At 65.6% G+C, this 226,241-nt stretch carries 203 protein-coding genes, 2 tRNA genes and 1 riboswitch (2 of these 206 cut by a window edge); of the genes, 82 read left to right on the forward strand and 123 right to left on the reverse strand.

What is annotated here, in order from left to right:
- The 4 genes in view from ASF61_RS15775 to ASF61_RS15790 are tightly spaced (at most 53 nt apart) and all read left to right on the forward strand, a layout consistent with a single transcriptional unit that may run on beyond the window.
- Positions 1-905: the 3' portion of a CpaF family protein gene (locus ASF61_RS15775; protein WP_200919878.1), read on the forward strand. 439 nt of this gene lie to the left of the window's left edge; only the last 905 of its 1,344 coding nucleotides appear in the window; the start codon falls outside the window, past its left edge; its stop codon occupies positions 903-905.
- Between the two features lie 8 nt (positions 906-913).
- Positions 914-1,888 (forward strand): type II secretion system F family protein, encoded by a 975-nt coding sequence (locus ASF61_RS15780; protein ID WP_056157545.1) that lies wholly within the window; start codon positions 914-916, stop codon positions 1,886-1,888.
- 4 nt (positions 1,889-1,892) lie between these two features.
- Positions 1,893-2,822 (forward strand): type II secretion system F family protein, encoded by a 930-nt coding sequence (locus ASF61_RS15785; protein ID WP_056157548.1) that lies wholly within the window; start codon positions 1,893-1,895, stop codon positions 2,820-2,822.
- 53 nt (positions 2,823-2,875) lie between these two features.
- Positions 2,876-5,128: a hypothetical protein gene (locus ASF61_RS15790; protein ID WP_056157551.1), complete on the forward strand. Its 2,253-nt coding sequence runs from the start codon at positions 2,876-2,878 to the stop codon at positions 5,126-5,128.
- Here ASF61_RS15790 and ASF61_RS15795 read toward each other — a convergent pair.
- On the reverse strand, positions 5,110-6,363 hold the full coding sequence (locus ASF61_RS15795) for an O-antigen ligase (protein WP_056157555.1): 1,254 nt from the start codon (positions 6,361-6,363) through the stop codon (positions 5,110-5,112). The genes ASF61_RS15790 and ASF61_RS15795 overlap by 19 nt on opposite strands.
- A 47-nt stretch (positions 6,364-6,410) precedes the next feature.
- Between ASF61_RS15795 and ASF61_RS15800 the strand changes: the two genes are divergently transcribed.
- The 5 genes from ASF61_RS15800 (at position 6,411) to ASF61_RS15820 (ending at position 10,857) form a co-directional block, all read left to right on the forward strand.
- Entirely contained in the window at positions 6,411-7,226 is an 816-nt protein-coding gene (locus ASF61_RS15800; RefSeq protein WP_056157558.1) for a glycosyltransferase family 2 protein, read from the forward strand.
- Positions 7,223-8,323 carry a glycosyltransferase family A protein gene (locus tag ASF61_RS15805; protein ID WP_056157561.1) on the forward strand — a complete coding sequence of 367 codons (1,101 nt, stop codon included), beginning with the start codon at positions 7,223-7,225 and terminating at the stop codon, positions 8,321-8,323. The genes ASF61_RS15800 and ASF61_RS15805 overlap by 4 nt, the downstream gene beginning before the upstream one ends.
- A 2-nt stretch (positions 8,324-8,325) precedes the next feature.
- Positions 8,326-9,420 carry a glycosyltransferase gene (locus ASF61_RS15810; protein ID WP_056157564.1) on the forward strand — a complete coding sequence of 365 codons (1,095 nt, stop codon included), beginning with the start codon at positions 8,326-8,328 and terminating at the stop codon, positions 9,418-9,420.
- Position 9,421: 1 nt separating this feature from the next.
- The gene (locus tag ASF61_RS15815; protein ID WP_056157568.1) at positions 9,422-10,516 is read left to right on the forward strand and encodes a glycosyltransferase family 2 protein; all 1,095 of its coding nucleotides are present in this window, start codon (positions 9,422-9,424) and stop codon (positions 10,514-10,516) included.
- A gap of 107 nt (positions 10,517-10,623) precedes the next feature.
- A complete protein-coding gene (locus ASF61_RS15820; protein ID WP_056157572.1) occupies positions 10,624-10,857 on the forward strand; it encodes a DUF6139 family protein in 234 nt (77 codons plus the stop codon).
- 63 nt (positions 10,858-10,920) lie between these two features.
- Here the strand turns inward: ASF61_RS15820 and dnaE are convergent, their stop codons facing one another.
- Positions 10,921-14,475 (reverse strand): DNA polymerase III subunit alpha, encoded by a 3,555-nt coding sequence (gene dnaE, locus ASF61_RS15825; protein ID WP_229205872.1) that lies wholly within the window; start codon positions 14,473-14,475, stop codon positions 10,921-10,923.
- 146 nt (positions 14,476-14,621) lie between these two features.
- Between dnaE and ASF61_RS15830 the strand changes: the two genes are divergently transcribed.
- On the forward strand, positions 14,622-15,521 hold the full coding sequence (locus ASF61_RS15830) for a sulfurtransferase (protein WP_056157577.1): 900 nt from the start codon (positions 14,622-14,624) through the stop codon (positions 15,519-15,521).
- Between the two features lie 6 nt (positions 15,522-15,527).
- On the opposite strand, the gene ASF61_RS15835 is transcribed toward ASF61_RS15830, so the two are convergent.
- Together ASF61_RS15835 and ASF61_RS15840 are read right to left on the reverse strand one after the other, a co-directional pair.
- Positions 15,528-16,172, reverse strand: coding sequence for a response regulator transcription factor (locus ASF61_RS15835; protein WP_056157580.1), 645 nt, complete (start codon positions 16,170-16,172; stop codon positions 15,528-15,530).
- Entirely contained in the window at positions 16,159-17,814 is a 1,656-nt protein-coding gene (locus ASF61_RS15840; protein WP_229205873.1) for an ATP-binding protein, read from the reverse strand. Before ASF61_RS15840 ends, ASF61_RS15835 begins: the two co-directional genes overlap by 14 nt.
- Positions 17,815-18,050: 236 nt before the next feature.
- On the opposite strand from ASF61_RS15840, the gene ASF61_RS15845 reads away from it, so the two are divergent.
- The gene (locus tag ASF61_RS15845; RefSeq protein WP_229205874.1) at positions 18,051-19,028 is read left to right on the forward strand and encodes a VirK/YbjX family protein; all 978 of its coding nucleotides are present in this window, start codon (positions 18,051-18,053) and stop codon (positions 19,026-19,028) included.
- Positions 19,029-19,119: 91 nt separating this feature from the next.
- Here ASF61_RS15845 and ASF61_RS15850 read toward each other — a convergent pair whose 3' ends face one another.
- From ASF61_RS15850 to ASF61_RS15860, 3 genes are read right to left on the reverse strand one after another with little or no spacing between them, the layout of a single operon-like run.
- Positions 19,120-20,448, reverse strand: a complete 1,329-nt coding sequence (locus tag ASF61_RS15850; protein ID WP_229205875.1) for a TolC family outer membrane protein — start codon at positions 20,446-20,448, stop codon at positions 19,120-19,122.
- A complete protein-coding gene (locus ASF61_RS15855; RefSeq protein WP_056157587.1) occupies positions 20,448-21,809 on the reverse strand; it encodes an HlyD family type I secretion periplasmic adaptor subunit in 1,362 nt (453 codons plus the stop codon). Before ASF61_RS15855 ends, ASF61_RS15850 begins: the two co-directional genes overlap by 1 nt.
- Positions 21,806-23,587: a type I secretion system permease/ATPase gene (locus tag ASF61_RS15860; protein ID WP_056157589.1), complete on the reverse strand. Its 1,782-nt coding sequence runs from the start codon at positions 23,585-23,587 to the stop codon at positions 21,806-21,808. The genes ASF61_RS15855 and ASF61_RS15860 overlap by 4 nt, the downstream gene beginning before the upstream one ends.
- A 293-nt stretch (positions 23,588-23,880) precedes the next feature.
- Here ASF61_RS15860 and ASF61_RS15865 point away from each other — a divergent pair, with 293 nt between their 5' ends.
- From ASF61_RS15865 to ASF61_RS15905, 9 genes are read left to right on the forward strand one after another with little or no spacing between them, the layout of a single operon-like run.
- The gene (locus ASF61_RS15865; protein ID WP_056158228.1) at positions 23,881-24,702 is read left to right on the forward strand and encodes an ABC transporter permease; all 822 of its coding nucleotides are present in this window, start codon (positions 23,881-23,883) and stop codon (positions 24,700-24,702) included.
- Positions 24,699-26,171, forward strand: coding sequence for an ABC transporter ATP-binding protein (locus tag ASF61_RS15870; RefSeq protein ID WP_056157592.1), 1,473 nt, complete (start codon positions 24,699-24,701; stop codon positions 26,169-26,171). The genes ASF61_RS15865 and ASF61_RS15870 overlap by 4 nt, the downstream gene beginning before the upstream one ends.
- Positions 26,162-27,325 (forward strand): FkbM family methyltransferase, encoded by a 1,164-nt coding sequence (locus ASF61_RS15875; RefSeq protein ID WP_056157597.1) that lies wholly within the window; start codon positions 26,162-26,164, stop codon positions 27,323-27,325. The genes ASF61_RS15870 and ASF61_RS15875 overlap by 10 nt, the downstream gene beginning before the upstream one ends.
- 11 nt (positions 27,326-27,336) lie before the next feature.
- Entirely contained in the window at positions 27,337-30,948 is a 3,612-nt protein-coding gene (locus ASF61_RS15880) for a glycosyltransferase (protein WP_056157599.1), read from the forward strand.
- Positions 30,945-31,946 (forward strand): glycosyltransferase family 2 protein, encoded by a 1,002-nt coding sequence (locus ASF61_RS15885; protein ID WP_056157602.1) that lies wholly within the window; start codon positions 30,945-30,947, stop codon positions 31,944-31,946. Before ASF61_RS15880 ends, ASF61_RS15885 begins: the two co-directional genes overlap by 4 nt.
- Positions 31,939-32,397, forward strand: coding sequence for a GtrA family protein (locus ASF61_RS15890; protein ID WP_056157605.1), 459 nt, complete (start codon positions 31,939-31,941; stop codon positions 32,395-32,397). The genes ASF61_RS15885 and ASF61_RS15890 overlap by 8 nt, the downstream gene beginning before the upstream one ends.
- Entirely contained in the window at positions 32,394-33,281 is an 888-nt protein-coding gene (locus ASF61_RS15895) for a GNAT family N-acetyltransferase (RefSeq protein WP_056157608.1), read from the forward strand. Before ASF61_RS15890 ends, ASF61_RS15895 begins: the two co-directional genes overlap by 4 nt.
- Positions 33,271-34,101 (forward strand): PIG-L deacetylase family protein, encoded by an 831-nt coding sequence (locus ASF61_RS15900; protein WP_056157611.1) that lies wholly within the window; start codon positions 33,271-33,273, stop codon positions 34,099-34,101. The genes ASF61_RS15895 and ASF61_RS15900 overlap by 11 nt, the downstream gene beginning before the upstream one ends.
- A gap of 11 nt (positions 34,102-34,112) precedes the next feature.
- Positions 34,113-36,185, forward strand: a complete 2,073-nt coding sequence (locus tag ASF61_RS15905) for a hypothetical protein (RefSeq protein ID WP_056157614.1) — start codon at positions 34,113-34,115, stop codon at positions 36,183-36,185.
- 287 nt (positions 36,186-36,472) lie between these two features.
- Here the strand turns inward: ASF61_RS15905 and ASF61_RS15910 are convergent, their stop codons facing one another.
- Positions 36,473-38,107, reverse strand: coding sequence for a DEAD/DEAH box helicase (locus ASF61_RS15910; RefSeq protein WP_229205876.1), 1,635 nt, complete (start codon positions 38,105-38,107; stop codon positions 36,473-36,475).
- A 280-nt stretch (positions 38,108-38,387) separates the two neighbouring features.
- Here ASF61_RS15910 and ASF61_RS15915 point away from each other — a divergent pair, with 280 nt between their 5' ends.
- On the forward strand, positions 38,388-41,582 hold the full coding sequence (locus tag ASF61_RS15915) for a ligand-binding sensor domain-containing diguanylate cyclase (protein WP_229205877.1): 3,195 nt from the start codon (positions 38,388-38,390) through the stop codon (positions 41,580-41,582).
- On the opposite strand, the gene ASF61_RS15920 is transcribed toward ASF61_RS15915, so the two are convergent.
- The 5 genes from ASF61_RS15920 to ASF61_RS15940 form a co-directional block, all read right to left on the reverse strand.
- Entirely contained in the window at positions 41,566-43,641 is a 2,076-nt protein-coding gene (locus tag ASF61_RS15920) for a TonB-dependent siderophore receptor (protein WP_082491741.1), read from the reverse strand. The genes ASF61_RS15915 and ASF61_RS15920 overlap by 17 nt on opposite strands.
- Positions 43,642-43,747: 106 nt before the next feature.
- Positions 43,748-45,463, reverse strand: a complete 1,716-nt coding sequence (locus ASF61_RS15925; RefSeq protein WP_056157619.1) for a methyl-accepting chemotaxis protein — start codon at positions 45,461-45,463, stop codon at positions 43,748-43,750.
- A gap of 143 nt (positions 45,464-45,606) precedes the next feature.
- Complete coding sequence (locus ASF61_RS15930) at positions 45,607-47,871, reverse strand: TonB-dependent receptor (RefSeq protein ID WP_056157620.1); 2,265 nt, start codon at positions 47,869-47,871, stop codon at positions 45,607-45,609.
- A gap of 110 nt (positions 47,872-47,981) precedes the next feature.
- Positions 47,982-50,279 (reverse strand): bifunctional diguanylate cyclase/phosphodiesterase, encoded by a 2,298-nt coding sequence (locus ASF61_RS15935; protein ID WP_229205879.1) that lies wholly within the window; start codon positions 50,277-50,279, stop codon positions 47,982-47,984.
- A gap of 269 nt (positions 50,280-50,548) precedes the next feature.
- Positions 50,549-51,154: a LysE/ArgO family amino acid transporter gene (locus tag ASF61_RS15940; protein WP_056157623.1), complete on the reverse strand. Its 606-nt coding sequence runs from the start codon at positions 51,152-51,154 to the stop codon at positions 50,549-50,551.
- An 86-nt stretch (positions 51,155-51,240) separates the two neighbouring features.
- Between ASF61_RS15940 and ASF61_RS15945 the strand changes: the two genes are divergently transcribed.
- Positions 51,241-52,143 carry a LysR family transcriptional regulator ArgP gene (locus tag ASF61_RS15945; RefSeq protein WP_056157625.1) on the forward strand — a complete coding sequence of 301 codons (903 nt, stop codon included), beginning with the start codon at positions 51,241-51,243 and terminating at the stop codon, positions 52,141-52,143.
- Positions 52,144-52,364: 221 nt separating this feature from the next.
- On the opposite strand, the gene ASF61_RS15950 is transcribed toward ASF61_RS15945, so the two are convergent.
- Both ASF61_RS15950 and ASF61_RS15955 read right to left on the reverse strand, forming a co-directional pair.
- A complete protein-coding gene (locus ASF61_RS15950; RefSeq protein ID WP_056157628.1) occupies positions 52,365-53,054 on the reverse strand; it encodes an SOS response-associated peptidase in 690 nt (229 codons plus the stop codon).
- A gap of 12 nt (positions 53,055-53,066) precedes the next feature.
- Complete coding sequence (locus ASF61_RS15955; RefSeq protein WP_056157633.1) at positions 53,067-53,429, reverse strand: DUF5710 domain-containing protein; 363 nt, start codon at positions 53,427-53,429, stop codon at positions 53,067-53,069.
- Positions 53,430-53,513: 84 nt separating this feature from the next.
- Here ASF61_RS15955 and ASF61_RS15960 point away from each other — a divergent pair, with 84 nt between their 5' ends.
- The gene (locus ASF61_RS15960; protein ID WP_056157637.1) at positions 53,514-54,188 is read left to right on the forward strand and encodes a hypothetical protein; all 675 of its coding nucleotides are present in this window, start codon (positions 53,514-53,516) and stop codon (positions 54,186-54,188) included.
- 68 nt (positions 54,189-54,256) lie between these two features.
- On the opposite strand, the gene ASF61_RS15965 is transcribed toward ASF61_RS15960, so the two are convergent.
- Complete coding sequence (locus ASF61_RS15965) at positions 54,257-55,357, reverse strand: Gfo/Idh/MocA family protein (protein ID WP_056157640.1); 1,101 nt, start codon at positions 55,355-55,357, stop codon at positions 54,257-54,259.
- Between the two features lie 163 nt (positions 55,358-55,520).
- Between ASF61_RS15965 and ASF61_RS15970 the strand changes: the two genes are divergently transcribed.
- From ASF61_RS15970 to yidD, 3 genes are all read left to right on the forward strand, one after another.
- On the forward strand, positions 55,521-56,153 hold the full coding sequence (locus tag ASF61_RS15970) for a M17 family peptidase N-terminal domain-containing protein (protein ID WP_056157643.1): 633 nt from the start codon (positions 55,521-55,523) through the stop codon (positions 56,151-56,153).
- A gap of 57 nt (positions 56,154-56,210) precedes the next feature.
- Complete coding sequence (locus ASF61_RS15975) at positions 56,211-56,687, forward strand: DUF3016 domain-containing protein (protein ID WP_056157647.1); 477 nt, start codon at positions 56,211-56,213, stop codon at positions 56,685-56,687.
- Between the two features lie 250 nt (positions 56,688-56,937).
- Positions 56,938-57,423, forward strand: a complete 486-nt coding sequence (gene yidD / locus ASF61_RS24650; protein ID WP_082491743.1) for a membrane protein insertion efficiency factor YidD — start codon at positions 56,938-56,940, stop codon at positions 57,421-57,423.
- Positions 57,424-57,520: 97 nt separating this feature from the next.
- Here yidD and ASF61_RS15980 read toward each other — a convergent pair whose 3' ends face one another.
- The 8 genes from ASF61_RS15980 to ybiB all read right to left on the reverse strand — a co-directional run bounded on the left by ASF61_RS15980 (position 57,521) and on the right by ybiB (position 66,506).
- The gene (locus ASF61_RS15980) at positions 57,521-57,961 is read right to left on the reverse strand and encodes a RidA family protein (protein ID WP_200919880.1); all 441 of its coding nucleotides are present in this window, start codon (positions 57,959-57,961) and stop codon (positions 57,521-57,523) included.
- Between the two features lie 389 nt (positions 57,962-58,350).
- Positions 58,351-58,429: transfer RNA gene (locus ASF61_RS15985), tRNA-Ile, on the reverse strand.
- 103 nt (positions 58,430-58,532) lie between these two features.
- Positions 58,533-60,791 carry an RNA polymerase sigma factor RpoD gene (gene rpoD / locus ASF61_RS15990; protein ID WP_056157649.1) on the reverse strand — a complete coding sequence of 753 codons (2,259 nt, stop codon included), beginning with the start codon at positions 60,789-60,791 and terminating at the stop codon, positions 58,533-58,535.
- A gap of 474 nt (positions 60,792-61,265) precedes the next feature.
- Complete coding sequence (gene dnaG / locus ASF61_RS15995) at positions 61,266-63,059, reverse strand: DNA primase (RefSeq protein WP_056157652.1); 1,794 nt, start codon at positions 63,057-63,059, stop codon at positions 61,266-61,268.
- Between the two features lie 85 nt (positions 63,060-63,144).
- Positions 63,145-63,594: a GatB/YqeY domain-containing protein gene (locus ASF61_RS16000; protein ID WP_056157655.1), complete on the reverse strand. Its 450-nt coding sequence runs from the start codon at positions 63,592-63,594 to the stop codon at positions 63,145-63,147.
- Positions 63,595-63,744: 150 nt separating this feature from the next.
- A complete protein-coding gene (rpsU, locus tag ASF61_RS16005; RefSeq protein ID WP_008451879.1) occupies positions 63,745-63,957 on the reverse strand; it encodes a 30S ribosomal protein S21 in 213 nt (70 codons plus the stop codon).
- Between the two features lie 291 nt (positions 63,958-64,248).
- The gene (locus ASF61_RS16010; RefSeq protein ID WP_056157658.1) at positions 64,249-65,454 is read right to left on the reverse strand and encodes an NAD(P)/FAD-dependent oxidoreductase; all 1,206 of its coding nucleotides are present in this window, start codon (positions 65,452-65,454) and stop codon (positions 64,249-64,251) included.
- A 68-nt stretch (positions 65,455-65,522) separates the two neighbouring features.
- Complete coding sequence (ybiB, locus tag ASF61_RS16015; RefSeq protein WP_373994553.1) at positions 65,523-66,506, reverse strand: DNA-binding protein YbiB; 984 nt, start codon at positions 66,504-66,506, stop codon at positions 65,523-65,525.
- Positions 66,507-66,606: 100 nt separating this feature from the next.
- Here ybiB and ASF61_RS16020 point away from each other — a divergent pair, with 100 nt between their 5' ends.
- The gene (locus ASF61_RS16020) at positions 66,607-67,665 is read left to right on the forward strand and encodes a 3-deoxy-7-phosphoheptulonate synthase (protein WP_056157663.1); all 1,059 of its coding nucleotides are present in this window, start codon (positions 66,607-66,609) and stop codon (positions 67,663-67,665) included.
- Positions 67,666-67,789: 124 nt separating this feature from the next.
- Entirely contained in the window at positions 67,790-68,830 is a 1,041-nt protein-coding gene (gene tsaD, locus ASF61_RS16025; protein ID WP_056157666.1) for a tRNA (adenosine(37)-N6)-threonylcarbamoyltransferase complex transferase subunit TsaD, read from the forward strand.
- A gap of 21 nt (positions 68,831-68,851) precedes the next feature.
- Here the strand turns inward: tsaD and ASF61_RS16030 are convergent, their stop codons facing one another.
- The 7 genes from ASF61_RS16030 to ybaK form a co-directional block, all read right to left on the reverse strand.
- Positions 68,852-69,040 carry a hypothetical protein gene (locus ASF61_RS16030; protein ID WP_056157669.1) on the reverse strand — a complete coding sequence of 63 codons (189 nt, stop codon included), beginning with the start codon at positions 69,038-69,040 and terminating at the stop codon, positions 68,852-68,854.
- Between the two features lie 163 nt (positions 69,041-69,203).
- The gene (locus ASF61_RS16035; protein ID WP_056157672.1) at positions 69,204-70,448 is read right to left on the reverse strand and encodes a metal-dependent hydrolase; all 1,245 of its coding nucleotides are present in this window, start codon (positions 70,446-70,448) and stop codon (positions 69,204-69,206) included.
- A 28-nt stretch (positions 70,449-70,476) separates the two neighbouring features.
- A complete protein-coding gene (locus ASF61_RS16040; protein ID WP_056157675.1) occupies positions 70,477-70,767 on the reverse strand; it encodes a DUF427 domain-containing protein in 291 nt (96 codons plus the stop codon).
- Between the two features lie 11 nt (positions 70,768-70,778).
- A complete protein-coding gene (locus tag ASF61_RS16045; RefSeq protein WP_056157680.1) occupies positions 70,779-71,843 on the reverse strand; it encodes a sensor domain-containing diguanylate cyclase in 1,065 nt (354 codons plus the stop codon).
- Between the two features lie 88 nt (positions 71,844-71,931).
- Positions 71,932-72,579 (reverse strand): DsbA family oxidoreductase, encoded by a 648-nt coding sequence (locus tag ASF61_RS16050; RefSeq protein ID WP_056157683.1) that lies wholly within the window; start codon positions 72,577-72,579, stop codon positions 71,932-71,934.
- 91 nt (positions 72,580-72,670) lie between these two features.
- Positions 72,671-73,297 carry a glycerol-3-phosphate 1-O-acyltransferase PlsY gene (gene plsY / locus ASF61_RS16055; protein ID WP_056157686.1) on the reverse strand — a complete coding sequence of 209 codons (627 nt, stop codon included), beginning with the start codon at positions 73,295-73,297 and terminating at the stop codon, positions 72,671-72,673.
- Between the two features lie 56 nt (positions 73,298-73,353).
- Positions 73,354-73,845: a Cys-tRNA(Pro) deacylase gene (gene ybaK, locus ASF61_RS16060; protein ID WP_056157689.1), complete on the reverse strand. Its 492-nt coding sequence runs from the start codon at positions 73,843-73,845 to the stop codon at positions 73,354-73,356.
- A 56-nt stretch (positions 73,846-73,901) separates the two neighbouring features.
- On the opposite strand from ybaK, the gene ASF61_RS16065 reads away from it, so the two are divergent.
- Positions 73,902-74,960, forward strand: a complete 1,059-nt coding sequence (locus ASF61_RS16065) for an endonuclease/exonuclease/phosphatase family protein (RefSeq protein ID WP_056157692.1) — start codon at positions 73,902-73,904, stop codon at positions 74,958-74,960.
- Here the strand turns inward: ASF61_RS16065 and ASF61_RS16070 are convergent.
- From ASF61_RS16070 to ASF61_RS16090, 5 genes are all read right to left on the reverse strand, one after another.
- The gene (locus ASF61_RS16070; RefSeq protein ID WP_056157693.1) at positions 74,957-75,385 is read right to left on the reverse strand and encodes a PAS domain-containing protein; all 429 of its coding nucleotides are present in this window, start codon (positions 75,383-75,385) and stop codon (positions 74,957-74,959) included. The genes ASF61_RS16065 and ASF61_RS16070 overlap by 4 nt on opposite strands.
- 469 nt (positions 75,386-75,854) lie before the next feature.
- The gene (locus ASF61_RS16075; protein ID WP_056157698.1) at positions 75,855-76,037 is read right to left on the reverse strand and encodes a hypothetical protein; all 183 of its coding nucleotides are present in this window, start codon (positions 76,035-76,037) and stop codon (positions 75,855-75,857) included.
- A 64-nt stretch (positions 76,038-76,101) separates the two neighbouring features.
- Positions 76,102-77,007 (reverse strand): site-specific tyrosine recombinase XerD, encoded by a 906-nt coding sequence (gene xerD / locus ASF61_RS16080; RefSeq protein WP_056157701.1) that lies wholly within the window; start codon positions 77,005-77,007, stop codon positions 76,102-76,104.
- Positions 76,983-77,489 carry a methylated-DNA--[protein]-cysteine S-methyltransferase gene (locus tag ASF61_RS16085; protein WP_056157704.1) on the reverse strand — a complete coding sequence of 169 codons (507 nt, stop codon included), beginning with the start codon at positions 77,487-77,489 and terminating at the stop codon, positions 76,983-76,985. The genes xerD and ASF61_RS16085 overlap by 25 nt, the downstream gene beginning before the upstream one ends.
- 544 nt (positions 77,490-78,033) lie before the next feature.
- Positions 78,034-79,074: a TRAP transporter substrate-binding protein gene (locus ASF61_RS16090; RefSeq protein ID WP_056157705.1), complete on the reverse strand. Its 1,041-nt coding sequence runs from the start codon at positions 79,072-79,074 to the stop codon at positions 78,034-78,036.
- A gap of 108 nt (positions 79,075-79,182) precedes the next feature.
- On the opposite strand from ASF61_RS16090, the gene ASF61_RS16095 reads away from it, so the two are divergent.
- Entirely contained in the window at positions 79,183-81,219 is a 2,037-nt protein-coding gene (locus tag ASF61_RS16095) for a PAS domain-containing sensor histidine kinase (protein WP_229205881.1), read from the forward strand.
- A 4-nt stretch (positions 81,220-81,223) separates the two neighbouring features.
- The gene (locus tag ASF61_RS16100; protein ID WP_056157710.1) at positions 81,224-81,811 is read left to right on the forward strand and encodes a response regulator transcription factor; all 588 of its coding nucleotides are present in this window, start codon (positions 81,224-81,226) and stop codon (positions 81,809-81,811) included.
- Here ASF61_RS16100 and queG read toward each other — a convergent pair.
- Positions 81,804-82,907, reverse strand: coding sequence for a tRNA epoxyqueuosine(34) reductase QueG (gene queG / locus ASF61_RS16105; RefSeq protein WP_056157713.1), 1,104 nt, complete (start codon positions 82,905-82,907; stop codon positions 81,804-81,806). The two genes, ASF61_RS16100 and queG, sit on opposite strands and share 8 nt — an antisense overlap.
- Positions 82,908-83,026: 119 nt before the next feature.
- On the opposite strand from queG, the gene tsaE reads away from it, so the two are divergent.
- From tsaE to ASF61_RS16120, 3 genes are read left to right on the forward strand one after another with little or no spacing between them, the layout of a single operon-like run.
- Entirely contained in the window at positions 83,027-83,527 is a 501-nt protein-coding gene (gene tsaE, locus ASF61_RS16110; protein ID WP_056158246.1) for a tRNA (adenosine(37)-N6)-threonylcarbamoyltransferase complex ATPase subunit type 1 TsaE, read from the forward strand.
- The gene (locus ASF61_RS16115) at positions 83,491-84,936 is read left to right on the forward strand and encodes an N-acetylmuramoyl-L-alanine amidase (protein ID WP_056157715.1); all 1,446 of its coding nucleotides are present in this window, start codon (positions 83,491-83,493) and stop codon (positions 84,934-84,936) included. Before tsaE ends, ASF61_RS16115 begins: the two co-directional genes overlap by 37 nt.
- 57 nt (positions 84,937-84,993) lie before the next feature.
- A complete protein-coding gene (locus ASF61_RS16120; RefSeq protein WP_056157718.1) occupies positions 84,994-85,833 on the forward strand; it encodes a D-hexose-6-phosphate mutarotase in 840 nt (279 codons plus the stop codon).
- Positions 85,834-85,882: 49 nt separating this feature from the next.
- On the opposite strand, the gene ASF61_RS16125 is transcribed toward ASF61_RS16120, so the two are convergent.
- Together ASF61_RS16125 and ASF61_RS16130 are read right to left on the reverse strand one after the other, a co-directional pair.
- Entirely contained in the window at positions 85,883-87,016 is a 1,134-nt protein-coding gene (locus ASF61_RS16125) for a carbonic anhydrase (RefSeq protein ID WP_056157721.1), read from the reverse strand.
- 94 nt (positions 87,017-87,110) lie between these two features.
- Positions 87,111-87,755, reverse strand: a complete 645-nt coding sequence (locus tag ASF61_RS16130; protein ID WP_056157724.1) for a VTT domain-containing protein — start codon at positions 87,753-87,755, stop codon at positions 87,111-87,113.
- Positions 87,756-87,883: 128 nt separating this feature from the next.
- Between ASF61_RS16130 and ASF61_RS16135 the strand changes: the two genes are divergently transcribed.
- From ASF61_RS16135 to miaA, 3 genes are read left to right on the forward strand one after another with little or no spacing between them, the layout of a single operon-like run.
- Positions 87,884-88,846: a peptidylprolyl isomerase gene (locus tag ASF61_RS16135; RefSeq protein WP_082491744.1), complete on the forward strand. Its 963-nt coding sequence runs from the start codon at positions 87,884-87,886 to the stop codon at positions 88,844-88,846.
- Positions 88,847-88,888: 42 nt separating this feature from the next.
- Positions 88,889-90,886: a DNA mismatch repair endonuclease MutL gene (gene mutL / locus ASF61_RS16140; protein WP_056157726.1), complete on the forward strand. Its 1,998-nt coding sequence runs from the start codon at positions 88,889-88,891 to the stop codon at positions 90,884-90,886.
- Positions 90,886-91,842 carry a tRNA (adenosine(37)-N6)-dimethylallyltransferase MiaA gene (gene miaA / locus ASF61_RS16145; protein WP_056158254.1) on the forward strand — a complete coding sequence of 319 codons (957 nt, stop codon included), beginning with the start codon at positions 90,886-90,888 and terminating at the stop codon, positions 91,840-91,842. The genes mutL and miaA overlap by 1 nt, the downstream gene beginning before the upstream one ends.
- 16 nt (positions 91,843-91,858) lie before the next feature.
- Here miaA and ASF61_RS16150 read toward each other — a convergent pair whose 3' ends face one another.
- Positions 91,859-92,263, reverse strand: a complete 405-nt coding sequence (locus ASF61_RS16150) for a VOC family protein (RefSeq protein WP_056157729.1) — start codon at positions 92,261-92,263, stop codon at positions 91,859-91,861.
- A 186-nt stretch (positions 92,264-92,449) separates the two neighbouring features.
- On the opposite strand from ASF61_RS16150, the gene ASF61_RS16155 reads away from it, so the two are divergent.
- Positions 92,450-92,526: transfer RNA gene (locus tag ASF61_RS16155), tRNA-Met, on the forward strand.
- A 79-nt stretch (positions 92,527-92,605) separates the two neighbouring features.
- Here ASF61_RS16155 and ASF61_RS16160 read toward each other — a convergent pair.
- Positions 92,606-93,370: an AraC family transcriptional regulator gene (locus ASF61_RS16160; RefSeq protein ID WP_056158257.1), complete on the reverse strand. Its 765-nt coding sequence runs from the start codon at positions 93,368-93,370 to the stop codon at positions 92,606-92,608.
- A gap of 120 nt (positions 93,371-93,490) precedes the next feature.
- On the opposite strand from ASF61_RS16160, the gene ASF61_RS16165 reads away from it, so the two are divergent.
- The 4 genes from ASF61_RS16165 to ASF61_RS16180 are packed head-to-tail and all read left to right on the forward strand — an operon-like array spanning position 93,491 to position 97,228.
- The gene (locus ASF61_RS16165) at positions 93,491-94,423 is read left to right on the forward strand and encodes a 4-hydroxyproline epimerase (protein ID WP_056157732.1); all 933 of its coding nucleotides are present in this window, start codon (positions 93,491-93,493) and stop codon (positions 94,421-94,423) included.
- Complete coding sequence (locus tag ASF61_RS16170) at positions 94,420-95,529, forward strand: FAD-binding oxidoreductase (protein WP_056157735.1); 1,110 nt, start codon at positions 94,420-94,422, stop codon at positions 95,527-95,529. The genes ASF61_RS16165 and ASF61_RS16170 overlap by 4 nt, the downstream gene beginning before the upstream one ends.
- Complete coding sequence (locus ASF61_RS16175) at positions 95,526-95,795, forward strand: (2Fe-2S)-binding protein (protein ID WP_056157737.1); 270 nt, start codon at positions 95,526-95,528, stop codon at positions 95,793-95,795. The genes ASF61_RS16170 and ASF61_RS16175 overlap by 4 nt, the downstream gene beginning before the upstream one ends.
- Positions 95,792-97,228 carry an FAD/NAD(P)-binding oxidoreductase gene (locus ASF61_RS16180; protein ID WP_056157739.1) on the forward strand — a complete coding sequence of 479 codons (1,437 nt, stop codon included), beginning with the start codon at positions 95,792-95,794 and terminating at the stop codon, positions 97,226-97,228. Before ASF61_RS16175 ends, ASF61_RS16180 begins: the two co-directional genes overlap by 4 nt.
- Here ASF61_RS16180 and ASF61_RS16185 read toward each other — a convergent pair.
- Entirely contained in the window at positions 97,212-97,499 is a 288-nt protein-coding gene (locus tag ASF61_RS16185) for a hypothetical protein (protein ID WP_056157742.1), read from the reverse strand. The two genes, ASF61_RS16180 and ASF61_RS16185, sit on opposite strands and share 17 nt — an antisense overlap.
- Entirely contained in the window at positions 97,496-97,981 is a 486-nt protein-coding gene (gene rfaE2, locus ASF61_RS16190; RefSeq protein ID WP_056157747.1) for a D-glycero-beta-D-manno-heptose 1-phosphate adenylyltransferase, read from the reverse strand. Before rfaE2 ends, ASF61_RS16185 begins: the two co-directional genes overlap by 4 nt.
- 78 nt (positions 97,982-98,059) lie before the next feature.
- On the opposite strand from rfaE2, the gene ASF61_RS16195 reads away from it, so the two are divergent.
- From ASF61_RS16195 to ASF61_RS16205, 3 genes are all read left to right on the forward strand, one after another.
- Positions 98,060-98,995 (forward strand): hydrogen peroxide-inducible genes activator, encoded by a 936-nt coding sequence (locus tag ASF61_RS16195; protein WP_056157750.1) that lies wholly within the window; start codon positions 98,060-98,062, stop codon positions 98,993-98,995.
- A 68-nt stretch (positions 98,996-99,063) separates the two neighbouring features.
- Positions 99,064-99,918, forward strand: coding sequence for a 4-hydroxybenzoate octaprenyltransferase (gene ubiA, locus ASF61_RS16200; RefSeq protein ID WP_056157754.1), 855 nt, complete (start codon positions 99,064-99,066; stop codon positions 99,916-99,918).
- A gap of 73 nt (positions 99,919-99,991) precedes the next feature.
- Positions 99,992-100,342, forward strand: a complete 351-nt coding sequence (locus tag ASF61_RS16205; protein WP_056158260.1) for a YqjD family protein — start codon at positions 99,992-99,994, stop codon at positions 100,340-100,342.
- Between the two features lie 147 nt (positions 100,343-100,489).
- Here ASF61_RS16205 and proC read toward each other — a convergent pair whose 3' ends face one another.
- Complete coding sequence (gene proC / locus ASF61_RS16210) at positions 100,490-101,323, reverse strand: pyrroline-5-carboxylate reductase (protein ID WP_056157757.1); 834 nt, start codon at positions 101,321-101,323, stop codon at positions 100,490-100,492.
- A 60-nt stretch (positions 101,324-101,383) separates the two neighbouring features.
- Positions 101,384-102,085 (reverse strand): YggS family pyridoxal phosphate-dependent enzyme, encoded by a 702-nt coding sequence (locus ASF61_RS16215; protein ID WP_056158263.1) that lies wholly within the window; start codon positions 102,083-102,085, stop codon positions 101,384-101,386.
- A gap of 41 nt (positions 102,086-102,126) precedes the next feature.
- On the opposite strand from ASF61_RS16215, the gene ASF61_RS16220 reads away from it, so the two are divergent.
- The 7 genes from ASF61_RS16220 (at position 102,127) to ASF61_RS16250 (ending at position 109,677) form a co-directional block, all read left to right on the forward strand.
- Positions 102,127-103,170 (forward strand): type IV pilus twitching motility protein PilT, encoded by a 1,044-nt coding sequence (locus ASF61_RS16220; RefSeq protein WP_056157760.1) that lies wholly within the window; start codon positions 102,127-102,129, stop codon positions 103,168-103,170.
- Between the two features lie 9 nt (positions 103,171-103,179).
- Positions 103,180-104,316: a PilT/PilU family type 4a pilus ATPase gene (locus ASF61_RS16225; RefSeq protein ID WP_056157762.1), complete on the forward strand. Its 1,137-nt coding sequence runs from the start codon at positions 103,180-103,182 to the stop codon at positions 104,314-104,316.
- A gap of 65 nt (positions 104,317-104,381) precedes the next feature.
- Positions 104,382-104,867: a glutathione peroxidase gene (locus tag ASF61_RS16230; RefSeq protein ID WP_056157767.1), complete on the forward strand. Its 486-nt coding sequence runs from the start codon at positions 104,382-104,384 to the stop codon at positions 104,865-104,867.
- A gap of 133 nt (positions 104,868-105,000) precedes the next feature.
- The gene (locus ASF61_RS16235) at positions 105,001-107,586 is read left to right on the forward strand and encodes a bifunctional diguanylate cyclase/phosphodiesterase (RefSeq protein WP_229205882.1); all 2,586 of its coding nucleotides are present in this window, start codon (positions 105,001-105,003) and stop codon (positions 107,584-107,586) included.
- An 81-nt stretch (positions 107,587-107,667) separates the two neighbouring features.
- Positions 107,668-108,222, forward strand: coding sequence for a cob(I)yrinic acid a,c-diamide adenosyltransferase (locus ASF61_RS16240; protein WP_056157769.1), 555 nt, complete (start codon positions 107,668-107,670; stop codon positions 108,220-108,222).
- A 197-nt stretch (positions 108,223-108,419) separates the two neighbouring features.
- Positions 108,420-109,067: a zinc ribbon domain-containing protein gene (locus tag ASF61_RS16245; RefSeq protein WP_056157772.1), complete on the forward strand. Its 648-nt coding sequence runs from the start codon at positions 108,420-108,422 to the stop codon at positions 109,065-109,067.
- Between the two features lie 244 nt (positions 109,068-109,311).
- Positions 109,312-109,677 carry a DUF4844 domain-containing protein gene (locus ASF61_RS16250; RefSeq protein WP_056157775.1) on the forward strand — a complete coding sequence of 122 codons (366 nt, stop codon included), beginning with the start codon at positions 109,312-109,314 and terminating at the stop codon, positions 109,675-109,677.
- A gap of 351 nt (positions 109,678-110,028) precedes the next feature.
- On the opposite strand, the gene dxs is transcribed toward ASF61_RS16250, so the two are convergent.
- Genes dxs through ASF61_RS16265 form a run of 3 tightly spaced genes read right to left on the reverse strand, consistent with a single transcriptional unit; the run spans position 110,029 to position 113,066 of the window.
- Complete coding sequence (dxs, locus tag ASF61_RS16255) at positions 110,029-111,906, reverse strand: 1-deoxy-D-xylulose-5-phosphate synthase (protein WP_056157780.1); 1,878 nt, start codon at positions 111,904-111,906, stop codon at positions 110,029-110,031.
- The gene (locus ASF61_RS16260) at positions 111,907-112,803 is read right to left on the reverse strand and encodes a polyprenyl synthetase family protein (RefSeq protein ID WP_056157783.1); all 897 of its coding nucleotides are present in this window, start codon (positions 112,801-112,803) and stop codon (positions 111,907-111,909) included.
- On the reverse strand, positions 112,800-113,066 hold the full coding sequence (locus ASF61_RS16265; protein ID WP_056157786.1) for an exodeoxyribonuclease VII small subunit: 267 nt from the start codon (positions 113,064-113,066) through the stop codon (positions 112,800-112,802). The genes ASF61_RS16260 and ASF61_RS16265 overlap by 4 nt, the downstream gene beginning before the upstream one ends.
- 322 nt (positions 113,067-113,388) lie before the next feature.
- On the opposite strand from ASF61_RS16265, the gene ASF61_RS16270 reads away from it, so the two are divergent.
- The 3 genes from ASF61_RS16270 (at position 113,389) to ASF61_RS16280 (ending at position 116,397) form a co-directional block, all read left to right on the forward strand.
- Positions 113,389-114,489, forward strand: coding sequence for an aromatic ring-hydroxylating dioxygenase subunit alpha (locus ASF61_RS16270; protein ID WP_056157788.1), 1,101 nt, complete (start codon positions 113,389-113,391; stop codon positions 114,487-114,489).
- A 23-nt stretch (positions 114,490-114,512) separates the two neighbouring features.
- The gene (locus tag ASF61_RS16275) at positions 114,513-115,436 is read left to right on the forward strand and encodes a DMT family transporter (protein WP_056157791.1); all 924 of its coding nucleotides are present in this window, start codon (positions 114,513-114,515) and stop codon (positions 115,434-115,436) included.
- Positions 115,437-115,521: 85 nt separating this feature from the next.
- Positions 115,522-116,397, forward strand: a complete 876-nt coding sequence (locus tag ASF61_RS16280; RefSeq protein WP_056157794.1) for a sulfurtransferase — start codon at positions 115,522-115,524, stop codon at positions 116,395-116,397.
- Here ASF61_RS16280 and ASF61_RS24655 read toward each other — a convergent pair.
- The 5 genes from ASF61_RS24655 to polA all read right to left on the reverse strand — a co-directional run bounded on the left by ASF61_RS24655 (position 116,394) and on the right by polA (position 121,699).
- A complete protein-coding gene (locus ASF61_RS24655; protein ID WP_082491746.1) occupies positions 116,394-116,696 on the reverse strand; it encodes a type II toxin-antitoxin system RelE/ParE family toxin in 303 nt (100 codons plus the stop codon). The genes ASF61_RS16280 and ASF61_RS24655 overlap by 4 nt on opposite strands.
- Positions 116,668-116,949: a hypothetical protein gene (locus ASF61_RS22935; RefSeq protein WP_082491747.1), complete on the reverse strand. Its 282-nt coding sequence runs from the start codon at positions 116,947-116,949 to the stop codon at positions 116,668-116,670. The genes ASF61_RS24655 and ASF61_RS22935 overlap by 29 nt, the downstream gene beginning before the upstream one ends.
- A 46-nt stretch (positions 116,950-116,995) precedes the next feature.
- A complete protein-coding gene (locus ASF61_RS16290) occupies positions 116,996-117,805 on the reverse strand; it encodes a ZIP family metal transporter (RefSeq protein ID WP_056157801.1) in 810 nt (269 codons plus the stop codon).
- A 99-nt stretch (positions 117,806-117,904) separates the two neighbouring features.
- Positions 117,905-118,789 carry a dienelactone hydrolase family protein gene (locus ASF61_RS16295; protein WP_056157804.1) on the reverse strand — a complete coding sequence of 295 codons (885 nt, stop codon included), beginning with the start codon at positions 118,787-118,789 and terminating at the stop codon, positions 117,905-117,907.
- A 144-nt stretch (positions 118,790-118,933) separates the two neighbouring features.
- Entirely contained in the window at positions 118,934-121,699 is a 2,766-nt protein-coding gene (gene polA / locus ASF61_RS16300) for a DNA polymerase I (protein WP_056157807.1), read from the reverse strand.
- 267 nt (positions 121,700-121,966) lie between these two features.
- Between polA and ASF61_RS16305 the strand changes: the two genes are divergently transcribed.
- The 3 genes from ASF61_RS16305 (at position 121,967) to ASF61_RS16315 (ending at position 124,311) form a co-directional block, all read left to right on the forward strand.
- Positions 121,967-122,383: a hypothetical protein gene (locus ASF61_RS16305; RefSeq protein WP_056157812.1), complete on the forward strand. Its 417-nt coding sequence runs from the start codon at positions 121,967-121,969 to the stop codon at positions 122,381-122,383.
- A gap of 174 nt (positions 122,384-122,557) precedes the next feature.
- Positions 122,558-123,514, forward strand: coding sequence for a homoserine kinase (locus tag ASF61_RS16310; protein WP_056157813.1), 957 nt, complete (start codon positions 122,558-122,560; stop codon positions 123,512-123,514).
- A complete protein-coding gene (locus tag ASF61_RS16315) occupies positions 123,514-124,311 on the forward strand; it encodes a BPSS1780 family membrane protein (protein WP_056157816.1) in 798 nt (265 codons plus the stop codon). The genes ASF61_RS16310 and ASF61_RS16315 overlap by 1 nt, the downstream gene beginning before the upstream one ends.
- Before the next feature lie 30 nt (positions 124,312-124,341).
- Here the strand turns inward: ASF61_RS16315 and ASF61_RS16320 are convergent, their stop codons facing one another.
- The 9 genes from ASF61_RS16320 to thiC all read right to left on the reverse strand — a co-directional run bounded on the left by ASF61_RS16320 (position 124,342) and on the right by thiC (position 133,861).
- Positions 124,342-126,636, reverse strand: coding sequence for a UvrD-helicase domain-containing protein (locus ASF61_RS16320; protein WP_056157819.1), 2,295 nt, complete (start codon positions 126,634-126,636; stop codon positions 124,342-124,344).
- 72 nt (positions 126,637-126,708) lie between these two features.
- On the reverse strand, positions 126,709-127,815 hold the full coding sequence (locus ASF61_RS16325) for an S-(hydroxymethyl)glutathione dehydrogenase/class III alcohol dehydrogenase (protein WP_056157823.1): 1,107 nt from the start codon (positions 127,813-127,815) through the stop codon (positions 126,709-126,711).
- Between the two features lie 262 nt (positions 127,816-128,077).
- On the reverse strand, positions 128,078-128,533 hold the full coding sequence (locus ASF61_RS16330) for a response regulator (RefSeq protein ID WP_056157826.1): 456 nt from the start codon (positions 128,531-128,533) through the stop codon (positions 128,078-128,080).
- 223 nt (positions 128,534-128,756) lie between these two features.
- Positions 128,757-129,386, reverse strand: a complete 630-nt coding sequence (locus ASF61_RS16335) for an ANTAR domain-containing response regulator (protein WP_200919882.1) — start codon at positions 129,384-129,386, stop codon at positions 128,757-128,759.
- 81 nt (positions 129,387-129,467) lie between these two features.
- Positions 129,468-130,115 carry a thiamine phosphate synthase gene (gene thiE, locus ASF61_RS16340; RefSeq protein WP_056157832.1) on the reverse strand — a complete coding sequence of 216 codons (648 nt, stop codon included), beginning with the start codon at positions 130,113-130,115 and terminating at the stop codon, positions 129,468-129,470.
- 15 nt (positions 130,116-130,130) lie between these two features.
- Positions 130,131-130,931, reverse strand: coding sequence for a hydroxymethylpyrimidine/phosphomethylpyrimidine kinase (locus tag ASF61_RS16345; RefSeq protein WP_056157834.1), 801 nt, complete (start codon positions 130,929-130,931; stop codon positions 130,131-130,133).
- The gene (locus tag ASF61_RS16350) at positions 130,931-131,713 is read right to left on the reverse strand and encodes a thiazole synthase (protein ID WP_056157837.1); all 783 of its coding nucleotides are present in this window, start codon (positions 131,711-131,713) and stop codon (positions 130,931-130,933) included. The genes ASF61_RS16345 and ASF61_RS16350 overlap by 1 nt, the downstream gene beginning before the upstream one ends.
- A 16-nt stretch (positions 131,714-131,729) precedes the next feature.
- Entirely contained in the window at positions 131,730-131,933 is a 204-nt protein-coding gene (thiS, locus tag ASF61_RS16355) for a sulfur carrier protein ThiS (protein WP_056158267.1), read from the reverse strand.
- Between the two features lie 11 nt (positions 131,934-131,944).
- On the reverse strand, positions 131,945-133,861 hold the full coding sequence (gene thiC, locus ASF61_RS16360) for a phosphomethylpyrimidine synthase ThiC (RefSeq protein WP_056157839.1): 1,917 nt from the start codon (positions 133,859-133,861) through the stop codon (positions 131,945-131,947).
- A 73-nt stretch (positions 133,862-133,934) separates the two neighbouring features.
- Positions 133,935-134,043: riboswitch (TPP riboswitch) on the reverse strand.
- A 144-nt stretch (positions 134,044-134,187) separates the two neighbouring features.
- On the opposite strand from thiC, the gene ASF61_RS16365 reads away from it, so the two are divergent.
- The 3 genes from ASF61_RS16365 to ASF61_RS16375 all read left to right on the forward strand — a co-directional run bounded on the left by ASF61_RS16365 (position 134,188) and on the right by ASF61_RS16375 (position 140,241).
- A complete protein-coding gene (locus tag ASF61_RS16365) occupies positions 134,188-136,989 on the forward strand; it encodes a valine--tRNA ligase (RefSeq protein WP_056157842.1) in 2,802 nt (933 codons plus the stop codon).
- Between the two features lie 113 nt (positions 136,990-137,102).
- A complete protein-coding gene (locus ASF61_RS16370; RefSeq protein ID WP_056157846.1) occupies positions 137,103-138,680 on the forward strand; it encodes a methyltransferase regulatory domain-containing protein in 1,578 nt (525 codons plus the stop codon).
- A 4-nt stretch (positions 138,681-138,684) separates the two neighbouring features.
- Positions 138,685-140,241: a methyltransferase regulatory domain-containing protein gene (locus ASF61_RS16375; RefSeq protein ID WP_056157850.1), complete on the forward strand. Its 1,557-nt coding sequence runs from the start codon at positions 138,685-138,687 to the stop codon at positions 140,239-140,241.
- Here the strand turns inward: ASF61_RS16375 and ASF61_RS16380 are convergent.
- Both ASF61_RS16380 and ASF61_RS16385 read right to left on the reverse strand, forming a co-directional pair.
- Positions 140,217-141,185, reverse strand: coding sequence for a threo-3-hydroxy-L-aspartate ammonia-lyase (locus ASF61_RS16380; protein WP_056157852.1), 969 nt, complete (start codon positions 141,183-141,185; stop codon positions 140,217-140,219). The two genes, ASF61_RS16375 and ASF61_RS16380, sit on opposite strands and share 25 nt — an antisense overlap.
- Before the next feature lie 49 nt (positions 141,186-141,234).
- A complete protein-coding gene (locus ASF61_RS16385; RefSeq protein WP_056157855.1) occupies positions 141,235-141,876 on the reverse strand; it encodes a transcriptional regulator in 642 nt (213 codons plus the stop codon).
- Positions 141,877-141,985: 109 nt separating this feature from the next.
- On the opposite strand from ASF61_RS16385, the gene ASF61_RS16390 reads away from it, so the two are divergent.
- A complete protein-coding gene (locus tag ASF61_RS16390; RefSeq protein ID WP_056157858.1) occupies positions 141,986-142,450 on the forward strand; it encodes a DUF2147 domain-containing protein in 465 nt (154 codons plus the stop codon).
- Between the two features lie 81 nt (positions 142,451-142,531).
- Here ASF61_RS16390 and ASF61_RS16395 read toward each other — a convergent pair whose 3' ends face one another.
- Positions 142,532-143,299, reverse strand: a complete 768-nt coding sequence (locus tag ASF61_RS16395; protein WP_056157861.1) for a ThuA domain-containing protein — start codon at positions 143,297-143,299, stop codon at positions 142,532-142,534.
- Positions 143,300-143,399: 100 nt separating this feature from the next.
- On the opposite strand from ASF61_RS16395, the gene ASF61_RS16400 reads away from it, so the two are divergent.
- Positions 143,400-143,783 carry a YbaN family protein gene (locus tag ASF61_RS16400; RefSeq protein WP_056157863.1) on the forward strand — a complete coding sequence of 128 codons (384 nt, stop codon included), beginning with the start codon at positions 143,400-143,402 and terminating at the stop codon, positions 143,781-143,783.
- 90 nt (positions 143,784-143,873) lie between these two features.
- Here ASF61_RS16400 and ASF61_RS16405 read toward each other — a convergent pair whose 3' ends face one another.
- From ASF61_RS16405 to tyrS, 13 genes are all read right to left on the reverse strand, one after another.
- Positions 143,874-144,341: a YaiI/YqxD family protein gene (locus ASF61_RS16405; RefSeq protein ID WP_056157866.1), complete on the reverse strand. Its 468-nt coding sequence runs from the start codon at positions 144,339-144,341 to the stop codon at positions 143,874-143,876.
- Positions 144,341-145,399 (reverse strand): Holliday junction branch migration DNA helicase RuvB, encoded by a 1,059-nt coding sequence (gene ruvB / locus ASF61_RS16410; protein ID WP_056157869.1) that lies wholly within the window; start codon positions 145,397-145,399, stop codon positions 144,341-144,343. Before ruvB ends, ASF61_RS16405 begins: the two co-directional genes overlap by 1 nt.
- Positions 145,396-145,569 (reverse strand): hypothetical protein, encoded by a 174-nt coding sequence (locus ASF61_RS23435; protein ID WP_156369609.1) that lies wholly within the window; start codon positions 145,567-145,569, stop codon positions 145,396-145,398. The genes ruvB and ASF61_RS23435 overlap by 4 nt, the downstream gene beginning before the upstream one ends.
- The gene (locus ASF61_RS16415; RefSeq protein ID WP_056158270.1) at positions 145,562-146,269 is read right to left on the reverse strand and encodes a phosphoribosyltransferase; all 708 of its coding nucleotides are present in this window, start codon (positions 146,267-146,269) and stop codon (positions 145,562-145,564) included. The genes ASF61_RS23435 and ASF61_RS16415 overlap by 8 nt, the downstream gene beginning before the upstream one ends.
- An 83-nt stretch (positions 146,270-146,352) precedes the next feature.
- Positions 146,353-146,931 (reverse strand): Holliday junction branch migration protein RuvA, encoded by a 579-nt coding sequence (ruvA, locus tag ASF61_RS16420; protein WP_056157872.1) that lies wholly within the window; start codon positions 146,929-146,931, stop codon positions 146,353-146,355.
- A gap of 28 nt (positions 146,932-146,959) precedes the next feature.
- On the reverse strand, positions 146,960-147,532 hold the full coding sequence (gene ruvC / locus ASF61_RS16425) for a crossover junction endodeoxyribonuclease RuvC (protein ID WP_056157875.1): 573 nt from the start codon (positions 147,530-147,532) through the stop codon (positions 146,960-146,962).
- Positions 147,533-147,802: 270 nt separating this feature from the next.
- The gene (purH, locus tag ASF61_RS16430) at positions 147,803-149,386 is read right to left on the reverse strand and encodes a bifunctional phosphoribosylaminoimidazolecarboxamide formyltransferase/IMP cyclohydrolase (protein ID WP_056157878.1); all 1,584 of its coding nucleotides are present in this window, start codon (positions 149,384-149,386) and stop codon (positions 147,803-147,805) included.
- A gap of 87 nt (positions 149,387-149,473) precedes the next feature.
- The gene (locus ASF61_RS16435; RefSeq protein WP_008445162.1) at positions 149,474-149,707 is read right to left on the reverse strand and encodes a helix-turn-helix domain-containing protein; all 234 of its coding nucleotides are present in this window, start codon (positions 149,705-149,707) and stop codon (positions 149,474-149,476) included.
- Between the two features lie 103 nt (positions 149,708-149,810).
- Positions 149,811-150,827 (reverse strand): tRNA dihydrouridine synthase DusB, encoded by a 1,017-nt coding sequence (dusB, locus tag ASF61_RS16440; protein WP_082491766.1) that lies wholly within the window; start codon positions 150,825-150,827, stop codon positions 149,811-149,813.
- Between the two features lie 85 nt (positions 150,828-150,912).
- Entirely contained in the window at positions 150,913-151,560 is a 648-nt protein-coding gene (locus ASF61_RS16445; protein ID WP_056157884.1) for a histidine phosphatase family protein, read from the reverse strand.
- Entirely contained in the window at positions 151,557-152,261 is a 705-nt protein-coding gene (locus ASF61_RS16450; protein ID WP_056157887.1) for a YbhB/YbcL family Raf kinase inhibitor-like protein, read from the reverse strand. Before ASF61_RS16450 ends, ASF61_RS16445 begins: the two co-directional genes overlap by 4 nt.
- A gap of 10 nt (positions 152,262-152,271) precedes the next feature.
- Positions 152,272-152,718: a D-aminoacyl-tRNA deacylase gene (gene dtd / locus ASF61_RS16455; RefSeq protein ID WP_056157890.1), complete on the reverse strand. Its 447-nt coding sequence runs from the start codon at positions 152,716-152,718 to the stop codon at positions 152,272-152,274.
- Positions 152,715-153,935 (reverse strand): tyrosine--tRNA ligase, encoded by a 1,221-nt coding sequence (gene tyrS, locus ASF61_RS16460; RefSeq protein WP_373994554.1) that lies wholly within the window; start codon positions 153,933-153,935, stop codon positions 152,715-152,717. Before tyrS ends, dtd begins: the two co-directional genes overlap by 4 nt.
- Positions 153,936-154,127: 192 nt before the next feature.
- Between tyrS and ASF61_RS16465 the strand changes: the two genes are divergently transcribed.
- Complete coding sequence (locus ASF61_RS16465) at positions 154,128-155,522, forward strand: peptidoglycan DD-metalloendopeptidase family protein (RefSeq protein WP_056157896.1); 1,395 nt, start codon at positions 154,128-154,130, stop codon at positions 155,520-155,522.
- A 154-nt stretch (positions 155,523-155,676) separates the two neighbouring features.
- Positions 155,677-156,774, forward strand: coding sequence for an anhydro-N-acetylmuramic acid kinase (locus tag ASF61_RS16470; RefSeq protein ID WP_056157899.1), 1,098 nt, complete (start codon positions 155,677-155,679; stop codon positions 156,772-156,774).
- A 202-nt stretch (positions 156,775-156,976) separates the two neighbouring features.
- Here the strand turns inward: ASF61_RS16470 and erpA are convergent, their stop codons facing one another.
- The 4 genes from erpA to rplM all read right to left on the reverse strand — a co-directional run bounded on the left by erpA (position 156,977) and on the right by rplM (position 159,499).
- A complete protein-coding gene (gene erpA, locus ASF61_RS16475) occupies positions 156,977-157,339 on the reverse strand; it encodes an iron-sulfur cluster insertion protein ErpA (RefSeq protein ID WP_056157902.1) in 363 nt (120 codons plus the stop codon).
- Between the two features lie 108 nt (positions 157,340-157,447).
- A complete protein-coding gene (gene argC, locus ASF61_RS16480) occupies positions 157,448-158,485 on the reverse strand; it encodes an N-acetyl-gamma-glutamyl-phosphate reductase (protein WP_056157906.1) in 1,038 nt (345 codons plus the stop codon).
- 183 nt (positions 158,486-158,668) lie between these two features.
- Complete coding sequence (gene rpsI, locus ASF61_RS16485; protein ID WP_050409450.1) at positions 158,669-159,061, reverse strand: 30S ribosomal protein S9; 393 nt, start codon at positions 159,059-159,061, stop codon at positions 158,669-158,671.
- Positions 159,062-159,070: 9 nt separating this feature from the next.
- A complete protein-coding gene (rplM, locus tag ASF61_RS16490; protein ID WP_056157909.1) occupies positions 159,071-159,499 on the reverse strand; it encodes a 50S ribosomal protein L13 in 429 nt (142 codons plus the stop codon).
- Positions 159,500-159,713: 214 nt separating this feature from the next.
- On the opposite strand from rplM, the gene ASF61_RS16495 reads away from it, so the two are divergent.
- Complete coding sequence (locus ASF61_RS16495; RefSeq protein ID WP_056157914.1) at positions 159,714-160,136, forward strand: OsmC family protein; 423 nt, start codon at positions 159,714-159,716, stop codon at positions 160,134-160,136.
- 171 nt (positions 160,137-160,307) lie between these two features.
- Here ASF61_RS16495 and coq7 read toward each other — a convergent pair whose 3' ends face one another.
- Positions 160,308-160,949, reverse strand: a complete 642-nt coding sequence (gene coq7 / locus ASF61_RS16500; protein ID WP_056157916.1) for a 2-polyprenyl-3-methyl-6-methoxy-1,4-benzoquinone monooxygenase — start codon at positions 160,947-160,949, stop codon at positions 160,308-160,310.
- A 40-nt stretch (positions 160,950-160,989) separates the two neighbouring features.
- Positions 160,990-161,424: a hypothetical protein gene (locus ASF61_RS16505; RefSeq protein ID WP_229205883.1), complete on the reverse strand. Its 435-nt coding sequence runs from the start codon at positions 161,422-161,424 to the stop codon at positions 160,990-160,992.
- Between the two features lie 270 nt (positions 161,425-161,694).
- Here ASF61_RS16505 and ASF61_RS16510 point away from each other — a divergent pair, with 270 nt between their 5' ends.
- Both ASF61_RS16510 and ASF61_RS16515 read left to right on the forward strand, forming a co-directional pair.
- Positions 161,695-162,591 carry an ABC transporter ATP-binding protein gene (locus ASF61_RS16510; protein ID WP_056157922.1) on the forward strand — a complete coding sequence of 299 codons (897 nt, stop codon included), beginning with the start codon at positions 161,695-161,697 and terminating at the stop codon, positions 162,589-162,591.
- 8 nt (positions 162,592-162,599) lie between these two features.
- Complete coding sequence (locus tag ASF61_RS16515; RefSeq protein WP_229205884.1) at positions 162,600-166,181, forward strand: M1 family aminopeptidase; 3,582 nt, start codon at positions 162,600-162,602, stop codon at positions 166,179-166,181.
- Positions 166,182-166,366: 185 nt separating this feature from the next.
- Here ASF61_RS16515 and ASF61_RS16520 read toward each other — a convergent pair whose 3' ends face one another.
- The 5 genes from ASF61_RS16520 to ASF61_RS16540 all read right to left on the reverse strand — a co-directional run bounded on the left by ASF61_RS16520 (position 166,367) and on the right by ASF61_RS16540 (position 172,681).
- Complete coding sequence (locus ASF61_RS16520; RefSeq protein ID WP_056157925.1) at positions 166,367-166,852, reverse strand: hypothetical protein; 486 nt, start codon at positions 166,850-166,852, stop codon at positions 166,367-166,369.
- Between the two features lie 83 nt (positions 166,853-166,935).
- On the reverse strand, positions 166,936-169,614 hold the full coding sequence (locus tag ASF61_RS16525) for a DNA topoisomerase III (RefSeq protein ID WP_056157928.1): 2,679 nt from the start codon (positions 169,612-169,614) through the stop codon (positions 166,936-166,938).
- A 298-nt stretch (positions 169,615-169,912) separates the two neighbouring features.
- On the reverse strand, positions 169,913-170,377 hold the full coding sequence (locus ASF61_RS16530; protein ID WP_056157932.1) for a DUF494 family protein: 465 nt from the start codon (positions 170,375-170,377) through the stop codon (positions 169,913-169,915).
- A gap of 76 nt (positions 170,378-170,453) precedes the next feature.
- Positions 170,454-171,569, reverse strand: coding sequence for a DNA-processing protein DprA (gene dprA / locus ASF61_RS16535; RefSeq protein WP_056157935.1), 1,116 nt, complete (start codon positions 171,567-171,569; stop codon positions 170,454-170,456).
- An 8-nt stretch (positions 171,570-171,577) separates the two neighbouring features.
- Positions 171,578-172,681 (reverse strand): LysM peptidoglycan-binding domain-containing protein, encoded by a 1,104-nt coding sequence (locus ASF61_RS16540; protein ID WP_056157937.1) that lies wholly within the window; start codon positions 172,679-172,681, stop codon positions 171,578-171,580.
- 145 nt (positions 172,682-172,826) lie between these two features.
- Here ASF61_RS16540 and def point away from each other — a divergent pair, with 145 nt between their 5' ends.
- The 3 genes from def (at position 172,827) to ASF61_RS16555 (ending at position 175,071) form a co-directional block, all read left to right on the forward strand.
- Positions 172,827-173,369 (forward strand): peptide deformylase, encoded by a 543-nt coding sequence (gene def / locus ASF61_RS16545; RefSeq protein WP_056157941.1) that lies wholly within the window; start codon positions 172,827-172,829, stop codon positions 173,367-173,369.
- A gap of 13 nt (positions 173,370-173,382) precedes the next feature.
- Positions 173,383-174,330 (forward strand): methionyl-tRNA formyltransferase, encoded by a 948-nt coding sequence (gene fmt / locus ASF61_RS16550; protein WP_056157946.1) that lies wholly within the window; start codon positions 173,383-173,385, stop codon positions 174,328-174,330.
- A gap of 105 nt (positions 174,331-174,435) precedes the next feature.
- Positions 174,436-175,071, forward strand: a complete 636-nt coding sequence (locus tag ASF61_RS16555; RefSeq protein ID WP_056157949.1) for an NAD(P)H-dependent oxidoreductase — start codon at positions 174,436-174,438, stop codon at positions 175,069-175,071.
- 189 nt (positions 175,072-175,260) lie between these two features.
- On the opposite strand, the gene ASF61_RS16560 is transcribed toward ASF61_RS16555, so the two are convergent.
- Positions 175,261-176,280, reverse strand: a complete 1,020-nt coding sequence (locus ASF61_RS16560) for a DUF2145 domain-containing protein (protein WP_082491767.1) — start codon at positions 176,278-176,280, stop codon at positions 175,261-175,263.
- Positions 176,281-176,356: 76 nt separating this feature from the next.
- A complete protein-coding gene (locus ASF61_RS16565) occupies positions 176,357-176,821 on the reverse strand; it encodes a hypothetical protein (protein ID WP_056157952.1) in 465 nt (154 codons plus the stop codon).
- 190 nt (positions 176,822-177,011) lie between these two features.
- Between ASF61_RS16565 and metH the strand changes: the two genes are divergently transcribed.
- Positions 177,012-180,785, forward strand: a complete 3,774-nt coding sequence (gene metH / locus ASF61_RS16570; protein ID WP_056158280.1) for a methionine synthase — start codon at positions 177,012-177,014, stop codon at positions 180,783-180,785.
- A 9-nt stretch (positions 180,786-180,794) separates the two neighbouring features.
- On the opposite strand, the gene ASF61_RS16575 is transcribed toward metH, so the two are convergent.
- The 10 genes from ASF61_RS16575 to rsmB form a co-directional block, all read right to left on the reverse strand.
- Positions 180,795-182,126: an ABC transporter permease gene (locus tag ASF61_RS16575; RefSeq protein ID WP_056157956.1), complete on the reverse strand. Its 1,332-nt coding sequence runs from the start codon at positions 182,124-182,126 to the stop codon at positions 180,795-180,797.
- A gap of 11 nt (positions 182,127-182,137) precedes the next feature.
- Entirely contained in the window at positions 182,138-183,079 is a 942-nt protein-coding gene (locus ASF61_RS16580) for an ABC transporter ATP-binding protein (protein ID WP_056157959.1), read from the reverse strand.
- Positions 183,080-183,197: 118 nt separating this feature from the next.
- Positions 183,198-184,475 carry an EAL and HDOD domain-containing protein gene (locus tag ASF61_RS16585; RefSeq protein ID WP_056157961.1) on the reverse strand — a complete coding sequence of 426 codons (1,278 nt, stop codon included), beginning with the start codon at positions 184,473-184,475 and terminating at the stop codon, positions 183,198-183,200.
- A gap of 90 nt (positions 184,476-184,565) precedes the next feature.
- Positions 184,566-185,339: a class II glutamine amidotransferase gene (locus tag ASF61_RS16590; protein WP_056157965.1), complete on the reverse strand. Its 774-nt coding sequence runs from the start codon at positions 185,337-185,339 to the stop codon at positions 184,566-184,568.
- Positions 185,340-185,439: 100 nt separating this feature from the next.
- Entirely contained in the window at positions 185,440-185,697 is a 258-nt protein-coding gene (locus ASF61_RS16595; protein WP_056157968.1) for a DUF3567 domain-containing protein, read from the reverse strand.
- A 109-nt stretch (positions 185,698-185,806) separates the two neighbouring features.
- Positions 185,807-186,235 carry a hypothetical protein gene (locus ASF61_RS16600; protein WP_056157971.1) on the reverse strand — a complete coding sequence of 143 codons (429 nt, stop codon included), beginning with the start codon at positions 186,233-186,235 and terminating at the stop codon, positions 185,807-185,809.
- Positions 186,228-186,953 carry a response regulator gene (locus tag ASF61_RS16605; protein WP_056157973.1) on the reverse strand — a complete coding sequence of 242 codons (726 nt, stop codon included), beginning with the start codon at positions 186,951-186,953 and terminating at the stop codon, positions 186,228-186,230. Before ASF61_RS16605 ends, ASF61_RS16600 begins: the two co-directional genes overlap by 8 nt.
- A gap of 81 nt (positions 186,954-187,034) precedes the next feature.
- Positions 187,035-189,338, reverse strand: a complete 2,304-nt coding sequence (locus ASF61_RS16610; RefSeq protein ID WP_056157976.1) for an ATP-binding protein — start codon at positions 189,336-189,338, stop codon at positions 187,035-187,037.
- Complete coding sequence (locus ASF61_RS16615) at positions 189,339-189,974, reverse strand: DUF4390 domain-containing protein (protein WP_056157979.1); 636 nt, start codon at positions 189,972-189,974, stop codon at positions 189,339-189,341.
- Entirely contained in the window at positions 189,967-191,379 is a 1,413-nt protein-coding gene (rsmB, locus tag ASF61_RS16620) for a 16S rRNA (cytosine(967)-C(5))-methyltransferase RsmB (protein ID WP_056157983.1), read from the reverse strand. Before rsmB ends, ASF61_RS16615 begins: the two co-directional genes overlap by 8 nt.
- Positions 191,380-191,618: 239 nt before the next feature.
- Between rsmB and argS the strand changes: the two genes are divergently transcribed.
- The 6 genes from argS (at position 191,619) to ASF61_RS24155 (ending at position 197,392) form a co-directional block, all read left to right on the forward strand.
- Positions 191,619-193,328: an arginine--tRNA ligase gene (gene argS, locus ASF61_RS16625; protein ID WP_056157986.1), complete on the forward strand. Its 1,710-nt coding sequence runs from the start codon at positions 191,619-191,621 to the stop codon at positions 193,326-193,328.
- Positions 193,329-193,345: 17 nt separating this feature from the next.
- The gene (locus tag ASF61_RS16630) at positions 193,346-194,050 is read left to right on the forward strand and encodes an SPOR domain-containing protein (RefSeq protein ID WP_056157989.1); all 705 of its coding nucleotides are present in this window, start codon (positions 193,346-193,348) and stop codon (positions 194,048-194,050) included.
- A 29-nt stretch (positions 194,051-194,079) separates the two neighbouring features.
- Positions 194,080-194,751 (forward strand): thiol:disulfide interchange protein DsbA/DsbL, encoded by a 672-nt coding sequence (locus tag ASF61_RS16635; protein WP_056157992.1) that lies wholly within the window; start codon positions 194,080-194,082, stop codon positions 194,749-194,751.
- Between the two features lie 99 nt (positions 194,752-194,850).
- Positions 194,851-195,699, forward strand: a complete 849-nt coding sequence (locus ASF61_RS16640) for a biotin--[acetyl-CoA-carboxylase] ligase (RefSeq protein ID WP_056157996.1) — start codon at positions 194,851-194,853, stop codon at positions 195,697-195,699.
- Positions 195,690-196,475: a type III pantothenate kinase gene (locus ASF61_RS16645; protein WP_056157999.1), complete on the forward strand. Its 786-nt coding sequence runs from the start codon at positions 195,690-195,692 to the stop codon at positions 196,473-196,475. The genes ASF61_RS16640 and ASF61_RS16645 overlap by 10 nt, the downstream gene beginning before the upstream one ends.
- Complete coding sequence (locus tag ASF61_RS24155; protein ID WP_229205886.1) at positions 196,469-197,392, forward strand: SPOR domain-containing protein; 924 nt, start codon at positions 196,469-196,471, stop codon at positions 197,390-197,392. The genes ASF61_RS16645 and ASF61_RS24155 overlap by 7 nt, the downstream gene beginning before the upstream one ends.
- A 559-nt stretch (positions 197,393-197,951) precedes the next feature.
- Here ASF61_RS24155 and ASF61_RS16655 read toward each other — a convergent pair.
- From ASF61_RS16655 to ASF61_RS16685, 7 genes are all read right to left on the reverse strand, one after another.
- Entirely contained in the window at positions 197,952-199,349 is a 1,398-nt protein-coding gene (locus tag ASF61_RS16655; RefSeq protein WP_229205887.1) for a septal ring lytic transglycosylase RlpA family protein, read from the reverse strand.
- Positions 199,350-199,488: 139 nt separating this feature from the next.
- On the reverse strand, positions 199,489-201,627 hold the full coding sequence (gene mrdA, locus ASF61_RS16660; RefSeq protein ID WP_056158002.1) for a penicillin-binding protein 2: 2,139 nt from the start codon (positions 201,625-201,627) through the stop codon (positions 199,489-199,491).
- A 63-nt stretch (positions 201,628-201,690) separates the two neighbouring features.
- Positions 201,691-202,803: a rod shape-determining protein RodA gene (gene rodA, locus ASF61_RS16665; protein WP_056158005.1), complete on the reverse strand. Its 1,113-nt coding sequence runs from the start codon at positions 202,801-202,803 to the stop codon at positions 201,691-201,693.
- Positions 202,804-202,812: 9 nt separating this feature from the next.
- Positions 202,813-204,792, reverse strand: coding sequence for a penicillin-binding protein 2 (gene mrdA / locus ASF61_RS16670; RefSeq protein WP_056158007.1), 1,980 nt, complete (start codon positions 204,790-204,792; stop codon positions 202,813-202,815).
- A 15-nt stretch (positions 204,793-204,807) separates the two neighbouring features.
- Complete coding sequence (mreD, locus tag ASF61_RS16675; protein WP_056158012.1) at positions 204,808-205,320, reverse strand: rod shape-determining protein MreD; 513 nt, start codon at positions 205,318-205,320, stop codon at positions 204,808-204,810.
- Positions 205,317-206,705, reverse strand: coding sequence for a rod shape-determining protein MreC (mreC, locus tag ASF61_RS16680; RefSeq protein ID WP_056158014.1), 1,389 nt, complete (start codon positions 206,703-206,705; stop codon positions 205,317-205,319). Before mreC ends, mreD begins: the two co-directional genes overlap by 4 nt.
- Before the next feature lie 90 nt (positions 206,706-206,795).
- Positions 206,796-207,839, reverse strand: a complete 1,044-nt coding sequence (locus tag ASF61_RS16685) for a rod shape-determining protein (RefSeq protein WP_008445008.1) — start codon at positions 207,837-207,839, stop codon at positions 206,796-206,798.
- A gap of 273 nt (positions 207,840-208,112) precedes the next feature.
- On the opposite strand from ASF61_RS16685, the gene gatC reads away from it, so the two are divergent.
- The 3 genes from gatC (at position 208,113) to gatB (ending at position 211,486) form a co-directional block, all read left to right on the forward strand.
- Positions 208,113-208,415: an Asp-tRNA(Asn)/Glu-tRNA(Gln) amidotransferase subunit GatC gene (gene gatC / locus ASF61_RS16690; RefSeq protein ID WP_056158019.1), complete on the forward strand. Its 303-nt coding sequence runs from the start codon at positions 208,113-208,115 to the stop codon at positions 208,413-208,415.
- A 102-nt stretch (positions 208,416-208,517) separates the two neighbouring features.
- The gene (gatA, locus tag ASF61_RS16695) at positions 208,518-210,002 is read left to right on the forward strand and encodes an Asp-tRNA(Asn)/Glu-tRNA(Gln) amidotransferase subunit GatA (protein WP_056158020.1); all 1,485 of its coding nucleotides are present in this window, start codon (positions 208,518-208,520) and stop codon (positions 210,000-210,002) included.
- Positions 210,003-210,010: 8 nt separating this feature from the next.
- The gene (gatB, locus tag ASF61_RS16700; protein WP_255354577.1) at positions 210,011-211,486 is read left to right on the forward strand and encodes an Asp-tRNA(Asn)/Glu-tRNA(Gln) amidotransferase subunit GatB; all 1,476 of its coding nucleotides are present in this window, start codon (positions 210,011-210,013) and stop codon (positions 211,484-211,486) included.
- Between the two features lie 99 nt (positions 211,487-211,585).
- On the opposite strand, the gene ASF61_RS16705 is transcribed toward gatB, so the two are convergent.
- Both ASF61_RS16705 and pyrE read right to left on the reverse strand, forming a co-directional pair.
- Complete coding sequence (locus ASF61_RS16705; RefSeq protein ID WP_056158027.1) at positions 211,586-211,957, reverse strand: hypothetical protein; 372 nt, start codon at positions 211,955-211,957, stop codon at positions 211,586-211,588.
- Positions 211,958-212,039: 82 nt separating this feature from the next.
- Positions 212,040-212,705, reverse strand: a complete 666-nt coding sequence (gene pyrE / locus ASF61_RS16710; protein ID WP_056158031.1) for an orotate phosphoribosyltransferase — start codon at positions 212,703-212,705, stop codon at positions 212,040-212,042.
- An 87-nt stretch (positions 212,706-212,792) separates the two neighbouring features.
- Between pyrE and ASF61_RS16715 the strand changes: the two genes are divergently transcribed.
- Positions 212,793-213,566, forward strand: a complete 774-nt coding sequence (locus ASF61_RS16715; protein WP_056158034.1) for an exodeoxyribonuclease III — start codon at positions 212,793-212,795, stop codon at positions 213,564-213,566.
- Positions 213,567-213,569: 3 nt separating this feature from the next.
- Here ASF61_RS16715 and ASF61_RS16720 read toward each other — a convergent pair whose 3' ends face one another.
- From ASF61_RS16720 to ASF61_RS16780, 13 genes are all read right to left on the reverse strand, one after another.
- Positions 213,570-214,478 carry a pseudouridine synthase gene (locus tag ASF61_RS16720; RefSeq protein WP_056158039.1) on the reverse strand — a complete coding sequence of 303 codons (909 nt, stop codon included), beginning with the start codon at positions 214,476-214,478 and terminating at the stop codon, positions 213,570-213,572.
- Positions 214,478-215,368, reverse strand: coding sequence for a M48 family metallopeptidase (locus ASF61_RS16725; protein WP_056158041.1), 891 nt, complete (start codon positions 215,366-215,368; stop codon positions 214,478-214,480). Before ASF61_RS16725 ends, ASF61_RS16720 begins: the two co-directional genes overlap by 1 nt.
- Complete coding sequence (locus ASF61_RS16730) at positions 215,355-216,611, reverse strand: AmpG family muropeptide MFS transporter (protein WP_056158045.1); 1,257 nt, start codon at positions 216,609-216,611, stop codon at positions 215,355-215,357. The genes ASF61_RS16725 and ASF61_RS16730 overlap by 14 nt, the downstream gene beginning before the upstream one ends.
- Positions 216,612-216,613: 2 nt before the next feature.
- Positions 216,614-217,219 (reverse strand): methionine biosynthesis protein MetW, encoded by a 606-nt coding sequence (metW, locus tag ASF61_RS16735; RefSeq protein WP_056158048.1) that lies wholly within the window; start codon positions 217,217-217,219, stop codon positions 216,614-216,616.
- Positions 217,216-218,448, reverse strand: a complete 1,233-nt coding sequence (locus ASF61_RS16740) for a homoserine O-acetyltransferase (RefSeq protein ID WP_082491751.1) — start codon at positions 218,446-218,448, stop codon at positions 217,216-217,218. The genes metW and ASF61_RS16740 overlap by 4 nt, the downstream gene beginning before the upstream one ends.
- A gap of 43 nt (positions 218,449-218,491) precedes the next feature.
- Entirely contained in the window at positions 218,492-220,240 is a 1,749-nt protein-coding gene (gene ptsP / locus ASF61_RS16745; protein WP_056158054.1) for a phosphoenolpyruvate--protein phosphotransferase, read from the reverse strand.
- 44 nt (positions 220,241-220,284) lie between these two features.
- On the reverse strand, positions 220,285-220,554 hold the full coding sequence (locus ASF61_RS16750; protein WP_056158057.1) for an HPr family phosphocarrier protein: 270 nt from the start codon (positions 220,552-220,554) through the stop codon (positions 220,285-220,287).
- Between the two features lie 74 nt (positions 220,555-220,628).
- Positions 220,629-221,030, reverse strand: coding sequence for a PTS sugar transporter subunit IIA (locus tag ASF61_RS16755; RefSeq protein WP_056158060.1), 402 nt, complete (start codon positions 221,028-221,030; stop codon positions 220,629-220,631).
- Between the two features lie 71 nt (positions 221,031-221,101).
- Positions 221,102-222,049, reverse strand: a complete 948-nt coding sequence (gene gshB / locus ASF61_RS16760) for a glutathione synthase (RefSeq protein ID WP_056158063.1) — start codon at positions 222,047-222,049, stop codon at positions 221,102-221,104.
- Positions 222,050-222,218: 169 nt separating this feature from the next.
- On the reverse strand, positions 222,219-223,520 hold the full coding sequence (gene gshA, locus ASF61_RS16765; RefSeq protein WP_056158066.1) for a glutamate--cysteine ligase: 1,302 nt from the start codon (positions 223,518-223,520) through the stop codon (positions 222,219-222,221).
- Between the two features lie 173 nt (positions 223,521-223,693).
- Entirely contained in the window at positions 223,694-225,214 is a 1,521-nt protein-coding gene (locus tag ASF61_RS16770) for an ammonium transporter (RefSeq protein ID WP_056158075.1), read from the reverse strand.
- A gap of 10 nt (positions 225,215-225,224) precedes the next feature.
- Positions 225,225-225,563 (reverse strand): P-II family nitrogen regulator, encoded by a 339-nt coding sequence (locus ASF61_RS16775; protein ID WP_008444920.1) that lies wholly within the window; start codon positions 225,561-225,563, stop codon positions 225,225-225,227.
- Positions 225,564-225,574: 11 nt separating this feature from the next.
- Positions 225,575-226,241, reverse strand: partial view of a TorF family putative porin gene (locus ASF61_RS16780; RefSeq protein WP_056158077.1) — the 3' portion only. It continues 101 nt past the right edge of the window; the window shows 667 of its 768 coding nt (coding positions 102-768); its start codon lies beyond the right edge, outside the window — the gene reads right to left on this strand; the stop codon is at positions 225,575-225,577.

The following is a 226,241-nucleotide window of genomic DNA, read 5'->3' on the forward strand; positions in this document are numbered from 1 at the left end:
AGATCGTCTCGCGCGTGGGCCGCCGCATCGACGAATCGAGCCCGATGGTCGATGCGCGCCTGCCTGACGGCTCGCGCGTGAACGCCATCATCCCGCCGCTGGCCATCGACGGCCCGATCGTCTCGATCCGGCGCTTCTCGGCCGACCCGCTGCGCCTGGCCGACCTGGTGGCCTACGGCTCGATGACGGCCGACATGGCCGAGGTGCTGCAAGGCCTGGGCCGCGCCAAGGTCAACATCCTGATCTCGGGCGGTACCGGCTCCGGCAAGACCACCATGCTCAACGTGATTTCCGGCTTCATCGGCCAGACCGAGCGCATCGTCACGGTGGAAGACGCGGCCGAACTGCAGCTGCAGCAGCCGCACGTGGTGCGGCTGGAAACCCGGCCGCCGAACATCGAGGGCAAGGGCGAAGTGAGCCAGCGCGCGCTGGTGCGCAATGCGCTGCGCATGCGGCCCGACCGCATCATCCTGGGCGAGGTGCGCGGCGCCGAGGCGCTCGACATGCTGGGCGCCATGAACACCGGCCACGAAGGCTCGATGGCGACCATCCACGCCAACACCCCGCGCGACGCACTGACGCGCCTGGAGAACATGATCAGCATGGCTGCCGCCAGCCTGCCCACCAAGGCCATGCGCCAGCAGATCAGTTCTGCCGTGGGCGTGGTGGTGCAGGTCTCGCGCCTGCCCGACGGCAAGCGCAAGGTGATGTCGATCCAGGAAGTGACGGGCATGGAGGGCGAGATGATCACCATGCAGGAGATCTTCAGCTACAAGCAGACCGGCCTGGGCGACGACGGCACCGTGCACGGCCACCACAGCCCGAGCGGCATCCGCCCGCGCTTCATCGAGCGCCTGCGCAATTTCGGCGTGACGGTGCCGAACACCATGTTCGAGCCGAACTAAGGACCAGCATGGACTACCGACTGATCGTCTTCGGCCTGTGCGTGTTCGGCGCGGTGGCGCTGCTGGTATGGGGCATCTACAGCAGCGTGCACAATGTGCAGGGCGAACAGGCCAGGCGCGTGGCGCGGCGCCTGCGCAACGCCATCGGCGACGAAGGCGCCGAGCTGGCCGTCTCGATCACCAAGGACCGGGTGCTGAGCCGCGATCCCGATACCCACCGCCTGCTCTTGCGCGTGCCCGGCATCCTGCTGCTCGACCAGTTGCTGCTGCAGTCGGGCCGCAGCTGGACCGCTGCGCGCCTGCTGGCCATCATCGCCATGGGGGCGGCGGCCGGCGTGGTGCTGGCCATGGTGCTGGGCCTGCCCGCCAGCGGGTGGCTGGTGCTGGGCCTGTGCAGCGCCTGCCTGCCGTGGTGGGAACTGAACCGCGCCAAGCGGCGCCGCATCACCCGCATCGAACTGCTGCTGCCCGAAGCGCTGGACATGATGAGCCGCGCCATGAAGGCCGGTCACGCGTTTCCGACCGCGCTCAAGATGGTGGCCGACGAGATGCCGATGCCGCTGTCGGGCGAATTCCGCGCCGTGTTCGACGAAGTCAATTTCGGCGTCGGCATGGGCGATGCGCTGATGGGCATGGCGCAGCGCGTGCCCAGCGCCGACCTGCGCTACTTCGTGGTCGCGGTGCTGATCCAGCGCGAGACGGGCGGCAACCTGACCGAGCTGCTGGCCTCGATCAGCGCCATCATCCGCGACCGCCTGCGCCTGCTGGCGCAGGTACGCGTGATGTCGGCCGAAGGCAAGATGTCGGCCTGGGTGCTGGGCCTGCTGCCGTTCGGCGTGGGCGGCATCATGTTCGCATTGAACCGCGAATTCCTCACCGTGCTGTTCGTCGATCCGCAGGGCCAGCGCATGCTGATGGGCGCAGCCGGCATGATGGCGGTCGGCTTCCTGGTGATCCGCAAGATCACCAAGATCAGGATCTGACACCATGACAGCGATCCAACTGATTTTTCTGGCCGTGGTCTTTGTCGGCGTCTTCGGCGCCGCGCTGGTCGCGGCCCGCCTGCTGACCAACACCGCCGTGCGCGACCGGCTCGAAGCACTGTCCGAGCCGACCGATTCGCGCTTCGACAAGGGCCGCTGGCTGCAGCAGCTGGTCAACCTGGCCTCGCCGCTGGCCAAGCTGTCGGTGCCGGCGGAAGGCTGGGAAACCTCGGCCGTGCGGCGCCGCTTCATCAACGCCGGCTGGCGCACGCCGGCCGCGCCGGGCCTGTTCTACGCCGCCAAGACCGGGCTGTCCCTGCTGCTGCCGCTGCTGGTGTTCCTGTACCTGAGCAGCACCGGCAGCCAGGCCGAAGGCATGACCAAGCTCAGTTATCTGCTGGTGGCGGCCGCCATCGGTTACTACGTCCCGGGACTGGTGCTCAACGAGGTGATCAAGCGGCGCCAGCGCGACATCTTCGAGAGTTTTCCCGATGCGCTGGACCTGATGACGGTCTGCGTGGAAGCAGGCCTGGCGATGGATGCGGCGCTGGCGCGCGTGGCCCAGGAGATCGGCCTGAAAAGCGTGATCCTGGCCGAGGAACTGCAACTGGTGACGCTGGAACTGCGCGCCGGCAGTCCCAAGGAAAAGGCGCTGCGCAACCTGTCGCTGCGCACCGGCGTGGAAGATGTCGATGCGCTGGTGACGATGCTGATCCAGGCCGACCGCTTCGGCACCAGCGTGGCCGATTCGCTGCGCGTGCAGTCGGAACTGCTGCGCACCAAGCGCCGCCAGCGCGCCGAGGAGCAGGCCGCCAAGATCGCGCTCAAGCTGCTGTTCCCGCTGATTTTCTTCATCTTCCCCAGCCTGCTCGTGGTGCTGCTGGGACCGGCGCTCTTGCAGCTCTACCAGAGCCTCGGCGCCGCCACCCAATAATGCACACCATGTTGCCCATGCCAGTACCGCCCCGTTTTCAACCAGGAGTCTTCATGAAACCAACCACGTCCGGCCAGCGTCATCCCGGCTATCTGCTGCAGGTCTTCCTGGCGGCCATCCTGGCCGTCATGCTGTCCGCCTGCGGCGGTGGCGGCAGCAGCGGCGACAAGGGCTGCAGCACGCTCGATCCCAACCGCGATCCCAGCCTGCCCGGGTGCACCACCGCCACGACCGCGCCCCGCATGACGGTGGCGCTGACCGACAGCAGCAACGCGCCGATCACCAGCATCAGCAACGACCGCCCCGGCACCCTGGTGGCGGTACTGCGCAACGGCGCCAATGCCGCCGTGGCCAACACCGTGGTCACCTTCACCACCACCGACAGCACGGGCGTGTTCGTGCCGGCGGCCGGCACGGCGGTCACCGACACCAGCGGCACCGCGCGCGTGACCCTGCCGGTGGGCACCACCGCCGGCGCCTTCACGGCCACGGCCAGCGCCAGCGTCGACGGCAAGACCGCCAGCGCCAGCGTCAATTACACGGTCGACTACTCGGCAGTGACGCTGGGCGCGCTGTCGGTCGCCCCTACTACCCTCGCTGCCGGCGGCACTGCCGGGGTCCAGGTCACGGTCATGAGCGGCAGCACCCCGTACGCGCCGCCGCTGTCGGTCGCGTTCAGTTCGCCCTGCGTGGCGGCCGGCAAGGCGCGCCTGATCACACCGGTCAATACCGTCAACGGCATCGCCAGCAGTTCGTACACCGACCTCGGTTGCGGCACCACCGACGTCATCACCGCCACGGCCGTCGTCAGCGGCGCCACCGTGACCCGCAGCACCAACCTGACGGTCAACGCCGCCAGTGCGGGCCAGCTGACCTTCGTTTCGGCGCTGCCGCAAAACATCGCCCTCAAGGGTACCGGCGGCGCCGGCCGCCAGGAAACCGCCACCGTCACCTTCAAGGTGCTCAACAGCGTCGGCCAGCCGCTGGCCGGCCAGGTCGTCAACTTTGCACTCAACACCAGCGTCGGCGGGCTGACCGTCAACCCGGCCAGCGCCACCACCGGCAGCGACGGCACGGTGGCCACCGTCGTCACCTCGGGCACCATCAATACCCCGGTGCGGGTCTCGGCCACCTTGCCGTCGGGCGCCGCCGGCGCCGGCATCAGCACCGTCTCCGACCAGCTGGTGGTCTCCACCGGCGTGCCGGAGCAGGCCAGCTTCTCGCTTGCCGCAGTCGTGCGCAACGTCGAAGGCGGGTCGTTCAACGGCTGCCCGGCGCCCAACGGCACCACGCTGACCGCGCGCCTGGCCGACCGCTTCCACAATCCGGCGCCGGACGGCACCGCCGTCAGCTTCACGGCCGAAGGCGGCACCGTCGATGCCTCGTGCCTGACCGGCGAAACGGCCACCACGCTCACCGACGGCACAGTGATCAAGCAAAAGGGCACGCCCGGCGAATGCACGGTGCGCTTCTGCGCCGCCAGTCCGCGTCCGGCCGACGGCCGCGTGACGGTGCTGGCCTATGCGCTGGGCGAAGAGAGTTTTGTCGATGCCAACGGCAACAACCGCTATGACGCCGGCGAAGTATTTACGGACCTGGGCGACCCGTTCCGCAACGACCGCGCCGTCACCGACGCCAACGCCGCCGGTATCGACGACGCCTACACCAGCGGCAACGCGGTGCGGGCCTCGGGCGAGCCGTTCTTCAGCGCCAGCGGCAACAGCACCTGGAGCGCCAGCGGCAACGGCCTGTATAACGGCGTGCTGCGCGCACCCGGCGTCGGCAGCGGCGATACCGTGTACCTGCGGCAGTCGATGGTGATGGTGCTGTCGAACAGCACGGCCAACGTCTCGCTGCTCGACCAGTCGGTCGGCGGCGCGCCCACCGTCGGCACGCTGGCGCTGAGCCAGTGCGTCACGGGCACGCCGTTCGTCAACCAGACCCGCACGTTCCGGTTCGCCATCCGCGACAACAACCCGACCGTGTTTGCCACCAACCGCCTGGCGGCCCACCCGAACGACAGCAGCTGGCTGTTCGACCTGCCCGGCAATCCCCTGCCGGCCGGCACCCGGATCGACTTCAGCACGTCCAACGGACGTCTGCTGTCGGCCGCCAGCACCGTGGTGCCGAACACGATACAGCCGGACTCGAGCGGCTGGATCTACAACGTGCAGATGGTCAGCGATGCGTCCGTCCCGGCCGGCACCACGGTCTGCTCGAACGACGTCACCAGCGGCGCCCTGACCATCACCGTCACCACGCCGGGCGGCGTAGTGAGCACCTTCTCCTACCCGGTCACGGACTGAGGCGGCGCCGTCAGGCACAAGCCGGCCAGCATGAACAGCGTGAGCGCATAGAACACGCTGCTGTGGATGGTCCAGAAGATCACTTCGGTCAGGCCGAAGCCGGCATAACAGACCACCAGCAGCATGCCGGCCAGCGCCGGCGCCGCCAGGTCGCGCTGCGCGCTGCGTCCCCGGTGCAGCTGGCGGCGGAAAAACAGGAACGGCAGCAGCAGCGTGCCGGCCCAGGCCAGCAGACCGGCCACGCCGCCAAACACGGTGGCGTGCAGTGCGTCGTTGTGGAAGTGGTCGAACTGCAGGATGTAGGCCGGCGCCGCGCCGCTGTCGACCAGCGCCCGTTTGGCGCGCGCCACGGCCGCCATGCTGCCGTGGCCGAGCCACGGACGGTCGGCAATCAGCACGGTGGCGGTATGCCACAGTTCGAGTCGAACGCCGACATTGGTGTAGGTCTCGCCACCGGCTAGATATTGCTGCACATCGGCCACGCCCTGCAGCGCGCGTTCGCGCACCCCCGTCTGCGGCAGCAGACAACACAGCGACAGCAGCGCCGGCACCAGCAGCGCCACGGCGATGCGGCTGCGGCGTCCCGCTACTGCTTGGTAACGCAGCAGCAGCACGGCGGCCGGCACGGCCGCCACCCAGCCGCCACGGGTGCCGGTAGCGATCAGGCCCAGCAGGCCGGCCAGCGCCCCCAGCAACGGCCACAGCACGGCGCGGCCGGGGAAATCGCCCATCACCGCCAGACACATCAGGCCCATGCACAGCGACAGGTCGCCGAAGGTGATGGCGTTGATCAGACCGCCCGGACGTTCGATGCCCAGTACCCAGCGCTCGGTGCCGACCAGCACCGCGCCGGCGACGGCGCCGGCGATCAGCCCCCACCACAGGCAGCGGCGCGACGGTCGCCAGGCCAGCACCACCAGCAGCGCGGCGGCAGCACCGAGCGCGCGCACCGGGCGCTCCAGTTCGCGCAGCTTCATGCCGGAGTCGAACACGTAGTCGGCCAGCGCCAGCAGCAGGGGAACCATGAAGGCCAGCAGCAGCGGCGCACACGTGCGCCAGTGCGGCGCCATGGCGGTGCGGACCGCGCGCCAGCCGACGATGGCGGCCAGTACATAGACCAGGCTGCACAAGCCAGTGCCGCCGCGCGCGGTCAAAAACAGGAATGGGGGCGCAAACAACAGGCTGTTGAAAAAGACAGTGCCGGCGGACTTTTGCGATAGGTTATGATTCATCATTCTTCTAGTAGTTCCATACGCGAGAAGTCACACTGCCGTCTCCATTCATGCAACAAACAGTCAACATTTCAGTCGTCATCGCGACCTACAACCGCCCCGACGCGCTGCGTGCGGTGATCGAAGCATTCTTCCTCCAGGACGAGCAACAGTTCGAAGTTATTGTCGCCGATGATGGTTCGACCGACAACACGCGCGCCTGCGTGGCCGAGCTGCAAGCCCGCGCGCCCTTCCCGCTGCGCCACATCTGGCAGGAAGACTGCGGTTTCCGCCTGGCGCGGGCGCGCAATCTCGGCATCGCGGCCGCGCAAGGCGACTACCTGATCTTTCTCGACGGCGACTGCATTCCGCAACCCAGCTTCATCCGCCAGCACCGCAAGCTGGCCGAGCCGGGCTACATGGTAACCGGCAGTCGCGTGCTGCTCAGCGAAGCGCTGACCGCGCAGGTGCTGGCCGGCGCCATCGATCCGCTGCGCACGTCGGCCTGGGGACAGCTGAAACTGCGCCTGAGCGGTGGATTGAACAAATTGTTACAACTTTGGTGCCATCTTCCCGACCTCCGGCGCAAGTCGGACCGCTTCAGCTGGCGCCGCATCAAGGGCTGCAACATGGCCGCGTGGCGCAGCGACATCGAACGCATCAACGGTTTCGACGAAAGTTTTACCGGCTGGGGCCACGAGGATGCCGACTTCGTGCTGCGCCTGTTCAATGCCGGCGTGCTGCGCAAGGATGGCGCGTTCGCCACCGAGGTGCTGCACCTGTGGCACCGCGAAGCCGTGCGCGACCAGGCCAGCAGCAACCAGGCGCGGGTGGCGGCGCGGATGCAGGACAAGACCGTGCGCGCCACGCTGGGACTGGCAAAATGAGCACGGCGCCGCGCCTCAGCATCGTGGTGCCAGCCTACAATGTTCAGGACTTCATTGCCGACACGCTGGACTGCATCCTGCCGCAAATGCGCGACGGCCACGAGCTGGTGCTGATCGACGACGGCTCCACCGACGCCACCGTGGAACGCGCGCGGGCTGCGTTCAGCGCGTGGCCGCGCTGTGCGGTGCGCGTGGTGCAGCAGGCCAACGCCGGCGTGGCGGACGCCCGCAACAACGGCGTGGCGCAGGCGCGCGGCGACTACATCCTGTTCGTCGACAGCGACGACCTGCTGCAGCCCGGCGCGCTGGACGGCATCGACGCCGCCATTGCCGCCCATGCGCCGGACGTGATCGCCACCGACTTCCGCATCTGGTATCCGGGGCGCACTGCCCGGCCGCTGGAGGACCACCACCTCAGCTATCGGCCCCACGTCGTGGTGCAGGGCCAGGAAGCGATCCTGGCGACCTATTTCGCCGACCGCCACATGTATGTGTGGTGCAAGATCATCCGGCGCGACATCTACCTGCAACTGGGCTTGCCGCTGTTTCCGTCCGGCCGGCTGTTCGAGGACATGGCCGTCGTGCCGCGCCTGCTGGCCGCGTGCCGCACGCTGGTCTATGTGCCGCTGGTGCTGCTGCACTACCGCCAGCACCCGGTCAGCATCACGCGCGTGATCACGCCGCGCTGGTGCACCGATTTCGTGCTGGCGCTGGCCTCGGCCAGGCCGTACCTGGAAAGCGCGGGCGCCGGCGACAGTGCGGCCGTGCGCGCCGAGTTCGACGGTGCAGCCACGCTGTTCTACCTGTGTGCGATCAAGACCTCGTTCGGCTTGCCGGCATCGGCCAACCCGGCGCAGGTGCGCGCGGCCGTGCGCGAGATTTACCTGGGCAGCCTGTTCGGCTCGGTGGAGCAGACGCTCGACAGGCTCGAACGGGGCGCGCTGGCGTCGGTCACGCTGCGCAACGGCCGCCGCTGCGCGCGCCAGGTGCGCCAGGCGCTGGCCGGCAGCAAATGGTTCGAGCTGCGCCAGACCGTCAACCGCGCCTATAAAACCTGGCAGATGTCGCGGCAACAACGCCTCAGCAACGCCGGGTGACCATGACTGCTTCGTTTTCCATCAGCATCATCGTGCCTGCCTACAACGCTGCCGGCTTCATCGACGATTGCCTGGCCCATATCGTCCAACAGATGGGACCGGCGCACGAACTGATCGTGATCGACGACGGCTCGCGCGACGACACCGCCGCCCGCGTGCAGGCGCAGGCCGCCGCTGCGCCGCACTGCGCGCTGCGCCTGATACGGCAAGCCAACCAGGGCGTGGCCGAGGTGCGCAACGTCGGCCTGCAGCAGGCGCGCGGCAACTACATCCTGTTCATCGACAGCGACGACCTGCTGCAGCCCGGTGTGCTGGACCGCATCGACGCGGCCATCGACACCCACGCGCCCGACGTGATCACCACCGATTTCTGTTTCTGGCATCCGTACCGTGCCGACCAGCCGCTCGAAGCCACGCAACTGAGCTATCCCGCCAACGTCGTCCTGCACGGCCAGGATGCCATCCTGGCGCCCTATTTCGCCGACCGCCGCATGTATGCCTGGAGCAAAATCGTGCGGCGCCAGATCTACCTCGACCTGGGCCTGCCGCTGTTTCCGTCCGGCCGGCTGTTCGAGGACATGGCCGCGCTGCCGCGCGTGCTGGCCGCCTGCAGCACGCTGGTGTACCTGCCGCTGGTGCTGCTGCATTACCGCCAGCACGCCCTGAGCATCACGCATATGACCTCGCCGCGCTGGTGCACCGACTACGTGCTGGCGCTGGCCTCGGCCAAGCCACACCTCGCGCGGGCCGGTGTCAGCGCGCGCGTGCGCACCGAGTTCGACGGCGCCGCCTGCCTGTTCTACCTGTGCGCGATCAAGACCTCGTTCGGCATGCCGGCCTCGGATGAAACGCGCCAGCTGCGCGCCGCCTTGCATGCGATTTTTCTCGACGGCCTGTTCGGCACGCTCGACCAGGCGCTGCACAACCTGGAAGCGGGAAAGATCACGTCTCTCCGGCTGCGCGACAGCCGGCGCATTGCTCACCAGGTACGCCAGGCACTGGCCGGCAGCAAATGGTTCGAGCTGCGCCAGACCGTCAACCGCGCCTATAAAACCTGGCAACTGACCAGGCAACAACGTCTCCACCAAGCAAATTAACATGTCCGCCCCGCTCACGATCAGCATCATCGTTCCCGCCTATAACGCCGCCGGCTTCATCGACGACTGCCTGGCCCGCATCGTGCCGCAGATGACGGCCGCGCACGAACTGATCGTCATCGACGACGGCTCGCGCGACGACACCGCCGCCCGCGTGCAGGCGCACGCAGCGGCCGCCCCGCAGTGCGCGCTGCGCCTGATCCGGCAGGCCAACCAGGGCCTGGCCCAGGTGCGCAACGTCGGCCTGCAGCAGGCGCGCGGCGACTACATCCTGTTCATCGACAGCGACGACCTGCTGCAGCCGGGCATCCTGGCCCGGCTCGACACCGTGATCGCCGCCCACCAGCCGGACGCCATCGCGCTCGATTTTTCGATGTGGCACCCGGACCGGCCCGACAAGAACCGCGTGGTGCGCATGGGCTATGCGCCCGCGACGCTGATCACCGATGCCGACACCATCCTCGACGTGTTCTTTGCCGACCGCCACCTGTACGCGTGGGCGCGCGTGATCCGGCGCGCGATCTATGCCGGCTTCGCGCAGCCGCTGTATCCGACCCACCGCCTGTTCGAGGACGTGGCGGTGACGCCGCGCCTGCTGGCGCGTTGCCGCTCGCTGTACTACCTGCCAGAGCAGCTGCTGGCCTACCGCCAGCACCCGGTCAGCATCACCAAGTCGGTCAGCGCCGATTACTGCCGCGATTTCACGGCCGCGCTGGGCCTGAGCCGGCCGGCGCTGGAGCAGGCCGGCGTCAGCGCCAGCGTGCGCGACCACTACGATGCGGTGGTCAGTTATTTTTATATCGGCGCCGTGAAGAATTCCTACCAGTTGCCCGCTGCGACCGGGCGCGCGCTGCGGCGCGAACTCAAGGAGATCTACCGCGCCACGCTGTTCGGCACGCCGGACCATGTGCTGACCAGGATGGAGCAAGGCAGCCTGCGCTCGACCAGCCGCCGCGACGACCTGCGCGCGGCGCGCCAGGTGCGGCAGGCGCTGGCCGACAGCCTGGTGTTCCGCCTCAAGCAGACGGTGAGCCGCAAGGTCAAGCTGTGGCAGCGCCAGGCCAGGGTGCGGGCGCTGCACAAGTCTGCCCGCTGAAGCAAGCGTCATTTCCCCACTGCATTGCGCAGCAGCGTCGGTCTTTAGGCGGACGCGCCCGCCGCTGAAAATCCGCTACCATGGGCTTTTGCCAAAGGAGAAACCCCATGCGTGTAGACATCTATTATCGTGACGAAGCGGCAGGCAAGCACACCTACCTGGCCGTCCCCGAAGGTCAGGCCATCCCGGAAGAAGCGACCAGCACCGACTGGCACGTAGAAGCGGAAAAGGTCGAAATCGACGACAGCAAGGGCGACCTGTCGCGCTACCACATCGCCGACCCGGTGGCGCAGATCGGCGCCAAGGGTTACGCCATCACCAGCGTGGCCGAACAGCTGTAACGGTCCCCGCCAGCACCGCGGACGGCGCACCGCCGTCCCGCGCCGCAGCGGCGCACGTCGCGCTCAGTATTCGATCGCCACGTCCTGCGCGCCGAGCTGCTGGCGCAAGGCCTGCTGCAAGGCGTCCGACGGCGCCACGCGCCACCCTTCCCCCAGTTGCACCGTGCAGGCCACGCCCTGCGGCATGATGCGCGCCGACACCGGCAGTCCGTCCGCATGGCGGTGCGGCGCCAGCACGTCGGCCATCTTGCGCACATCGACCGTGGTCGGCAGCGCCATCGCCAGCTGCTTGCCGTGCTTGACGCGGGCGCTGACGATGTCGAACACCTTCTCGGCCGAGATGCGCAAGCCGCCCGAGAAGCGGTCTTCCGAGACCTTGCCGATCACGGCCAGGAACTCGTCTTCCTTGATCATGTGCTTGCATTCCTCGAACACCTCGGCGTACACGGTCACTTCCACCACCGCGCTCTTGTCGTCGAGACTGACGATCAGCAGCTTGCCGCGCTGGGTCATCTGCGGCCGGATGCCGGTGATCACGCCGCAAAGGATACGCGGATCGCGCGACGGCTCGAGGTCGGCCAGCTTGGTGCGCGCGAAGCGGCGCGCTTCGGGCGCGAACGAATCGAACATGTGGCCGGACAGGTAAAAGCCGAGCGCGATCTTTTCCTCGGCCAGGCGCTGGCGGTCGGTAAACGGTTCGGCCTTGACGTAGTCGGGCGGCGGTTCGAGGTCGCTGTCGTCGCCGCCGAACAGGCTGACTTGGTTGGCGGACTTCAGTTGCTGGTCGGCGTATTCCATCGCGAAGCTGACCGACGCCAGCAAGATCGCCCGGTCCACGCCCAGGCAATCGAACGCGCCGGCGCGGATCAGCGACTCGATCGTGCGGCGGTTGATCTGCTTCTTGTCGACGCGCTTGCAGAAGTCGAACAGGCTGGTAAACGGGCCGTCGGCATTGCGCGCGGCAATGATGGCCTCGATCGCGTTCTGGCCGGCGCCCTTGCAGGCGCCCAGGCCATAGCGGATCTGCGTGACCTTCTTGCCGCTGACCGACGGCGGCGGGCCGTCCGGCACGAAGCGGTACTCGGACTTGTTGATATCGGGCGGCAGGATGGTCAGGCCGCAGATATCGATCGCGTCTTCGACCAGGATTTTCACCTTTTCCGTGTCTTCCATGGCCAGCGACATATTCGCTGCCATGAAGGCGGCCGGATGGTGCGCCTTCAGGTACGCCGTGTGGTACGACAGCAGCGCATAGGCGGCGGCGTGCGACTTGTTGAAACCGTAGCCGGCGAACTTTTCCATCAGGTCGAAGATCTCGTCGGCCTTTTGCGCCGACAGGCCGTCCTTGGCGGCGCCGGCACGGAAGATCTCGCGGTGCTCGGCCATCTCTTCGGCCTTCTTCTTGCCCATCGCGCGGCGCAGCATGTCGGCGCCGCCCAGCGAGTAGCCGCCGACGATCTGCGCCATCTGCATCACCTGCTCCTGGTACACCATGATGCCGTAGGTTTCGGACAGGATCGATTCGGTGCGCGGATCGGGGTAGTCGAACTTCTCGCCGTGCTTGCGCTTGCAGAAGTCGGGGATCAGGTCCATCGGGCCTGGACGGTACAGCGCGACCAGCGCAATGATGTCCTCGAAGCGGTCGGGCCGCGCATCCTTGAGCATGCCCTGCATGCCGCGCGACTCGAGCTGGAATACCGCGACCGTCTTGGCCTTGGTCAGCAGCTCGTACGACGGCCGGTCGTTGAGCGGCAGCTTGGCCAGGTCGAAATCCTGCTCGGCCGGGTCGAGCGCCTTGATGTAGCGCACCGCGCGGTCGAGGATGGTCAGCGTGGTCAGGCCCAGGAAGTCGAACTTGACCAGGCCGACCGCCTCCACGTCGTCCTTGTCGTACTGCGACACCACGCCGCCGTCGCCGCCCTGCGTGTACAGCGGGCAGAAGTCGGTCAGCTTGCCGGGCGCGATCAGCACGCCGCCGGCGTGCATGCCGATGTTACGGGTGATGCCCTCGACCTGCTGCGCCAGGTCCAGCAGCTGCGCCACTTCTTCCTCGTTCTGCTGGCGCTCTTTGAGCATCGGTTCTTCCTCGATGGCCTCGGCGATCGACACCGGCTTGCCGGGCTTGAACGGGATCAGTTTCGACACGCCGTCGCAGAAGTTGTAGCCGAAGTCCATCACGCGGCCGACGTCGCGGATCGCGCCCTTGGCCGCCATGGTGCCGAAGGTGGCGATCTGCGACACCGCATCGCGCCCGTACAGGTCTTTCACGTGCTGGATCACCAGCTCGCGCTTTTCCTGGCAAAAGTCGATATCGAAGTCGGGCATCGACACCCGTTCCGGGTTCAGGAAACGTTCGAACAGCAGGTTGTACTTGAGCGGATCGAGGTCGGTGATCTTCAGTGCATAGGCCACCAGCGAACCGGCGCCCGAACCGCGGCCCGGGCCGATCGGCACGTCGTTGTTCTTGCCCCACTGGATGAACTCGGCCACGATCAGGAAGTAGCCGGGGAACTTCATGTTGATGATGGTCTTGTTCTCGAAGTCGAGCCGCTCCTCGTAGCGCGGCCGCTCCTTGTCGCGCCGCACCGGGTCCGGGTACAGCTGCACCAGCCGCTCTTCCAGCCCTTTTTTCGTTTCGGCGACCAGGAACTCGTCGATGGTCATGCCCGGCGTGGGGAAATTCGGCAGCTGCGGCTTGCCCAGCGTGAGCGTGAGGTTGCAGCGCTTGGCGATTTCCACCGAGTTGTGCAGCGCAGCCGGCAGGTCGTGGAACAGCTCGCGCATTTCGGCCTGCGTGAGAAAACGCATCTGCTCGTTGAACCTGCGCACGCGCTTGCCGTTGGCCAGCATCTCGCCCTCGGCGATGCAGACGCGCGCTTCGTGGGCGATGAATTCATCCTTGGAAATGAACTGCACCGGATGGGTGGCCACCACGGGCAGGCCCAGCCTGGCAGCCAGCGATACCGCGTGGCGCACCTGCACTTCCTGGTTGGGCTGGCCGGCGCGCTGGATTTCGATGTAAAAATGGCCGGGGAAAATCCTGGCCCATTTCTGCGCATGCTGCTCGGCCAGTTCCGGGTTGCCGTTCTCAATCGCCATGCCGACATCGCCGAAATGGGCGCCGGACAGCGCGATCAGGCCGTTGGCCGGCGAATCGTCGGGCAGCAGTGCGTAGTGCTGGTTGACCAGGTTGGCCAGCCACTCGGTGCGGATCTCGGCCCGGCCCTTGTACTGGTTGGTCAGCCACGCCTGCGACAGCAGTTCGCACAGCTGCAGGTAGCCCATGCGGTTTTTGGCCAGCAGCATCAGCCGCGACGGCTTGTCGCGGTTCTCGTCGTTGGTGATCCAGACATCGACGCCGACCACCGGCTTGACGCCCTTGCCGCGCGCCGCCTTGTAGAACTTGACCATGCCGAACATATTGGACAGGTCGGTGACGGCCAGCGCCACCTGCTTGTCCTTGGCGGCCGTCTTGACCAGGTCGTCAATGCGCACCAGGCCATCGACGATCGAGTACTCGGAGTGGACCCGCAGGTGGACAAAAGCGGGGCCGACCGGCTCCAGCGCGCCCTCGTCGGGCGCAATGACGGTGCCTGCTGCTTGTTCGTTTGCTGCCATGTTCGCTACCATGTTCATATGCTGCTCGGTGCTGGTTCAATAACCTGCTATTTTACCGCGCAACGCCGCGCCCCGGGCGGCGCCATCCTTGTTGCGCGGCATTTTGCGTATAATGTCGGCTTCCCCTTTTTCGATCCCCAACCACCATGTCCGCTAATACCGCTTTACAAGCTGAAGCGCATGCTGGCGCTGCTGTCGCCGCTGCTGCTGTTGCTCCTGCCCACGTCAATATCGCTGCCTACAAATTCGTCACCTTCGACGATACCGAGGCCATGCGGCCGCTATACCAGGAGATCTGCACGCGCCTGGGCCTCAAGGGCACCATCCTCCTGACCCCGGAAGGCATCAATATGTTCCTCTCCGGTCCGCGCGCGCAGATCGACGAGTTCCTGGCCTGGGTGCGCAGCGACGCCCGTTTTGCCGACCTGGAAGTCAAGGAAAGCCTGTCGTCCGAGCAGTCGCACAAGCGCATGCTGGTCAAGATCAAAAAAGAGATCATCACCATGCGCATGCCGCTGATCAAGCCGGAAGAAGGCCGCGCGCCGTTCGTCGAGGCGCACACGCTCAAGCGCTGGCTCGACAACGGTGTCGATGACAACGGCAAGCCGGTGGTGATGGTCGATACGCGCAACGATTTCGAGGTGGACGTGGGCACGTTCGACAACACGGTCGATTACCGCATCAAGAAATTCACCGAGTTCCCGGAAGTGATCGCCGCCCACAAGGACGATTTCGAAGGCAAGACCGTGGTCACCTTCTGCACCGGCGGCATCCGCTGCGAAAAAGCCGCGATCCACATGCAGAACATCGGCTACGACAACGTCTACCAGCTCGAAGGCGGCATCCTCAAATACTTCGAGGAAGTGGGCGGCGCCCATTACACGGGCGACTGCTTCGTCTTCGACTACCGCACCGCGCTCAACCCCAGGCTGGAACCGACCGAAACCGTGCAGTGCTTCGTCTGCCGCGCCGTGGTCACCCCGCGCCAGCAACTGTCGCCCGAATACGTCTACGAAAAGTCCTGCCCGGCCTGCTACCAGGCCTGAGCATCGTCAGGGTTCGTTTTCAAGCATGCTGATGCGGACCAGGTCGGCGACGTTGTCGACGCCGAGCTTGGCCATCAGGCGGGCCTTGTGGACTTCGACCGTGCGCACACTGATGCCGAGCGCCGGGCCGATCTCGCGGTTGTGGCGGCCCAGCACCACCAGGTCCATCACTTCGCGTTCGCGCGGGGTCAGTTCGCCCAGCAGGCTGGCGTGGCGGCTGCGGCGTTGCTGCTCGCTTTGCTCCGAGCGGGCGCGCAGCAGCGCTTCGTCGATGGCGGCGATCAGCTTGGTGTCGTCGAACGGTTTTTCCAGGAAGTCGATCGCATCGGCCTTGAAGGCGGCGCGGGCCGTGCCGACGTCGCCGTGGCCGCTCATGATGATGAACGGGATGCGGCAGCCCTGCCGCGCCAGTTCCTGCTGCAGGGCCAGGCCGTCGATGCCCGACATGCGGATGTCGAGCAGCAGGCAGCCGCGCCAGGATGGCCGCCATGCCTGCAGAAAGGCTTCGCCGCTGGCAAACACGGCGGTGCGGTAGCCGCGCACGCCCAGCAACAGGCCCAGTGCGTCGCGCACGGACGGGTCGTCGTCGACGATGTAGACGGTCAGGTTGTGGGCGCCCTGGTCGGGCGCGTCCGGATTATGCAGCAACATGATGCTCTGGCTCCTCGGCGCGTGCCAGCGGCAGCGCCATTTTAAAAATTCCCTTGTCGCCGACCTCGGCCCACAAGGCGCCGCCATGGGCTTCCATGATGGCGCGGCTCAGCACCAGGCCCAGGCCCAGGCCGCTGGCCTTGGACGAGACGAACGGTTCGAACAGGCGCGCAGCCAGTGCCTGCGACACGCCCTTGCCGCTGTCCTCGATCGCCAGGTGCAGGCAGTCGCGCCGCTCCGCCGCCTGCCGCCCCCTGGCGCCGCGCCCGACCTTGCCGGCCACCGCGTCCACCCTGGTCCCCGACACCGTGATGCGGCGCGCGCCGGGCGGCTGCTCCTGGACCGCCTCGACGGCGTTGGCCAGCAGGTTGCGCAGCACCAGTTCGACCTGCAGGCGGTCCACCAGCACCGACATGGCCGGCACCGCCTCGATATTCAGCTGCACCTCGCGCTCGCGCAGCTGCGCCATGAACTGCTGGCTGACCCCGGCCACCAGGTGGCGCGCATCGATCGCCTCGAGCTTCATGGCGCCGGTGCGGAAGAAGTCGCGCAGGCGGCGCACCACTTCGGCCGCGCGGCCCGATTCGGCAATCATGCGCTGCACCACGTTCTTGAGCATGGCGCCGCTCTCGCCGCGCTCGAGCAGGAATTCGCAGGCCTTGCCATAGGTGCCCAGCGCCGTCAGCGGCTGGTTCAGCTCGTGCGCCAGGGCAGCGGCCATCTCGCCGGCTGCCGCCAGCCGTAGCGACTGCTTCAGGTCGCTCGATACCTGGCGCAGCTCGTCGACCACGATGCCGATCGAAAAACCGACCAGCGCCAGCATCGCGTCGAGCATCTGCAGCTCGTGCACGGCAATGTCGCCCGCGTGGTTGAGCTTGACCAGGGCACCGATACCGCCCTGCAGCACGAACACCATCAGCGCCGTTCCATACAAACCCTGGCGCGAGGCGGCCCAGACCACCGGCAGGAACAGGAAATAGAAATCCTTGAATTCCGACGTCGCAATGCTGCCGAACACCAGGTACAGCACGCCGATGGCCAGCGCCAGGTAGCCCAGGGTTTCGGCCCGCCACACGGTGTCGCGCAGGCGCTGCCGGGTCTGCGCATTGGCCAGCATCCAGATCAGCGGCATCGACACCACCACGCCCACCATGTCGCCGATGCCGAACCGCAGCACCGCCGTGCTCCAGCTACCGGCCGGAACCAGGCCGACCGACGACAGCAGGCTGATATACACCAGATCGTTGAACAGCACGCCCACGGTCACGATGGCGACCCACTGGAACAGGCGCAGGCGGCTGTCGAACAGGCCGTCGCTGCCGAAGGTGCGGCGCAGCGCCTCGCCCACCAAGCCGTAGCCGACCGTCAGCCACAGCGAGAACAGCAGCGTCAGCGGCAGGCCGGCCGGCATGCCGCGCACCAGGATTTCACCGAGCGCCAGCGCGATCCACCACGGCAGCGCCGCGCGCCAGCCATGGCGCAACCAGAACACCAGGCCCAGCGACGGATCGGGATTCCAGGGAGTGATGTTGAGGCCGTACAGCGGGTCGATATAGGTGACCCAGTCGAACAGCAGGTACAGCGCAATGAACGCGGCGAACTGCACATCAGTGACGGAAAAACGGAGCCGCGGCAAGGACATGGGTGGAAAGATTTGTATCGTATTGTAGCATTATGCCTTGCCGCCCATCAAAACGCACCCTTTTTACAACTAAGGGTTTTACGTAGCAACACCGCGATCCGCCCGGCAAAGCGTCGTTTACCGGCGACAACAATATGCGGGACTTCCCTTACGCACCGGCCCCAATTGCCAGTGCCGGGGGGCAGGCCTACCATCGCGTCCTTGCGGTATGTCCACCGCTGATACCACAAGGAAACATGATGTCGATTACACTGCATTCGGGTACCGTCGGTCTGACCGGACTGCGCCGCTTGCGCGAAACCATCAAATTGTCGGCCCGCGCCATGCTGCACCGCCAGGCCGCCGATGGCTGGTTTGCATTGCTCAATTCGTCGCCATTGTTTATCGACCTGGTGGCGGACCATCCACGCATGATCTACAAGATTTTCCGTCCCTATTTCAGCAACACCATGGGCTACGACGCCCGCGTGGCCCTGCTGACCGAACACTACCGCTTCATCCTGCGCCAGGGCCTGGGTCCGCTGACGGCGCTGGCCTCGAAGGACCGCGTGGTGCTGGCCCGCGTGACCGGCAAGACCGGTCTGCCCTACCATATCCAGTTGGCGGCGGTCGAACCGATGGAGCGCGAAGGCGAACTGGTACTGCAACTGGTGCAGGGCGACGAGGTCGTCTACAACTGCGCATTCTCGTTCCACCAGGGCGAGCGCGGCATGGTGATGGGCGTGGGCTGCATGCAGGGTCCGCGCGGCGAGCAGGGGCTGCAGGTGATCAAGGACGCGACCCGCGAGCTGCACGGCCTGCGCCCGAAAAACATGATGGTCAAGCTGCTGACCCAGATCGGCTACACGCTCGGCTGCAGCGAGCTGCGCCTGGTCGGCAACGACAACCGCACGGTCTGCCGCTCGGTGCGCCAGGGCAAGGTGCACGCCGACTACGACGCGCTGTGGCAGGAGCTCGATGCCACGCCGCGCGCCGACGGCGATTACCGCCTGCCGTGCGAGGCGCTGGCCGAACCGGACCTGGCGGCGATCGCCTCCAAGAAGCGGTCGGAGGCGCGCAAGCGCCACGAGACGCTGACCGCGCTGGCCGACGGCATCAGCGCCAGCCTGCGCGCAGCGCGCCAGCCCATGGCGGGCAGCAAGAACGGAACGCCGTCGCCGGTGGTGCAGGAACCGCTGCACGACTCCGCACACGACGGCTACGCGCTGGCCTGATCCTGTCCAGCCGTGACACAAAGAGGGGCGGTCTGCGCAAGGCGACCGCCCCTCTTGTCTTCTCCCGCCGCGGTGAAATGACCGGTCGCGGTCAGCGGAAATACGCGGCCACGTCGCGCAGCGCATCGACATCGAGCGTGCCGGCAGCCGCGCGCAGTTTCAGCATCGCCAGCAGGTAGCCGTAGCGCGCCTGCGCCTGGTCGCGCCGGCTCGTGTAGAGCTGCTGGCGTGCGTTGAGCAGGTCGAGGTTGATGCGCACGCCCCCCTTGATGCTTTGCTCGGTGGCTGTCACCAGCAGCGTGCCCGAGGCCACGGCCTTGTCCAGCGCGCGCAGCCGCGCCATGCTCGACACCACCACCGCGTGCTGCTTGCGCAATTCCACCAGCACCTTGTCGGTCGTGGCCTGCTGGTCGGCGCGCGCCTTTTCGCTGCCCGCCACCGCCTGCCGCGTGGCCGCGCTGACCGCGCCGCCCGCGTACAGCGGCACGTTGATCTGGAACCCGATCGACTTCTGGGTCGAATCCTGGTTCAGCGTATTGAGCGTGTCCGAATTGTTTTTCGCATAGCTGGCCACCAGGTCCACCCGCGGCGTGTGGCCCGCGCGCGCCTTGCTGATTTCCTCGCGCGAGGACGCCACCGCGTACTGCATGGCGATGATGTCGGGATTCTGGCGCAGCGCGATGTCGCGCCATTCGTCGAACCGCAGCGCAGCGTCGGGCGCCAGCCGGAAGTCGGCCGCCACGTCGTCGACCGCCGTCACTTCCTGGCCGACGATGACCGACAGCGCCGCCAGCGTGGTCTGCACATTGTCCCGTGCTTCGAGCACCTGGGCTTCGGCCAGGTCGAGCCGGGCCTCGGTTTCCAGCATGTCGGTTTTGGTGCCCTCGCCTTTTTCGAACAGGCGGTTGTTGACCGCGCGCTGCTCGATGAAGACGTCGCGCTGCACCTCGGCCAGGCGCAGCTGGGTGTTGGCGAACAGCGCCTCGGTATAGGCGCCGGCCAGGCGCAGGATCAGCTCCTGCTTGCGCGAGGCAAATACGGCCGCCGCATAACTGCTCTGCGACAGGCCCTGGTGGTAGCGCGCGATCGCCTCCAGGCTGAACACGGGCTGGCGTACCTGCACCACGGCCGACTTGCTGCGGTATTCGAGCGCGCGCGACGGCGACTCGACGCCGCCGGTGATGTACACCACGTCGGCATCGACCCGGCTGCTCGAATAGCTGGCCGATACATTGGGCAGCAGCGCCGAGCGGCCCAGCACCTCGTTCTCGATGCCGGATGCGTATTCCTGGCCGGCCGCGCGGTAGGCGGGATCGTTTTGCAGCGCCGACTGGTAGGCCTGCATCAGGCTGATGGCGCGGGCGCCGCCGGCGTGGCAAGCCAGGGCCAGCGCCAGCATGACGGGAACGACTGGCTTCACTATTCCTCCGACAGCGACGTTTTGGCGCGGTCCATCACCGGCTTGAGCAGGTAGTTCATCATGGTGCGCTCGCCGGTTTTGACGAACACCTCGACCGGCATGCCGGGGCGCACATCCATGTGCTGCTGGGCGATCTTGCGGGTGCCGGCCGGCGTCACGCGCACGCGCACCTTGTAGGTCGCCGCGCCGGTACGCTCATCGACCGTGCGGTCGGCCGCCACCTGCTCGACCACGCCCTCGATATGGGGCGTGCGGTTGGCATTGAACGCCGAGAAGATCAGTTCCACCGGCAGCCCGGTGTGGACGCGGTCGATCAGGTTCACCGGCAGCAGGCCTTCCACCACCAGGCCGTCGTCGGCCGGCACGATGTCGAGCAGGCGCGCGCCCGGGGCTACCACGCCGCCGCGGGTAAACACGTTCAGGCCCACCACGATGCCGCCCACCGGCGCCCGGATCTCGGCATTGGCCAGGTCGTAGTCGAGCGCCAGCATGCGGCCGGACAGCGATTCGGCTTCCTTCTGGGCGTCGTACAGCGCCGAGCGCACGTCCTTCTGGTATTCCTGGTTGCGCTGCACGCGGCGCAGCGACAGTTCCAGCACCTGGCGCTGGCCGCGAATGATGTTGCCGGTGTCTTCGGCAATGGCGCCGCTGACCTGGGCGTAGGTACGCTCCGTTTCCAGCAGGCGCGAGCGGGCGATATAGCCTTCCCTGGCCAGGTCGCGCATGTTCTCGACCTGCTCCTTGAGGAAGGCCAGCTGCTGCACCTTGGCTTCGCGCGACGCCTCCAGACCGCGGGTCTGGGCGCGCAGGCCGGCGATGTTTTCATCGACTGCCGCCAGCTCGTTGTTGAGCGCCGACTCGCGTGCGCTTTTGAGCTGCTGCTGAACCTCGAACACCTCGGCCGTGCGCGGGTCGTTCCTGTAGGCCTGCAGCGCGGCGGGAAACACGATGGCCTTGCCGTCGCGTTCTGCCACCAGGCGCGCCTCGGCCGCGCGCGCGGCCAGGTACTGGGCGCGCGCCACTTCCACCTGCGACTTCGGCGCCACGTCGCTCATGCGCACCAGCAGCTGGCCGGCCTTGACCGTATCGCCATCCTGCACCAGGATCTCGTTGATGATGCCGCCGTTCTGGTGCTGGATGGTCTTGCGGTTGCCCTCCTTGGCCACCGTGCCCTGCATCGGCACGCCCTTGTCGAGCGGCGCCAGCATGGCCCACAGCAGGAAGCCGCCCACGCCCAGCAGCACCACCAGCCAGCCCAGGCGGCCGTAGCCGCTGGCATCGGTATGGACGGACAGCGGCGCGACATCGTGGCTGACCACGTCGGACGCCAGCGTTTTCGATTCGGCTTTCATCAGTTTCATGCTGGCTCCCTGGCCGGCGCCGGCGCGGACGAGGCCGGCGGCTGCGGTGATGCCGGTGACGTTGGCTGGGCCTGCGCCGGCATCTGCTTCTGGCTTTTCTCCTGCAACGCCTGCAGCACCTGCTTGGTCGGACCGAACAGTTCCACGGCGCCGTCGCGCAGCAACAGCAGCTTGTTGGTGATGCCGATGGCGCTGGTGCGGTGGGTAATCAGCACGATGGTCTTGCCGCGTGCGCGCAGGTCGTTGACGGCCGCCAGCAAGGCGTGCTCGCCGGCGTCGTCGAGGTTGGAATTCGGTTCGTCCAGCACCAGCACGGCCGGGTCGCCGTACATCGCGCGCGCCAGGCCCAGGCGCTGTTTCTGGCCGCCGGACAGGCCGGCGCCGCCGTCGCCGAGCGGCGTGTCGTAGCCCTGCGGCAGGCGCAGGATGATGTCGTGCACGCCGGCGCGCTGGGCGGCCAGCACCACCTTGTCGGCCGCCACTTCGCCGAAGCGGGCGATGTTCTCGCCCACCGTGCCGGCAAACAGTTCGATATCCTGCGGCAGGTAGCCGAGGTGCGGCCCCAGCTCGGCCTTGTTCCACTGGTAGATGTCGGCGCCGTCCAGGCGCACCTTGCCGATCGCGGCCGGCCACACGCCCACCAGCAGCCGCGCCAGCGTGGTCTTGCCCGAACCGCTGGGGCCGATCACGCCGACCACGTCGCCCGGCTGCAGACCGAACGACACATTGCGCAGCAAGGTCGTCTGGCCGCCCGGCGCCACCGCGCTCACGCCCTCCACCGTCAACACGCCGGCGGGCTTGGGCAGCGGCATGCCGGCCTGGCGCGCCGGGTTATTTCCGAGCAGCTCGATCAGGCGGCCGTAGGCGCTGCGCGCGCCGGCAAACGATTTCCAGACGCCGATCACCTGCTGCACCGGCGCCAGCGCGCGGCCCAGCAGGATCGAGGCGGCAATCATCATGCCCGGCGTGATCTTGTTTTCCAGCACCAGCAGGGCGCCGAAACCGAGCACCAGCGACTGCAGTGCAATCTGCACGAACTTGGTGACGGCCGCCACCAGCCCGGACTTTTCGCTGGCCTCGCCCTGCAGGTGCAGGAACTTGCCGTGCAGCTTGAACCAGCGGCCCATCAGGTTGGGCAGCATGCCCATCGCTTCGATCACCTCGGCATTGCGCAGGTTGTTGGTGGCCAGCGAGGCCGAGGCGATCGACAGCGTATTGGCTTCGGCCAGCGGCTTTTTCGACACGCGCTCGTTGAGAAACGCCAGCGCCACCAGGATCACCGTGCCGCACAGCGCAAACACGCCGAGGCCCGGCTCGAAGATGAAGATCACCACCAGGTAGATCGGAAACCACGGCGCGTCGAAGAAGGCGAACAGCGCGCTGCCGGTCAGGAACTGGCGGATATTGGTCAGGTCGCTCAGGGCCTGGCCGGCATTGCCGCCGGCGCGCCGCAGGTTCTGCTCGAAGGCGGCCGTGTACACGCGCTTGTTGAGCTCCATGTCGAAGCGCGCGCCGACCCGCACCAGGATGAAGCTGCGCACCAGCTCGAGCACGCTGATCATCAGGTAGGCACCCAGGATCATCACGGTCAGCATCAGCAAGGTGGTTTCGTTGCGGCTGGTGAGCACCCGGTCATACACCTGCAGCATGTACAGCGACGGCGCCAGCATCAGCAGGTTGGTGATGGCGCTGAACGCGCCCACCGTGAAAAAAGCGCGCTTGAGCGTGGAAAGAACGTCGGTGATCTCGTTGCGCGGCGGGGAAACGGTGTTTTTCATAGGTCCATGTTGTGGCGAATCAACTTTACCGTGATGGCGGGGCCATTATCGCCTACAAAAATCCACAGAAATTCACCATTTCCCACGATCGCGCCCGCAGCGGTGCGCAGCCGCTATTTACGTGTGGCATCTGTTGGAATTTGGCACAAATTGGCCGCAGCAGCTTGCCGGACAGCCAAGATAAAACTGCAATTGTCTGGGATATAATTATTCGATCGTTATTGCAGGATACCCATGCTTGCCATTCCTTTATCGCTGCCGTTGTGGTCGATCCGCGCCGGCGCCGCGCGGCCATGAGCGCCATGCTGCGCGCGCTATGGCACAGCCGTGGTTTCGTCCGCAGCAGCGTACGGCGCGAGTTCGAGGCCCGCTATCGCAACACCATGCTCGGCGCCGCCTGGTCCGTGCTCCATCCGCTGGCGATGATACTGGTCTACACGGTGATCTTTTCGCAGGTCATGCACGGCAAGCTGGCCGGCGACAGCCGGGATCCCGGCACGCTCGGCGAGCTCGGCCGCTACAGCTACAGCATCTACCTGTGCGCCGGCATCCTGTGCTGGGGCCTGTTCGCCGAGATCGTCACGCGCGCCCAGAACATGTTCATCGAGAACGCCAACCTGCTCAAGAAGGCCAGCTTTCCGCGCATCTGCCTGCCGGTCATCGTGGCCGGCAATGCGCTGCTGAACTTTGCCATCATCTTCGGCCTGTTTACCGTGTTCCTGCTGGGGTGCGGCCGGTTCCCGGGACCCGTATTCGCGCTGCTGCTGCCGCTGCTGCTGCTGGAGGTGGCGCTGGCGCTGGGCCTGGGCCTGGTGCTGGGCGTGCTCAATGTGTTTTTCCGCGACGTCGGCCAGTTCTGCCAGATCTTCATCCAGTTCTGGTTCTGGCTCACGCCCATCGTGTACCCGGCCGCGATCCTGCCGCCGGCGCTGCGCGCGCTGCTGGTATTCAATCCGATGGCGGCAGTGACGGGCGGCTTCCAGGACGTGCTGTTGCATGGCCGCGCGCCGGACTGGGCCAGCCTGCTGCCGGCTGCGCTGTGCGCGCTGGCGCTCGGTGCGCTGGGCCTGCGCCTGCTGCGCCGGCGCGGCGGCGACATGGGGGACGAGTTATGACCGATCCCGTGCAGGACGCCATCACCGTCAGCGGCGTGGGCAAGGCGTTCAAGCGCTACCCCACGCGCTGGGCGCGCCTGGCCGAGTGGCTGCTGCCGTGGCGCGGGGCGCGCCACCAGCAGCACTGGGTGTTGCAGGACATCGATTTCCGCATCGCCGCCGGCGAGGCGGTGGCGCTGATCGGCGTCAACGGCGCCGGCAAGAGCACGCTCCTGAAACTGATCACCGGCACCACGCTGCCCACGGTCGGCAGCGTGACCGCGCACGGGCGGGTGGCGGCCCTGCTGGAACTGGGCCTGGGCTTTCACCCGGACTTCACCGGCCGCCAGAACGTGCTGATGGCCGGTCAGCTGATGGGGCTGGAGGCCGGCCGCCTTGCCGCGCTGCTGCCCGCGATCGTGGCCTTTGCCGGCATCGGCGACTACCTCGACCAGCCGGTGCGCCTGTATTCGAGCGGCATGCAGATGCGCCTGGCCTTCAGCGTGGCCACCTGCGAGCGGCCCGACATCCTGATCGTCGATGAAGCGCTGGCGGTCGGCGACGTCTTCTTCCAGCAACAATGCTTCGACCGCATCCGCCGCTACACGGCCGCCGGCACCACCCTGCTGTTCGTCTCGCACAGCATGGGCACGGTGATGGACATCTGCGACCGCGCGCTGTATATCCGCCAGGGCCGGCTGGCCTTCGACGGCGCCCCCCGCACGGCGGTCGACCGCTACCAGGCCGAGCTGCTGGGCCATGCCCCGGCCGATACCCGCCTTGCGCCCGCTACGCACACCACGCCCGACCGGTCCGCTGCAGATTTCCCTGCCGATGCCGCAGTCGGCGCCGCGCCGGCCGGTACTGCGCTGGCCGGCGATGCGGTGGCAGGTGACATGTCGGCCAGCGCCGCAGTGACCGGTAACGCACCGGCTGCGGCGGCGGATCCGCTGCACCAGCTGGCCGACGCAGCGGGGCTGACCGGCAGCGCCGGCAGCATCGCCAGCGCCGATGTCGCCTGCCTGCGCGCGGCGTTCGTGGACGCTGCCGGCACGCCGCTGGCCACCATCGTGGCCGATCAGCAGGTCACGCTGCGCATCGATTACCGCGTACAGCGCGCGTTCGACGATCCGCACATCGGCTTCAAGATCCGCAACCGCCATGGCGTGGTGCTGTTCGAAACCAACTCGTACTGCATGCACCAGTGTCCGGGCCCGGTGGCTGCCGGCCAGGTGCTGTCGGCCAGGTTCAGCTTCGCCCTGACGCTGGCACCGGACGATTACACGCTCACGGTGGGATTTAGCAATGGCGGGTATGATCAGGGCAGTTTTCGCGAAGTGCTCAATTACCTGCACGAGGTCAGCGCCTTCACGATACTGCCCGACACCGCAGGCATCCGCTGGGCCGGCATGACCAATCTGGCGCCACGGTTTGCCTGCGTTACGCTGTCCCCTTTCCCGCCATGCGCACCGGAGGCTGCATGCCGCTGATCTCGTACGCACAGAATGCCGAAGACGTGCTGCTGTGGCGCGCGCTGCGCACCGTGCAGGACGGCTTTTACATCGATGTCGGCGCCAACGATCCGCAGCACGATTCGATGACCAGGCTGTTTTACGACGCCGGCTGGCATGGCATCAATATCGAGCCGATGCCGTCGTACCGCGCAATCTTGCAGCGCGCCCGTCCACGCGACATCAACCTGGCGCTGGCCTGCGGCGCCGCCGACGGCCGCATCACGCTGTTCGATACGCCCGACGTCAACGGCTGGGCCTCCACCGACGCCGCCACCGCGCAGGCCCACCGCGCGGCCGGCATTGCGGTGGTCGAGATCGAGGTGCCGGTGCGGACCCTGGCCGGCATCTGCGCCGAGCACGCGCCGGCCACGATCCACTTCCTCAAGATCGATGTCGAAGGTTTCGAGGGCGAGGTATTGCGCGGCATGGACCTGCGCCGCTGGCGCCCGTGGATACTGGTGATCGAAGCGACCGTCCCCAACAGCACCGTCGCCAGCCACGCAGACTGGGAACCGCTGGTGCTGGCCGGCGATTACCGCTTTGCCTACTTCGATGGCCTGAACCGCTACTACGTGGCTGCCGAACAGGCACAGCTGCTGCCGCTGCTGGCAGTGCCGCCCAATGTGTTCGACGGCTACATCAGCTACCACCTGGACCACGCCTGGCGCACCATCGACGACCTGACCGGCCGGCTGGCACAGCTGCAGAAGCTGCAACAGGCGGCCCTGCAACAGCAAGCCGAGGCTGCCGCGCAGGCGGCACAGCTGCAGGCCCATCTCGACGCCATCCACGCCAGCACCTCGTGGCGCGTGACGCGGCCGCTGCGCGCGGCGGGACGCCTGATCCAGTCCGGCGCCGTGCGCACCGTTCCCGCCACCGTGCTGCGCGCGGCGCTGCGACGCACCCTGGTCACGCTGGCGCAATGGACGCCGCTGCGGCGCGTGACCTTCGCGCTGCTGCGCCGCGCGCCGGCACTGCAGCGGCGCTGCCTGGCCTGGTATGCCGCGGTCCGGGGCGCCAGCAGCGAGATCGTGCCGCCCGGTGTGCCGCCGGCGCTGGCGCACCTGCCGCAATCGGCGCGCCGCGTGCTGGCCGACCTCGAACGCCCCCCTCAACCTGACGACCGTTAGACCTTTCACGCATGCGACTCGCGATCGACCTCCAGGCGTGCCAGCACGGCGCCGCCGCCGACCCCGAAGCCACCGTGGCGCTGGTGCGCGCGCTGGTCACCGCAGCGCAGGCGGCCGGCCACACCGTGCTGCTGATGCTGTACCACGCCTGGCCCGCGCAGGCCGACGACCTGCGCCGCGCACCCGGCTGGCCGTCAGCGACAGCACCGGCCATACCGTCGGCCGCTGCCGCGCCGGGCCAGGTGCAGCTGCACGTGCTCGCTACCACGCGCGGCGGCGACGACTGGCGCCGTGGCGCCGCCGACCTGCTGCGCGCCACCGTGCTGCAGGACTGGCGCGCCGACCTGGTCTGGACCCCGGGATTGTTCGAGCGCGACAGCCCTCACGCGGTCACCGGAACAGGAACGGTGCCGGCCATCTACAGCTTGGGCAGCATGAGCAGCTTGCGCGGCATGGGCAGCATGGGCAGCATGGGCCGCCCGGACAGCGTGTCCGGCCCGGCCGCCAGGAACATGGCGCTGGCAGCATCCGAACGGCAGCACCAGGCGCTGGCCCGGGCCCGCCTGCTGACCGGGGCCGACGCCGCCACCGTCGCCGCCCTGCGGCTGGCGGCGCCGGGCGTCGAGGTGGTACAGGCGGCAAGCGGCGAGGCGATGCTGGCGGCGCTGACGGGGCTGATGGCTGCCGGCGGCAAGTCGGCTGTTGCCGCTCATATGGCGACTGTCGCTACCGTGCCTGCTGACAGCACAAACGCTTCCAGCGATATAGCGACTGCAACCGGCGCGGGAGCCGTGGGCGCCGGCGCTGCAGCAGTTGCCGCTGATACCGTGAGTGCTGGCGGTACGGCGTCTGCAACCAGTGCGGGAGCTGGCGGCGCTGGCGCTGCCGTCGATCGCGCAGCTGCGCGCGATGCAGCAACTGCCGCCGATACCGTGGCTACAGGCGGTGCGGCGTCTGCCACCGGTGCGGGCGCTGGCGGCGCCGGAGCTGCCGTCGATCCCGCGGCTGCTGGCGGTGCGGCGTCTGCCGCTGCAGGGCGTGCAGTCACCACAGCGGCCACGCACGTGCCGATCGCAGCGCGGCCCGCCCGGCCGTCGATGGCCTTCCTGTCGCCGCTGCCGCCGCAGCACTCGGGCATTGCCGACTACAGCGTCGAATTGCTGGCCCAGCTCGAACGGTACTATGACATCGAACTGATTGCCGATGATCCGGTCGATCCCGGCCTCGCCCGGCGCTACCCGGTGCGCGACTGCGCCTGGTTCGACCGCCATGCGGGCCGCTACGCGCGCGTGCTCTACCACTTCGGCAACCACAGCGTGCACCAGCACATGTTCGCGCTGCTGCGCCGCCATCCCGGCATCGTGGTGCTGCACGATTTTTTCCTCAGCGGTGCGCTCGACCAGATGGAGCGCAGCGGCCAGCCCCAGGTCTTTCTCGACGCGCTGTATGCATCGCACGGCCATACCGGCCTGCTGGCCCACCAGCGCCACGGGCGCCACGCGGCGATCTGGACCTACCCGTGCAACAGGCAGGTGCTCGAGCATGCCAGCGGCGTGATCGTCCACGCCGACTTTTCGCGGCGCCTGGCGCAGCAGTGGTATGGCGGCGACAGCGCACAGCTGTGGCAAACCGTGCCTCTGATCCGTGGTCTGCCGGCAGGACATGACGCCGACAGCGCCCGTGCCACGGCGCGCGCCGCGCTGGGCGTGGCCGACGATGTCTTCCTGGTATGCAGCTTCGGCATGATGGGTGTCACCAAGCGCAACGAGCTGCTGCTTGCAGCGTTTCTCGCCAGTCCGCTGGCGGCCGATCCGCGCTGCCAGCTGGTGTTTGTCGGTGCGCCCGATCCCGGCGACTACGGCCGCAGCATCGCGCAGGCGATCGCCGCAGCCGGGTCAGACACCGGTGCGCGCATCCGCATCACCGGCTTCGTCGCAGGCGACCAATACGCCCGATGGCTGGCAGCCGCCGACGCTGCCGTACAGCTGCGCAGCCGCACGCGCGGCGAGACCTCGGCCTCGGTGCTCGACTGCCTGCTGCATGGCGTGCCCACCGTGGTCAACGCCCACGGCGCCAATGCCGACCTGCCGGCCGACGTGCTGCTGCGATTGCCTGACGACTGCGATGCGGCGGCGCTGGCCGGTGCGCTGGCACAGCTGCACGGCCCGTCCGGCGCGGCCCTGCGCGCCGGCCTGGCAACGCGCGCGCGCGCCTACATGGCCGCCCACCATGCGCCGTCCCGGGTCGGGCCGCGCTTTCGCGACGCCATCGAGACCGCGACCGCATACAGCCCGGCCGTCCATTACGCGGCGCTGCTGGCCGCGCTGCAGGCACTGGGCCCGGCGCCGGCCGGCGCGCTGATGGAAACGGCCGAAGCGATCGCCGCCAACCGCCTGCCGCTGGCGCCGCGCCAGTTGTTCGTCGATATCTCGGCGCTGGTCGAGGCCGATCTGAAGACCGGCATCCAGCGCGTGGTGCGCGCCATCGTGCTGCGCCTGGTCGAGGCGCCGCCGCCCGGCTACCGGGTGGAGCCTGTGTACTGCAACGGCGGCAACCGTCCGTATCGCTACGCCCGGTCCTTCACCTTGCGCATGCTGGGCTGCCCGACCATGGCGCTCGAAGATGCGCCGCTCGAGGTGCGCGCCGGCGACCGCTTTCTCGGTCTCGACCTGTACACCAACGGCACCGCGCAAAACCGCGAGCGCCTGCAGGACATGCGCCGGCGCGGCGTGGACATCTATTTCGTCGTGTACGATCTGCTGCCGCTGCTCAAGCCGCAAGTGTTCCCGGTGGGGACCGACACTTATTTCTCCGCCTATCTCGACACCATCGCAGCCGTGGCCGATGGCGTGCTGTGCATCTCGCGCGCCGTGGCCGACGAGCTGCACGACTGGCTGGCAACGCGTCCCGGCCGCAGCCGCCGCGAGCCTTTGCCGCTCGGCTATTTCCACCTGGGCGCCGACCTCGACGCCAGCGCACCGACCACCGGCCTGCCCGCCAACGCCGGCGACCTGCTGGATGCCGTCGCAGCGCGGCCCAGCATGCTGCTGGTCGGCACACTGGAGCCGCGCAAGTGCCAGGACCAGGCGCTGGCCGCGGCCGAGTTGCTGTGGCGCCAGGGCGTGGACCTGAACCTGGTCATCGTGGGCAAGCAGGGCTGGATGGTGGACAAGCTGGTGCAGCAGCTGCAGAACCACGTTGAACGGGACCGCCGGCTGTTCTGGCTGACCGGGGCGTCCGACGACATGCTGAACCGGCTGTACCAGTCCTGCTCGGCGCTGCTGGCGCCATCGATCGGCGAGGGCTTCGGCCTGCCGCTGATCGAGGCCGCCCGGCACGGGTTGCCGATCATCGCGCGCGACCTGCCGGTGTTCCGCGAGGTCGGCGGCGCGCATGCGTATTACTTCAGCGGTACCGCTGCATCCGACCTGGCGGCAGCGCTGCAGCACTGGCTGACCCTGCACGCGGCCGGCGCCGCGCCACCGTCGTCGGCGCTGCCCTGGCTGAGCTGGCAAGCCAGCACCGAACAGCTGCTGCGCGTGCTCGACGGCGGGCACTGGTACCGCACCCTGGTCCCCGCCGCTGCGCGGGAACCGTCCACCTTGACGACAGGCGCCGCATGAATCCGCTTCCCGTTCCCTGCGCCGACGCCGACCGGATCGCGGTCGTGATTCCCTGCTACCGCGTGCGTCGCCACATCCTCGGCGTGCTGGCCGCGATCGGTCCCGAAGTGGCGCGCATCTACGTGGTCGACGATGCCTGCCCCGAACAGTCGGGCGCGCTGGTGCAGACCGCGTGCCACGACCGCCGCGTGGTGGTGCTGCACCACGCCGAGAACCGCGGTGTCGGTGGTGCCGTGCTCAGCGGCTACCGCGCGGCGCTGGCCGACGGCATGCGCATCCTGGTCAAGATCGACGGCGACGGCCAGATGGACCCGGCCCTGCTGCCGCATTTCGTGGCGCCCATCCTGAGCGGCGAAGCCGACTACACCAAGGGCAACCGCTTCTTCGACCTCGAGAAGATCCGCCGCATGCCGACCGTGCGCCTGTTCGGCAACGCGGTGCTGTCGCTGCTGACCAAGCTGTCGTCCGGCTACTGGGACGTGTTCGATCCCACCAACGGTTACACCGCGCTGCACGCGGACGCCGCCCGCCACCTGCCGTTCGACCGCATCAGCACCCGGTATTTTTTCGAATCGGACATGCTGTTTCGCCTCAACACGATCCAGGCAGTGGTGGTGGACGTGCCGATGGACGCGAGCTATGGCGACGAGGTGAGCAACCTGAAGGTCTCCACCATCGCCACCGAGTTCCTGCGCAAGCACGTGCGCAACCTCGGCAAGCGCCTGTTCTACAACTACTACCTGCGCAATATGTCGCTGGCGTCGCTGCAGCTGCCGCTGGGCGCCGTGCTGCTGCTGTTCGGCAGCGCCTACGGCGCCTGGCACTGGGTCCGCGCGGCGGAACAGGGTGTGGCGACGCCGGCCGGCACGGTGATGGTGTCGGCGCTGCCGGTCCTGATGGGCATGCAGCTGATCCTGGCGTTCCTGGCGTACGATATCGCCTCGGTGCCGCGCCGGGTACTCCACAAGCGGTCGCTGGCGCCGCTGCGCCATGACTAGCCGGACCGACCCGGCGCGCGCGTCCCCTCGGCGCCAGTTCCTGCTGTTCGTGGGCGGCGGCCTGCTGTGCGCCGCGCTCGACATCGGCGTGATGCAGGGCCTGCTGTCGGCCGGCCCCGGCGTGAGCGTAACGGCCGCCACCAGCGCCGGATTTGCGGCAGGATTGCTGCTCAATTATGCTTTTCATGCGCGCATTACCTTTGGCAGCGTGCCCAGCATGGGCCGCTTCCTGCGTTTTTTGTGCGTGGTCGTGCTCAACTACCTGCTCACCCTCGCGTGCGTGGGCGGCGCGCTGGCGCTCTACCACGCCGGCCTCGGTGCCGGTCTCCATGCCGGTCTCGGATCGGGCGCCGCCAGCGTTGCCACGGCAGCGCTGGCAGGCAAGCTGGTGGCGCTGCCGCTGGTGGCGTGCAACGGTTTTTTGCTCAGCAAATACTGGATCTTCCGATGACCACTTTCCTGCCGATCCGTACCGACGACGACGCCCTGGCCGGGTATGCGCGCCTGCTCGCGGCGTGTTTTCCGGGCACCCGAAAATTTACCGGCCCCTACCTGCAATGGCTGTACCGCGACAACCCGGACGGCGCCGCACTCGGGTTCGACGCCTGGGATGGCGACCAGCTGGCGGCGCACTACGTGTGCATCGCCGCGCGCGCCGTGATCGACGGCGCCGCAGTGCCGGTGCCGGTCCTGCTGTCGCTCAATACCGCCACCCACCCGGCGTACCAGGGCCGCGGCCTGTTTACCAGGCTTGCGGCGCTGACCTACGCGGCCGGGGCCGGCCGCGGCTGTCACGGCGTGTACGGCGTGGCCAATGCCCACAGCACGCCCGGCTTTGTGCGCAAGCTCGGCTTCCAGCTGGTGCGCCCGCTCGAAGCGCGCATCGGCTGCGGCCGCCTGCCGCCGCGCGCGCCTGGCGCGCTGTCGTTCGTCCGGCACTGGGACCAGGCCAGCCTGGCCTGGCGCGCCGCCTGTCCCGGCAAGCCGCTGGACGTGCGCCGTTGTGGCCCCGTGTGGCAATTCCGGGCGCCGGCCCTGCCGCTGGTGCATGCATATGCCGAACTGGCCGCCAGCCCGGAACCGGACTGGTCGTTGCCCGGGGTCGGCGGCGCGCGGTGGGGAGCAGCGCCGCTGCGGCTGTTCCTGGGCTTGCGCCCCGCCGCCGGCAGCGGCGGTGCGGTCGGCGTCCATGGCGTCTACGGCGCCTACCTGCGTATTCCGCAGCGGCTGCGGCCTTCGCCGCTGAACCTGATCTATCTGCCGCTGGCCGAGGGCTCAGTCCGGCTGGCGCCCGAAGCGATCGATTTTTCCTTTCTCGACTTCGATGCCTACTGAAACCACCGAGGCGGCGGACGCCGCCCTGTTCCTGTTCGCCCATCCCGACGACGAATTCGGCGTCTGGCAAACCATGCTCGACTGCATGGCGCGCGGGCTGCGCGTGCGCTGCGCCTATTTCACCACCAGCGCCACGGCCAGCCTGTCGGCGCGCCGCGCGGCCGAATCGCGCCGCGTGCTGGGCGCGCTGGGCGTGGCGCCCGACGACATCGTATTCCCCGGCGCCGAGCTGGCCATCCTCGACGCCAGCCTGCCGCACCGGCTGGCGCCGGCCGCAGCCTGGCTGGCGCAGTGGTGCCGCCAGGCCGGCACGCCACGGCTGTTGTGCGTGCCGGCGTGGGAAGGCGGCCACCAGGACCACGACGCGCTGCATGCGCTGGCTGTCGAGACGGCGCACGCCGCCGGCCTGCTGGCCTGCGTGCGCCAGTATGCGCTGTACCACAGCGCAGGCTTGCCGCCGCCGCTGTTCCGGGTGCTGCGGCCGCTGGCTGCCAACGGCGCGGTCGAACGCACGCGCATCCCGTGGCGCAACCGCCTGCGCTTTTGCCGTTACTGCGTGGCATACCCGTCGCAGCTGATGACCTGGATCGGCCTGTTTCCGTGCGTGCTGTGGCACTACCTGCGGCGCGGCGAGCAGACACTGCAAGCGGTCAGCATCGCGCGCACGCTGGAGCGTCCGCATGCCGGCGCGCTGTATTACGAACAGCGCAAATTCTTTACCTGGCCGCAGATGCAGCAGCTGCTGGCCAGCTGGCGCGCAAGCCGGCCTGGTGACGTTGAACGGCGCGACCATCCACCCGCCCCCCGGCCACCTCGATAACGGCGACAGCCATGACCGCAAACATTTGTCCCACACGGCCCCTGCTGCGCTACGCCTTTCCCGCTGCGGTGGCGCTGATCCTGCTGTTGCTGCTGGTACGCAACCATGGCCTCTACCCGGTGGTATTCCTCGACGAGTGGAGCTACAGCCGTTATGCGCGGCTGGCGCCGCTGTCCGAGGCGATCGTGCCGTCGTATCTGTACCTGGCCCTGTTTGGCGCCACCAATGCCTGCGGCACGGCCTTCCTCGAGTGCGCCCGGGTCGGCAACGCCGTGCTGTACGTGCTGGCCGCACCGTTCCTGTACCGCGTGGCCCTGCCGGTGACCGGCCGCCCGGCCGCCATCGTCGTGACGCTGACCGCGCTGCTCGGCGGCAGCAATACCTACACGGCCTACTTCATGCCCGAGGCCACGTATTTTCTCGGCTTCTGGGTGCTGAGCTGGATCATGCTGTCGGAGGTGGGCGGCACCGGCGTGCGCAGTGCCGTACTGGCCGGCGTCGTGCTGGGACTTATGAGTCTGGTAAAAGTGCATGCACTGTTCCTGCTGCCGGCCATCATGCTGTACGCGCTGTGGCGCAGCTGGCGCACCGGCCGGCCGGCGACCGGCGTGCTGGCGGCAGCAGCGATGGCCGCGACGACGCTGGTGCTGAAACTGGCGCTGGGCTGGCTGCTGGCCGGTGCGGCCGGGCTCGACCTGCTGGGCAGCATGTACGGCGGCCAGGCCCGGCAAAGCGCCGGCGGCGTGCTGGCGCGCCTGCTGCAGCCGGCGCTGTGGAACGCCTACGGTCATCTGATGGCGCTGGTGCTGCTGTGCGCCGTGCCGCTGCTGGCGCTGCTGACTGCGGCCGCCAGCGCGCAGGCGCGCGCCGCCGCCGGCCAGCCGGGCCGCAATGCGCTCGTGTACACGGTGCTCACGCTGGGCGCCACGCTGGGGTTGACCGTGCTGTACACGGCGTCGATCGCGCATGCCGGGCCGAACGAAGGCGCGCGCCTGCACCTGCGCTACTACGATTTCGTGTTTCCGCTGCTGGCCATGCTGGCCGCCTCGCCGCTGCTGGGCCATCGCGGCGACTGGCGCGTGCGCGCGGCGCTGGTGCTGCTGCTGGCGGCGCTGATCGTGGTGTCTGCGCTGACGCTGCGCCCCGCGTTCGTGTTGTCGTTCGTCGACGGCCCCGAGCTGGTCAACCTGGCCGAGCACAAGTCCCGTTTCCACCAGCTGGTGCTGCTGCAATTGCTGGTCATCGCTGCCTGGTGCTGGCGCCCGGCGCTGGGCCGGCTCGGCTTCGTCTGGCTGCTGCTGCCGGTCATGGCGCTGAACGCCAGCGTCATGTCCTACCGCACCTTGCAACTGGCTGCCGGCCCGGCCCAGCTGGCCGACCGCGTGGGCCGCGCCCTGCATGCACAGCTGAGCGACGCCGAGCGCGATCGCCTGCTGCTGATCGGCGACGATGCAGTGGCGCTGTTCCGGGCCCAGTTCCACGTCGACCGCCACGCCAGCCAGACCTTGTTGCTGGCGCCGGGCGAGGCAATCGATGCGGCCATGGTGCCGCCGGGGGTCGGGACGGTGGTGGTACTGGGCGACCACGCCTTGCCGCCGGAACTGGCGGCCCAGGTGGTCACCAGCGACTACCAGCTGACGCGGATCGGGCAAGCGCCCGCGCCGGCCCGGATCGTGGCCCGCACCCGCTTCGATGTGGCAGGGCGGACCGCTGCGCTAACGCGGGTGCAGGGACTGGCCGCTGCCGAGCCGTGGGGCGCCTGGTCCGATGGCGGCCAGGTCGTGCTGGAGTTTGCCCGCCCCTTCCCGCGCAAGATGATCTTGCATCTGACCGCGCAGGCGTACGGGCCCAATATCGGCGCGCCGTTCGTGCTGGCGGTGGGCGAGGTGCGGCGCACCATCACGCTGGCGGGCAGCGCGCGCGAACGCCTGGTGCAGTTCGATACCGACGGTCGCCAGCGCACCCTGACCATCGCCGTGCCGCACCCGGCCAGGCCGGCTGAAATCGACAACCGCAGCACGGACCTGCGCGCCCTGGGCATCGGCCTGATCGCCATCGGCATCGGCGAACCGACCGCGCCATAAGGCCGGCGGCGACGCCGGTGCGCGCCGGTTGCCCGGCTTGACTGCCAGAGCTGACCGCGCGGCAGTACAGCCGCAGGCTGCCGGTGCGGGCCACCGGAGTGGACTACGAGTGCGGGCTGTGAGTCAGGACTATGAGCGAGGACTACGAGTGAGGACTATGAGCGAGGACTATAGGTGCGGGCTATGAGTGCGGGCGGTGAGTGCCAGCGACGACTGCGCGCTATGACCTGCCGACAGGACATTGCGGGACAGCTGCCGTGACAACTGCCCGGTAGAGCCCCCGCATCTTACTTGGGCGTACCGCCGAGCAGGAACGCCAGTTTCTGCTTGGGCTTGCTGTTGCCGGGGGCGCCGGCAGTGGCGGTGGACGCTGGCGGCAGCGTGCTCTTGGCCGGTTCGTAGGGCTTGAGGAACCATGGATCGACCTTGTCGCGACGCGGCGCCATGCCCATGCTGCGCGGTGCGCGTTCGCCGGGGCGGCTGGCCGGGCCGCGGCTGCTGTCGTCGGGGCGGCGCGGACGGCGCTCGCCGCGCTCGCTGCGATCGTCGCTGCCCGCCGCAGCGTAGCCGGGGTTGAAGCCCTGAAGCTCGCCGCGCTTGATGGTTTGCTTGATCAGCTTTTCGATGTCGGCCAGCAGGCGCTCGTCCTTGTCGGAATAGATCGAGATGGCGTCGCCGGAAGCGCCGGCGCGGCCCGTGCGGCCGATGCGGTGGACATAGTCTTCGGCGTTGTACGGCAGGTCGTAGTTGATCACGCACGGCAGGTCGGAAATGTCGAGACCGCGGGCGGCCACGTCGGTGGCGACCAGGATGTCGGTCTCGCCCTTCTTGAACGCTTCGAGCGCGGCCATGCGTTCCTGCTGGGTCTTGTCGCCGTGGATGGCGACCGCCTTCATGCCTTCGCGCTCGAGTTCGCGCGCCAGGCGCGACGCGCCGATCTTGGTGTTGGAGAAAATGATGACCTGCTTGAGCTCGCGCTGGCGCAGGAGGTGGGCCGTCAACGCGTGCTTCTGGTTCTCCGCCACCTTGTACACGACCTGGGTCACCTTGTCGGCGGTCTGGTTGCTGCGCGCCACTTCGATGGTGATCGGGTTGCTCAGGAAGGTGTTGGCCAGCTTCTTGATTTCTGCCGAGAACGTGGCCGAGAACATCAGGTTCTGGCGCTGCTTGGGCAGCAGGTTGATGATGCGCTGCAAGTCAGGCAGGAAACCCATGTCCAGCATGCGGTCGGCCTCGTCCATGACCAGCATCTGCACCTGCGACAGGCTGATGTTTTTCTGTTCGATATGGTCGAGCAGGCGGCCCGGGGTGGCGATGACGATTTCCACGCCCGCCTTGAGCAGCGCCGTCTGCGGCTTCATGTCCATGCCGCCAAAGACCACGGTGGAACGCAGCGGCGTGTGTTTGGCGTACGCCTTGATGTTGTCGGCCACCTGCACCGCCAGCTCGCGCGTGGGGGTGAGGATCAGCGCGCGCACCGGGTGACGCGCCGGCGAGGTGCTGTGGCTGGCGTGGGCCAGCAGCATCTGGATGATGGGCAGCGAGAAGCTGGCGGTCTTGCCGGTGCCGGTCTGGGCCGCGCCCATGACATCGCGTCCCTGCAGCAGCACGGGAATGGCCTCGGCCTGGATCGGCGTCGGATGCGCATACCCCTGCTCGTCGAGCGCGCGCTGGATCAGCGGCGACAGGCCGAAGTCGGCAAAACGCACGCGCGCAGCCGGCGCGGCGCCAGGTGCGGGCGCTGCAGCAACCGCGCTTGCCGCGGCCGGCGCAGCGGGCACCGGCGACGGCGCCTCGGCAGCAGCGGCAGGCACGGCAAGTGCGGCCGGTGCAGCAGCGACGGCAGGAACGGCAACGGGAGCAGGTGCGGCAGGTGCGGACTGGGCGTCAACGGACGGGGTAGTAATCTCGGATTCGGACATAGTGTGTGGGCCGGCCCCGGAGGGACAAGCAGCTTTCTTCAATAAACAACAGAATCCGCACCGGGGAAAAGGGACGGGTGCGGGGGCGGCGCTCTCAACCACGGCAGGCAGCACCGTAAACTATACCCTAAAAAGCGACAATCGCGCCAAAGCAGCGGCTATTATCCCGAAACCATTGCCTCAATGACTAGTATAATGGCGGCCAAGCTATAAAAATGATAACCCAGCCTCGCGCTGGACCCTGCCGGACGGCGTTGACCGGCACACTGGAAAATCCACCATGTCCGCGCATTTATCGTCCGCGCTGCGCCCGTTCGCGGCGCTGCTGAACAGTCTCGTTGTGTCCCCGCTTTTGTCCTTCCTGCTGCGTCCGCTGATGTGCGCGCTGCTGTGCACGGCACCGGGTGTCGTCACGGTGGTGGCCGCTGCCTGGCCCGGCGCTGCCGAGGCGGCCACGCCGTCGCTGCGTTTCAAGAAGCTGGGCCCGCTGGGCGGCGACGAACCGTCGATGCTGGCGCTGATGCAGGACCGCAAAGGCTATGTCTGGGTCGGCACCCACACCAACGGCCTGTACCGCTACAACGGCTACCAGGCCGTGCGCTACGCCCACAACCCGGCCGACCCGCGCAGCCTGCCGCACGACCGCGTGGCCGCCATCTACGAAGATACCAAGGGCCGTATCTGGGCCGGCACCCAGAACGGCCTGGCGCGCTTCAACCCCGACACCAACGACTTCACCGTGATGGCGCCGGCCAGCGGCCCCAACAATCGCCGCATCATCAAGCGCATCGTTGCCGACGGCCGCAGCGGCATGTGGATCGCCAGCTGGGGCGGCTTGCAGCACTACGACCCGGACAGCGGCAAGTTCACCGTGTACGCCCACGACGACAAGGATCGCACCAGCCTGGCCAGCAACGACCTCAACGCGCTGGCGCTGGACGCGCGCGGCGGCGTCTGGGCCGCCACCTGGCCGGGCGGCCTCGATTACCTGGCGCCCGGCGCCACCGGCTTCGTCCACCACCAGGTCGATCCGTCGCCGCGCGCCGATGCGCGCGTCAACATCGTGCGGGCGCTGCAGTTCGACCGCGACGGCGCGCTGTGGATCGGCACCGAAACCGGCGTGGTGCGCTGGGACGGCCACAGCGACTGGAACACCCGCGTGGCCGTGCCCTCGCCCGCCAGCCGGATCACCGACTTCAACCTCGACAACAAGGGCGCGTTGTGGGCCACGACCCTGTCGGCCGGCCTGCTGCGCTGGGACCCGGCGCGCAATGCCTTCGACCAGTTCGTCCACGCGGCCGACGATCCGTACAGCCTGCCCGGCAACAACCTGCGCGCCGTGATGCAGGACCGGGGCGGCATGTTGTGGATCGCGTCGTTTACCGACGGCATCGCGCTCGCCAATCTCAGCAGCGAAGGGTTTACGCGTCATGTGCCGTTCCGCATCGACCAGCGCACGGCGCCGGCCAGCAATGCGCTGCTGAGCCTGGCGCCAGCGCCGAACGGCCAGCTCTGGATCGGCGGCAATTCCGGCATGAGCTTGTACGACCCCGGCGCCAGCGCCGTGGTCAGGACCTACCGCGCCGACGACCGCACGCCGGGCAAGCTGAGTCACTCGATCGTCTACACCATGTACCAGCAGGACGATGGCAAGGGCCCGTTGTGGCTGGGCACGTCGAACGGCCTCAATCGCCTCGACCGCGCGGACGGCAGCTTCCGGGCCATCCACTTCGGCAATACCGCCAGCGATTACATCAATTACATCGCGCCCGGCGCCGGCGGCGTGCTGTGGCTGGCCACCGGCAACAGTCTGATCCGGTACGATCCGCGCACCGACGCCCGCAAGATTTACTACAACGACCCGCACGACAGCCGCAGCCGCAGCGTCAACGGCGCCTCCACCGTGCTCGAGGACAGCAGCGGGCGGGTGTGGGTCGGCTCGGAATGGAATGGCGGCGGCCTGGACTGGCTCGATCCCGCCAGCGGCACCTTCCGTCATTTCCGCCACGACCAGGCCGACCGCGCCAGCATCAGCGACGACAACATCGTCAGCCTGCACCAGGACCCCAAGGGCCGGGTATGGATCGGCACCAGCAAAGGCCTGGACCTGGCCGTGTTCGAGGCCGACGGCAAGGTCCGCTTCGTGTCGTACGCGGCCGCCATGCGGGCCCAGAAAATCCTCGCCATCGAACACGACCGTGACGGCAGGATCTGGTGCAGCACGCTGGCCGGCCTGTTCCGCCTCGATCCCGACACCGGCAAGGTGGCGCTGTTTACCGCAGCCGACGGCCTGACCGAAGGTTTTACCGTCAATTCATCCGCGCGCGGCGCCGATGGCGTGCTGTATTTCGGCGGCGTGCATGGCATGACGGCGGTCGATCCGTCGCGCGTGCGCAGCCAGTCGGTGCCGCCGCAGGTGGCAATTACCGACATCACCGTGTTCAACCACTCGCTGCAAAACGGCAAGCCGCGCGCCGACGTGCGGGCCGAGGGACCGGTCACCGCGCCCACCGCGCTCACGCTGTCGTCGCAGGCCTCGGTCTTCTCGATCGAGTTCGCCGCGCTCCACTACACCGATCCGGCCCGCAACCGCTACGCCTACCAGCTGCAGGGGTTCGACCGCGACTGGGTGCAGACCGACGCCGCCCACCGCAGCGCCAGCTATACCAACCTCAATCCCGGCAACTACGTGTTCCGGGTCAAGGCGGCCAACCACCTGGGCGTGTGGAACGAGGAGCCGGCCACGCTGCGCATCACCATCACGCCGCCGTTCTGGAAGCGCTGGTGGTTCCGCATGGCGGTGGTCGGACTGGTGGTGTTTACGCTGGCGCTGCTGTACCGGATCCGCATCGACCGCCTGACGCGCCACCAGTCACAGCTGGAAAAACTGGTGGCGGCGCGCACGGCCGAGCTGGAGGCGTCGAACCGCAAGCTGGCAGCGCTGAGCACGACCGACGGCCTGACCGGCGTGGTCAACCGGCGCGGCTTCGACCTGGCGCTGGCGGCCGAATGGCGCCGCGCAGCACGCACCGGGCAGCCGGTCGCGCTGTCGATGCTGGACGTGGACTTCTTCAAGAAATACAACGACCATTACGGCCACCAGGCCGGCGACGCCGCCCTGCGCGCCGTGGCCGACCTGATCACCAGCCACGGCCGCCGCGCCACCGACATCGTGGCGCGCTACGGCGGCGAGGAATTCGCGCTGCTGGCGGCGGACACCGATGCCGGCAACGCCATCGACGCCGCGCAATCGATGTGCACGGCGCTGGCGCGGCGCCGGCTGCCGCACGAGCAGTCGCCGTTCGGCATGCTGACCATCAGCATCGGGGTGGCGGTGCTGGTGCCGGGCGACGACAACTCGCCCGAACTGCTGCTGGAAATGGCGGACCGGGCCTTGTACAAGGCCAAGGAACAGGGCCGCAACATGGCCGTGCTGGCCAGCGTGCCGCAGCCCGCGCTTACAGAGCGATCTTGAGCCTGGCGGCGATGCTGCGCTCGGCGCCGGGGATCACGTACAGGTTGGCCCACGACGCCGTGTAGTACGTGCGGTTGAACACGTTGTGCACGTCGAGCGAGAGCCTGAGGTGCTGGTTCAGCTGCCAGTAGCCGAGCAGGCGCGCCACCGTGTACGACGGCAGCGCATAGGTGTCGGCCGTATTGCCCGAGCGTTCGCCGACATGGTTGACGCCGGCGCCGACGCCGTAGCGGCTGCCGTCCGGCAGGCTGTCTTCGCGGATCGCCAGCAGGCCGGCGCTCACTTTCGGCACGTTCATCAGGCGCGTGCCGGCCGCCAGCGTGCGGTCGCGGGTCACGCGCGCATCGTCGTACGAGGCATTGCCGCTCAGGCGCCAGTGGCGGCCGATCTGCCCGGTCACGTCCGCCTCGACACCGCTGCTTTTCACTTCGCCAGCCGCCACCGAGAAGCCCGGCACGTCGCTGGCGGTCAGCACATTGGTCTTGGTGATGTCGTACACGGCCAGCGTGGCGCCCAGGCGCTGGTCGGCGCTCTGCAGTTTCCAGCCCGCTTCGTACGCGCGCGACTGCTGCGGATCGAAGGCATTGCCGTTGACATCGGTGCCGGTATTGCCGCGGAATGATTTTCCGGCCGACACGTACAGCGCACTCCAGCTGTTGGGCAGATAGGTGGCGCCAACGCGCGGCGACACGGCGCTCTGCTGGCGCGCCAGCGCGTTGCCGGCCACGCGGTTGACCAGGTCCTGGCTGTACTGGTCCCAGCGCACGCCGGCCAGCAGCTTCCACTGCTCCGACAGGCTGATCTGGTCCTGCGCGAACACGGCTTTGACGCGCTGGCGTTCGTCCGAGCTCGAGGTGCGCGCGATCAGCGGTCCCGGCGCGCTGCCATACACGGGCGCATAGATGTCGATCGGGGTGTTGGCCGAGCGCAGGATTTCCGTGTTCATCCACAGGCGCGACGCTTCGGCGCCGACCAGCAGCGTGTGTGCCACGGCGCTGGTGGCGAACTTGCCCTCGATCTCGCCGTTGGCCGAAACATCGCGCGACGGCAGCGTGCGCCAGGTGGCCTGGCGGTTCAGCGTGCGGTTGTCGGCCGCCAGCGACGTCGCTTCCGTGTACTCGCCCTCGAACGTGCTTTCCTTGTAGCTCGCGCCCAGGCGCGCGCGCCAGCCGGCGGCCAGCTCGCGGTCCAGCGTCAGCTGCTGGGTCTTGCTCGACAGGTGCATATTCCTGTCGGTCGGTTCGTTGAGGATGCGGTCGCGCGGCAGCAGGCCGAGCCGGCCGCGCACATTGATCACGCCGCGATCGAGCGGGGTGTCCGCCTTCAGGATTTCCGCTTCGTAGTTGAGCGTGGTGTGCGGGTCGATCAGCCAGGTCAGCGCCGGCGCCACCAGCATGCGCTTGTTGTGCAGCAGCGACGAGCGCGGATCGCCCTCTTCCGTCATCAGGTTCAGGCGGTAGGCCACCGTTGCACCGAGCGGACCGGTGGTATCGACCGTGGCGCGGCGCAGGCCGCGGTCGTTGACGCCCACCTCGGCCACGTGGCGCGCCGTGAATTTCGGCTTCTTGGTGACGATGTTGATGGTGCCGCCCGGCTCGCTGCTGCCATAGACCGCGCCGGCCGGTCCCTTGAGGAACTCGAAGCGCTCGACCGTGGCCGTGTCGCGCGGCGGGTTGTAGCCGCGCGCACCGGGAAAGCCGTTGACCAGGAAACCCATGTCGGTGCTGGAAAAACCGCGGATGCCGAAGTTGTCCCAGGTGCCGCCGAAATCGTTGAGGCGGGAAATGCCGCTGACGAAATCGACGGTGTCGGCCAGCCGCGTGGCGCCCAGGTCCTCGAGCTGCTCCTGGTTCATCACGCGCACCGACTGCGGCACTTCGCGGATCGGCGTATCGGTGCGGGTGGCGCCGCTGCTATGGCCGGGGTTGTATGCGGGACTGCGCTCGGCCACCACGTTGACCTGCTGCAGCGCGACTGCAGCATCGGTTTCCTGGGCGGTGGCAAAGGAGGAAGCGGACAGGAGGCCGAGGGCCAACCAGGGACTGACGGGACGTGACATGGTAATCCATAGTATTTTGATAGTTGCAGGATTATAATCGAGAATGATTATCATTTGCAATCAATCGCCATGGATGACCGCTGGTCACGGCCGCTTGCTTACTGCGTCAGAACGCCTCCCATTCGTCGCCTGCCACCGTTTGCTTTAATGGCGCGGGCCGGGCGGCCGGCCGCGCTGCAGGCGCCCGCGCTGCCGCCGCCAGGCGTGGCGCCGCAGCCTTTATTGCAGCTTTTATTGCAGCCGGGGCCGCCCTTGGCGCCGGGGTTGGCACGGACGCGTGGATCTTGAACAGGCTGATCACCTCGCTCAGCTGGGCCGCCTGCTCCTGCATCGACTCGGCCGCAGCAGCCGATTGCTCGACCAGCGCGGCGTTTTGCTGGGTGACCTCGTCCATCTGGGTAATGGCCTGGTTGACCTGTTCGATGCCGTCGCTCTGCTCGCTGCTGGCGGACGAGATCTCGGCCATGATGTCGGTCACGCGGGTGATGCTGGCGACGATGTCGTTCATCGTGGCGCCAGCCTGGTTGACCAGCTGCGACCCGGTTTCCACGTTCTGCACCGAGTCGGCAATCAGCTGCTTGATGTCCTTGGCGGCAGCCGCCGAACGATGCGCGAGGTTGCGCACCTCGCCTGCCACCACGGCAAAACCGCGCCCCTGCTCGCCGGCCCGCGCCGCTTCCACGGCAGCGTTCAGGGCCAGGATATTGGTCTGGAAAGCGATGCCGTCGATCACCGAAATGATGTCTTCGATCTTGCGCGACGATTCGTTGATCGAGGCCATGGTGCCCACCACCTGCCCCACCACGTCGCCGCCGCGGCTGGCGATGCCGGAGGCCGACTGCGCCAGCTGGTTGGCCTGGCGCGCATTGTCGGCATTCTGCCGGACCGTGCTGGTCAGCTCTTCCATCGACGACGCGGTTTCTTCGAGCGAGCTGGCCTGCTGCTCGGTGCGCGACGACAGGTCCTGGTTGCCGGTGGCAATTTCCGCCGACGCGGTGGCGATCAGGTCGGTGCCGCTGCGCACCTGCGCCACCAGGCTTTGCAGGTTGGCCGTCATGGTCTTGAGCGCCTGCATCAGCTGGCCCGTCTCGCAGGCCGAGTTGACGGCGATCTCGCGCGTGAGGTCGCCTTCGGCCACGGCGTTGGCCGCCACCAGCGCGTCCTGAAGCGGCGCCGAGACGATGCGCGCCACCCAGCTCGCCAGCGCCAGCCCGATGCCGATCGCCAGCACCAGCAGCGTGATCGACGTGGTGCGCGCGGTCTCGTAGGTGGCGCTGGCCACCGTGCTGGCGAGGTCGCCGCCATCGATATTGAGCTTGACCAGTTTTTCCAGCGTGGCCAGCAGTGCAGTCAGGTTTTGCGTCGATGAACCGCGCGACAGGGCCAGCGCCTCGTCCTTGCGCCCGCCCGAGGACAGCGCCACCATCTTGTCGTGGTCGGCCAGGAACGCGCGCCAGCTCTGGTCGTAGGCGTTGACCAGCGCCTGCTCCTCGGGACTGCTGATCAGTTTTTCGTAGGCCTGGCGGTGTCCCCTGGACTTGTCCAGGGTCTTGGCCATGCGCTGTTCGTAATCGGCGTGACCGGCAGCATCGCTGGCCAGCATGTGGGCCAGTTCCCAGCGCCGCATTTCATTGACGTCGCCGCGCAGCTCCATGGCCATACGCACGCTGGGCATCCAGTTGTCGGCCAGCTCGTTGGAAGCCTGGTTCACCTGCGCGGTCGAATGGATCGCGCTCACGCCCATGATCAGGGTCAGCAGCAGGACCGCACCGAACGACACCCGCAGCTTGGTGGCGATTTTCAAATCATAAAACCATTTCACAGCACACTCCCCGGAACACGCAATGGGAACACAGTATGCAGTGCGCCCAGCTTGCTATCCACCTTCTTCCAGCGAGTGTAGCCGGCCGGCAACAGCAATCATGCCATCGGATAAATGTTGCGCGCGGCTGGCCGGCTGATTCCTTACAGTTTGCCGCTCAAGGTCACGAACACCTGGCGCGGCGCGCCCGTGAGCAGGGTCTGCGCGGTGCCGTTCGGATCGCGGGCCTGGAAGCCGTTGGTGCCGACAGTGCTGATGTACTGCTTGTCGAACAGGTTGCTGACATTCACTTGCAGCGACAGGTCCTGCAGGCCGCCCAGCGACTTGAGCCGGTAGCCGGCCGCCAGGCTGCCGATCCAGAACGCATCGACGCTGGCGTCGTTGGTGTAGGTGTAGTAGCGCTTGCCCGTGTACTTGCCGCCCAGGCGCGCGAACCAGGCGCCGCTGTCATACGACACCTCGGTGCTGAACAGGGTCTTCGGCGCGCCGGCTACCTGCTTGCCGTTGACCTGCACCAGCGTGGTGCCGTCGGTGTAGTCGGACTTGTACCGGGAATCGTTGTAGGTGGCCGAGTTGAACCAGCTGATCTCGCGGCTGAGCTTCCACACGGCGATCGCTTCCGCGCCCCGGGTATCGACCTTGCCGACGTTGACGAAAGTGGACGGGCAGCCGACGATGCCGGCGCAGGTGGCCACACTGAGCTGGCGGTCGTCGAAGCGGGCGCCGTACACGGCCAGCGAGCCCTGCACCGCGTCGCGCTTGAAGCGGTAGCCGAGATCGATATTGGTCGAGGTTTCCGGCTTCAGGTTAGCGACGCCGGCGTCGTACGCGGCCTGGGTTTGCGAGAACGGTCCGCCGACGCCGGGCTGGTGCGCGCGCATGTTCTTCGCCGCCGAGGCGAACAGCTCGTCGTCGGCCGACAGCGCATAGTTGGCGCCGACCTGCGGCAGGAAATGCTTCTCGGCATTCAGCTGGCCGGCAGCGCGGTTGCCGATGATGTTGCGGGCCGCGATATCGACGCTCATGCTCTTGAAGCCGGCATTGAGTTTCAGCTTGCCGTCCATCAGCGCCAGGCTGTCCTGCAGGTAGAACTGCGACGTGGTGGTGATGAAATTCTGCTGCCAGTCGATGCGGAACGGGTTCGACAGGAAGTACATGGTGTCAGCCGGGCCGGTGGCCGCGTAGTAGGCGCGGGTGCCGGTGTGGTCCGAGCGCTCGCCCCAGGCGCCGAAGGTCAGCGTGTGCTGGCCCAGGTCCAGCGTGGCGTCGGCCATGATGCCGTTGCGGCTGATCTGGTACTCGGTGGTGCGGATCGACAGCGGGTTGGCCGCGTCGGTGGGCACGTACGGCGTGTACCAGTGGCCCTGCCCGTCGTTGTCGTGGTGGTAGCCGGTGGTCTTGAGGTTGAATGCCGGGGTCAGGTTCAGGTCCAGGATCAGGCCGCTCAGATTATCCTTGCGCAGGCCGCCGGCCGAGTAGTACGCGTCGTCGAGGCTGGTGACATTGCCGCTGAACTGGCCACGGGCGGCGTTCAGTGCGCGCTGCCAGTCGGGCTGGTAATTGTCCCAGTCATAGCCGAGGCGGCCCAGCATTTCCTTGGACATGTCCTGGTAATCGACTTCCTTGCGGTTCGAATGGTTGAAGAAGCCGGTCAGGCTGTTGCTCTGGCCGAAGTTGAACACGAAGCGCGCATTGACCTGGTCCTGGTCCTGGCCGCCCTCGCCCTTGGTCTTGTCGGTGCGCTGGCGGGTGCCGCTGAGGAAGGCTTTCATGGCGCCGCCGATCAGGCCGCTATCGACGCGCACGAAGGTGCGCGACGTCGAATCGCTGCCCACGGTCTGCGCCACGGTCGCGCCGCGCTCGTCGGTCGGCGCCAGCGTGAAGAACTGTACCGTGCCGCCCAGGTTGCTGGTGGAAGCCGTGCCGAGCGCGCCGGCGCCCTGCGACACCTGCACCCGGCCGATGTTTTCCGCCGAGACGGCGCGGCTGATGTGCAGGCCGTTGTTGTTGGCGTAGCTCATGTCGCCAAGCGGGATGCCGTCCAGCGTGAAGCCGAGCTGGTTCTGGCTGAAGCCGCGCAGGCTGAACGAGGTGGACCATTCGTACGCGCCGAACGGATCGGCCGACTGGAAGTTCACGCCAGGCAGCTTGTCGAGCACCTTGAGCGGGCTGGTGCCGGGCAGCGCTTCGGCCAGGTCGGTCTTGTTGATGTTCTGCACCTGGCGCGACTGGCCGCGCCCCGTGATTTCCACGGACTGCACCGGACCGGCCATGGCGGCCACGGTGGCGCTGTCGGCAGCCTCCGCCACGTCGGCTGCATCGGCCGGATCGGCTGCGGCATGGGCGTGGATGGCCAGCGCCTGCAGCACGATTAGGCACACGGGTTTCAGGGGAAAGCGCTGGGACATGGCGGTTCTCTTTCTTGCTGGTGAGGGTATCAATCAGCAAGATTGTAAGAACGGCATGTGACCTTGCGATGACGTGACGATGACAGTTGCATGACATCGCCACGCCTCGGCTACACGGGCGCGTCGCTCGTGATCAGCGCGAATGCGTCCAGCGCTTCCGGCGCCAGCGGCCGCGCGATGTGGTAACCCTGCAGGTAATGGCAGCCCATGCGCTCGAGAATGGCAGCCTGGCCCGCCGTCTCCACGCCCTCGGCCACCAGCTTCAGGCCCAGCGAGTGGCCCATGGCGATGATGGCGTGCACCAGGCTGTTGCTGCGGTCGCTGTGCTCGATGTCCATCACGAATGCGCGGTCGATCTTGAGCGTGTTCAGCTGGAACCGGGTCAGGTAGCTGAGCGACGAGTAGCCGGTGCCGAAGTCGTCGAGCGACACGCTCACCCCCAGCGCGCGCAGGCGGTCGAGCACACCGAGCACGTGGCCGCCGTCGTCGATCAGCACGCGCTCGGTCAGTTCCAGTTCCAGCTGCCGCGCCGGTAGGCCGTGGTGCGCCAGCGTCTGCGCCACCAGCGTCACAAACGACGGATCGGCCAGCTGCCAGGCCGAGACGTTGATGCTGGTGGTCACCGCCTCCAGCGGACCGCCGCGCCACGCCGCCATCTGCCGACACGCCTGCTCCAGCACCCAGGCACCGATCGCCACCACCATGCCGCTGTCTTCGGCCACGGGAATGAAGCGGTCGGGCGGCACATTGCCCAGGTGCGCGTTGTGCCAGCGGAGCAGCGCCTCGACCTTGGTCAGCGCCCCGGTGCGGGCATCGACGATGGGCTGGTACACCAGGCGGAACTCGTCGTGCTCGATGGCGCCGCGCAGCGCACCGTCGATTGCCAGCGCATTCTTGGCGGCCGCGTTCATCGACTCGTGGAAGAAGCGCAGCGCGCCGCGCCCGGACTTCTTGGCTTCGTACATGGCGATGTCGGCATTGCGTATCAACATGTCGCCATTGCTGCCGTGGGCCGGGAAACAGGCGGCGCCGATGCTGGCCGATACCCCGATCGCATGGTGCAGCAGCAGGAACCGCGAGGACAGCGCCGCCAGGATGTGCTCGGCGCAGCGGCGCGCGACCTGCTCGGCGCTGTCGGGCGCCAGGTCGGGCAGCACGATGATGAATTCGTCGCCGCCGAAGCGCGCCAGCAGGTCATGCGGTCCCAGCACGCCGAACAGGCGCTGGGCGGTCTGGCACAGCAGGTCGTCGCCGGTGTCGTGGCCGAAGGAGTCGTTGACGCGCTTGAACTTGTCGAGATCGAGGAACAGCACCACGCACGCGCGGTCCGCCTCCAGGCAACGCGCCACTTCTGCCGCCAGCGCCTCGGACAGCGCGTGGCGGTTGTAGAAGCCGGTAACGGGATCGATGCGCGCCGCCTTCTTGAGCAGGTCATCCTTTTTCTGGCGCTCGCTGATGTCGAGCAGCTGCACCAGGCAGTACAGGCGACCGCGCTCGATATATGGCGAACCGGCCATTTCCAGCGGCAGCCGGCTGCCCGTGTGCAGCGTCACCACGGCCGTTTCGGTCATCGGATATTGCACGCCCGGCGCTTCGAACCGCCGGAAATACTCGTCCACCATGGCTGGCGTGAGCCGGGGCAGGATCTCGCTCAGGTGCCGGCCCACCAGGTCGGACGCCTTCTCGAACCCCAGCAGGCGCGCGCCGCGCTCGTTGGCCACGTGGATATGGCCGCGCCGGTCGCGGATCAAAAAGCCGTGGCTGAGGCTATCGATGGTGCGCGCATAGCGCTGCTGGATTTCATCCTGCACCGCGTAGATCAGGCCCATCATCGACAACGCTTTCAGCAGCGAGGTGCCGGCAAACCACAGCAGGTACCATTCCGGCGTCAGGGTGGCCGCGCTGACCAGGTTGAATACGCCTCGCCCGATCAGGGTGCAGCCGAGCAAGCGGTAGCGGCGCTCGGCGCGGTACAGGCGCATCCCCATCCAGACCATGACCAGCCCCAACGCGGCAGCGCTGCCGGGCGGCACCCAGGGCGCATGCCATTCCCACAAGGCATAGAAAGCGGCAGTGGCGACCGCGACGGCCGCCCCGATGGCGCGCCAGTGACGGCGGCGCAAATCGCCGAGAAAGTATCGGGTGCCCGCATAATAGCCGGCCATCCCGCATACCAGCATCAGCGCACACAAAAACAGCCGTACCGACGGCGACAAAACGCCGGCCCCGGCAAACCAGGTCAAGCCGCCCGTCATCACGGCCGCCTGGCCTGCGCCCCATAACACCGCATGTTTTTCCTGGCGGTGCATCAGCCATAAAAACACCAGCAATAAGGTCAGAATGGCGTCCACGGCAAAAGATGAGGTCATCAATGCCAGGCTCACATATTGTTCCGGATGGGTATTCATCGAATCGCGCAGTCAGCGTGCATTTAATTTCCTCTTTGCACCTATTGTATGCCAACCGATCCCCGCAACCAGTACGCGCGCTTAAATTCTCCGCTTTCCGATTTTTAATTACGTTAATATCAATGTTTATTTTATCGTCAATTTTTCCAGCAAGAGTGCGGAACCCGCCGACGCTGCAACATGCCAGAACACGGCACGATACCGCCAAATTTTAGCTTTATTACCTCGGTAGAATACGCGCTGCCGGACTGTCTGCGTCAGCGACCGCTTCACCGGAACAGCGACACCGCCAGCAGCCACATCAACATCGCGATCAAGCCGTCGAGAATACGCCAGGCCACCGGGCGTTTAAATACCGGTATTAAATACTGCGCACCGAGACCGAGGCCGATAAACCAGATTACCGACGCCAGCATTGCGCCGGCGGCGAAATACCATGGCCCGTGACCGGGCTGCTGCCCGCCCACGGAGCCCAGCAATACCACGGTGTCGAGATAAACATGGGGATTTAACAGGCTGAATGCGAGCATCGCGGCAATCACCTGGCTTTTATTGGCGGCAGTATCTTTTTTATCGAGCGTAAAACTGGTGGATTGCCATGCAGCCTTTGCAGCGCGCACGCCATACCAGAATAAAAACGCTGCGCCAGTGACTTTTATCCAGAATAACAGCACCGGCAGGCGATTGATGATTTCTCCCATGCCGGCCACGCCGGCGCCAATCAGCATCACGTCGCAGGCAATGCAGATGGCGATACAGGTATAGACATATTCGCGCTTCAGCGCCTGACGCAACAGGTACGCGTTCTGCGAGCCGATGGCGACGATCAGGCCGCCGCCGAGCCCCATTCCCTTCAACAAGGCACCCAGTTCCATACAGATCTCCTGCAAAAAAACCACAGCGTAGCGGCGCGCCGGATATAAGTATAATTAATAATAATCACCAAATATCAGGAAAGCTAATGAGTCGCATCGATTACCGCGGGCTGGCCGCGCTCGACGCCGTGGTCGACCATGGCAGTTTCGACAAGGCCGCCGTCGCCCTTTCGATCACCCAGTCGGCCGTGTCGCAACGCTTGCGCATGCTGGAAACCCAGGCCGGCGAACTGCTGCTGATGCGCAGTCAGCCGCCGCAAGCCACCGAGGCCGGCCAGCGCCTGATCGCCCACTACCGCCAGGTGAGGCTGCTGGAGTCCGCCCTCGATGGCGCCGAGCGTTACGGCGCCGGCCGCCCGGAGCTGGCGATCGCGGTCAACGCCGACAGCGCGGCCACCTGGCTGCAGGAAGCGGTCACCCCGCTGATGGCCGGCGGCGACTGCATGCTGCACATCGCCATGGACGACCAGGACCACACGCTGGCCCTGCTGCGCGAGGGACGCGTGTTCGGCTGCGTCACCAGCGACACGGCCCACGTGGCCGGCACCACCGCCACGCCGCTCGGCCGGATGCGCTACCACTGCCTGGCCAGCCAGGACTTTGCCGCGCGCTGGTTTGCCGGCGGCTTGACGGCGGACGCCATCGCGACCGCGCCTGCCCTCGATTTCAACCGCAAGGATGCGCTGCTGTCGCGCTTTATCGCCCGCACCACCGGCTACCAGGGCCGCTACCGCCACCATTCGTATGCCTCGTCCGAAGGATTCGTGCGCTTTCTGGAAGCAGGATTTGCCTACGGCATGGCGCCGCACCTGCAATGCGCGGCCCAGCTGGCAGCCGGCACGCTGGTGGACCTGGCGCCGGGACAGGTGCTCGACGTGCCGCTGACCTGGTACCGCTGGGATATCCAGACGCCGCTGACACAAGCGCTGTCGGACCAGGTGATCGCCACGGCGCGGCGCTGGCTGTTGCAGGCCGACAGCGCCAGCTAGCCGGCCCCTTGCGCAGCAACGCAGGCGACAGGCTGACACCTGGGCGCATGCTGCCCGGTAGCACTGGCGCGGCCTGGTTCGCGTGGACTGCCGGACGTAAGGTCAAAACTGGCCGATCTGCCGTGCATGCTCCGGCAGCGCAGCGGACGCCAGGCACACCTGGCGCGTGCTGCCCGGTAGCGCTGGCGCCGCCTGGTTCGCGCGGACTGGCGGGCGTCAGGTCAAAACAGGTCGATCTGCCGCGCGTCGGCGGGCGGTGCCGGCTTTTTCTTGCGCGGCGGTGGCGGATCGAACCAGGCGCGCATCAGTTCGGGGGGGAAGGACTGGAAATAGCTGCGGGCGCGTTCGGGATCGCGGCAGCGCAGCCAGTCGTCGTATTCGTCGGCGGCAATCACGATCAGCGAACGCTTTTCGTCGCCGGGCTTGTGGAAGCGCCGCATCAGCGGATGGTCGTCGGCGTTGATGGTCAGCTGCGTGAACGAGTATTCGGGACCGTGTTCGCCGGGCCACTCGCGCCAGATGCCGGCCACCGCGAACGGCGCGCCGTCGGCGCGGCCGATCTGCCAGCGCTGGGCTGCGCCCGACTCGTAGTTGGGTTCGAAGAAGCCGGTCATCGGCACCAGGCACAGCTGCCCGTCGCACCAGCATTTTGCGTACGAGCGCAACTGCCCGACCGTTTCGCTGCGCGCATTCATGGTGTCCCAGGGCTTGACGCCGGGCGGAATCTGCCGCCGTGGCACCAGGCCGTAGGTGGCGGTGGTGCACACCAGCTGGCCCTGCGCGTTGTAGCGGATGATCGGCGCCGGATAATCCTTCCAGCTTTCCTGCGGCCAGTCATCGCCCTCGAACAGGGTCAGCTGGAACAGCTCGGCCAGCAATTCGCGCGACGTGGGCCGGTAGTTGGTGCACATGGAAGGGAAACCCTAGCCGCGCAGCCCGACCAGCAACTGGGCCACGCTGTCGTGGGTGGCGGTCCAGCCCGACGTGGCCAGCCTGGGCGCGCACACCGGGCAGGCCACGAACGGGTCGCAGTCGTGGCCGAGGTCAATGAACAGCTTGCCCATCACCGGCTTGCCGGCATAGGAATCGACGGTGACCGGGCGGTTTTTCAGCGAAGGGGCAGCAACGGCCGGCACGAAATCGGCGCCACCGGGCGGTAGCCAGCGCGCGAACGCCTCGGTCGGCTTACCGTCGGGCACGTACCACGACTTGCGCTCGCCGTTCCAGCGCGCACCGAGCGCCTTGGCCTCGTCTTTTTCCGCGAACGGAACTTTAAGAAACATCATGCGGCATACTCCGTGGCGAATGGTGACAAAGCCGGTATTTTACGCGCCTGTGCGAAAATGCGTGTCTGTTACCCGGAGACACCGATGCCCCTGATCGAACCACTGACACTGACACTGCCCGAACTGGCCGAGCGCTGGCACATGACGCCGCAAGACATGCTGGCCGGTGCGGTACCGCAAGTGCTGCCGATGTATTTCTATTTCGACGGCCTGGTGTTCAGCTTTGGCGACAAGTGGCTGCGCGCCCACGGCGACGCCGCCATCACGCAAGACCTGGACACGCACCAGGCGCGCGCGGCGTCGATCGAGATCGACCTGCAGCGCCAGGCGCTGCACAAGCGCGGCCTGCTGAAACTGACGCAGTGGGAAGACGCGCTGAGCGACGCGGCGCTGGCCGAGCTGCAGGCCGAATCGGACCGCCTGAATGGCGAGATCGTGCGCCTGACGGCGCTACTCAAGCAGCGCCACGAAGACCGTCAACAGCACGTGCGCAACGGCCTGCTGCGCGCAGCGCCGCGCACCCTGTCCGAGATCGCGCTGCACGGTAAAACCCGCTTTCCGCAATTCGCCTTCATGCCCAACACGGCGCCCGGCGCCGACAGCCCGGAACGCGTGCCCCCCGGCGCCGTGGTGGCAATGGAAGACGGCTTTCCGCTCAAGCAAGTGCTGACCGCCGCCGACCTGGTGATCGCCATGCTCGACATCAAGCTGGCAGAGCAGGCGGGGCTGCATCAGCAGTCGGGCCAGTCCGGCCCATGATGCAGGCACCGCAGCAGGAGCGGCGCCCCTGCTGCCCTGTCGCCGGCTGACCCGACGTCAGGCGCCGCTCATTTCAAGGCGATGCGTTTCTGCTCGCGCGCCGAGCGGTACACGGCCTCGATGATGCGGATATCGCGCAAGCCTTCTTCGCCGGGCACGATCGGCGTGCGGTCCTGCAGCACGCACTGGGCCATGTGGTCGAGCTGGCCGGCGAACTGGTTGGCCGACGCATTCGGCGGCGCCGTGATCTCGTTCTTGCGGCCGTCGCCGACCCATAATTTGTGCCCCTGGTAGGCGGTGGCCGGCTCCATCTCGATGCGGCCCTTGTCGCCCATCAGCAGGAACTGGTTGCGGTTGGCCGAGTACATCGACATGCACGAGCCGATCACGCCGGACGGGAATTCGAGCTCGAACTCGATCAGGTCTTCCACCTCGCGGAAGCGCGGGTCGGAGCGATCGGTGGTTTCCTTGGCATACACCGACACCGGTTCCTCGCCGGTCATGTAGCGCGCCGCCTGCAGTGCATAGATGCCGATGTCCATCAGCGAGCCGCCGCCCGACATCGCTTTTTTGACGCGCCAGTTATTGCCGCCCGTGGTGTAACCATGCTCGGAACGGAAATAGCGCAGCTTGCCGATCGTGCCGGCACGCGCCAGCCGCCGCGCCTCGAGGTTGAACGGCTCGAAGTGGCAGCGGTAGCCGATCATCAGTTTCTTGCCCGCCTGCTTGCAGGCGGCGATCATCGACTCGCACTCGGCCGACGACAGCGCCATCGGCTTTTCGCACAGCACGTGCTTGCCCGCCTTGGCGCCGCGGATCGTGTACTCGGCGTGCATCGATACCGGCAGGCAGATGTAGACGATGTCGATCTCGGGATTGTCCTTGATGCGATCGAAGTTCTTGTAATCGTAGATATTCGATTCCGGCACGCCGTATTCGCCGGCCACCTTTTTCGCCTTGACCGGGTCGCCGCTGACCAGCGCCACGAGCTTGCTGTGCTGGCAGTATTTGAATTGCGGGATGATGATGCCCAGGCCATACCCGCCCAGTCCCACGATCGCGTAACCGAGCTTGCGGTCGGGATTGGCCCAGACGGGACCGGCCACCGCGGACGCCACCAGCACGCCGCCGGCGGTCATGACCAGATTACGCCGAGTAAAATTCATCATCCTCTATCTCCTTGTGGTCGTTTATATTTCTACTCCGGCAATTTTAGTACACATGCAAGCGCAGCGGCGCGTGGGCCGCATGCCGCGCGGCATAAATTTTGGCAGGGCCGCATCGCCGCGATCCGCGCTACCATGGGCAATTGCTTACACATGGAGCGCTGCCATGAACGATCCGCACGCAACACCCGAACGTCTGCCGATCGGTACCATCGACGGTGTCGCATTCGACGTCGCCGCCTGGAAACCGGCGCAAGCCGATGTCGATGTCAGCGTCGCCTGCATGTTCGAACACGAACTGGACGGCGCTGCCGTGGCCGGCGGCCTGCTCGGGCTCGACACGGCGCTGGGCGGCCAGCTGACCGCGCTGCGCGCCAGCGGCGCCTTCCAGGCGCAGGCGATGGAAACCATCCTGATCAGCCTGCCCCCAACCACGGTGCCCGCGCGCGCCGTGCTGGTGATCGGCCTGGGCGCCCCGGAAACCCTGGACGGCGACCGCCTGCGCCGCGCCGCCCGCGTGGCCATGCGCGAAGCGATCCGCCACGGCGCCCGCTCGCTGGCTTTCGCGCCCAGCGTGCTCGATGGCGGCGTGGGCGTCCACACCGACAATGCCAGCCTCGACATGCCAAGCAGGATGATGGACGGCATGCTCAGCGCCCTGCAGGCCGAACACGCACTGGCCCGGGCCGGCCTGGCGCCGCCGCCGTCGCTCCAACGCTGCACGTTCGACGTCGGCGCGCCGCGCCTGCACAGCGCGCACGCAGGCTTCCTCGCCGCTTTCAACGCGTTTTCACAGTGACGCCAGCAATAACGGTATATTGAACGCTTCTCCACACCCGTCAGCGAGGGAGCTGTCATGCACCGATCGATCCGTCCCGCCATCGCAGTCCTGTTCGGCCTGGCAGCCGGCAGCGCCATGGCCACCGTTACCGTCACCTACGTCGACCCGCAGAAGATGACCGACGTGCCGCGCTTCGAAGCCGACCGCACCGCGATGGAAGCCGACTTCCGCAGCTACCTCGAAGAACTGGGCAAGCAGCTGCCCGCAGGACAGGACCTGAAGGTGGACATCCTCGACATCGACCTGGCCGGCGACGTCTTCCCACGCGTGCCGGTCCGCGACATCCGCGTCACCAAAGGCACTTACGACTTCCCCCGCATCCACCTGCGCTACCGCATCGAACAGGACGGCAAGGTGCTGCGCAGCGGCGAGCGCGAACTGGCCGACCGCAATTACCAGCTGAACGGCGACATCAATCGCACCGAGCTCTATGGTTACGAGAAGCGGATGTTGGGCGAGTGGTTCAAAAAAGAACTGTTGGCGAGCAGGTAGGCGCCCGCACCAAGCACGCCCCCGTCGGCTTCGGCAGCATCACGTCCGCACGCGTGCTGTGTCATCCAAGGCCATGGCTGCGCGGGGCCTGCGTACGATTGAGTAACCCGGCCGCATGAGGGTCTGCGGGCGCGCGAGACGACTCCCCCGCCCCGCCCAAAACGGCTTTTACCCGGAGAAGTCTTACTTGTCACAAATCGGAACGCGCACTCGGCAACTGCACCCGCACTTTCATCCCTATCATTGCTTCATGCGTCAATGGAGGGAGCTAGTGAAAGGGCTAGCCCTTGCCACCATCAAGTTCTACCAGCGGAACATCTCGCCACACAAAGGCTTTCGTTGTGCATATGCGGCGTACACGAGCGATGCCAGCTGCTCGACCTTCGGCTACCGCGCCATCCGACGCTTCGGGTTGTGGGATGGACTTTTCATTCTGAACCGCCGACTGTCGCGCTGCGGCACGGCACATCGCATCGCGAACGGGGCGCAGCCGCGACCGATCCCCATGCCGAAGCGCCGGCAATCCGGCCATATCGACTGTGGTGGGTGCGCCATCAGTAGTTGCGATGCCGATACCTTACTCTGCGCTTCGAATGTGTGCAGTTGCGATTGGCCAGTTTTTAGCAGCAGAACTTCCCCCTATCGCGAGGCTCCCGCAGACAACGCGGAGGCGGTCAAGCGACGTAGCCGATTGCTGCGCGATGCAAACAAACCGACCGATCCGCCGAACGCGTAGTCTGGTCGAGTGAAGTTCCGCACTACACTTGCTCCCCGCTTTCCTGGTCAGCTGAATTACATGCAAACAGCAAGGACGCAAAATTCCGTTAGCTGTTTCAAACAATGGCTCTGAACGTAATCTCAATCAGTTGCTCCGGGAATGCCAGTCTCGAAACGCCAATCAGATTGCTGGCGACTGCGGGTTGCGCCGAGCCATAAAGTTCCTTCCTGACGTCCCCGGCGACCTTGAATGCCGCATCGACATCCAGGACAAACAGCGTCTCCTCGACAACGTTGTCCAGCGTGGCGCCAAACTCAGCCAGCAATGTAATCGCGTTCTGGTAGGTGTGCCGCATTTGATCGGCCATGGTGTCGAAACTGGCTGGCTTGCCGCTCGCATCCAATGGCGCAGGAGCGACCAGCCTGCCCTCGCCATCGTGACTCAACTGCCCGGAAATATAGATGGTGTCCTTGACCTTGACCGCCTGGCTATAGCCATAAATCCCCTCCCAGGCAACGCCCAGGTTCGCTGTTTTCTTGTCCAGAGTAGTCATCATTTATTCCCTCGGTGTGACGATGCATTTAAAGGTCATCTACTTGGCTTGGCAAGCCATCAGCGGCAGGATAAACAATCAAGGCGGGACGCGCTTCTTGCATAATGCATCGGGTGGCATATCTCTTTTTCCAGATGCTGAGCCGCCTGAACGTGATGGGCAAGTGGTCTGGCGCGAAGCAGCCACCGCAGGCGTTTGGGCGGCGGCTTACGGCGGCGACCGGGCGTCGAGTCCGGCCGAGTGAGCGCACGGAAGTCGTTCGAGTGATACGGGCGTATGCATCCCTGAAGCAGGTGCAAATGTCGCCCAACGCGGAGACGGCAGGATCAGGCAGCCGTAAACGACAAAGGGCTGGCACGCAGCCAACCCTTTGATAAATAAGGCTAAAAAATTGGTAGGCCTCCCCAGAGTCGAACTGGGCACCAACGGATTATGAGTCCGCTGCTCTAACCAAGCATGAGCTAGAGGCCCGAGGTGATACCTTGCGCTGGAGGTGTTGCCAGCCCCGCTGACGCGCGTTCGCTTTTTATGCGAACTCGCGAGGATAAGGGCTGGCGGCAGCGCGCGTCAAGTCTTAGTTGGCTTCCAGGAAGCTTTTCAGCTTGTCGGAACGGCTCGGGTGGCGCAGCTTGCGCAGGGCCTTGGCTTCGATCTGGCGGATCCGCTCGCGGGTGACGTCGAATTGCTTGCCGACTTCTTCCAGCGTGTGGTCGGTCGACATCTCGATACCGAAGCGCATGCGCAGCACTTTGGCTTCGCGTGGCGTCAGGGAATCGAGCACGTCTTTGACGACGCCGCGCATCGAGGCGTGCAGCGCGGCGTCCGAGGGCGCCAGCGTGTTGTTGTCCTCGATGAAGTCGCCCAGGTGCGAATCGTCGTCGTCGCCGATCGGCGTCTCCATCGAGATCGGTTCCTTGGCGATCTTCATGATCTTGCGGATCTTATCTTCCGGCATTTCCATCTTGATGGCCAGGGTTGCCGGGTCGGGCTCGGCGCCGGTTTCCTGCAGGATCTGGCGCGAAATCCGGTTCATCTTGTTGATGGTCTCGATCATGTGCACCGGGATGCGGATGGTGCGCGCCTGGTCGGCGATCGAGCGGGTGATCGCCTGGCGGATCCACCAGGTGGCGTAGGTCGAGAACTTGTAGCCGCGGCGGTATTCGAACTTGTCCACCGCCTTCATCAGGCCGATATTGCCTTCCTGGATCAGGTCGAGGAACTGCAGGCCGCGATTGGTGTACTTCTTGGCGATCGAAATCACCAGGCGCAAGTTAGCTTCCGTCATTTCGCGCTTGGCCTTGCGCGCCTTCATTTCGCCAGCTGCCATCTGGCGGTTGATGTTGCGCAGGTCCGGCAGTGGCAGCACCACGCGCGCCTGCAGGTCGATCAGGCGTTGCTGCAATTCCTTGATGGTCGGGATGTTGCGGCCCAGGATGGCGCTGTACGCGTGGCCGGCGGCCACTTCGCCATCGACCCAGTCCAGATTGGTTTCGTTGCCCGGGAAGACCTTGATGAAGTGGGCGCGCGGCATGCCGCACTTGTTGACTGCCACGTCGAGGATCTGCTTCTCGATATGGCGGACTTCATCGACCTGGCCGCGCAGCGTGTCGCACAGTTTTTCGACGACCTTGGCGGTGAAGCGGATGCCCAGCAGCTCGAACGAGATCGCTTCCTGGGCCTTGACGTAGGCCTTGGAGTTGTAACCCTCTTTTTCGAAGGCGCGGCGCATCTTGTCGAACTGCATGGAGATGACATCGAACTTCTCGAGCGCGGTGTTTTTCAGCGCTTCGAGCTGCTCGGCCGAGTAGCCGGCGGCGGCGCCTGCCGTGTTGCCGGTTTCCTCTTCTTCCTCTTCTTCCTCTTCCTCGGCGTCTTCGTCGTCCTCGTCGTCGTCGCTGGCGGCGGCCGGGGCCGGCGCAGCGGTGCTCGCGCCGTCCTCGCTTTCATCGACCATGCCGTCGACGATTTCATCGATCTTGATTTCGTCGGCGCGGATGCGGTCTGAGGCAGCGATGATTTCGGCGATGGTGACCGGACAGGCGGAAATGGCCTGGATCATGTCTTTCAGGCCGTCCTCGATGCGCTTGGCGATTTCGATTTCGCCTTCGCGCGTGAGCAGCTCGACCGACCCCATTTCGCGCATGTACATGCGCACGGGATCGGTGGTGCGGCCGAAGTCGGAGTCGACCGTGGACAGCGCGGCTTCTGCTGCAGCTTCGGCTTCGTCGTCGCTGGTGACGGTGACCACGTTGTCCGACAGCAGCAGGGTTTCAGCGTCCGGCGCATGCTCGTAGACAGCAATGCCCATGTCGTTGAAAGTGCCGATGATGCCTTCGATCGCTTCGGGATCGATGATGTTTTCGGGCAGGTGATCGTTGATCTCGGCATACGTGAGGAAGCCACGTTCCTTGCCGAACTTGATCAGGGTCTTGAGTTTCTGGCGGCGGCGTTCGAGCTCTTCCTCGGTCGCTTCGGTGTCCGACGAGAAGGCGTCCTTGAGCAGCGCTTTTTCCTTGGCCTTGCGATCCTTGGCCTTGGCCTTGTCCACGGCCTTGAGCTCGGCGCGTTCGACCGCGTTCAGCGCGGCGACTTCGTCGTTTTCAGGCTGGAACTCCTTCGGCTTGCGCCCGCGCCGCCCCGGCACTTTGACCGACGGCAGTACGTAGCCCGAAGTATCGATGGCAGCCAGCGTGGCCGCGTCCGTGGTCTGGCTGACCGCAGGCGGGTTGTTGCTGGCGACACGCGTTTCCGCCTTGTCCGCCGTCTTGGCGGATTTGGCAGTCACTTTGCTCGGCTTTACAGCCACATTGGATTCAGGTTTCTTGGTTGGCACAGGCGCTTTCGATTACACAACGACTTGCTTATTTAGGATAAAGTTTCTTGCAGTTCACTTGGAACCCACGTCTTCGAACTTGCCGACTTGACAAGTTCGACAACACTACGACTACTTATACCTGGTCAGACCTGGACCGCAAAATTCTACTGCACCAATCAGATGCGTAGTGGCAAGAAACCTTGTCAGCGTTAGACAGCAAACATAGACGGGCGTTCCCGACGCGCCGTTTATTTCCTTGCTGCCCCTGTGCTCGGTGCCTACGCCGCCGGCAACCGCTGGTTGCAGGACGATCCAAAGCCTAACTCATTGAAAACAAACACACTCTGAACGGAAAAACGATGCCAAAAGATACAACACTTAGCGTTTTATTATAGCACGCCACTTTTCAAACTCCAGAGCGAAGCAACCCTTGCCGCCCCTGCACAGCGGGGAAAAACATGACCGCGATCAAGATACCTGCATACAGCAAACTCAGCGGTTGACCAGCTCCGCCTGTTTTTCCCTTTCCAGCTGCGCCTGCTGCGCGGTGATCTCGCGAAAGCGCACGATGCTCTCCGGCGTCAGCCCCGCTGCCGACAGCTGCATCAGCTCCTGCTTCAGCGCATCTTCCTTGATCTGGCGGATGGCGCTGCGCAGGAACAGGCGGTCGGCCTCGACGTCGGACTCCGCGCCCTGGGCGATCTCGCTGATGATCTCGTTGTACTCGTCGCCCAGCGACTTCAGGTGCTGGGCAAACGCAGCGAAGCCGCCATGCGGTCCCAGCGCCTGGGCATCGGTCACCAGCTGCACCATGCGCTCGGCCACCTCGGCGCCGAAGAACTGGAACGCCGACAGCGCCGCGTCGTCGATCTCGAGCGCCAGCGGCGGATGCCCCACCAGCAGGCGCACGATCTGCAATTCCAGCCCCACCGGCGCCGGCCGGCCGCTGCGGCTGGGCGCCTTGCGCGACAGCGCGACCGGTTTGGCCAGTTCGAACAGCGACTCGATCTCGTACGGCGTGCTCTGCGTCAGCTGCGCCAGGCCGCGCACGATCTGCAGGCGCAGCGCGGTCGGCGTCATCGCCTGCAGCAGCGGCTTGGCGTCGAACTGCACGCGCGCCCTGCCCTCGGGGCTTTGTAAATCATGCTCGCCGACCACTTCCTTGATCAGGAACTGCGACAGCGGCATCGCTTCGTGGATTTCCTGTTCAAATGCCTCGTTGCCGTACGTGCGGACATAGCTGTCCGGGTCGTGCTCGGTGGGCAGGAACAGGAACTTGATGGTCTTGTTGTCGGCCACGTGCGGCAGGCACGCTTCCAGCGCGCGGCGGGCGGCGCGGCGGCCGGCCTTGTCGCCGTCGAAGCTGAAGATCACGGTGTCGGTCTGGCGCATCAGCTTTTGCACATGGTGCGGCGTACAAGCCGTGCCCAGCGTGGCCACCGCCTGCGGGAACCCCATCTGCGCCAGCGCCACCACGTCCATATAGCCTTCGGTCACCAGCACGTAGCCGGCGTCGCGGATCGCCTGGCGCGCCTCGAACAGACCATACAGCTCGAAGCCCTTTGAAAATAAGGGTGTTTCGGGAGAATTCAAGTACTTCGGTTCGCCGCCGTCGAGCACCCGGCCGCCGAAGGCGATCACCTGGCCCTTGGTGTTCTTGATGGGGAACATCACGCGCTCGCGGAAGCGGTCATAGCGCTTGCGGTTGCCGCCATCTTCGTCCACGCGGTCGATCACCAGGCCGGCTTCGGCCAGGGCCACCGCCTCGTAATCGGGAAAAATCGCCTTCAGGTTGTCCCAGCCCGGCGGCGCGTAGCCGAGACCGAAGCGGGCGGCGATTTCCCCGGTCAGGCCGCGCCCTTTCAGGTAGGCGATGGCGTCGGGTGCGGTGCGCAGCTGGGCGCGGTAAAAGTCGCAGGCCTGGGTCATGGCGTCTGACAGGGCCAGGCTCTGGGCCTGCATTTGCGCGCGCTGGGCCGGCGGTATCTTGTCGTCCTGCTCGGGCACCACCATGCCGACGTTTTGCGCCAGCTCCTTGACCGCATCGACGAAACCCATGCCCGAATATTCGATCAGGAAGCCGATCGACGTGCCGTGCGCGCCGCAGCCGAAGCAGTGGTAGAACTGCTTGGTGGGACTGACCGTGAAACTCGGGGATTTTTCGTTATGGAACGGGCACAGGCCCATGTAGTTGGCGCCGCCCTTCTTGAGCTGCACATAACGTCCGACCACGTCGACGATATCGACGCGGTTGAGCAAATCGGCGATGAATGATTGAGGAATCACGGGGCTGCGTGCCAGGGTAATTTTTCAAACTAAGCTGCCGCGCCCGGGCGGAGTTAACACCGCTCGAGCACGGCAGACCAACAGATCAGGCCGGTGCCAGCGCCTTCTTGACCAAGGCGGAGACCACGGTCATGTCGGCGCGGCCCGCCAGCTTCGGCTTGACGATGGCCATCACCTTGCCCATGTCCTGCGGACCGGCGGCGCCCGAGGCAGCCACGGCAGCGCTGACTTCGGCAGCGATTTCTTCATCAGACAGGCCGGCTGGCATGTAGGCGGCCAGCACGGCCAGTTCGGCTTTTTCGATATCGGCCAGATCGGCGCGGCCACCGGCCTCGAACTGGGTGATCGAGTCCTTGCGCTGCTTGATCATTTTTTCCACGATGGCGACCGTCTGCTGGTCGTCGACTTCGATGCGCTCATCGACTTCCTTGCGCTTGATTTCGGCGAGGACCAGGCGGATCGTGGACAGACGGCCCGCTTCCTTGGCGCGCATGGCAGCTTTCATGTCTTCGGTGATTTGTTCTCTCAGGCCCATGAGGATTTCCTTCAGCTAGTGTGGCGGTATAAAGACGAAAACCCGCTGCGGCGAACCGGAGCGGGCATTCTCTCGATGCAACAAGAACCGGTCCGTGGCAATGGCGCTTACTACTGCATACGCCGCACTACCGGACTGGCTTGAGCAGTCTTAGAAGAGTTTTTTCGGCAGCTGTTGGCTGCGGATGCGTTTGTAGTGACGCTTGACGGCAGCAGCCAGCTTGCGCTTGCGCTCAGCCGTTGGCTTTTCGTAGAACTCGCGTGCGCGCAGTTCGGTCAGCAGACCGGTTTTTTCGATGGTGCGTTTGAAGCGACGCATTGCGACTTCGAACGGCTCGTTTTCTTTAAGGCGAATAGTGGTCATGTAAAAATTCAAACCGTTGAGGTTATAGGGAGACAGAGACTATAGCAGCTTTTGCAGGGAAATGGAAGTCCATGGACCATCGAAACGGCCCGCCGGGACGGCGTTGACTGCAAAAACAACAAGACGACGCCGAGTCAGCTCCCACATAAACTCCGGCAATCTTTCTGCTCCCGATACCTTCCCGGGCGACTGGATTGCACCTGCGCCGTTACAACCGGACCATCAGTATAACAGGGAACAACGGAAAACCGTAGCAAGCGCTGCATTATGGCCGGCAAAAAAGGGGCGGCGTCAGACCGCCTGCCCCGCCGCCACGCCCGACGCCCACGCCCACTGGAAGTTGTAGCCGCCGAGCCAGCCCGTGACATCGACGGTTTCGCCGATGAAATACAAGCCCGGCACCCTGGTCGCCATCATGGTCTGCTGCGACAGGTCGCGCGTGTCGATGCCGCCGCGCGTCACCTCGGCCTTGCGGTAGCCTTCGGAACCGTTCGGGGTCAGCGTCCACTGGTTGATGGCCGCGCCCAGCGCGCGCAGCTTGGCGTCCTGCATGTCGGCCAGGCGGGCCTCCGGCGCGAAACCGTGGGCCAGCAGCAGGCCCTCGGCCAGGCGCGCCGGCAGCCACTGGGCCAGCACATTGCCCAGCTGCTTCTTGATCGTGCCCTTGCCTTCGATCAGCGTTGCCGCCAGATCCAGGCCCGGCAGTAGATCGATCACGATCGGCGTGCCGGGCGTCCAGTAGCTCGAAATCTGCAGGATGGCCGGGCCGGACAGGCCGCGATGGGTGAACAGCAAGTCTTCGCGGAACCGTGCGCCGGTCGGATTGCGGCCCTTGAAGGAACCGGTCGCCACGTCCACTTCCAGCGCAATGCCGGACAGTTCGGCAAACGGCGCCCACGCCTGCGGGTCGAACGTCAGCGGCACCAGCGCCGGACGCGGGGTCACCATGCGCAGGCCGAACTGCTCGGCGATGCGGTAGCCGAAGTCGGTGGCGCCGATTTTCGGAATCGACAGGCCGCCGGTGGCAACCACCAGCGACTGCGCCTCGATGACGCCGCTATCGGTTGCCAGGACAAAGCCGGCGTCGGTCTGGTCCACGCTGGCGATCTGGCACGGCATGCGCCAGTGGACGTCACCGGCAGCGCACTCGTCCTTGAGCATCTCGATGATCTGCTCGGCCGACTCGGTACAGAACAGCTGGCCGCGGTGTTTTTCGTGGTAGCCGATGCGGTGCTTTTTCACCAGCGCGACAAAGTCGGCCGGGGTGTAGCGCGACAGCGCGCTCTTGCAGAAATGTGGATTGTCGGACAGGAAGTTGGCCGGGCCGGTGTGGATGTTGGTGAAGTTGCAGCGGCCGCCACCGGAGATGCGGATTTTCTCGGCCAGCTTGGCGGCATGATCGATCAGCACCACGCGCTTGCCGCGCTGGGCGGCCACCGCTGCGCACATCATGCCGGCCGCGCCGGCGCCGATTACCGCTACATCAAACTTTGCCATGCCAGTTCCATTTCACTAGGTTACGCTGCCGGCATCCCCGGCCAGGGGGCGGGATTGTACAGCAAGCCTTACTCGATCGGCTCGCTCACCCGCTGGCGCGACTGCAGCGTGCGCGACACCAGCAGGCATTGCGCCACCTGCTCGGCGATCGGCGGCGGCACCGGGACGGCGCCGTCCAGCACCGAACGGATCCAGGCGGCGGTGGTGGCGGCATCCTTTTCCTCTGGCAGCAGCGGCAGTTCGATCACCTGCGTCTGCCGCGGCACCAGCGTGGTGCGCAGGCCGCCGTGAAACCAGTCGATCTGCTGCGCCTTGTTGGCGTTGGCCACGGTCTCGCCTTCCGTACCGCGCATCAGGAACGCATCGCCGCGCTCGTGCAGGGCCGAGGTGGTGAAATATTCGCCCAGCATTTCCAGGTATTCGGGGTGCGTGTACGACACCAGCCGCAAGGCCGGCCCCGCAAACGGCTGCATGATCTTGACCAGCGTGTGGGTCGAGTTGCGCACCCCGAGCCGGCGCCGCAGCGACAGCTGGTAGGCCAGCTTGGGCGCCAGCGCATCGATGGTGATGAAGCCGACATGCCCCTGGGCCATCGCTTCCTCGGCTTCGGCGCGGTGGCGCGCCGGCGCGAGGTCGAGTGCGGCAAAGATCTCGGCCGAGGTCACCCGGCCCGGATCGGTCGCCACGCCGTGTACCAGCACCGGCACGCCTTCGCGCGCCAGCAGCATGGCCAGCAGCGGCGTCAGGTTGGCCATCTTGCGTGCGCCGTTATAGCTCGGAATGCAGACCGGGGCATACTGGCCCGGTGGCGCCGTCAACGGTTCGAACGAGGCTTCGGCAGCGTCGAGGAAACCGGCGATTTCATCGATCGATTCGCCCTTGATGCGCATCGCCAGCAGGATGCCGCCCAGCTCGAGGTCCGACACGCGGCCGTCGAGCATGGCCTGGTACAGATCGTGGGCATCGTCGCGCGACATGCTGCGCGCACCGTTTTTGCCGCGGCCGATCTCCTTGATCAGTCGCGCGGCCAGGAATGGTTCGGAAGTCGTCATAAGCATCTGCGTACGGCGGCGAAAAACCCTGCCGGCGAGGTCGGTATTGTTTAATTAGGCTACACTATACCTCCCCCGAATTAAGTTCACGCAAAAAGCCATGATTTCCCCAGATATCGAAAATATCAACGTTACCTCGTTTGCACCGATGCCGTCGCCGGAAGTCCTGCACAGCAAGCTGCCGCTGACCGACGCCGCGTCCGACACCGTCATGAAGGGTCGCGAAGCGCTGCGCAACATCATCGACCGCAAAGACAAACGCCTGTTCGTGGTGGTCGGCCCGTGCTCGATCCACGACCCGGTCGCCGGTCTCGACTATGCACGGCGCCTGAAGGCGCTGCAGGCGGAAGTGGCCGACACCATGCTGCTGGTAATGCGTGTGTATTTCGAAAAGCCGCGCACCACCACCGGCTGGAAGGGGTATATCAACGACCCCGACATGGACGATTCGTTCCGCGTGAACGTGGGGATGGAAAAGGCGCGCCAGTTCCTGCTCGACGTGTGCGAACTGGGCCTGCCCACCGCCACCGAAGCGCTGGACCCGATTTCGCCCCAATACCTGGGCGACCTGATCGCCTGGACCGCCATCGGCGCGCGCACGACCGAGTCGCAGACCCACCGCGAAATGTCGTCGGGCCTGTCCACGCCGGTCGGCTTCAAGAACGGCACCGACGGCGACATCAGCATCGCCATCAACGCCATCCTCTCTTCGGCGCACCCGCACTCGTTCCTCGGCATCAATGCCCAGGGCAATGTGGCGATCGTGCGCACGCGCGGCAATGCCTACGGCCACGTGGTGCTGCGCGGCGGCGACGGCCGTCCGAACTACGATTCGGTATCGATCGCGATTGCCGAGCAGTCGCTGGCCAAGGCCAAGCTGCCGGCCAACCTGGTGGTCGACTGCTCGCACGCCAACAGCTACAAGAAACCGGAACTGCAGCCGCTGGTGATGGCCGATGTCATCCACCAGATCGTGCAGGGCAACCAATCGCTGGTGGGCGTGATGATCGAATCGAATATCGTCGGCGGCAACCAGAAGATTCCGGCCGACCTCAGCCAGCTGACCTATGGCTGCTCGGTCACCGATGGCTGCATCGACTGGGACACTACGGCCGCCATGCTGCGCGACGCGCACCGGCATTTGCTGCAGCGTCCCTGATCGCTGCCCCGCCCTGGCCGGCGTCCGCTAACCGGGCGTTCCTCTCCGGGCGCTCCTGGCCGCCAGGGCCGACCGCGCTTTCCATTACAATGACGGCCTTTCCCTTTTACTGTGCAGCCCTTCCATGATTGTTCTCGGCGTTGAATCCTCCTGTGACGAAACCGGCCTGGCGCTTTACGACACCGAGCGCGGCCTGCTGTCGCACGCCCTGTATTCGCAGGTGGCCATGCACGAGGAATACGGCGGCGTGGTACCCGAGCTGGCCTCGCGCGACCATATCCGGCGCGCCATCCCGCTGCTGACCCAAACCCTGGAAGGCGCCGGCAAGTCGCTGGCCGACATCGACGCCATCGCCTACACCCAGGGCCCGGGCCTGGCCGGCGCGCTGCTGGTCGGCTCGTCCGTGGCCTGCAGCCTGGGGCTGGCGCTGGACCGCCCGGTGCTGGGCGTGCACCACCTGGAAGGCCATTTGCTGTCGCCGCTGCTGGCGTCGCAACCGCCGGCGTTTCCGTTCATCGCGCTGCTGGTGTCGGGCGGCCACACGCAGCTGATGCGGGTCGATGGCGTGGGCCAGTACACCCTGCTGGGCGAGACGCTGGACGACGCCGCCGGCGAAGCGTTCGACAAGTCGGCCAAGCTGCTGGGCCTGGGCTACCCGGGCGGGCCGGCGATCTCGCGCCTGGCCGAGTTCGGCGATCCGGCAGCGTACAAGCTGCCGCGCCCGATGCTGCATACCAAGGATTTCAATTTCAGCTTTTCCGGCCTGAAGACGGCGGTGCTGACGGTGGTGAAGAACCACGAACAGCAGGTGGTGGCCAATATCTGCGAGCAGGACAAGGCCGATATCGCGCGCGGCTTCGTCGATGCCATCGTCGAGGTGCTGACGGCCAAGTGCGTGTCGGCACTGAAACACACGGGCTTGAAGCGGCTGGTGATTGCCGGCGGCGTGGGCGCCAACGCACAGTTGCGCACCTCGCTCAACGCGGCGGCCGCCAGGAAAAAGTTCAAGGTGTTTTACCCGGAACTGGAATTTTGCACCGACAACGGCGCCATGATCGCGTTTGCCGGCGCCATGCGCCTGATGATCAACCCCGACGCGGCACGGCGCGACTACAGTTTCGACGTGCGTCCGCGCTGGCCGCTCGACGATATCAAGACCGTCTGACGCCTGACGCCTGCGCCGGCATCAGTTGGAGACGAAGGCCATCGAGGCCAGCACCGCCAGCCCTACCAGCGGTATCAGGTAGCGCGCCTTGCTCTTGCCCTTGTCCAGCTCCACGCCACGGGCCGCAATGCGCTCGCTGCGCGGGCGGTGTTCGTCGGCGGTGGACTCGTGGAATTCGGGCGATTTGGCTTTGTCTTCGACGGCGTTCATAAGATTCTCCTGTTAAAGTCGATAATCTTCCTTTCTGAACGGCACTGCAATTGTCGTGCCAAGGAGAATCAGGAATAACTACTTCTGACGCACCATTCTAGGCACAAACGTGGCGGTGATACCACACGTTACGACAGGCGAGCGACCGCGCCGGCAGCGGCTACTAACGGGCGCTGCCGTGCAACAGGTCGGCGCGCGGGTAGCCCCAGCCGGGCACGCCGGTCGGACAAGGCGGCGCAGGCTCGGGCGCCAGCGGCATGGTGGTGAAGTTGCCACGCGGTGTCATGGCAAAGCGGTAGTCGGACAGGATATCGCCCTGCTGGCCCAGCGACGGCGCGCGACCGAAGCGCAGCCAGGCGTTGGCGCGGCAGTTATCGACGCTCAGCGCGCGCAAGCGGTGCAGGTCATCCTGCTCCATGCCGAACTGGACGATGCCAGGTGCCAGCGCCACCGACTGACCATGCTCGACCAGGCTGGCCGGACATGACAGCGGTGCCAGCCATTGCGGCGCCAGGCTGGCAACGCCGCGCCGCAGGCGGTAGCTGCCGGCGGCCTCGTCGTTTTCGACACTCACATAGGCCCAGCACAGCGGTTGCGACGGAAATGCCGTCATCGCCACGTCCAGCACGGTGGCAGCCGGATCGATCCGGTGCAGCGCGGTGGTGATCTGCGCCCTGCCCAGCTGCGACGCCACCCCCTGCACCGCGATGAAACCGGCCCCCACCAGCAGTCCGAGCGCCACGCCGGCGCGGCCGTCGCGCCCGGAACGCGTCTGCACGGCGCCGCACAGCACCGCCACCTTGAGCAGGATCGCCAGCGCAATCCAGCCCAGGTAACCCTTGACTGCAAACCCCACCAGCACCGCCAGCAAGGCGCCCAGCGCCAGCAAGCGGGCCGTGCGCCCGCGCAGGATCAGCGCCAGCGGCACCCCGATCGCCACCCAGAACAGCGGCTCGACGATGAACACCATGTCGCCGTACACCCAGCGCCCGTCGAACGGATACCACGGATGGACGCCGTAGGAATTGGTGAAATCCATGGCCAGGTGCAGGGCAAAGCCGACCGCGATGCTGACCGCCAGCCCCAGGCGCGCGCTCCGGCTGACCTTGAGCAGCGCCCGCGCCGACGGCCACAGCAGCCAGATCAGCGCCGCCAGCAGCAGCGCCTGCGGGATCGCCAGCAGCGCCGTATGGGTATGGCCCCGGTGGTGCAGCAGGTAACCCAGCGGCGCCGGCAACAGATTGTTCAGCACCAGGTCGAGGTCGGGGAAATTGCTGGCCAGTGCACACGCCACCAGCAGCAGCCGGTGGCGCACGCGCTGCGCGCCCTCCTGCGCTTCGCGCGGCAGGCTGCGGTGCAATAACTCGCCGGCGCCGAGGCCGATGATGCTGTGGGTGAGGTTATCCATGGACTCCGGTCAGCGCTCCAGCCGGCGCCTAGCGCTGCACCTGCACGCCGCGCCAGAAGGCGATGCGGTCGGTGATGTCCTTGGCTGCCTCGAACGGCGCCGGGTAGTACCAGGCGGCGTTTTCGCTGGTCGCGCCGCCGGCCGTCACCGTGTAGTAGCTGGCCTCGCCCTTCCAGGGGCAGTGCGAGTGATGGCTGCTCGGTTGCAAATAGGCGGGGTTGACCGCCTGGCGCGGAAAATAGACGTTGTTCTCGACGATGACGACATCATCGTCGCTCGCCTGGGCGATGACGACGCCGTTCAGGGTGGCGGTAGGCATGGCGATTCCTTTCATGGGTGACGCTCGGTGGCAGGTCCTTCGACCCGGTTGCGACCGCCGCGCTTGGCGCGGTACAGCGCGGCGTCGGCCTGGCGCAGCAGGCTTTCGGCATCGGCTGCGTCGAAATGATCGACGGTCCCCACGCCCAGGCTGGCCGTGATGGTCAGCGTGCCCGAGCCGATCTCGTGGGTCTGTGCGGCAATGCGCAATCGCAGCGACTCGGCAAAGTGCAGCGCCCCCTCGAGCGAGGTATTGGGCAGGATCAGGCACAATTCCTCGCCGCCGTAACGACCGGCGATATCGACCGCCCGCACGTGCTCGCGCACCAGCCGGCCGACGGCAGCCAGCACCCGGTCGCCGTCGGCGTGGCCGAAGTCGTCGTTGATGCGCTTGAAGTAGTCGAGATCGACCATCACCGCCGATACCGGCACGCGGAACCGGCGCGCACGCGCGATCTCGAAGCGCAGGCGGTGCAGCAGCGAGCGGCGGTTGTGCAGGCCGGTCAGCTCGTCGGTGGTGGCCAGTTGCTCGAGTTCGCGCGCGGTGGCGCTCAGCGTCTTTTCGCTGGCGCGCAGTTCGATCAGCGCCATCACCTGCCGCGCCAGCCCGACCAGCGTGGCGCGCTGTGCATCGTCGAGGCAGCCGGGCTTGGTATCGAGCACGCACAGCGTGCCGATCGCGAACCCGTCGGACGACACCAGCGCCACCCCGCTGTAGTAGCGCATGAACGGCGCCGTGACGGTCAGCGCCATGTGGGCGGTCCGCGGATCGCACGCGAGGTCGGGAATTTCCAGGTTGGCTGCGCCCAGCACGACCAGCGAACTGTAGCTGTCGTGGCGCGGCAGCTGGTCGAGCTGCATGCCGGTGGCGGCTTTCACCCACACGCGGTCGGCATCGACCAGGGACACGCAGGCATACGGCATATTGCACAGGCGCGCCGCCAGCTCGGTGAGAAAGCTGAAGTCGTCGCAGGCGGGAGAGTCGAGGATGTGGTAGCGATGCAGCGCCGCGAGACGGAAGTTGTCAGTCATCGGGCGGGCGGCGACGGGCGGCGTGACGTGTTCGGCGGCCTGCATGGATATCCTCGGGATCGGCGTAGGCGACAGTGTAAAGCAAAAACCGTACCCCGGGGATGAGACTTGCGCCGATATTAGCCGTTTGCCATCAGGTCTTGGCCATGATTTCGCGCAGCGCGCGCTCGAACACGGCAGCGGGCTGGCCGCCGGAAATCAGGTACTGCTCGTTGACGATCACGGCCGGCACCGAGTTGATGCCGTGGCGCTGGAAGAATTGCTCTCGCTCGCGCACTTCCTCCGCATACTGGTCGGACTCGAGCACCGCCAGCGCGGCGGCGCGGTCCAGGCCCACGCCGGCAGCCACGCGGGCCAGCACCTCGTGCGAGCTCGGGTCTTCGCCATCGGTAAAGTAGGCACCCAGCAGCGCCAGCTTCAGTTCGGTCTGCTTGCCTTCCAGGCCCGCCCAGTGCAGCAGACGGTGGGCGTCGAAGGTGTTATAAATGCGGCCGCGCTTGTCCATGGCGAACTCGAAGCCGACCTCGGCGCCGCGCGAGCGGATCATGGCGCGCGCCTGCTCCTGCTGCTCGGGCGACGAGCCGTATTTTTCGCTCAGGTGCTCGCCGATATCCTGGCCCTCCGGGCCCATCTTGGGATTGAGTTCGAACGGCTGAAAGTGCAGGTCGATCTGCGCGGCGTCGCCGATATTCTCGACAGCCTGCTGCAGCGACTTCAGGCCGATGGCGCACCAGGGGCAGGAGACGTCGGAAACGAAATCGATCTTGATCGGAGTGGACATGGCGTGACCTTTGCAAAACATGATTGGCTGCAGATGGGGCTGTCGTCGAAGGAATCAAGCGCCGATCTGCAATTTCTGCCATGGGCGACGATTATTTCGCCGCCTTGGCCGCAGCCTGGCTCTTGCTGCCGATCCGGCTTTCCTTGCCGCTCATCAGGTTGCCGATGTTTTTGCTGTGACGGAAGATCAGCAAGCCGCTCATGACGAACACGGCCAGCAGCTGCGGCTCCAGGCCGAACAGGAAACCATAATAAAACGGCGCGAACACGGCAGCCACCAGCGCCGCCAGCGACGAATAACGGAACGCGAACGCCACCAGCAGCCAGGTCGCCAGCGTGGCCAGGCCCAGCCACGGATCGAGGCCGAGCAGCACACCGAGCGCCGTGGCCACGCCCTTGCCGCCCACGAAGCGGAAGAACACCGGCCACAGGTGCCCCAGGAAGACCGCGATCGCCACCAGGGCGATGGTGGCGTCGCCCACTTGCAACGGCTGCTGGAAGCGGATCGCCAGCCACACGGCCAGCCAGCCCTTGGCGCCGTCGCCGAGCAGGGTCACGATGGCTGCTGCTTTGTTACCGCTACGCAATACATTGGTGGCGCCCGGATTTTTCGAGCCATAGGTGCGCGGGTCGGCGATGCCGAACAAGCGGCTGGTAATGACGGCAAACGAGATCGAGCCGATCAGGTATGCGGCCACGGTCATCCAAACTGTATTCATTGTTTCCTCTGTTGATAGCGTCCCGCCGGGGGACGCGGACTATACACCGCGCTGTGTCATTCGGCCAGTGCGCAGTGGACCGGGGTCGCCTGCAGCAGCTCGGTCAGCACCTGCGGCGCAATGCCTACCAGGTAGCCGCGCCGCCCGCCATTGATATAAATCGTTTCCAGCGCCAGGATGCTATCCTCGACATACACGGGCATGGCCTTGCGGGTGCCGAACGGCGACGTGCCGCCGATCTGGTAACCGCTGTGGCGCGTGGCCACCTCGGGCTTGCACGGTTCGACCGACTTGCAGCCGATGCCGCGCGCCAGGTTCTTGGTCGAGACCTTGCGGTCGCCGTGCATCAGCACGATCATCGGCCTGGCCGCTTCGTCCTGCATGACCAGCGTCTTGACCACGTGGTGCTCGTCCACGCCCAGTTCGCGCGACGACACGCTGGTGCCGCCATGGTCTTCGTAGTCGTACGGGTGTTCGGAGAACGGCACCTTGTGCCTGCGCAGCAGCTGGGTGGCCGGGGTCTCTGAGATGTGCTCTTTTTTAGCCATGCGTGATACGCTGTTTTTGCGTCGTTGTGTACAAGTTCGACTGGGAGTTTCTTATTATGCCGCAGGAAATCCGCTTTGCCACTTTCAACGTTTGCAATCTTTCCCGGCCCGGGGCGAAATTGTACGACAATCTGGCGCCGCTCACGGCGGACGAGTACGCGGCCAAGGTCCTGTGGACCGCGCAGCAGCTCGACCAGCTCGATGCCGATGTGATCGGCCTGCAGGAGATTTTTTCGATGGCCGCGCTGGGCGACGTGCTGGCCCACAGCCGCCGCTACCGCGACGCCACGCTGTGCGGCTTCGATCCCGCGCCCGATCCGGTCACCGGCGCGCCGCGCCTGACGCCGCAGGTGGCGCTGATCTCGCGCCTGCCGCTGGCCGGCCCCGCCACCGCCTACATGGTGTTTCCCGACGGCGCCAGCCTGCCCGACGGACACGCCGATCTCGACCGGTTTGCGCGGGCGCCGCTGCACGCCCAGGTGCTGCTGCCGGACCAGCGCATCATCGACGTGCTGGTGATCCACCTGAAATCGAAGCGGCCCGACTTTCGCCATGAAGTCCGCCACGATGGCCACGATGGTCGCGATAGTCGCGATAGTCGCGACCGCGAGGGTAGCCGCGCCAGCACGGACAACTCGCTGCTGTACGCCCAGGCCAGCCTGCGCTCGCTGATCCGGCGCGGCGCCGAGGCGGTCGCGCTGCGCGCGCTGCTGTCGGCCATGGACCGCAACGGCCGCCGGCCGCGCATCATCCTCGGCGACTTCAACGACACCATCGACGCCGTCACCACCACCATCGTGATGGGGTCCGGCTGCACCGGCGTGGCCGGCGAGGAACTGGGCGGAAGGCTGTTCGACAGCAACCAGATCCAGCTCGGGCGCGACCGCCTGCGCCATGTCGGCTACACCCATATCCACGAAGGCCATTACACCACCATCGACCACGTGCTGGTGTCGGAAGAATTCAACCCAGCGTCACCGAACGCGGTGGGCGAGGTGCTCGATGTGACCTACCTGAACGACCACCTGCTGCAGGACAAGCCGGAAGCCTCGGACCACGGGCAGGTGCTGGCGCGCTTGCGGCTGTATCCGGTCGGGGAGACGGCTGCCGCCTAACCGGGCATGGCGCTGCGCGCCGCGATGGTGGCCATCAGCGCCAGGTAGATCGCCACCTGCTCGTCGTGGCGCGCGGTGATCTCGCGCATGGCTGCGCACAGCAGGTGCCGGCCCTCGTGCGGCACGCGCGTCAACAGCACATCGATCCAGAACTGGCGGCCGGTGCGGCCCACGCAGCGCCAGTCGAAGCGCTGGTTGCCGAGCTGGCGCGCGCGCCACGCCAGGGCGGCCAGCGTGGGCGCCGACAGCACGCCGCGCACCTGCTGCAGCGGTGAAAAATCGGCGAGGCGGTAACCGAGCATGTGGTCCGGCGCGCCGCAGCCGAACATGCGCAGCGCGCCCGGATTGACGTCGACGAAGCGGTCGCCGTCGATCACGGCCAGCGCGTCGCTGGTGTGCTGGAACAGCGCCAGATCCGGCCACATGGGTCACCTTTCGAAAGCCACCCTGCCGGGCGTACGCCATTCTTGCGTTACCTCAAACTGCCGGGTTTGACCTGCCTCAATCGTGCCAGGGCGCCCGGCGGCGGCCCGTCAGTTGGTCGATGGAAAGCATGGCGCGGTGCAAGGCCTTGCGGGCGCCGCGCCGTTCAGGTGCGGCAATGGTCGTTGCGACGCGGTGGCGATGCTTTGCGGTGCGGACCCGGACGCGGAAAAGTTGCTACCAGTTTAGGAATCCCCGCCGGTTCAAGGGGTCGCTGCCGGCTCACAGGTCGCCGCCGGTGTTGGGATCGCCCCGGTTCTGGGGTCCCCGCCGGTGTTGGGACCGGGACCGGTGTGGGCCCCGCTCACGGTGTCAACGACGGCGCAGCCGCCGGTTTCAGGTCCATGCTGGTACCGATGCTGCCGGTGTGAGCATCGGTACCGCCCTCGGTTTGTGCGCCGGCTGCCGGTATCAGGCGCCGGTGCCGCTGTCGGCGTCGTGCGCCGCCTCGCCGCCGTCCTCGCCCCCTGCTTCGCTTGCGCCATCCTGGCCGGCGTTCTTCAGCTCGGCCTTGCGGCGCGCCTTTTCATCGGCCTTCTTTTTCTTTTCCAGTTCCCGCTGGCGCTTTTCGTATGCGAAGTTTGTCTTTGCCATTTGCTACCTCTGCTGGTGATTGGACTGAGCACATTATGACGCACTGGCGCCGAACGCAAGTAATTCAACCGCGAGGATGATGCGCCGCATGCAGCACCTTGAGCCGCTCACGGGCAACGTGGGTATAGATCTGTGTGGTGGAAATGTCTGAATGGCCGAGCAACAGCTGCACCACGCGCAGGTCGGCGCCGTGGTTGAGCAGGTGGGTGGCAAATGCGTGACGCAAGGTGTGCGGCGACAGCGGCACGGTGATGCCCGCCCTGAGCGCATGCTTCTTGATCAATACCCAGAACATCTGCCGCGTCATGGCGCCACCGCGCCCGGTGACGAACAGCGCGTCGTCGACCTGGCCGTTGAGGATCACGCCGCGCGCCTCCTGCACGTAGCGTTCGATCCAGACGCGCGCCTGCTGGCCGAACGGCACCAGCCGCGTCTTGGCGCCTTTGCCGGTGATGCGCAGCACGCCGTCGTTCATGCCCAGCTCGAGCATTTTCAGGTCGACCAGCTCGGACACGCGCAGGCCGCTTGCATACATCAGTTCCAGCATGGTGCGGTCGCGCAGGCCCAGCGGCGTGGTCAGGTCGGGCGCCTCGAGCAGCGCCTCCACTTGAATTTCGCTCAAGGTGTGGACGAAGCGTTGCGGCTGCTTGGCGGACGCCAGCTGGAGGCTGGGGTCGTCGGTCAGGCGGCGCCGCTGCACCAGCATCTGGTAAAACCGCTTGATTACCGACAGCCGGCGGTTCGACGATGTCGCCTTGCCGCTGTCGGCATGGCGCGCCGCCAGATACGCCGCGATATCGTAGCTGGCCACCGCCAGCAGGCCGGCCACGCCGGGACGCTGCGTCTGCAGCCAGGTGGCAAACAGGCGCAGGTCGCGGCGGTAGGCGTCGAGCGTGTTCTTCGACAACCCGTCCTCGAGCCACAGCGTGTCGCAGAACTCGTCGATCAGATCAGCGTTGTCTGTTGCCATGCGTATTCACTCGATCCTTCATGGGCCAGCAGCCAGCGCTTGATGCCGAGCAGGTAGCCATTCGGGTCGTCGCTGTTGGAAAAGCCGCCCAGGCCGCTGGCGGCAGTCACGCGGTGGCACGGTGTCACCACCGGAAACCAGTTGGCGCCGCAGGCTTGGCCCACCGCACGCGGCGCCGAGCCGACGTGTTTGGCCAGCTCGCCATAGGTGCGCATGCTGCCGGCGGGAATGGACCGGATCGCCTCCCACACCTTGCGCTGGAAGTCGGTACCTGCCGGGCGCAGCGGCAGGTCGAAGACAAACGACGGATCCTCGCAGTAACGCTGCAACTGCTCGGCCGCCAGGCGGCCGGGGGCATCGGTCGGCGCCTTTGCCTCAACATGGGGCGGCAGGTAGCACAGCTCGGTGATCTGCTCCGCGACGGTGCGCAGGCCCAGTTTGCCGAATGGCAGCGCCAGCACGGCAGAAAAATTTTCATGCAATTGTGGTATTTTCGTCACAGTTTTCTTTTCCGTATGCACCAAAAAGGGTCGCTCAACATGGTGTTCATGCACCATGATGTTGCGCATTTGCTACAGCAACGACGAGCCCACCCGGCATTGTAAAGGGCGCAGGCGAAAAAAAACGCACCCGAAGGTGCGTTTTCAAATCCTGCTTCACGTTTCCGGTCATTTACCCGCCTGATGGTCTGCGCAGTGCCACGCTGGTGGCGGCTTGCAGAGGCTAAGCAACGACATTCTGTAAAACGTGTGTCTCCTCAATCTATCGCCGGTTTTCGATCACCGATTCTATCTACACTCCCCACTGACTATTCGGGGCTCTGGTGCAAGGTTTGCATAAACTTATGCGCAATCCCTGAGAGCGGAGCCATCATAACGTATCTTTATCTCCGCAATACAGTTTTTTTATGGCAACCTCGCGCCGATAGTTCAAGAGTAAAGTGAATTCCCTGAAGAGTGACTAATTTTATGGTATGCATTTGATATAGCTCAAATGTGCCAATTTTTTTGACTGAACCGCAACAATCTAGCGTCTGGCGGCAGTGGGCGCCTGGGCGGCCGCTTCGCGCGCAGCTTCCCGGTTGATCGACAAAATCAGGTCCTTGCCGATGCGCGTCTGCATGGCCCGCTGCACCGGCACCATGGCGGCGCGCCACTCGGCCTGTTCCTGCGGCGTCAGCGTGATCACTTCGGTCTTGCCGGTCTTGCGGATTGCTGCCAGGGCAGCGTCGTTGTCGCGCTGGGCGATGGTCTTTTCGTACACGGTCGCTTCCTGCATGGCGCCGTCGAGCGCGCGGCGTATATCGGTGGGCAAGCCGTCCCAGAATTTCTTGTTGACGATGACCGCATAGCCCAAGTAGCCGTGATTCGAAACGGTCACGTACTTCTGCACCTCGTTCATCTTCTGGGTGTACAGGTTCGACGGCGTATTTTCCGTGCCCTCCACCACGCCGGTCTGCAGCGCCTGGTACACATCGGAAAACGCCAGCACCTGCGGGCTGGCGCCGAGCGCGCGCATCTGGGCGTCGAGCACGTTGGACGACTGTATGCGCATGCGCAGATCCTTGAAATCGGCCGGCCGGCGCAGCGGCTTGTTGGCCGACATGACCTTGAAGCCGTTGTCCCAGAACGCCAACCCGGTGATCCCTTTCGATTCGAGCTTTTTCAGCAGGCTGCGGCCGATCGGGCCTTCGGTCACGCTGTTGAGCATGGCCTTGGACGGGAAGATGTACGGCAGGTCGAACGCCTCGAATTCCTTCACGCCCAGCGGACCGAACTTGGCCAGCGACGGCGCCAGCATCTGCACCGCACCGAGCTGCAGCGCTTCGAGCTCTTCTTTATCCTTGTACAGCTGGCTGTTCGGATACACTTCGACCTTGACCCGGCCGCCAGTAGCGCGTTCGGCCAGCAGCTTGAAGCGCAGCGCTGCCTGCCCCTTCGGCGTTTCGGGCGCCACCACGTGGCTGAACTTGATGACGATGGGAGCCTGGGCAGCTGCATTCGGACCCAGCGCTGCGCTGAATGCAACAGCGGCGGACACGACCACCAGGACGCGGCGCAAATTCATGGTTTCTCCAGAGAATAACGATACACTTGCGCGTTAGTGTGACCGATTCCCGGGGACAAAGCTAATTTTTGCCATTTTATTCAGACCCCGCCACCCTCACCGAATTTCATGAACGCAGTCCCCCCCACCACGGCCTCCCCGTTCGCAGTGCCCCGCTCGCAACGGAGCACCACGCTGCGCTGGCTGCTGCCGATCCTGCTGGTGCTGTTCTTCCTGGCGATCCTGCTGTGGCTGCCATGGCAGGCGCGCCAGATGGAGAGCAACGAACGGCAGGAACAGCTGATTGCCGACACCCTGTGGGTGGAACAGACGATCCGCTTCCAGATGGCGCGCGACGAGGAAAGCCTGCGCCAGTTGGCGCAGGAAATCACCGGCGCGCGCGTGCAGCACGACCAGCTGCACGACCGGCTGACGCGCATCCTGAAAAACGGCAACGAGCTGCTGCGCGTATTCTGGCTGCGCCCGGACGGCCACCTGCTGGCCACCAGCGACGCCCAGCCGGCCGCCGTGCCGCTGTCGCCGGCCTCGCAGGCGACCATGGAACTGACGCGCAAGACCCGCAGCGCCATGTACACCCAGCCCGAAGCGCGTCCCGGCGACCCCACCGCCGATCCCACCGAGGTGCTGATGGACTACCACGTGCCGCTGTACCGCGGCAGCGAGTACCTGGGCGACCTGGTGGCCACCTACCGCACCAGCGCCCTGCTCGACGAAATGGTGCCGTGGTGGTTCGCGCAGGACAACCAGGTGACGCTGGTGGACCGCGACGACAAGATGCTGGCGCGGCGCGCGGCGGCCGGGCCCGGCCACGGCGTGTACACCCACAAGCGCGCGCTCGACCTGCCCGGCGCCTCGGTGCGGCTGGTGACCGACAGCGTCAAAAGCGCACCGAAGCTGCTGCCCAACCTGCTGGTCGGCTCGGTGGTGGTGCTGTCGCTCGGCCTGCTCTGGAGTCTGGTGGCGTTGTGGGGCCATATCTCGAAACGGCTGGCGGCCGAAGGCGCGCTGCGCCAGCAGGTGTCGTTCCGCACGGCGATGGAAAACTCGCTGGTGACAGGCCTGCGCGCGCGCGACCTCGAAGGACGGATCACCTATGTCAATCCGGCGTTCTGCGAGATGGTCGGCTATCCGGCCGAACAGATCGTGGGCCGGCTGCCGCCCATGCCGTACTGGGCGCCGGAGGCGCTGGAGGAATACCAGAGCCGCTTTGCCTCGGTCCTGGCCGGCAAGGCCACGCCGCAGTTCGAGACCATCTTCCAGCGCCCCAGCGGCGAGCAGGTGCCGGTGCTGGTGTTCGAGGCGCCGCTGGTGGACAACCTGGGCCGGCAAACCGGCTGGATGGGCTCCATCCTCGACATCTCGGACCGCAAGCGGGTCGAAGAACTGAATCGCCAGCAGGAAGAAAAACTGCAGTCGAGCGCGCGGCTGGCGACCATGGGCGAACTGGCGTCGATGCTGGCGCACGAACTCAATCAGCCGCTGGCCGCCATTTCCAGCTACACCACGGGCGCCCTGAATGTGCTGGCGCGGGCCGCCGGCGAGGGCAAGCCGGTCGACGGCGCCTTGCTGAAACCGGCGCTGGAGCAGGCCAGCGCCCAGGCCCAGCGCGCCGGCCAGATCATCCGCAGCGTGCACGGTTTCGTCAAAAAACGCGCGCCGCAGCGCCAGGCCGTGGCGCTGCCCGCACTGCTCGACGGCATCCGCACCCTGATCGAGTTGCAGGCGCGCCAGCGCCATGTCACGTTCCAGACCGAGCTGCCGCCCGGCCTGCCGCCGGTGCTGGCCGACCACGTGATGATCGAGCAGGTGCTGCTCAACCTCACCCGCAACGCCATCGACGCCATGCAGGACGCCGCGCCGCACCAGCGCGTGCTGATCCTGAAAGCCTCGTACGATGCGCCGGCCAACCAGGTCAGCGTGGCCGTGATCGACCACGGGCACGGTATTGCGGACGACGTGGCGCAGCGTCTGTTCTCGCCGTTTTTCTCGACCAAGTCCGAAGGCATGGGCATGGGGCTCAACATCTGCCGCACTGCGATAGAATTCCATGGCGGCGCGCTCACTTACAGCCCCAATCCGCAGGGCGGCACCATATTCACATTCGTATTGCCGGCAGCGCCGGCGGCGGCGACACAGGAGACTTGAACACATGCTGCATATCGTCGATGACGAAGCGGTCGTACGCGACGCGCTGACCTGGCTGGCCACCTCACGCGGCATCGCCGCGCGCGCCTACGAGGGCGCCCTGCAATTCCTGCAGCAGGTCGACAGCGGCGATTTCGATCCCGACGGCGACTGCGTGCTGCTCGACGTGCGCATGCCCGACATGAACGGCGTGGCCGCCTTCGACCACCTGGCCGCGCGCCAGCTGACCCAGCGCATGCCGGTGATCTTCCTCACCGGCCACGGCGACGTGCCGATGGCGGTCGATACGCTCAAACGCGGCGCCTTCGACTTTTTCGAAAAACCGTTCAACGACAACGAGCTGATGGACCGGGTGCAGGAAGGCCTGGCCAACTCGCGCCAGGCCGGCGCCATGGCGGCCGTGCATGCGCGCCTGGCCACGCTGTCCACGCGCGAGCGCGAGGTGCTGGACCTGATTTTGGCCGGCAAGATGAACAAGGTGGTGGCCGACGAACTGGGCATCAGCATGCGCACGGTGGAAGTGCACCGCGCGCACATCTTCGACAAGATGCAGGTCAAGACCGCCGTCGAGCTGGCAGGTCTGCTCAAATAGCGGCGTCGCCGGCGTGGCAGGCCAGCGCCCAGGCCACGTGTTCGCGCACCAGCGGCGACGGATCGTCCAGCCGCGCCTGCAGCGCCGCCACGATGGCCGCGTCGCCGCGGGCGCCGGCCGCCGCCGCGTTACCGAGGCCCACGGCCAGGTTGCGCAGCCAGCGCTCGTGGCCGATGCGGCGGATCGGACTGCCTTCCATCTTGCGGTTGAACTCCTCGGCGCTCCAGCCGAACAGCGCGATCATCGACGCGTCGCCCAGGCCGTGGCGCTGGTCGAAGTCGGGCAGCACCGCGCGCTCGGCGAACTTGTTCCACGGGCAGGCCGTCTGGCAGTCGTCGCAGCCGTACACGCGGTTGCCGATCAGTGGGCGCAGCGCCGGCGGGATGGCGTTTTTCAGTTCGATGGTCAGATACGAGATGCAGCGCCGCGCATCGAGCCGGCCCGGTCCCAGGATCGCTTGCGTGGGACAGGTCGTGATGCAGGCGCTGCACTGGCCGCAGTGGCCGCTGGTGGGCGCATCGACCGGCAACGCCAGGTCGACCAGGAACTCGCCCATGAAAAACATCGAGCCGGCCGTGCGGCTCAGAAGCAGCGTGTGCTTGCCGCGCCAGCCCAGGCCCGCCTTTTCGGCCAGCGGCAATTCCATCAGCGGCGCCGAATCGGTAAATACCCGGTAGCCGAAGTCGCCGATCTCGGCTTTCACCCTGTCGGCCAGCTGCTGCAGGCGCGCGCGCAGCACCTTGTGATAATCGCGTCCGCGCGCATACACCGAGATCACGGCCGCGCCGGGGTCGCGCAGGCGCTGCGCTTCGCGTGCGCGCCAGTCGGGCGGCGTGTCCCGGGGCAGGTAGTTCATGCGCGCGCTGATCACCCGCACCGTGCCCGGCACCAGCTCGGCCGGGCGCGCGCGCAGCATGCCGTGGCTGGCCATGTAGTCCATTTCGCCGTGCATGCCGGCGTCCAGCCACGCCTGCAGGCCCGGCTCCGCGTGGGACAGGTCGATGTCGGTGATGCGGATCTCGGCAAAGCCCAGCTCCACGCCCCAGCGCTTGATGCGCTGCGCCAGTTGCGCTAAATCGGATTCGGACAGGGACATCGGCTCGGGCTATAGTGGATACAATCGGTGACGCTGGCGGTTACAATGGCTGGTGCCAGACCCGCCGCCGGGTTACATTTTATTCGATGCAGGAGATGGAAGCCCAGATGGAAGCCCAGATGTCGTCCGCCCAACACGCCCACTTCAAGACCCACCTCGCCGAGGAAGCCGCCACGCTGGCCCTGGGCGCGGCGTTGTCGCGGGCGCTGGCGCCAGGCCTCACGCTCTATCTGCACGGCGACCTGGGCGCCGGAAAGACTGCGCTCACCCGCGCCCTGCTACACGCGGCCGGCCATGTCGGCACCGTCAAGAGCCCGACCTACACGCTGTCGGAACCGTACCGGGTGCAGCTGGACGGGCGCGCCGTGGGCGTGATCCACTTCGACCTGTACCGCCTGGGCAGCGCCGAAGAATTTCTCGACGCCGGCTTTCGCGAAGATTTTAATGGTGACAACATCTGCATCGTCGAGTGGCCGGAAAAGGCCGCAGGCGTGCTGCCGCCTGCCGATATCGACGTGTACCTGACCGTGGCCGGCGCCGGTCGTGATGTAGAATTGCAGGCGTCTACCGCCTTGGGTACCTCATGCCTTCAACGCCTCAAATTCGCCCCCAAGCTGTGAGCGATCCGCTCGCTCCCACTCCGGAGATGCGCCAGCGCCGCACCGTCCTCAAGGCCGGCGCCACGCTGCTGCTGTCGGTGTGCGCGCCGCTGCCCGCGTACGCCGCGCAAATCCTGGCCGTGCGCGTGTGGCCGGCCGACGACTACACGCGCGTCACGCTGGAAAACGACACCGAACTCAAGACCACCCATTTCATGGTCAGCAACCCGGACCGCATGGTGGTCGATATCGAGGGGCTGGAACTGAACCCCACGCTCAAGGGCCTGGTTGCCAAGATCCAGTCCAACGACCCGTACATCAAGCAGGTGCGCGTGGGCCAGAACCGGCCCAACGTGGTGCGCCTGGTGTTCGACCTCAAGGAAGAAATCAAGCCGCAGGTGTTTACGCTGGCGCCGGCCGGTTCGTACAAGCACCGCCTGATCTTCGACCTGTATCCGGTCAAGGAAGTCGATCCGATTGCCGCCATGATCGAACAGGGCAACTGGACCACCAGCGACAAGCAGGCCGCTGCCGGCGGTGCGCCCGCGCCGACCCAGCCGCCGATCGCCGTGCAGCCGACCCCGCAGGCCCAGCTCGAGGCGCTCAAGCCCGACATCCGCGCCGAGCCGCGCGCCGAGCTGCGCGAGCAGGCCAGGACCGCCGAAGCGCAGACCCGCCCGGCGGCCAAGGGCGGCAAAGGGGACAAGGGAGACAAGCTCGATCGCATCATCACCATCGCGCTCGATCCCGGCCACGGCGGCGAAGACCCGGGCGCCTCGGGCAGCAACGGCAGCCGCGAGAAGGACATCGTGCTGGCGATCGCCAAGCGTCTCAAGGGCAAGCTCGAAGCGATTCCCAACCTGCGCGTGATGCTCACGCGCGACGGCGACTACTTCGTCCCGCTCGGCAAGCGCGTGGACAAGGCGCGCAAGGTGCAGGCCGACCTGTTCGTGTCGATTCATGCGGACGCCTTCGTCCAGCCCACCGCGCGCGGCTCGTCGGTGTTCGCGCTGTCGGAAAAAGGCGCCAGCTCGTCGGCCGCGCGCTGGCTGGCCGATAAGGAAAACGAGGCCGACACCATCGGCGGCGTCAACGTCCGCTCGCACGACCGGCAACTGGCCAGCGTGCTGCTCGACCTGTCCACCACCGCGCAGATCAACGACAGCCTCAAGCTGGGCAAGTCGGTGCTGGCCGAAATCGGCGGCATCAACCGCCTGCACAAGGGTTCGGTCGAGCAGGCCGGCTTCGCGGTACTGAAGGCGCCCGACATTCCGTCGATCCTGATCGAAACCGCGTTCATCTCGAACCCGGAAGAAGAAGCCCGCCTGCGCGACGAGAATTACCAGAACCAGCTGGCCGACGCCATCGTCAAGGGCATCCGCAGCTACTTCGCGCGCAATCCGCCGCTGGCGCGCAATCGGCTTACCTGAACCTCGCCCGGGACTCACACCACCTGCGCGCAGCCCCACCTCTTACATGGAATCCCTATGGCCGTAGCAACGATGACGCAATTTGGCGCCCTGCCCGCAGTACAGATCACCGCGCCCGACGGTGCCCGGGCCACGGTATCGCTGTTCGGCGCCCACCTGCTGTCGTGGACCACCGGCGACGGCGTGGAGCGCCTGTTCGTCAGCCGCCAGACCCCGCTCGACGGCAGCAAGGCCATCCGCGGCGGCGTGCCGGTGATCTTCCCGCAGTTTAATGTCCGCGGCCCCGGCCTGCGCCATGGCTTTGCGCGCGTGTCGCACTGGCGCCTGGCCGACAGCGGCGGCGACAACGGCAGCGCATTCGTGGAGCTGGTGCTGAACCAGGACGATCTGGCGCCGGAGCACGCGCAGGCGTGGCCGCACCCGTTTGCGCTGACCTTGCGCTATACCTTGCACGGCAACGCCCTCGAAGCCGCGTTCGGCGTGCGCAACACGGGCGCGGCGCCGTTCCCGTTCGGCGTCGCGCTGCACACCTATTACGACGTGGGCCAGCTCAACGCCACCTCCATCAGCGGCCTGCAGCACCAGACCTACACCGACCACGCGCTCAATACCCGCACCCAGGATTACCCGGCGCTGCACTTCAACGAAAAGCACGACCGCCTGTACCAGGCCACGCCGTCGCTGATGCTCAACACGGCCAGCACCACGTTCAACCTGTCGCAGCAGGGCTTTACGGAATGGGTGGTATGGAATCCGGGCCAGGCCGACGCCGCCGCCCTGCCGGACCTGGCCGACGACGAGTACCAGCGCTTCGTCTGCATCGAGCCGGCCCGGGTGGACCAGCAGCCGCTGGCCGCCGGCGCCAGCTGGACCGGCAGGCACCGCATCGGCGTGTAGCACGCGGCGGCCGGCAGCGAGCTGGGGCGCCCGGCGCAGCGCCGCCGCGCTAGTTCGATTCCTTGATGATGCGGCCCGAACCGGGCTGCACCGGCCGCGCATTGTACGGATACAGGCGGCTGAAAAAAGCCATTTGCGCCGGCGACGCCTGCACCGGTTCCTTCATCACCAGCCACAGCACGTTCTCTTCGCACGGCGGCGTGGTCATCGATCCCATGAAGGTGTAATACTCGCGCCGCGCCGGCAGCAGGTCCATCGGGTCGAGCGTTTCGGCCGGCGCCATGGTTTCCATCTTTTCCAGCGGCAGGTTGTTCCACACCTGCTGGATCGCCGGCTGCGCCCGGCCCCGCTCGAGCAGCAGCGCCAGCATGGCGATGCGGCCTTCGCCGTCCTTGTGCACCAGGTGCACCACCATCTCGTAGCCCTTGCCGTTGATGCGCTCCTCGGACGGCCGGTGGAAGTGGAACTGCACCAGCTCATACATCCGGTTGCCGACGCTGAGGAAATTGCCGCGCCCGACCATCACCTGCACGGTCTTGCCGCTGTCGGTGACGTTGAACGAGGACGGGTGGTAGTCGAAATTGATCTGTTCGAGATCGACCCGCATGCCGTCGCGGATATCGATCGGCGACTGGCGGTTGCCGCTGCCGCACTTGGCCCAGGCCGGGTTGATCCTGGCCCAGTTGGCGGGGCCGGTCTCGCCTTCGTAAGACCAGACGTTGCTGTAGACCTTGGGCGGCGGTGGCACCGCTGCGGCAGCCGCCTTGGTGGCGGCAGCCTTTTTGGCATGGGCCGTTGCTGCGGCAGCGCGCGCCTGCTGGGTGGCGCGCATGGCGGCCAGGCGCGCGGCAATCTTGGCCGACAGTTCCGCTTCCGGGTCGCCGGCCGCCTCGGCGCTTTTGCGCGGGCCGGCCGCCGGTGCTTCCTTGGCGTCCTTGGTCTCCTTTGTCTCCTTGGCCTCCTTGCTGTCTTTGCTGTCCTTGGCCGGCGCCTCCTTGCCGGCCGGCGTCTTGGACGGCGGCGCAGTCGTGGACAGACCTACCGCGCCACCGTACATGCGTGCGCCCGCCTGCGTCGGCAAGAGCGTCCTGGACGAGGGGGAAATCAGCGGATCGATCTGCTTGTCGTTGGCCGACACGGCGGCGCAGCAGCAACAGGCGATCAGGGAGAAAAGCAGGCGCATACGGTTCCAGAAGTAACAATTACCTCCTGGTTTACGGATGCATTGAGGAAAAACTTGAGGTCTGGCGCGGCGAAAAATTTCTATCAGGACACATTCACAGCCGCAGCATGCGGCGCCCGAGCCGCCAGGCGCCACCGAGCAGGATCGGAATCATCACCACGCCGATGGCCACCATGACGATTTCCGACAGGTGGTCGCGGACCACCGGGATGTTGCCGAAGAAGTAACCGGCCGTGGTCAGCGAGACCACCCACAGCAGCGCACCGCTGATGTTGTACAGCTGAAACCGCGCATGGGGCATCTCGGAGACGCCGGCCACCAGCGGCGCAAACGTGCGCACCACCGGCACGAAGCGCGCCAGCACGATGGTCTTGCCGCCGTGCTTGTCGAAAAAGTCGTGGGTGCGGCGCATGGCGTCCTTGTTGAGCCAGCCGTAATCGTGGGTGTACACGCGGTGCCCGATGGCGCCGCCGATCTTGTAATTGAGGGTATTGCCGGCCACGGCGGCGGTCACCAGCAGCACGTTGAGCAACAGCAGATTCATGTCGCCCGTGGCGCAGAAGGCGCCAGCGATGAACAGCAGGCTGTCGCCGGGGAAGAAGAACAGCACCACCAGGCCCGTTTCGCAGAAAATAATTGCGAACAACACCACATAGACCAGCGTGCCGTACTGTTGGATTACCACTGCCAATGACTTATCGACATGCAGCAGCATGTCGAAGAATTGCATAAAATCCATATTCTTCCTGTAAAGTGTGCGCCGGAATCATACACCACCGCTGCCGGTCCAAGTTTCCTCGGCCACCAATGGCAGTCTACAATCGTCGGCAGCCCCGCCGCAAGCGGGTTTGCCTTAAGGAGATCAGGATGCTGCTGTCCCCGTTCGTGCGTCATCGTTTCACCTCCCGCGCAACCGTCCCGGCCGTATGCGGGTCGGCAACCCTGGCGCTGGCCCTCACCGTGCAGGCGGGCGCCGCGCTGGCTGCCGACCTGCCGGTCAAGCCCACGGTGGCGGACCTGGTCAAACAATCGACTGCGCAGGACTGGCGCCCGCTCGACCCCGACAACACCCTGTACATGGACTTGCCGGTGGGCCGCGTGGTGATCGAACTGGCCGCCGACTTCGCGCCGCAAAACGTCGCCAACATCAAGACCCTGGTGCGCGAACGGTACTTCGACGGCCTGTCCATGATGCGCTCGCAGGACAACTACGTGGCGCAGTGGGGCGACCCCGATGAAAAAAATCCGCGCCCGCTGGGGTCGGCCAAGGCCAAGGTGCCGGGCGAATTCACCGTGCCTGCCCGCTTCGACAAGCATTTCGTCCGTCAGCCCGACGCCGACGGCTATGCGCCCGAGATCGGCCACTCCAACGGCTTCCCGGTCGGGCGCGATCCCAAGGCCGGCACCACCTGGGTGGCGCACTGCTACGCCACCGTGGGCGTGGCGCGCGATGCCGACACCGACAGCGGCAACGGCTCGCAGCTGTACGCGATCACCGGTCACGCGCCGCGCCACCTGGACCGCAACATCACGGCCGTCGGCCGCGTGGTGTCGGGCATGGAGCTGCTCTCGTCGCTGCCCCGCGGCGCCGAAGCGATGGGCTTCTACGGCGCCAGCGAAGCGAAGATGCCGATCACCCGCGTGCGCCTGGCGGCCGATGTGCCGGCAGCCGAACGGGTGCCGCTCGAAGTGATGCGCAGCGAAGCGCCGATCTACCGCGACATCATCGAAGCGCAGCGCAACCGCGGCGGGCCGTGGAACAAGTACGCGGCCAACTACGTGGAGCTGTGCAATGCGCCGATCCCGGTGCGCCTGCATCCGGCGCCGTAAGCGCTGCTGACCCGGGCCCTGCCAGCACGTTATAATCGGGGCATGAATGCCCCCGATACCGCCCCCCGCCACGCTGCTGCAGTGCGCCCGATCCAGGCTCTTCCCGACCAGCTGATTTCCCAGATCGCCGCCGGCGAGGTGGTCGAGCGGCCGTCCGCCGTGGTCAAGGAATTGCTGGAAAACGCGCTCGACGCCGGCGCCACCCAGATCAGCGTGCGGCTCGAGGAAGGCGGCGTCAAACGCATCGCCATCACCGATAACGGCCGCGGCATTCCGCCCGAGCAGATGCCGCTGGCGCTGGCGCGTCATGCCACGTCCAAGATCGCGTCGCTGCACGACCTGGAAAACGTGGGCACGCTCGGCTTTCGCGGCGAGGCGCTGGCTTCGATCGCGTCGGTGGCGGCCGTCACCGTCACCTCGCGCACGGCCGACGCGCCGCATGCCTGGGAACTGGTCGGCTCGCACCAGGGCACGGTGACACCGTCGTCCGGCGCCCCGGGCACGACCATCGACGTGCGCGACCTGTACTTCAACACGCCCGCGCGCCGCAAATTCTTGAAATCGGAGCAGACCGAATTCGGCCACTGCGCCGAGGTCGTGCGCCGCATCGCGCTGGCCCGGCCCGACGTCTCGATCAGCCTCACCCACAACGGCCGCACCATCGACCACTGGAATGTGTGCGACATGGCACGCCGCAGCGCGCAAATCCTCGGCGACAGCTTTGCCGAGGCGCGCCTGCCGATCGACGAGACGGCCGGCGGGCTGCGCATCCACGGCTACACCGGCCTGCCCACCGCGTCCAAGGCGCGCGCCGATGGCCAGTTCTTCTATGTCAACGGGCGCTTCGTGCGCGACAAGGTGCTGGTCCATGCCGTCAAAGCCGCTTACCAGGACGTGCTGCACGGCGACCGCTTTCCGTCATACGCGCTGGCGCTCGAACTCGATCCGGCGCTGGTGGACGTCAACGTCCACCCGTCCAAGATCGAGGTGCGCTTCCGCGACAGCCGCGCGGTGCACCAGTTCGTGTTCCACGCGGTGCAGCGCGCGCTGGCGCAAACCTCGGCCACTGCCCACGGCAGCGTGCCGTCGCCGCTGCCGGCTGCCGACACCCTGACCAGCGCCGCCTGGCGCGGCGAGCAGACTTCGTTCGGCCCGCTGCTGGCGCCCGATTACACGCCGACGTTTTCGCCGTCGCCGTTCGGTCCCGCGTCTGGTCACGCATCCGGCGCCCGCAATGACGCCGGCGCCAATGCCGGCTACGGCTACGGCGCCCAGCGCTACGGCCAGCCCGAAGGCGGCGTGGCGCAAAGCACGGAAAAATATGGTGCGCTGTTCGGCGGCAGCGGCCGGGCGGACGGCGACCGCGCGCCACCGGCGCAGTCGGATGCGGCCCTGCCGCAGGGCAGCCCGTTCACCGTTTCCGCTGCGGCCATGGCGCAGGAAGAATTCCCGCTCGGCTTCGCGCTGGCGCAGCTGCACGGCATCTATATCCTGGCGCAGAACGCCAAGGGCCTGGTGCTGGTGGACATGCACGCCGCCCACGAGCGCATCCTGTACGAACAGCTGAAAAATGCGCTCGAGAGCCGCGTGGCCGGCGAAGCGATGCAGGTGCAGCCGCTGCTCATTCCGGTCACCTTTTATGCCGATGCGGTGGAAGTGGGCACCGCCCACGAACACCAGGAGACCTTGCAGGCACTGGGCTTCGACATTGCCGCGCTCTCGCCCACCACGCTGGCCGTGCGCTCGGTGCCGGTGCTGCTGAAAAATGCCGACGCCCAGACGCTGGCGCGCGACGTGCTGCGCGACGTGCGCGAGTTCGGCGGCTCGCGGGTGCTGATCGAGCGCCAGAACGAGCTGCTGGGCACCCTCGCCTGCCACACGGCCGTGCGCGCCAACCGCATCCTGTCGGTCCAGGAAATGAATGCGCTGCTGCGCCAGATGGAAAAGACCGAACGCGCCGACCAGTGCAACCACGGCCGCCCCACCTGGGTGCAGGTGGAAATCGGCGCACTCGACAAGCTGTTCCTGCGGGGCCAATGATGGACGGGATCACCGGCAAGCCGCTGGCGGTGGCCATCATGGGGCCGACCGCGTCGGGCAAGACCGCGTCCGCCCTGGCGATTGCCGCGCGCATTCCGTCCGAGATCATCTCGGTCGATTCGGCACTCGTCTACCGCGGCATGGACATCGGCACCGCCAAGCCCACCCGCGCCGAACTGGCGGCCGTCCCGCACCACCTGATCGACATCATCGACCCGCTCGACGCTTACTCGGTGGCGCAGTTCCGCACCGCGACCCTGCAGCTGGTGGACGACATTGTCGCGCGCGGCAAGCTGCCGCTGCTGGTCGGCGGCACCATGTTGTACTTCAAGGGACTGGCGGACGGCCTCGACGACCTGCCTGGCGCCGATCCGGCGCTGCGCGCCGCGCTCGAAGACGACGCCGCCCGCATCGGCTGGCCCGCCATGCATGCGCGGCTGGCCGCGCTCGACCCGGAAACGGCAGCGCGCCTGGCGCCGGCGGACGCCCAGCGCATCCAGCGTGCGCTGGAAATCTGCACGCTGGCCGGCAAGCCGATGTCGGAACTGCTGGCCCTGCGCGAAAAGACCGCGCTGCCGTTCGATCTGCTGCCGCTGGCGCTGGAGCCGTCGGACCGCGCCGTGCTCCACCGGCGCATCGAGCGCCGCTTCGACATCATGCTCGACGACCAGGCGGACGACAACCTGATCACGGAAACGCAGCGCCTGCGCCGGCGCGGCGACCTGCACCCGGGGCTGCCGTCGATGCGCTGCGTCGGCTACCGCCAGGCCTGGGAATACCTCGATGGCACGATCGACTACCGGACCATGCGCGAGACCGGCATCATCGCCACCCGCCAGCTGGCCAAGCGCCAGCTGACGTGGCTGCGGTCGATGCCGGAGCGCTTGGTCGTCGATTGCCTGGGCGCCGATCCGGCGGCCGAGATCCTGGCGCACGTGGCGAACCGCCTGGGCTGAGCCCTGCGCTGCCCGCTCACGACGTGGGCGGCGCCTTATCCATATAAATGATTTCCCATAAATGGCCGTCGAGGTCCTGGAAGCCGTGGCCGTACATGAAGCCGTGGTCCTGCGGTTCCTTGAACGTGCTGCCGCCGGCCTCGATCGCCTTGTTCACCAGCGTGGTGACGGCGTCGCGCGAGGCCACCTGCAAACACACGAGCACCTCGGTGGACGTGCGCGCATCGGCGATGGTCTTGGGCGTGAAGGTGCGAAAGCGCTGCTCGGTGAGCAGCATGACGAAGATGTTCTCGGCCACGATCATGCAGGTGGCGCCGTCGTCGGTGTAGTGCTGGTTAAATGAATAGCCGAGATGGGTGAAGAACCGGACCGAGGCCGGCAGATCGCGCACCGGCAGGTTGATAAAGATGTTGGTTGCCATACAGCCCCCGCTTGATTGATCAGTGTGAAACGCCATATCGAGTCCCCAGCATACCAATATGCCAATCTTTTGACGACTGGCGCGCGGCAGAAGTTCCGCCCGCACTGCGAAAGCCACTTTTTTCAGAAAAATCGCCAGCCGGCGTTGACAGAAAAAGCCCCAACCCTCATAATGCTTCGCGTTGCAGGTGATATAGCTCAGTTGGTTAGAGCACAGCATTCATAATGCTGGGGTCGATGGTTCAAGTCCATCTATCACCACCAAGAATTTCAAAAGCCGCCCGTTCGCAAGAACCAGCGGCTTTTTCGTTGGCGCGCTTTAATTGGCGCCGTTGCTTGCCCCTCACAGCTGGCGGAACTGGCTCGGCGTAAAACCCGTGATCGCCTTGAACTGGCGGGTAAACGCGGAATGGTCGCCATACCCGCATGCCTGCGCGATCTGCGCCACGCTGGCGTCCCCGGCCAGCAAGCGCGACGCCGCTTCCACCCGCGTCTTGATGATCAGCTGGCGCGGCGTGAGCTGGAAGATGCGCAGAAAATACCGCTCGATCTGCGCCACCGACATGTGCGCCGTGCGCGCCAGCGCCGCCAGCGGCAACGGCTCGCCATACCCTTCCTGGATCAGGTTCACTGCTGCCGCCACCTTGCGGTAGGCAGGGTTCTTCTTGTCCGCCATGGCCAGGTCGCGCGAAATGCCGGTCAGGCCGACGATGCGGCCGGCCGCATCGCGCAGCGCGGTCTTGCGGGTCAGGCACCAGCCGGGATCGCGGCTCGGATACAGGTGCAGTTCCAGCTGGTCTTCGATAGCGTTGCCGCCGGCCAGGACCGCCAGGTCCTGCGCCAGAAAACTCTGGCCGAACGGCGCCCTGAACAACTGGTCGGCCGAGCGCCCGAGCAGCGCCGACTTGTGCCGCTGGCCGCACCGCTGGACCAGCGTCTGGTTGACCACGACATAGCGCCCTTGCGCATCCTTGACGAAAAACACCACGTCCGGCAGCGCATCGAACAGCGCTTCGGCAAAGAACGGATCGGCGATTGCGCCCGCTACCGCGCGGCGGGCCAGGGCATGATCGCGGTCGGCGTCGGGATCGGGGGTCAGGGTGTGCATGGGGACGATTGTGCCAGCATCGCCGCCGCCCCGGGCAGTTTTTTCGGTTATGCAGATTTCGTCATTCATCGTGCTCAGCCGGTGCAAGACAGCCGGGCCGGGCGCGCCTACCATCCCGGTATGAAACTGATCTCGATTATCGATTCCCACACCGGCGGCGAGCCGACCCGACTGATTACGGCCGGCGGTCCGCCGCTGGGCGCCGGCCCGCTGGCCGAACGCCTGGCCCGCTTCCGCCAGGACCACGACCGGTACCGCACGGCCGTCGTGTGCGAACCGCGCGGCTCGGACGTGCTGGTGGGCGCCCTGCTGTGCGAGCCGCACGCGCCCGACTGCGCGGCCGGCGTCATCTTCTTCAACAACGTCGGCTACCTGGGCATGTGCGGCCACGGCGCCATCGGCCTGGTGGCGTCGCTGGCCTTCATGGGCCGCATCGGCGCCGGCCGCCACCGCATCGACACGCCGGCCGGCGTGGTCGAGGCGCTGCTGCACGACGACGGCAGCGTCACCATCGAGAACGTGCCGGCACGCCGCACGCGCCAGGCCGTGACGGTGCAGGTACCGGGTTACGGCGCCGTGACCGGCGACGTCGCCTACGGCGGCAACTGGTTCTTCCTGGTCGACGGCCATGGCCTCGATATCGGCCTGGCCAATGTCGAGGCATTGACCAGCTACAGCGTGGCGGTGGGCGCGGCGCTGGCGCAGGCCGGCATCACCGGCGACGACGGCGCGCTGATCGACCATATCGAACTGTTCGGCCCTTCGCGCACCGGCGCCGACAGCCAGAGTTTCGTACTGTGCCCGGGCAAGGCCTACGACCGCTCGCCGTGCGGCACCGGCACCAGCGCCAAGCTGGCCTGCCTGGCCGCCGACGGCAAGCTGGCCGAAGGCGCTCGGTGGCAGCAGGAGAGCGTGGTCGGCAGCGTGTTCGAAGCCTCGTACCGCTATCGCGACGGCGCGCTGGTGCCGTCGATCCGGGGCCGCGCCTGGGTGACCTCGCAGGCCCACCTGGTGATCGATCCCGACGATCCTTACGCCTGGGGCATCCGGTGACGATCGCCGACGTCGATGCGATCGTCATCGGCGCCGGCGTGGTCGGCGCTGCCTGCGCCGACGCCCTGAGTGCACGCGGGCTGCGGGTGGCGATCATCGAACACGACATCGCCGGCGGCGGCGCCACTGCCGCCGGCATGGGCCACCTGGTGGTGATGGACGACAACCTGGCCGAGCTGACCCTGACCGCCTACTCGCTGGCCCTGTGGCGCGAGTTCGTGGGCCAGCGCCCGCAACGCCATGAGTACAGCAACTGCGGCACCATCTGGGTCGCTGCCGACGAGGAAGAGCTGGCGGCCGCCCGCAGCAAGGCGCACACGCTGTCCACCTTCAACCTGGACTGCCGCATGCTGACGCCAGCCGAACTGTATGCGCACGAACCGCAGCTGCGGCCCGGCCTGGCCGGCGGTCTGCTGGTGGCCGGCGACGGCCTGGTGTACGCGCCGAAAAGCGCGCGCCTCCTGCTCGAACGCGCCACGCACCAGGGCGCCGTTACCCGCCGCGCGCGCGTGACTGGCATCGACGACCACGCGGTGGTGCTGGCCGATGGCAGCCGCCTGCAGGCCCGGCACGTCGTGCTGGCGGCCGGCACCGGTTCGCGCGCACTGCTGCCCGCACTGCCGGTGCAGCCGAAAAAAGGCCACCTGGCCATCACCGACCGTTATCCCGGCTTCGTGCGGCACCAGCTGGTGGAACTGGGCTACATCAAGAGCGCCCACGCCGCCAGCGGCGACTCGGTGGCCTTCAACCTGCAGCCGCGCCCCACCGGCCAGATCCTGATCGGCTCGTCGCGCCAGTTCGATACCACCGATCCGGCCGTGGAGCCGGCCATGCTGGCGCGCATGCTGCGCCACGCCGCGACGCTGACGCCGGCGCTGGCCGGGCTGAACGTCCTGCGCTGCTGGACCGGCATGCGCGCGGCCACGCCGGACGGCCTGCCGCTGATCGGGCCCTGTGCCGCCCGGCGTGGCCTGTGGCTGGCTACCGGCCACGAAGGCCTGGGCATTACCACCGCGCTGGCGACGGCGCAGCTGCTGGCCGCGCAAATGCTGGGCGAAAGCGCGGCCATTCCCTATCACCCCTATCTGCCGCACCGCTTCTCATGACCGACGCCGCCTCTGTTACCTTGACGATCGACGCGCGCGCCATCGCCGTACCGGCCGGCGTCACCGTGGCCGCCGCCATCGCGCTGGCATGCAACGGCGTCGCCCTCACCCGGCGCGCGGTCGGTGGCGCCGCCCGCGCGCCGCTGTGCGGCATGGGCGTGTGCCACGAATGCCGCGTGACCATCGACGGGCGCGCCCACCAGTTGTCGTGCCAGACCTTGTGCGCGCCCGGCATGCAGGTGGTCACCGCAGGAGGTGCGGCATGAGACATGTGGACGTGCTGGTCGTGGGCGCCGGACCGGCCGGCCTGGCGGCCGCCCATGCAGCCGCAGCCGGGGGCGGCACGGTGGCCATCGTCGACGACAATCCCCTGGCCGGCGGCCAGATCTGGCGCGGCGGCCCGCAGCAGCAGGCCGATACGCGCGCCGGCGCCCTCTGGACCGCCTTGCAGGCAGCGCCCAACGTCAGCTTCCTGCCGCAGACGCGCGTTTTGTATGCACCGGCGCCGGGCCAGCTGCGGGTGCAGACGGCTGCCGGTTGCGCTGGTGCTGCTGGTTCCGTTGCTGCCGGTTGCGCTGGTGCTGCTGGTTCCGTTGCTGCCGGTTGCGCTGGTGCTGCCGGTTGCGCTGGTGGTGCTGGTGCTGCTGGTGGTGCTGGTGCCGCTGGTGCTGCTGGCGCCAGCGGGGCCGCAGGCGGCGCCGACACGCTGCATTACAACCACCTGATCCTCGCCACCGGCGCCCGCGAGCGGCTGTTGCCGTTTCCGGGCTGGACCCTGCCCGGCGTGACCGGCGCCGGCGGCTTGCAGGCGCTGGTCAAGGGCGGCTATCCGGTGGCCGGCAAGCGGGTCGTGGTGGCCGGCAGCGGCCCGCTGCTGCTGGCGGTGGCAGCCACGCTCACCGACCGCGGCGCACGGGTGGTGGCCATCGTCGAGCAGGCGCCGTCGGCAGCGCTGGCGCGCTTTGCGGCCGGCCTGGCGGCCACGCCGTCCAAGGCGGTGCAGGCGCTGCGGCTGTGGGCGCAGCTGCGCGGCATCCCGTATCTGCGCCACAGCCACGTGGCGGCGACGCACGCGACCGACGCCGGCGTGCTGGGTTCGGTGCAGGTGGTCGGCAAACACGGCGCGCAACAGCTGCTCGACTGCGACTACCTCGCCTGCGGCTATGGCCTGGTGCCCAACCTGGAGCTGGCGCAGGCACTGGGCTGCGCCACCACCGTCGAACAGGGCCAGACCGTGGTGCAGACCGGCAGCTGGCAGCAGACCGACGTGCCGGGCGTGTACTGCGCCGGCGAAGGTACCGGCATCGGCGGCGTCGACCTGGCGCTGGTCGAAGGCCGCATCGCCGGGCTGGCCGCCAGCGGCCAGACCCAGCACATGGAGGCCGAGCTCGGTGCGCGCGCACGCTGGAAAACATTCGCCGCCCGCCTGGCGCGCGCCTTTGCGCTGCGCCCGGAACTGGCGACGCTGGCGGCCGACGACACCATCGTCTGCCGCTGCGAAGATGTGACGCACGGCCAGCTGCGCGCCCACACCAGCTGGCGCAGCGCCAAGCTGCAGACGCGCTGCGGCATGGGGCCGTGCCAGGGCCGCGTGTGCGGCGGCGCCACCGAGCTGCTGTACGGCTGGCGTCCCGATGCGGTGCGGATGCCGATCGCCCCGGCGTGCGTGGCGACCCTGATGGCTACGGCCGACGTCTGAACCGGTAGTACAGCGCCAGCGCCCCGGCGCCGGCCGCGCTGACCACGGCGGTGGCGCCGGCAAACAGCGCGGCCGGGTTGCGCAGGCCGAGCAGGTCGGCGGCAACCGCCAGCGACACGGTCGCCAGCAACTGCGCCGGCATCAGGAAGCGCAGCTGGCGGAACGAATACGGATCGCCGCGCAGCCACTGCTGGCGCGCCACGTACAGCACCGGCCCCCACTGGACGACGATGAACACCAGCGTCGCCAGCACGATCAGCAGCAGCCTCATTGCGGAGGGAAGGCGCGCACCTTGGTCAGCAGGCGCGTGGTCGAGCGGTCGTGCTCGAAGTCGATCGCCACCGCCTGGCCGCCGTAGGCCAGCACGGCCTGCCCTTCGGGAATCGCATCCATCCGGTAGTCGCCGCCCTTGGCATAGATGTCGGGGCGCGCCTGCTGCACCACGGCCAGCGCCGTGTCTTCGTCGAAATCCACCACCAGGCTCACCGACTCGAGCGCGGCCAGCAGCGCCATGCGGTCGGCGCAGGTGTTGACGGGCCGGTCGTCGCCCTTGCCCAGGCGCTTGACCGAAGCGTCGGTATTGGCCGCCACGACCAGCGACGCACCCAGTGCGCGCGCCTGCGCCAGATAGGTGACGTGGCCGCGATGGAGGATGTCGAAAACGCCGTTGGTCAGCACCACCGGCTTGGGCAGCGCCGCCACGCGGGCAGCGAGTTGATCGCGGGTGCAGATTTTCTGTTCGAAGTCGGGCATGGAATGATCTCAGCTAGAATGGGGGCTCTCGGGCCGCCATTATTGCATCCCCCCATCGCCTGTGTTCAAATACCTCACATGACACTGACCGAACTGAAATATATCGTCGCCGTTGCGAGAGCGAAACACTTCGGCCACGCAGCCGAAGCCTGCTACGTTGCACAGCCCACGCTGTCGGTCGCCATCAAAAAACTCGAGGATGAACTGGGCGTGGTGCTGTTCGAACGGGGCGGCGCCGAAATCTCGGTCACGCCGCTGGGGGCGCAAATCATCGCCCAGGCCGAGCTGGTGCTCGAACAGACGGCCGCCATCAAGGAGCTGGCCAAGCAGAACAAGGACCCGCTGGCCGGACCGCTGCGCCTGGGCGTGATCTACACGATCGCACCGTACCTGCTGCCGCCGCTGGTCAAGGGCATGATCGACAAGGTGCCGCAAATGCCGCTGATCCTGCAGGAGAACTTCACCGTGCGCCTGCTCGAGATGCTGCGCCAGGGCGAGCTCGATGCAGCCATCATGGCGCTGCCGCTGCCCGACCACGGCATGACCATGCAGACGCTGTACGACGAACCGTTCGTGGTCGCCATGCCGGCCCAGCATCCGTGGACACGGCGCAAAAGCATCCCCGCCAACGACCTCAAGTCCGAGAACATGCTCTTGCTCGGCAACGGCCACTGCTTCCGCGACCAGGTGCTGGAAGTGTGCCCGGAAATGGCGCGCTTCTCCACGCCCGGCAACGGCATGCAGCGCACCTTCGAGGGTTCGTCGCTGGAAACCATCCGCCACATGGTCTCGAGCGGCATCGGCCTGACCGTGCTGCCGCGCGCCTCGGTGCCGGACATGCACGCCAACGACGGCATGCTGCAATTCCGTCCGTTCGACGCGCCGGTGCCATCGCGCCGCGTGGTGATCGTCTGGCGCAAGAGCTTTACCCGCAAGGCGGCGATCGACGCCGTGTGCGAGGTGGTTGCCTCGTGCGACCTGCCGGGCATTACCACCATTTGCGAAGAAGGTTAGATCGGGGAACCTGGGGCGCAAGCGATATTTGCGATAATGGCGTCTTCTCCGTACAGAAACGCCACCCGATGAACAAGCTTGCGCTGTATTTCCGCCTGGTCCGCCTGGACAAACCGATCGGCACCCTGCTGCTGCTGTGGCCCACGCTGTGCGCGCTGTGGCTTGCCGCCGATGGCCGGCCCGATCCGGTACTGGTGCTGATCTTCGCGCTCGGCACGCTGCTGATGCGCTCGGCCGGCTGCGCCATGAACGACTATGCCGACCAGGACTTCGACCGCCACGTCAAGCGCACCGTGGACCGCCCGATCACCAGCGGCCGCGTGAGCGGCAAGGAAGCGCTGGCGATTGCCGGGCTGCTGGCGCTGATCTCGTTCTGCCTGATCCTGCCGTTGAACGCTTTGACCAAGCAGCTGTCGGTGGCGGCGCTGATCATTGCCGGCACCTACCCCTACTTCAAGCGCTTTTTCGCCATCCCGCAAGCCTACCTCGGCATCGCCTTCGGCTTCGGCATCCCGATGGCTTTTGCGGCGGTGCTGGGCACGGTGCCGGCGGTGGCCTGGGTACTGCTGATCGGTAACGTGTTCTGGGCGGTTGCCTACGATACCGAGTACGCAATGGTCGACCGCGACGACGACCTGAAAATCGGCATCAAGACCTCGGCCATCACCTTCGGCCGCTACGACGTGGCTGCCATCATGGTGTGCTACGCGGTGCATCTGCTGCTGCTGGGCTGGGCCGGTCTGCAGCTGGGGCTGGGCGTGTGCTTCCTGGGCGGGCTGGTCGTGGCGGCTGGCATTGCCGTCTATCACTATCGCTTGATCCGCGACCGCCAGCGCGACGCCTGCTTTTATGCCTTCCGACACAACAATTGGTTGGGTGCGGCGGTATTTGGCGGGATCGCGTTAGACTACGTCGTGCGCTAAGCGTTTGCCGCAAGCGGGCAAGCGCAAGGCACGTCCACTTTTTTTCGACCGCAGCGATAACGACGAGGTGTATATGAATCAACCACAAAACGGCAACGGTACGCTCAACGACATCAAGGATGCCACCAGCGCAGCACGCGACAAGGTTGTCAGCGGCGTCAAGACCGCCGCCCACGACGCCCAGGATTACCTGAGCGAAGCCAGCGACAAGGCAGGCGAAGCGATCTCCGAGGCGCGCACGCGCTTCGAAGACTCGCTGCGCAACGCCCGCATCGACCTGCGCAAGCTTGAAGACACGGTCCTGGCCCACAGCCGCGACGCGGCCCGCCAGGCCGACGTCTACGTCCACGACAATCCATGGAAAGCGGTCGGCATCGGCGCCGCCATCGGCCTGCTGGCAGGCCTGCTGGTGTCGCGCCGCTAAGCGACCGCTGCAGATCCGGGGTCAGTTCCGGCAGTCGGGCACGAACTCAGCCATATAGCTGCAGGGAGCGTGTCTGCATGCAGGAACTGGCCCCGACGCCCATCGGGCGCAATTCATTGCGCCCAATTCACCGCGCAACGTCCCCCCTCACCCGGCGGCGCCCAGTTCGTCGCCCAGTTCCCTGCCGCGATCGGCTGCCGCCCTGGCTGCCTTGACGATCGCCGCCTTCACGCCGCTGCCCTCCATGCTGCTGAGCGCGGCGAACGTGGTGCCGCCCTTGGACGTCACGCGCTCGCGCAGCAGCGTGACCGGTTCGTGCGATTGCGTGGCCAGCTGGGCTGCGCCGGCAAACGTGGCCAGCGCCAGTTGCGTGCCCTGCGCCGGACTCAGGCCCAGTTCGGTCGCGGCCTGCTGCAGCGCTTCGATGAAGTAAAACACATAGGCCGGGCCGCTGCCCGAGATCGCCGTCACGGCATCGATCTGCGCTTCGTCATCGAGCCACACAGTGGGGCCGACCGCGCGCAGGATGTCGTCGGCCGCCTGCCGCTGTGCGGCCGAGACGCCGCCGGTGGCAGCCATGCCGGTGATGCCCATGCCGATCAGGGCCGGCGTGTTGGGCATGCAGCGCACGATGGCGCCATAGCCGCCCAGCCAGCGCGACAGATCGGCGCTGCGGATGCCGGCGGCAATCGAGACGACCAGCGGCTGGCGCGCGCGATCGTTCAGTGGCAGCAGCGGCAGCAGCTGCGCCGCCACGTCGCGCATGCTTTGCGGCTTGACCGCCAGCACGATGACGTCGGCCCTGCCGACCGCCTGGTCGGCCCCGGTCGCCGTGCTCACGCCATACTGGGTGCGCAGGCGTTCGAGCGCCTCGGCGTTCGGATCCACCACGTGGATGTCGGCGCCGGCCGTCAATTTGCCGGCCAGGCCGGCGATCAGCGCGGAAGCCATATTGCCGCCGCCGATAAAGGTGATTTTCATCTCAAGCTTTCTCTAACATGAAGAGCCTGACAGACCGCAGCGCGATGCGCAGCAGGTCGGTCAGCGCTCATAGGTTCTGGCGCCGAAAATGGCCGAGCCGACGCGCACGATGGTGGCGCCTTCGACGATGGCCGCGCGCAGGTCGGACGACATGCCCATCGACAGCGTATCGAGCGCCAGGCCGTCGGCGCGCAGCTGGTCGTACAGTGCGCGCAGCCGGGCGAACGCGGCGCGTTGCTGGTCGAACTGGTCGGCCGGTTCGGGAATCGCCATCAGGCCGCGCAAGGCAAGGTTGGGCAGCGCTGCGACGTCGTGCGCCAGCGCTGCCAGTTCGTGCGGGGCCACGCCGCTTTTGCTGGCCTCCCCGCTGATGTTTACCTGCAGGCAGATCTGCAGCGGCGCCAGCCCGGCGGGGCGCTGCTCGGACAGGCGCTGGGCGATTTTTATGCGCTCCACCGTGTGCACCCAGTCGAAATGCTCGGCGATGGGCCGCGTCTTGTTGCTCTGGATCGGGCCGATGAAGTGCCACTCGAGCGCGGGCGCGCCCAGTGCTTTGAGCGCGCCGATCTTGTCCACGCCTTCCTGCAGATAGTTTTCGCCGAAGGCGCGCTGGCCGGCAGCCACCGCCTGCTGCACGGCTTGCGGCCCGAAAGTCTTGGACACGGCCAGCAGCCGCACGGTGTCCGCCGCACGTCCTGCTTCGGCGGCGGCGGCAACGATGGACGCGGTGACAGCTTGCAAGTTCTTGGGGATAGAGGACATAATCATCGAGGGTAGTTACACTTCAGGCACAGGGATTATAAATGGACATTTCCGAACTTCTCGCTTTCTCCGTCAAGAACAAGGCCTCGGACCTGCACCTGTCCGCCGGGCTGCCGCCGATGCTGCGCGTGCACGGCGACGTGCGGCGCCTGAACGTCGATGCGCTCGAGCACAAGGAAGTGCACCGCATGATCTATGACATCATGAACGACGGCCAGCGCAAGGTGTACGAAGAGCGGATGGAGATCGACTTTTCGTTCGAGATTCCCGGCCTGTCGCGCTTTCGCGTCAACGCATTCAACCAGGAGCGCGGCGCCTCGGCGGTGTTTCGCACCATCCCGTCGAAAATCCTCACGCTCGAGGAACTCAACGCGCCCAAGATCTTTGCCGATTTCGCGCTCAAGCCGCGCGGCCTGGTGCTGGTGACCGGCCCTACCGGCTCGGGCAAGTCGACCACGCTGGCAGCCATGGTCAATCACCTCAACGAGAATGAGCATGGCCACATCCTCACCATCGAGGACCCGATCGAGTTCGTGCACGAATCGAAGAAGTGCCTGATCAACCAGCGCGAGGTGGGACCGCACACGCATTCGTTTTCCAACGCGCTGCGCTCGGCGCTGCGCGAAGACCCCGACTGCATCCTGGTCGGCGAGCTGCGCGACCTCGAAACCATCCGCCTGGCCCTGTCGGCGGCCGAGACGGGCCACCTGGTGTTCGGTACGCTGCACACGTCGTCGGCCGCCAAGACCATCGACCGCATCGTCGACGTGTTCCCCGCCGAGGAAAAGGAAATGGTGCGTGCCATGTTGTCCGAATCGCTGCAGGCAGTGATTTCGCAGACGCTGCTCAAGGCCAAGGACGGCAGCGGCCGGGTGGCGGCGCACGAGATCATGGTGGGCACGCCGGCCATCCGCAACCTGATCCGCGAAGCGAAGATCGCGCAGATGTACTCGGCGATCCAGACCGGCAGCAACTTCGGCATGCAGACGCTGGACCAGAACCTGAGCGACCTGGTACGGCGCAATGTGATCGGGTCGGCCACGGCGCGCAGCGCGGCCAAGACGCCCGAGAATTTCCCGGGCTAGGGGTTGACCATGGAACGCGACGACGCCTCCAAATTCATGTTCGACCTGCTGCGCCACATGCTGGCGAAAAAAGGCTCGGACCTGTTCATCACCGCGGGCTTCCCGCCGGCGATGAAAATCGACGGCAAGATGACGCCGGTATCGCAGCAGGCGCTCACGCCCGCGCACACGCTGGACCTGGCGCGCTCGATCATGAACGACAAGCAGGCCGCCGGCTTCGAGCAGACCAAGGAAGCCAACTTCGCCATCAGTCCCGCCGACCTGGGGCGCTTCCGGGTGTCGGCGTTCGTCCAGATGGGGTGTGTCGGCATGGTGCTGCGCACGATCACCAGCGCGATTCCCGTGCTCGACAACCTGGGCCTGCCGCCCGTGCTCAAGGACATCGTGATGGCCAAGCGCGGCCTGGTGATCATGGTCGGCGCCACCGGCTCGGGCAAATCGACCACGCTGGCCGCCATGGTCGGCTACCGCAACGAGAACAGCTACGGCCATATCATCACCATCGAAGATCCGGTGGAATTCGTCCATCCGCACAAGCACTGCATCGTCACCCAGCGCGAAGTCGGTGTCGATACCGACGACTGGGAGACGGCGCTCAAGAACACGCTGCGCCAGGCCCCGGACGTGATCCAGATCGGCGAGATCCGCGACCGCGACACCATGGACCACGCGATCGCGTTTGCCGAAACCGGCCACCTGTGCCTGGCCACGCTGCACGCCAACAGCGCCAACCAGGCGCTCGACCGCATCATCAACTTCTTCCCCGAGGAGCGCCGCCAGCAGCTGCTGATGGACCTCTCGCTCAACCTGAAGGGACTGGTGTCGCAGCGGCTGGTGCCGCGCAAGGATGGGCCAGGGCGCGCGGTGGCGATCGAAATCCTGCTCAACACGCCGCTGATCTCAGACCTGATCTTCAAGGGCCAGGTGCACGACATCAAGGAGCTGATGAAGAAGTCGCGCGAACTGGGCATGCAGACCTTCGACCAGTCGCTGTTCGACCTGTACGAAGCGGGCCAGATCACCTACGAAGACGCGCTGCGCAACGCCGATTCGGTCAACGACCTGCGCCTGGCCATCAAGCTGGAAAGCAAAACCGCGCCCGACCAGGCGCCGCCTGCCGGCGCCAGGGAACTGGGCATACTGTGAACGTGACGCCATCCGCACCTGCGATCACTTGACGAGCAACCACCGAGCACTTTGACGAGCAAGCCATGCCCACCATCTACGATTTCACCGCCAACGACCTGACCGGCGCACCGGTCGATCTGCGCCAGTACCAGGGCCAGGTCCTGTTGATCGTCAATACCGCCAGCCAGTGCGGCTTCACGCCGCAATACCAGGGCCTGGAAGCCGTGTACCAGCAGTTCCGCGACCGTGGCGTGGTGGTGCTGGGCTTCCCGTGCAACCAGTTCGGCGCCCAGGAGCCGGGCAGCGCCAGCGAGATCGGCGCCTTCTGCGAAAAAAACTATGGCGTCACGTTCCCGCTGTTCGCCAAGATCGATGTCAACGGCGCCCAGGCCCACCCGCTGTTTGCCAAATTGAAGCACGACGCGCCGGGCGTGCTCGGCACCGAGCGCATCAAGTGGAATTTCACCAAGTTTTTGGTGCGCAAGGACGGCACCGTGTTTGCCCGCTACGCCCCGACCACCAAGCCGGAAAGCATCGTAGCCGACATTGAAAAATTGTTACTGGAATAATTTTTAGCGCCAGGAAGCCACGATTTGTGTAGTGTGGAAAGTAAAATCGTGAAAACGGTTTGTTAAAATCGTGCTTTAGGTTAACTTTTCAGTAATAATGATCTTCGGTCACTGCCAACACGAATCGTTAACTATGTCTTTGTTCGGAAAGTTCCTGGCGCCCTGGTTGCGAATGGGCGTGTATGCGCGCCTGTTCATGCCCATCTTCGTCCTGATTACGGTGGTGCTGGTGGCGCGGTATACGACGATGTTCGAGTCGGAAACCGTCACTGCCAACACGCATTACCAGCACAGCGCCAGCCAGCTGACGACGTACCTGCAGCACACCCTCCTGCCCACGGTGCAGACGGCAGACCGCGCCACCCTCGACCGCACCCTGCGCGACGCGCTGCTGCTCGACGCCGACCTGGTGGCCCTCCAGCTCGATTACCGGGGCGGCCACCTGGGCGTAACCCGCACGCCCGCGCCCGCACCGCCCTACCCGCTGTGGTTCGAGGAGCTGCGCGCGCTGCAGCCGATCCAGCGCACCGTGCGGCGCGATGGCGCCACCCTGCAGCTGGCGTTCGAGCCGGTGCTGCCGCTGGCCCGCGTGTGGCACACGCTGCGCCAGCAGGCGGTCATCTCGATCACCAATATCGTCATCATCTACACGCTGCTGGGCACCATCCTCTACACCAACAAGCGCATGCTCAGGCGCCTGAACACGGCCACCCACCGCTTTTATGGCGGCGATTACGCCACCCGCATGCAGGTCAGCGGCACGCTGGAGGCGCGGGTGCTGGCCGAGACATTCAATAATATGGCGCAGCGGGTGCAGGCGCTGGTGGGCCAGCTGCAGCACAGCGAAAAAAGCCTGAGCCAGCAGCTGCAACACACCTTGCGCGCGCAGCAGCAGCTGCAGGCGCAGAAGGAGCGCATCGAGGTGACGCTGGCGTCGATCGGCGACGCCGTCATCACCACCGACCTGACCGGCCGCATCGAGACCATCAACGAAGTGGCGCAGCAGCTCACCGGCTGGCCCGAATCGCGCGCACGCGGCAAGGAGCTGCACCAGGTGTTCGCGCTGGCGAACAACTTCGGCCAGCATGCGCTGCTCAAGTCGATGGCGGCGATCTACGCCGGCGGCGAAGTGGTCAAGGTGGGCAACCAGAGCCTGCGCCACCGCTCGGGCCCGGCGCTGACGGTCGAATACACGGCCAACGCCATCCGCACCGCCGACGGCAAGGTCGAAGGTTCGGTACTGGTGTTTCGCGACGTGACGGAACGGCGCCAGCTGATGCAGCAGATCTCCTGGCAGAGCAACCACGACATCCTGACCGGGCTGCCCAACCGCGCCGCACTGGCGGCCCGCTTCGAGAACGAAGTGACGCGCGCGCGCGAACACAACTACCTGCTGGCCGTGTGCCTGTTCGACCTCGATCACTTTCAGCACGTCAACGATACGCTGGGTCAGCACACGGGTGACGAAATCCTCAAGCAGGCCGCCAACCGCCTGCACGCGTTTGCCGGCCAGCGCCACTACGCCGCGCGCCTGGGCGGCGACGAATTCGTGCTGCTGCTGCCCGAGCTGCGCGGACGCGGCGACGTGGAACAAGCGCTGGACCGGCTGTTGATAGCGCTATCGCGCGATTACACCTGCGACGGCAAGCCGGTGGCCATGTCGGCCAGCGTCGGCATCGCGGTCTATACCGGCAACGAGGCCAGCGCCGACAGCCTGCTGCGCCACGCCGACCAGGCGCTGTACCAGGCCAAGATCACGGGCCGCAACCGCTACCACTTCTTCGACGCCGACCTCGACGAACAGGTACGCACCCACCACAACCGCCGCACCGAGGTGCGCGCCGCGCTGCGCGCCGGCGAGCTGCGCCTGTTCTACCAGCCCAAGCTCGACATGCGGCGCGGCCGCATCATCGGCATGGAAGCGCTGCTGCGCTGGGACCATCCGCAACGCGGCATCGTGGCGCCGCTGGAATTTTTGCCCATCGTCGAGCACAGCGACGTCATCATCGATATCGGCGAATGGGTGCTGCGCGAGGCACTGAGCCAGCTGCAGCAGTGGCGCCAGACCGACCCGGGCTGGATCGTCAGCGTCAACATCGCCGCGCGCCACTTCCAGCGCGCCGATTTCGTCGAGCGCATCACCGCCATCCTGTCCGAATTCCCCGACGTGCCGCCGCACATGCTGGAGCTGGAAATCCTGGAATCGTCGGCGCTGTCGGACATCAACCACGTGCGCGCCATCATGCAGGACTGCCAGGCGCTCGGCATCGGCTTTGCGATCGACGATTTCGGCACCGGCTATTCGTCGATGTCGTACTTAAAACGGTTGCCGGCCGACGTGCTGAAGATCGACCAGAGCTTCGTGCGCAACATGCTCGAAGACCGCGACGACCTGCACCTGGTGAGCGCCGTGATCGGCCTGGCGAAATCGTTCGGCCGCGCAGTGATCGCCGAGGGCGTGGAAACGGTGGAACACGGCGCCATGTTGATGCGCCTCGGCTGCGACCTGGTGCAAGGCTACGGCATCGCCCGGCCGATGCCGGCGGACCAGGTGCTGGACTGGGTGGCAGCGTTCGGCGAGCGGGCGCCGTTGTGGCAGGSGGCAGCGCGGCTGGCGCCGATCGTCAGCCTGCATGACGAGGCGACGGCGCCGACATCGCCGGCCCTGCCGGCAAGATCACCGATGGCACCGGTGACAACGCTGATCCGTTCCGGCTGATCGCCACAACGAAAGGGATTGTCGGCAGAAAAGCGCAACTGCTGTATGCTTGGGAGACTCTGACAACCAACCGAAACAACCATGGGCAACCGACTCTCGAAGATCGCCACCCGCACCGGCGACGGCGGCACCACCGGCCTCGGTGACGGCAGCCGCACCGACAAGGATAGCGTGCGCATCCACAGCATCGGCGAAGTCGATGAACTCAATTCGCATATCGGCCTGCTGCTGTGCGAAGACATGCCGGCCGACCTGCGCGACGAACTGGTGACGATACAGCACGACCTGTTCGACCTGGGCGGCGAGTTGTGCATCCCCGGCTACCAGATGATTACCGAAGCGCACGTGGAGCGGCTCGACACCTTGCTGGCCAAGTACAACGCGACGCTGCCGGCGCTGACCGAATTCATCCTCCCTGCCGGCGCGCGCGCCGCCGCGCAAGCGCACGTGTGCCGCACCGTCTGCCGCCGCGCCGAACGCGCCATCGTCACGCTTGGCAAAGCCGAAACCATCCACGAACACCCGCGCCAGTACGTGAACCGGCTGTCGGACCTGCTGTTCGTGCTGTCGCGCGTGCTCAACCGCCATGCGGGGGGCAGCGACGTGCTGTGGCAGCATGAGCGCAAGCGCGGGTGAGCGGCCCACGGTGACATTTCATGCATTTTTAAACACATTGGAGTGCTAAAATGCCATGGCTTTGCGCACGAATCGGCCCGCGCGCAAGCAGGTGTTGAACGCGGCATATTGCGTCATCACGTATTGCAAGATCCGGTCGCCGACTTACCTGTAAAACATTCGTCAGCGGTGTTTTACGATATCTTGATCGTTGAGCCATGTCCGACATGCAGTTTGCCAACAATTATCGCGACCTGAGCAACTCGACAGGGGTCGATGCCGGCTTCCAGTTCGAGTTTTGCTGCGAGCGCTGTAACGACCGCTGGCGCACCCATTTCAAACCCTACCGCAGTGCCCAGGCCTCGGGTTGGCTGCAAAAGGGCGCCAGCATGTTCGGCGGCCTGCTCGGCAATGCCGGCAGCGTGGTCGACAGCCTGGCCCAGGCAGGTTGGCATACGGCACGCGATGAAGCGTTCACCGAGGCAGTTGCCGCCGGCAAGACGCACTTCAACCGCTGCGGCAACTGTCATGACTACGTCTGCAACCAGTGTTTCGACAGCGCCAGCGGCCTGTGCTTCAACTGCGCGCCCAACATCCAGGTAAAAATCACGCAGGCACGCGCCCAGGGCGAAGCGTCCGCTGCGTCCGACAAGGCGAACGCCGAAGGCCAGCTGCGTGGCGGGCGCCACGACGTCAGCCAGACCAAGCAGCTGGTATGCACCGCGTGCCGGGCCGAGACCCACGGCGCCAAGTTCTGCCCCGAGTGCGGCCACCGGACTGCCCAGCAGATGACCTGCCGATCCTGCTCGACGATGCTGCAGCCCGGGACAAAGTTCTGTACCGAGTGTGGCGAGCGCCAGACGTAAGTGCTTGCCCCTTTTGAGGGCGAGCACGTGCGCTCATCGATACCAAAAATCCCCACCATGCGACGCTGTTCGCCGAGTTGCTGAGCGCTCTCAGCCGGTCGGCAGGCGGCGGCTGGAAAAATGAAACTATTTGGATCAAAGAAAAAGATTAAGAATACAGAAAGAACGTGCTACGTGCCTTGGGTGAATGAACTCCCCTGACGCCTACTGGCGACTGTCCCCAACAAGAAAATGAAATTACTACATGAGCTACGACCCCCTATCCGAAGTTATTGATGCGCCAATCGAGGTCGATGATTCGACAGTGATGAAGTTACACATCCTTAAAGCTGTTGAAAAATTCGGCTCGCTTCCTGGCGAAAACACGGCAGAAGAGAAAAAACGGCTGACCGCGATTCTCGATGACTTACTCCTGCGATTGATAGGTGGTGTTCAAGCCAACCCCACGAAGCTTTGGGTGCTTACCGCGTTTCAGCAGTCTTTGGCTCTGGTTGAGAACGAGGATACAGAAGCGCGTGAACATTTCGGTACCGAACTGGAGCTGATCATGGACGCGCTCGGGATTGAAAGTTCAGATGGTCTGCTTGCCGCCTACCTGGGTGGAATCTGATGGAGTTCGGCCAATAGCGGAAGCGTGATTTTTAACTGCAGGCACGCAAAGCATCCGATATGAATCTAGAAGCTCGCGAGGCAGAACGGTGGCTTATGCCAGTTGTCGCCATAGAACACGGCTGAGCCGGAGCATGCGCACAGCAGCGTCACCGGTGGCGCCAGCGGCTCATTCCAGACGATCACCTGCAACGCCATGAAAGCGATGAGCGTGGCTGCAATATAGATGGCAGCTGCCTGACCGACTGGATCGCCGATATTTGTAAAAACGCCGATCCCAACGATTCGAATTTCGACACCTCACTCGACCAATGGGCGTGTGCGGTTGCGAACAATCGGCGATGTCAACCGTCTAGCTGTTATTGATCACCAGACGCGGCTCGTCAGCAGCGCCGTCGAAACGCGCCCTGATCGACGCCGTAATGCCGGCCGCGTCGAGTCCCACGCTGGCCAGCAGCTTGACCGGATCGCCGTGGTCGATGAACTTGTCGGGCAGGCCCAGCATCAGCAGCGGCTTGACGATGCCTTCGGCTGCCAGCGCTTCGGCCACGGCGGCGCCGGCGCCGCCCATGATGGCGCCCTCTTCCACCGTGACCAGGCAGTCGTGGCTGGCAGCGAGTTGCCGGACCAGTTCCACGTCCAGCGGTTTCACGAAGCGCATATTGGCGACCGTGGCGTCGAGCGTGTCGCCGGCGGTGACCGATGGCGCCACCATCGAGCCGAATGCCAGCACGGCGATCTTCTTGCCCTGGCGCTTGATCTCGCCCTTGCCCAGCGCAATGGTGGTCAGCGCCTGTTCCATCGCGGCGCCGATGCCGGCGCCGCGCGGGTAGCGGATGGCGGCCGGTCCCGGATAGTGGTAGCCGGTGGTGAGCATCTGGCGGCATTCGTTTTCGTCCGAGGCGGCCATGATCACCATGTTCGGGATGCAGCGCAGGTAGGCCAGGTCGTAGTTGCCGGCGTGGGTGGCGCCGTCGGCGCCAACCAGGCCGGCGCGGTCGAGCGCAAACGTGACGTCGAGGTTTTGCAGCGCGACGTCGTGCACCAGCTGGTCGTAGCCGCGTTGCAGGAAGGTCGAGTAGATCGCCACCACGGGCTTGAGACCTTCGCAGGCCAGGCCGGCGCCGAACGTCACCGCGTGCTGCTCGGCGATGCCGACGTCAAAATAGCGGTCCGGGTATTGCTGCTCGAAGCGCACCATGCCCGAGCCTTCGCGCATGGCCGGCGTAATGCCGACCAGCTTGCTATCGGCAGCGGCCATGTCGCACAGCCAGTTGCCGAACACCTCGGTATAGGTCATCTTCGATGGCGCGGTGGCTGGCTTGATGCCTTCGGCCGGGTTGAACTTGCCGGTGCCGTGGTACAGGATCGGCTCGGCCTCGGCCAGCTTGTAGCCCTGGCCCTTCTTGGTCACCACGTGCAGGAACTGCGGTCCCTTGAGCTGGCGGATGTTCTGCAGCGTGGGAATCAGCGAATCGAGGTCGTGGCCGTCGATCGGGCCGATGTAGTTGAAACCGAATTCCTCGAACATGGTGGCAGGCACCACCATGCCCTTGGCATGCTCCTCGATGCGCTTGGCCAGTTCCAGCACGGGGCCGGGCAGCACCGACTTGCCGACATTCTTGGCCGCCGCATAGAACTGCCCCGACATCAGGCGCGCCAGGTAGCGGTTGAGCGCGCCGACCGGCGGCGAGATCGACATGTCGTTATCGTTGAGGATGACCAGCAGGTTGATGTCGTCCTGCACGCCGGCGTTGTTGAGCGCCTCGAAGGCCATGCCGGCGGTCATCGAGCCGTCGCCGATGACGGCGATCGCGTGGCGCTGCTCGCCCTTGATCTTGGCCGCCTGCGCCATGCCCAGCGCAGCCGAGATCGACGTGGACGAGTGGGCGGTGCCGAAGGTGTCGTACTCGCTCTCGTCGCGCTTGGGGAAGCCCGAGATGCCGTTGAGCTGGCGCAGCGTGTGCATGCGGTCGCGGCGGCCGGTTAGGATCTTGTGCGAGTAGGTCTGGTGGCCCACGTCCCACACGATGCGGTCTTCCGGCGTGTTGAACACGTAGTGCAGGGCAACCGTCAGTTCGACCGTGCCCAGGTTGGACGACAGATGGCCGCCCGTCTTGGAGACCGAATCGAGCAGGTAGGCGCGCAATTCGTGCGCCAGTGGCGTCAGTTGATGGTACGGCAGTGCGCGTACGTCGGCCGGTGAATCTATTTTTTCTAGCAAGTTCATTTATGCCTTCCGCTGCACGATCAAATCCGCGAGTTCGCGTAACCGCAGAGCCTTGTCTCCGAACGGCGCGAGCGCTGCGTGCGCATCGAGCCGCAATGTTTCCGCCAGCGCGCGCGATGGCGCCAGCCCCAAGATCGACACATAGGTCGGCTTGTTGTCGGCCGCATCCTTGCCGGCGGTCTTGCCCAGTGTCGCCGAATCGGCGGTGGCGTCGAGCACATCATCGACGACCTGGAAGGCCAGGCCGATCGCGCGTGCGTACTGGTCGAGCGCGGCCATGTCGGCAGCGCTGAGGTCCTTGCCAGCCAGCGCGCCCAGTACCACGGCCGCGCGCAGCAGCGCGCCGGTTTTCAGCTGGTGCATCTGTTCGAGCTGTTCCAGCGTCAGGCTCAGGCCCACGCTGTCGAGGTCGATGGCCTGGCCGCCGCACATGCCGGCCGAGCCGGACGCCTGGGCCAGCACCTTGAGCATGGCGGCCAGCCGCGCGGGCGGCAGCACGCTGGTGTCGGCCTCGGCCAGCACCACGAACGCCTGCGCTTGCAGCGCGTCGCCGACCAGCAGCGCGGTCGCTTCGTCGTAGGCGATATGGACCGTCGGCTTGCCACGGCGCAGGGCGTCGTCATCCATGCAGGGCATGTCGTCGTGCACCAGCGAGTAGGCGTGGACCATTTCCACCGCCGCGGCAGCGCGCGCCATGATGGCGGCGTCGGCGTCGAACAGGGCGCCGGCCGCATACACTAGCAAAGGACGCACGCGCTTGCCGCCGCCGAGCAGCGCATAGCGCATCGCTGCGTGCAGCTTGGTCGGCGTGACGGTCGCCGCTGGCAGGAAGGCCGACAGATCGCTTTCCGAACCGGCTTGCACGGTCTTCATCCAGTCGTCGAAGGCGGCGCTCATTGTTCGGCCTCGGCGGCGGGTTCGAATGGTTTGAGCATCTCGCCTTCGAGCACCTTGACCTGGGACTCCACTTTTTCCAGCTGCGCCGCGCACAGCTTGACCAGCTCGGAACCGCGCGCATAGGCGGCCACCGACGCTTCGAGCGGCAGTTGACCGGCTTCCATTTGCGCAACCAGTTGTGCCAGCTCTGCCATCGCTTCTTCAAACGAGACGTTGGCGGCGGCGGCGGTCGTTGCAGCTTCGGCAGTTAATTTCTTGGACATTGGTTCTGAGAGAAGGTCATGCATTTGTTGGCAAAAAAGCTTGCCAGGCAGTGTAGCCCGTTATTTTAGAACAAACCACCCACACCGGTGGAACTATACGGGGTGGTGGCGGATTTTAGCGCAATCGTTGCCGCCTGCGTTAAACGCATGTATTTATTGCAATTCCTTACAAGTTAGCGCGTTTGACGCTCTGCCCCTGCGCGCCGAAACACGGTATAATTGCCGGTTCCGTCCGAAATACTATTTTCAACTCACTTGAATTCAGGAATTTGCGGATTCTGTCTCTTCTTGGTTTGCTGTATTTTAATTAAGGGGGGTTTGGATGTCCGATCTGGGTACCCACGCCAAGCTGGCGCGTTCTAACGCGCAACTTCCGGTTGACGTCTATTTTGACGAAGCGCTACTGCAGCGCGAAAAGCAGCAATTGTTCCAGAATGGTCCCCGTTACGTGGGACACGAGCTGATGGTGCCCGAGCTGGGCGACTTCGCCACGCTGAAGTCCGAAAACGAAGGCCGCATGCTGGTGCGCAATGCCAACGGGCTCGAAGTATTATCGAATGTCTGCCGCCACCGGCAGGCGCTGATGTTCAATGGCCGCGGCAATGCCAACAATATCGTCTGTCCGCTGCACCGCTGGACCTACGACCTCAAGGGTGAATTGATCGGCGCGCCGCATTTCGCGGAAACGCCGTGCCTGAACCTGCCCAAGACCACCCTGCAAAGCTGGAACGGCCTGCAGTTCGAGCAGAACGGCTACAACGTCATGGACAAGCTCAAGAACCTGTCGGTGACGAAGGATCTCGATTTTTCCGGCTATATGTTCGACCGCGTGGAAGTGCAGACCTGCGATTACAACTGGAAGACGTTCATCGAAGTCTACCTGGAGGACTACCACGTCGAGCCGTTCCACCCCGGTCTGGGCGGCTTTGTCAGCTGCGACGACCTGCGCTGGGAATTCGGCGACGATTACAGCGTGCAGACCGTGGGCGTCAACAAGGGGCTGCTCAAGTCCGGTTCCGAAGTCTATAAACGCTGGCAGGAGCAGGTGCTCAAGTTCCGTGGCGGCGAGGCGCCGCCGTATGGCGCGATCTGGCTCACGCTGTATCCGAACATCATGGTCGAGTGGTATCCGCACGTGCTGGTGGTGTCCACGCTGTGGCCGGATGGTCCGCAGCGCACGCGCAACGTGGTCGAGTTCTACTACCCCGAAGAAATCGTGCTGTTCGAGCGCGACTTCGTCGAGGCCGAGCACGCCGCCTACATGGAAACCGTGTCCGAAGACGACGAGATCGCGCTGCGCATGGACGCTGGCCGCAAGGCCCTGCGCGACCGTGGCGAAACCGATGCCGGCCCGTACCAGTCGCCGATGGAAGATGGCATGCAGCACTTCCACGAATGGTACCGCTCCAAGATCGCGCTGTAACAGCCCTTCCTAAAAGGACCCGGATGCAATCGCTTTGGATGTTGTTTGCCAGTTTCATGTTCGCCGTCATGGGGGTGTGCGTGAAGCTGGCGTCCGAAGCGTTTTCCACCTCCGAAATCGTCATGTACCGCGGCGTGGTCGGCGTGATCGTGCTCGCTGCCATCATCAAGTCGCAGGGCGGCAGTTTCCGCACCACGATGCCGCTGGCGCACCTGTGGCGCTGCGTGATCGGCGTGGTCTCGCTGTGGCTGTGGTACTACTCGATCGGCGAACTGCCGCTGGCCACGGCCATGACCCTCAATTACCTGTCGCCGATCTGGATCGCCGTGTGGCTGTTCGCGCTCGGCTGGTGGCACGCGAAGGGCGACATCCAGTGGCCGCTGATGCTGGCCGTGATGATGAGCTTTGTCGGCGTGATCCTGCTGCTGCAGCCGGCCTTCCACGCCAACCAGCTGACGCCCGCCCTGGTGGCGCTGTGCTCGAGCGTGCTCACAGCGATGGCCTATATGCAGGTGCGCAAGCTCGGCCTGGCGGGCGAGCCGGAGAGCCGCGTGGTGTTCTATTTCGCGGTCACCAATATCGTTGCCGGCCTGCTCGGCAACATCGTGCTGGCCGGCGGCAAACCGGTGACCTGGCACCCGATCGACAGCTGGCACGGCGCCCTGCTGCTGCTCGGTATCGGCGTGTGCGCCACCAGCGCGCAAGTGGCCATGACGCGCGCCTACCGCCTGGGCCAGACGCTGGTGGTGGCCAACCTGCAGTACACCGGCATCGTGTTTTCCAGCATCTGGGGCGTGCTGGTGTTCGGCGACGTGTTCAGCGCGATGAGCTGGGCCGGCATTGCCATCATTCTCGCCTCGGGCATGGCCGCAACGTTCTACAATACCCGCAATACAGAACGCGGCAAGGCCATCGACAAGGCCGACCCGATTTCCAGCGAAGTATAAGGAACCTCGAAAAAATACTGAACAGACCGCTCGCTACGGTTTTTCGGGGTGTCTTTCAAGTTCCGTCTAGTGAATGGAGTTCGCCATGTACACCACTTTGATCAGCGCCGCCGACCTGGCCGGCCATGTCAGCGACAGCGGCTGGGTCAGCCTCGACTGCCGCCACGACCTGCTGAACCCGGATGCGGGCCGCGATGCGTTTGCCGCCGGCCACATCCAGAACGCCCAGTTCGCCAACATCGATACCGACCTGTCCGGCGCCAAGGCCGGGCCCGATGGCGTGTTCCGTGGCCGCCATCCGCTGCCCGCACGCGCGGCCCTGATCGAAACCCTGCGCGCCTGGGGCATCAGCGACGATACGCAGGTGGTGGCCTACGACGCCCACGGCGGCATGTTCGCTGCACGCCTGTGGTGGTTGCTGCGCTGGGTAGGCCACCGGGCCGTGGCCGTGCTCGACGGCGGGCTGGCCGCCTGGCAGGCCGCCGGCCAGCCCCTGGCGATCCCCATGACACCGGTGGCGCCGCGCGCCCGCGGCACGCTTACCGAGCGGCCCAGCCTGACCAGTACGGTATCGGTGGACGACGTGGTGGCCAACCTGGCCACGCAGGCGCGCACCGTGGTCGATGCGCGCGCGGCGGACCGCTACCGCGGCGAGAACGAAACCATCGACCCGGTCGGCGGCCACATTCCCGGCGCCCGCCACCGCTTCTTCAAGGACAACCTGACGCCCGAGGGACGCTTCAAGGAGGCGGCCCAACTGAAGGCGGAATGGACGCCGCTGTTTGCCAGCGCACCGCAGGCGATCATGCAGTGCGGCTCCGGCGTGACGGCCTGCCACAACCTGCTGGCGCTGGAGGTGGCCGGGCTGACCGGTGCAGCGCTGTACCCGGGGTCGTGGAGCGAGTGGTGTGCCGATGCGGCGAGGCCGGTGGCGACGGGAGACACGCCAGCGGGTAACTAAGACCGTCTGCGCTGGCGCGCCCAGCGGATAATTTTGATCTCATGGTGCATGACGCGGTATTCGATCAGATGACCGGTTCTTGGAATCGCAAATCGTCTGCGTCCATGTGCGCCCAACGAGGTTCCAATGGCAGGTTGAGCCGCTATGACCGCGAGCGCGGCTTTTACTCTCTCGATAATACGCGCGGCGGCATGTGCATCTTGCGCCGCGATGTAGTCGAGGGACTCGGAATAGGCGTGCGCCGCGCTGGGCATCCACCGAACCGGTAAACTACTCGACCTGGCATTGTCGCTTGCCATGGTCTGCAACCAGGGCACTGGCCTTCGACATCACTTCGGCGTTATCGAGGCCCCGATGATGCATAAAATAGCCATCTGCCTCGATATCTGCGCGGATGCCCTCTTCCACGTCATCGAAACCGTAGCGCCAGACATCCGGCCACAACTGCAGAGCATCGGTGCCCTGCAGTGCGGCAAGCCGCTGCAGGCGTGCGCGATCTTGGTCCGAAAGGGCGGCTAATGCAGCTGCCTGTTTTGCGTGTGGCGTATCCATCCCGTCATCTTACCCTCCCCGCCCGAAACCGCAAGCAAGCAGGGCTCTACAGCGAGCGGTGGCCCGTGAAGAACACCACGATCGCCACGCCGGTGGCGATCAACAGCACTTGCGGCACCGATTCGCGCAGCGTGGCGCGGCGCTGCATCTGCGGCATCAGGTCGCTGACGGCGATGTAGATGAAGCCCGACGAGGCGAACACCAGCACGTACGGGATCAGGCTGCTGGCGCGGTCGAGGAAATAGTAGCCGAGCAGGCCGCCGGCCACCGAGAGCAGGCTGCACAGCAGATTGTAGACATAGGCGCGCGTGCGCGAAAAGCCGGCGTTGAGCAACACGATGAAGTCGCCGATTTCCTGCGGGATTTCGTGGGCGATGATGGCCAGGCCGGTCACCAGGCCCAGTTGCGGGTCGGCCAGAAAGGCGGCAGCGATCAGGATGCCGTCAGTAAAGTTGTGCATGCCGTCACCGACCAGGATCATCCAGCCGGCCTTGCCCGCTTCGGACTTGTCGTGGCCGTGATGGTGGTGGTGACCGTCGTGCTCGTGGTGGTGCGAGTGGCGCAGGATGGCCAGCTTTTCCAGCACAAAAAAGGCCAGCAGGCCGCCCAGCAGCGTGGCGAACAGGCTGCGCGGGCTGGCGGTGGAGTCGAACGCTTCCGGCAGCGCGTGCAACAGCGAGGTGGCCAGCATCAGGCCCACCGACAGGCTGACCATGCGCTCGACTACCTTCGACAGCAGCGTAAACGAGAATACGGCAGCGGCCGATATGCTGACGACGCCGGCAAGCGTGGTCGCCAGAAGGATGGAAGTGAGTACGGGATCGATGGTATAGCCTCTTGTGCCTGGCCCGGCCACAGAGGGAGCCGGGCCGTTATTTTACCGTCAGGCATACATTTTTGCTGACTTTAGGCTAAAAACAACGTGGCCGGGCCGTCGCCCCCTCTTTCGGCAGAGTTATGCCACGCCGTTCTGTTTGAACCACGCCAGCGTGCGGCCCCAGCCATCCTTGGCGTCGGCCTCGACGTAGCTCGGGCGGTAGTCGGCGTGGAACGCATGGCCCGCATCCGGATAGACCACGAAGGTGGACTTGTTCGGCCCCTTGGCCAGCGCCGCCTTCATCGCCTCGATCGATTCCTGTGGAATGCCGGTATCCTTCAGGCCGTACAAGCCCAGCACCGGCACCGTCAGCGATGGCGCGATATCGACCGGATGCCTGGGCGTGTAGGCATTGGTGGCGCCCACCAGCCGGCCATACCACGCCACGCCGGCCTTGATCGCCGGATTGTGGGCCGCGTACAGCCAGGTAATGCGGCCACCCCAGCAGAAACCGGTAATGGCGATCTTGTCGGCGTTGCCATGGTTGGCCCTGGCCCAGGCCACCACGGCGTCGAGGTCGGTCATCACTTGCGCGTCCGGCGTCTTGGCGATGATGTCGCGCTGCAGCTCGGCCATCGAGGCAGCTTTTTGCGGATTGCCCTGGCGCACGAACAGGTCCGGCGCCAGCGCCAGGTAGCCGAGCTTGGCAAAGCGGCGCGCCACGTCGGCAATGTGCTCGTGCACGCCGAAGATTTCGGAAATCACCAGCACCACCGGCAGGTTGGTCTTGCCTTCCGGCTCAGCGCGATAGACGGGCACGGCCTGTCCGGCCACGTCGAGCGTCACGGTGCCGGCGGTCAGGCCGGCCGTATCGGTCTTGATGACGTTTTGCGCCACGACCGGCAGCGCGGCCACGGCAAAGCCGGTGCCGAGCGCGACCTTGATGAAGTCGCGGCGGTCGAGGCCGTCCGATAACGGGGTTTTGGTCAACAAACTCTCGGCGTCGCGTTGCAAGTCATCCATGTATTGCCTCCGTAAGTGAACACCAGAAAACGATTGCGCTGCCTGACCGTCATGCCGCTGCGCGGACGGCAAACGATGGGATTGCCGCCTGCGCGGCAATGACGGTGACCTGTCATCTGCGGCCGGCGCTGCCGCAGTCAGCGCTCAGTGCGCCTCTTCCCAGTTCTTGCCGACACCGACCTCGGCCAGCAATGGCACTTTCAGCTGCGCCACGCCGGCCATCAGTTCCGGCAGCTTTTGCTTGACCAGTTCGAGTTCGGCGTCCGGCACTTCCAGCACCAGTTCGTCGTGCACCTGCATGATCATGCGCGTGTGCAGCCGGTCCGCTTCGAGCCAGTTCTGCACCGCCACCATGGCCAGCTTGATCAGGTCGGCGGCCGTGCCCTGCATCGGCGCATTGATCGCCGCCCGTTCGGCGCCCTGGCGGCGCGGGCCGTTCGGCGAATTGATCTCGGGCAGCCACAGGCGGCGGCCGAACACGGTTTCCACGTAGCCGCGCGCCTTGGCCTGCAGGCGCGTGTCGTCCATGTACTGCTTCACGCCCGAGAAGCGCGCGAAGTAGCGGTCGATATAGTTCTGGGCGGCGGCGCGCTCGATGTTCAGGTTGGCGGCCAGGCCGAACGCGCTCATGCCGTAGATCAGGCCGAAGTTGATGACCTTGGCGTAGCGGCGCTGTTCGCTGGTCACGTCGGCCGGCGGCACGCCGAAGATTTCGGCGGCGGTGGCGCGGTGGATGTCCTCGCCGTCGGCAAACGCGCGCAGCATCGCTTCGTCGCCGGAGATATGGGCCATGATGCGCAGCTCGATCTGCGAATAGTCGGCCGACACCAGGTGGCTGCCCGGCGGCGCCACGAACGCTTCGCGGATGCGCCGGCCTTCCCGGGTGCGCACCGGGATGTTCTGCAGGTTGGGATCGTTCGACGCCAGGCGTCCTGTCACCGCCACCGCCTGCGCATAATTGGTGTGCACGCGGCCCGTGTCCGGGTTGATCATCTTGGGCAGCTTGTCGGTGTAGGTGGACTTGAGCTTGGACAGGCTGCGGTACTCGAGCAGGACCTTGGGCAGCGGGTAATCCTCGGCCAGCTTTTGCAGCACTTCCTCGTCGGTCGAGGGCGCGCCGCTCGGGGTCTTTTTCACCACCGGCAGCTGCAGCTTCTGGAAGAAGATCTCGCCGATCTGCTTGGGCGAGCCGAGATTGAACGGCTGACCGGCCAGCTCGTGCGCCTGCGCCTCGAGTTCGGCGATGCGCACGCCGAGTTCGGCCGATTGCGCGTCGAGCAGCGCCGCATCGACGCACACGCCGTTGCGCTCGATCTTCTGCAGCACCACGGCGGTCGGCAGCTCGATCTGGCGGTAGATGTAGCGGAGCTTTTCGTCGTTCTCGACCTCGGCCTGCATCACGCCGTGCAGGCGCAACGTGATGTCGGCGTCCTCGGCCGCGTAGTCGGTGGCGCGCTGCAGTTCCACCTTGTCGAAGGTGATCATGTTGACGCCTTTGCCGCACACGTCCACGAACGGGATCGTGGTGTGGTTCAGGTGGCGCAGCGCCAGGTCGTCCATGCCGTGGGTACGGTGCGATTCGAACACGTACGATTGCAGCAGCGTGTCGTGCTCGATGCCGCGCAGCGTCACGCCGTGATTGGCGAAGATGTGGCTGTCGTACTTGAGGTTCTGGCCGACCTTGCGCTTGTTCTCGTCCTCCAGCCACGGTTTCAGCTTGTCCAGCACGTGCTCGCGCGCCAGCTGCTGCGGCACGCCCGGGTAGGCGTGGGCGACCGGGATGTAGCAGGCCACGCCCGGCTCGGTGGACAGCGAAATGCCGACCAGCTGCGCGGTCATCGGTTCAAGCGACGTGGTCTCGGTATCGACGGCGGTCAGGGCAGCCGCGTCGATCAGCGCAAGCCACTTGTCGAGCTGATCGTCGGTCAGCACCATCTCGTAGTTGACGTTGACCTTGGGCGCTTCGCCGAACATGTCTTGCGTGGCCGAGACGGCGCCGCCGGCCGGCACCGCCTTGGCCGCTGCGGCAGTAACGGACGCCGCTGGCGTGACCGCGTTCAGGTCGCGCAGCAGGGTCTTGAAACCGTACTTGGTGAAGAAGGTCACCAGCGTGGCGCCCTCTTCCGGGCGCGCCACCAGCGACTCGGTGATCGACATCATGTGCGCGGCCAGGTCGCAATCGGTTTTTACCGTGATCAGTTCGCGGCTGCGCGGCAGCCAGGCCAGCGCGGTGCGCAGGTTTTCGCCGACCGCGCCGCCGATCTTGTCGGCATTCTCCATCACGCCGTCGAGCGTGTCATAGGCGGTCAGCCATTTCACGGCCGTCTTCGGACCGCATTTCGAGACGCCGGGCACGTTGTCGACGGTGTCGCCGATCAGGGTCAGGTAATCGATGATGCGGTTCGGCGGCACGCCGAACTTGGCCAGCACGCCGGCTTCGTCCATCTTTTCGTTGTTCATGGTGTTGATCAGCATGACGTTCGGATTGACCAGCTGGGCCAGGTCCTTGTCGCCGGTGGACACCACCACCTTCATGCCGGCCTTGACCGCATCGACGCACAGCGTGCCGATCACGTCGTCCGCCTCCACGCCGTCCACCATCAGGATCGGCCAGCCCATGGCCTTGACCGCCTCGTGGATCGGTTCGATCTGCAGGCGCAAATCGTCCGGCATCGGCGCGCGCGTAGCCTTGTACTCCGGATACATTTCATCGCGGAAGGTCTTGCCCTTGGCATCGAACACGCAGGCGATGTAGGCAGCCGGGTAATCGGCGCGCAGGCGGCGCAGCATATTGACCATGCCGTGCATGGCGCCGGTGGGGTAGCCGTCCGGGCTGCGCAGGTCGGGCAGCGCGTGGAAGGCGCGATAAAGGTAACTGGAACCGTCGACTAACAGCAGGGTATTTTGCATAGGAAACTGATCAATGTGAGGGGCGTGCGCCGCGCTGCCACAGCCTCCGAGGGAACTGCCGCAGCGCTCGCAGAGCGTATCGCACATTATCGCAGGTTTTACGCCACGCCTTGCCCGCCACGCGGACGGCGCGGCCACACCGACGTTTCTGCCAGAAACCTTACTGGGGAAGCGGAAATCGGTTTTTTAGCAGGGGGAATCGTGCACGTTTGTTACAATGGATCATACTGAAACCCTTACTGGTCAGACTACCCAAGGCGAACCATCATGAAGCGCACCGCATCCCTCCTGCCTGTCCTGCTCCTCACCATCGGCGCCACCGCCCACGCCTGGGCGCAAACGCCGCCCAGCGACAAGCCGCCCAAGATGGAAAAGCTCGAGGAAGTCACCGAAGACGGCGTCAACATCAAGTCCAACCAGTCGCAGCAGGGTACCCAGATCAAGGATAACCGCGACAATAACGGCAACCTGATCAATACCACCGTCACTGCCGGCGGCAGCACGTACACGGTGCGCCCGGCCCATCCGGCCGGCCCGGTGCCGGTTGGCGAAGGCCCCGGCCCCGCCCTCAGCGGCCCGCAGTGGAAAGTCTTCGAATTCGGCGGCCCGAAGAAAAAGACGCCGGTCGATGACGACAGCGCCGACGAGGCACCGGCACCGCCGCCACCGCCGGCAAGCAAATAACGGCAATCCGGGGCAATTGCGGCGCAGCAGCCCCGTGCTGGCGCAATGCCCGGCACGGGCCGCCCAAGTTTCCAGATTTTATTAAGCACCTGACGCTGTGCCTGGCCGCAGCGCAGGATTCCAGCGCACACGTGGCCCACGGCACGCCCGCTCACCGAACCGACCAAGCTTCTCATGGCAGTATTTACTCCAGTCACCCTGGACGATGTCCACCAGTGGATCAAACAATTCCCTCTCGGCAAGCCCACCGCCCTGAGGGGCATCGCTTCCGGCATCGAGAACAGCAATTTCTTCCTCGACACCGAGCGCGGCGAGTACGTGCTCACCATCTTTGAAAACCTGTCGTTCGCGCAGCTGCCGTTCTACCTGCAGCTGATGCGCCACCTGGCCGACCGCCAGATCCTGGTGCCGGCGCCGATCGCCAGCCATGATGGCGAACTGATCGTCGCCCTGCACGGCAAGCCGGCCGCCATCGTCACCAAGCTCGAAGGCAGCTCGCAACTGGCGCCGCAAGCGGTGCACTGCACCGAAGTGGGCGCCATGCTGGCGCGCATGCACTTGGCCGGCCGCGATTACCCGCTGCACCAGCCCAATCTGCGCGGCCTGGACTGGTGGACCGCCACCGCGCCCCAGGTGTTGCCGCACCTGTCGGCCAGCAATGCCGACCTGCTGCAGACCGAAATGCAATTCCAGCAGGCGTTCGCTGCCAGCGACACCTACCGCCAATTGCAGACCGGGCCCGTCCATGCCGACCTGTTCCGCAACAACGTGATGTTCGACGGCGACCGCCTGACCGGTTTCTTCGATTTTTACTTTGCCGGCTGCGATACCTGGCTGTTCGACGTGGCCGTCACCGTCAACGACTGGTGCATCGATCTGGCCACCGGCGTGCTCGACGTGGCGCGCGTGCGCGCCCTGCTCGACGCCTACCAGCGCGTGCGGCCGTTCACCGAGGCCGAGCAGTCGGCCTGGCAACCCATGCTGCGCGCAGGCGCGCTACGGTTCTGGCTGTCGCGCCTGTATGATTACTACCAGCCGCGCGAGGCAGAAATGCTCACGCCGCACGATCCCACCCACTTTGAGCGCATCTTGCGCGAACGTATCGCCACGCTGGCGCCGAAGCTTTTCTGATGACCAACTATACCGCCCGCACCGGCTTGCACTGGGTTAAACAGGGTTTGCTGCTGTTCCGTAAGCAACCTGGCGGCCTGATGGCGCTGTTCTTCTGCTGCCTGTTCCTGTCCATGTTCATCTTGCTCATTCCCGGTGGGCAGCTGGCCGTGTTCGTGCTGATGCCGCTGTTCTCGGTCGCCCTGCTCGCAGGCTGCCAGCAGGCGGACCAGGGCCAGCGTGTGCTGCCCAATCTGCTGCTGAGCGGCTTCCGCAAGCCGGGCCGGGGGCCGCTGCTGGGTCTGGGGGCCCTCAACGTGGGCGTGTTGCTGGGCGCAGCCGCCGTGATCTACCTGTTGTCCGGCGACACGCTGCTGCGCATTGCCGAGCACCCGGACAAGATCGATCCGGCACTGGCGCAGACCATGGTGGTGCCGATGCTGATTGCCTCGGCGATCTACACCATCAGCTGGGTACTGACCTGTTTTGCCGCACCTTTGGTGTACTGGCAAAAACTTACGGTAGGCAAGGCGCTGTTTTTCAGCGTGGTGTCGGTGGTGCGGGCCTTCAAGCCGGTGTTCGTCGCCACCGTGGCCTTGCACCTGATGTATTTCGTCAGCTCCAACATCGTGGCGCTGCTGTTCGGCACCTCGCCGCTGGGCATGGCGTGCATTTTTTCGCTGTTGCTGCTGCTGATCGTGCTGGCGCACTGCACGCTGTACGCGGCGTACCGCGAACTGTTCGACCAGCCGCAGGAGCAGGCGGCGGTCGATCCTGATTACCCGGACCAACCCGACCAGCCGGCACCGCCGGCATAAACACACAGGGCGCCGAGGGCGCCCTTTTTGTTAGGCTCCCAGCCGCTCCAGCTTGGCGATACTGAGGTCGAGTACCTTCATGCCGGCGCTGCCGAAGTTGATCTGCGCGCGCGCATTGGCGCCGCTGCCTTCGATGTTGACGATCACGCCCTCGCCGAACTTGGCGTGTTGCACCGATTCGCCGATGCGCCAGCCCGACGCCTTTTGCTGGATCTTCTGGGCGATCGCATTGTCCGAGCCGATCAGCGGCGCCTCGTCCCACGGGGTTTTCTTGTTGGCGAACCAGTGGCCCTGCACCTTGGCCGAGAGCCACTTGAGCGCGTCCTCGGGCAGTTCGTCGAAGAAGCGCGACTTCATGTTGTAGCGGGTCTGGCCGTGCAGCATGCGCGTCTGCGCAAAGCACAGGTACAGGCGCTGGCGCGCGCGCGTAATCGCCACGTACATCAGGCGCCGCTCCTCTTCCACGCCGCCATCCTCGCGCGAGCTGCTCTCGTGCGGGAACAGGCCCTCTTCCAGCCCGGTGATGAAGACATTGTTGAATTCCAGGCCCTTGGCCGAGTGCACGGTCATCATCTGCACCGCCTGCTGGCCGGCCGTGGCCTGGTTGTCGCCCGCTTCCAGCGACGCATGCGACAAAAAGGCCGACAGCGGCGACATCACGGTGGCCAGCGGTGCATCGGCGTCGAGGATTTCGATGCCATCTTCGTTGACGATCGCTGCACCGGCCTGCGCCTGCGACTGCGGCCCCAGGTGCGCCGGGGCGCCATGGCCGTAACCTTCTTCCGCCACGAACTGGGTGGCGGCGCTGACCATCTGCTCGAGGTTTTCGATGCGGTCGGCGCCTTCCTTTTCGGTCTGGTAATGGGTCAGCAGGCCGCTCGCTTCGAGCACCACGCGCACCAGTTCCGGCAAGGCCAGTTGCTGGGTGTCGAAGCGCGCGCCCTCGATCAGCTTGACGAAGCCGGCCAGCGACGTGCCGCCCTTGCCGGTCATGTACGGCACGGCCGCGTACAGCGACACGCCGTACTGGCTGGCCGCGCCCTGCAGATTCTCGATGGTGCGGGCGCCGATGCCGCGCGTGGGGAAATTCACCACGCGCAGGAAGGCCGAATCGTTGTGCGGATTGTCCATCAGCTGCAGGTACGAGATCAGGTGCTTGACCTCGGCGCGCTGGAAGTAGCGCAGGCCGCCGTACACGTGGTACGGAATGCCGGCCGAGAAGAACGCGTGCTCGATCACGCGCGACTGCGCGTTGGAACGGTACAGCACGGCGATCTCGCTGCGGGCGGCGCCGTCGGCGATCAGGTTTTTCGTCTCTTCGATGATCCACTGCGCCTCGCCCAGGTCGGACGTGGCCTCGTACACGCGCACCTGTTCGCCGTGGCCGGCGTCGGTGCGCAGGTTCTTGCCCAGGCGCTTGCTGTTGTTGGCAATCAGCACGTTGGCGGCATCGAGGATGTGGCCGTGCGAGCGGTAGTTCTGCTCGAGCTTGATCAGATTCTTGACGTGGAATTCGCGCTCGAACGCGATCATGTTGCCGACATTGGCGCCGCGGAAGGCATAGATGCTCTGGTCGTCGTCGCCGACCGCGAACAAGGCCCCGCCGCCGCCTTCGCCATGGCCGGCCAGCAGCTTGAGCCACTTGTATTGCAGGTCGTTGGTATCCTGGAACTCATCGACCAGGATGTGCTGGAAGCGCTGCTGGTAGTGCTGGCGCAGCGGCTGGTTGCGGCTCAGCAGCTCATAGGTGCGCAGCAGCAGTTCGGCAAAGTCCACCACGCCTTCGCGCTGGCACTGGTCGTCGTACAGCTGGTACAGCTCGACCTTCTTGCGCTCGTCGGCGTTGTACGGCTCGATCTTGTCGGCGCGCAGGCCCTGGTCCTTGGCGTTGTTGATGAAGTACATCACCTCTTTCGGCGGAAACTTCTCGTCATCGACATTGTTGGCCTTGAGCAGGCGCTTGATGGCGGACAGCTGGTCCTGCGAGTCGAGGATCTGGAACGTTTGCGGCAGCGCGGCGTCGCGGTAATGGGTGCGCAGCAGCCGGTTGCACAGGCCGTGGAAGGTGCCGATCCACATGCCGCGCGTGTTAATTGGCATCATGGCCGACAGGCGCGTCATCATCTCCTTGGCGGCCTTGTTGGTAAACGTGACGGCCAGGATGCCCGACGGCGACACTTGCCCGGTCTGGATCAGCCAGGCGATGCGGGTGGTCAGCACCCGGGTTTTGCCGGAGCCGGCGCCGGCCAGGATCAGGGCGCTCTGGGCCGGCAGGGTGACGGCGGCCAGTTGTTCGTCGTTCAGGTTATGGAGAAGATTTTGCATCCCGTGATTATACCGGGATGCCCATCGAAGCACCGCCAGGGTCGGCGAACCCGGGCGCGCCCTGCCGGCAGATCAGTACAGCACGACCGAGCGGATCGACTCGCCCGACTTCATCAGGTCGAAGCCTTCGTTGATCCGTTCGAGCGGCAGGCGGTGCGTGATCAGGTCGTCGATATTGAGCTTGCCGTCCATGTACCAGTCGACGATCTTCGGCACGTCGGTACGGCCACGGGCGCCGCCGAAGGCCGAGCCTTTCCACTCGCGGCCGGTCACCAGCTGGAACGGACGGGTCGAGATTTCCTGGCCCGCTGCTGCCACGCCGATGATGAACGATTGGCCCCAGCCCTTGTGGGTGCACTCGAGCGCCTCGCGCATCAGCTGCGTGTTGCCGACGCACTCGAAGCTGTAGTCGGCGCCGCCGTCGGTCAGCTGGACGATGTGGTCGACCACGTTCGGCGTGTCTTTCGGGTTGATGAAGTGGGTCATGCCGAACTTGCGCGCCATCTCCTGGCGGGCCGGATTGATGTCGATGCCGATGATCTTGTCGGCGCCCACCATCTTGGCGGCCTGGATCACGTTCAGGCCGATGCCGCCGAGGCCGAACACTGCCACGTTGGCGCCCGCTTCCACCTTGGCCGAGAACACCACGGCGCCGACGCCGGTGGTCACGCCGCAACCGATGTAGCAGACCTTGTCGAACGGCGCGTCCTCGCGGATCTTCGCCAGCGCGATTTCCGGCACCACGATGTAGTTCGAGAAGGTGGACGTGCCCATGTAGTGGAACAGCGGCTTGCCGTCGAGCGAGAAGCGGCTGGTGGCATCGGGCATCAGGCCGCGGCCCTGGGTCGAGCGGATGGCCTGGCACAGGTTGGTCTTGCGCGACAGGCAGAACTTGCACTGGCGGCATTCGGGCGTGTACAGCGGGATGACGTGGTCATCCTTTTTCAGCGTGGTCACGCCGGGGCCGACATCGACCACGATGCCGGCGCCTTCATGGCCGAGAATGGCCGGGAAAATGCCTTCCGGGTCGGCGCCGGACAGCGTGTAGTAATCGGTGTGGCAGATGCCGGTGGCCTTCAGCTCGATCAGCACCTCGCCGGCGCGCGGGCCCTGCAGGTCCACTTCCTCGATCGTCAACGGCTGACCCGCGCTCCATGCAACGGCTGCTTTGGTTTTCATCGTTAGTCCTCTGGCGGTTATCTGGAATTCGCCATGATAACAAGCCCCAGCGGATCTGTGCGCTCTGCCCGGCCTGAGCGGCTACCCCAGCCTTCAAAGCAAGGCGCAGCGACGAAGATAGTGCCTTAGTACGGCAACGAACTGCAATGCAGCGCTGGCGCCGTGAGCGGCTGCCCCGGCCTACAGAGCAAGGCGCAGCGACGAAGACAGTACGCTAGTACGGCGAGGCGTAGCAACGCAGCTATGGAGGCTGGGCAGTCGCTCACTGCGGCTCGACCGGCATGGTGTGGCCGAGATCGAGCAAATCGGACACAGTACGCCACAGCTGGCGCGGCGAAGTCCATGGCTTGGGCAGGAAGGCGCCGCCCGGGATGTTGGCATCGGGATGGCGGGCCGAGTACACCAGCACGCGGGCGCCCGGTTGCAGGTGGTGCAGGTTGTCGAGCAGCAGGCCGGCGTCGCCGTCGCGCAGGTCGGGATCGATCACGACCATTGCGAACTGCTCGGTCTGCAGCAATTCCTGGGCCGCTGCCAGGGTGGCGACGTGGGTCACCCGGGTTTCCGGCACCAGCAGCGCCGACAGCACCAGCGCCGTGTCGGCGTCGCTGTCGACGTGCAGCACGCGCGGCGCGGTCATGTAGATGGAAAAGCCGATGCCGGCGCCGGTGTCGCGCTCGGAGGAAGGACGTTGGGTGGTGCTGACAGTATCGAAAGGCATGGCGGTCTCCGCAAAAAATCACAGCCGTCAGCAGGACTGACGGGAACGATCGGCGGAGTTGGGCCGAGAACTGGGGACGGGCGCAGGGAAAAGGCAGCCCGGACGGCGGCAGGCGGGGCGCGATCGCGCGGCCTGTTGCGTCATGTCGCGGCGTGAAGGCCTTCGACAGTTAACAGTGTACAACAAAAATGCCGTAGAGCAAGCAACTCCACGGCGTTTTTGCTTATTTTTTCAGCCGCTGGTTGAATGCAGCATGCAAGCCGTTGAGTGTTTCCTCGGCCGCCAGCAACTGGTCGGCCACCTCGTTGACCTTGCGGCGGTTCGAGCGGGCGTGGTCGCGCAGTACCTCGAACGCGGTGTTGCGGTCGGTCTGGAATTTGCACATCAGCAGGCCGACGGCCAGGCTGGTTTCGCGGCCGGCCGCCAGCGCCGCGTTCAGGTTCAGTTCGGTGCGGCGCAGCTGGCGGATCTCGTCGGCGCGCGCCAGCCCGGCGGCAAACGCCGGCAGCAGCTGTTTCTCGTCCACCGGTTTGACCAGAAAACCGACCGCGCCGTACGAGGCGGCCTGCTTGCCGGCGTCGGCGTCGCCGCGGCCGGACAGGAACATGAACGGCACCGAGCTGGTGGCGTGCAGCTGCTTGGCCAGTTCCAGGCCGGTCATGCCGGGCATGTGGATGTCGAGCAGCGCCATGTCCGGTTCGCGCTGGGCGATCAGCTGCAGCGCCTGTTCTGCCGAGGAAGCCTTGAGGATCTCGTAGCCGGCATGGCCCAGCACTTCGCCGAGAAAGTCGAGCAATAAGGGGTCGTCATCGACAATCAGGATCTGACGTTTCTGGGGCAGGGAATTTGGCATGTGGCGGCAACCTTGGGCTATTGCTAACAACCCCATTATAAAGCTGAAAAGCTTCCACCATTCAAGGTTTCCTCCTGAGCGTTACCCGGTTACACGACCGGAAAACAACGCGGCAAACGCGTGAACCGCGTCTGTCACGGTTTGCGGCCGCTGTGGCTGATACACAGCGGTGATCGCTGCCACCATGTCGGCGCCGCGCGCGACCAGCGGCGCGGCGTTTTCCGGCGTCATGCCGCCGATCACCACGGTCGGTACGCGGATCACGGTGCGCGCCCGGTCCAGCAGTGCTGGCGCAGTGACAAAGTCGTACTTCTTGACCAGTGACGGATAAAAGCCGCCGAACGCCACGTAGCTGGCGCCGTCGTCCTGCGCGGCCACGGCCAGGGCCAGGTCGCCGTAGCACGAGGCGCCGACGATCTTGCCGGCGCCCAGTTGCGCGCGCACGGCAGCCACGCTGGCGTCGGTGCCGCCCACGTGCACGCCGTCGGCATCGATCTGCTCGCACAAGGCCACGACATCGTTGACGATGAAGGGCACGCCGTGGCGGCGGCACAGCGCCAGCAGCGCCGTGGCCTGCTCGCGGCGCAGTGACGGACCGGCATGCTTGTGGCGGTACTGCAGCAGGGCGACCGGCTTGCTGGACCGGCCGGCCTGCAATGCCTGTTCCGTCACGTCCAGCAGGCGGTCGGTGTCATCCCAGTTGGGGGTGACCAGATAAAGTCCTTGCATGATGTTCCTCTTTCGTTAGCGCAGCGGCATGCGCTGGCCGGGGGCCACGGCGTAAGCGTCGCGCAGCGCGGTAAAGCAGTAATGCTGGGCCTGTTCAAGGGCAGCCAGCACGGGCAGGCCCAGCGCCAGCCGGCCGGCGATGGCGGCAGCCAGCGTGCAGCCGCTGCCATGAAACTGTCCCGGCAGGCGCGGCCATTGCCACCGGTGACGCACGTCGCCGTAACAGTGGTTGACCAGCGTCGGGCCAGCGCCATGGCCGCCGGTGACCAGCACGTTGCGGCAGCCCTGCCCGCCCAGCACGGCCGCCTGGGCCGCCACATCGTGCACGCCAGTCAGCCGGTGGGCTTCCGGGCCGTTGGGCGTGAGCACCGTCACCAGCGGCAGCAACGGCGCCAGCGCCGCCACCGCGTCGCCCGGCGTGAGCACGTCGCCGTGACCGCTGGCCAGGACCGGGTCGAGCACGACCGGCAGCTGCGCGTGCGTGGCGCGCAGTTCCTGGATCACCTCGGCGATCGCCAGTGCATTGGCAGCGCTGCCGGGGATGCCGATTTTGACGGCGCCGATGGTGATCTTCGCAGTCAATGCACGCGCCTGGCGCAGCACCAGTTCGGCCGCCACCGGTTCGACCGCGAACACGCGGTCGTTGTCCTGCACGGTAAGCGCGGTACAGACGGTGAGCGCATGGGCGCCCTGCGCCACCACGGCCTGGGCATCGGCCACCAGGCCGGCGCCGCCGGACGGATCGAGCCCGGCGAACACCAGCACGCACGGGTGCTGCAGCGGCGTGGCGGCCATGCGCGCCGTTATGCTCACCATCAGGCCAGCCGGCCCGCCATCGGTGACGACGGCGAAGCGGCGAACTTGCGCGCGATGCGCCCGGCCAGGAACGCTTCGCGCCCGGCCTGCACACCGAGCTTCATGGCGTGCGCCATGCGCACCGGGTCGCGCGCGCCGGCGATCGCCGTGTTCATCAGCACGCCGTCGCAGCCGAGTTCCATGGCGATCGCCGCATCGGATGCCGTGCCCACGCCCGCATCGACCAGCACCGGCACCGTGGCCTGCTCGATGATCAGCGACAGGTTCCACGGATTGAGGATGCCCATGCCCGAGCCGATCAGCGACGCCAGCGGCATCACCGCCACGCAGCCGATGTCTTCCAGCAGCTTTGCCTGGATCGGGTCGTCGCTGCAGTAGACCATCACGTCGAAGCCGTCCTTGACCAGCGCTTCGGCCGCCACCAGGGTTTCGGGCATGTGCGGGAACAGCGTTTTTTCGTCGCCCAGCACTTCGAGCTTGACCAGCTTGTGACCGTCGAGCAGTTCGCGCGCCATCTGCAGCGTGTAGATCGCGTCCCTGGCCGTGTAGCAACCGGCCGTGTTGGGCAGGATCGTGTACTGCGACGGCGGCAGCACGTCGAGCAGGCTGGGCGCCTTCGGGTCCTGGCCGATGTTGACGCGGCGGATGGCCACCGTGATGATTTCCGCGCCGGCCGCGTCGGTGGCCTCGCGCGTCTGCTGCAGGTCGCGGTATTTGCCGCTGCCCACCAGCAGGCGCGATCGGTAAGTCTTGCCTGCGATGGTCAATACGTCTTGTGTCATGTCTTGTCCTTTCCTATTAGCCGCCACCGATGGCGCGCACGATGTCCACTTTGTCCTGCGGCTGCAGCGCGCGCTGCGGCCACTGCTGGCGCGGCACTACCGCGCGGTTGACGGCCAGCGCCAGCGCCTGGCCGGTGAGCGACAGGCTCTCGACCAGCTGGTCGAGCGTCTGGCGCGGCGGCACCGCGTGCGGCGCGCCGTTCAGTTCGATCTCGATCATGGCGCCCTCCGTCACAGCTTGCGATACAGCTCGGCGCCGTTCTTGACGAATTCCACGGCCTTGACCTGCATGCCCTGCGCCAGCGCGGCGCCGTCGCTCATGCCGTTGGCGGCCGCGTACTCGCGCACTTCCTGGGTGATCTTCATCGAGCAGAAATGGGGGCCGCACATCGAACAGAAATGGGCGACCTTGGCCGAGTCCTTGGGCAGCGTCTCGTCGTGGAATTCGCGCGCCTTGTCAGGATCCAGGCCCAGGTTGAACTGGTCGTCCCAGCGGAATTCGAAGCGCGCCTTCGACAGCGCGTTGTCGCGGATCTGGGCGCCCGGGTGGCCCTTGGCCAGGTCGGCCGCGTGCGCGGCGATTTTATAGGTGATGATGCCGTCCTTGACGTCGTTCTTGTCCGGCAGTCCCAGGTGCTCCTTGGGTGTGACGTAACACAGCATGGCGGTGCCGTACCAGCCGATCTGCGCGGCGCCGATGCCGGACGTGATGTGATCGTAACCGGGGGCGATGTCGGTGGTCAGCGGCCCCAGCGTGTAGAACGGCGCCTCGTGGCACTGTTCCAGCTGCAGGTCCATGTTTTCCTTGATCAGCTGCATCGGCACGTGGCCGGGTCCCTCGATCATCACCTGCACGTCGTGTTTCCAGGCGATTTGCGTCAGTTCGCCCAGCGTTTTCAGTTCGCCCAGCTGGGCTTCGTCGTTGGCATCGTAGATCGAGCCGGGGCGCAGGCCGTCGCCGAGCGAGAACGAGACGTCGTACGCCTTCATGATCTGGCAGATCTCTTCGAAGTGCGTGTACAGGAACGATTCCTGGTGGTGGGCCAGGCACCACTTGGCCATGATCGAGCCGCCGCGCGAGACGATGCCGGTCAGCCGCCTGGCCGTCAGCGGCACATAGCGCAGCAGCACGCCGGCGTGGATGGTGAAGTAATCGACGCCCTGCTCGGCCTGCTCGATCAGCGTGTCGCGGAAGATTTCCCAGGTCAGGTCCTCGGCCTTGCCGTTGACCTTTTCCAGCGCCTGGTAGATCGGCACCGTGCCGATCGGCACCGGGCTGTTACGGATGATCCATTCGCGCGTCTCGTGGATGTGTTTGCCCGTGGACAGGTCCATCACGTTGTCGCCGCCCCAGCGGATGGCCCAGGTCATCTTTTCCACCTCCTCGCCGATCGAGGACGTGACCGCCGAGTTGCCGATGTTGGCGTTGATCTTGACCAGGAAATTGCGGCCGATGATCATCGGTTCCACTTCCGGGTGGTTGATGTTGGCGGGGATGATGGCGCGGCCGCGGGCGATCTCGTCGCGCACGAATGCGGGCGTGATCTCGGGCGGGATGCTGGCGCCGAACGACTGCCCCGGGTGCTGGCGCCCCATCAGGTCGGCCAGGCGCTGGCCCATCGGCCCTGCATCCTTCAGTTCGGCCAGGTATTCGCGGCGGCGCAGGTTTTCGCGGATCGCCACGAATTCCATTTCCGGCGTGATGATGCCTTGCCGCGCATAGTGCATCTGCGTGACGTTGCGGCCTTCGCGGGCGCGGCGCGGCAGCCGGCGCAGGTTGAAACGCAGCTCGGCCAGCGCCGGATCGGCCAGGCGCGCGCGGCCATAGTCGGACGTGGGGCCGTCGAGCTCCTCGGTGTCACCGCGCTCGAGGATCCACGGCAGGCGCGGCGTGGCGGCCAGGCCCGAGCGGATGTCGATCACGGCGTCGGGGTCGGTGTACGGGCCCGAAGTGTCGTACACGTACACGGGCGGGTTGGTCTCGAAGCCGAACGAGGCGGGCGTATCGGCCTGGGTGATGCGGCGCATCGGCACCCGCAGGTCGGGACGGCTGCCCTGGACATAGACCTTGCTGGAATTGGGCAGCGGATCGATGGCTGCCTGGTCCACCGTGGCGGTGGCGGAGAGGAATTTCTGGTGCGCGTTCATGTGGCTCCTAGGTTGGCTACAGGAGCCAGCAAAGGAGGGAGGACCCACCGTCTCCACGTCGAGCGTGACCTGGCGGCGCAATCCTGAGCTTCCCTTCGCTGGCATTATCCAGATCAGGTTCGGAGGGTATTTCTCACCCGCGCCGCAGCTGTATGCCGTGCGCAGGACCCCTAGCGTGTGCAGACCGGTACGATGCACCGGGCAGCGCCCCGATTATAACCGCGTGCCGGCGATTGTGGAACAAGGCCATGCAGGCCCCGGCTCCCCGCCGCGGCAGCGTGCGCGTCCTTTATAATGGGCGTTTTCGCACACTACTCTGCCCTATCATGGAATTAGCCAAGTCTTTCGAGCCTGCCGACATTGAACAATTCTGGCGTACCGAGTGGGAATCGCGCGGTTACTACACCGCCACCCTCGACGCCGGCAAACCGTCGTTCAGCATCCAGCTGCCGCCGCCGAACGTCACCGGCACCCTGCACATGGGGCACGCATTCAACCAGACCATCATGGATGGCTTGACGCGCTACCACCGCATGCTCGGCCATAACACGGCCTGGATCCCCGGCACCGACCACGCCGGCATCGCCACCCAGATCGTGGTCGAGCGCCAGCTCGACGCGCAAAAGATTTCGCGCCACGACCTCGGCCGCGAGGAATTCATCAAGCGCGTGTGGGAGTGGAAGGAAAAATCGGGTTCCACCATCACCGGCCAGATGCGCCGCCTGGGCGCCTCGCCCGACTGGCAGCGCGAATACTTCACCATGGACGAGACGCGCTCGAAAGTGGTGACGGACGTGTTCGTGCGCCTGCACGAGCAGGGCCTGATCTACCGCGGCAAGCGCCTGGTCAACTGGGACCCGGTGCTGGGCACTGCCGTCTCCGACCTGGAAGTGGTATCGGAAGAGGAAGATGGCTCGATGTGGTACATCAAGTACCCGCTGGCCGACGGCAGCGGCGCGATCACGGTGGCCACCACCCGTCCCGAGACCATGCTCGGCGACGTCGCCGTGGCGGTCGATCCGACCGACGAGCGCTATGCTGCGCTGGTGGGCAAGATGCTGACGCTGCCGCTGGTCGGCCGCGAGATTCCGATCATCGCCGACGAATACGTCGACAAGGCCTTCGGCACCGGCTGCGTGAAGATCACGCCCGCGCACGACCAGAACGACTACGCGGTCGGCCAGCGCCACAAGCTGCCGATGCTGTCGATCTTCACGCTCGACGCGAAGATCAATGACGAAGCGCCCGAACAGTATCGCGGCATGGACCGTTTCGCCGCGCGCAAGCAGATCGTCGCCGACCTCGAGGCGGCCGGCCTGCTCGAAGAAGTCAAAAAGCACAAGCTGATGGTGCCGCGCGGCGACCGTACCGGCGTGGTGATCGAGCCGATGCTGACCGACCAGTGGTTTGTCGCCATGAGCAAGCCGGCGCCGGAAGGCACCTTCTTCCCCGGTAAATCGATCGCCGAAACGGCGCTGGAAAAAGTCGCCAGCGGCGAGATCAGGTTCGTGCCCGAGAACTGGAGCACCACCTACAACCAGTGGCTCAACAACATCCAGGACTGGTGCATCTCGCGCCAGCTGTGGTGGGGCCACCAGATTCCGGCCTGGTACGACGAAGCCGGTAACATCTTCGTGGCCAAGTCCGAAGCCGAAGCCGTGGCCAAGCAGCAGGCGGCCGGCAGCACCGGTCCGTTGCGCCGCGACGCCGACGTGCTCGATACCTGGTTCTCGTCGGCGCTGGTGCCGTTCTCCACCCTGGGCTGGCCCGAGGAAACGCCGGACCTGAAAGCGTTCCTGCCGTCGTCGGTGCTGGTCACAGGGTTCGACATCATCTTCTTCTGGGTGGCGCGCATGGTGATGTTCACCTTGCACTTCACGGGCAAGGTGCCGTTCGAAACCGTGTACGTGCACGGCCTGGTGCGCGATTCGACCGGCCAGAAGATGTCCAAGTCGAAGGGCAACACGCTCGACCCGATCGACCTGATCGACGGCATCGGTGTCGATGCGCTGGTGGCCAAGCGCACCACCGGCCTGATGAATCCGAAGGACGCGCTCAAGATCGAAAAAGCCACGCGCAAGGAATTCCCGGAAGGGATTGCCGCCTACGGCACCGACGCCGTGCGCTTCACGATGGCCTCGTACGCCTCGCTGGGCCGCAACATCAACTTCGACCTCGGCCGCGCCGAAGGCTACCGCAACTTCTGCAACAAGCTGTGGAACGCCACCCGCTTCGTGCTGATGAACACGGAAGGCAAGGATTGCAGCGCCAGCGACGCCGACCTGTCGAACGCCGACAAGTGGGTCATCTCGCTACTGCAAAAGGCCGAGCTGGACGTGGCCAAGGGCTTCGAGGACTACCGCTTCGACAATATCGCCTCAAGCATCTACAAGTTCGTCTGGGACGAGTACTGCGACTGGTACCTGGAAGTGGCCAAGGTGCAGGTGCAGCACGGCACCGAAGGCCAGCAGCGCGCCACCCGCCACACGCTGCTGCGCGTGCTGGAAGTGGTGCTGCGCCTGGCGCACCCGATCATCCCGTTCGTGACCGAAGCGCTGTGGCAGGCGGTAGCGCCGCTGGCCGGCAAAGCGGCCGGCGACAAGGCATCGATCATGCTGCAGCCGTACCCGGTCGCCGACACGGCCCATATCGACGAGACGGCCGAAGCGTGGATGCTGCAACTGAAGTCGCTGATCGACGCCACCCGCAACCTGCGCGGCGAAATGCAGCTGGCGCCGTCGCTGCGGGTGCCGCTGATCGTCGAACCGGCCAACGCGGCCGACAAGGAGGCGCTGGCCCTATGCGCGCCGTACATCCAGGCGCTGGGCAAGCTGGCCGAGGTGCAGATCGTCGACGCCCTGCCCGATTCGCCGGCGGCGGTGGCGATCGTCGGCACGACCAAGCTGATGCTCAAGGTCGAGATCGATGTGAAAGCCGAGCGCGAACGCCTGACCAAGGAAATCACGCGCGTGGAAGGCGAGATCGCCAAGGCCAACGGCAAGCTGTCGAACGAGAGTTTTGTTGCGCGCGCCCCGGCCGAGGTGGTGGCGCAGGAAAAGGACCGCGTGGCCAACTTCTCGGCCACGCTGGACAAGATGCGCGAGCAGCTGGCCAAGCTCCCGGCCTGAGCGCCGGCGTCGCCCTGAAAGGCCGCCTGCGGGCGGCCTTTTTTTCGCCCACACCAGGGCTTCGCTGCTAGAATGGGCCGATCTTTCCTGATGTCTCTTTGATAAGGCATGCAATGACGCAGTGGACCGGCGGCTACGTGGACGGCATCGACTACACCCACGGCTACTATCGCGAACTCGGCCCGCTGCACGCTGCCATGGCGCTGACCCATGCCGGGGTGGCCATGCCGGCAGTGGCCACCGCCTGCGAACTGGGCTTTGGCCAGGGCTTGTCCACCAACATCCATGCGGCCGCCGCCAGTGTCGCGTGGTATGGCACCGACTTCAATCCCGTCCAGGCCGGCTTTGCCGCGCAGCTGGCACAGGCGGCCGGCAGCGGTGCGCAGCTGACCGACCAGTCGTTCGACGATTACTGCGCCCGCACCGACCTGCCCGACTTCGATTTCATCGCCTTGCACGGCGTGTGGAGCTGGGTCTCGCCCGCCAATCGCACGCTGCTGCGCGACTTCGTGCAGCGCAAGCTCAAGCCTGGCGGGGTGCTCTACATGAGCTACAACTGCCAGCCGGGCTGGGCGCCGATGGTGCCGCTGCGCGACCTGCTGAGCACATATGTCGCGCGCATGACCGCGCCCGGCGACCGCCTCGCGCACCGCATCGACGCTGCGCTCGATTTCGCCGACCGGCTGCAGGCCACCTGTCCCGCCTACCTGCAAGCCTATCCGCAGGTGGCCGCACGGCTGGCCGGCCTGCGCCAGCACGACCGCCGCTACCTGGCCCACGAATACTTCAACGCCGACTGGCAACCGGTCGATTTTACCGAACAGGCAGCTGTTCTGGCCGACGCCGGCCTGGTGTACGCCTGCCCGGCCCATCACCTCGACCAGCTCGACCTGTTCCATCTCACCGCGCCCCAGCGCGCCCTGCTGGCGCAGCTGCCGGATCCGGTGCGGCGCCAGGGTGTGCGCGACCTGCTGCTGAACCAGCATTTCCGCCGCGATTACTGGGTGAAGGCGCCGGACCGGCCGCAGGGTCTGGACGGTGATGGCGGCAGCCGGCTCGCTGCGCCGGCGCACGAGGCGGCGATGCGCAGCCAGCGCGTGGTGCTGGTGATGCCGCGCGCCGACATCGACCTCACCGTGCGCACCGGCGCTTTCGCCATCGCCCTCAACGAAACCATGTATGCGCCGCTGCTGGCAGCGCTGCAGGACCACCAGCCGCGCACGGTGGCCGAGCTCGAAGTGCTGGCGCCGATGCGTGGCGGCGTGCGCCAGCTGTTCGAAGCGGTGTTCATCCTGTGCGGCATGGGCGTGCTGGCGCCGGCCCAGGCGCCGCAGGCAGCTGCCGCTGCCAGTACCAGCTGCCGCCGCCTGAACCTGGCGCTGCTCGACCATGCGCGCGGCCACGACGACATCCACCACCTGGCCTCGGCGCTGGTGGGCGGCGGCCTGCCGATGCCCCGCATCCCGCAACTGTTCCTGCTGGCGCAGGCGCGCGGACTGCGCGGCGCCAGCGCCTGGTGCAACTTCGCCTGGGCGCAACTGGCATCGTCCGATACGCCGGTGCACAAGGATGGCCAGCCACTGACCACGCCCGCCGACAAGCGGGAAGAACTGCAGCGCAAGGCCGCGATCTTCGAACGCGATTACCTGGCGATGTACCAGGCGCTGGGCCTGGCCGATGAACAGGGATAACAAGATGAACCACCGGACCGGCGACGACAGCGCAGATTTCCCTCCCCCTGGCGGCGACCGCTGGCAACCGCACCAGCAGCACATCACCCTGGCATTTGCCAGTGCTGGTCTGTCCATGCCCACAATTCACGCCGCATGCCGGCTCGGCGATGGTGACGACGGGTATGGCAGCGGCGAAGTGGGGGGCATCGAAGGTGATTGCGCCAGCTGGTACGGCAGCGATAGTGCGGCCGGTATCGGCAGCACGGGCGGCAGCCGGTACGCGAGCGGTGGCGCGGCCGGTATCGACAGCGAACGCGGCGACAGCGGCATGCTGAATGCCGCAGAACACCGCAGGCAGCGGGGCCAGTCGATCGCCACATTTTGCGCACGTGAGGACCTGCCCGACTTCGATCTGATCGTGCTGCAGCAGCCATGGTCCTGCCTGGACCCCGGCCTGCAGCCGCTGGTGCTGGATTTCGTGCGCCGCAAGCTCACAGCCGGCGGCATCTTCGCGGTGCGCTACCATTGCCTGCCTGGCTGGGCGCCGATGGCGCCGGTGCGCACGCTGCTGACGCACGCTGCCAGCGCCATGTCCGTTCCCGGCACGCGCCCCGACGTAGACGGCAATCGAAGCAGCTGGGACGTCAGCAGTCCCTTCGGTTCAGACAGCAGCGGAGGCGGTAGCGGTAAAGGTTGCGGTAGCAGTAGCCGCAGCGACAGCGGCAGCAGCGGTGGCGGCAGCAGCAGCAGCGGTGGCGTCAGCAACAGCAGCAGCGCTAGCACCGGCAACGATGTACTGCGCGATCAGGCGCTCGATTTTGCCGGCAGCGTGCTCGGCGCCGGCGCTGCCTATTTCGATGCCTATCCGCGCGTGGCCGACGATGTGCGAGCGCTGCGCGACTTGCCTCGGCAAGCCTTGGCATGCGACTGCCTGGGCGACTGGGAGCCGATCGGCTTCGCCGCCATGGCCGGGCTGCTGGGCGAGGCCAAGCTGACCTTTGCCTGCCCGGCCGATCTCCTCGACCATATCGATACGCTGCACTTCACGGCGCCGCAGCTGGCATTGCTGGCGGAATTGAACGACACGATACTGGCCCAGAGCGTGCGCGACCTGATGGTCAACCGCAGCTGGCGCGCCGAGTACTGGGTCAAGGGGGCGCGGACGCTGTCGCCCCTGCACCAGCGCGAAGCGATGCAGCGCGTGCCGGTGATCATCGCCCCGCCAGCCTGGCCCGGCGGCGGTCTGAACGCGCGGCCTGAGGCGTCGCCGGGGACGGCCGGCGCCACTGCCGCCGCACCGGCCTACCAGACGATGGCAGCGCCGCTGCTGGCGCTGCTGGCCGACCGCCAGCCGCGCACCATCGGCGAACTGGCAGCACAGTTGCAGGCAGCTTCGCCGACCGGCTCGCCGAATGACGTGCGTCCTGGCTCATTGACAGATACATCGATAGGCTCACTGACCGATCTGCAGCAGGTGTTCGACGCGGTCATGGTGCTAGTGGGAACCGGCAAACTCACTGTCGCCACGTCGCCAGCCACTCATGACCGTTGCGCTTACTCCGCCAGCAACGCCGCGTAACGCGCCACATCGACATTGCCGCCGCTGATGATGACGCCCACGCGCCGGCCTTGCAGTTGTTCTTTCATCGCGCGCGCGGCAGCCAGGCCCAGGCAGCCGGTCGGCTCGACCACCAGCTTCATGCGGGCGGCAAAGAAGCGCATTTCCGCGCGCAGCTGGTCGTCGGTGACGGTCAGAATATCGTCGACATCGCGCTGGATGATGGGAAAGGTCAGCTGGCCCAGGTGCTGGGTCTGGGCGCCGTCGGCGATGGTCTTGGGCGTATCGATGTGGACGATGCTGCCGCTGCGCAGCGATTGCTGGCCATCGTTGCCGGCCTCCGGTTCCACGCCATAGAGCTTGGTGGCCGGCGACAGCGCGCGCGTGGACAGGGCCGAGCCGCTGAGCAGGCCGCCGCCACCGAGGCAGACGAACAGCGCATCGAGCAGGCCGACTTCCTCGAACAGTTCCTTGGCGGCCGTGCCCTGGCCGGCGATCACGTCGGCGTGGTCGTACGGCGGAATCAGCGTCATGCCGCGCTGCTGCGCCAGATCGCGGCCGATCTGTTCGCGGTCTTCCGTGTAGCGGTTGTACAGCACCACCTCGGCACCATAGCCGCGGGTGGCGGCGATCTTCGATGGCGGCGCATCGTGCGGCATGATGATGGTGGCCGGCATGCCGGCCAGCTGGGCCGACAGCGCAATGCCTTGTGCGTGATTACCGGACGAAAAAGCCACCACGCCTGCGCGGTGCTGGCGGTCATCGAATTTTGCCAGCGCGTTATACGCGCCGCGAAACTTGAAGGCGCCCATGCGCTGCAGGTTTTCGCACTTGAAAAACACCTGCGCGCCCAGCTCGCGATCGGCCGTGCGCGAGGTCAGCACGGGCGTGCGGTGCGCTATCCCGGCAATCCGTTCCGACGCTGCCACCACGTCCGCATATTCCGGCAATTTCTGTTCACTCATCCTCACTCCTTTGTTGGTTTCAGGGTTAGCTGGACCGGCCTGTTTCGTATCAGCGATCTTGCTGCCAGCGCGCGTCGTTATAAATGGTGGCACGCGAGACGTTGAGGTAGGCGGCCACGGTCTCCATGGCCCGCCGCACGTCGGACAGGCCGCTGTCCTTCAGTTCGCGCATCAGGGCGCGCCGCTGGTCGGTCCTGAGCGCGCGCGGCGTGGTGCCGTGGCGGGCGGCGAAATCGTCGATGCGCAGGCGGATCGCGTCCGCGCCGGCCGGCTGCAGGGTGTCGTGGACGGCAGCAGCCGTGTCCACGCTGCCGAACTGGGTCAGCATGGTATTGAGGCTGCGGAACACGGTCAGGTCCACGTTCAGGCACAGCGCGGCCACGTAACGGCCATCGCTGTCCTTGATGCCGACCGACGTGCTCTTGGCCAGGCGACCGTCGGGAAAGGTATTCGGGTAATTGGCGATCACCTGGGCCAGGCCCGGATCGGCCGCGCGCGCCAGTCCGAGTTCGGTCGCCGGCTCGCCCACGGTGCGCCCGGACAGGTTGTTGTGGATCGCCAGGATGGCGTGGTCGGGCGCAGTCAGGTCGTGCAGCACCACTTCGCAAAACGGCGCCAGCGTTTTGCCCAGGCCGTCGGCCACCTGCTGCAGCTGCGCCAGCAGATGCCGGTGCTCAGATGTCTTTTTCATCTGGACATATTATCGTTTCTTAGATAATTTGTCCAAAATGAAAAAATAGTACGATCGGTCATTTTCTTGATACACTCGTCGCACAACAACCATCCCTGGAGACCTCGCCATGAAACCGTCCGCTTTTGCCGCCAGCATTGCGCTTGCCTTGACCGCCTACGCCACCGTCGCCACCCCGGTCCACGCCGCCGACCTGACCTCGCCGGTCGGCACATGGCAGACCATCGACGACGAAACCAACAAGCCCAAGGCGCTGATCCGCATCACCGAGACCAACGGCGTGCTGCAGGGCCAGATCGAAAAGCTGTACCGCGAGCCTGGCGAGGAACAGAACCCGCTGTGCGTGAAATGCGAAGGCGCGAAAAAGGACCAGCCGATCACCGGCATGGTCATCCTGTCCGGCCTGAAGAAAGACGGCGACGAATACACGGGCGGCGAAATCCTCGACCCGGCCAAGGGCAAGACCTACAAGAGCAAGATGCACCTGACCGACGGCGGCAAGAAGCTGAGCGTGCGCGGCTACATCGGCACGCCAATGCTGGGCCGTTCGCAGACCTGGGTGCGCCAGGACTGACCCCGCGCCGGCGGCCCCCTAACAGAGCGCCGGCGCCATGCCGGCTTTTTTACGCCCGCAGCGATGCTGCGCGCTGCAGTTTTAAGGCGCCATGCCCTTGCCGGTGGCGGTCCAGTAGATGCCGCCCAGCAGGTGCGCCAGGTACTGCGGATCGCGGTACATCTCACCGTTGTGTCCGAGCGCGGTGACGAACACCCTGCCCTGCTCCACCGTGTGATACCACGCCACCGGGTGATCCTTGCCCATGCCCTGCGTGGTCTGGCCAGGCCAGATCCTGGTCGGATCGTAGCTGCTCTCGTCGACGTTCAGTACCGGGTGGATCGCGATGTTGTGGGGATTGTCGAAGATGTACCACTCGTCGCTCCAGATCCAGCGCTCGGGGATGCCGTAGGTGGCCGGGAATTTTTTGTCCACCACGTAGGCCACGCCCGTTTGCAGCATCGGGTGGTTGCCCGCCCGGCGGCCGATCAGTTTTTCGAACCACGGCCAGGTATCGGGCGGCAGGATCAGCGCGCGGTGCACGAGCATGGCGTTGCCGCCGCCTTTCATGTAATCCTCGAACTTCTTGCGGCGCGCCGGGTTCAGCTCTTCGCCCGGGGTGTTGAGGAACATGATGGTGGCGTACTGTTTGAGGTCGCCATCGAACGCTTCGGGACGGTTGGTGTACACGACCTCGAACGCATGCAGCTTGCCCAGCTGCTGCAGGCTGTCACGCGCGATCGGAATATATTCGTAGTGATACTTGCCGGGCATGGCAAACACCAGGATCTTGTACTGGTTGTCGGCGCGGCCCGGTGCGGCCAGCAGCAAGGCGGTCATGGCCAGCAGGGCCAGCACGATTTTTCGCATGATTGTCTCCGTATTCTTCTGGTTAAGTTAGCGCTAACATCGGAGCGGTCAATATACACGTTTTCCTCGCGCGGGGGACGCCGGTGTTACGATGACGACAATGAAAATATTCCTGATCCTGGTCGGCTGGCTGGCTGTCGCGCTCGGCGTGCTCGGCATCTTTCTGCCGCTGCTGCCGACCACGCCATTCCTGCTGCTGGCCTCGGCATGTTTTGCGCGCGGATCGGCGCGCATGCACCACTGGCTGCAGACGAACCGCGTGTTCGGCAGCTACCTGCGCGACTACGAAAACGGCCACGGCATGCCGCTGCGCGCCAAGGTCTGGGTGCTGATCTTCATGTGGTGCTCGATGGGCTATTCGCTGTGGCGCCTGCAGCATCTGCCGGGACTGCAACTGATGCTGGTGATGATCGGGATCTGCGTGACGATTTATCTCGCGCGCTGCGTGCCGACCATGGTGATCGCGGCTGAAAAACCCGATTGAGCGCGCCAGACAGGACCGTTCGCGCAAGGCGCAGCGACAAAGACTGTACGCAGTGTAGCAGGGAGCAGCAGCGCCGCCATGGCGGTGTGGTTAGACGCTCTGCGCCGGCGGTGTCGCATGCTTGCGCAAGTGCCGGTCGAGGCTGTTGGCAAAGCTCTGGCGGTCGCCCTGGCTGAACGCGGCCGGGCCGCCGGTATCGACACCGCTGCCGCGCAACTCGTCCATGAAAGCGCGCATGGTCAGCATCTGGGCGATGTTATCGTGGGTGTAGAACTCGCCGCGCGGATTGAGCGCGTAACCGCCCTTGTTGAGCACATCGGACGCCAGCGGGATGTCGCCGGTGACGACCAGGTCGCCGGGCGCCAGCAGGCGCACGATTTCCTGGTCGGCCACGTCGGCGCCGGCCGGCACCTGCAGCGCGCGGATGAAGCGCGACGGCGGCACCCGCAGCAGCTGGTTGGCCACCAGCGTCACCTGCAGCTGCAGGCGGTCGGCCACGCGGTACAGGATGTCCTTGACCACGGCCGGACAGGCGTCGGCATCGACCCAGATCTGCATCACAGGTCTGCCCACAGTTCGCCGTTGGGACTGGTGCGCGGCGGCGTGGCGCCGAAGTGGCGGTAGGCAGCCGGCGTGGCGACGCGGCCGCGCGGCGTGCGCTGTAAAAATCCCTGCTGGATCAAGTACGGTTCGAGCACATCCTCGATGGTGTCGGCCGCCTCGCCGATGGCGGCGGCCAGGTTGCCGATGCCGACCGGGCCGCCGCCGAACTTGTAGAGCACCGCTTCGAGCAGCTTGCGGTCCATCACGTCGAAGCCGACCGTATCGACATCGAGCATGACCAGCGCGGCGTCGGCCGTGGCCTTGGTGATGGCGCCGTTGCTTTTCACTTCCGCATAGTCGCGCACGCGGCGCAGCAGGCGGTTGGCGATGCGCGGCGTGCCGCGCGCGCGGCGGGCGATTTCCACCGCGCCGTCGGGATCGATGCTGGCCTTGAGCAGCGCCGCGCTGCGGGTGACGATCTTGGTCAGCTCCTCGGTATTGTAGAACTCGAGGCGGGCGACGATGCCGAAGCGGTCGCGCAGCGGGTTGGTCAGCATGCCGGCGCGCGTGGTGGCGCCGACCAGCGTGAACGGCTGCAGGTCGAGCTTGACCGAGCGCGCAGCCGGTCCTTCGCCGATCATGATGTCGATCTGGTAGTCCTCAAGCGCCGGATACAGGATCTCCTCGACCACCGGCGACAGGCGGTGGATCTCGTCGATGAACAGCACATCGTTCGCTTCGAGGTTGGTGAGGATGGCGGCCAGGTCGCCGGGCCGCTCGAGCACGGGGCCCGAAGTCTGGCGCAGGTTGACGCCCATCTCGCGCGCGATGATGTTGGCCAGCGTGGTCTTGCCAAGGCCCGGCGGACCGAACAGCAAGGTGTGGTCGAGCGCCTCATGGCGGTTGCGCGCGGCAGCGATGAAGATTTCGAGCTGGTCGCGGATCTTGGCCTGCCCGACGTATTCATCGAGGAGCTTGGGCCGCAGGGCCCGTTCGATGGCTTCTTCGTTGGGAGAAGTAGGCGCTGCGTCGATGATGCGCTGTTCGGTGAAGCTGTCGGTCTGGATGCTCATTCGTTACTTGATTGGGTTGTCTTTAAGATGCGCTCGACGTACGCGCCTGCCGCTTTTTTCGTGTCGCGTAGCTGTTCCTGCTCTTGTGGCGACAACATGCGCACCGCCTTGCCTGTGTCGGGTGTGGAGGGCAAGCGAACGACCAGCGATTCTACCTTGCCCTTAGCCATCAGCCGCTTCCAGCTGAGCAATGATTCTTTCGCTTGTTGGAGTGCGGCAGAGATATCGGGCTTCGGAGGCGATAAGGCAGTCGAAATTGAATCCGAAACGTCGGTACCACCAATGTTCGATGTCGCCATGTTTTCTCCTTAGCTCATCAATCTGTTGCGGAAGCGGTGTCAGGCGCGCGGAATAATTCTTGCCTGTCAGCACACTAGCGCCGATAACGACGGCGCCCTGCCCCATCAAATGCCCGCGCAAGTTGGCCAGCGTGCCGCCTTGGCCGATAAAGTCGTCTACCAGTACGTAGTGTAGGCCAGATCGGGCGCGGCCACTGAAAAGAGCTTGACCACGCAGCCGGGCAAACCCGCTCGCCCCGGTGTGACTTACTTTATTGATCTGGATGATCTCGCGCTCATACGCCCAGTTGAGCTTGGTAGCGATGATGGTTGCCATCGCTTCGCCGATGGCATTCGTCCCCTGCGCCTCTTCCGCGTGAACGCTGGCAAGCGCAGGCTGCCGGGTGTCGAAAGCACGCCACAAATTTTCGAGCACTGGCACCGAAAGCGCGTCCAGCACCAGTTCCACGGCGGCAGCCATATCGCCGGTCTTTGCCGCCACATAAGCACCATGCCTTTTGACCGACAACTCCGGTGCGTGCATCAGCACATCAGGAAAGCTCCTCCAGCGATAACGTACCGGCTTGTCCATGCTGCCCTCCACCCAGGCTCACGACCAAGCTTGGAGCGTAGACGGCGAAACCGGTATGGACCAGCGTGCACATTTGAGCTACCTCACCCCTTCGACAGCACCTTCAACGCCTGCTTGATGCCGTCCGAGACGCCGCTGCCGGCCGGGACGGTCTTGAGCGCCAGCAGCGCTTCCTTGTCGGAGTAGCCGAGCGCCAGCAGGGCGTTCAGGATGTCCGATTGCGAGTCGGGCGCAGCGTGGGCGCCGCCGGCGCCGAGGTCGGCGCCGAGCTTGCCCTTGAGTTCGAGCAGCAGGCGCTCGGCGGTTTTCTTGCCGATGCCGGGCACCTTGATCAGGCGGCCCGATTCCTGCAGCGTGACCGCCTGCGCCAGGTCGGCGATCGACATGCCCGACAAAATCGACAGCGCGGTGCGCGCGCCGACGCCGCTGATCTTGATCAGGAGGCGGAATACGGCGCGCTCCTCGGCGTGGCCGAAGCCGAACAGCAGGTGGGCATCCTCGCGGATGGCCTGGTGGGTAAACAGCACCACTTTCTCGCCCACGTTGGGCAGGTTGTAGAAGGTGCTCATCGAGACATCGACTTCGTAGCCGACGCCACCGCAGTCGACCAGCAACTGGGGCGGATTTTTTTCGAGCAGAATACCGGAGAGACGACCGATCATCGTGTATGAACCTTGTGGTGTGATTGAATTAGCCGACCAGGCGTCCGCGCCTGATGCGCATGCCGGCCAGCGGGCCGCCCGGCGCGGTGGCGCCGGCGGTGGTGGTGCGGCTGCCGGCGCTGGCGATCAGGGTCAGCGTCTCGCGGCTGTGGGCATGGCAGATGGCGATGCCGAGCGCGTCGGCAGCGTCGGTGCCGGGCAAACCGGGCAGCGACAGCAGGCGCGCCACCATGTCCTGCACCTGCGACTTGACGGCGCGTCCCGTACCCACCACGGCCTGCTTGATCTGGGTCGGCGAATACTCGGCCACCGTCAGCTCGGCCGACACCAGCGCGCAGATGGCCGCGCCCCGGGCCTGGCCCAGCAGCAGGGTCGATTGCGGATTGACGTTGACGAACACCTGCTCGATGGCAGCGCACTCGGGCTGGTAGATGCGGGCCACTTCGGCCACACCGTCCAGTATGACCTTGAGCCGGGTCGGCAAGTTCCCCTCGCCGCTCTTGATGGTGCCGGAAGCGATATAGCGCAACCGCGCCCCCTGCTTGTGGATGACGCCAAAGCCGGTGGTGCGCAAGCCGGGGTCGATACCGAGAATAATCATGGAGGGATTGTACTATGGCAAACGCCAGAAAGCCCGGGGTGCAGAAGAAGATGTAGCAGCATCAGAGGCTGCCGCAAACCGTGCACAGCRAGGCGCRCCGACGCAGACAGTGCGCAAGCACGGCAAGGAGGTGCAACGACGCTGCGCGCAATTTACGTCAGCCGCCCAGGAGGCTGCCGCAAACCGTGCACAGCGAGGCGCRCCGACGCAGACAGTGCGCAAGCACGGCAAGGAGGTGCAACGACGCTGTGCGCGGTTTACGGCAGCCGATCAGTGACGGAAGTGGCGGGTGCCGGTATACAGCATCACCACCCCCCGCTCATCAGCCGCATCGATCACCTCCTGGTCACGCATCGAACCGCCCGGATGGATCACGCAGGTCGCGCCCGCATCGACCACCACATCGAGGCCGTCGCGGAACGGGAAGAACGCGTCCGACGCCACCACCGAACCGGTCAGCGACAGGCCGGCGTTTTGCGCCTTGATCGAGGCGATGCGGGCCGAGTCGATGCGGCTCATCTGGCCGGCGCCCACGCCCAGCGTCATGTGATTGCCGCAGAAGACGATGGCGTTCGACTTGACATACTTGGCCACGCGCCAGGCGAACATCAGGTCCTGCAACTGCTGCGGCGTCGGCTGCAGCTTCGACACCACCTTCAGGTCCGGCAGCATCACGTTTTTCGCATCGGCCGACTGCACCAGCAGGCCGCCACCGACGCGCTTGAAGTCCATCGCGTTGACGCCCGCATTTGCTGCACCCAACGGGATTTCCAGCAGCCGCACGTTCTGCTTGGCCGCCAGGATCTGTTTCGCTTCGGCGGTAAAGACCGGCGCGATCAGCACCTCGACGAACAGCTTGGCCAGCTCGGTTGCTGCCGCTGCATCGACTTCGACGTTGAAGGCGATGATGCCGCCGAAGGCGGAGGTCGGGTCGGTCTGCAGCGCGCGCTGGTAGGCGTCGGCCGCATTGGCGCCGAGCGCCACGCCGCACGGGTTGGCGTGCTTGACGATCACGCAGGCAGCCGCCTGGTCGAAGCCGCCCATGCTTTTCACGCACTCCCACGCCGCATCGGCGTCGGCGATGTTGTTGAACGACAGTTCCTTGCCCTGCAGCTGGCGGTAGTTGGCCAGTGCGCCCGGCGTGGTCACCACGTCGCGGTAGAACGCGGCCGACTGGTGCGGGTTCTCGCCGTAGCGCATGTCCTGCACTTTTTCAAACGCCACGTTCAGGTTCTGCGGATACGTGCCACGGGTAGCGTGGGCGCGGTCCGGGCCCAGACTGGTCAGGTAGTTGGCGATGGCGCCGTCGTACTGGGCGGTGTGCGCATACACCTTGGTCGCCAGGCGGAAGCGGGTCTCGTAGCTGACTGCGCTGTCGCTGTTCAGCTCGGCCAGTACCACGCCGTAGTCGGCCGGATCGCAGATCACCACCACGTCCTTGTGGTTCTTGGCCGACGAACGCAGCATGGCCGGGCCGCCGATGTCGATGTTCTCGATGGCGTCTTCGAGCGTGCAATCATCCTTGGCGACGGTGGCCTGGAACGGGTACAGGTTGACCACCACCATGTCGATCGTGGGAATGGCGTGCTCGACCAGCTTGGCCATGTGCTCGGGGAAGTCGCGCCGCGCCAGGATGCCGCCGTGGACTTTCGGGTGCAGTGTCTTGACGCGGCCATCGAGCATTTCCGGGAAGCCCGTGTAGTCCGCCACCTCGGTCACGGCCAGGCCGTTGTCGGCCAACATTTTGGCGGTGCCGCCGGTGGACAGGAGCTGGACGCCCATGGCGGACAAGGCGCGGGCGAAGTCCAGCACACCGGTTTTGTCGGAAACGGAAATGAGAGCGGATTTAATCATGGCTGTGAAGGCTAGGTGGTTTGAAGAAAAGGGAACGATCGGCCCGACGGCCGATTCCCAGCCGTCCACGCCGGAAAACGCCGGCCGTTACAGCAGGCCGTGCTCTTGCAATTTCTTGCGCAAGGTATTGCGGTTGATGCCCAACATCTGCGCCGCATGCGACTGGTTGCCGTCGGCGCGCGTCATGACCACTTCCAGTATCGGCTTCTCGACGGTCAGCACGACCATGTCGTAGATGTTCGACGCCTGCTGTTCGCCCAGGTCGTTGAAGTAGTCTTCAAGGCTTTTCTGCACGACTTCCTGGATACTTTCTTTGCTCATTTTGTGAATTCTCAATAATCTGTTGAAGCTGGCAAATCTGCCCGGGCTCGTGGACCGGGCGCTTACCGTTTTGATATAACTTTTTTGATGCTGCGATGGCAGGCTAAGCGGCTTGCAAATCTTCGGAGAGGCGGTATTGTAACCGCTCGCCCCACTGCCGCTGCGATTCGAAGAACTGGTCCACTGCCGCCAGCTGCGCGTCGGTCGATTCCAGCAAATTCATCTGCTGCCGGAATGCCTCGCCGCCGGGCAGGTCGCGCACGTACCAGCCGATGTGCTTGCGCGCCGTGCGCACCCCGAGGTAATCGCCGTAAAACCCATAGTGGGCGCGCAGGTGCTCGTCCATCAGCGCGCGCACTTCGGCCACATACGGCGCCGGCAGATGGGTGCCGGTCTGCAGGAAGTGGGCGATCTCGCGGAAGATCCACGGCCGGCCCTGGGCGGCGCGGCCTACCATCACCGCGTCCGCACCCGTGTAGTCGAGCACGAACTTCGCTTTTTCGGGCGTGGTGATGTCGCCGTTGGCCACCACGGGAATGCGCACCGACTGCTTGACGGCGGCAATGGTGTCGTACTCGGCGTCGCCCGTGTAGCCGTCGGCGCGGGTGCGGCCATGCAGGGTCAGCATGGCGATGCCGGCGTCCTCGGCGATGCGGGCGATCGCCAGCGCGTTCCTGTTTTCGCGGTTCCAGCCGGTACGGAATTTCAGCGTGACCGGCACGTCGACCGCGCCGGTTACGGCCGCGAGGATCTCGCGCACCAGCGGCACGTTCTGCAGCAGGGCCGACCCGCACCAGCTGTTGCACACCTTCTTGACCGGGCAGCCCATGTTGATGTCGATGATCTGGGCGCCGCGTTCGACATTGAAGCGCGCGCAGTCGGCCAGATCCTGCGGATCGGCGCCGGCGATCTGCACCGCCTTCGGCTCCATTTCGCCGGTGTGGTCGGTACGCCGCGAGCTTTTTTCGGTGGCCCACAGGCGCGGATTGGACGCCGCCATCTCGGACACCGCGTAGCCGGCCCCCAGCTGCTTGCACAACTGGCGGAACGGCCGATCGGTCACGCCCGCCATGGGAGCGACAAAGACGTTGTTGCGCAGTAAATGAGGACCGATGTGCACAGCCATTACCTGTTTGGGAAGGAGGAACCTTCTATTTTACCCCAAGGACTGCTCAAATAATAAGCACTATTTTTGAGGCCGCCGTTCAGACGATGTCGTCCAGCGCCAGCGCCAGGTGGCCGACCTCGCCCCAGTTGTCGAGCACCAGCTTGCCATCGGTGACATGAAACCGGTTGATGCTGGCGTTCTTGACCTGGAAGTCGCGCGGGCTGTCGAGCTGCATGCCCACCGCCTCGCGGTAAGCGCACTCGAGCACGCCACCGTGAGCGACGATGGCGATGGTCCGGCCCGGGTAGGCGCTGGCCCAGCGGCCGATGGCGCCGATGGCGCGCGCGTAAAACTGGCGGAAACTCTCGGCCACGCGCTCGCCGGCCGGCATCACGGCGTCGATATCGCGGGCCTGCCACAGCGCGAAATCGTCCGGGTACTGCGCGGCGATCTCGGTGTAGAGCATGCCTTCGAAAGCGCCGTAGCCGCGCTCGCGCAGGGCGGGGTCGGTATGGACCGTGGCATGGTCGTAATGGACCGCCACCGCCTGCGCCGTTTGCAGCGCCCGCTGCAAATCGCTGGCGACGATCAGGTCCAGCCCCTGCCTCGCCAGCGCGGCGGCCAGCGCGCGCGCCTGGCGTTCGCCTTCGGCGTTGAGTGGAATGTCGATGTGGCCCTGCAGGCGGCGCACGGCGTTCCACGCCGTTTCGCCGTGGCGTATCAAAATGATCTTGGTGGTGTTCATGCAGTCCTGGTGTTAGTCCTGGTGTTAGTCCTGGTGTTAGTCCTGGTATTGCTCCTGGCAGCCGCGGGCGCCAGGGAGGGATTGAGAGTGTAGGAGGTGATCAGCTGCGCTTCGTCGATGATGTGGCCGTGGATGGCGTTGAGCACATCGGCGCAGGTGAAGCGCGCGGCCAGGTCCAGGCGCGGCACGTCCAGCGCGTACAGGCGGAAAATATAGTGATGGACGCGCTCGTCGTTCCAGGGCGGGCACGGGCCGTCGTAGCCATAATAGTCGCCGGCCATGGCGGGGTCCGCCGCAAACCAGCCCGTGTAATCGTTGAGCCCCTGGCGCAGCGCCGTGTCGCCGACGACGATGTCCGGCCCGGGCTTGCCGTGCGGCGTGACGCCGCCGGACAGCGCGCCGGCCGGCAGGTGCTGCAGCGACAGCGGAATATCGATCAGGCTCCAGTGGAAAAAATCGCCGCGCGGGGCGACAGCGGACAGCGGCACGTCGGCGCGGTTGACGTGGCGGCCATCGACCGGCGCATCGCCGTCGATGCACAGCAGCACCAGCGAGGCGGCGCCGGCCGGCACGTCGGTCCAGGCCAGGTGCGGGTTGCGGTTGGCCGACAGCACGACCTTGCCTGCGGCGTCCAGCATGCCGAAAGCGAATTCGGCCGGCAAGGGACGCCCGTTGCGCACACTGTCACTGACCAGCTTCATCGCCGCTCCTTTATTTGGGATGGACCTGCAGCCAGAACGTCACCGGACCGTCGTTGGTCAGCGTCACCTGCATGTCGGCGCCGAACCGGCCGGTTTCGACCACCGGGTGCTTCAGCCTGGCCTGGGCCACGAAGTGATCGAACAGGCGCAAGCCGTCGGCCGGGGCGGCGGCCGGCGTGAACGACGGCCGCGTGCCCGAGCGGGTGTCGGCTGCCAGCGTAAATTGCGGCACCAGCAGCAGACCGCCGGCCATGTCGGCCACGCTGCGGTTCATCTTGCCGGCCGCGTCGCTGAACACGCGGTAGCCGAGCAGCCTGGCCAGCAGGGTATCGGCCTCCTTTTCGGTATCGCCGCGCTCGGCGCAGACGAGCACCATCAGGCCGGCATCGATGGCGCCGATGGTGACGCCATCGACCGCCACGCTGGCGCCGGTGACGCGTTGCAGCAGCGCGATCATGCGGTCAGCGTCACACGCGCGAACTTGCGCTTGCCCACTTGTAGTACGAAGGTGCCAGCCTCGATTTTCAGGGCCTTGTCGCTCAGCACCGTGCCGTCGAGGCGCACGCCGCCCTGGTCCACCATGCGCATCGCTTCCGACGTCGACGGGCACAAACCGGCCTGCTTCAGCAGTTGCGGCAGGCCCAGCGGCGCGCCTGCCACAGTCACGGCCGGCACATCGTCCGGAATGCCGCCCTTGGAGCGGTTGACGAAGTCGTTCAGCGCCTCGTCGGCTGCCGCCTGCGAGTGGAAGCGGGCCACGATTTCCTGGGCGATCGCGACCTTGGCGTCGCGCGGGTTGGCGCCGCCGGCAATGGCCGCCTTCAGCGCGGCGATGTCGGCGATCGAGCGGAACGACAGCAAATCGTAGTATTTCCACATCATCTCGTCGGAAACGCTCATGATCTTGGCGAACATGGTGTTGCCCGGCTCGGTGATGCCGATGTAGTTGTTTTTCGACTTGGACATCTTTTCCACGCCGTCCAGGCCTTCGAGCAGCGGCATGGTCAGGATGCACTGCGGCTCCTGCGCGTAATCCTTTTGCAGTTCGCGCCCGACCAGCAGGTTGAATTTCTGGTCGGTGCCGCCCAGTTCGAGGTCGGCCTTGAGCGCGACCGAATCGTAACCTTGCATCAGGGGATAGAGGAACTCGTGGACCGCAATCGGTGTCCCACTCTTGTATCGCTTGGTGAAGTCGTCGCGCTCCATCATGCGCGCCACCGTGTAGCGCGACGCCAGCTGGATCAGGCCGCGTGCGCCGAGCGGGTCGCACCACTCGGAGTTGTAGCGGATTTCGGTCTTGGCCGCATCGAGCACCAGCGAAGCCTGTTTAAAATAGGTCATCGCGTTTTGCTCGACCTGTTCCTTGGTCAACGGCGGACGGGTGGCATTGCGGCCCGATGGATCGCCGATCATCGAGGTGAAGTCGCCGATCAGGAAGATCACCTGGTGGCCGAGATCTTGCAGCTGGCGCATCTTGTTGAGCACCACCGTGTGCCCCAGGTGCAGGTCGGGCGCGGTGGGGTCCAGGCCCAGCTTGATGCGCAGCGGGATGCCCGATTGCTCGGCGCGCGCGAGCTTCTGGGCGAACTCACTTTCGATCAGCAACTCGTCGACACCGCGCTTGGTGATAGCGAGTGCCTCCTGTACCTTGTCGCTCAGAGGCAATGCTTTCATAGGGGACGGCGGCGTCGGAGTAGAAGTAGTCATAACTTTTGAGAGATTTTTTTCAGAAAAAGGTAGCAGATGTCAGGAGTTTGTTATAATCCCTGATCCCATTAATCTTGCTCTACGAAAACGAACAACGATTAGAATTAGAAGAAAACAAACGTTCCTGAATCGTTCAAGCGGTAAATTTTAACTGATTGCATGAACCAAATACATAAATTCACGAGCTCACGCTTTTATCAACTGGTCGGTTCCACGCCGAAGAAGCGCATCATTTCCGCTTCGGCCCTGGCCCTCACAGTCTGTGCTTTTGGCGCTGCCGCGGTAGCCCCTCTTGCCCCGGATGCGTCCGATTTGCCAGTGAAGTCGATTCAGGAAGACGTTGCCATGCCCGACCTGGGCAAGCAGATCTCCGCACTGGAACAACAATCGTCCACGGAGCAATTCGTGCACGAGGAACGCGTGCGCTCCGGCGATACGCTGGCGACGCTGCTGACCCGCCTGGGCGTGGACGACAACGACGCCGAGTCCTTCATCAAGAAGGACAAGGTCGCCAAGGGCATCATGCAGCTGAAAACCGGCAAGCGCGTCCAGGCGCAAACCGACGACATCGGCAATCTGCAGTGGCTGCGGGCGACGGTGGTCGATGGCAAGGATATGCCGGTGAAAAACATCACCGTGACCCGCAAGGGCGACGGTTTTGTGGCGCAGGAAGAAGCTGCCAAGCTGGAACGCCGCGTGGAAATGCATGCGCGCACCATCACCAGCAACCTGTACGCCGCCACCGATTCCGACAAGGATGGCGCCAAGCTGCCGGACACGATCGTCAAGCAAATCATTGAAATGTTCTCCACCAACATCGACTTCCGCGGCGATGTGAAGCGTGGCGACCACTTCAACGTGGTGTACGAAACCTTCTGGCAAGATGGCGAATTCGTCAAGGCAGGCCGCATCCTGGCTGGCGAATTCACCAACCGTGGCACGACGTACCAGTCGGTCTGGTATGAAGATCCGCAAAGCAAGCAAGGTGGCGGCTACTACAGCTTCGACGGCAAGTCGCTGAAAAAAGCGTTCCTCAAGTCGCCGGTCGAGTTCAGCCGCATTTCGTCGGGCTTCTCGATGCGCGTACACCCGATCTCGGGCCAGTGGAAAGCGCACAAGGGCATCGACTTCCCGGCCCCGGTCGGCACGCCGATCCGCGCAGCCGGTGATGGCACGATCGAGTTTGCCGGCACGCAAAACGGCTATGGCAACCTGGTCACCATCAAGCACTGGAACAACTACAGCACTGCGTACGCGCACATGAGCCGCTTTGGCGCGGGCATCAAGAAGGGCAGCAAGGTCAGCCAGGGCGACGTCATCGGTTACGTGGGCACCACGGGCTGGTCCACCGGCGCCCACCTGCACTATGAATTCCGTGTTGCTGGCGAAGCGCGCGATCCAAGCAAGATGAATGTGCTGGCCCAAGCACCGTTGAACGCTGCCGAACTGTCGCGCTTCAAGGTGTATGCGTCGGACATGACCCACCGCATCGCCCTGCTGCAGTCCGGCCAGTCCGGCTTCAATGGCGGCACCACCCGAATGGCTGCCAAGTAAGCCGCTGTTCCTTCCCGTTCCATCTTGAAAACAGGCCGCCGCATCGGCCTGTTTTTTTATTATGATGCGCTTCCGTGCCATTGACTTCCGTGCGACACCGCACGCAGGCTCAGGCAAAATGCATTTTTCACACCACTGCAGGCGAGGACGCTCCATGACGCTGTATATCGGTTTGATGTCGGGCACCAGTCTCGACGGTGTTGACGGCGTGCTGGCCGCGTTTTCCGGCAACGAGATCAGCACGCGCGGCGCCGCGTACGTCGCGTTCCCGCCGGCGCTGCGCGCCGCGCTGATGGCGCTGCAGGCGCCGGGCGACAACGAGATCGAACGCGAGGCCGCTGTTGCCGCCGCGCTGGCGCAGCATTATGCCGACTGCGTGGCCGCCTTGCTGGCCGACGCCGGCGTTGCGCCCGGCGACGTGCAGGCCGTGGCCGTGCACGGCCAGACCATCCGCCACCGCCCGGAACTGGGCTTTACGCGCCAGGTCAACCATCCTGCCCTGCTGGCCGAACTGTGCGGCATCGACGTGATCGCCGACTTCCGCAGCCGCGACGTGGCAGCCGGCGGCCAGGGTGCGCCGCTGGTGCCGGCCTTCCACCAGGCGCTGTTCGGCAAGGCCGGCCAGACGCGGGTGGTGGCCAATATCGGCGGCATCGCCAATATCAGCGTGCTCGGCGGTGACGGCGCCGTCACCGGCTTCGACACCGGACCCGGCAACGTCTTGATGGATGCCTGGATCGCCCGCCACCAGGGCAAGGAATACGACGCCGACGGCGCCTGGGCCGCCAGCGGCACGGTGCTGCCGGAGTTGCTCGACGAATTGCTGCGCGAACCGTATCTGGCGCTGCCGCCGCCGAAAAGCACGGGCCGCGACCTGTTCCACCCGGACTGGCTCGATGCACGGCTGGCCGTGTACCGGACCGCGGCGCCGGCAGACGTGCAATGCACGCTGACGCGGTTCACTGCCCTGTCGCTGGCGCAGGCCATCGAAGCCCATGGCGCCGGCGCGGATGCCGTCTACGTGTGCGGCGGCGGCGCGTATAACGGCGTCCTGATGAACGAGCTGGCCACGGCACTGGGCAAGCAGGTGCTGGTGGCGTCCACCCAGGCGCTGGGCGTGGCGCCGAACCGGGTCGAGGCGCTGGCGTTTGCCTGGCTCGGCTACCGGTTCACGCAGCGGCTGGCCGGCAACCTGCCGGCCGTCACCGGCGCGCTGGGCGAGCGGGTGCTGGGAGCGCTGTATCCGCGCTGACGCCGACGTTTAAGGGACCTCGAAAAACCGTAGCGAGCGGTCCGATATCGTCTTGCGTAGCGCAAGCGTACGGGAGGTACGCTGAGCAACGGAGAGGCGATCGCGGGTCGCGCAGTAGGTTTTACGAGGTTCCCTTTAGGCGGGACAATAAAAAAGGCGGTGCAACCGAAGTTGCACCGCCTTTTTGCCGGGCGCCGCGTGCTTATACCGAGAACGACGAACCGCAGCCGCAGGTCGAGGTGGCCGTCGGGTTCTTGATCACGAACTGGGCGCCTTCGAGGTCGTCCTTGTAATCGATTTCCGCGCCGACCAGATACTGGTAGCTCATCGAGTCGATCAGCAGCTCGACGCCGTTCTTGACCATGGTGGTGTCGTCTTCGTTGACGATTTCATCGAACGTGAAACCGTACTGGAAGCCGGAGCAACCGCCACCCTGCACGAATACGCGCAATTTCAGGTCGGGATTGCCCTCTTCCTCGATCAGTTGGGCGACTTTTTCGGCAGCGCTATCGGTAAACACGATAGGAGCAGGCATCACGTCCAGGCTTTCAGCAACAGCATTCATTTGAGACTCCTACGAGTTAAGCATTCAGCGGTCATTATAGACCCCTAGCAGGTTTCCTGCTTCCCTGCCCTCAGATTTGGCGATGAAACCCAACAAATCAAGCCAGGTTTATGGCAGCAGCGCGATTTGTTTCAGGCCGGTCGTCTCTTCCAGGCCGAACATCAAATTCATGCACTGCACGGCCTGGCCGGACGCGCCCTTGACCAGGTTGTCCTGCACCACCAGCACGATCACGGTGTTGCCGTTGTCCGGACGGTGCAGCGCCAGGCGCAGCATGTTCGAGCCGCGCGTGGAGCGCGTTTCCGGATGCGATCCGAATGGCATCACGTCAACGAACGGGCTGTCCCGGTACTGGTCTTCGAACAGCGCTTGCAGCGCCTCGTTGCTGACCTCCTTGGTCAGACGGCCGTACAGCGTCGAATGCATGCCACGGATCATCGGCACCAGGTGCGGGGTGAAGATCAGGTGGACCTTGTCGTCGGTGAACTTTTGCAGCTGGGCCGAGGTTTCCGGCGTGTGGCGGTGGCCGGCCACGCCATAGGCCTTGAAGTTGTCGCTCGATTCCGAGAACAGGGTGCCGATCTCGGCTTTACGGCCGGCGCCCGAGACGCCCGACTTGCAGTCCGCGATCAGGCCCGCAGCATCGATCAGACCGGCCTTGAGCAGCGGGTAATAGCCGAGCTGCATGGTGGTCGGGTAGCAGCCGGGGTTGGCGACCAGGCGTGCGCCCCGGATCGCTTCACGGTTCAGCTCGGCCAGGCCGTAGGCCGCTTCGTCCAGCAGCTCCGGGCAGGTGTGCTCGATCTTGTACCATTTTTCGAACACGGCCTTGTCCTTGATGCGGAAGTCGGCCGCCAGGTCGATCACCTTGACGCCCGCTGCCAGCAGCGCCGGCGCCTGGGCCATGGCCACGCCGTGCGGGGTGGCGAAGAACACCACGTCGCACTGGGTCAGGTCGGCCTTGTCCGGCGACGAGAAAGCGATATCGACGCTGCCGCGTAGCGAAGGGAACATATCGGCCACCGGCAAGCCATCTTCCTTGCGCGACGTGATTGCCGTCAATTGCACGTCAGGGTGGACTGCCAACAGTCGCAGCAGTTCCACGCCCGTGTAGCCGGTGCCGCCGACGATGCCAACTTTGATCATGTGTTCATCCTTGAATAGTGTTGCATGGAGAAATAGGGGGCGCTGTCGCCGGTGCCTGCCATTTTATCAGGCATGTACGACCGACGTATTATGCGCGCCAGATAGCAAAAAAGCCGCCCGGCGCAAGGCCGGCGGCTTTTTGTACAGCATGCAGGCAGGCCCGTACGCTGGAAAGCGTAACAATTAACGCTTCGAGAATTGCTTTGCGCGACGTGCTTTGCGCAGACCAACTTTTTTACGTTCCACTTCACGTGCATCGCGGGTCACGAAGCCGGCGCGGGCCAGATCGCCCTTCAGGCCTGCATCGTAGTCGATCAGTGCGCGGGTGATGCCGTGACGCACAGCACCTGCCTGGCCGGACTCGCCGCCGCCGTGCACGTTGACTTTGATGTCGAAACGCTCGACGTTGCCGGTCAGTTCCAGTGGTTGACGGATCACCATCAGGCCGGTTTCGCGCGAGAAGTACTCAGCAGCTGGCTTGCCGTTAACGATGATTTGGCCAGTGCCAACTTTGATGAACACACGAGCTACTGCACTCTTGCGACGGCCGGTGCCGTAATTGTAGTTACCGATCATGTCAGTTCCTTAGATTTCGAGTGCTTTAGGTTGCTGGGCAGCGTGCGGGTGCGAACCTTCGGCGTACACTTTCAGCTTCTTGATCATGGCGTAGCCCAGTGGGCCTTTTGGCAGCATGCCCTTGACGGCTTTTTCCAGAGCGCGACCTGGGAAACGCTGTTGCATTTTCAGGAAGTTGGTCTCGTAGATGCCACCTGGGTAGCCCGAGTGACGGTAGTAGGTCTTCTCGGTTGCTTTGGTGCCGGTCACGCGCAGTTTGCCTGCGTTGATGATGACGATGAAATCGCCGGTATCGACGTGAGGAGTAAATTCTGGCTTGTGTTTGCCGCGCAGTCGGAGTGCCACTTCGCTGGCAACACGTCCGAGGACTTTGTCCGTCGCGTCAATCACGAACCAATCGCGCTGGACTTCGTGGCCCTTAGCGGAAAAAGTTTTCATGTTGACTTCCTAAAAATTAAAACACGCTCAAATGGTGGTTCCGCCATGGCTTCAGCGGACTCGGCCTTCTTATTGTCTTTCCTGAGCGAATGGAAAGCCGGCTAGTATAAACGGCGCGGGCTGCTGGCGTCAAGCCTGGTGTGGCCTGAGGGCCTGGAAAACACAGGCGCTGTGCGGCCCATTACAATGTTGAAAAACCTACCTGGAGAATGCGATGGAATGCAAAGTCAGCTGGAATGGCCCGTCGGGCATGAGTTTCCTGGCCCAGACCGGCTCAGGCCACCTGGTCACTATGGACGGCGCACCCGAGGGCGGCGGCAACAACCTGGCGCCACGACCGATGGAGATGGTGTTGCTGGGCACGGGCGGCTGCACCGCCTACGACGTCGTGCTGATCCTGAAAAAGGGCCGCGCCGACATCCGCGGCTGCGAATGCACGCTGCAGGCCGACCGCGCCGACACCGATCCGAAGGTGTTTACCAAGATCAATTTCCACTTCACGGTGACAGGCAAGGGCCTGAAGCGCGAAACGGTGGAGCGGGCAATTTCGCTGTCGCACGACAAGTACTGCTCGGCGTCTATCATGATCGGCAAGACGGCAGAGATTACCCACACCTTCGAGATCGTCGAGATATAAGACCACTGCAAACCGCCCAGGGCGTCGTTGCAGCGGCTKGCCGTGCGCTCGCACTGYYTGCGCCGCCGCGCCTCGCCCTGGGCGGTTTGCAACGGCTTGCCGTGCGCTCGCACTGCTTGCGCCGCCGCGCCTCGCCCTGGGCRGTTTGCAGCGGCCTTCGCCTCTCAGCCTTCAGACGTAATACGCAGTACTGGTCATCACCTTCCCCATGGCCGACATCACCGCCTTCACCGGCGCCGGCACCTCGGCCGCACCGAGTGCCTGGGCGGCCGCGCCGTGTTCGATCTCGTCCTGCCGCATCTGGTCCACGATGGCGCGCGACTTGACGTCCTGCGGCGGCAGTTTTTCCAGGTGGCTCTGCAGGTGGGCTTCCACCTGGCGCTCGGTTTCCACGACAAAGCCCAGGCTTTTCGGGTCGCCGAGCAGGGCCGCCACGGTGCCCAGCGCGTAGGAGCCGGCGTAAAACAGCGGATTGAGCACGCTGGTGTGCGAACCGAGTTCGCCGAGGCGCTGCGCAGTCCAGGCCAGGTGGTCTTCCTCTTCCCGGCTCGAGTGGTCGAACTGCTGGCGGATGCGGTCGTTGCGGGCGAAACGGGCCTGCGCGTTGTAGAGCGCCTGCGCGCACACCTCGCCGACGTGGTTTACCCGCATCAAACCGGCGGCATGGCGGCGCTCCTGCTCGTTCAGGTCGGCGTCGGGCGCGAACTGGCCCGGGGTCGGGCGCGAGGCCGAGGCGACGCCGGCGATCACGCGCAGGGCCTTGTCGGCATCGGCAATCAATCGGTCAAGGGGATGGTGGAAACGGGAAGTCATGGTCGACTCTCTGGCTGAAAGCATCATTATAGGACGGCGCTCATGGATCGGCTTCTTCGCGCAGCTGCCGCTGGCGTTCGATGTAATCGGCCACCGGGCCGCGCACGTCGATTTTCGAAATATCCTTGGCCACGCCCAGGTTCAGCCCCAGCAGGAACGGAATGCTGTCCAGCGGCACCTCGGTGCACAGTTCGCCGAACGACTTGAGAAAACGTTTCGATTCCAGCACCCGCACCACTTTTTCACCGCTCATGTATTGCAGGATGCTGGTGATGGTGTGGCCCTTGCCGATGGTGTGGTAAATGAAGCGGTTGAATTCGCGGTCGAGCTGCTTGAAGTCCAGGGTTTCCTTGGTCATCAGGCTCGACAGATAAAACAGGCCGAGCGCGGTGCGAAAAAAACCGGTTGCTTCGCTGCGGTCCACGCCGGTCTGCATGACCGCCAGCATTTTGTCTTTGATTTGGGGAGTCAACATGGGCGCCTCTCTTTTCTTCCACTATAGCAAGTGCCGAGGCTCAGGTGTGGCGCACGCGACGCCAAAGTGCGGCGGGGCCCGGTTTTTTGTCCGCCGGCCGGCGCGGCATGCGCCGTTTTGCGACGCCGTTTGCGCACTCTGGCTGGCGGTTTCGGCCGACTGTCGCAAGCGCCCCCCGGGTGTGGAACAAATTCAATACAATGCCATCATGTGAAAAGTGCTTGGTTTGTAGAAATACCGTCCGCGCACCGGCAGAAACAAGGAACCGACATGGAATTACGCATCAGCAATTTGTCCAAGACCTACGCCAATGGCGTGGTGGCGCTGGACAATATTTCGCTCACCATCCCGACCGGGATGTTCGGCTTGCTCGGCCCGAATGGCGCCGGCAAATCGACGCTGATGCGCACCCTGGCCACGCTGCAGGAGTGCGATGCCGGCTCCGTCTTCCTCGACGATATCGACGTGCTCGACGAAAAGGACGCGGTGCGCCGCGTGCTCGGCTACCTGCCGCAGGATTTCGGTTTGTACCCAAAGGTGACCGCCTACGAATTGCTCGACCACCTCGCGCTGCTCAAGGGCCTGGCCAGCCGCAGCCGCCGGCGCGAGGTGGTCGATGGCCTGCTGCAGCAAACCAATCTGTTCGAGGTGCGGCACCAGCGCCTCGGCGGCTTCTCGGGCGGCATGCGCCAGCGCTTCGGCATCGCCCAGGCGCTGCTGGGCGACCCCAAGCTGATCATCGTCGATGAACCGACGGCCGGCCTCGACCCGCAGGAGCGGGTGCGCTTCCACAACCTGCTCTCCGATATCGGCGACGACAAGACCGTGATCCTGTCCACCCACATCGTCAGCGACGTGGCCGACCTGTGCGCCAACATGGCCATCATCAACCAGGGCCACCTGCTGCTGTGCGGCCCCACCCAGGAACTGATCCACGATGTCAGCGACAAGATCTGGGCCCGCTTCATCGACAAGCGCGACCTGCCCTCGTTCCAGATCCGCCACCCGGTGATTTCGTCGCGCCTGCTGTCGGGGCGCACGCTGATCCACGTGTACAGCGAGACCGATCCCGGCGACGGTTTCGAGGAAGCGCTGGGCGACCTGGAGGACGTGTACTTCGCCACCATCGCCGGCCGCCACCGCGCCGCCACCCGCTGCGCCGACTGAGCGTGATCATGGCCACCACGTCCACGCTGTTTGCCATTGCCCGCTTCGAAGCGCGCCAGCGCCTCCGGCTGCTGTCCACCTGGGTCTATTTCGCCGGCTTCCTGGCGCTGACCGTGCTGTGGATGGCGGCCGCAGGCGGCTACTTCAAGGGCTCGAGCATCGCCTTCGGCGCCAGCGCCATCGACGCGCCGCGTTCGCTGATGTTGACCGTCAGCGCGCTCGGCTCCCTGGGGGTCATCGTGATTGCCGCCATGATGGGCCGCTCGGTGCAGCAGGACTTCGAGCACGAGATGCAGCACTTCTTCTTCAGCGCGCCGATCGCCAAGCACCAGTACATGTTCGGCCGTTTCATCGGCGCCTACCTGACGCTGGCCGTGATCTTCACCAGCATTCTCCTGGGCGTCTGGCTCGGCAGCCTGTTGCCCGGCATCGACCCGGAGCGGCTGTCGCATCCGGGGCCGCTGGCCTATGCGCTGCCCTACCTGATCGTCATCCTGCCCAATATCTTCATCTTTGGCGCCGTGTTCTTCATGCTGGCCGCACTGACCCGGCGCATGCTGCCCGTGTACATCAGCAGCGTGGTCATGCTGATCGGCTACATCATCGCGCCCAGCCTGGCGCGCGACCTCGATTTCAAGACCCTGGCGGCGCTGATCGATCCGTTCGGCACCACGGCCGTGATCCGCGCCACCGAGTACTGGCCCATCGTCGAACGCAACACGCGCATGTTCTGGCCCGAGGGCGTGTACCTGCTCAACCGCGCGCTGTGGTCGTCGTTCGCGCTGGCCGGCCTGCTGCTCGGCTACTGGCGCTTCCACTTCATCGCCACCAGCGACAGCGGCCGCCAGGGCGCCGCCGCCGAAGCGCCGCGCCCGCTCAGCGCCAGCGCCACCAATACCGCCGAGGCGCCCGACTTTGCCGGGCGCAGCATGGCCCTGCTGTTCCTGCGCATGAGCTGGCTCAACCTGCGCGAGACCGTCAAGAACATCTACTTCCTGGTGCTGGTGCTGGCCGGCGTGCTGATGATGCTGGCCAGCACGCTGGAAATCGCGCCACTGTACGGCACCAGCACCTATCCGGCCACCTACCTGGTGCTCGAATCGGTGTCGCAGACCTTCGCGCTGTTCATGATGGTCATCACCACCTTCTACGCCGGTGAACTGGTGTGGCGCGAACGCGAAGCCCACATGGGCCAGATGCTCGATGCGCTGCCGGTGCCGGGCTGGCTGCCGCTGCTCTCGAAACTGTGCGCGCTGATCGGCCTGCAGGCGCTGCTGCAGGTGGTGGTGATGTTGACCGGCATGGCGATCCAGATCGCCAAGGGGTATTTCGCGCTCGAGCCGGGCCTGTATCTGTACCAGCTGTTCCTGCTGCAGTGGCCCGGCTATGCGCTGGGCGCGGTGCTGGCGATCGCGCTGCAGGTGGTGATCAACCAGCGCTACCTGGCGTACTTCGCCATGATCGTGCACTACGTGGCGGTGGTCACGCTGTCCTCGCTGGGGCTGGGCGAACCGCTCTTGCTGTACGGCGAGATGCCGCGTTTTATTTACTCGGCCATGAACGGCTACGGCCATTACCTGCCGCGCGAGCGCTGGTTCGAGGCCTACTGGGGCGGCGCGGCCATCGTGCTGATGGTGCTGGCCGTGCTGTTCTGGGCGCGCGGCACCGACGACGGCTGGCGCCAGCGCCTGCAACTGGCGCGCCGCCGTCTGAGCCTGCCCGTGCTCGGTGCACTGGCCACCGGCATCCTGGTGTTTGCCGGCGCCGGCGCGGTGCTGTTCTATAACACCCACGTGCTGAACCGCTACCAGTCGGCGTGGCAAAAAGACGTGGACCGCGCCGACTACGAGCGCCGCTACAAGCAGTACGCGGTGCTGCCGCAGCCGCGCATCACCGACGTCAAGCTCGACGTCGCCATCACGCCGGCCACCCGCAGCCTGGTCGTGCATGGCCGCTACGTGTTGCACAACAAGACTGCGCAACCGGTCACCGACATCATCGTCCACCAGGATCCGACCGCCACCGGCTGGCGCGCGCGCTTCAGCACGGCGGTGCGCCCCGGCATCGCGGACGCGGCGCGCGGCTTCTACAGCTACAAGCTGGCGACGCCGCTGGCGCCCGGTGCGCGCCTGGCCTTCGAGTTCGACCTGGCCTTTGCACCGCGCGGCATCTTCGGCCTGGGCCAGGACACGCCGGTCGTGGGCAACGGCACCTTCTTCAACAACGACGTGCTGCCGCATATCGGCTACCAGCCGGCCAACGAACTGGCCGACGCACGCGACCGCCGCAAGCACGGCCTGGGCGCGCGCGAGCGCATGCTGCCGCGCGACGACGTCGGCGGCCTGGCCAACAATTTCGTCGGCAACGACGCCGACACCATCGGCTTCGACGCCGTGGTCAGCACCAGCGACAGCCAGGTGGCCGTGGCGCCGGGGACGCTGCTCAAGGAGTGGAACGCGGGCGGCCGCCATTACTATCATTACCGGTCCGCGCAGCCGATGCTCAACTTCTACGCCTTCCAATCGGCGCGCTACCACGTCAGGCGCGACTGGTGGCAGGACGTCGGCATCGAGCTGTATTACCATCCCGGCCACGAGGTCAACCTCGAACGCATGAACCGCGGCGTCAAGCAGTCGCTCGACTACTACACGCGCCACTTCGGTCCGTACCAGCACAAGGTGGTGCGCATCGTCGAGTTCCCGCGCTACGCCACCTACGCGCAGGCCTATCCGAACACGATCGCCTATTCGGAGGCGCTGGGCTTCATCGCCCGCGTCAACGACAACAATCCGAAAGACATCGATTACCCGTTCTTCGTCACCGCGCACGAAGTGGCGCACCAGTGGTGGGGGCACCAGCTCGTCGGGGGCAATGTGCGCGGCGCTACCGTGCTGTCCGAAACGCTGGCCGAGTACTCGGCGCTGATGGTGATGAAGCACGCCTACGGCGACGCCAGGATGCGGCGCTTCCTGTACTTCGACCTGTACCAGTACCTGATCGGCCGCGCGCTCGAACGCAAGAAGGAGATGGCGCTGGCCGACAATGAAAACCAGGACTACATCCAGTACCGCAAAGGCGCGCTGGCGATGTACCAGCTGCAGGACATCGTCGGCGAACAGCGCATCAACGCCGCCCTGCGCCAGCTGCTGGCCGACCACGCGCGCAGCAGCGGACCGTACCCGGGCGTCTCGGTGCTGATCGACGCGCTGCGCCAGGTGGTGACGCCCGACCAGGCCTACCTGATCGACGACCTGTTCAACCACATCGTGCTGTACGATAACCGCGCCGTGGCCAGCACGGCCCGCAAGCTGGCCGACGGCCGCTACGAGGTCAACCTGGTGGTGAGCGCGTCCAAGGTGCGCGCCAGCGACCAGGGCGTGGAAAGCGACGTGGCACTGAACGATTACATCGACATCGGCGTGGACGACGACAAGGGCGCCCCGCTGCTGCGCGAACGCAAGCTGATCGACCGGAAAGACAACCGCTACACCGTCATCGTCAACGCCCGTCCGGCCAAAGCCGGCATCGACCCCGACAACAAACTGATCGACCGCAAACCCGACGACAACATGACCAGCGTCGAATTCTGAACTGCGGGGTCAGGCGGTCATGCCGTCAAGTTAAGCGAAAAGTATTCATTTTGTTAGCATGAAAACGTCGTCCCTGCACAGGCGGGAACCCAATGTGGCTGACATGCCGACGCATCGCGCAGAACCTGGGTACCCGCCTGCGCGGGTACGACGGATATGAAGACCTTAACTTAACGGTATTAGGGTCAGGCGGTGACGTTGATGGTGTTGAGGATGCCGGTATTGATCGAGCTGCCGATGACGGTGCTGGCGTAGGTGGGATCGCTTTTGAGGATGTCGGCCCAGTTGCTGGAAGCCTGGGCGGACAGGTTGTTGCTGCCGCCCGGCGTATAGATGCCGGAGGCGCTGCCGGGGGCGGTGAGACCGGACAAGATGCCCTGGTCGAGCGCCTGCTGCGCCGTTTCCGACGTGTCGATGTTGCTGCCGTCGGCGGGGATGGGCAGCGGTTCTTCGCTGACGCCAGCCTGTTCCAGCGTGCCCAGCAGTCCGGTGGCCGAGTACACGGCCGGGCCGCCGGTGCTGCCGCCGAGCGTGGCAACCACGGCCGATTGTTCCGACAGGTCGACCGCTTCCGACGACAGCGCTGCGCCTTCGGGCTGGACAGCCACGGGCGCGCTCGGGGCGAACGTGGTGCTGTAAGCAGGGGCGGCGGAATTGAAGGAAACGTTCATGGTCCTCCCAATATAGCCGAAAAATTCCGTATTGCAAGTAAAAAAGGACGCCGCAGCGTCCTTTTTTGGGCTTACTTTGGGGCTTACTCCGCCGCAGCGGCGGCCTTCTTGGCCGGCGCCTTCCTGGCGGCCGGCTTCTTGGCTGCCACTTTGGTGGTGGCCGCTTTCTTCACCGGCGCCTTCTTGGCAGCAGCTTTTTTCGGCGCTGCCGCGTCGTCGGCGCCGCCTTCGGCAGCCGGCTCGTCCTTGGCAGCAGCCTTGCCCTTGGCCGGCGCCTTGGCCTTGCGTTCCTCGAACTCGAAGCTGATCTTGCCGTCCTTGCCTTTGACCAGGAAGGCCTTGAACGGCCGGCGCGTGCGCTGCGACACGAAGCCCGGCAGCAGGTCGGTCTTGCCGTCGTTGAGCAGCTTGGCCATCTGCTCGGGCAGGATTTCCTGTTGCAGGATGATGCGGCCGCTGCGGAAATCGCACCCCTTCGGCTTGGCGACGGTCTGCTCGCACACATAAGCCAGGCCCATTTCGTACACGCCGCCGTTGCACTTGGGGCAAGGTCCGAGCGCGGTCTGGCCGGTGAAATCGACCGGTTCCGCATCGTCCGAATCGTCGTTCTGGCCGAAGTCGAACTCGAGCTTGAAGTTGTTGATGTCTTCATCGCGCACGATGCGCAGGATGGCCGCGAACGGCCGGCCCATCTTCGAGCGGAAGCCTTGCAGCGGGCCGATGGTGCGGTCGCGCAGCAACTGCTCCACTTCCGGCACTTCGAACTGGCGGCTGCCCGGCGTCTTGCTCATCGAGAAATCGCACTTGGTGCAGGCAAAGCGGCGGTAGTTTTCCTTGACCACGCTACCGCAGTTCGGGCACGGCGCGGACAGCGTCGCGTACTCGCCCGGGATGGTGTCGTTGTCGTACTCCTTGGCGCGCTTGACGATAACCTGGGTCATCTGGGCGATTTCACGCATGAATTCATCGCGCGAAATCTTGCCCTTCTCCATTTGCGACAGCTTGTACTCCCACTCGCCCGTCAGCTCGGGCGCGGTCAGCTCGTTCACGCCCAGGCCGCGCAGCAAGGTCATCAGCTGGAACGCCTTGGCGGTCGGCATCAGTTCGCGGCCTTCGCGCAGCAGGTACTTTTCGGTGATCAAGCCTTCGATGGTGGCCGCGCGCGTTGCCGGCGTGCCCAGGCCCTTGCCGGCCATGGCGTCGCGCAACTCGTCGTCTTCCACCAGCTTGCCCGCGCCTTCCATGGCCGACAGCAGCGTCGCCTCGGTGTAGCGCGCCGGCGGCTTGGTGACCAGGCCGTTGGCGTCGACCTTGTCGGTCAGGACTTTTTCGCCCTTGGCCACCGGCACGATGTTCTTGTTGCCGTTGCTCTTGTCACCCTTGTCGTCGTCCGACGTGTCCTTGCCATACACGGCCAGCCAGCCGGGGTTGGTCATGACCTTGCCCTCGGTCTTGAACTGGTGACCGGACACCTCGGTGTACCGGGTGGTGACTTGGAATTCGGCAGCCGGGAAGAACACGGCCATGAAACGGCGCGTGACCAGGTCGTACAGCTTCTGTTCCGGCTCGGACAGGTTTTTAGGCGCGATCGTGGTCGGGATGATCGCGAAGTGGTCCGAGATCTTGCTGTTGTCGAAGATACGCTTGTTCGGCTTGACCCAGCCCTTGTCCAGGATCTGCTTGGCGAATTGATGGTAGTTCGGGTTTTCCTTGACCACGCCCAGCGCCTGCTTGACCGTGTCCATGTAGTCCTCGGGCAGGTGGCGCGAGTCGGTACGCGGATAGGTCAGCACCTTGTGCTTTTCGTACAGCGCCTGGGCCAGGCCCAGCGTGTTCTTGGCCGAAAAGCCGAAGCGCGAGTTCGCTTCGCGCTGCAGGCTGGTCAGGTCGAACAGCGCCGGCGCCATCGAGGTTGTCGGCTTGGCTTCTTCGGTGACCACACCCTGCTTGCCGCGGCAGGCCAGCGCGATGCTGTCGGCGGCAGCCTTGCTCCACAGGCGCTCGGCGCGTTTTTCGGGATCGGTCTCGTCCTTCTTGAACTTGGTGTCGAGCCAGCGGCCTTCGTAGACGCCGGCCGCGCACACGAACTCGGCGCGCACTTCCCAGTAATCGCGCGGCACGAATTTCTTGATCTTCTCTTCGCGCTCGACCACGATCGACAGCGTCGGCGTCTGCACCCGGCCGACCGTGGTCAAGTAGAAGCCGCCCTCTTTCGAGTTGAACGCGGTCATGGCGCGGGTGCCGTTGATGCCGATCAGCCAGTCGGCTTCGGAGCGGCAGCGGGCGGCGTCGGCCAGCGGCATCATTTCCTCGTCGCTGCGCAGCTGTGCGAAGCCCTCGCGGATCGCACCCGGCGTCATCGATTGCAGCCACAGCCGCTTGACCGGCTGCTTGGCCTTGGCGTTCTGCGCGATCAGGCGGAAAATCAGTTCCCCTTCGCGCCCCGCGTCGCAGGCGTTGATCAGGGCGGAGACGTCTTTACGTTTGATCAGCTTGTTCAGTACCTTGAGGCGCGCCTCGGTCTTGGCGATCGGATTGAGCGCGAAGTACGGCGGGATCATCGGCAGGTGGGCAAAGCTCCATTTGCCGCGCTTGATGTCATATTCTTCAGGGACGGCAATTTCCAGCAGGTGACCGACGGCGGAGGACAGCACGTACTCGTCGGATTCAAAGTACTCATCGTGCTTGGTGAAGCCGCCAAGCGTCTTCGCGATGTCGTTCGCGACAGAAGGCTTCTCGGCGATGATGAGGGTTTTGCTCATATTGGGTATCTCGTTTTTAACACTTGGGGTGGTTTAGCATGCGCATCATACATGGATCGCGTGGCAGTCTGCACGTTTGCGCTGCCGATGGCAAGGGCATGGCGTGACAATCTTGCCAGGACAATAGCGGGAAGAATGGGGGACCGGCCGACGCGGGCATGATGAAAAAACGGCAGCGTCCCCTTGACGAAGCGGTGGCCGCTGCCTTCAGGGCAAGACGCAGCGCCGAAGACAGTACGCTAGTACATGGACACGTTTTGGCGCTGCAACGCCGCCATGGCGGCTGCGTCAGGCGCGATCAGTGCAGCAGGCGGGGGGGCGCGTCGTCGTCTGCGCCAAACAGGTCGTCAAACATCAGGGCGTCCGGCTCCTTGCCCTGGCTCCACAGCAGCATCAGCACGATCACCTTGAGCTGACCGAGCGAGACCGGCACTTCTTCGAGCGACAGCGCGCGTTCGATGACGATTTCGCGCTGCAGCGGCGTGAGCACCTTGGCCGATTCGAGGAACTGGATGAAACCGATGGCGTCGGTCCCGAGCACGTCGCGCTCTTCGTCGACGTAAATCCGCGTGCCGGTGGAGGCAGCGGTGAGCGAATGCTCGACGCCGGCCATGGCCGTGAGATCGTTCAGCCAGACCAGTGCCTCGGAGATCTCGATGTCGTCGAAACCGACAGCCGACAGCTTCTTGGCCAATGCCTCCGGTTCCGGGCAGGCATCAGGACGGTAATACGTCTCGTAGAGATAAACTAGGATGTCGAACATGGCTCTACTCTATCAGCTAAAACAGATCGGACACAAGTAGCGTACATTTACTGAACGCAACTTTATACAACAGGTTTCAGCGGCGCAAACGCTGGATCCAGCCGCCCGGCAAACGTTCGAGCAAACCGGCCAGCTCCAGCGCCAGCAGCTGCCCCTGCAGCTCGGCAGCCGGCTGCTGCAGGTGTGCCGCGAGGGTCTCGGGACGGATCGGTTGGTCGCCCATGGCAAGCAGTACGCGGTCGACAAAACTGTCGTCAAAATGCGACCCTGTTGCCACCGTATCAATACCGATATGCAGTTCCGACAACACGTCCGCCGCCGTCTCCACCAGCTTGGCGCCGTCGCGGATCAGACGGTGACATCCCTTGGACAAGCTCGCATGAACCGAGCCCGGCATCGCATAGACGTCGCGGTCCTGCGAGGCTGCCAGCCGCGCCGTGATCAGCGAGCCGGAGCGGGCGGCCGCCTCGACCACCAGCACCGCGCGCGCCAGACCGCTGATCACCCGATTGCGTCTTGGAAAATTGTCACGCAGCGGCGGCGTGCCGAGCGCGTATTCGCTGACGATGCACCCGTGCTCGGCGATGCGCCGGGCCAGCGCCTCGTTACTGGCAGGATAGATGCGGTCGGCGCCGGTGCCGATCACGGCCACCGTGCCGCCCTCACCGGCCAGGCCGCCGGCATGGGCGGCAGCGTCGATGCCCAGCGCCAGCCCGGACACGATGGTCACGCCCGCCTCGGCCAGCGCGTGCGCCATGCGCTCGGCTGTCTGCCGCCCCATCACGCTGGCGTTGCGCGAACCGACCACGGCCACCGCCGGGCGCTGCAGCAGCGCCGGCTTGCCCTTGACGTACAACATCAGGGGCGCGGCGGCAATCTGGCGCAGCAGCGGGGGATAGTCGCCGTGGTCGAACGTGAGCAGCCGGTTGCCCGGCTGCGCGCACCATGCTTGCACGGCATCGACCTGGGCCGCGAGGCCGGCGGACGGCGGCGCCAGCAAGGCGCGCGCGCGGGCCGGCGTGACGACCGTCAGCAGCTCGGCGTGGCTGGCCGCGAAGATCGCTTGCGGCGTCTGAAAGCGCGCCAGCAGGGCGTGGGCCGTGATCAGGCCCACGCCGTCGGTCTGCTCGAGGCGCAACCAGGCGCCGAGTGCGGACGCCGTGGGCAGTGGGGACGATTCCGTGGCTTGCACGGCGCGGTTTACTCCGGCGAGGTGGCGTTGTCGCCCACGACCACGGGCGCTGTCGCCTGCATGATCAGCCCGTAGGACACGCGGTTGAACACGCGGAAGATAAACAGGCTGCCGACCTGGTCGTCGGGCAACCTGACCTGCTGTGCACGGCCGAACCAGCCGGTGGGCGCGGTCGTGTCGGGCACAGTTCTTCCCGCATGGTACAGGCGCAGCACGGCGCCGATATCGAGTCCGTCAAGCTTTCCGCGATTAATGCTGACCACCTGGTGCCGCCCCGCGTACTGCACGCCGCCCTGCACGGCCAGCACGCGGGCGTCGATGCGGGTGGCGGGCGGGTGCGGCGCATACTGCGGCGTCTGCGCCGGCTGCAGCGGCGTCAGCCGGTCGCCTGCGCCCATCTCCTCGACCGTGGTGGTGGCGCGCACCGTGTGCACGTCGCTGTCCGCGCCGGCGCTGGCCTGCAGCGTAACCGTGCCCAGGTAAAGCGCTTCATGGGCCAGCACCTGGCCGCTGTCCGGATCGGTCAGCGGCCGGCCCGGGCGATAGACCTGGAACGTGGTGGCCGCACCGAGGTTGCCGCGCACATAAGCCTGGTCGCCCTGGCCGATGAAGACGTGGCCGTCGGCGGTGGCAACGATGCGCGGTGCGCTGGCCAGGGCGTCGTTTTCCACGATCAGCGGCTGCGACAGGAATGGTGCGATCTCGGCGGACGGAATCGAGGCGATGGCAGCGGCGCCGATGGCGCTGCTGCGCACGGCCGGCGAGCGGCGCTCGGTGGGCACGCCGGCGTTGCCGGCGCCGTGGTTGGCACCGGCGCTGTCGCCGAGCCGCAGGCGGCCGGCGGCGCGGTCGAACCAGATCACCTGGTCCGGGTAAATCCAGTGCGGATTGGCGATTTCAGCACGGTTCAGGTCCCACACGGTGGGCCAGCACCACGGTTGCTGGAGAAACTTGTCGGCGATATCCCACAGCGTATCGCCGCGCACCACCACGTGGCGGTCCGGGGCATCGGTGCGGAACTGGCAGTTGACGGGCGCCGCAGCTGCCGTTGCCGCTGTTGCAACAAACAGCGCTGCCGCTAAGCATGGGCCGACTGTGATAAAATTTTTCATTCGCGATCCAATCGATGCGGCAGCAAGCGTTGCCCGTAGTGAATCAAATTCTGCCCACAAACCCCTGACCTGGCAAGCAAAACAGCGCCCGCCCCCTGGCGAGACGGCGCGTTTCCAGCTGCCACGATCCGCACCTGTTAACTATATGGCTATCCTGAACATACTGCGTTACCCCGATCCACGCCTGCACAAGGTGGCCAAGCCGGTCACGGTCTTCGACGAGCGCCTGGAAAAACTGGTGGCCGACATGGCCGAAACCATGTACGACGCCCCGGGCGTCGGCCTGGCCGCGTCCCAGGTGGACGTGCACGAACAGGTAGTCGTGATCGACATCACCGAAGACAAGAGCGGACTGGCCGCCTACATCAACCCGGAAATCCTGTGGGCCAGCGACGACAAGCAGGTCTACGACGAAGGCTGCCTGTCGGTGCCCGGCATCTACGACGGCGTCGAGCGTCCATCGAAGGTCAAGGTGCGCGCGTTCGACGTCAAGGGCCAGCCGTTCGAGGTCGATGCCGACGGCCTGCTGGCCGTGTGCATCCAGCACGAGATGGACCACCTGAAAGGCAAGGTCTTCGTCGAATACCTGTCGCCGCTCAAGCGCAACCGCATCAAGGCCAAGCTGCAAAAGGAAGAGCGCAGCATGGAACGCGAAGCGGCGCTGCGCGCCCAGGGCCGTCGTTACTGAGCGCCGGGCACCGATGAAGATCGTCTTTGCCGGCACCCCGGAATTTGCCGCCGTCGCCCTGCAAGCGCTGCACGAAGCTGGCTTCGAGATCGCACTGGTATTGACCCAGCCCGACCGGCCGGCCGGGCGCGGCATGCAGCTGCAGCCGTCGGCCGTCAAGCAGTACGCGGTGGCGCACGGCATGGAAGTATTGCAGCCGCTGTCGCTGCGCACCGACAGCAAGGACCCGGTGCGCGCCGAGCAGGCGCGGGCAACCCACGAGCGCCTGCTGTCCACGCCCTACGAGGTGATGGTGGTGGCCGCCTACGGCCTGATCCTGCCGCTCAGCACGCTTGACATCAAGCCCTGCCTGAACATCCACGGTTCGCTGCTGCCGCGCTGGCGCGGCGCCGCGCCGATCCACCGCGCCATCGAGGCCGGCGACAGCGAAACCGGCATCACCATCATGCAGATGGAAGAAGGCCTCGATACCGGTCCCATGCTGCTGACGGAAAAAATCGCCATCGGCCCGCACGACACCACCGGCACCGTGCACGACAGGCTGGCCGCGCTGGGCGGCACGATGATCGTCGAGGCGCTGCAGCGGATGAAGCACGGCACGCTCGAGGCCGTGGTCCAGCCCGAGCAAGGCGTCAATTACGCAGCCAAGATCAGCAAGGAAGAAGCGGCGCTCGACTTCGGTCTTTCGGCGGTCGAACTCGATCGCAAGATCCGCGCATTCAACCCGTTCCCCGGCGCCCACGGCACGGTCAACGGCGTGGTGGTCAAGCTGTGGGCCGCGCAACTGGCCGAGGGCCGGGGCGCACCGGGCCAGGTGCTGACGGCCGATGCCGACGGCATCGTGGTTGCCTGCGGTACCGGCGCACTGCGCCTGACCATGCTGCAAAAGCCGGGCGGCAAGCGCCTGCCCGCAGCCGAGTTCATCAAGGGCTTTGCGCTCGCCGGCCAGAGCTTCGCCTGACCGGGGTGGCACGGCGCACGCCCGGCCGTGCGCTTTTAAGGCGGGCTCATACGCGGATTGGCAAGTTGGCTTACACTAACCGGCCACAATCCTCAAGGAGCCCTCATGTCCGACCTGATCGACAAACTGAACTGGCGTTACGCCACCAAGAAATACAATCCTGCCAAGCAGCTGGAGCAGGCCAAGCTCGACAAGATCCTGGAAGCGATCCGCCTGGCACCGACCTCGTCCGGCCTGCAGCCGTTCGAAGTGTTGGTCGTCAAGACGCCCGAGCTGCGCGACAAGATCCGCGCGGTCGCGTGGAACCAGTCCGGCGTGAGCGAAGCGTCGCACCTGCTGGTGTTCGCGGCCTGGGACAATATCACCGAAGAACGCATCGACATGATGTTCGACATGACGAACGATCAGCGCGGCTTCATCAACGAAGGCTGGGAAGCGTATCGCAAGCAATTGAAGGGCATCGTTGCCTCGCGTACGCTCGAACAGAACGCCGAAGCCGCCGCGCGCCAGGTGTATATCGCGCTGGGCCTGGCGATGGTGGCCGCCGCCGAAGAACACGTCGACAGCACGCCGATGGAAGGCTTTGACCCGAAAGCCGTGGACGAGATCCTGGGCCTGGGCGCGCGCCACCTGAAAAGCGTGGTGATCCTGCCGCTGGGCTACCGCGCCGACGAAGGCGACTGGCTGGCCAACCTGAAAAAAGTCCGCCGCCCGATGGACCAGATCGTCTCCGAGATCTAACTACCCCACCCCAAGCACCCCGCCCAGCCTTCAGCGCAAGGCGCAGCGTCGAAGACAGCACGCCAGTACGGCAAGACGCTGCAACGCCGCGATGGAGGCCGGGCAGCGCAGCCTTCAGCGCAAGGCGCAGCGTCGAAGACAGTACGCCAGTACGGCGAGACGCTGCAACGCCGCGATGGAGGCTGCGCCTTAGTCCAGGGCGATCACGCGGTCGCCCTGGGTGAAATCCGGCACACACCCGTCAGCAATCGGCGTCCAGCCATGCCGCACCACCACGCGCTTGTCGTCGTGGCACAATTCCACCCGCTCGCTGGCAGGAAAGCGATACTGCACGAAACGCTCGAGCGACGTGGGCAGGCTGATCACCAGTTGCCGCGCCGCGCGGTCGTGGTCGGGATGGTCGTCCAGGTGCAGCAGCGGCACGAAGCGGCCGGCCTGCATCAGCCACCAGGAATCGATGGCGACCGGCGCCGGCGTGTAGCGCGCCGTGCGCAGCCAGTCCTGGGCGCGTTCGCGCAAGTGATCATCGTCGGCCAGGTCGCCCCAGCCGGCCGCCAGCATCTCCGCCACCCATTGATTGCAGTTCTGATAGCGCGTGCTGAAGGCATAGGCGTTGGCGCTGTACTGCGCGGCCAGCAGGTGCGTCACGCGCGGCCGGTCCAGCAGCGCCGGGCGCAGCGCCAGCACCGCCTCGGGCGGCAGCCGCACGACGCTGATATAGCCGAGCTTGGGATCGTCGGTGCCCATGGCAAAACCGGCCAGGCCCTGGTCGAAGATGCGCGGCCGGCGTTCGTCGCAGGCGTAGTACAGCTGGCGCGCGGCCCACACGCCGGCGTCCGAGCGCCAGGCCAGCGCCGCGTGCGAATAGCGGATGCCGAAGCGCGACAAGTCGAGCCCGGAGCGGCTGACCAGCGCCACGCTGCTGTCGGCACTGGCGCCAGCGCCCTCGGTCATGCCACCGGCAGCACCATTGGTCGGTCCACCGGCCGCACCATTGGTCGCGCCACCGGAGGCATCACTGGTCATGCCATCGGCAGCACCATTGGTCATACCACCGGCGGCACCAGCGGCCGCATCGTCGCCCAGCACCGCGCGCAGCACGCCGGCAAAACGCAGCAGGCGGCTTTGCTCGGCGGCCGTCAGTTCCTGCGAGCGGTCGCAGAAACGCGACCCGCTGCCCGCGCCCTGGCCGGCACTGCTTGAAGCCATGCTGCCGGCGTGTGCGCTGCCGGCCAGCACCGTCAGCCAGGCCAGCGCCGACCACCAGCGCCAGCCCGGCCAGCGGTTACAGCGTGACAGGACGCGACGCCAGCTCGCCATACCACTCGTCGGCCAGCACCAGGTAGAACGGCTGGCGGTTATCGACGCGGCCGAACTCGATACCGTACACGCGGTTCTGCGCATACATGGTGTCGCCGGCGGCCAGCCCTTGCTGCGCGAACGTCGCTTGCGGCAGGTCCAGTACCACGCGCTGGCCGTCCTGACCTTGCTGCTGCAGGGTCAGGCGGGTGCGCCCTGCCCGGTCAGGCGTCGTCCCGATCTCGAGGATGCGGTAATTACCGTCGGCGACCTTGCGCTTGTTGCCGCTCGAGCTGTTGCTCGAATCGTTGAGCGAATCGGAAACGCTGCCGCTCGAGGCCGAACCGGCGCTCGACGCCGACGACACGAAACTGTCGGCGCGCGCCGTGGTGGCGGCCAGCGCCAGGGCAGCGGCACAAGCGGCCAGGCGGACTGCATGAAGTGGGGACATCGGGATTCCTTGCATCGTGGAGGGCAGGTCGCCAGTATACGCCAAGCGCCCCGTGGCAAAACAGGAGATTGTTGCTCCAACGCCGCGATCGGCGGTAGCTAATTCTGCAATGCCGTATAATTTCAGGCCCGCGCTGTCCCCACCTCGCCCCAGAAAGTACCAAATGAATAACACCGTGTTCCATCCCGTGATGTCCAAGGCCGATGCCCAGCTGCGCGAGATTCTCGCGCGCCGCATCATGATCCTCGACGGCGCGATGGGCACCATCATCCAGCAGTACAAGCTCGATGAAACCGCGTACCGGGGCGGTCCGAACGGGCGCTTCATCGACTTTGCCGCGCCGGCCGACAGCGGCGCGCGCGAGCTGTTCGTCAAGGGTAACAACGAACTGCTGACGCTGACGCAGCCGCAGGTGATCCAGGAAATCCACGAGCGCTACCTGGCGGCCGGCGCCGACCTGATCGAGACCAACACCTTCGGCGCCACCACGATCGCCCAGGACGACTATCACATGGCCCACCTGGCCTACGAGATGAACCTGCAGGCCGCCAGACTGGCGCGCGCCGCGTGCGACAAGTACAGCAGCGCCGACAAGCCGCGCTTCGTCGCCGGCGCGCTCGGCCCCACGCCAAAAACCGCCTCGATCTCGCCCGACGTCAACGACCCCGCCGCCCGCAACATCACCTTCGACCAGCTAGTGGCGGCCTACCACGAGCAGACGCGCGCGCTGGTCGAAGGCGGCGTCGACGTGCTGCTGGTCGAAACCATCTTCGATACCCTGAACTGCAAGGCCGCGCTGTTCGCGATCGAAAAATTCTACGACGAGAACCCGGCCGTGCCACGGCTGCCGCTGATGATCTCGGGCACGGTGACCGATGCCTCGGGCCGCATCCTGTCCGGCCAGACCGTGCCGGCGTTCTGGAACTCGGTGCGCCATGCGCGCCCGCTGACCATCGGCCTCAATTGCGCGCTGGGCGCGGCGCTGATGCGTCCCTACGCCCAGGAGCTGTCGCAGATCGCCGATACCTACGTCTGCATCTACCCGAACGCCGGCCTGCCCAACCCGATGAGCGACACCGGCTTCGACGAGCTGCCGGCCGACACCTCGGCACTGCTGCGCGAATTTGCCGAAGCCGGTTTCGTGAACATCGCCGGCGGCTGCTGCGGCACCACGCCCGACCACATCGCCGCCATCGGCGAGATATTATCGAAGACCCCGCCGCGCGCGGTGCCGCAGGTGCCGGTGGCGCAGCGCCTGTCGGGCCTGGAGCCGTTTACGATCGACGAGCAGTCGCTGTTCGTCAACGTCGGCGAGCGCACCAACGTCACCGGCTCGAAAGCGTTCGCGCGCATGATCCTCAACGAGCAGTACGACGAGGCCTTGAGCGTGGCGCGCCAGCAGGTGGAAAACGGCGCCCAGGTCATCGACATCAACATGGACGAGGCCATGCTCGATTCGCAGGCCGCGATGACGCGCTTCCTGAACCTGATCGCCTCCGAACCGGACATCTCGCGCGTGCCGATCATGATCGACTCGTCGAAATGGTCGGTGATCGAGGCGGGCCTCAAGTGCGTGCAGGGCAAGTCCATCGTCAACTCGATCTCGATGAAGGAAGGCGAGGCGGAATTCGTCCGCCAGGCCAAGCTGTGCCTGGCCTACGGCGCTGCCGTCATCGTCATGGCCTTCGACGAAAAAGGCCAGGCCGACACCTTCGAGCGCAAGATCGAGATCTGCGCGCGCGCCTACCGCCTGCTGGTCGACCAGGTGGGCTTCCCGCCCGAGGACATCATCTTTGACCCGAACATCTTTGCCATTGCCACCGGCATCGAGGAGCACAACAACTACGCGGTGGACTTCATCAACGCCACGCGCTGGATCAAGGACAATCTGCCGCACGCGAAGATCTCGGGCGGCGTCTCGAACGTATCGTTCTCGTTCCGCGGCAACGACCCGGCGCGCGAGGCGATCCACACCGTGTTCCTGTACCACGCGATCAAGGCCGGCATGACCATGGGCATCGTCAACGCCGGCATGGTCGGCGTCTACGACGACCTGCCGGCCGAACTGCGCGAACGGGTCGAAGACGTGGTGCTGAACCGCCGCGAGGACGCCACCGAACGCATGATCGACATCGCCGGCACGCTCAAGGCCGGCGCCGGCAAGCAGGATGCGCAAAACCTCGAGTGGCGCGAAGCGAGCGTGGAAAAGCGCCTGGCGCACGCACTGGTGCACGGCATCACCCAGTTCATCACCGACGACACCGAAGAGATGCGCCAGCAGGTGCTCGCCGCCAACGGCCGCCCGATCCACGTGATCGAAGGCCCGCTGATGGACGGCATGAACATCGTCGGCGACCTGTTCGGTCAGGGCAAGATGTTCCTGCCGCAGGTGGTGAAATCGGCGCGCGTGATGAAGCAGGCGGTGGCCCACCTGATCCCGTACATCGAGGAAGAAAAGCTGGCCGAGGAGCGGCGCACCGGCATCGTCGCCAAACCGAAGGGCAAGATCGTCATGGCCACCGTCAAGGGCGACGTGCACGACATCGGCAAGAACATCGTCACCGTGGTCCTGCAGTGTAATAACTTCGAGGTGGTGAACATGGGCGTGATGGTGCCGTGCTCGGAAATCCTGGCGCGCGCCAAGCTGGAAAACGCCGACATCATCGGCCTGTCCGGCCTGATCACGCCGTCGCTCGAGGAAATGGCCTACGTGGCCAAGGAGATGCAGCGCGACGACCATTTCCGCATGCTCAAGATCCCGCTGCTGATCGGCGGCGCCACCACCAGCCGCGCCCACACGGCCGTCAAGATCGCCCACAACTACGACGGCCCGGTGGTGTACGTGCCCGACGCCTCGCGCTCGGTGTCGGTGGCGCAGTCGCTGCTCACGCCCGAGAGCCGCGACCAGTACATCCAGGAGATCACCGACGACTACCAGCGCATCCGCGAGCAGCACGCCAACAAGAAGGCGCTGCCGCTGCTGCCGATTGCGCAGGCGCGCGCCAACAAGATGCAGCTGTCGTTCGACGGCGACTGCGCCCCGGTAAAGCCGAAGTTCATCGGCCGCCGCGAGTTCCGCAATGTGGACCTGGCGCTGATCGCGAAATACATCGACTGGGGTCCGTTCTTCCAGACCTGGGACCTGGCCGGTCCCTTCCCTGCCATCCTCACCGACGAGGTGGTGGGCGAAGCGGCCAGCAAGGTGTATGCGGAAGGCCAGGCCATGCTGAAAAAGCTGATCGACGGCCGCTGGCTGACCGCCAACGGCGTGATCTCGCTGCTGCCGGCCAACACGGTCAACGACGACGACATCGAGGTATATACCGACGACACCCGCAGCAGCGTGGCGTTCACCTACTACGGCTTGCGCCAGCAGGGCGTCAAGCCGGTGGTCGATGGCGTGCAGCGTCCGAACCAGTGCCTGGCCGATTTCATCGCACCGAAAGACTCGGGCGTGAAGGACTACCTCGGCATGTTCGCGGTGACGGCCGGTCTCGGTATCGAAAAATACGAAAAGCGCTTCGAGGACGCGCACGACGACTACTCGTCGATCATGCTCAAGTCGCTGGCCGACCGCCTGGCCGAAGCGTTTGCCGAATACCTGCACGAGCGCGTGCGCAAGGACCTGTGGGGCTACGCGCCGGACGAGGCGCTCGGCAGCGAAGACCTGATCGCCGAAAAATACCTGGGCATCCGCCCGGCGCCCGGCTACCCGGCCAACCCCGAGCACACGGTCAAGCGCGCGATGTTCGACACCATGCAGGCCGAAGACATTGGCATGGTGCTGACCGAGTCGTATGCGATGTACCCGGGCGCCGCCGTCTCCGGTTTTTATTTTGCGCACCCGGCCTCGAAGTACTTCGTGGTCGGCAAGATCGGCGACGACCAGCTGGCCGACATGGCCGCGCGCCGTGGCGTGGACAAGGCGGAACTCGAGCGCTGGCTGGCGCCGAATTTAAGCTGAGTTATGTCTTCACCCGCGCCCGTCGCGGGTAAGTTTTGCCACCGCCAGTGCGCCGAACACCACCGCGAAACCGAGCAGCACCGCGATCGACGGCGCAGCACCGGCCAGCCCCAGACCGCGCCAGGTGACGGCGTCGAAACCGTCGATGGCCCAGCGCGTGGGCATGACCAGCGTCACCGTCTGCATCCATTGCGGGAAGATGAACGACGGCACCCAGGCGCCGCCCAGCACCACCATGATCAGCGTTGCAAACACGGCGATGCCGCGCGCCGCTTCCGGTGTCTTGCCGAACGCCGCGATCAGCAGTCCGAACGAGGCCGTAAACAGCGCAAAGCCGGCAGCCACGCCGAGCAGGCCCGCCACGCTGCCCACCTGCACCTTGAACATCAACATGGCGCAGGCAAAAATCGCGCACAGCAGGCCCACACCGATCACGGTGGCCGACAGCGCCCGTCCCAGCACCACCGTGGCCAGCGACACCGGCGCGGCCAGCAGGCGGTTCCAGATGCCGAGCCGGCGCGCCAGCAGCAGGGCCGTCCCCATCTCGATGCCCATGAACAGGATGAACTGCACGCCCATGCCGCCGAACGAATGGGCGTAGCTGTTGTATTTCGGGCCGCTGGACAGGGCCTGGTCGCGCGTGGCGAACGGCAGCGTCATGCCGACCGCTTCCGGTTCGGCATCGACCTTGCCGTCGTTGCCGGCCGTGCGCGCCTTGTCGGCGTCGACCGCCGCGCGCTGGTCCTGGAATTTTTTCAGGCTGTCGAGGAAGTCGCCCAGTTGCGCCGCCTGCGGATCGGTACGCGCTGCCGCGCGCACGTCGGCCAGCTGGCGGGCAGTGACGGCCGAACCGGTGCTGCCCATCACGGCCGCGCTGGTGGTCTGCATCACCTGCTGCGTGAGCAGCCCCTTGACCATGGCCAGCACCGTCGATTGCGAGGGATCGTAGTACAGCGGCAGCTCGGGTTTCTCGGCCTTGCGGCCGCCAAACAGCGCGCTGTCGGCAGCGTCGCCGAAGCCGGCCGGGATCACCACGGCCACGGCCAGCTTGCCGGCGCGGACCTGTTCCCGCGCCTGCGCGTCGGTCAGTTCCGTCACGCGCAGCGTGCTGTCGGCCTTCAGGCCGGCGGCGATCTTCTGGCCGCTGGCCGACTGGTCGAGCAGCACCACGCCGATGTCGATCTTGCCGGTATTCGATGCGGTGCCACCGCCGAACAGCGAACCGAAGATCGCCGCCAGCAGCACCGGCATCAGCAGGTGCAACATCAGCGCGCGCTTGTCGTTCACGTACAGGATCAGGTCCTTGCGGACCAGGGCCAGGAGAGGAGTGAGGGCAGTCATGGTACGTTCCGTCAGTCGCGCAGGCTGCGACCGGTAAGGTTGAGGAAGATGTTTTCCAGCGAGGTGCGGGCGGTGGCGAAGTGCAGCACCGGGATGTCCTGCGCCGCCAGCCAGGCCAGCACCGGCGCCGCGTGCACGCTGGCGGCCAGATCGATGTCGAGCGCGGCGCCGGCGTCACGCACGCCGGTCACGCCGGGCTGCGCGCCCAGGGCGGCCAGCAGCGCGGCCGTCGGCGCCACCGCCAGTTCCACGTGCAGTGCCGCCTGCGCGGGCAGGCGCTGGTACAGCGCGGCCGGGGTTTCGTCGGCCAGCACGCGGCCGCCGTCGATGATGACGATGTGGTCGGCCAGCCGTTCCACCTCCTCCATGTAGTGGCTGGTGTAGATCAGCGCGCAGCCTTGCGCCTGCAGCGCTTCGAGCGTGTCGAAGATGGCGTTGCGGCTTTGCGGATCGACGCCCACCGTCGGTTCGTCGAGGATCAGCAGCTGCGGCGCGTGCAGCAGGGCGGCGGCGATATTGAGGCGGCGCTTCATGCCGCCGGAGAAGGTCGCGGGTTTGTCGCGCGCGCGGTCGGCCAGGTTGACCTGCGCCAGCACGGCCTCGCAGCGCTGGCGCAGCTGCGCGCCCTTGAGACCGTACAGGGCGCCGAACAGCCGGAGGTTCTCGATGGCAGCCAGGTCGTCGTACAGCGCCAGGTCCTGCGGCACGTAGCCGATCTTGGCCTTGCCGGCGCTGGCGCCCTGCCCCACTGGCGCGCCGTCGAGCACGATGGCGCCGCTGTCGGGGCGCAGCAGGCCGCAGATCATGCCCACCGTGGTCGATTTGCCGGCGCCGTTGGGACCGATCAGGCCCACGGTCTGGCCCTGCCTGACCTGGAACGACACATGATCGACCGCGCGCCGCGCGCCAAACGATTTACTGACACCGTCTACCTGAAGCAACACCGAAGCCATGGTCGTCCTTGCTGTTTAAGTAGCGATCAAGAATATCGTTTTGCTATTTATGCAGCAAGTTACAGATTAGCAATCTAGTGTTTTTCTCCAACAAACAACAATCGGCTCGGGTAGCCCATCACAAAGCGTAGCGCACCACGTTATCGCTCCATTCGAAAGCCGCCATCTCGAGTTCGACCAGTTCCTCGGTACTCATGGCCAGCGCGCGCAGCGCCGGCAGCACCTGGTGGTCGAGTTCCTCGATCCGCTCCAGCGACTCAGCCAGCGTCAGCAACCCGCCATAGAAGCCGGCGCGGTCGAGCAAGGCGGCGGCCACCGCGTCGATCACCGGGATCTGGCCCAGGATTTCGTGCATGGGCACGCCGAACAGCGTATCCATCAGCGACATGATGCCGACCGTGAACGCCACATCGGCCGCGTGCGGTTCCTGCGGCCGCAGCCTGGTGGCCAGCAGCTCCAGCAGGCGGCCGCGCGTGCTGGCCAGCATCAGCAGCGGCGTCATGCTGTGGCCGCGCTTGCTCGGTTCGGCGTACAGCATGATCTGCAGCCAGCGCTGCAGCTGGCGCCGGCCCAGCATGGTCAGCGCCTGGCCCAGCGAATCGATGCGCTGGCGCGCGCCCACGGCCGGCGTGTTGACCAGTCGCAGCAGGTTGAGCGCCAGCGACACGTCGCGCTTGATGGCGCGCTCGATCTCGGGGTTGTCGGCGTCGGACGTCACCAGTGTCATCAGTTCCATCACGGCCAGCTGCGACGGCGACAGCTTCTTGCCGCTCATGATGACCGGCTTGGAAAAATAATAGCCCTGGAAATAATCGAAGCCGAGGTCGAGCGCATTCTTGAATTCCTCGCGCGTTTCCACCTTTTCCGCGACCAGCTTCTTGCGCTGGTGGTGAAATTGCGGCGCCAGCTGCATCAGCGTCGATAGCGGCGTGTGGTGCACATCCATCTTGACGTATTGCACCAGCGGCAGCAGCAGCGCCGCCTGCTCGCTGTCGTGACCGCCGTGCAGGGCAAACTGGAAGCCGTGGCGGGCCAGTTCGGCCAGCCGCGCCAGCAACGGCGGCGTGACCGCGACGTCGGGCGCGATTTCGAGCACCACGCGCAGCGGCGGCAGGAAGGCGAAGATATCGGTCATCAGCACGCCGGCATCGACATTGACGAAGCCGCGCGCCTCGCCGATCGTGCGTTCCAGCCCCAGCTGCGAGGCGTGGGCGATCACCGCTGCCGTGGCGGACAGTTCGTCGGTGACCAGCGCCGGCCCGACCGGTTCGTTGCGAAACAGCAGTTCGTAACCGAACAGCGACTGGTTGCGATCGAGGATGGGCTGGCGGCCCAGATAGAATTCGCGCACCCGCAGTTTGGGCAGGCCGGCGTCGTTGGCGGAGAGATCGATCATGTGCTTCAGTCAGAAGGGTGGGCGGTCGCCTACCATTTTGACAGCAATACCCTCTACTGTCGCGGTCGGCGGGAAGGTTTGGTCGCCGCTTTACACGGTTTGTTGCGGAGCGCCATCAATAAACAGCTTCAGCTCTGCGGGCGCAAAGGCGGTCCAGCGCTCGTTGGTGGTCAGCGGTTCGGTGACGATCACGGCCACCCGGTCGTGCGGCGTGGTGACCTGGGCGAAGTCGACCGTCACATCCTCGTCGGACAGGATGGCGGTATCGAACGGGTGCTGGCGCACCAGGTAATACAGGCTGGTGGAGCAATGGGCATACAGTTCGCTGCCCGACGACAGCAGCATATTGAAGGTGCCGTGGGTGGCAATCTCGGCCACCAGCGGCTGCAGCGCCGCGTGCAGGTCCGCGCGTGCGGGCCGCTGTTCGCCGAAACGGGCGCGCAACTGCTGCAGGATGTAGCAGAACGCCCGCTCGCTGTCGGTGCTGCCGACCGGGCGGAAAGCGCCGTTGAGCAGCGGATTGAATTGCTTGAGGTCGCCATTATGGGCGAACACCCAGTACTGTCCCCACAGCTCGCGCACGAACGGGTGACAGTTTTCCAGCGCCACCTGGCCCTGGGTGGCCTTGCGGATATGGGCGATGACGTTGGTGGACTTGATCGGGTAATTTTTGATCAGCTCGGCGATCGGCGAAGCGACAGCGGCCTGGTGATCGACGAAATGGCGCACGCCGGCGCCCTCGAAGAAGGCGATGCCCCAGCCGTCGTGGTGGTGATCGGTACGGCCGCCGCGCATGGCGAAGCCGGTAAAGCTGAACACAATGTCGGTCGGCACATTGCAGTTCATTCCCAGAAGTTGACACATGGTGATCTCTTATAAAGACGCTGGCGTGCGCATATTAACCGACTCGACCGCAGAAACGGTCGCCAGTGCGCAGCCAGCAAGACCACCTGCTGCACTCCCCTTAGTGGAGCAGCACGGGCTGACTCATGAGCTCATCGTAATTGCCGAGGAATTCGTCGATCTCCGCCATGGTGGGCTCGTTCGCGATCAGCTCGTTGACGTCGCGACGGAAGTTCTGCGCCAGCACGCCATTGATGAAGATTTCGCGCTTGCCGCCCTTGTCGACGATTTCGTAGCCGCCGAAACGCAAGGCGTCCAGGCTCCGGTCGGCGCCGAACTCGACAACGCTGTACTGTTCGCTGTTATAGATGAGGTTCATATTGCTTCCTTTCTCCAGAGGGCCTGCTTGGTTACACTTTCAGTTCGATAGATAGGACTGGAAGCGTGCAATTCAAGGGCTTGCTGTCGGGAACCGATCTGCCGGCGGTTCAGGCCGCGATATCGGGCTGCAATGCCAGCAAGGCATCGTACGGCGGCCCGGACAGCCACTCGCGCAGCAGTGCCAGGTGCTCGGCCGAGGCCAGGCTGATGTAGAGCCGCGCCGGACGCAGGCGCAGCATACGGTTCAATGTTACCCGCAAAACGAGATTGCCGGTGCAATGGAGACAGCCGGGTGCGATCCGGTTCACATACACCGGATATTTTTCAGGGAGATGGGGAGCATCGGGGGCGGTAGCGTCGAAGACCAGGGCCGAACTGCCGTCCGACAGGCCTTCGAGGATGATGGCGCTGGGCACTCCCGGTTCCAGGAGTGCGGCAATGGCAGTCTCGCGCGCGCCGGCGCGGGTGCCCGTAACCAGCCACGTGGGCACCGGCGCCCGGGGGGCGGCGGTGGCACTGGCGTTCACATCAGTCACGGGCTGAGGCGGCCTTTTTTGCCAGTTTGCCCGGCTCCACGCCCAATTGCTTGAGCTTGCGGTACAGGTGGGTACGCTCGAGGCCGGTTTTCTCGGCCACGCGCGTCATGCTGCCGCCCTCGCGTCCCAGGTGGTGCTCGAAATACATGCGCTCGAAGGCGTCGCGCGCTTCGCGCAGGGGCAGGTCGAACGACAGGCTGATCGAGTGATTGTCGGCGCCGGTCACCGTGGCGCCGCCACGCACGGCAATCGCCGCGGCCGGGTTGGGCGCATTGAACGCTGCGCCGGCGGTATCCTCGGCCTGCGCCGCCACCACCGGGCGCGGGGCCACGACCGGCGCCCGTACGGCTTCCTGGGCGCGGGTCAGGCCGGCCTGTACGGCTTTCAGCAATTTTTGCAGCGCAATCGGCTTTTCGAGGAAGTTGAGCGCGCCGATGCGGGTGGCTTCGACCGCCGTATCGATGGTCGCGTGGCCCGACATCATGATGACCGGCATCGTCAACAGGCCGTCGCGCTGCCATTCCTTGAGCAGGGTGACGCCGTCGGTGTCGGGCATCCAGATATCGAGCAACACCAGGTCCGGCGCACCGGCGGCGCGTGCTTCGCGGGCCTGCTGGGCGTTTTCCGCCAGTTGAATTGCATGTCCTTCGTCGCTGAGGATTTCCGAGAGCAACTCGCGGATGCCCATCTCATCGTCCACTACCAGTATGTTTGCCATCTTCCCTCACCCTCTACATGTTACCGTCAGTGCGGCCATCGTTTTTGCTTGTCTATCCGTCTACTACGTTGCTTACTACGATTAAACATTTTGCATTGTCGGCGCTAACTTTAACAGCAAAATCATTATGGACGCGCCACTTCGTTCAGTGTGATTCTGGATATCGATCCTGCCGCCGTGCTCGTCGATGATCTTCTTCACCATCGCCAGGCCCAGGCCGGTGCCGCGCGCCTTGGACGTGACGTAGGGCTCGAATGCGCGGGCCAGGATCCTGGGCGCGAAACCGGGCCCGTTGTCGCTGATCGAGAGCCGCACGGCCATGCGTTCGCCACCGTCGGCGCCCTGATAATGGATGGCTTCGGTAATCACGTCAATCCGGGGCGCTTCCGCGCCCGCCGGCAACTCGGCCATGGCGTCCTGGGCATTCTGCAGCAGGTTGTGGATGACCTGGCGCAGCTGGGTGGCGTCGCCCATCACCGGCGGCAAGTCCGGCGCCAGCTGCGGGTGGATGATGTCGCTGCTCTCGCCGCTCAGGTACAGGTCGAGGATTTCGCCGACCAGCGCGTTCAGGTCCAGCGTCTCGAGCACGGCCGGGGGCGTGCGGGCATAGTCGCGGAAGTCGTCCACCATGCGCTTCATGGCCGCCACCTGGTTGACGATGGTGGTCGTGCTCTTGTTGAGCAGCTCGGCTTCGGGCGCGCCCAGTTTGCTTTCCAGTTTCATCTGCAGGCGCTCGGCCGACAGCTGGATCGGCGTCAGCGGGTTCTTGATCTCGTGCGCCAGGCGGCGCGCCACCTCGCCCCAGGCGATCGAGCGCTGCGCCGAAATCACGTCCGAGATATCGTCGAACACCACCAGGTAGCCATTGCCATCCTCGAGCGGCAGGCGCGAACCGCGCGTGAGCAGGGTCAGGTCGTGGTCGTCCAGGCTGGCCGAGCGGCGCGGCACCTCGATCTGGCGCTGCCAGTGGGTGCGCTGGGCCATGCGCCCGGCTGCCGACTGCGCGCTCTGGGCGGCAAAGCCGGCCACGATGGCGGCGCCGAACTCCTGCATGCCCTCTACCTCGTCGAGCTTGCCCCCGATCATGGTCATGCCCGGCAGCTGCAGGATGCGCTCGACCGAGTCGTTAAAGCTGATCAGGTGGAACTCGGCGTCGAGCACCATCACCCCGGCCGACATGTTGGCCAGCACCGACTCCAGGTGGGCCTTGGCGTTCTGCAGGGCGGCGCGGTTGCGCTCGACGGCGCTGCGGGCGTCCGACAGCTGCCGCGTCATCGTGTTGAACGATTGCGTCAGCGTGCCGAGCTCGTCGGACGTGGCGACGATCGGGCGCGGCGACAGATCGCCTTCGGCCACCGCGCGCGTGCCTTCGGCCAGCAGCAGCAGCGGCTGGGCCAGGTCGCGGGCGATCAGGAAGGCGCTGGCAATCGCGCCGAACACGGCCAGCAGCAGCGTCAGCGTCAGGGTGACGATGTACATCTTGCGCAGGCCCACGCGCGCGACAAAACGCTCCTTGTAGTTGGAATAGGCGCTGCGGATGGTTTCGCCGTTGGCGGCCAGCTTGGCCGGCGCCAGCTGGATCAGCTGCAGGTAGCGCGGCGCCAGCCGGAAGCCGTTCGGCCGCACCACCTCGGGGATCGCCATCACCACGCGCAGGCGCAGCTGCTGGGCGCTGTCTTGCGGCCCGACCGGCGCGGCCGGCATGTCGACCAGGTTGCTGCGCAGCTCGTTGCCGCCCTCGGGCGCGCCGTAGGCGACGTCGCTCTTGGCCTTGGCCATCATTTCGCGGGTGGGCAGGTCGGCGCTGAGGTTGCCGCTGCGGCTGGCGCGCGCGCTCAGCATCAGGCCGCCCTCGGCATCGACAATGATGGCGCTTTGCATGCCGGGCTGGTTCTTGACCAGCTCGGCCAGCAGCTGGCGCTCGGTGCCGGTCGGCTCCTGCGCCAGCCGTTCGGTGGCGCGCGCGGCGCTGACGGTGAGGTCGCCGAGCGCGGCATCGAGCCCGGCCCGGCTCAGGTCGATGCCGGCTTCGAGCGCCTCCTCCACCGGCACGTTGAACCAGGAATCGATCGAATGGGACACGAACTGCACCGAGACCAGGAAGATCACCAGCCCGGGCAGCACGCCGATGGCGGCGAACAGCAGCACCAGCCGGGTCATCAGCCGCGCCCCGAACTTGCCATCCTTGTAACGACTGTACAGCCGGTACAGCGATACCGCCACCAGCAGCAGCAGCGCGCCGGCCACGGCCGCGTTCAGGCCCAGCAGCCAGGCGTAATAGCGGTCGAAGAAGCCGGAGTTGTCGGACGCGGAGGCCAGCAGGAACAGCAGGATACTGACGAAGGCACCGCCGATGACAGCAAAATACCGCAGTACCCTGCTCACTTATTCAGCCTTGTAGAGGAAGGATTTCTTGTCGGACGCCAGGCGCCATTCATTGTTATTGAGGGCGTTGATCTGGATCGGCTTGGGCAGGTAGTTGGAGTCCAGCCCCATCGACAGCTTGACGGTATAGGTTTCGCCCACCTTGAGCGCGCCGCGCGGCGCCACGATCCAGCGGTTGGGCCGGCGGATCTGGAACAGCGCGTCGTCGAGCGAGGAGTAGCTTTGCGCCACGCTGCCGGTGATGCCCACCGTGTACTGGCGCGTGAGCACGTTGAACCAGATCTTGGCGGTCTGGCGCGCCACGATGGCTTTTTCATCGAACCAGTACCAGCGCGGCCGGGTAAATTCGATGGTGGTGGTGAAGTACAGCGGCACGCCGTATTGCAGCGCGTCTTCCAGGCCGTGATTGAGGTCGAAGCCATAGGTGGCCGACAGCCGGTAGCCCTCCTCGGTCGCCTCGACGAATGCGCGCCGGATCTCGACGCCGTCCGCAGCGCGCACTGCCTGCGGCATGGCGCAGGCGAGCAACAGCAGCAAGGGGCCGATCAACAGGCGCAAAAATCGAAAAGTCACGGTGCTCAACAGGTACGGGGTGGCAAAGAAACAAGCAAAATCAGGGGCAAAACGGTTACGCATTTTTCTGGAACAGCGCGTAGAACAAACCATCGTGATCCTGCCCGTCGCCACCGGCGGGGAGCAATTGGCCTGGCGCCGCGAGGCGCGTGGCGCCGTGGCGCACGGCAAACGCCGCGGCCTGCGCCTCGGATTCCTGGGGCCACAAGGAACATGTCACGAACAGCAATTTACCACCGGGCGCCAGCATCTGCCAAAGGTTGTCGAGGATTTTGGCCGAAAGTGTTGCAAGTTGGAGCGTGTCGCCCTTGCGGCGCAACCAGCGGATGTCGGGGTGGCGGCGCACGATGCCCGACGCCGTGCACGGCACGTCGGCCAGGATGCGGTCGAACGGCTGGCCGTCCCACCAGTCCGCCGTCTCGGCCGGCGCCGCCTTCAGCGTGGCCGCCAGCTGCAGCCGTTCGAGGTTCTCGCCCACCCGCGCCAAGCGCTTGGCGTCGGCGTCGAGCGCGGTCAGCTGCACCTCGGCCAGTTCCAGGATGTGGCAGGTCTTGCCACCCGGCGCGGCGCAGGCATCGAGCACGCGCATGCCGTCGGCCGCGTCGAGCAGCGGCGCGGCCAGCTGGGCGCCGGCGTCCTGCACCGACACCACGCCGTCGTTAAAGCCGGGGATCAGGCCCACGGCCACCGGCTTGTCCAGCCGCACCGCGTACGGACCGATGCGGGTGGCGGCCATGCCGGCCTGCGCCAGCACCGCCAGGTAATCGTCGACCGTGCTGCGGCGCGCGTTGACGCGCAGCGTCAGCGGCGGCGCCGTATTGCCGGCGGCGAGCACGCCCTGCCACTGCTGCGGCCAGGCGGCGCGCACGGCGTCGATCCACCACTGCGGATAGTTCCAGCGCGCCAGCGGCTGCAGCGCGGCCGCGTCGAGCAGCGGCTGGCGCTCGCGCAGGAAGCGGCGCAGCACGGCGTTGACCATGCCCTTGGCGCGCGCGGTGTCCGGGTGCGCCTCGGCAGCGGTGACGGTCTGATCGACCACGGTGAATTCTTCGTACGGCGCGGTCCGGTCGGGGGCATTGATCAGCGCCAGCGCACAGGCCAGCAGGGCCGCCACCAGCGGCTCGGGCGCCTTGGGCGCCATCAGGCCGACCAGGGTTTCGCTCTGCCCCAGCTGGCGCATGCAGCGGTAGCCGATATCCTGCATGGCCCCGCGCGCCTGCGGCGTGGCCTCGCTGCCGAGGCGGGTCCATACCTGGGCCAGCGCCTGCGGCAGGTTGGTGCCGGTGCGCACCAGCGCCACGGCTTGCGCCGCGCCGATCAGGCTGAAGGCGAGGGAATCGGATTTCAGGCCCGTCTGGAAGCCCGTCTGCAGCGCCGGCTTGAAGTCGCGCGCGTGGCTGGCGCGCAGCTTGGGCGCGGCCGGCCTGGCCGGGGACTTCAGGGAAAGTGTCGGTCGCTGCTTATTCATATACTGGTTCCAGATGGCGGCCGGCAGCCGTGATCGCGCAGTATACAGCAGCCACTTTCATAAGGCGATGAGTTGGCATGCGGTGCGATGTAAATCTGGGCCGGGATGCCCGCACGCGGTGACCGGTCCCGGGCAAACCAGTATAATATTTGCAGTTTGGCTCGTGCTTTCGCGCTGGCCTGCAGCCTGCCACCCCGCATTTTGATGATTATTTAGCGCGGCCCCGCCGCCCCCTGCTCATGCTCGCCCAACAAAAACAAGATATTACCGCCCTGTTCCAGGCCGCCCTCGCGCCCCTCCTCGCCGGCACCGATGTCAGCGCCAATGTCGTGCTCGAGCGCCCGCGCGATCCGTCGCACGGCGACGTCGCCTGCAACATCGCCATGCAACTGGCCAAACAGCTCAAGATGAACCCGCGCGAACTGGCCACCCGCCTGGTCGAGGCGCTCAAGGCCGACCCGCGCGCGGCCGGGCTGGTGGAATCGGTCGATATCGCCGGCCCCGGCTTCATCAACCTGCGCGTGACCGCTGCCGCCAAGCAGGCCGTGGTCAAGGCCGTGCTGGCGCAAGGCGCCTCGTACGGCACCAGCAGCAACGGCAGCGGCCAGCGCGTGATCATCGAATTCGTTTCCGCCAACCCCACCGGTCCGCTGCACGTGGGCCACGGCCGCCAGGCCGCGCTGGGCGATGCGCTGTCGGCGCTGTTCGGCAGCCAGGGCTACGACGTCACGCGCGAGTTCTATTACAACGACGCCGGCGTGCAGATCCAGACGCTGGCCAACTCGGTGCAGGCGCGCCTGCGCGGCCACCAGCCCGGCGACGCGGCCTGGCCCGAGTCCGCGTACAACGGCGACTACATCGCCGACATCGCAGCCGATTTCAAGGCCGGCAAGACCGTCTCGGCATCCGACGGTTCGCCCGCCACGGCCTCCGGCGACATCGAGGACCTCGACTCGATCCGCGCCTTTGCCGTGACCTACCTGCGCAACGAGCAGGACATCGACCTGCAGGCGTTCGGCGTCAAGTTCGACAATTACTACCTCGAATCGTCGCTGTACCAGGACGGCAAGGTCGAGGCGGCCGTGGACCTGCTCAACAAGTCGGGCAAGACCTACGAGGAAGACGGCGCGCTGTGGCTGCGCACCGAAGACTACGGCGACGACAAGAACCGCGTGATGCGCAAGAAGGACGGCACCTACACCTATTTCGTGCCCGATGTGGCCTACCACATCGTCAAGTTCCAGCGCGGTTACAACCAGGCCATCAACGTCCAGGGTTCCGACCACCACGGCACCATCGCCCGCGTGCGCGCCGGCCTGCAGGCCGTCGGCCTGGGCATTCCCCAAGGGTTCCCCGACTACGTGCTGCATAAAATGGTCACCGTCATGAAGGGCGGCGAAGAGGTGAAAATCTCCAAGCGCGCCGGCTCGTACGTGACCGTGCGCGACCTGATCGAATGGTCGGGCGGCGGCGACATCACCCGTGGCCGCGACGCCGTGCGCTTCTTCCTCATCTCGCGCAAGGCCGACACCGAATTCGTGTTCGACGTCGACGTGGCGCTGAAAACCTCGGACGAGAATCCCGTGTATTACGTGCAGTATGCGCACGCCCGCATCTGCCGCATGCTCGAACAGTGGACCGGCGACGAGGCCGCGCTGGCCGATGTCGACCTGTCGCCGCTGACCGCCCTCACCGAGACCGCGTTGCTGGCCACGCTGGCCGCGTACCCGGAAACGCTGGCGCGCGCCCAGGCCGAGCTGGGACCGCACCAGGTCGCGTTCTACCTGCGCGACCTGGCCGCCAACCTGCACAGCTTCTACTTTGCCGAACGCGTGCTGGTCGACGACGCGGCGCTCAAGGCCGCCCGCATCGCCCTGATGGTCGCCACGCGCCAGGTGCTGCGCAACGGCCTGGCGCTGATCGGCGTCTCCGCTCCCAACAAAATGTAACGACCAGGATCTTGCGCATGACTTTACGCACACCGCAGCACCGCACCCCGGCACCCGGCCGGCAGCAACAGGGCAATACCTTCGTCGGCATCGTCATCGGCCTGGTCATCGGTTTGGCGGTGGCGGTGGTGGTGGCGCTGGTGATCAACAAGGGCGCCTCGCCGTTTACCGACAAGGCCCGCAACAGCAAGGCGGCCGACACCGCGGCGGGACCTGCCACCGATCCGAACAAGCCGATGTACGGCAACAAGGAAGCCGCGCGCGCGGCCGCCAAGGACATGTCGCGCGAACCGCCACCTGCCGTGCCGGCACCTGCGCCGACGCCCGCCCCGGCCAAGGCCACCGACCAGCTGCAGGCAGTGGTCGACCGCATCCAGGGCACGCAGACCGACAAGAAGGCGCCGTCCGCCGCCAACGTCACGCCGACCCCGACCGGCAAGGCGCCTGCCACCCCTGCCACGTCGCCAGCGGCCGGCGGCGACGAGAAATACATCTATTACCTGCAAGCGGGCGCGTTCCGCGAAGTGTCCGACGCCGAAAGCGCGCGCGGCAAGCTGGCCCTGCTCGGCGTGGAAGCGACGCTGTCGGACCGCACCACCGAGAACGGCGTGCTGCACCGCGTGCGCATCGGCCCGTTCCAGCAGGTCGAGGCCATGAACAAGGTGCGCAGCAAGCTGTCGGAAAACGGCATCGATGTTGCGGTCGTGCGCAATCAGAAATAACCGAGCCAAAGCAAACCAAGGGAGTAACGATGCGAGTCCTGAAATACGCAGTAAGCGCAATGCTGATGAGCGCCGTGGTCCTGTCGGCATCGGCCTCGCCGGCCGATCCGAAGAACGGTGTCGAATACCGCACCCTGTCCACGCCGCAGCAGGCGGACGCGAAAAAAGTGGAAGTGATCGAATTCTTCGATTACGCCTGCCCGCACTGCTATGCGCTCGATCCGTCGCTGCAGGCCTGGGTCAAGAAGCAGGGGAACAATATCGTCTTCAAGCGCGTGCACATCTCGCGCACCGGCACCGACCTGCCGCAGCAGAAAATGTTCTACACGCTCGAATCGATGGGCCTGATGAACGACGCCATGAACACCAAGATCTTCAACGAAATGCACGTCAACCGCAACCGCATGAACCGCGACGAGCTGGTGTTCGACTTCATCGCCAAGCAGGGCGTCGACCGTCAGAAATTCATCGATACCTATCGCGGCTTCGGCGTGCAGGGCCACGTGCGCAAGGCCACGTCGATGATGGAAACCTACGGCGTCGATTCGTGGCCGATGTTTGCCATCGACGGCAAGTACGTGACCTCGCCGGCCATGTCCGACGAAGGCGCCAAATCCGCCACCACCGAAGCGCAGCTGCAGGCGCAGGGCTTGCAGGTGATGGATGTGCTGGTCGCCAAGGCCAAGGCGGAAAAGAAGTAAGCATGCTGCGGCCGGCTGCGTCACCGTGCGTCCCGCATGGCGCCACGCTGGCGTGGCCGGCGCTCATGCCGGCATGCTGCGCCTGTCTTTAGTCTCGCCATGATCCCATCTGCCTCCCCTGCTTCCGCTTTCGTTTCGGCCGCCGCGATCGGCGCGCTGTGCGCCGCCAGCGCCAGCCATGTCGCCATCGAAGCGGTGGCCGACACCGGTTCCACCAACGCCGACCTGCTGGCGCGCCTGCACCGGTCGGGCACCCTGCCCGGCCCGCTGCTGCGCATCGCCGACCAGCAAAGCGCCGGCCGTGGCCGGGCCGGCCGCAGCTGGCTGTCGGCGCCGGGCGCCGCATTGATGTTCTCGCTGGCATGGCGCTTCCAGGGACCGCTGCCGCGCCTGGCCGGCCTGCCGATGGCGGTCGGCGTGGCGCTGGCCGAAGCGATGACGGCACTCGGCGTGCCGGTGCAGATCAAGTGGCCCAACGACCTGCTCAAGGGCGGCGACAAGCTGGGCGGCATCCTGGTCGAAACCCAGGCCGACCGGCACGACGGCGCGATCTGGGCCGTGATCGGCGTCGGCATCAACCTGCTGATGCCGGACCAGCTCGAGCAGCAGATCGGCCGCAGCGTGGCTGCGGCGCCCTGGCTGGCGCAGATGGACCGCAACGCCCTGGTGGCTGCGTTGCTGAGCCGCCTGGCGGCCGTGCTGGCCGAATTCGACGACACCGGTTTTATGCCGTTTGCCGAGCGCTGGAATGCGCTGCACGCGTGGCATGGCCGCGACGTGGTGCTGCTCGACGACGGCCAGCTGCTGCAGCAGGGCCGCGCCGCGGGCGTGGACGCCATCGGCCGCCTGCTGCTCGACACCGCGCAAGGCCGCGTCGCCGTGCTGTCGGGCGATGTCTCGCTGCGCCTTTCGCCTGAGCCGACCACCGGAACGTCGCCATGCTGCTGATCGATGCCGGCAATACCCGCGTCAAATGGGCGCTCGCGGCAGGCGATGCGGCCCCGGGCCACTGGCTCGCCCACGGCGCCGTCACCCATGCCGACCTGCCGCAGCTGGAGCTGGCCTGGAGCGAAGCCGTGGCGCGGCATGGCGTAGGCCGCATCGTGATCGCCAACGTGGCCGGCAACGCGATGCGGGCGCAACTCGAATACCTGCTGCAGCGCGCGTTTCCGGCGCTGACGCTGGACCAGGCGGTGACCTGGTTCGCATCGGTGCCGGCGCAGGCCGGCGTCACCAACGGCTACCGCAACCCTGCGCAACTCGGGTGCGACCGCTTTGCCGCCGCCATCGGCGGCCATGCCCTGGCGCCGGGCCAGCCCATCATCGTCGCCAACTGCGGCACCGCCACCACCATCGATGCCATCACCGCCGACGGCCTGTTTCTGGGCGGGATGATCGTGCCGGGCCTGGGCCTGATGGCCGGCGCACTGGCGCGCAACACGGCGCAACTGCCCCGGATCGCCGATGACGCACAACTGCCGGACGGCTTTGCCGACAACACCGACGACGCCATCCTCAGCGGCTGCATGGTCGCCCAGAGCGGCGCCATCGAACACGCGTTTGCCCAGCATGGCGCGGCCCTGTGCATCCTCTCGGGCGGCGCCGCGCCGCACATCGCGCCGCTGCTGACGGTGCCGTACCGGCTGATCGAGAACGTGGTCATGCTCGGCCTGCACACATCGGTCGCCGCCGGCGCCACATCGAGCCAGGATAAGCCGTGCTGAAATTTATCTTTTGTACCCTGCTGGCCGTAAATGCCGCCCTGTTCGCCTACGGCCGGGGCTACCTCGGCCATTTCAGCGGCAACGAACACGAGCCGCAACGTCTGCAACGCCAGCTCAATGCCGGCGACCTGACCCTGATATCGGCCGAACGCGCGCACGGCGCGCAGGCCGTGGCGGCGGGTGCTGGTGGTGGTGCTGGTGCTGGTACTGGTACTGGTGCTGGTACTGGTGCTGGTGCTGGTGCTGGTGCTGGTACTGGTACTGGTACTGGTACTGGTACTGGTACTGGTGCTGGTGGCGGTGTCGGTTCTGGTGCTGGTGCTGGTGCTGGTGCTGGTGGTGCTGTTGGTGCTGTTGGTGCTGGTGGTGCTGGCGGTGCCGGTAGTGCTGCTGGCCCCGGTGCGACGGGCGCTGGCGCTGCTGTTGCCGCCGCCGAGCCGAAACCTGCGCCGCCGCTGGCCTGCGTGGAGATCGGCAGCTTCGTCCTGGCCGATGCACGCCGGTTCGAAGCGCGCCTGGCGCCGCTGCAGCTGGGTGACCGCCAGTCGCGCCGCAACCTGCCCGGCACCGAGGTGTCGAGCTACATCGTGCACATCCCGCCGCAGGGCAGCAAGGAAGCGGCCGACCGCAAGGCCGCCGAGCTGCGCGGCCTGGGCGTGACCAACTACTACGTCATCTCCGATAATTCACCGCTACGCTACGGCATTTCGCTGGGCGTCTTCAAAACCGAGGGCGCCGCGCAAAACCAGCTGGCGATGCTGGTCAAACAGGGCGTGCGCACGGCGCGCATCACTCCCCGCATGAGCGGCAGCCGCCTGCTCGCCTTCCAGTTCCGCGACGTCGCGCCCCAGCTGAAAGCCGAGCTCGACAAAATCCGCACCGACTTCCCGAACACCGCCCTGCACAGCTGCCGCTAACTGCCACTGCGGGGGCAGTTCCTGATGCCGTAAGGTCTTCCTATCCGTCGTACCCGCGAAGGCGGGTACCCAGGTTCTGCGAGATGCGTCGACATGTCAGCCAGATTGGGTYCCCGCCTGCGCRGGGACGACGTTTTTATGCCAACAAAATTAATACTTTTCGCTTAACTCAGCGGCATTAGACCGCGAAGTTAATGCCGCTAAGTGAAGGTCTTCCKATCCGTCGTACCCGCGAAGGCGGGTACCCAGGTTCTGCGARATGCGTCGGCACGTCAGCCAGATTGGGTCCCCGCCTGCGCGGGGACGACGTTTTATGCCAACAAAATTAATACTTTTCGCTTAACTCAGCGGCATTAGACCGCGAAGTTAATGCCGCTAAGTGAARGTCTTCCTATCCGTCGTACCCGCGAAGGCGGGTACCCAGGTTCTGCGAGATGCGTCGACRTGTCAGCCACATTGGCTCCCCGCCTGCGCAGGGACGACGTTTTTATGCTGACAAATTAATACTTTTCGCTTGAATTAACGGCATCAGGATCTGCCCCCAAAGTTACCCGAACGGTCAGCGCTGGATCACCAGCGGTTTAAGTCTGAGGGCGGACGGCAGGCTGCCGATGGCGTCCTGGGCGGCCTGGCGGCTGGTGTAAGGACCGCTGAACAGGCGGTAGACGGAACCGCTCTGCACCAGGTGCAGCGCTGCCGGCAAGGTGTTGGTCAGCTGGCCCTGGAGCTGGCGCGCGCCTTCCGGACGCGAGTAGGCGCCCAGTTGCAGGTAGTAGCCGCTGGCCAGCGTGTCGTCCGAGGCGGCTGGTGCGCTCGGCGTCGCTGATGCGGCTGGTGCGGCGGGCTCCAAGGCCGCCGGGCCTGCAGCGCTTGCAGTGGCGGCACCGGTGACAGCGCCGGTAACAGCGCCGGTGGCGGCGCCGCCGGCTGCGGTGCGGTCGCCCAGCATCAGCGCTTCGATCTCGGGATTGGCCGGCACGGCGCGCGGCGCCAGCACCAGCGCCGGTTTGTCGTCGTCGCCCTTGTACGTCGCCAGCCGTTTGTCGGGCGAGGCGGGCGTGGCCTCCGAGGCCAGGCGCGCGCCACTGGCGGTCGGTACGCCGCCGCGCGTGGCCAGCATGCGGTCGATTTCGGCCGGCAGTATGCGTTCCACCTTCAGTTCGTGGCTGCCCTTGTTGAGCAGGCCCAGCTTGAGCGCCGCCGTGTACGACACATCGATCACGCGCGAAGAATGAAACGGTCCGCGATCGTTGATGCGCACGATGACGGTGGCGCCGGTCAGCATGTTCGATACCCGCGCATACGATGGAATCGGCAAGGTGGGATGGGCGGCCGTCATCTTGTACATGTCGTACAGTTCGCCGGACGACGTGCGCTGGCCGTGGAATTTCTTGCCGTACCAGGTGGCCAGGCCGACCTGGGTGAACGGTTCGTTGTCGGTGATCGGCGTGTAGGTCTTACCGAACACCACGTAGGGACGATTCGAGCGCGGCAGCAAGGGATCGTTGCGCACCTCGGCGTCCGGCACATCGGCCAGATTGGGCGGCGGATTGTCGCCGGGGCCATCGTCCTGGTAATAACCGCCGCGGCCCGAATTGGCCGGTGGCAGCACCGGCAGGTTCGGTTGCGATTTGCCCGTGGGGGGCGACTTGATCACCGGACCGCCCACGCGCGAGGTGCGCGGCAAGCGTTCGTCGCCCGGCGGGGTACTGGCGCAGCCAACCAGCACGCTTGCCACCACCAGCGGCACCAGCAGCGGCACCCGGCCCGACAGCGTGTCCGTTACTTTCTTCGTCAACTTGCCCGGCACCTTGCTTGCCACGCCGTGCGACAACCGCTGCGCCCTGCTGCCTGCCGATGGGGGCGCCATGCTGCGTATCAGCGCGCCCGGAGCCGGCCGTGCCGCGTCACGTGCGGCGACGATGGTTGTCGCGTGTGCCGTAGTGCGCAATGCCATATGGCGGGGTGCCGTACCTGCTGCGTGCGCTGCAGTCCCCCGTGTCGCCGGGACCCGCGGCGTCGCTGCCGGTTCCCCTGCGTGGCTGCACGCGCAGGTGGGCGTGGTGTTGAAGCCTGGCCTCATGTCGTCATCCTTTTCAGTTCTTGCGGACCGCCGGCGCGGACTGCGTGGCAGGCGCAGGCGCCGCCGGTGGGGCCGATGGCGTCGGCGCCGGTGTCGGCATTTGTGCCGGCGCTGGCATCGGTGCCGGCGCCTGCGCCGGCGGCGCATCCGGGGGCGGCGCCACCGGCATCAGTCCCGGCGACTGGTTGCCCAGTGCTTCGAGCCGGGCGGCGGCCGCCTGCTCTTCCAGCGTCTGGCCTTCCACCGGCAGGATCTCCTCGGCGTCCTCCTTGTCCACCTTGGTGGTGTCCTTGCCGGCCGGGCGTTTGCCCAGCAAATAATAATCGATGGCCTTGCGCGCGATCGGCGCCGCTTCGAGGCCGCCCTTGCCGGCGTTCTCCACCACCAGCGCCAGCGCGATGCGCGGTTTTTCAGCCGGCGCAAACGCGACGAACAGCGCGTTGTCGCGCAGGCGTTCGGCCAGCCTGGCGGCATTGTACTTCTCGCCCTTTTTAATCGTGATCACCTGCGCAGTACCGGTCTTGCCGCCCACGCGGTACTGGGCGCCGGTAAATGCGCGCACGCCGGTGCCACCGGCCTCGGTGGTCACGCCCACCATGGCGTTCTTGATGAAGTCGATGTTTTCCTGCTTGAGCGGAATCCGGTAACTCTCTTTCGACACCGTCAGCGTGCGCGCACGGGTGCCGCCGTTTTCGAGGATTTTTACCAGGTGCGGCTTCATCACCACGCCGTTGTTGGCCAGGTTGGCCACCGCGTGGGCGATCTGCAGCGGCGTGTAGGCATTGTAGCCCGAGCCATTGCTGACCGAAATCGTATCACCGCCCACCCAGCGCCCGGCCGCACCCTTGAAACGCTTGCGCTTCCATTCCTGCGACGGCAACACGCCGGTCTTCTCGCCCACCAGGTCGATGCCGGTTTTCTGGCCGAAGCCGAACGGCTGCATGAAGTCATGGATCATGTCGATGCCCATGTCGTGACCGAGTTCGTAATAATAGGTGTTACACGAAACCACGATCGACTTGTGCATCGCCACCGAACCATGGCCGCCCGGCACATCGTCGTTGAAGCGGTGCCCGCCCAGCATGTAGAAGCCGGGATCGTAGGTGGCGTAGCTGGTGGTGCGCTTGCCCAGTTCCAGCGCGGCCAGCGCCATGAACGGCTTGAACGTCGAGCCGGGAGCATAGGTGCCCGACAGCGGGCGGTTGACCATTGGCCGGTCGAGCGAGGTATTGAGTTCGTTCCAGCTCTGGGTGTCGATGCCGTCGACGAACAGGTTGGGGTCGAAACCGGGGCGCGACACGTAGGCCAGGATGTCGCCCGTCTCCGGCTCGATCGCCACCAGCGCGCCGCGCCGTTCGCCGAACGCGTCTTCGACCACCTTCTGCAGCTCGATGTCGATCGACAGGATCAGGTTGTCCCCGGGCGTGGCCGGCTTGCGCGACAGCGTGCGGATGGCCCGGCCGCCGGCCGACACTTCCACCTCTTCGTAGCCGGTGCGGCCGTGCAGTTTCTGCTCGTAGCTTTTCTCCAGCCCTTCCTTGCCGATATGGTCGGTACCGCGATAGTTGGCGGTATCCTCGCGCTCGTCGATGGCGGCAGCGTCGGCGCGGTTGATGCGGCCGATGTAGCCGATCACGTGCGACGCCGTTTCGCCCAGCGGGTACTGGCGGAACAGGCGCGCCTGCACCTCCACGCCCGGAAAGCGGAAACGCTGGGCGGAAAAGCGCGCCACTTCCTCGTCGGTCAGGCGGGTGCGCAGCGGCACGCTTTCGAAGCGCTTCGATTCTTCCATCAGCTTCTTGAAGCGGCGGCGGTCCTTGATGTCGATCGTGACCAGCGCAGAGAGCTGCTCGATGGTGTCGTCGAGCGAGGCGGTCAGCTTCGACGGCGTGATCTCGAGCGTGTACGCCGAATAGTTATTGGCCAGGACCACGCCGTTACGGTCGTAGATCAGGCCCCGGTTGGGTGCGATCGGCACGATGGCGATGCGGTTCTCCTCCGCCTTGACGGCGAAATCGTCGTGCTTGACCACCTGCAGCCACACCAGGCGCGCCAGCAGCAGCGCAAAGCACAGGAACACCACGCCGATCAGCACCGCGATCCGCGTGCGGAACTGGCGCAGTTCGCGCTCGGTATCCTTGATCTCGATCATGGCCGCATTTCCCGGGACGGCAGCACCATGAGGCGGTCGGCGGTCAGTCGCATGGCGCCGCCATCAGGTCTGCACCAGCTTGCGGTGGCGCTGGATGCTCATCAGGATGCCGCCGGCCAGGCCCAGGGTCAGCAGCGCGGTGCCGCCGTAGCTCATGTACGGCAGCGGCACGCCCACCACCGGCAGGATGCCGCTGACCATGCCCATGTTGACGAACGCGTAGGCAAAATAAATCATGGTCATGGCGCCGGCCAGCAGGCGGCTGAACAGGTTGGCCGCATTCCCGGCGATCATCAGCCCGCGCCCCACCAGCAGCAGGTAGAGCAGCAGCAGCAGCAGGTTGCCGACCAGGCCGAACTCCTCCGAGTACACGGCGAAGATGAAGTCGGTGGTGCGTTCGGGGATGAATTCCAGGTGGGCCTGGGTGCCGTGGGTCCAGCCCTTGCCCATGATGCCGCCCGAGCCGACCGCGATGGTGGACTGGATGATGTGGAAGCCCTTGCCCAGCGGGTCGGAGGTGGGATCGATCAGCGTCATCACGCGCTCGCGCTGGTAGTCGTGCAGCAGGGTCCAGATCACCGGCAGGCTGGCGCCGAACAATACCAGCAGCGCAGCCAGCGCCTTCCACGCCAGGCCGGCCAGGAAGATCACGGCAAAGCCGGCAGCCACCACCAGCAGCGCCGTGCCGAGGTCGGGCTGGCGCACGATCAGCAGCACCGGCGACATCAGCAGCACGGCGGCGATCAGGTAGGAGTGCCAGCGCAGCTGGCCGGCGCGCTGCTGGAAGAACCAGGCCAGCATCATCGGCGTGACGATCTTCATGAACTCCGACGGCTGGATGTCGATCCCCACGTGCAGCCAGCGCCGCGCGCCCAGCTTGATGGTACCGAACAGCGCCACCCCGATCAGCAGCACCATGCCGGCCGCATACGCCGGCACGGCGATGCGCATCATGGTCTGCGGCGAGATATTGGCGGCCACCCACATCACCACGAACGACAGCAAGATATTGCGCACCTGGTCTTCCATTTTGCCGGGAATGCCGATGCTGGCCGAGTACAGCGTGACCATGCTCACCGTGAGCAGGGCCAGGATGATCAGGGTGAGCGGCACGTCGAACACCGTGAAATAGGGACGGAGGCGGCGCCCCAGGGAGCGCCTTTCGTGGATGCGCATGCGGATTCCTTATTCGGTATTGCCCGGGATGACCACGCCGGGCTTCGGTTCGACCACGCCGTGTTCGGCCTCGATGTCGTCCACCGTGCGCAGCACGGCGTCCTCCTTCGGCACCGGCGTGGTGTCTTTCTGGTTCGGGCGCTTGCCCAGCAAATAGAAGTCGAGCGCCTTGCGCACGATGGGCGCGGCCACGGTGGCGCCGAAGCCGCCGTTTTCCACCACCACCGCAATCGCGATGCGCGGCTTGTCGGCCGGGGCGAATGCGGTGTAGAGCGCGTTGTCGCGCAGGTGGGCCGCCACCCGGTTGGCGTTGTACTTTTCGTTCTTCTTGATGGCGAACAGCTGCGCGGTACCGGTCTTGCCGCCCGAGACGTAGCCGGCGCCGGCAAAGACCTTGCTGGCCGTGCCGCCGGTGGTCACGCCCACCATGGCGCTCTTGATGAAATCGATGTTCTGCTGCTTGAGCGGGATGCGGTAGCTCTCGTGCGGCACGGTGAGCTGGCGCGCGTGGGTGCCGCCGTCTTCGAGGATCTTGACCAGGTGCGGCTTCATCACCACGCCGTTGTTGGCCAGGTTGGCCACCGCGTGCGCCATCTGCAGCGGCGTGTAGTTGTTGTAGCCGTTGCCGATGCTGATCGAGATGGTGTCGCCGCCCTGCCAGCGCTGGGCCGCCGCATTCTTCCTGAAGCGGTTGCGCTTCCACTCTTTTGACGGCAGCACGCCCTGCTTTTCGTGTTCGAGGTCGATGCCGGTCAGCTGGCCGAAGCCGAACGGCTTCATGAAGTCGCTGATGGTGTCGATGCCCATCTCGTTACCGAGAATGTAGAAATACGTGTCGCACGATTCCGCGATCGACTTGAACATGTCGACCGTGCCATGACCGCCCGGCTTGTCGTCGTTGAAGCGGTGCCCACCAAGCGTGAAGAAGCCGGGATCGTGGATGCTCTGGCCCGGCGTGCGATAGCCCTTCTCCAGCGCGGCCAGCGCCATGAACGGCTTGAAGGTGGACCCCGGCGGGTAGGTGCCGGACAGCGGGCGATTGACCAGCGGGCGGTCGAGCGAGGTATTGAGTTCGCCCCAGCTCTGGCTGTCGATGCCGTCGACGAACAGGTTGGGATCGTAGCCGGGACGCGAAACGTAGGCGAGGATGTCGCCCGTCTCCGGTTCGATTGCCACCAGCGCGCCGCGCCAGTCGCCGAACGCCTCTTCCACCACTTTCTGCAGTTCGATATCGATCGACAGGATCAGGTTGTTGCCGGGCGTTGCGGGCCGGCGCGACAGCGTGCGCACGGCGCGTCCGCCGGCCGACACTTCCACCTCTTCGTAGCCGGTGGTGCCGTGCAGCTGGCGCTCGTAGCTTTTCTCGAGCCCTTCCTTGCCGATATGGTCGGCGCCGTTGTAGTTGGCGCCGTCGTCGCCGTCGGCCAGCGCCCTGGCCTCGGCCTGGTTGACGCGGCCGATGTAGCCGATCACGTGCGAGGCGGTTTCGCCGAGCGGGTACTGGCGGAACAGGCGCGCCTGGATTTCCACGCCGGGAAAGCGGAAGTGCTGGGCCGTGAAACGCGCCACTTCCTCGTCGGTGAGGCGGGTGCGCAGCGGCACGCTCTCGAAGCGCTTCGATTCCTCGAGCAGGTGGCGGAAGCGCTTGCGGTCCTTGATGTCGATTGCCACCAGCTTTGACAGCGCGTCGATGGTGTCGTCGAGCGAGGCGCTCAGTTTCGACGGCGTGATCTCGAGCGTGTAAGCCGAGTAGTTACGCGCCAGGATCACGCCATGACGGTCGACGATCAGGCCGCGGTTGGGCTGGATCGGCACCAGCGAGATGCGGTTGTCCTCGGCCTTGACGGCATAGTCTTCGTGCCTGACCACCTGCAGCCAGACCAGGCGGGCCAGCAGCAGCAGGAAGCAGGTAAATACCACGCCGCCCACCACGGTCAGGCGCAGGCGGAACTTGTGCAGTTCCAGCTGGTTGTCCTTGAGTTCAGTCATGCCGCCGGCGATCCGTCAGATCGGTCGCGTATGGTCGCGGTCCACCGCGCGCCGCTGCGGCGCCAGCAACAGCCACGAGGCCACGGGCCACAGGCATACCGCCACCACGCTCTCGAGGAAGAAGTACCAGGCCGGCGACTGGCCCGACGCCAGGAAGCGCACCAGCAGCTGTACCGACTGCGCGATCACCAGCAGCGGGAACACGTGGGTGGCCTGGGTGATGAGCGGGAACCAGGTCACGCGCCGGTGCATCATGATGGCGAAGTAGGACAGCAGCGTGTACGACAGCGCGTTCTCGCCCAGCAGCGTGGAATCGTGCACGTCCATCAGCAGGCCGAGGAAAAACGCGGTGCCGATGCCGACCCGGCGCGGCTGGTGCACACCCCAGAACACCAGCGCCAGCGCGACGAAATCGGGCACGCCGATCAGGTGGCCCCAGGGCAGCAGGTTCAGTAAAAAGGCGCACAGCAGGCTGAAGGCAATGAACAGCGGGCTGACCGGCAGCAGAATGTATTGGGGTCGGTTCATCGGGCCGGTTCCTTGGTGGCGGTGGCGGCGGGTGCAGCGGCAGCAGGCGCCCGGGCGGCCGGCGATCCGGCGGCCGGCGATCCGGCGGCCGGCGACCCGGCGGCCGGTGTTCTGGCGGCAGCTGTGCCAGCGGCAGAAGTCCTGGTCGCCGGGGTGGCGGCCGGCGTACCCGCTGCAGGCGAGCCGGCGCCCGGGGCGGCGGTGACGGCAGCACCGGCGGTCGCGGCACCGGAGGTTCTGGCGGCAGGTGCCACGGCGGGTGCGGCAGCGGCAGCGGCTTTGGTCGGCGAACCGGCGGCAGCGGTGTTGGTCGGCGCCCCGGCCGCAGGCGTGACGACAGATGTGGCAGCGCCCGGCGTGGCAGCGCCCGGCGCCGCTGCGCCGGTCGGCGTGGCCGCAGGCAGCTTCGGTATCAGCTCGGAGCCGGTGGTGGCGGCGGCACCTGCAGCAGCGCCGGCGGTGTCCTCCTTGGCCGGCTCCTTGATCGGCGCCATGCGGTTATTGCCCTTGCGCGGCACGCGCGGTTCTTCCTCGGGCGGACGCGGTGCGATTTCGGGCGGCGACATCAGGATCAAGAGCTGGCGGTTGTTCTGGATGCCGGCCAGCGGCTGGCAGATCACGCCGCCGAAGGCGCCGCTGGCGTTGCTGTCCACCTGCGTCACGCGCGCCACGGCCAGGCCGGCCGGATAGACGCCATCGAGGCCGGACGTGACCACGATGTCGCCCACCTTGATGTCGGCATTGGGCGCCGTGAAGCGCAGTTCGAGCGAACCGATCTTGCCGCGACCGTAGGCCACGCTGCGCAAGCCGTTGCGCAGCAACTGCACCGGTATGGCCTGGTCCTTGTCGGTGAGCAGCGTCACCTCCGAGGTGAACGGGAACACCCGGGTCACCTGTCCCACCACGCCCTGGTTGTCGATCACCGGCAGGCCGAGTGCGACGTCGCTGTTGCTGCCGCGGTCGAGGATGATCTTGCGGCTGCTGGCGTCGCGCGCGTCGTACAGCACTTCGGCCAGCATCGACTTGGTGGGCACCTGTTCGCGCGCACCCATCAGGCGGCGCAGCTGGTTGTTTTCGGTCGTGCGCAACTGCGCCTGCTGCAGCGCCTGGGCATCGGCGATCTGCTGGCGCTTGAGTTCATCGACCTGTTTTTTCATCTCCGCGAGCGAGGAAAAGTAATCGCCGGCGCCGTAGATGGCGTCGCGCGGCAGCAGCGCCGCCATCTGCAGCGGATGCAGCACGGTGCCGACGACCTGGCGCACGGCGCCCAGGGTGCGCATCTGCGAATCGACCAGCAGCAGCACGATCGATATGCAGGCGAACACCATCATCTTGACCCGAGCCGAAGCGCCTTGCTTGAAAAGTGGCGGTGGACTGTATTCCATGACTTTCGATAATCCGGCGCTCCCGCGCCTGCCAGACTGTCAACATCAATGAACCGGGGCCGCTTAGCGGCCCCGTTTTTCATGATCGGATCATTCGTAGGAGAAGATCGACCCCAGCTGGTCCATGCGCTCGAGCGCCATGCCCGAGCCGCGCACCACGCAGGTGAGCGGGTCTTCGGCCACCAGTACCGGCAGGCCGGTTTCTTCCATCAGCAGGCGGTCGAGGTCGCGCAGCAGTGCGCCGCCGCCGGTCAGCATCATGCCTTTTTCGGCAATGTCGGCGCCCAGTTCGGGCGGGGTTTGTTCCAGCGCGTTTTTCACGGCCGAGACGATGTTGTTGAGCGGGTCGGTCAGCGCTTCGAGGATCTCGTTGGACGAGATGGTAAACGAGCGCGGGATGCCTTCGGACAGGTTGCGGCCCTTCACTTCCATCTCCTTCACTTCGGAGCCCGGGAAGGCCGATCCGATGGCCTTCTTGATCGCTTCGGCGGTCTGTTCGCCGATCAGCATGCCGTAGTTGCGGCGGATGTAGTTGACGATCGCTTCGTCGAACTTGTCGCCGCCCACGCGCACCGACCCCTTGTACACCATGCCGCCCAGCGAGATGATGCCCACTTCGGTGGTGCCGCCGCCGATATCGACCACCATCGAGCCGGTGGCGTCGGAGACCGGCAGGCCGGCGCCGATGGCGGCAGCCATCGGTTCTTCGATCAGGTACACCTGCGAGGCGCCGGCGCCCAGCGCCGACTCGCGGATCGCGCGGCGTTCCACCTGGGTGGAGCCGCACGGCACGCAGATGATGATGCGCGGCGACGGACGGAAGAACTTGGAATCGTGCACCATGCGGATGAACTGCTTGAGCATCTGTTCGGTGACGGTGAAGTCGGCGATCACGCCGTCTTTCATCGGGCGGATCGCCTCGATATTGCCGGGGACCTTGCCCAGCATCTGCTTTGCCTCCTTACCGACTGCCTGGATCGTTTTTTTGCCGTTCGGGCCGCCTTCCTGGCGGATCGCAACGACCGAAGGCTCGTCCAGAACGATGCCCTGGCCACGAACGTAAATCAGAGTATTGGCCGTACCCAAGTCGATGGCCAGATCGGTGGAGATGTACCTGCGTAAAAAACCAAACATGTGTGTCCTGTGGCGCCACTGACGTGCGCGTAACCGTTATAAGGGGAATCCTGTCGATGCTGCGGCAGCAATGATTCAGCGCCGGCAACGCATCAACCCGCCATTCTACCTTATAATTTGGCTGCGATTTACCCAAAATCGGCCAGAAATTGAATTAGCCGAGTCCGCAAGTTAAGCGGCAATCGTCGGTTTTTACCGGCGCTTTAACGGAATTTCAAGTTTTTAACATTGTAATAATCTAAACCTCGCGCGGTCCCGTCCGCGCCTTACGCCATGTCCCTGACCCTCTCCGACGTAACACGCATTGCCAAGCTGGCACAACTGGAAATGAGCGATGCGCAGAGCGCCACGGCGCTCGACCAACTGAACGGCATCTTCGCGCTGGCCGGGCAGATGCAGGCAGTCGATACCGATGGCGTCGCCCCGCTCAGCCATCCGCTGGCGGCCCACATGACCAATATCGCGCTGCGCCTGCGCGAGGACAACGCCACCGAGACCAACCGCCGCGACGACTACCAGGCGGTGGCGCCGAAGACCCAGGACGGCCTGTACCTGGTGCCGAAGGTGATCGAGTAACGCCCACTGTCACAGGTACCTGGGCACGCGCCTGCGCATCCGTCCCGGTCGCCCTCGCGGCCACCACGGCTGACCGGCACCACGAATTCTGAATTGAACGCCATGCACAACAAAACCATCAAAGAGCTGTCCGCGCTGCTGCAAAGTAAAGCCATTACCGCCACCGCGCTGGCCACGCATTTTCTCGACCGCATCGCGCAAAGCGATCTGAACGCTTTCCTGCACGTCGACCGCGCCCTGACGCTGGCGCAAGCTGCCGAAGCCGATGCGCGCATCGCCAACGGCACCGCCACGCCGCTGACCGGCGTGCCGATCGCCCACAAGGACATTTTCGTCACGCGCGACTGGCGCTCGACGGCCGGCTCGAAAATGCTGGCCAACTATGTGAGCCCGTTCGACGCGACCGTGGTGGAAAAGTTCCGCGCTGCCGGCATGGTCACGCTGGGCAAGCTCAATTGCGACGAATTCGCGATGGGCTCGGCCAATGAAAACTCGGCCTTCGGCGCCGTCAAGAACCCGTGGGACAAGACCGCGGTTCCGGGCGGCTCCTCCGGCGGTTCGGCTGCCGCCGTGGCGGCGCGCCTGGCGCCGGGCGTGACCGGCACCGATACCGGCGGCTCGATCCGCCAGCCCGCCGCTTTCTGCGGCATCACCGGCATCAAGCCGACCTATGGCCGCGTATCGCGCTTCGGCATGATCGCGTTTGCCTCGTCGCTGGACCAGGGCGGGCCGATGGCGCAAACCGCCGAGGATTGCGCGCTGCTGCTCAACGCCATGGCCGGCTTCGACGAACGCGACTCGACCAGCCTGACGCCGGAACTGGGCGGCATCGACGAAGATTTCACGCGCGAACTGGGCCAGCCGCTGACCGGCCTGCGCATCGGCGTGCCCAAGGAATACTTCGGCGCCGGCCTGGCGGCCGACGTCGAGCAGGCCGTGCGCGCCGCGCTGGCCAAGTACGTGGAACTGGGCGCCACCCTGGTCGATATCTCGCTGCCCAACACGGCGCTGTCGATCCCGGCCTACTACATGATCGCGCCGGCCGAGGCGTCATCGAACCTGTCGCGCTTCGACGGCGTGCGCTTCGGCCACCGCGCCGACGGCTACAAGGACCTGGCGGACATGTACCGCAAGACCCGCGCCGAAGGCTTCGGCGCCGAAGTCAAGCGCCGCATCATGGTCGGCACATACGTGCTGTGCCACGGCTACTACGACGCTTACTACCTGAAGGCGCAAAAGATCCGCCGCCTGATCGCGCAGGATTTCGAAGCGGTGCTCAATGGCCCCGACGCCGTGTGCGACGTCATCATGGGACCGGTGGCGCCCACCGTGGCCTGGGACCTCGGCGACAAGTCCGACGACCCGGTCGCTGCCTACCTGGCCGACATCTTCACGCTCTCGACCAGCCTGGCCGGTTTGCCGGGCATGTCGATCCCGGTCGGTTTCGGCCAGGGCGAGAAGAATGCCAACCGTCCCGTGGGACTGCAAATCATCGGCAAGCATTTCGGCGAAGCGCAGCTGCTCAACGTCGCCCATGCCTACCAGCAGGCGACCGACTGGCACACCCGCGCCCCGAGCGGCATTTAAAAAAGAACATAAGCGAGAACAATATGGAATGGGAAGTCGTCATCGGTGTCGAGAACCACGTGCAGCTCACCACCGCCTCCAAGATCTTCAGCGGTTCGCCGACCACGTTCGGCGCGGCCCCCAACACCCAGGCCAGCCCGGTAGACCTGGCGCTGCCGGGCGTACTGCCGGTGATGAACAAGCAGGCGGTCGATCGCGCGATCCGCTTCGGCCTGGCCGTCGGCGCGAAGATCGCGCCTGCCTCGATCTTCGCGCGCAAAAACTATTTTTATCCGGACCTGCCCAAGGGTTACCAGATCAGCCAGTTCGAAGACCCGGTGGTCATCGGCGGCGCGGTCACGTTCGGCTATGAGAAGGATGGCCAGTTCGTCACCAGGACCGTCAACCTGACCCGCGCCCACCTCGAGGAAGACGCCGGCAAGTCGCTGCACGAAGACTATGCCGGCATGTCTGGTATCGACCTGAACCGCGCCGGCACGCCGCTGCTGGAAATCGTCTCCGAGCCGGAAATCCGCAGCGCGGCCGAAGCGGTGGCCTACTGCAAGGCGCTGCACTCGCTGGTGATGTGGCTCGGGGTGTGCGACGGCAATATGCAGGAAGGCTCATTCCGCTGCGATATCAACGTCTCGGTGCGGCCGAAAGGGCAAACCGCATTCGGCACCCGCTGCGAAATCAAGAACCTGAACTCGTTCCGCTTCATCGAGGAAGCCGTGCACGTCGAAGTGCGCCGCCAGATCGAGCTGATCGAAGACGGCGGCAAGGTCGTGCAGGCGACGCGCCTGTACGACCCGGACCGCAAGGAAACGCGCGAAATGCGCAGCAAGGAAGACGCCCAGGATTACCGCTATTTCCCTGACCCCGACCTGCCGCCGCTGGTGATCTCGGATGCCTGGATCGCCGAGGTCAAGGCATCGATGCCGGAACTGCCGGCCGCCATGCGCGCCCGCTTCGTGTCCGACTACGCGCTGCCCGAGTACGATGCGCTTGTGCTGACCGCCTCCAAGGCCATGGCCACCTACTTCGTGGCGGTGGTCGATGCGGCCGGCAAGGACAACGCGAAGGCGGCCGCCAACTGGCTGATGGGCGACGTGTCGTCGACGCTGAACCGCGAAGGCGTCGATATCGGCGCTGCCCCGGTCAAGCCGGCGCAGCTGGCATTGATGCTCAAGCGCATTGCCGACGGCACCATCAACAACAAGACCGCCAAGGAATTGTTTGCCGACATGTGGGCCGCCAACTCCGACGACGACCAGCTGGTCGATGCGCTGATCGAATCGAAAGGCCTGAAACAGATTTCCGACACGGGCGCACTGGAAGCGATCGTCGACGAAGTGCTGGCCAATAACGCCAAATCGGTCGAGCAATACCGCGCCGGCAAGGAAGCGGCAATCAACGCCCTGATCGGCCAGGCCATGAAAGCCTCGCGCGGCAAGGCCAACCCGGCCCAGCTGACCGAACTGCTGAAAGCCAAGCTGGCCAGCTGATCCGCCCTTCTGCCATGCCCTGCCTGCCCCGCCAGCGCCATGCTTGCGGGGCATTTGCATGGGCTGCCTGCCTTGATGGCGCTCGGGAACCCAGGCCTGTCAGGCCGTAATGCTGAGATTGATGCCCATATCGACCAGCAGCGTCAGGTCGGCCAGCGAAAAGTCGAGCGTGGGGGTGGCGGCGCCGCGCGCGGAGCTGAACGAGATGCGCAGCTCGGCGGCGACGTCGGCGCGCTCGAAGTGGATGCCGCGCGCCGACGACTCGGCCAGGAAGGTACGGATTTGCCGGAGCAGCGCGTCGGGATCGTCATCGGTACCGATGCGCACGTAAAAGCCGGAATCGATGCGCACCCGGCCGTCGGGCTTGACGTCGCCGCGGCGCCAGTCGCCGTCCGGTTCGACCGGCAAGCCGTCACGGATGTCGGCCAGGCCGTCGTCGTCGCCATGGACCTTCAGAGTTGCTATGTTCATGTGTGCCTCGTCGTTCACGGCCGCTACGCCGCGCAGGGTTGCCCTGCCACGAGATTACACCAAAGAAATACCGGCGTCTAACTTATACGGTGCCGTAGCGTTCGCGGTAAGCCGCCACCGCATCCTTGTATTGCAGCAGCTGCGGATCGGCGCCGGCGCCGTTCAGGTAGCCGAACAGGTCGTCGAGGTTGCCGATCGAGATGACCGGGATATTGTATTGCAGCGCCACTTCCTGCACGGCCGAGTTCGGCGACAGCTGGCCGTCCTTGCCGGCGCGCTCCATGCGGTCGAGCGCGATCAGCACGGCGCATGGCTCGGCGCCGGCAGCGCGGATCAGGTCCACCGACTCGCGCACCGAGGTGCCGGCCGAGATCACGTCGTCGATGATGACGACCTTGCCGGCCAGCTTGGCGCCGACCAGCGTGCCGCCCTCGCCATGATCCTTGGCTTCCTTGCGGTTGTAGGCGAACGAGGTGTTGCGGCCCTTGCCGGCCAGCGCCATCGCCGTTGCCGAAGCCAGCGTGATGCCCTTGTAGGCGGGACCGAACAGCATGTCGAATGCGACGCCGGAATCGAGCAGGGTTTGCGCGTAGAACTGCGACAGCCGGGCCAGCGTGGCGCCGTCATGGAACAGGCCGGCGTTGAAGAAGTACGGCGACTGGCGCCCGGCCTTGGTGGTGAATTCGCCGAAGCGGAGCACGCCGCTCTGGACCGAGAAGGCGATAAATTCCTGACGTAAGTTGTTCATGCTGACTCATTTCTGTGAAGTTGCCGTATTTTACCGCTACACTTACGCATTCCAAAATTTCGACGCTTTTTTAAGCAGCTGTTTTCTATGCCAAAAATCATCTCCGCCAACCTGAACGGCATCCGTTCCGCCGCCTCCAAGGGTTTTTTCACCTGGCTGGCCAAACAGGACGCCGACTTCGTCTGCGTGCAGGAACTCAAGGCCCAGGCGCCGGACATGACGCCGGAATTCCTCAACCCGGGCGGCTACCACGGCCACTTCCACTATGCCGAAAAAAAGGGTTATTCGGGCACCGGCATCTATAGCCGCATCGAACCGGACCGCGTGGTGATCGGCTTCGGCGCTCCCGAATTCGACCGCGAGGGCCGCTACGTGCGCTGCGACTTCGGCAAGCTGACCGTGATTTCCGTGTATTGCCCGTCCGGCTCGTCCGGCCCCGAACGGCAGGAAGCCAAGTTCCGCTTCATGGATCTGTTCCTGCCGCACCTGCAACTGCTGCACGCGGAAGGCCGCGAAGTGGTGATCTGCGGCGACTGGAACATCGCCCACAAGGAGATCGACCTCAAGAACTGGAAAGGCAACAAGAAAAATTCAGGCTTCCTACCCGAGGAACGTGCCTGGATGACCCGCATTTTCGACGAAGTGGGCTTTGTCGACGTGCACCGCGGGCTCGACCCGCGCGAAGAGCAGTACACGTGGTGGAGCAACCGCGGCCAGGCGTATGCGAAAAACGTCGGCTGGCGCATCGACTACCAGGTCGCCACCCCCGGCATCGCCGCCCGTGCCACCACGGTGGCCGTGTACAAGGAAGAAAAGTTTTCCGACCATGCGCCGCTGATCATCGATTACGCGCGGGGGTGATGTCTACAGACTGCGCTCGCTGGAAAATTCGCGCCAGTCGCCGCTGAGCGGGTCGAGGAAGCAGATGCGGCGGGCCAGCAGTTTCAGGGGCCGCGCGTAGTCGTTCGGCTGGCTCGGCAGCGCCACCGGGTAAAAGGCATCGTTCAGTATCGGGATGCCCAGCGAGGCCAGGTGCAGGCGCAGCTGGTGCTTGCGGCCCGTGTGGGGAAACAGGCGGTAGCGCGTGTAGTGCGCGTGATCGGCGATGACGTCGATGATGGTTTCCGAATTCGGCGCGCCCTGTTCCTCTTTCATGATGAAGAACTTGTCGCCATCGACCATGCGGCTGCGGTAGGTGAACGGGAACTGCACGCCGTCCAGGCGCGGCGCCAGCGCTTCGTATTCCTTCTCGATGGCGCGTTGCTGGAACAGCGACTGGTAGGCGCCGCGGCTGTCCTGGCGGCGCGAAAAAATCACCACGCCGGCCGTTTCGCGGTCGAGGCGGTGGATCGGCGTGAGCGCCGGTTCGCCCAGCGTTTTTTTCAGCCGCACCAGCAGCGTCTCGTGCAGGAAGCGGCCGGTCGGGGTCATCGGCAAGAAATGCGGTTTATCCACCACCACCAGGTGCTCGTCCATGAACAGGATCTGCTCCTGGAACGGGATCGGCGTTTCGGCCTGTTCCAGCTCGCGGTAGTAAAAGATGCGCGTGCCGCGCCGGTAGGCGCTGTGCGGCGCCAGCGGCCGGCCGTCGCCATCGACCACGTGGCCGCGCGCCATGCGTTCGCGCCAGGTCGTCTCCGGCACGTCGCGGAAATGGGCAGCCAGAAAGGTGAGCATATCGGGCCACTGGCCTGCCGGTAGCCACAGATAGCTGGCCGCAACGCCGTCGCGCATCGGCAGCGGATGCGCGGCAGCGGGTCCGGGCACAGGCATCAGGACTTGGGCAGCGCCAGCGAGCGGTACGGCGGCAGGTTGTCGACGTCCAGTCCCTTGGCGCGCGCGTACACGGGCAGCACCAGGTACATATGATCGTTCATGTTCTTGATGCGGTCGCTGCCGGTCGGGTGGGTGGACAGGAAGCCGATCGGCTGGCTCTTGTTAATCGCTGCCATCTTCTGCCACAAGGCCACGCCGGCGCGCGGATCGTAGCCGGCGCGCGAGGCGAGGTCCAGGCCCACCAGGTCGGCCTCGGACTCGTCGTTGCGCGAGAATTTCAATGCCGACACCTGCGCCACGGCGCTGCCGCCGGCGTCGCCCAGGCGCGGATCGAAGCCGAAGTAGCCGGCCAGCGCGGCGCCGCCGAGGCGCGCAAACGTGCTGGTCACGGCGTTTTTACCGGCCTGGGCGCGCGCGTGTTCGCGCAGCGCGTGAGCGATTTCGTGGCCCATCACGGCTGCCACTTCATCGTCGGTCAGATTAAGCTTGGTCAGGATGCCGCTGTAGAAGGCGATGCGTCCGCCCGGCATGCAGAAGGCGTTGACGGTCGGCGAGTTGAGCAGGTTGACTTCCCACTTCCAGCTGGCGGCATCGGGATTCCAGCGCTTGGTGAACGGGATCAGGCGGTTGGCAATCGCGCGCAGGCGGATCAGCTGCGGGTTGCTGTCGGTGGCCACTGCATCCTTGTCGTGGGCCTGCTTGAGCATCTGGTCGTACTGCAGCTTGGACTGCTGGTTGACCTGGTCGGCGTCGCCGCCGATGGCGCGCAGGCGCGACATCTTCTCGACCGGGATACCGTCGTCCTGGGCCCAGGCCGGCAAGGCGGGCAGGACACTGATGGCGCAGGCCAGCGCCAGCGCGGCGCTCTTGAATTTAAGCTTGTTCATCTCGTTTATTCCATGGGGCGATTTTAGGGAGCATCAGCATGGCCGGGAAAGCCAGCAGGAAGCAGACCATAAAGAACCAGAACCAGCCGGTTTCGGCGACAATATACCCTACCGACGCATTGATGAATGTGCGCGGCACCGCAGCCAGACTCGAAAACAACGCGTACTGGGTGGCCGTGTAGCGCGGGTCGGTCGCGCGCGACATGAAGGCCACCAGCGCAGCCGACCCGAGGCCCAGGCTGGCAAACGCCTCGAAGCCGAAGACCGCGCTCAGCAGCCAGGGATCGGGCCCCACCCTGGCCAGCCAGGCAAAACCGAGAATGGCGATCGCCTGCAGCACGCCGAACACCCACAGCGCGCGGTTGATGCCCAGCTTGATCATCCAGAGGCCGCCGACGGCGCCGCCGGCCAGGCTGGCCCACCAGCCGGTGGCGTTGGCCGCGAGGCCGATCTGCTTGGTCGTGAACCCGAGGTCAAGGAAGAACTTGGTCGATAGCGCGGTGGCCATGGTGTCGCCGATTTTATACAGCAGCACGAACAGGATGATGATGAGCGCCTGTTTCAAGCCGTCGCGCAGGATGAATTCCTTGAACGGCAATACCACCGCCTCCTGCAGGTTCCTGGGCGGCGCACCGTACACGGCCGGCTCCCTGGCCAGCAGCGTGCAGGCCAGGCCGGGCAGCATGAAGGCGGCGACGATCCAGAACACCACCTGCCAGCGCATGGTATCGGCCAGCACCAGCCCCAGCGCGCTGGGGATCAGGCTGGCCGCCTTGTAGGCGTTGACGATGATGGCTGCGCCCAGGCCCTGCTCTTCTTCGGCCAGGATTTCGCGGCGGTAGGCATCGATCACCACGTCCTGGCTGGCCGACAGAAAGGCGATCAGCGCCACCGCCAGCACGATCAGCGACAGCTGCTGCTGCGGATCGAACATGCCGACACCGCCGATCACGACGAACAGGGCGACCTGCGTGAGCGCCATCCAGCCGCGGCGCCGGCCCAGCGTGCCGATGCTGTAGCGGTCCATCAGCGGCGCCCACAGGAACTTGAACGTGTAAGGGAACGTCATCAGGCCGAACAGGCCCAGGGCTTTCACATCGAGTCCCGCCTTGGCCAGCCACGCCTGCATCAGGTAGATCAGCGTGTACAGCGGCAGCCCGGAACTGAAACCGAGGAACAGGATGGAAACGGTGCGGCCGTTCAGGTAGCTGATCCAGCTTTTTTTCTGTGCCGGGGCGGTCATCGTCAGGCTTTCTTACGGAGGCGGAACACGGCCAGGTCGCCGCGCAGGTTGGGCAGGAAATCGACACGTTTGCCTTCGGCCAGCGCCACGCAATCGACCACCTGCACGCCGCATTCCTCGGCCAGGTCGCGGAAGTCGTTGATGGTGGCGCAGCGCAGGTTGGGCGTGTCGTACCATTCGTACGGCAGCGACTTCGATACCGGCATGCGCCCGCGCAGCAGCGCCACGCGGTGCGGCCAATAGGCGAAGTTCGGGAACGAGACGATCACTTCCTTGCCGACGCGGACGATGTCGCGCAGCAGCGCTTCGACGTGCTGCATCATCTGCAGCGACGACAGGCACAGCACCGTGTCGAAGCTGTTGTCGCCGAACAGGGCCAGGCCGTTTTCCATGTCCTGCTGCACCACCTGCACGCCGCGGCGGGTGCTGGCCAGCACCTTGTCGTCGGCGATCTCGATGCCGTAGCCGCTGCAGCGCTTGTCGCTTTGCAGGTAGTCCATCATGACGCCGTCGCCGCAGCCGACATCGAGCACGTGGGCGTTGGCCGGCACCCAGTGGGCGATGAACGCCAGGTCGGGCCGGGCGGCACTGAGGTCGTTGAAATTCATGCGGCCTCCTTGACGTCACCGAGGTCACTGGTGTCGGTGATCTCGGTCCACACGCGGTCGTAATAGGCGCGCACCAGCTTCAGGTAGCGCGGGTCGTCGAGCAAGAAGGCGTCGTGGCCGTGCGGGGCGTCGATTTCGGCGTAGGTCACCGGGCGGCGGTTGTCGATCAGCGCCTTGACGATGTCCTGGCTGCACTCGGGCGAGAAGCGCCAGTCGGTGGTAAACGAGGCCAGGAAAAACTTGGCGCGGGTGGCGGCCAGGGTTTTGGCCAGGTCGCCGCCGTGGGCGCGGGCCGGATCGAAGTAGTCGAGCGCCTTGGTGATCAGCAGGTAGGTGTTGGCGTCGAAGTATTCGCTGAACTTGTCGCCCTGGTAGCGCAGGTACGACTCGATCTCGAAGTCGACGCCGAAGCCGAACTTGTAGCTGCCCATGGCCGCTTCTGCGTTGGCCAGGTCGTCGGCGGCGGCGCGCAGCTTGCGGCCGAATTTCTCCGCCATGTCGTCGTCCGACAGGTAGGTGATGTGGCCGACCATGCGCGCCACGCGCAGACCGTTTTTCGGCACCACGCCGTATGCATAAAAGTCGCCGCCGCGGTAATCGGGGTCGGACAGGATCGCCTGGCGGGCGACGTCGTTGAAGGCGATGTTTTGCGCCGACAGCTTGGCGGTGGAGGCGATCACCACGCAGTGACGCAGGCGGCCCGGGTACATGATGCTCCAGGCCAGCGCCTGCATGCCGCCGAGCGAGCCGCCCATCACGGCCGCGAACTGCGTGATGCCCAGCCGGTCGGCCAGGCGCGCCTGGGCCGCGACCCAGTCTTCCACGGTGACCACCGGGAACGCGGCGCCGTACGGCTTGCCGGTGGCCGGGTTGGTGTGCATCGGGCCCGTGGAGCCGAAGCAGGAGCCGAGGTTGTTGATGCCGATGACGAAGAAGCGGTCGGTGTCGAGCGACTTGCCGGGGCCGACCATATTGTCCCACCAGCCCGTGCTTTTCGGCTGGCCTTCGTATTCGCCGGCCACGTGGTGCGAAGCGTTGAGGGCGTGGCACACCAGCACCGCGTTCGATTTGTCGGCGTTCAGGGTGCCGTAGGTTTCGTACATCAGCATGTAGTCGCGCAGCGCGGCGCCGCTTTGCAGCGGCAGCGGTTCGGCGAAATGCATGGTTTGCGGGGTGACGTATCCCAGGGATGACATGGTGGTTTCGGTTTTTTTATGGGGCGGCCCCACGGGCCATCTATCAACACCGGGCCGCGAGGGTGGGCCCCGTGTACTAAAGTAGCTGTAATTGTTCGACCGCGTCTGCAATTACCGCCGGTTCCATCGAGCGCATGATCTTGCGGGTTTGCGGCGCGATGCGCGCAAGGTCGCTGTTCAGGATTTCCTGCTTGACCGAGAGCAGTTGTGCCGGGTGCATGGAGAATTCGCGCAGCCCCAGGCCCAGCAACAGGCGGGTGAGCTTGACGTCGCCCGCCATTTCGCCGCACACGGCGACGTCGATCCCGGCTTTATGCCCGGCCGCAATGGTCATGGCGATCAGTTGCAGCACAGCCGGATGCAGCGGATTGTAAAGGTGCGCGACCTCATAATCAACCCGGTCGATGGCCAGCGTGTACTGGATCAGGTCATTGGTGCCGATCGACAGGAAGTTCATGCGCTTGACGAACATCGGCAGCGCCAGCGCGGCGGCCGGGATTTCGATCATCGCGCCCACGTCCACCTGCTCGTCGAACTTGACGTGCGCTTCGCGCAGCTCCGCCTTGGCCTGCGCGATCATGGCCAGCGACTGGTCGATCTCGAACGCGTGCGCCAGCATCGGGATCAAAATGCGCACCTTGCCGAACGCCGAGGCACGCAGGATGGCGCGCAGCTGGGTGACGAAAATCTGCGGCTCGGCCAGGCAGTAGCGGATCGCGCGCAGGCCCAGCGCCGGATTGAGCGCCGTGTGCTCGGACTGGTCGAGCGGCTTGTCGGCGCCGATGTCGAGCGTGCGGATCGTCACCGGGCGGCCCTTCATGGCCACCACCGCTTTCTTGTACTGTTCGAACTGCTCGTCCTCGGACGGCATCTTGCCCTTGCGGCCCATGAACAGGAACTCGGAGCGGAACAGGCCGACGCCGTTGGCGCCCGCCTCCATCGCGGCCGGGCAGTCGTCGGGCAGCTCGATATTGGCCAGCAGCGTGATCTCGGTGCCGTCCCGCGTGACGGCCGGGGTTTTTTTCAGCTTGCCCAGCTTTTTGCGGGCGCGGATCGCTGCGCTCTGGCGGTCGCGGTACTGCTCGAGCACCACCACGCTGGGATTGGCGATCACCACACCGGCCTCGCCGTCGATGATCAGCCAGTCGTCCTGCTCGATCAGGGTCGAGGCGCCCGACATGCCGACCGCTGCCGGGATGTCGAGGCTGCGCGCGACGATGGCCGTGTGCGAGTTCTGGCCGCCGACATCGGTGACGAAACCGATGAACGAGCGATCGCGGAACTGCAGCATGTCGGCCGGCGAGATGTCGTGGGCGACGATGATCATCTGCGGCTGGAATTCGTCGTCGCCGAGCTTGACCGGCGGCGGCAACAGCTGCGCGGTGCCCATCAAGACCTTCAATACCCGCTCGGCCACCTGCTGGATGTCGGCCTTGCGCTCGCGCAGGTACGGGTCTTCGATCTCGTCGAACTGCGCCGACAGTTCATCGATCTGGGTCAGCAGCGCCCATTCGGCGTTGTAGTGGCGGGTGCGGATGATGTCGAGCGGCGCCTCGGAAATCATGGGGTCGGACAGGATCAGCGCGTGCACGTCGATAAAGGCGCCCAGCTCGGTCGGCGCATCCTTGGGCAGCTCGTTCCACAGCGTCTGCAGTTCCTTGTGCACCTGGGCCAGCGCTTCCTGCAGGCGCACGACTTCGGCTTCCAGGTGCTCTTCGGCCACCAGGTAGTGCTTGACGTCGAGCGCGGCCGGCGCGAGCTTGTGGGCGCGGCCGATGGCGATCCCGCGCGACACCGGGATGCCGTGCAGCGTGAACGAAGCCATGGGGGCGCCGGAATAGGGTCGGGAACGGCCGCGGTCCGAAGGCATTACTCGCCTTCGCCGAACTTGTCGTTGACCAGTGCAGTAAGGGCCGCGATGCAGTCTTGCTCGTCGGCGCCGTCCGCTTCGAGCAGGACCTTGGCGCCCTTGCCGGCAGCGAGCATCATCACGCCCATGATGGACTTGGCGTTGATGCGGCGGGAATTGCGGCTGAGCCAGACATCGCTCTGGAACTTGGCGGCCAGCTGGGTGAATTTGGCGGACGCCCGGGCGTGCAGGCCGAGCTTGTTGATAATCTCAAGTTCTTGCTGAATCATTTTTATATTGTCTCTTCGAAAAACTGCGAGAAAGCCGCACTCTCAAAATCCCGCGCCGGTACGGAAACTGCCCGCTAGCCGACGCGAATCCGGTTATCGACGCGCACTGCACCACTCTGCGCGCCAGCCAGGGCCATCTCGACCACCACGTCCAGCGTATCGCGGCGGTAGGTGATGGCCCGCAGCAGCATCGGCAAGCTGATGCCGGCAATCACTTCCACCCTGCCCGCGTCCGCCAGCCGGTCGCAGCAATTGGACGGCGTACCGCCCTTGACATCGGTCATCACCAGCACGCCATCGCCGTCGTCGAGCCGCTTGATGGCGGCCGCCGCCAGTTGCTGCACCTGGCCGAGATCCTGGTCGGCGACCACGTCGATCGCTTCGAGCAGCTCGGTCGGACCACGAAACACGTGGGCGCAAGCGGCAATGAATGCCTGCCCCAGCGGCGCATGCGTCATAAGCAGTATGCCAACCATATCCTCAATCCGCCAGTGAGCGCGGACGAAATTGCGGTCGTCCGGCAAAAATATTTTTAATCTGCATCTTTTTAAGCGGCCGCCACGGCCGCTTCCAGTGCGTCGATAAAGGTGGCTGCCACCGGGAAGCCCGCCTGCTGCGTAATTTCCTGGAAGCAGGTCGGGCTGGTGACATTGACTTCGGTCAGGCAGTCGCCGATCACGTCCAGGCCGACCAGCAGCAGCCCGCGCGCAGCCAGGGTCGGGCCGATGGCGTTGGCGATCTCGACGTCGCGTTCGGTCAGCGGCTGGGCCACGCCGAGGCCGCCGGCAGCGAGGTTGCCGCGCACTTCGCCGTTTTGCGGAATGCGCGCCAGCGAGAACGGCACCGGTTTGCCGGCGATCACCAGGATGCGCTTGTCGCCCTTGGCGATGTCCGGGATGAACCGCTGGGCCATGATGGTGGTGGCGCCGTTGCAGGTCAGCGTTTCGATAATCGCGCCCAGGTTCATGGCATCGGGCTTGACGCGGAAGATGCCGGTGCCGCCCATGCCGTCGAGCGGCTTGAGGATGACGTCGCCATGCTCGGCCTGGAAGGCGCGGAGACGGGCTTCGTCAGCCGTGACCAGCGTGGGCGAGGTGTACTGGCTGAACTGGGCGATGGCCAGCTTTTCGCTGTGGTCGCGGATGGCCGACGGCTTGTTGAACACTTTCGCGCCCTGGGTCTCGGCCAGCTCCAGCATGTAGGTGCCGTAGATGTATTCCATGTCGAACGGCGGATCCTTGCGCTGGACGATGGCGTCGAACGCGCCGAGGTCGGTGTCCACGGCCGGCGCGGCGCGGTACCAGTCGGTGGCATCGCCGGTAAAGCTGATCTGCGACGCCCTGGCCGTGGCGATGCCGCCCAGCACGGCCATATCCTTTTGCTCGAACGCGTACACGGCATGGCCGCGCCGGTTGGCCTCGACCATCATGGCGTAGGTGGAGTCCTTGTAGGTCTTAAAGCTGGACAAGGCATCGGCAAGGAAAGCAATTTTCATGGGTGCATCCGGTGGAGTGAAGGCCTGATTTTAGCCGAGATTCTTGAATTGGATTCCCGCCTGCGCGGGAATGACGGAATTACGGTCCGGGGCTTTGCTCTATTGCGCTGGCCATCGCCTGTCGTACCCGCGCAGGCGGGGCGGTCCGCCGCTGCGGCCTCATTTCATCTCAATACACCTCAGGATTCGGATCGGTGCGCTCCATCTCGAGCGATGCCGCCAGCAGCGCCAGCCGCGCCACCACGCCGTACACGTAGAAGCGGTTCGGCGCTGCCGTGCCCGGCTTGGCCTTGAGGTCGGGCACGGCGTGCTGCTGGGCAAATGCCAGCGGCACGTACTGCGAGCCGGGAGCATTGAGGTTCTGGTCGATGCCCTTCTCGGCATGGACGCGGTAGAACCCGCCGACCACGTAGCGGTCGATCATGTAGACGACCGGCTCGGCCACGTCGTCCTTGATGCTCTCGAAGGTGGGCACGCCTTCCTGGATGATGAAGTCGGTCACTTCCCTGCCATCCTTGACGACGATCATCCGGTCGCGCTGGGCTTGCGTCAAGTCCTTGATTTCACTGGAATCCTTGATGGTCAGGATGCTGGTGCCGTAGGTGCCGGCGTCGGGCTTGATGATCACGAACGGCTTTTGCTCCTTCATGCCGTACTCTTTGTACTTCTTCTTGATCTTCGCCAGCAGCGTATCGACATTGGCGGCCAGGCATTCGTAACCCTCGCCGGTGCGGAAATTGACGGCGTCGCACTTGGCGTGCAGCGGGTTGAACATCCACGGATCGACACCGATCAGCTTGCCGAATTTTTTCGCCACTTCGTCGTAGGCACTCAGGTGGTTGCTCTTGCGGCGCAGCGCCCAGCCCGCGTGCAGCGGCGGCAGCAGGCTTTGCTCGTGGATATTTTGCAGGATGTCGGGAATCCCGGCCGACAGGTCGTTATTGAGCAGCACCGTGCACGGATCGAAGTCTTTCAGGCCCAGGCGGCGGCCGTTGGCCGAGCGCTCGAGCGGTTCCACCACCAGCATATTGCCATCCGGCAGAGCGATCGGCATGGGCTGGGTAACCTCGGGCGACAGCGATCCCAGGCGCACGTGCAGGCCGGTCTGGCGGAAAATCTGCATCAGGCGGGCGACGTTTTGCCAGTAGGTCGGGTGGCGCTGGGTCACCTCGGGTATCAGCAGCAGGTTGCGCGCATCGGGGCAATACTTGTCGATCGCGGCCATCGCGGCCTGCACCGACAGCGGCAGCATCTCGGTGGCCAGGTGGTTGAAACCGCCGGGAAACAGGTTGGTGTCCACCGGCGCCAGCTTGTAGCCGGCATTGCGCATATCGACCGAGCAATAGAACGGCGGCGTGTGCTCTTGCCACTCGAGGCGGAACCAGCGCTCGATGGCAGGGGTGGCCGCCAGGATTTTTTCTTCGAGATCGTGGAGCGGGCCGGTCAGGGCGGTGGCGAGATGGGGAACCATGTTGACTTCCTTAAATGATGCGGGAGGACGACCCTCCAGGCATGCTGAAACTTCCAATATTACCTTGCGGACAAGCTAGATCGGGGCGATCGCCCTATTTTAAAGGTGGAAATAAAAAAAAGCCCCCGCACACGTGCGGGGGCTTTCAGATGACAAGTTTCTTGTCTGGATACTTACATATGGTAGGCCGACTCGCCGTGGGTGGTAATGTCCAGACCTTCGCGTTCTTCTTCTTCCGGCACGCGCAGGCCGATCACCAGGTCCACCAGCTTGAAGGCGATAAAGGCAACCACGGCCGACCAGACGATGGTCACGCCGACACCGGTAGCCTGGATCAGCACCTGGCCGCTGATCGAGTAGTCAGGCGACGCCTTGTTGGCGACGTAGTCGAAGATGCCCTGGCCGCCGAGCGATGGCGCAGCGAACACGCCGGTCAGGATGGCGCCCAGGATGCCGCCCACGCCGTGCACGCCGAACACGTCGAGCGAATCATCGGCGCCGAGCAGGCGTTTCAGGCCATTCACACCCCACAGGCAGATCACGCCGGCCAGCAGGCCCATGATCAGTGCGCCCATCGGACCGACGAAGCCGCAAGCAGGGGTGATGGCGACCAGGCCGGCCACTGCACCCGACGCGCCACCGAGCATCGATGGCTTGCCCTTGAAGATCCATTCGGCAAACACCCACGACACCGTCGCTGCTGCAGTAGCCAGCAGCGTGTTGATGAAGGCCAGGGCCGCGATGTCGCCCGCTTCCAGCGGCGAACCGGCGTTGAAGCCGAACCAGCCGACCCACAGCAGCGAGGCGCCGATCATGGTCATGGTCACCGAGTGCGGCGCCATCGATTCGCGGCCGTAGCCGACGCGCTTGCCGATCATGTAGGCGCCGACCAGGCCGGCCACTGCGGCATTGATGTGCACCACGGTGCCGCCGGCGGTATCGAGCGCGCCGTGCTGGAACAGGTAGCCGGCCTTGGCGGTTTCGGTGGCCAGGGTGGCGGCGTCCTTGATCGCATCGGGACCGGTCCAGAACCAGACCATGTGGGCGATCGGCAGGTAGGCAAACGTGAACCAGATCACCACGAAGACCAGCACGGCGGTGAATTTGGCGCGCTCGGCAAAGGCGCCGACGATCAGTGCGCAGGTAATCGCAGCGAACGTGGCCTGGAAGGCGACGAACATGAATTCCGGAATCACCACGCCCTTGGAGAAGGTGGCGGCATAGGCGAACGTGCCCTTGATCGGATCGTAGATATTGTTGAGGAAGGTGCGGTCATGCAGGTTGCCGAAGAAGGCATTGCCTTCCGTGAACGCCAGCGAGTAACCGTAGATACACCACAGCACGACAATCACGGCAAAGATCATGAAGATCTGCATCAGGATCGACAGCATGTTCTTGGAACGGACCAGGCCGCCGTAGAACAGGGCCAGGCCCGGTATCGTCATCATGATCACCAGCAGCGTGGCAACCATCATCCAGGCGCTGTCGCCCTTTTGCGGGGTCGGCGCTGCAGCCGGTGCAGCGGGAGCAGCCGGCGCAGCGGCCACCGGTGCAGCTACAGGAGCCTCGGGCGCGGCTGCGGTGGCGGTTGCCACCGGCGCAGCGGCCGGCTTGGCGTCTTGCGCCTGGACCGGTGCGGCCAGCGCGAACAGCAGAGATACCCCAGCGAACAGCGTTGTTATCGTTTTCTTCATCTAAATCCCCTTAAAGAGCTTCGTTGCCGGTCTCGCCGGTACGAATGCGGATCACCTGTTCCAGGTTGTACACAAAGATCTTGCCGTCGCCGATCTTGCCAGTGCGGGCCGCGCCTTCGATCGCTTCGATCGCCTGTTCGACGATGCTGTCGTCAACTGCCGCTTCGATCTTGGTCTTGGGCAGGAAGTCCACGACATATTCGGCGCCGCGATACAGCTCGGTATGGCCTTTTTGCCGGCCGAAACCTTTCACCTCGGTCACCGTGATGCCTTGCACGTTGATGGCCGACAGGGCTTCGCGAACTTCATCGAGCTTGAACGGCTTGATAATGGCGGTAATCATTTTCATGAGAGCCTCGCTTAGAAAGTTTTGGAAATGGTCACGACGGCGCCCGATTTGCCGAGGTTTTTACCGTTGCGGCCGACATAGGCATCGGTATTGGTCTTGATGGCAGCCACGCCCAGCGAGAACACGCCGAAGTCCTTGGTCACGCCGACCTTGTAGTCGCTATAGCTCAAGGCGCCGTTGTTTTTGACGTTCTGGTGGCCGGCGTGCAGGTTCAGCGTGTAGCCGTCATACACGTCATAGTTGAACTGGCCGTCGAGGTAGCCGCTGTTCTTGCTGTCCGGGGTGCCGAACAGGTTGCTGGTGGAGTGCGAATACTTGACCGAGAACGGACCGGCGCTGACCTGGGCATACAACTCGAAGGTATTGGCGCTGGTGCTCAGCTTGTTGGAAGGATAGTAGTAAGCGAGACCACCGACGTCGTAGGCGAAGGTGTCGGTGATCTGGCCGCGTTTGCCCGCGTACAGGTCGAATTCATAGGAAGCATCGCCGCCGCCATCCTTGATCCACTTGATATTGGTGGCCCAGGCACCCACATAGACACCGGTCGGGTTGTTCACGTAGTCCACGCCGCCCTGCACTGCCGGCTGCAGCCGGGTTTGCGAGATGCCGCGGTAGCGATAGTCGCTGACGGCGGCCACGTTGTAGGTCACCTGGTTGTCCGGGACAGGTTCGGCAGCG

It is taken from the genome of Duganella sp. Leaf126, from assembly GCF_001423125.1.
GTDB lineage: Bacteria > Pseudomonadota > Gammaproteobacteria > Burkholderiales > Burkholderiaceae_D > Rugamonas.

What these genes read in the sequence shown, in the direction of transcription:
- tyrS (WP_373994554.1), bottom strand. Translation starts at nt 153,935, where the DNA reads ATGAAAGCATTGCCTCTGAGCGACAAGGTACAGGAGGCACTCGCTATC.
- ASF61_RS16350 (WP_056157837.1), bottom strand. Translation starts at nt 131,713, where the DNA reads ATGACACAAGACGTATTGACCATCGCAGGCAAGACTTACCGATCGCGC.
- ASF61_RS16565 (WP_056157952.1), bottom strand. Translation starts at nt 176,821, where the DNA reads ATGTCCCCACTTCATGCAGTCCGCCTGGCCGCTTGTGCCGCTGCCCTG.
- ASF61_RS16715 (WP_056158034.1), top strand. Translation starts at nt 212,793, where the DNA reads ATGCCAAAAATCATCTCCGCCAACCTGAACGGCATCCGTTCCGCCGCC.
- ASF61_RS16560 (WP_082491767.1), bottom strand. Translation starts at nt 176,280, where the DNA reads ATGGCTTCAAGCAGTGCCGGCCAGGGCGCGGGCAGCGGGTCGCGTTTC.
- mutL (WP_056157726.1), top strand. Translation starts at nt 88,889, where the DNA reads ATGAATGCCCCCGATACCGCCCCCCGCCACGCTGCTGCAGTGCGCCCG.
- ASF61_RS15815 (WP_056157568.1), top strand. Translation starts at nt 9,422, where the DNA reads ATGTCCGCCCCGCTCACGATCAGCATCATCGTTCCCGCCTATAACGCC.
- ASF61_RS15905 (WP_056157614.1), top strand. Translation starts at nt 34,113, where the DNA reads ATGACCGCAAACATTTGTCCCACACGGCCCCTGCTGCGCTACGCCTTT.
- ASF61_RS16075 (WP_056157698.1), bottom strand. Translation starts at nt 76,037, where the DNA reads ATGGCAAAGACAAACTTCGCATACGAAAAGCGCCAGCGGGAACTGGAA.
- dxs (WP_056157780.1), bottom strand. Translation starts at nt 111,906, where the DNA reads ATGAACTTGCTAGAAAAAATAGATTCACCGGCCGACGTACGCGCACTG.
- ASF61_RS16100 (WP_056157710.1), top strand. Translation starts at nt 81,224, where the DNA reads ATGCTGCATATCGTCGATGACGAAGCGGTCGTACGCGACGCGCTGACC.
- ASF61_RS16225 (WP_056157762.1), top strand. Translation starts at nt 103,180, where the DNA reads ATGGAACGCGACGACGCCTCCAAATTCATGTTCGACCTGCTGCGCCAC.
- ASF61_RS16450 (WP_056157887.1), bottom strand. Translation starts at nt 152,261, where the DNA reads ATGAAGCTGGTCAGTGACAGTGTGCGCAACGGGCGTCCCTTGCCGGCC.
- ASF61_RS16555 (WP_056157949.1), top strand. Translation starts at nt 174,436, where the DNA reads ATGTCCGACCTGATCGACAAACTGAACTGGCGTTACGCCACCAAGAAA.
- ruvA (WP_056157872.1), bottom strand. Translation starts at nt 146,931, where the DNA reads ATGATCGGTCGTCTCTCCGGTATTCTGCTCGAAAAAAATCCGCCCCAG.
- ASF61_RS16045 (WP_056157680.1), bottom strand. Translation starts at nt 71,843, where the DNA reads ATGCAGGCCGCCGAACACGTCACGCCGCCCGTCGCCGCCCGCCCGATG.
- ASF61_RS16415 (WP_056158270.1), bottom strand. Translation starts at nt 146,269, where the DNA reads ATGGACAAGCCGGTACGTTATCGCTGGAGGAGCTTTCCTGATGTGCTG.
- ubiA (WP_056157754.1), top strand. Translation starts at nt 99,064, where the DNA reads ATGAACAAGCTTGCGCTGTATTTCCGCCTGGTCCGCCTGGACAAACCG.
- ASF61_RS16245 (WP_056157772.1), top strand. Translation starts at nt 108,420, where the DNA reads ATGTCCGACATGCAGTTTGCCAACAATTATCGCGACCTGAGCAACTCG.
- ASF61_RS16405 (WP_056157866.1), bottom strand. Translation starts at nt 144,341, where the DNA reads ATGCAGATCTGGGTCGATGCCGACGCCTGTCCGGCCGTGGTCAAGGAC.
- ASF61_RS16195 (WP_056157750.1), top strand. Translation starts at nt 98,060, where the DNA reads ATGACACTGACCGAACTGAAATATATCGTCGCCGTTGCGAGAGCGAAA.
- ASF61_RS16165 (WP_056157732.1), top strand. Translation starts at nt 93,491, where the DNA reads ATGAAACTGATCTCGATTATCGATTCCCACACCGGCGGCGAGCCGACC.
- ASF61_RS16175 (WP_056157737.1), top strand. Translation starts at nt 95,526, where the DNA reads ATGACCGACGCCGCCTCTGTTACCTTGACGATCGACGCGCGCGCCATC.
- gatC (WP_056158019.1), top strand. Translation starts at nt 208,113, where the DNA reads ATGTCCCTGACCCTCTCCGACGTAACACGCATTGCCAAGCTGGCACAA.
- metH (WP_056158280.1), top strand. Translation starts at nt 177,012, where the DNA reads ATGTCCAAGGCCGATGCCCAGCTGCGCGAGATTCTCGCGCGCCGCATC.
- ASF61_RS15910 (WP_229205876.1), bottom strand. Translation starts at nt 38,107, where the DNA reads ATGTCCGAATCCGAGATTACTACCCCGTCCGTTGACGCCCAGTCCGCA.
- ASF61_RS16525 (WP_056157928.1), bottom strand. Translation starts at nt 169,614, where the DNA reads ATGAGCAAAACCCTCATCATCGCCGAGAAGCCTTCTGTCGCGAACGAC.
- ASF61_RS16215 (WP_056158263.1), bottom strand. Translation starts at nt 102,085, where the DNA reads ATGTCCTCTATCCCCAAGAACTTGCAAGCTGTCACCGCGTCCATCGTT.
- ASF61_RS16250 (WP_056157775.1), top strand. Translation starts at nt 109,312, where the DNA reads ATGAGCTACGACCCCCTATCCGAAGTTATTGATGCGCCAATCGAGGTC.
- ASF61_RS16205 (WP_056158260.1), top strand. Translation starts at nt 99,992, where the DNA reads ATGAATCAACCACAAAACGGCAACGGTACGCTCAACGACATCAAGGAT.
- plsY (WP_056157686.1), bottom strand. Translation starts at nt 73,297, where the DNA reads ATGAATACAGTTTGGATGACCGTGGCCGCATACCTGATCGGCTCGATC.
- ASF61_RS15870 (WP_056157592.1), top strand. Translation starts at nt 24,699, where the DNA reads ATGACCGATCCCGTGCAGGACGCCATCACCGTCAGCGGCGTGGGCAAG.
- thiS (WP_056158267.1), bottom strand. Translation starts at nt 131,933, where the DNA reads ATGATCGAGATCGAACTGAACGGCGCGCCGCACGCGGTGCCGCCGCGC.
- ASF61_RS16775 (WP_008444920.1), bottom strand. Translation starts at nt 225,563, where the DNA reads ATGAAAATGATTACCGCCATTATCAAGCCGTTCAAGCTCGATGAAGTT.
- argC (WP_056157906.1), bottom strand. Translation starts at nt 158,485, where the DNA reads ATGATCAAAGTTGGCATCGTCGGCGGCACCGGCTACACGGGCGTGGAA.
- ASF61_RS15860 (WP_056157589.1), bottom strand. Translation starts at nt 23,587, where the DNA reads ATGAAAAACACCGTTTCCCCGCCGCGCAACGAGATCACCGACGTTCTT.
- gshB (WP_056158063.1), bottom strand. Translation starts at nt 222,049, where the DNA reads ATGAAAATTGCTTTCCTTGCCGATGCCTTGTCCAGCTTTAAGACCTAC.
- ASF61_RS16315 (WP_056157816.1), top strand. Translation starts at nt 123,514, where the DNA reads ATGACCAACTATACCGCCCGCACCGGCTTGCACTGGGTTAAACAGGGT.
- ASF61_RS15935 (WP_229205879.1), bottom strand. Translation starts at nt 50,279, where the DNA reads ATGAATACCCATCCGGAACAATATGTGAGCCTGGCATTGATGACCTCA.
- ASF61_RS15795 (WP_056157555.1), bottom strand. Translation starts at nt 6,363, where the DNA reads ATGATGAATCATAACCTATCGCAAAAGTCCGCCGGCACTGTCTTTTTC.
- ASF61_RS16530 (WP_056157932.1), bottom strand. Translation starts at nt 170,377, where the DNA reads ATGTTCGACATCCTAGTTTATCTCTACGAGACGTATTACCGTCCTGAT.
- ASF61_RS15855 (WP_056157587.1), bottom strand. Translation starts at nt 21,809, where the DNA reads ATGAAACTGATGAAAGCCGAATCGAAAACGCTGGCGTCCGACGTGGTC.
- ASF61_RS15845 (WP_229205874.1), top strand. Translation starts at nt 18,051, where the DNA reads ATGATGTCGATTACACTGCATTCGGGTACCGTCGGTCTGACCGGACTG.
- ASF61_RS16335 (WP_200919882.1), bottom strand. Translation starts at nt 129,386, where the DNA reads ATGCCAAATTCCCTGCCCCAGAAACGTCAGATCCTGATTGTCGATGAC.
- ASF61_RS16320 (WP_056157819.1), bottom strand. Translation starts at nt 126,636, where the DNA reads ATGCAAAATCTTCTCCATAACCTGAACGACGAACAACTGGCCGCCGTC.
- ASF61_RS16520 (WP_056157925.1), bottom strand. Translation starts at nt 166,852, where the DNA reads ATGAACGTTTCCTTCAATTCCGCCGCCCCTGCTTACAGCACCACGTTC.
- ASF61_RS15890 (WP_056157605.1), top strand. Translation starts at nt 31,939, where the DNA reads ATGACTAGCCGGACCGACCCGGCGCGCGCGTCCCCTCGGCGCCAGTTC.
- ASF61_RS16295 (WP_056157804.1), bottom strand. Translation starts at nt 118,789, where the DNA reads ATGGATGACTTGCAACGCGACGCCGAGAGTTTGTTGACCAAAACCCCG.
- ASF61_RS16580 (WP_056157959.1), bottom strand. Translation starts at nt 183,079, where the DNA reads ATGGCTTCGGTGTTGCTTCAGGTAGACGGTGTCAGTAAATCGTTTGGC.
- thiC (WP_056157839.1), bottom strand. Translation starts at nt 133,861, where the DNA reads ATGAACGCGCACCAGAAATTCCTCTCCGCCACCGCCACGGTGGACCAG.
- ASF61_RS16730 (WP_056158045.1), bottom strand. Translation starts at nt 216,611, where the DNA reads ATGACCGCCCCGGCACAGAAAAAAAGCTGGATCAGCTACCTGAACGGC.
- def (WP_056157941.1), top strand. Translation starts at nt 172,827, where the DNA reads ATGGCTATCCTGAACATACTGCGTTACCCCGATCCACGCCTGCACAAG.
- ASF61_RS23435 (WP_156369609.1), bottom strand. Translation starts at nt 145,569, where the DNA reads ATGGCTAAGGGCAAGGTAGAATCGCTGGTCGTTCGCTTGCCCTCCACA.
- ASF61_RS24655 (WP_082491746.1), bottom strand. Translation starts at nt 116,696, where the DNA reads ATGGCAAGCGACAATGCCAGGTCGAGTAGTTTACCGGTTCGGTGGATG.
- ASF61_RS16240 (WP_056157769.1), top strand. Translation starts at nt 107,668, where the DNA reads ATGGGCAACCGACTCTCGAAGATCGCCACCCGCACCGGCGACGGCGGC.
- ASF61_RS16655 (WP_229205887.1), bottom strand. Translation starts at nt 199,349, where the DNA reads ATGGCATTGCGCACTACGGCACACGCGACAACCATCGTCGCCGCACGT.
- fmt (WP_056157946.1), top strand. Translation starts at nt 173,383, where the DNA reads ATGAAGATCGTCTTTGCCGGCACCCCGGAATTTGCCGCCGTCGCCCTG.
- rpsI (WP_050409450.1), bottom strand. Translation starts at nt 159,061, where the DNA reads ATGATCGGTAACTACAATTACGGCACCGGCCGTCGCAAGAGTGCAGTA.
- ASF61_RS15810 (WP_056157564.1), top strand. Translation starts at nt 8,326, where the DNA reads ATGACTGCTTCGTTTTCCATCAGCATCATCGTGCCTGCCTACAACGCT.
- ASF61_RS16310 (WP_056157813.1), top strand. Translation starts at nt 122,558, where the DNA reads ATGGCAGTATTTACTCCAGTCACCCTGGACGATGTCCACCAGTGGATC.
- ASF61_RS16325 (WP_056157823.1), bottom strand. Translation starts at nt 127,815, where the DNA reads ATGAAAACCAAAGCAGCCGTTGCATGGAGCGCGGGTCAGCCGTTGACG.
- queG (WP_056157713.1), bottom strand. Translation starts at nt 82,907, where the DNA reads ATGTCCCTGTCCGAATCCGATTTAGCGCAACTGGCGCAGCGCATCAAG.
- ASF61_RS16020 (WP_056157663.1), top strand. Translation starts at nt 66,607, where the DNA reads ATGATTTCCCCAGATATCGAAAATATCAACGTTACCTCGTTTGCACCG.
- ASF61_RS15950 (WP_056157628.1), bottom strand. Translation starts at nt 53,054, where the DNA reads ATGTGCACCAACTACCGGCCCACGTCGCGCGAATTGCTGGCCGAGCTG.
- tsaE (WP_056158246.1), top strand. Translation starts at nt 83,027, where the DNA reads ATGTCGTCCGCCCAACACGCCCACTTCAAGACCCACCTCGCCGAGGAA.
- ASF61_RS16445 (WP_056157884.1), bottom strand. Translation starts at nt 151,560, where the DNA reads ATGAACACCACCAAGATCATTTTGATACGCCACGGCGAAACGGCGTGG.
- mreD (WP_056158012.1), bottom strand. Translation starts at nt 205,320, where the DNA reads ATGAACCGACCCCAATACATTCTGCTGCCGGTCAGCCCGCTGTTCATT.
- ASF61_RS16390 (WP_056157858.1), top strand. Translation starts at nt 141,986, where the DNA reads ATGAAACCGTCCGCTTTTGCCGCCAGCATTGCGCTTGCCTTGACCGCC.
- ASF61_RS15785 (WP_056157548.1), top strand. Translation starts at nt 1,893, where the DNA reads ATGACAGCGATCCAACTGATTTTTCTGGCCGTGGTCTTTGTCGGCGTC.
- ASF61_RS16585 (WP_056157961.1), bottom strand. Translation starts at nt 184,475, where the DNA reads ATGATCGATCTCTCCGCCAACGACGCCGGCCTGCCCAAACTGCGGGTG.
- ASF61_RS16135 (WP_082491744.1), top strand. Translation starts at nt 87,884, where the DNA reads ATGCTGCTGTCCCCGTTCGTGCGTCATCGTTTCACCTCCCGCGCAACC.
- argS (WP_056157986.1), top strand. Translation starts at nt 191,619, where the DNA reads ATGCTCGCCCAACAAAAACAAGATATTACCGCCCTGTTCCAGGCCGCC.
- ASF61_RS16160 (WP_056158257.1), bottom strand. Translation starts at nt 93,370, where the DNA reads ATGCACACCCTGACCCCCGATCCCGACGCCGACCGCGATCATGCCCTG.
- tsaD (WP_056157666.1), top strand. Translation starts at nt 67,790, where the DNA reads ATGATTGTTCTCGGCGTTGAATCCTCCTGTGACGAAACCGGCCTGGCG.
- ASF61_RS16035 (WP_056157672.1), bottom strand. Translation starts at nt 70,448, where the DNA reads ATGGATAACCTCACCCACAGCATCATCGGCCTCGGCGCCGGCGAGTTA.
- metW (WP_056158048.1), bottom strand. Translation starts at nt 217,219, where the DNA reads ATGAATTTCAACGACCTCAGTGCCGCCCGGCCCGACCTGGCGTTCATC.
- ASF61_RS16725 (WP_056158041.1), bottom strand. Translation starts at nt 215,368, where the DNA reads ATGAACAAGCTTAAATTCAAGAGCGCCGCGCTGGCGCTGGCCTGCGCC.
- ASF61_RS16705 (WP_056158027.1), bottom strand. Translation starts at nt 211,957, where the DNA reads ATGAACATAGCAACTCTGAAGGTCCATGGCGACGACGACGGCCTGGCC.
- ASF61_RS16065 (WP_056157692.1), top strand. Translation starts at nt 73,902, where the DNA reads ATGCCGCAGGAAATCCGCTTTGCCACTTTCAACGTTTGCAATCTTTCC.
- ASF61_RS15940 (WP_056157623.1), bottom strand. Translation starts at nt 51,154, where the DNA reads ATGGAACTGGGTGCCTTGTTGAAGGGAATGGGGCTCGGCGGCGGCCTG.
- xerD (WP_056157701.1), bottom strand. Translation starts at nt 77,007, where the DNA reads ATGGCAACAGACAACGCTGATCTGATCGACGAGTTCTGCGACACGCTG.
- ASF61_RS16635 (WP_056157992.1), top strand. Translation starts at nt 194,080, where the DNA reads ATGCGAGTCCTGAAATACGCAGTAAGCGCAATGCTGATGAGCGCCGTG.
- ASF61_RS16640 (WP_056157996.1), top strand. Translation starts at nt 194,851, where the DNA reads ATGATCCCATCTGCCTCCCCTGCTTCCGCTTTCGTTTCGGCCGCCGCG.
- ASF61_RS16330 (WP_056157826.1), bottom strand. Translation starts at nt 128,533, where the DNA reads ATGCCTTTCGATACTGTCAGCACCACCCAACGTCCTTCCTCCGAGCGC.
- ASF61_RS15915 (WP_229205877.1), top strand. Translation starts at nt 38,388, where the DNA reads ATGTCCGCGCATTTATCGTCCGCGCTGCGCCCGTTCGCGGCGCTGCTG.
- ASF61_RS16220 (WP_056157760.1), top strand. Translation starts at nt 102,127, where the DNA reads ATGGACATTTCCGAACTTCTCGCTTTCTCCGTCAAGAACAAGGCCTCG.
- ASF61_RS15900 (WP_056157611.1), top strand. Translation starts at nt 33,271, where the DNA reads ATGCCTACTGAAACCACCGAGGCGGCGGACGCCGCCCTGTTCCTGTTC.
- mrdA (WP_056158007.1), bottom strand. Translation starts at nt 204,792, where the DNA reads ATGACTGAACTCAAGGACAACCAGCTGGAACTGCACAAGTTCCGCCTG.
- gshA (WP_056158066.1), bottom strand. Translation starts at nt 223,520, where the DNA reads ATGGTTCCCCATCTCGCCACCGCCCTGACCGGCCCGCTCCACGATCTC.
- rfaE2 (WP_056157747.1), bottom strand. Translation starts at nt 97,981, where the DNA reads ATGCCCGACTTCGAACAGAAAATCTGCACCCGCGATCAACTCGCTGCC.
- pyrE (WP_056158031.1), bottom strand. Translation starts at nt 212,705, where the DNA reads ATGAACAACTTACGTCAGGAATTTATCGCCTTCTCGGTCCAGAGCGGC.
- ASF61_RS16095 (WP_229205881.1), top strand. Translation starts at nt 79,183, where the DNA reads ATGAACGCAGTCCCCCCCACCACGGCCTCCCCGTTCGCAGTGCCCCGC.
- erpA (WP_056157902.1), bottom strand. Translation starts at nt 157,339, where the DNA reads ATGAATGCTGTTGCTGAAAGCCTGGACGTGATGCCTGCTCCTATCGTG.
- dnaE (WP_229205872.1), bottom strand. Translation starts at nt 14,475, where the DNA reads ATGGCAGCAAACGAACAAGCAGCAGGCACCGTCATTGCGCCCGACGAG.
- dtd (WP_056157890.1), bottom strand. Translation starts at nt 152,718, where the DNA reads ATGATCGCGCTGCTGCAACGCGTCACCGGCGCCAGCGTGGCGGTCGAT.
- ASF61_RS16395 (WP_056157861.1), bottom strand. Translation starts at nt 143,299, where the DNA reads ATGCGAAAAATCGTGCTGGCCCTGCTGGCCATGACCGCCTTGCTGCTG.
- ASF61_RS22935 (WP_082491747.1), bottom strand. Translation starts at nt 116,949, where the DNA reads ATGGATACGCCACACGCAAAACAGGCAGCTGCATTAGCCGCCCTTTCG.
- ASF61_RS15820 (WP_056157572.1), top strand. Translation starts at nt 10,624, where the DNA reads ATGCGTGTAGACATCTATTATCGTGACGAAGCGGCAGGCAAGCACACC.
- ASF61_RS16120 (WP_056157718.1), top strand. Translation starts at nt 84,994, where the DNA reads ATGGCCGTAGCAACGATGACGCAATTTGGCGCCCTGCCCGCAGTACAG.
- ASF61_RS16515 (WP_229205884.1), top strand. Translation starts at nt 162,600, where the DNA reads ATGGCCACCACGTCCACGCTGTTTGCCATTGCCCGCTTCGAAGCGCGC.
- ASF61_RS16275 (WP_056157791.1), top strand. Translation starts at nt 114,513, where the DNA reads ATGCAATCGCTTTGGATGTTGTTTGCCAGTTTCATGTTCGCCGTCATG.
- ASF61_RS16615 (WP_056157979.1), bottom strand. Translation starts at nt 189,974, where the DNA reads ATGCGTAACCGTTTTGCCCCTGATTTTGCTTGTTTCTTTGCCACCCCG.
- polA (WP_056157807.1), bottom strand. Translation starts at nt 121,699, where the DNA reads ATGCAAAATACCCTGCTGTTAGTCGACGGTTCCAGTTACCTTTATCGC.
- ASF61_RS16050 (WP_056157683.1), bottom strand. Translation starts at nt 72,579, where the DNA reads ATGTCCACTCCGATCAAGATCGATTTCGTTTCCGACGTCTCCTGCCCC.
- ASF61_RS15875 (WP_056157597.1), top strand. Translation starts at nt 26,162, where the DNA reads ATGCCGCTGATCTCGTACGCACAGAATGCCGAAGACGTGCTGCTGTGG.
- ASF61_RS15885 (WP_056157602.1), top strand. Translation starts at nt 30,945, where the DNA reads ATGAATCCGCTTCCCGTTCCCTGCGCCGACGCCGACCGGATCGCGGTC.
- ASF61_RS16685 (WP_008445008.1), bottom strand. Translation starts at nt 207,839, where the DNA reads ATGTTTGGTTTTTTACGCAGGTACATCTCCACCGATCTGGCCATCGAC.
- ASF61_RS16010 (WP_056157658.1), bottom strand. Translation starts at nt 65,454, where the DNA reads ATGGCAAAGTTTGATGTAGCGGTAATCGGCGCCGGCGCGGCCGGCATG.
- ASF61_RS15960 (WP_056157637.1), top strand. Translation starts at nt 53,514, where the DNA reads ATGCCCCTGATCGAACCACTGACACTGACACTGCCCGAACTGGCCGAG.
- ybaK (WP_056157689.1), bottom strand. Translation starts at nt 73,845, where the DNA reads ATGGCTAAAAAAGAGCACATCTCAGAGACCCCGGCCACCCAGCTGCTG.
- ASF61_RS16070 (WP_056157693.1), bottom strand. Translation starts at nt 75,385, where the DNA reads ATGTGGCCGGATCTGGCGCTGTTCCAGCACACCAGCGACGCGCTGGCC.
- ASF61_RS16505 (WP_229205883.1), bottom strand. Translation starts at nt 161,424, where the DNA reads ATGTTGACTCCCCAAATCAAAGACAAAATGCTGGCGGTCATGCAGACC.
- ASF61_RS15835 (WP_056157580.1), bottom strand. Translation starts at nt 16,172, where the DNA reads ATGTTGCTGCATAATCCGGACGCGCCCGACCAGGGCGCCCACAACCTG.
- ASF61_RS16270 (WP_056157788.1), top strand. Translation starts at nt 113,389, where the DNA reads ATGTCCGATCTGGGTACCCACGCCAAGCTGGCGCGTTCTAACGCGCAA.
- ASF61_RS16400 (WP_056157863.1), top strand. Translation starts at nt 143,400, where the DNA reads ATGAAAATATTCCTGATCCTGGTCGGCTGGCTGGCTGTCGCGCTCGGC.
- mrdA (WP_056158002.1), bottom strand. Translation starts at nt 201,627, where the DNA reads ATGATCGAGATCAAGGATACCGAGCGCGAACTGCGCCAGTTCCGCACG.
- ASF61_RS16645 (WP_056157999.1), top strand. Translation starts at nt 195,690, where the DNA reads ATGCTGCTGATCGATGCCGGCAATACCCGCGTCAAATGGGCGCTCGCG.
- ASF61_RS16540 (WP_056157937.1), bottom strand. Translation starts at nt 172,681, where the DNA reads ATGAAAAATTTTATCACAGTCGGCCCATGCTTAGCGGCAGCGCTGTTT.
- rplM (WP_056157909.1), bottom strand. Translation starts at nt 159,499, where the DNA reads ATGAAAACTTTTTCCGCTAAGGGCCACGAAGTCCAGCGCGATTGGTTC.
- ASF61_RS16630 (WP_056157989.1), top strand. Translation starts at nt 193,346, where the DNA reads ATGACTTTACGCACACCGCAGCACCGCACCCCGGCACCCGGCCGGCAG.
- ASF61_RS16375 (WP_056157850.1), top strand. Translation starts at nt 138,685, where the DNA reads ATGAACCACCGGACCGGCGACGACAGCGCAGATTTCCCTCCCCCTGGC.
- ASF61_RS15980 (WP_200919880.1), bottom strand. Translation starts at nt 57,961, where the DNA reads ATGATGACTACTCTGGACAAGAAAACAGCGAACCTGGGCGTTGCCTGG.
- ASF61_RS16465 (WP_056157896.1), top strand. Translation starts at nt 154,128, where the DNA reads ATGAACCAAATACATAAATTCACGAGCTCACGCTTTTATCAACTGGTC.
- ASF61_RS16230 (WP_056157767.1), top strand. Translation starts at nt 104,382, where the DNA reads ATGCCCACCATCTACGATTTCACCGCCAACGACCTGACCGGCGCACCG.
- ASF61_RS15970 (WP_056157643.1), top strand. Translation starts at nt 55,521, where the DNA reads ATGAACGATCCGCACGCAACACCCGAACGTCTGCCGATCGGTACCATC.
- ASF61_RS16150 (WP_056157729.1), bottom strand. Translation starts at nt 92,263, where the DNA reads ATGGCAACCAACATCTTTATCAACCTGCCGGTGCGCGATCTGCCGGCC.
- thiE (WP_056157832.1), bottom strand. Translation starts at nt 130,115, where the DNA reads ATGCAAGGACTTTATCTGGTCACCCCCAACTGGGATGACACCGACCGC.
- coq7 (WP_056157916.1), bottom strand. Translation starts at nt 160,949, where the DNA reads ATGACTTCCCGTTTCCACCATCCCCTTGACCGATTGATTGCCGATGCC.
- ASF61_RS16590 (WP_056157965.1), bottom strand. Translation starts at nt 185,339, where the DNA reads ATGTGTCAACTTCTGGGAATGAACTGCAATGTGCCGACCGACATTGTG.
- ASF61_RS16115 (WP_056157715.1), top strand. Translation starts at nt 83,491, where the DNA reads ATGCCTTCAACGCCTCAAATTCGCCCCCAAGCTGTGAGCGATCCGCTC.
- ASF61_RS15895 (WP_056157608.1), top strand. Translation starts at nt 32,394, where the DNA reads ATGACCACTTTCCTGCCGATCCGTACCGACGACGACGCCCTGGCCGGG.
- ruvB (WP_056157869.1), bottom strand. Translation starts at nt 145,399, where the DNA reads ATGAGCATCCAGACCGACAGCTTCACCGAACAGCGCATCATCGACGCA.
- ASF61_RS16595 (WP_056157968.1), bottom strand. Translation starts at nt 185,697, where the DNA reads ATGAACCTCATCTATAACAGCGAACAGTACAGCGTTGTCGAGTTCGGC.
- purH (WP_056157878.1), bottom strand. Translation starts at nt 149,386, where the DNA reads ATGATTAAATCCGCTCTCATTTCCGTTTCCGACAAAACCGGTGTGCTG.
- ASF61_RS16180 (WP_056157739.1), top strand. Translation starts at nt 95,792, where the DNA reads ATGAGACATGTGGACGTGCTGGTCGTGGGCGCCGGACCGGCCGGCCTG.
- ASF61_RS15830 (WP_056157577.1), top strand. Translation starts at nt 14,622, where the DNA reads ATGTCCGCTAATACCGCTTTACAAGCTGAAGCGCATGCTGGCGCTGCT.
- mreC (WP_056158014.1), bottom strand. Translation starts at nt 206,705, where the DNA reads ATGGAATACAGTCCACCGCCACTTTTCAAGCAAGGCGCTTCGGCTCGG.
- ASF61_RS16770 (WP_056158075.1), bottom strand. Translation starts at nt 225,214, where the DNA reads ATGAAGAAAACGATAACAACGCTGTTCGCTGGGGTATCTCTGCTGTTC.
- ASF61_RS15880 (WP_056157599.1), top strand. Translation starts at nt 27,337, where the DNA reads ATGCGACTCGCGATCGACCTCCAGGCGTGCCAGCACGGCGCCGCCGCC.
- ASF61_RS16495 (WP_056157914.1), top strand. Translation starts at nt 159,714, where the DNA reads ATGGAATGCAAAGTCAGCTGGAATGGCCCGTCGGGCATGAGTTTCCTG.
- rodA (WP_056158005.1), bottom strand. Translation starts at nt 202,803, where the DNA reads ATGCGCATCCACGAAAGGCGCTCCCTGGGGCGCCGCCTCCGTCCCTAT.
- ruvC (WP_056157875.1), bottom strand. Translation starts at nt 147,532, where the DNA reads ATGATTATTCTCGGTATCGACCCCGGCTTGCGCACCACCGGCTTTGGC.
- ASF61_RS15965 (WP_056157640.1), bottom strand. Translation starts at nt 55,357, where the DNA reads ATGATGAATTTTACTCGGCGTAATCTGGTCATGACCGCCGGCGGCGTG.
- ASF61_RS16750 (WP_056158057.1), bottom strand. Translation starts at nt 220,554, where the DNA reads ATGATTCAGCAAGAACTTGAGATTATCAACAAGCTCGGCCTGCACGCC.
- ASF61_RS16365 (WP_056157842.1), top strand. Translation starts at nt 134,188, where the DNA reads ATGGAATTAGCCAAGTCTTTCGAGCCTGCCGACATTGAACAATTCTGG.
- ptsP (WP_056158054.1), bottom strand. Translation starts at nt 220,240, where the DNA reads ATGGCTTCGTTCACGCTGCACGGCATCCCGGTGTCGCGCGGGATCGCC.
- ASF61_RS16040 (WP_056157675.1), bottom strand. Translation starts at nt 70,767, where the DNA reads ATGCCTACCGCCACCCTGAACGGCGTCGTCATCGCCCAGGCGAGCGAC.
- rsmB (WP_056157983.1), bottom strand. Translation starts at nt 191,379, where the DNA reads ATGAATAAGCAGCGACCGACACTTTCCCTGAAGTCCCCGGCCAGGCCG.
- proC (WP_056157757.1), bottom strand. Translation starts at nt 101,323, where the DNA reads ATGAAAATCACCTTTATCGGCGGCGGCAATATGGCTTCCGCGCTGATC.
- ASF61_RS16280 (WP_056157794.1), top strand. Translation starts at nt 115,522, where the DNA reads ATGTACACCACTTTGATCAGCGCCGCCGACCTGGCCGGCCATGTCAGC.
- ASF61_RS16755 (WP_056158060.1), bottom strand. Translation starts at nt 221,030, where the DNA reads ATGGTTGGCATACTGCTTATGACGCATGCGCCGCTGGGGCAGGCATTC.
- ASF61_RS16345 (WP_056157834.1), bottom strand. Translation starts at nt 130,931, where the DNA reads ATGGTGAGCATAACGGCGCGCATGGCCGCCACGCCGCTGCAGCACCCG.
- gatA (WP_056158020.1), top strand. Translation starts at nt 208,518, where the DNA reads ATGCACAACAAAACCATCAAAGAGCTGTCCGCGCTGCTGCAAAGTAAA.
- yidD (WP_082491743.1), top strand. Translation starts at nt 56,938, where the DNA reads ATGCGTCAATGGAGGGAGCTAGTGAAAGGGCTAGCCCTTGCCACCATC.
- ASF61_RS16720 (WP_056158039.1), bottom strand. Translation starts at nt 214,478, where the DNA reads ATGCCTGTGCCCGGACCCGCTGCCGCGCATCCGCTGCCGATGCGCGAC.
- ASF61_RS16125 (WP_056157721.1), bottom strand. Translation starts at nt 87,016, where the DNA reads ATGCGCCTGCTTTTCTCCCTGATCGCCTGTTGCTGCTGCGCCGCCGTG.
- ASF61_RS15790 (WP_056157551.1), top strand. Translation starts at nt 2,876, where the DNA reads ATGAAACCAACCACGTCCGGCCAGCGTCATCCCGGCTATCTGCTGCAG.
- ASF61_RS15930 (WP_056157620.1), bottom strand. Translation starts at nt 47,871, where the DNA reads ATGTCCCAGCGCTTTCCCCTGAAACCCGTGTGCCTAATCGTGCTGCAG.
- ASF61_RS16380 (WP_056157852.1), bottom strand. Translation starts at nt 141,185, where the DNA reads ATGAGTGAACAGAAATTGCCGGAATATGCGGACGTGGTGGCAGCGTCG.
- ASF61_RS16370 (WP_056157846.1), top strand. Translation starts at nt 137,103, where the DNA reads ATGACGCAGTGGACCGGCGGCTACGTGGACGGCATCGACTACACCCAC.
- ASF61_RS15780 (WP_056157545.1), top strand. Translation starts at nt 914, where the DNA reads ATGGACTACCGACTGATCGTCTTCGGCCTGTGCGTGTTCGGCGCGGTG.
- ASF61_RS16130 (WP_056157724.1), bottom strand. Translation starts at nt 87,755, where the DNA reads ATGGATTTTATGCAATTCTTCGACATGCTGCTGCATGTCGATAAGTCA.
- ASF61_RS15920 (WP_082491741.1), bottom strand. Translation starts at nt 43,641, where the DNA reads ATGTCACGTCCCGTCAGTCCCTGGTTGGCCCTCGGCCTCCTGTCCGCT.
- ASF61_RS16260 (WP_056157783.1), bottom strand. Translation starts at nt 112,803, where the DNA reads ATGAGCGCCGCCTTCGACGACTGGATGAAGACCGTGCAAGCCGGTTCG.
- ASF61_RS16385 (WP_056157855.1), bottom strand. Translation starts at nt 141,876, where the DNA reads ATGAAAAAGACATCTGAGCACCGGCATCTGCTGGCGCAGCTGCAGCAG.
- ASF61_RS15975 (WP_056157647.1), top strand. Translation starts at nt 56,211, where the DNA reads ATGCACCGATCGATCCGTCCCGCCATCGCAGTCCTGTTCGGCCTGGCA.
- ASF61_RS15865 (WP_056158228.1), top strand. Translation starts at nt 23,881, where the DNA reads ATGAGCGCCATGCTGCGCGCGCTATGGCACAGCCGTGGTTTCGTCCGC.
- ASF61_RS15805 (WP_056157561.1), top strand. Translation starts at nt 7,223, where the DNA reads ATGAGCACGGCGCCGCGCCTCAGCATCGTGGTGCCAGCCTACAATGTT.
- ASF61_RS15955 (WP_056157633.1), bottom strand. Translation starts at nt 53,429, where the DNA reads ATGATGTTTCTTAAAGTTCCGTTCGCGGAAAAAGACGAGGCCAAGGCG.
- ASF61_RS16185 (WP_056157742.1), bottom strand. Translation starts at nt 97,499, where the DNA reads ATGAGGCTGCTGCTGATCGTGCTGGCGACGCTGGTGTTCATCGTCGTC.
- ASF61_RS16435 (WP_008445162.1), bottom strand. Translation starts at nt 149,707, where the DNA reads ATGAGCAAAGAAAGTATCCAGGAAGTCGTGCAGAAAAGCCTTGAAGAC.
- rpsU (WP_008451879.1), bottom strand. Translation starts at nt 63,957, where the DNA reads ATGACCACTATTCGCCTTAAAGAAAACGAGCCGTTCGAAGTCGCAATG.
- ASF61_RS16605 (WP_056157973.1), bottom strand. Translation starts at nt 186,953, where the DNA reads ATGGCAAACATACTGGTAGTGGACGATGAGATGGGCATCCGCGAGTTG.
- miaA (WP_056158254.1), top strand. Translation starts at nt 90,886, where the DNA reads ATGGACGGGATCACCGGCAAGCCGCTGGCGGTGGCCATCATGGGGCCG.
- ASF61_RS16575 (WP_056157956.1), bottom strand. Translation starts at nt 182,126, where the DNA reads ATGACTGCCCTCACTCCTCTCCTGGCCCTGGTCCGCAAGGACCTGATC.
- ASF61_RS16470 (WP_056157899.1), top strand. Translation starts at nt 155,677, where the DNA reads ATGACGCTGTATATCGGTTTGATGTCGGGCACCAGTCTCGACGGTGTT.
- ASF61_RS16305 (WP_056157812.1), top strand. Translation starts at nt 121,967, where the DNA reads ATGAAGCGCACCGCATCCCTCCTGCCTGTCCTGCTCCTCACCATCGGC.
- ybiB (WP_373994553.1), bottom strand. Translation starts at nt 66,506, where the DNA reads ATGACGACTTCCGAACCATTCCTGGCCGCGCGACTGATCAAGGAGATC.
- ASF61_RS15840 (WP_229205873.1), bottom strand. Translation starts at nt 17,814, where the DNA reads ATGTCCTTGCCGCGGCTCCGTTTTTCCGTCACTGATGTGCAGTTCGCC.
- ASF61_RS15800 (WP_056157558.1), top strand. Translation starts at nt 6,411, where the DNA reads ATGCAACAAACAGTCAACATTTCAGTCGTCATCGCGACCTACAACCGC.
- ASF61_RS16030 (WP_056157669.1), bottom strand. Translation starts at nt 69,040, where the DNA reads ATGAACGCCGTCGAAGACAAAGCCAAATCGCCCGAATTCCACGAGTCC.
- ASF61_RS16510 (WP_056157922.1), top strand. Translation starts at nt 161,695, where the DNA reads ATGGAATTACGCATCAGCAATTTGTCCAAGACCTACGCCAATGGCGTG.
- ASF61_RS16265 (WP_056157786.1), bottom strand. Translation starts at nt 113,066, where the DNA reads ATGTCCAAGAAATTAACTGCCGAAGCTGCAACGACCGCCGCCGCCGCC.
- ASF61_RS16090 (WP_056157705.1), bottom strand. Translation starts at nt 79,074, where the DNA reads ATGAATTTGCGCCGCGTCCTGGTGGTCGTGTCCGCCGCTGTTGCATTC.
- ASF61_RS15945 (WP_056157625.1), top strand. Translation starts at nt 51,241, where the DNA reads ATGAGTCGCATCGATTACCGCGGGCTGGCCGCGCTCGACGCCGTGGTC.
- ASF61_RS16000 (WP_056157655.1), bottom strand. Translation starts at nt 63,594, where the DNA reads ATGGGCCTGAGAGAACAAATCACCGAAGACATGAAAGCTGCCATGCGC.